This is a genomic window from Pseudonocardia sp. DR1-2 (genome assembly GCF_023717215.1).
Lineage (GTDB): Bacteria > Actinomycetota > Actinomycetes > Mycobacteriales > Pseudonocardiaceae > Pseudonocardia > Pseudonocardia alni.
In genome coordinates, this window is the sequence record NZ_JAMQOF010000006.1 from 112,372 (window position 1) to 342,160 (window position 229,789).

Annotated in this window: 209 protein-coding genes, 3 tRNA genes, 1 other RNA gene and 1 pseudogene (2 of these 214 running past the window's edge); 87 read left to right on the forward strand and 127 right to left on the reverse strand. The window is 74.7% G+C overall.

All coding sequences use genetic code 11. The features are described 5' to 3' along the window. Window positions 1-483, reverse strand: the 5' end (the start) of a protein-coding gene (locus ND486_RS18670) for a BCCT family transporter (RefSeq protein WP_251785512.1). The gene continues 1,353 nt to the left of window position 1, outside the view; 483 of the gene's 1,836 nt are visible here — the first part of the coding sequence; it begins with the start codon at window positions 481-483; the stop codon falls past the left edge of the window. A 732-nt stretch (window positions 484-1,215) separates the two neighbouring features. On the opposite strand from ND486_RS18670, the gene ND486_RS18675 reads away from it, so the two are divergent. Continuing rightward, complete coding sequence (locus tag ND486_RS18675; protein ID WP_251785513.1) at window positions 1,216-2,364, forward strand: aromatic ring-hydroxylating dioxygenase subunit alpha; 1,149 nt, start codon at window positions 1,216-1,218, stop codon at window positions 2,362-2,364. A 91-nt stretch (window positions 2,365-2,455) separates the two neighbouring features. On the opposite strand, the gene ND486_RS18680 is transcribed toward ND486_RS18675, so the two are convergent. Beyond that, window positions 2,456-3,364: an alpha/beta hydrolase gene (locus tag ND486_RS18680; RefSeq protein WP_251785514.1), complete on the reverse strand. Its 909-nt coding sequence runs from the start codon at window positions 3,362-3,364 to the stop codon at window positions 2,456-2,458. Window positions 3,365-3,467: 103 nt separating this feature from the next. On the opposite strand from ND486_RS18680, the gene ND486_RS18685 reads away from it, so the two are divergent. Further along, on the forward strand, window positions 3,468-3,896 hold the full coding sequence (locus tag ND486_RS18685; RefSeq protein WP_251785515.1) for a MarR family transcriptional regulator: 429 nt from the start codon (window positions 3,468-3,470) through the stop codon (window positions 3,894-3,896). A 68-nt stretch (window positions 3,897-3,964) separates the two neighbouring features. Here the strand turns inward: ND486_RS18685 and purU are convergent, their stop codons facing one another. Further along, window positions 3,965-4,813: a formyltetrahydrofolate deformylase gene (gene purU / locus ND486_RS18690; protein ID WP_251785516.1), complete on the reverse strand. Its 849-nt coding sequence runs from the start codon at window positions 4,811-4,813 to the stop codon at window positions 3,965-3,967. A gap of 138 nt (window positions 4,814-4,951) precedes the next feature. On the opposite strand from purU, the gene ND486_RS18695 reads away from it, so the two are divergent. After that, entirely contained in the window at window positions 4,952-5,617 is a 666-nt protein-coding gene (locus ND486_RS18695) for a GntR family transcriptional regulator (RefSeq protein WP_208825059.1), read from the forward strand. Window positions 5,618-5,624: 7 nt separating this feature from the next. On the opposite strand, the gene ND486_RS18700 is transcribed toward ND486_RS18695, so the two are convergent. From ND486_RS18700 to ND486_RS18745, 10 genes are all read right to left on the reverse strand, one after another. Then, on the reverse strand, window positions 5,625-6,509 hold the full coding sequence (locus ND486_RS18700; RefSeq protein ID WP_251785517.1) for a bifunctional 5,10-methylenetetrahydrofolate dehydrogenase/5,10-methenyltetrahydrofolate cyclohydrolase: 885 nt from the start codon (window positions 6,507-6,509) through the stop codon (window positions 5,625-5,627). Beyond that, entirely contained in the window at window positions 6,506-7,126 is a 621-nt protein-coding gene (locus ND486_RS18705) for a cyclodeaminase/cyclohydrolase family protein (RefSeq protein ID WP_251785518.1), read from the reverse strand. Before ND486_RS18705 ends, ND486_RS18700 begins: the two co-directional genes overlap by 4 nt. Before the next feature lie 89 nt (window positions 7,127-7,215). Further along, window positions 7,216-9,687 carry an FAD-dependent oxidoreductase gene (locus tag ND486_RS18710; protein ID WP_251785519.1) on the reverse strand — a complete coding sequence of 824 codons (2,472 nt, stop codon included), beginning with the start codon at window positions 9,685-9,687 and terminating at the stop codon, window positions 7,216-7,218. A gap of 32 nt (window positions 9,688-9,719) precedes the next feature. After that, entirely contained in the window at window positions 9,720-10,379 is a 660-nt protein-coding gene (locus ND486_RS18715; RefSeq protein WP_251785520.1) for a sarcosine oxidase subunit gamma, read from the reverse strand. Then, entirely contained in the window at window positions 10,369-13,155 is a 2,787-nt protein-coding gene (locus ND486_RS18720) for a 2Fe-2S iron-sulfur cluster-binding protein (RefSeq protein WP_251785521.1), read from the reverse strand. The genes ND486_RS18715 and ND486_RS18720 overlap by 11 nt, the downstream gene beginning before the upstream one ends. Next, window positions 13,152-13,442 (reverse strand): sarcosine oxidase subunit delta, encoded by a 291-nt coding sequence (locus ND486_RS18725; protein ID WP_251785522.1) that lies wholly within the window; start codon window positions 13,440-13,442, stop codon window positions 13,152-13,154. Before ND486_RS18725 ends, ND486_RS18720 begins: the two co-directional genes overlap by 4 nt. A gap of 17 nt (window positions 13,443-13,459) precedes the next feature. Then, on the reverse strand, window positions 13,460-14,716 hold the full coding sequence (locus tag ND486_RS18730; protein WP_251785523.1) for a sarcosine oxidase subunit beta family protein: 1,257 nt from the start codon (window positions 14,714-14,716) through the stop codon (window positions 13,460-13,462). Further along, window positions 14,713-16,017 (reverse strand): serine hydroxymethyltransferase, encoded by a 1,305-nt coding sequence (glyA, locus tag ND486_RS18735; RefSeq protein WP_251785524.1) that lies wholly within the window; start codon window positions 16,015-16,017, stop codon window positions 14,713-14,715. Before glyA ends, ND486_RS18730 begins: the two co-directional genes overlap by 4 nt. 170 nt (window positions 16,018-16,187) lie before the next feature. Further along, entirely contained in the window at window positions 16,188-17,357 is a 1,170-nt protein-coding gene (locus tag ND486_RS18740) for an NAD(P)/FAD-dependent oxidoreductase (RefSeq protein WP_251785525.1), read from the reverse strand. Beyond that, window positions 17,357-17,710 carry a bifunctional 3-phenylpropionate/cinnamic acid dioxygenase ferredoxin subunit gene (locus ND486_RS18745; RefSeq protein WP_251785526.1) on the reverse strand — a complete coding sequence of 118 codons (354 nt, stop codon included), beginning with the start codon at window positions 17,708-17,710 and terminating at the stop codon, window positions 17,357-17,359. Before ND486_RS18745 ends, ND486_RS18740 begins: the two co-directional genes overlap by 1 nt. A 325-nt stretch (window positions 17,711-18,035) precedes the next feature. Here ND486_RS18745 and ND486_RS18750 point away from each other — a divergent pair, with 325 nt between their 5' ends. From ND486_RS18750 to ND486_RS18775, 6 genes and pseudogenes are all read left to right on the forward strand, one after another. Continuing rightward, on the forward strand, window positions 18,036-19,475 hold the full coding sequence (locus tag ND486_RS18750; protein WP_251785527.1) for an MFS transporter: 1,440 nt from the start codon (window positions 18,036-18,038) through the stop codon (window positions 19,473-19,475). 97 nt (window positions 19,476-19,572) lie between these two features. Then, window positions 19,573-20,946 (forward strand): L-serine ammonia-lyase, encoded by a 1,374-nt coding sequence (locus ND486_RS18755; RefSeq protein WP_308215860.1) that lies wholly within the window; start codon window positions 19,573-19,575, stop codon window positions 20,944-20,946. A gap of 3 nt (window positions 20,947-20,949) precedes the next feature. After that, window positions 20,950-22,296: a glutamate ligase domain-containing protein gene (locus ND486_RS18760; RefSeq protein WP_251785528.1), complete on the forward strand. Its 1,347-nt coding sequence runs from the start codon at window positions 20,950-20,952 to the stop codon at window positions 22,294-22,296. Continuing rightward, entirely contained in the window at window positions 22,293-22,964 is a 672-nt protein-coding gene (locus ND486_RS18765) for a GntR family transcriptional regulator (protein WP_251785529.1), read from the forward strand. Before ND486_RS18760 ends, ND486_RS18765 begins: the two co-directional genes overlap by 4 nt. A 28-nt stretch (window positions 22,965-22,992) precedes the next feature. Beyond that, window positions 22,993-24,081 (forward strand): S-(hydroxymethyl)mycothiol dehydrogenase, encoded by a 1,089-nt coding sequence (locus tag ND486_RS18770; protein ID WP_251785530.1) that lies wholly within the window; start codon window positions 22,993-22,995, stop codon window positions 24,079-24,081. Beyond that, window positions 24,081-24,711: pseudogene (locus ND486_RS18775) on the forward strand (MBL fold metallo-hydrolase). The gene ND486_RS18770 and the pseudogene ND486_RS18775 overlap by 1 nt, the downstream one beginning before the upstream one ends. A gap of 187 nt (window positions 24,712-24,898) precedes the next feature. Here ND486_RS18775 and ND486_RS29250 read toward each other — a convergent pair. Next, window positions 24,899-25,789: a thioesterase family protein gene (locus ND486_RS29250; protein WP_308215861.1), complete on the reverse strand. Its 891-nt coding sequence runs from the start codon at window positions 25,787-25,789 to the stop codon at window positions 24,899-24,901. Between the two features lie 145 nt (window positions 25,790-25,934). On the opposite strand from ND486_RS29250, the gene ND486_RS18785 reads away from it, so the two are divergent. Both ND486_RS18785 and ND486_RS18790 read left to right on the forward strand, forming a co-directional pair. Continuing rightward, window positions 25,935-28,025 carry an ATP-dependent DNA helicase gene (locus ND486_RS18785; protein ID WP_374231493.1) on the forward strand — a complete coding sequence of 697 codons (2,091 nt, stop codon included), beginning with the start codon at window positions 25,935-25,937 and terminating at the stop codon, window positions 28,023-28,025. A gap of 73 nt (window positions 28,026-28,098) precedes the next feature. After that, on the forward strand, window positions 28,099-28,515 hold the full coding sequence (locus tag ND486_RS18790) for an organic hydroperoxide resistance protein (RefSeq protein ID WP_062400739.1): 417 nt from the start codon (window positions 28,099-28,101) through the stop codon (window positions 28,513-28,515). 54 nt (window positions 28,516-28,569) lie between these two features. Here the strand turns inward: ND486_RS18790 and ND486_RS18795 are convergent, their stop codons facing one another. Genes ND486_RS18795 through ctaD form a run of 3 tightly spaced genes read right to left on the reverse strand, consistent with a single transcriptional unit; the run spans window position 28,570 to window position 32,346 of the window. Beyond that, window positions 28,570-29,325, reverse strand: coding sequence for a peptidyl-tRNA hydrolase (locus ND486_RS18795; protein ID WP_374231438.1), 756 nt, complete (start codon window positions 29,323-29,325; stop codon window positions 28,570-28,572). Beyond that, complete coding sequence (serB, locus tag ND486_RS18800) at window positions 29,322-30,533, reverse strand: phosphoserine phosphatase SerB (protein ID WP_374231439.1); 1,212 nt, start codon at window positions 30,531-30,533, stop codon at window positions 29,322-29,324. Before serB ends, ND486_RS18795 begins: the two co-directional genes overlap by 4 nt. A 58-nt stretch (window positions 30,534-30,591) precedes the next feature. Beyond that, window positions 30,592-32,346, reverse strand: coding sequence for a cytochrome c oxidase subunit I (gene ctaD / locus ND486_RS18805; RefSeq protein ID WP_062404257.1), 1,755 nt, complete (start codon window positions 32,344-32,346; stop codon window positions 30,592-30,594). A gap of 240 nt (window positions 32,347-32,586) precedes the next feature. Between ctaD and ND486_RS18810 the strand changes: the two genes are divergently transcribed. Continuing rightward, window positions 32,587-33,705: an acyltransferase gene (locus tag ND486_RS18810; protein WP_251785532.1), complete on the forward strand. Its 1,119-nt coding sequence runs from the start codon at window positions 32,587-32,589 to the stop codon at window positions 33,703-33,705. Here ND486_RS18810 and ND486_RS18815 read toward each other — a convergent pair. Further along, window positions 33,698-34,504: a PIG-L family deacetylase gene (locus tag ND486_RS18815; protein WP_208825722.1), complete on the reverse strand. Its 807-nt coding sequence runs from the start codon at window positions 34,502-34,504 to the stop codon at window positions 33,698-33,700. The genes ND486_RS18810 and ND486_RS18815 overlap by 8 nt on opposite strands. A 127-nt stretch (window positions 34,505-34,631) precedes the next feature. Between ND486_RS18815 and ND486_RS18820 the strand changes: the two genes are divergently transcribed. The 5 genes from ND486_RS18820 to ND486_RS18840 all read left to right on the forward strand — a co-directional run bounded on the left by ND486_RS18820 (window position 34,632) and on the right by ND486_RS18840 (window position 40,756). Continuing rightward, on the forward strand, window positions 34,632-36,299 hold the full coding sequence (locus ND486_RS18820; protein WP_251785533.1) for a benzoate-CoA ligase family protein: 1,668 nt from the start codon (window positions 34,632-34,634) through the stop codon (window positions 36,297-36,299). 96 nt (window positions 36,300-36,395) lie between these two features. Further along, window positions 36,396-36,839: a GNAT family N-acetyltransferase gene (locus ND486_RS18825; protein ID WP_178374194.1), complete on the forward strand. Its 444-nt coding sequence runs from the start codon at window positions 36,396-36,398 to the stop codon at window positions 36,837-36,839. 100 nt (window positions 36,840-36,939) lie between these two features. Continuing rightward, complete coding sequence (gene boxC / locus ND486_RS18830) at window positions 36,940-38,652, forward strand: 2,3-epoxybenzoyl-CoA dihydrolase (protein ID WP_251785534.1); 1,713 nt, start codon at window positions 36,940-36,942, stop codon at window positions 38,650-38,652. A 3-nt stretch (window positions 38,653-38,655) separates the two neighbouring features. Continuing rightward, the gene (boxB, locus tag ND486_RS18835; RefSeq protein ID WP_251785535.1) at window positions 38,656-40,068 is read left to right on the forward strand and encodes a benzoyl-CoA 2,3-epoxidase subunit BoxB; all 1,413 of its coding nucleotides are present in this window, start codon (window positions 38,656-38,658) and stop codon (window positions 40,066-40,068) included. A gap of 109 nt (window positions 40,069-40,177) precedes the next feature. Next, the gene (locus ND486_RS18840; RefSeq protein ID WP_251785536.1) at window positions 40,178-40,756 is read left to right on the forward strand and encodes a hypothetical protein; all 579 of its coding nucleotides are present in this window, start codon (window positions 40,178-40,180) and stop codon (window positions 40,754-40,756) included. Between the two features lie 34 nt (window positions 40,757-40,790). On the opposite strand, the gene ND486_RS18845 is transcribed toward ND486_RS18840, so the two are convergent. Further along, entirely contained in the window at window positions 40,791-42,215 is a 1,425-nt protein-coding gene (locus ND486_RS18845; RefSeq protein WP_251785537.1) for a ferredoxin reductase family protein, read from the reverse strand. 147 nt (window positions 42,216-42,362) lie between these two features. On the opposite strand from ND486_RS18845, the gene ND486_RS18850 reads away from it, so the two are divergent. Beyond that, on the forward strand, window positions 42,363-43,385 hold the full coding sequence (locus ND486_RS18850) for a YdcF family protein (RefSeq protein WP_251785538.1): 1,023 nt from the start codon (window positions 42,363-42,365) through the stop codon (window positions 43,383-43,385). Window positions 43,386-43,392: 7 nt separating this feature from the next. Here the strand turns inward: ND486_RS18850 and ND486_RS18855 are convergent, their stop codons facing one another. Both ND486_RS18855 and ND486_RS18860 read right to left on the reverse strand, forming a co-directional pair. After that, window positions 43,393-44,919: an alpha/beta hydrolase gene (locus ND486_RS18855; protein ID WP_251785539.1), complete on the reverse strand. Its 1,527-nt coding sequence runs from the start codon at window positions 44,917-44,919 to the stop codon at window positions 43,393-43,395. 127 nt (window positions 44,920-45,046) lie between these two features. Then, a complete protein-coding gene (locus ND486_RS18860; RefSeq protein ID WP_308215863.1) occupies window positions 45,047-46,258 on the reverse strand; it encodes a macrolide family glycosyltransferase in 1,212 nt (403 codons plus the stop codon). A gap of 51 nt (window positions 46,259-46,309) precedes the next feature. On the opposite strand from ND486_RS18860, the gene ND486_RS18865 reads away from it, so the two are divergent. Beyond that, entirely contained in the window at window positions 46,310-47,086 is a 777-nt protein-coding gene (locus tag ND486_RS18865; protein ID WP_073576200.1) for an alpha/beta hydrolase family protein, read from the forward strand. A gap of 16 nt (window positions 47,087-47,102) precedes the next feature. Here ND486_RS18865 and ND486_RS18870 read toward each other — a convergent pair whose 3' ends face one another. Then, window positions 47,103-47,822, reverse strand: coding sequence for an SDR family NAD(P)-dependent oxidoreductase (locus ND486_RS18870; RefSeq protein WP_251785540.1), 720 nt, complete (start codon window positions 47,820-47,822; stop codon window positions 47,103-47,105). A 100-nt stretch (window positions 47,823-47,922) separates the two neighbouring features. Between ND486_RS18870 and ND486_RS18875 the strand changes: the two genes are divergently transcribed. Then, window positions 47,923-48,774, forward strand: a complete 852-nt coding sequence (locus ND486_RS18875) for a helix-turn-helix transcriptional regulator (RefSeq protein ID WP_251785541.1) — start codon at window positions 47,923-47,925, stop codon at window positions 48,772-48,774. Window positions 48,775-48,783: 9 nt separating this feature from the next. Here the strand turns inward: ND486_RS18875 and ND486_RS18880 are convergent, their stop codons facing one another. The 3 genes from ND486_RS18880 to ND486_RS18890 form a co-directional block, all read right to left on the reverse strand. Next, on the reverse strand, window positions 48,784-49,197 hold the full coding sequence (locus ND486_RS18880) for an META domain-containing protein (protein WP_251785542.1): 414 nt from the start codon (window positions 49,195-49,197) through the stop codon (window positions 48,784-48,786). A gap of 61 nt (window positions 49,198-49,258) precedes the next feature. Beyond that, window positions 49,259-49,633, reverse strand: coding sequence for a cupin domain-containing protein (locus ND486_RS18885; RefSeq protein WP_062400727.1), 375 nt, complete (start codon window positions 49,631-49,633; stop codon window positions 49,259-49,261). 17 nt (window positions 49,634-49,650) lie between these two features. After that, complete coding sequence (locus ND486_RS18890; RefSeq protein ID WP_251785543.1) at window positions 49,651-49,869, reverse strand: hypothetical protein; 219 nt, start codon at window positions 49,867-49,869, stop codon at window positions 49,651-49,653. 126 nt (window positions 49,870-49,995) lie between these two features. Between ND486_RS18890 and ND486_RS18895 the strand changes: the two genes are divergently transcribed. Beyond that, a complete protein-coding gene (locus tag ND486_RS18895; RefSeq protein WP_251785544.1) occupies window positions 49,996-52,068 on the forward strand; it encodes a copper-translocating P-type ATPase in 2,073 nt (690 codons plus the stop codon). Here ND486_RS18895 and ND486_RS18900 read toward each other — a convergent pair. Then, complete coding sequence (locus ND486_RS18900) at window positions 52,061-53,065, reverse strand: LacI family DNA-binding transcriptional regulator (RefSeq protein WP_251785545.1); 1,005 nt, start codon at window positions 53,063-53,065, stop codon at window positions 52,061-52,063. The genes ND486_RS18895 and ND486_RS18900 overlap by 8 nt on opposite strands. Window positions 53,066-53,158: 93 nt before the next feature. Between ND486_RS18900 and ND486_RS18905 the strand changes: the two genes are divergently transcribed. Then, complete coding sequence (locus ND486_RS18905) at window positions 53,159-54,811, forward strand: glycoside hydrolase family 13 protein (RefSeq protein WP_251785546.1); 1,653 nt, start codon at window positions 53,159-53,161, stop codon at window positions 54,809-54,811. Between the two features lie 84 nt (window positions 54,812-54,895). Here ND486_RS18905 and ND486_RS18910 read toward each other — a convergent pair whose 3' ends face one another. Then, window positions 54,896-55,837, reverse strand: coding sequence for an SDR family NAD(P)-dependent oxidoreductase (locus tag ND486_RS18910; RefSeq protein WP_178374202.1), 942 nt, complete (start codon window positions 55,835-55,837; stop codon window positions 54,896-54,898). 176 nt (window positions 55,838-56,013) lie between these two features. On the opposite strand from ND486_RS18910, the gene ND486_RS18915 reads away from it, so the two are divergent. The 10 genes from ND486_RS18915 (at window position 56,014) to ND486_RS18960 (ending at window position 65,762) form a co-directional block, all read left to right on the forward strand. After that, window positions 56,014-56,592: a TetR/AcrR family transcriptional regulator gene (locus ND486_RS18915; RefSeq protein ID WP_073576207.1), complete on the forward strand. Its 579-nt coding sequence runs from the start codon at window positions 56,014-56,016 to the stop codon at window positions 56,590-56,592. 88 nt (window positions 56,593-56,680) lie between these two features. Next, window positions 56,681-57,181 carry a MarR family winged helix-turn-helix transcriptional regulator gene (locus ND486_RS18920; RefSeq protein ID WP_244326204.1) on the forward strand — a complete coding sequence of 167 codons (501 nt, stop codon included), beginning with the start codon at window positions 56,681-56,683 and terminating at the stop codon, window positions 57,179-57,181. Between the two features lie 137 nt (window positions 57,182-57,318). Continuing rightward, the gene (locus ND486_RS18925) at window positions 57,319-58,587 is read left to right on the forward strand and encodes an FAD-dependent monooxygenase (RefSeq protein ID WP_251785547.1); all 1,269 of its coding nucleotides are present in this window, start codon (window positions 57,319-57,321) and stop codon (window positions 58,585-58,587) included. A gap of 12 nt (window positions 58,588-58,599) precedes the next feature. Next, window positions 58,600-60,006, forward strand: coding sequence for an MFS transporter (locus tag ND486_RS18930; protein WP_251785548.1), 1,407 nt, complete (start codon window positions 58,600-58,602; stop codon window positions 60,004-60,006). Beyond that, window positions 60,003-60,788, forward strand: a complete 786-nt coding sequence (locus tag ND486_RS18935) for an FAD binding domain-containing protein (RefSeq protein WP_251785549.1) — start codon at window positions 60,003-60,005, stop codon at window positions 60,786-60,788. Before ND486_RS18930 ends, ND486_RS18935 begins: the two co-directional genes overlap by 4 nt. Continuing rightward, window positions 60,781-63,135: a xanthine dehydrogenase family protein molybdopterin-binding subunit gene (locus ND486_RS18940; RefSeq protein ID WP_251785550.1), complete on the forward strand. Its 2,355-nt coding sequence runs from the start codon at window positions 60,781-60,783 to the stop codon at window positions 63,133-63,135. The genes ND486_RS18935 and ND486_RS18940 overlap by 8 nt, the downstream gene beginning before the upstream one ends. Further along, complete coding sequence (locus ND486_RS18945; protein ID WP_062400706.1) at window positions 63,132-63,692, forward strand: (2Fe-2S)-binding protein; 561 nt, start codon at window positions 63,132-63,134, stop codon at window positions 63,690-63,692. Before ND486_RS18940 ends, ND486_RS18945 begins: the two co-directional genes overlap by 4 nt. Beyond that, window positions 63,689-64,342 (forward strand): isochorismatase family protein, encoded by a 654-nt coding sequence (locus tag ND486_RS18950; RefSeq protein ID WP_251785551.1) that lies wholly within the window; start codon window positions 63,689-63,691, stop codon window positions 64,340-64,342. Before ND486_RS18945 ends, ND486_RS18950 begins: the two co-directional genes overlap by 4 nt. Continuing rightward, complete coding sequence (locus ND486_RS18955) at window positions 64,339-65,196, forward strand: alpha/beta fold hydrolase (protein ID WP_251785552.1); 858 nt, start codon at window positions 64,339-64,341, stop codon at window positions 65,194-65,196. Before ND486_RS18950 ends, ND486_RS18955 begins: the two co-directional genes overlap by 4 nt. 80 nt (window positions 65,197-65,276) lie before the next feature. Continuing rightward, a complete protein-coding gene (locus ND486_RS18960; RefSeq protein WP_251785553.1) occupies window positions 65,277-65,762 on the forward strand; it encodes a hypothetical protein in 486 nt (161 codons plus the stop codon). A gap of 221 nt (window positions 65,763-65,983) precedes the next feature. Here ND486_RS18960 and ND486_RS18965 read toward each other — a convergent pair whose 3' ends face one another. The 7 genes from ND486_RS18965 to aroQ all read right to left on the reverse strand — a co-directional run bounded on the left by ND486_RS18965 (window position 65,984) and on the right by aroQ (window position 72,762). Continuing rightward, the gene (locus tag ND486_RS18965) at window positions 65,984-66,901 is read right to left on the reverse strand and encodes a PfkB family carbohydrate kinase (RefSeq protein ID WP_251785554.1); all 918 of its coding nucleotides are present in this window, start codon (window positions 66,899-66,901) and stop codon (window positions 65,984-65,986) included. Further along, window positions 66,898-68,343 carry a cytosine permease gene (locus tag ND486_RS18970; protein WP_251785555.1) on the reverse strand — a complete coding sequence of 482 codons (1,446 nt, stop codon included), beginning with the start codon at window positions 68,341-68,343 and terminating at the stop codon, window positions 66,898-66,900. The genes ND486_RS18965 and ND486_RS18970 overlap by 4 nt, the downstream gene beginning before the upstream one ends. Before the next feature lie 12 nt (window positions 68,344-68,355). Then, entirely contained in the window at window positions 68,356-69,357 is a 1,002-nt protein-coding gene (locus ND486_RS18975; RefSeq protein WP_251785556.1) for an ADP-ribosylglycohydrolase family protein, read from the reverse strand. Further along, entirely contained in the window at window positions 69,354-70,058 is a 705-nt protein-coding gene (locus ND486_RS18980) for a GntR family transcriptional regulator (protein WP_251785557.1), read from the reverse strand. The genes ND486_RS18975 and ND486_RS18980 overlap by 4 nt, the downstream gene beginning before the upstream one ends. 201 nt (window positions 70,059-70,259) lie before the next feature. Next, the gene (locus ND486_RS18985) at window positions 70,260-70,985 is read right to left on the reverse strand and encodes an aspartate/glutamate racemase family protein (RefSeq protein WP_285898943.1); all 726 of its coding nucleotides are present in this window, start codon (window positions 70,983-70,985) and stop codon (window positions 70,260-70,262) included. 32 nt (window positions 70,986-71,017) lie between these two features. Beyond that, complete coding sequence (locus ND486_RS18990) at window positions 71,018-72,064, reverse strand: leucyl aminopeptidase (protein WP_251785558.1); 1,047 nt, start codon at window positions 72,062-72,064, stop codon at window positions 71,018-71,020. A gap of 98 nt (window positions 72,065-72,162) precedes the next feature. Next, window positions 72,163-72,762, reverse strand: a complete 600-nt coding sequence (aroQ, locus tag ND486_RS18995) for a gamma subclass chorismate mutase AroQ (protein WP_251785559.1) — start codon at window positions 72,760-72,762, stop codon at window positions 72,163-72,165. Between the two features lie 62 nt (window positions 72,763-72,824). On the opposite strand from aroQ, the gene ND486_RS19000 reads away from it, so the two are divergent. Further along, window positions 72,825-73,712: a 3-keto-5-aminohexanoate cleavage protein gene (locus ND486_RS19000; protein WP_251785560.1), complete on the forward strand. Its 888-nt coding sequence runs from the start codon at window positions 72,825-72,827 to the stop codon at window positions 73,710-73,712. Window positions 73,713-73,840: 128 nt separating this feature from the next. Here the strand turns inward: ND486_RS19000 and ND486_RS19005 are convergent, their stop codons facing one another. Further along, window positions 73,841-73,996 (reverse strand): hypothetical protein, encoded by a 156-nt coding sequence (locus ND486_RS19005; protein WP_251785561.1) that lies wholly within the window; start codon window positions 73,994-73,996, stop codon window positions 73,841-73,843. A 195-nt stretch (window positions 73,997-74,191) separates the two neighbouring features. Here ND486_RS19005 and ND486_RS19010 point away from each other — a divergent pair, with 195 nt between their 5' ends. Next, window positions 74,192-75,928 carry a pyruvate dehydrogenase gene (locus ND486_RS19010; RefSeq protein WP_251785562.1) on the forward strand — a complete coding sequence of 579 codons (1,737 nt, stop codon included), beginning with the start codon at window positions 74,192-74,194 and terminating at the stop codon, window positions 75,926-75,928. Window positions 75,929-75,938: 10 nt separating this feature from the next. On the opposite strand, the gene ND486_RS19015 is transcribed toward ND486_RS19010, so the two are convergent. Further along, complete coding sequence (locus tag ND486_RS19015; protein WP_251785563.1) at window positions 75,939-77,144, reverse strand: ROK family transcriptional regulator; 1,206 nt, start codon at window positions 77,142-77,144, stop codon at window positions 75,939-75,941. Between the two features lie 45 nt (window positions 77,145-77,189). On the opposite strand from ND486_RS19015, the gene ND486_RS19020 reads away from it, so the two are divergent. Together ND486_RS19020 and ND486_RS19025 are read left to right on the forward strand one after the other, a co-directional pair. Further along, entirely contained in the window at window positions 77,190-78,398 is a 1,209-nt protein-coding gene (locus tag ND486_RS19020; protein ID WP_251785564.1) for an MFS transporter, read from the forward strand. 113 nt (window positions 78,399-78,511) lie between these two features. Further along, window positions 78,512-80,098 carry an AMP-binding protein gene (locus ND486_RS19025; RefSeq protein ID WP_251785565.1) on the forward strand — a complete coding sequence of 529 codons (1,587 nt, stop codon included), beginning with the start codon at window positions 78,512-78,514 and terminating at the stop codon, window positions 80,096-80,098. Here the strand turns inward: ND486_RS19025 and ND486_RS19030 are convergent. Then, window positions 80,086-80,874, reverse strand: a complete 789-nt coding sequence (locus ND486_RS19030; protein WP_161152886.1) for an RNA methyltransferase — start codon at window positions 80,872-80,874, stop codon at window positions 80,086-80,088. The genes ND486_RS19025 and ND486_RS19030 overlap by 13 nt on opposite strands. Window positions 80,875-80,883: 9 nt before the next feature. Further along, on the reverse strand, window positions 80,884-82,113 hold the full coding sequence (locus ND486_RS19035; RefSeq protein ID WP_251785566.1) for an MFS transporter: 1,230 nt from the start codon (window positions 82,111-82,113) through the stop codon (window positions 80,884-80,886). 79 nt (window positions 82,114-82,192) lie between these two features. Here ND486_RS19035 and ND486_RS19040 point away from each other — a divergent pair, with 79 nt between their 5' ends. Beyond that, window positions 82,193-83,008, forward strand: a complete 816-nt coding sequence (locus ND486_RS19040) for a crotonase/enoyl-CoA hydratase family protein (protein ID WP_251785567.1) — start codon at window positions 82,193-82,195, stop codon at window positions 83,006-83,008. 6 nt (window positions 83,009-83,014) lie between these two features. On the opposite strand, the gene ND486_RS19045 is transcribed toward ND486_RS19040, so the two are convergent. From ND486_RS19045 to ND486_RS19075, 7 genes are all read right to left on the reverse strand, one after another. Then, complete coding sequence (locus ND486_RS19045; RefSeq protein ID WP_251785568.1) at window positions 83,015-83,848, reverse strand: SAM-dependent methyltransferase; 834 nt, start codon at window positions 83,846-83,848, stop codon at window positions 83,015-83,017. A gap of 5 nt (window positions 83,849-83,853) precedes the next feature. After that, a complete protein-coding gene (locus ND486_RS19050; protein WP_251785569.1) occupies window positions 83,854-84,702 on the reverse strand; it encodes an energy-coupling factor ABC transporter ATP-binding protein in 849 nt (282 codons plus the stop codon). Continuing rightward, on the reverse strand, window positions 84,699-85,430 hold the full coding sequence (gene cbiQ / locus ND486_RS19055; protein ID WP_251785570.1) for a cobalt ECF transporter T component CbiQ: 732 nt from the start codon (window positions 85,428-85,430) through the stop codon (window positions 84,699-84,701). Before cbiQ ends, ND486_RS19050 begins: the two co-directional genes overlap by 4 nt. Continuing rightward, on the reverse strand, window positions 85,430-85,720 hold the full coding sequence (locus ND486_RS19060; protein WP_062400669.1) for an energy-coupling factor ABC transporter substrate-binding protein: 291 nt from the start codon (window positions 85,718-85,720) through the stop codon (window positions 85,430-85,432). Before ND486_RS19060 ends, cbiQ begins: the two co-directional genes overlap by 1 nt. Further along, the gene (locus ND486_RS19065) at window positions 85,717-86,451 is read right to left on the reverse strand and encodes an energy-coupling factor ABC transporter permease (protein ID WP_178374221.1); all 735 of its coding nucleotides are present in this window, start codon (window positions 86,449-86,451) and stop codon (window positions 85,717-85,719) included. Before ND486_RS19065 ends, ND486_RS19060 begins: the two co-directional genes overlap by 4 nt. 128 nt (window positions 86,452-86,579) lie before the next feature. Then, window positions 86,580-87,284: a hypothetical protein gene (locus tag ND486_RS19070; protein WP_251785571.1), complete on the reverse strand. Its 705-nt coding sequence runs from the start codon at window positions 87,282-87,284 to the stop codon at window positions 86,580-86,582. A gap of 290 nt (window positions 87,285-87,574) precedes the next feature. Next, window positions 87,575-88,525, reverse strand: coding sequence for an RNA polymerase sigma factor SigF (locus tag ND486_RS19075; protein ID WP_251785572.1), 951 nt, complete (start codon window positions 88,523-88,525; stop codon window positions 87,575-87,577). A 156-nt stretch (window positions 88,526-88,681) separates the two neighbouring features. On the opposite strand from ND486_RS19075, the gene ND486_RS19080 reads away from it, so the two are divergent. Then, a complete protein-coding gene (locus ND486_RS19080; RefSeq protein WP_285898944.1) occupies window positions 88,682-89,113 on the forward strand; it encodes an ATP-binding protein in 432 nt (143 codons plus the stop codon). A gap of 126 nt (window positions 89,114-89,239) precedes the next feature. On the opposite strand, the gene ND486_RS19085 is transcribed toward ND486_RS19080, so the two are convergent. The 3 genes from ND486_RS19085 to ND486_RS19095 all read right to left on the reverse strand — a co-directional run bounded on the left by ND486_RS19085 (window position 89,240) and on the right by ND486_RS19095 (window position 92,423). Further along, window positions 89,240-89,389, reverse strand: coding sequence for a hypothetical protein (locus ND486_RS19085; RefSeq protein WP_161151901.1), 150 nt, complete (start codon window positions 89,387-89,389; stop codon window positions 89,240-89,242). A 94-nt stretch (window positions 89,390-89,483) separates the two neighbouring features. Further along, window positions 89,484-90,893, reverse strand: a complete 1,410-nt coding sequence (pntB, locus tag ND486_RS19090; protein WP_208819884.1) for a Re/Si-specific NAD(P)(+) transhydrogenase subunit beta — start codon at window positions 90,891-90,893, stop codon at window positions 89,484-89,486. A gap of 3 nt (window positions 90,894-90,896) precedes the next feature. Further along, entirely contained in the window at window positions 90,897-92,423 is a 1,527-nt protein-coding gene (locus tag ND486_RS19095; protein ID WP_374231495.1) for a Re/Si-specific NAD(P)(+) transhydrogenase subunit alpha, read from the reverse strand. Between the two features lie 303 nt (window positions 92,424-92,726). On the opposite strand from ND486_RS19095, the gene ND486_RS19100 reads away from it, so the two are divergent. The 6 genes from ND486_RS19100 (at window position 92,727) to ND486_RS19125 (ending at window position 102,497) form a co-directional block, all read left to right on the forward strand. After that, window positions 92,727-93,752 carry a LacI family DNA-binding transcriptional regulator gene (locus ND486_RS19100; RefSeq protein ID WP_251785575.1) on the forward strand — a complete coding sequence of 342 codons (1,026 nt, stop codon included), beginning with the start codon at window positions 92,727-92,729 and terminating at the stop codon, window positions 93,750-93,752. A gap of 171 nt (window positions 93,753-93,923) precedes the next feature. After that, the gene (locus tag ND486_RS19105) at window positions 93,924-95,207 is read left to right on the forward strand and encodes an MFS transporter (protein WP_251785576.1); all 1,284 of its coding nucleotides are present in this window, start codon (window positions 93,924-93,926) and stop codon (window positions 95,205-95,207) included. Next, the gene (locus tag ND486_RS19110) at window positions 95,204-97,819 is read left to right on the forward strand and encodes a glycoside hydrolase family 78 protein (RefSeq protein WP_251785577.1); all 2,616 of its coding nucleotides are present in this window, start codon (window positions 95,204-95,206) and stop codon (window positions 97,817-97,819) included. Before ND486_RS19105 ends, ND486_RS19110 begins: the two co-directional genes overlap by 4 nt. A 97-nt stretch (window positions 97,820-97,916) precedes the next feature. Beyond that, on the forward strand, window positions 97,917-99,089 hold the full coding sequence (gene rhaI, locus ND486_RS19115) for an L-rhamnose isomerase (RefSeq protein ID WP_251785578.1): 1,173 nt from the start codon (window positions 97,917-97,919) through the stop codon (window positions 99,087-99,089). Window positions 99,090-99,093: 4 nt separating this feature from the next. Further along, window positions 99,094-101,133 (forward strand): bifunctional aldolase/short-chain dehydrogenase, encoded by a 2,040-nt coding sequence (locus ND486_RS19120; protein WP_251785579.1) that lies wholly within the window; start codon window positions 99,094-99,096, stop codon window positions 101,131-101,133. Then, window positions 101,130-102,497: a rhamnulokinase family protein gene (locus ND486_RS19125; protein WP_251785580.1), complete on the forward strand. Its 1,368-nt coding sequence runs from the start codon at window positions 101,130-101,132 to the stop codon at window positions 102,495-102,497. The genes ND486_RS19120 and ND486_RS19125 overlap by 4 nt, the downstream gene beginning before the upstream one ends. Window positions 102,498-102,973: 476 nt before the next feature. On the opposite strand, the gene ND486_RS19130 is transcribed toward ND486_RS19125, so the two are convergent. Further along, a tRNA-Ala gene (locus ND486_RS19130) sits at window positions 102,974-103,046 on the reverse strand. A 1,227-nt stretch (window positions 103,047-104,273) separates the two neighbouring features. Between ND486_RS19130 and ND486_RS19135 the strand changes: the two genes are divergently transcribed. Then, window positions 104,274-105,134 carry an alpha/beta fold hydrolase gene (locus ND486_RS19135; protein ID WP_251785581.1) on the forward strand — a complete coding sequence of 287 codons (861 nt, stop codon included), beginning with the start codon at window positions 104,274-104,276 and terminating at the stop codon, window positions 105,132-105,134. 10 nt (window positions 105,135-105,144) lie between these two features. Here the strand turns inward: ND486_RS19135 and ND486_RS19140 are convergent, their stop codons facing one another. Together ND486_RS19140 and ND486_RS19145 are read right to left on the reverse strand one after the other, a co-directional pair. Further along, window positions 105,145-106,056 (reverse strand): TrmB family transcriptional regulator, encoded by a 912-nt coding sequence (locus ND486_RS19140; RefSeq protein ID WP_251785582.1) that lies wholly within the window; start codon window positions 106,054-106,056, stop codon window positions 105,145-105,147. Window positions 106,057-106,195: 139 nt separating this feature from the next. Beyond that, on the reverse strand, window positions 106,196-106,918 hold the full coding sequence (locus tag ND486_RS19145) for a FadR/GntR family transcriptional regulator (RefSeq protein WP_251785583.1): 723 nt from the start codon (window positions 106,916-106,918) through the stop codon (window positions 106,196-106,198). Between the two features lie 217 nt (window positions 106,919-107,135). Here ND486_RS19145 and ND486_RS19150 point away from each other — a divergent pair, with 217 nt between their 5' ends. Further along, entirely contained in the window at window positions 107,136-107,624 is a 489-nt protein-coding gene (locus ND486_RS19150) for a gluconokinase (protein ID WP_224403973.1), read from the forward strand. Beyond that, window positions 107,621-109,123 (forward strand): SLC13 family permease, encoded by a 1,503-nt coding sequence (locus ND486_RS19155; protein WP_251785584.1) that lies wholly within the window; start codon window positions 107,621-107,623, stop codon window positions 109,121-109,123. Before ND486_RS19150 ends, ND486_RS19155 begins: the two co-directional genes overlap by 4 nt. A gap of 114 nt (window positions 109,124-109,237) precedes the next feature. Here ND486_RS19155 and ND486_RS19160 read toward each other — a convergent pair whose 3' ends face one another. Continuing rightward, entirely contained in the window at window positions 109,238-110,140 is a 903-nt protein-coding gene (locus tag ND486_RS19160) for a LysR substrate-binding domain-containing protein (protein ID WP_251785585.1), read from the reverse strand. Between the two features lie 300 nt (window positions 110,141-110,440). On the opposite strand from ND486_RS19160, the gene ND486_RS19165 reads away from it, so the two are divergent. From ND486_RS19165 to ND486_RS19185, 5 genes are read left to right on the forward strand one after another with little or no spacing between them, the layout of a single operon-like run. After that, on the forward strand, window positions 110,441-111,535 hold the full coding sequence (locus tag ND486_RS19165; RefSeq protein ID WP_251785586.1) for an ABC transporter ATP-binding protein: 1,095 nt from the start codon (window positions 110,441-110,443) through the stop codon (window positions 111,533-111,535). Window positions 111,536-111,550: 15 nt separating this feature from the next. Continuing rightward, window positions 111,551-112,912: an ABC transporter substrate-binding protein gene (locus ND486_RS19170; protein ID WP_251785587.1), complete on the forward strand. Its 1,362-nt coding sequence runs from the start codon at window positions 111,551-111,553 to the stop codon at window positions 112,910-112,912. Beyond that, complete coding sequence (locus ND486_RS19175) at window positions 112,909-113,682, forward strand: metallophosphoesterase (protein WP_251785588.1); 774 nt, start codon at window positions 112,909-112,911, stop codon at window positions 113,680-113,682. Before ND486_RS19170 ends, ND486_RS19175 begins: the two co-directional genes overlap by 4 nt. Next, window positions 113,679-114,623, forward strand: coding sequence for a carbohydrate ABC transporter permease (locus ND486_RS19180; RefSeq protein WP_251785589.1), 945 nt, complete (start codon window positions 113,679-113,681; stop codon window positions 114,621-114,623). The genes ND486_RS19175 and ND486_RS19180 overlap by 4 nt, the downstream gene beginning before the upstream one ends. Then, window positions 114,613-115,446, forward strand: coding sequence for a carbohydrate ABC transporter permease (locus ND486_RS19185; protein WP_251785590.1), 834 nt, complete (start codon window positions 114,613-114,615; stop codon window positions 115,444-115,446). Before ND486_RS19180 ends, ND486_RS19185 begins: the two co-directional genes overlap by 11 nt. 26 nt (window positions 115,447-115,472) lie before the next feature. On the opposite strand, the gene ND486_RS19190 is transcribed toward ND486_RS19185, so the two are convergent. Further along, a complete protein-coding gene (locus tag ND486_RS19190) occupies window positions 115,473-116,933 on the reverse strand; it encodes a PLP-dependent aminotransferase family protein (protein WP_251785591.1) in 1,461 nt (486 codons plus the stop codon). Window positions 116,934-117,000: 67 nt separating this feature from the next. Here ND486_RS19190 and ND486_RS19195 point away from each other — a divergent pair, with 67 nt between their 5' ends. Then, window positions 117,001-117,666 (forward strand): hypothetical protein, encoded by a 666-nt coding sequence (locus ND486_RS19195; protein ID WP_251785592.1) that lies wholly within the window; start codon window positions 117,001-117,003, stop codon window positions 117,664-117,666. On the opposite strand, the gene ND486_RS19200 is transcribed toward ND486_RS19195, so the two are convergent. From ND486_RS19200 to ND486_RS19210, 3 genes are read right to left on the reverse strand one after another with little or no spacing between them, the layout of a single operon-like run. Next, a complete protein-coding gene (locus tag ND486_RS19200) occupies window positions 117,617-118,354 on the reverse strand; it encodes a thioredoxin domain-containing protein (RefSeq protein WP_251785593.1) in 738 nt (245 codons plus the stop codon). The two genes, ND486_RS19195 and ND486_RS19200, sit on opposite strands and share 50 nt — an antisense overlap. Then, window positions 118,354-118,872: a MauE/DoxX family redox-associated membrane protein gene (locus ND486_RS19205; protein WP_251785594.1), complete on the reverse strand. Its 519-nt coding sequence runs from the start codon at window positions 118,870-118,872 to the stop codon at window positions 118,354-118,356. The genes ND486_RS19200 and ND486_RS19205 overlap by 1 nt, the downstream gene beginning before the upstream one ends. Window positions 118,873-118,900: 28 nt before the next feature. Then, the gene (locus ND486_RS19210; protein ID WP_251785595.1) at window positions 118,901-120,391 is read right to left on the reverse strand and encodes a cryptochrome/photolyase family protein; all 1,491 of its coding nucleotides are present in this window, start codon (window positions 120,389-120,391) and stop codon (window positions 118,901-118,903) included. Between the two features lie 65 nt (window positions 120,392-120,456). Here ND486_RS19210 and ND486_RS19215 point away from each other — a divergent pair, with 65 nt between their 5' ends. After that, window positions 120,457-121,185, forward strand: coding sequence for a VIT1/CCC1 transporter family protein (locus ND486_RS19215; RefSeq protein ID WP_251785596.1), 729 nt, complete (start codon window positions 120,457-120,459; stop codon window positions 121,183-121,185). A 3-nt stretch (window positions 121,186-121,188) separates the two neighbouring features. Here ND486_RS19215 and ND486_RS19220 read toward each other — a convergent pair whose 3' ends face one another. From ND486_RS19220 to smpB, 6 genes are all read right to left on the reverse strand, one after another. Next, complete coding sequence (locus ND486_RS19220; RefSeq protein ID WP_208819900.1) at window positions 121,189-121,380, reverse strand: ferredoxin; 192 nt, start codon at window positions 121,378-121,380, stop codon at window positions 121,189-121,191. A 5-nt stretch (window positions 121,381-121,385) separates the two neighbouring features. Then, window positions 121,386-122,615 (reverse strand): cytochrome P450, encoded by a 1,230-nt coding sequence (locus ND486_RS19225; protein ID WP_374231444.1) that lies wholly within the window; start codon window positions 122,613-122,615, stop codon window positions 121,386-121,388. Between the two features lie 100 nt (window positions 122,616-122,715). Continuing rightward, window positions 122,716-123,097: a transfer-messenger RNA gene (gene ssrA, locus ND486_RS19230) on the reverse strand. A gap of 113 nt (window positions 123,098-123,210) precedes the next feature. After that, a complete protein-coding gene (locus ND486_RS19235) occupies window positions 123,211-124,461 on the reverse strand; it encodes a trans-acting enoyl reductase family protein (protein ID WP_251785598.1) in 1,251 nt (416 codons plus the stop codon). Window positions 124,462-124,463: 2 nt separating this feature from the next. Beyond that, window positions 124,464-125,423, reverse strand: a complete 960-nt coding sequence (locus tag ND486_RS19240) for an amidohydrolase family protein (RefSeq protein WP_251785599.1) — start codon at window positions 125,421-125,423, stop codon at window positions 124,464-124,466. 25 nt (window positions 125,424-125,448) lie between these two features. Beyond that, entirely contained in the window at window positions 125,449-125,937 is a 489-nt protein-coding gene (smpB, locus tag ND486_RS19245; RefSeq protein WP_060713108.1) for an SsrA-binding protein SmpB, read from the reverse strand. Window positions 125,938-126,080: 143 nt separating this feature from the next. Between smpB and ND486_RS19250 the strand changes: the two genes are divergently transcribed. Further along, window positions 126,081-126,944, forward strand: a complete 864-nt coding sequence (locus ND486_RS19250; RefSeq protein WP_251785600.1) for an NAD(P)H-binding protein — start codon at window positions 126,081-126,083, stop codon at window positions 126,942-126,944. Window positions 126,945-126,948: 4 nt separating this feature from the next. Here the strand turns inward: ND486_RS19250 and ftsX are convergent, their stop codons facing one another. From ftsX to ND486_RS19265, 3 genes are read right to left on the reverse strand one after another with little or no spacing between them, the layout of a single operon-like run. Beyond that, entirely contained in the window at window positions 126,949-127,851 is a 903-nt protein-coding gene (ftsX, locus tag ND486_RS19255) for a permease-like cell division protein FtsX (protein ID WP_251785601.1), read from the reverse strand. Continuing rightward, a complete protein-coding gene (gene ftsE, locus ND486_RS19260) occupies window positions 127,852-128,541 on the reverse strand; it encodes a cell division ATP-binding protein FtsE (RefSeq protein WP_226355406.1) in 690 nt (229 codons plus the stop codon). Window positions 128,542-128,593: 52 nt separating this feature from the next. Next, window positions 128,594-129,073, reverse strand: coding sequence for a MarR family winged helix-turn-helix transcriptional regulator (locus ND486_RS19265; protein WP_208819916.1), 480 nt, complete (start codon window positions 129,071-129,073; stop codon window positions 128,594-128,596). A 67-nt stretch (window positions 129,074-129,140) separates the two neighbouring features. Between ND486_RS19265 and ND486_RS19270 the strand changes: the two genes are divergently transcribed. After that, entirely contained in the window at window positions 129,141-130,361 is a 1,221-nt protein-coding gene (locus tag ND486_RS19270) for a multidrug effflux MFS transporter (protein WP_251785602.1), read from the forward strand. Window positions 130,362-130,521: 160 nt separating this feature from the next. Here ND486_RS19270 and ND486_RS19275 read toward each other — a convergent pair whose 3' ends face one another. The 5 genes from ND486_RS19275 to ND486_RS19295 form a co-directional block, all read right to left on the reverse strand. Then, complete coding sequence (locus ND486_RS19275; RefSeq protein ID WP_251785603.1) at window positions 130,522-131,280, reverse strand: hypothetical protein; 759 nt, start codon at window positions 131,278-131,280, stop codon at window positions 130,522-130,524. Then, the gene (gene prfB, locus ND486_RS19280) at window positions 131,277-132,383 is read right to left on the reverse strand and encodes a peptide chain release factor 2 (protein ID WP_073578362.1); all 1,107 of its coding nucleotides are present in this window, start codon (window positions 132,381-132,383) and stop codon (window positions 131,277-131,279) included. Before prfB ends, ND486_RS19275 begins: the two co-directional genes overlap by 4 nt. A 32-nt stretch (window positions 132,384-132,415) precedes the next feature. Then, window positions 132,416-132,925, reverse strand: coding sequence for a helix-turn-helix transcriptional regulator (locus tag ND486_RS19285; RefSeq protein ID WP_020621783.1), 510 nt, complete (start codon window positions 132,923-132,925; stop codon window positions 132,416-132,418). Window positions 132,926-133,027: 102 nt separating this feature from the next. Continuing rightward, a complete protein-coding gene (locus ND486_RS19290; RefSeq protein ID WP_251785604.1) occupies window positions 133,028-134,056 on the reverse strand; it encodes an acyl-CoA dehydrogenase family protein in 1,029 nt (342 codons plus the stop codon). Window positions 134,057-134,069: 13 nt separating this feature from the next. After that, complete coding sequence (locus ND486_RS19295) at window positions 134,070-135,242, reverse strand: acyl-CoA dehydrogenase family protein (RefSeq protein WP_062400611.1); 1,173 nt, start codon at window positions 135,240-135,242, stop codon at window positions 134,070-134,072. A 126-nt stretch (window positions 135,243-135,368) separates the two neighbouring features. Between ND486_RS19295 and ND486_RS19300 the strand changes: the two genes are divergently transcribed. Beyond that, complete coding sequence (locus ND486_RS19300) at window positions 135,369-135,611, forward strand: hypothetical protein (protein WP_020621780.1); 243 nt, start codon at window positions 135,369-135,371, stop codon at window positions 135,609-135,611. A 7-nt stretch (window positions 135,612-135,618) separates the two neighbouring features. Next, window positions 135,619-136,011, forward strand: a complete 393-nt coding sequence (locus ND486_RS19305) for a hypothetical protein (RefSeq protein ID WP_062400607.1) — start codon at window positions 135,619-135,621, stop codon at window positions 136,009-136,011. Window positions 136,012-136,017: 6 nt separating this feature from the next. On the opposite strand, the gene ND486_RS19310 is transcribed toward ND486_RS19305, so the two are convergent. Continuing rightward, a complete protein-coding gene (locus ND486_RS19310; protein WP_251785605.1) occupies window positions 136,018-136,782 on the reverse strand; it encodes a tyrosine-protein phosphatase in 765 nt (254 codons plus the stop codon). A 52-nt stretch (window positions 136,783-136,834) separates the two neighbouring features. Further along, window positions 136,835-137,305, reverse strand: coding sequence for a redox-sensitive transcriptional activator SoxR (gene soxR, locus ND486_RS19315; RefSeq protein ID WP_062400605.1), 471 nt, complete (start codon window positions 137,303-137,305; stop codon window positions 136,835-136,837). 440 nt (window positions 137,306-137,745) lie between these two features. Here soxR and ND486_RS29860 point away from each other — a divergent pair, with 440 nt between their 5' ends. Together ND486_RS29860 and ND486_RS19325 are read left to right on the forward strand one after the other, a co-directional pair. Further along, window positions 137,746-138,582: a transglycosylase SLT domain-containing protein gene (locus ND486_RS29860; RefSeq protein ID WP_251785606.1), complete on the forward strand. Its 837-nt coding sequence runs from the start codon at window positions 137,746-137,748 to the stop codon at window positions 138,580-138,582. A gap of 122 nt (window positions 138,583-138,704) precedes the next feature. Continuing rightward, the gene (locus ND486_RS19325; RefSeq protein ID WP_251785607.1) at window positions 138,705-140,759 is read left to right on the forward strand and encodes an acyltransferase family protein; all 2,055 of its coding nucleotides are present in this window, start codon (window positions 138,705-138,707) and stop codon (window positions 140,757-140,759) included. A 3-nt stretch (window positions 140,760-140,762) separates the two neighbouring features. Here the strand turns inward: ND486_RS19325 and ND486_RS19330 are convergent, their stop codons facing one another. Then, window positions 140,763-140,987 carry an RNA-binding S4 domain-containing protein gene (locus ND486_RS19330; RefSeq protein WP_208819928.1) on the reverse strand — a complete coding sequence of 75 codons (225 nt, stop codon included), beginning with the start codon at window positions 140,985-140,987 and terminating at the stop codon, window positions 140,763-140,765. Window positions 140,988-141,020: 33 nt separating this feature from the next. Between ND486_RS19330 and ND486_RS19335 the strand changes: the two genes are divergently transcribed. Then, window positions 141,021-141,623 carry a class I SAM-dependent methyltransferase gene (locus ND486_RS19335; protein ID WP_062400588.1) on the forward strand — a complete coding sequence of 201 codons (603 nt, stop codon included), beginning with the start codon at window positions 141,021-141,023 and terminating at the stop codon, window positions 141,621-141,623. On the opposite strand, the gene ND486_RS19340 is transcribed toward ND486_RS19335, so the two are convergent. Continuing rightward, a complete protein-coding gene (locus ND486_RS19340) occupies window positions 141,590-142,192 on the reverse strand; it encodes a TetR/AcrR family transcriptional regulator (protein ID WP_251785608.1) in 603 nt (200 codons plus the stop codon). The two genes, ND486_RS19335 and ND486_RS19340, sit on opposite strands and share 34 nt — an antisense overlap. Before the next feature lie 87 nt (window positions 142,193-142,279). Here ND486_RS19340 and ND486_RS19345 point away from each other — a divergent pair, with 87 nt between their 5' ends. Beyond that, a complete protein-coding gene (locus ND486_RS19345; RefSeq protein ID WP_251785609.1) occupies window positions 142,280-142,858 on the forward strand; it encodes a dihydrofolate reductase family protein in 579 nt (192 codons plus the stop codon). A 43-nt stretch (window positions 142,859-142,901) separates the two neighbouring features. Here ND486_RS19345 and ND486_RS19350 read toward each other — a convergent pair. From ND486_RS19350 to ND486_RS19360, 3 genes are all read right to left on the reverse strand, one after another. Then, a tRNA-Met gene (locus ND486_RS19350) sits at window positions 142,902-142,978 on the reverse strand. Window positions 142,979-143,128: 150 nt separating this feature from the next. Next, a tRNA-Met gene (locus ND486_RS19355) sits at window positions 143,129-143,205 on the reverse strand. Between the two features lie 94 nt (window positions 143,206-143,299). Beyond that, a complete protein-coding gene (locus ND486_RS19360; RefSeq protein WP_251785610.1) occupies window positions 143,300-146,221 on the reverse strand; it encodes a UPF0182 family protein in 2,922 nt (973 codons plus the stop codon). 266 nt (window positions 146,222-146,487) lie between these two features. Between ND486_RS19360 and ND486_RS19365 the strand changes: the two genes are divergently transcribed. Then, window positions 146,488-147,492 (forward strand): PDZ domain-containing protein, encoded by a 1,005-nt coding sequence (locus ND486_RS19365; RefSeq protein ID WP_251785611.1) that lies wholly within the window; start codon window positions 146,488-146,490, stop codon window positions 147,490-147,492. Between the two features lie 97 nt (window positions 147,493-147,589). Then, entirely contained in the window at window positions 147,590-149,182 is a 1,593-nt protein-coding gene (locus tag ND486_RS19370; RefSeq protein WP_251785612.1) for a zinc-dependent metalloprotease, read from the forward strand. 7 nt (window positions 149,183-149,189) lie between these two features. Here the strand turns inward: ND486_RS19370 and ND486_RS19375 are convergent, their stop codons facing one another. After that, window positions 149,190-149,831, reverse strand: a complete 642-nt coding sequence (locus tag ND486_RS19375; RefSeq protein ID WP_251785613.1) for a M48 family metallopeptidase — start codon at window positions 149,829-149,831, stop codon at window positions 149,190-149,192. 91 nt (window positions 149,832-149,922) lie between these two features. Here ND486_RS19375 and ND486_RS19380 point away from each other — a divergent pair, with 91 nt between their 5' ends. Both ND486_RS19380 and ND486_RS19385 read left to right on the forward strand, forming a co-directional pair. Further along, a complete protein-coding gene (locus ND486_RS19380) occupies window positions 149,923-150,873 on the forward strand; it encodes a hypothetical protein (RefSeq protein ID WP_251785614.1) in 951 nt (316 codons plus the stop codon). After that, the gene (locus ND486_RS19385) at window positions 150,870-152,201 is read left to right on the forward strand and encodes an AarF/ABC1/UbiB kinase family protein (RefSeq protein WP_178374292.1); all 1,332 of its coding nucleotides are present in this window, start codon (window positions 150,870-150,872) and stop codon (window positions 152,199-152,201) included. The genes ND486_RS19380 and ND486_RS19385 overlap by 4 nt, the downstream gene beginning before the upstream one ends. A 203-nt stretch (window positions 152,202-152,404) precedes the next feature. On the opposite strand, the gene ND486_RS19390 is transcribed toward ND486_RS19385, so the two are convergent. Then, window positions 152,405-152,545, reverse strand: a complete 141-nt coding sequence (locus ND486_RS19390; protein WP_251785615.1) for a hypothetical protein — start codon at window positions 152,543-152,545, stop codon at window positions 152,405-152,407. A 63-nt stretch (window positions 152,546-152,608) separates the two neighbouring features. Between ND486_RS19390 and ND486_RS19395 the strand changes: the two genes are divergently transcribed. Further along, the gene (locus ND486_RS19395) at window positions 152,609-153,025 is read left to right on the forward strand and encodes a VOC family protein (RefSeq protein ID WP_251785616.1); all 417 of its coding nucleotides are present in this window, start codon (window positions 152,609-152,611) and stop codon (window positions 153,023-153,025) included. Between the two features lie 146 nt (window positions 153,026-153,171). On the opposite strand, the gene ND486_RS19400 is transcribed toward ND486_RS19395, so the two are convergent. From ND486_RS19400 to ND486_RS19415, 4 genes are all read right to left on the reverse strand, one after another. After that, complete coding sequence (locus tag ND486_RS19400) at window positions 153,172-153,420, reverse strand: hypothetical protein (RefSeq protein WP_062400576.1); 249 nt, start codon at window positions 153,418-153,420, stop codon at window positions 153,172-153,174. Between the two features lie 67 nt (window positions 153,421-153,487). After that, window positions 153,488-153,826 (reverse strand): WhiB family transcriptional regulator, encoded by a 339-nt coding sequence (locus tag ND486_RS19405; protein ID WP_083474559.1) that lies wholly within the window; start codon window positions 153,824-153,826, stop codon window positions 153,488-153,490. Between the two features lie 191 nt (window positions 153,827-154,017). Then, a complete protein-coding gene (locus ND486_RS19410; RefSeq protein WP_251785617.1) occupies window positions 154,018-154,302 on the reverse strand; it encodes a hypothetical protein in 285 nt (94 codons plus the stop codon). Window positions 154,303-154,454: 152 nt separating this feature from the next. Further along, window positions 154,455-156,551: an ATP-dependent DNA helicase UvrD2 gene (locus ND486_RS19415; RefSeq protein WP_308215867.1), complete on the reverse strand. Its 2,097-nt coding sequence runs from the start codon at window positions 156,549-156,551 to the stop codon at window positions 154,455-154,457. A gap of 178 nt (window positions 156,552-156,729) precedes the next feature. Between ND486_RS19415 and ND486_RS19420 the strand changes: the two genes are divergently transcribed. Next, window positions 156,730-156,954: a glutaredoxin domain-containing protein gene (locus ND486_RS19420; protein WP_280118320.1), complete on the forward strand. Its 225-nt coding sequence runs from the start codon at window positions 156,730-156,732 to the stop codon at window positions 156,952-156,954. 85 nt (window positions 156,955-157,039) lie between these two features. Here ND486_RS19420 and nudC read toward each other — a convergent pair whose 3' ends face one another. From nudC to ND486_RS19470, 10 genes are all read right to left on the reverse strand, one after another. Then, a complete protein-coding gene (nudC, locus tag ND486_RS19425) occupies window positions 157,040-158,065 on the reverse strand; it encodes an NAD(+) diphosphatase (RefSeq protein WP_251785618.1) in 1,026 nt (341 codons plus the stop codon). Next, window positions 158,062-159,456 carry a pitrilysin family protein gene (locus tag ND486_RS19430; RefSeq protein ID WP_251785621.1) on the reverse strand — a complete coding sequence of 465 codons (1,395 nt, stop codon included), beginning with the start codon at window positions 159,454-159,456 and terminating at the stop codon, window positions 158,062-158,064. Before ND486_RS19430 ends, nudC begins: the two co-directional genes overlap by 4 nt. 49 nt (window positions 159,457-159,505) lie before the next feature. Beyond that, window positions 159,506-160,846, reverse strand: coding sequence for a pitrilysin family protein (locus tag ND486_RS19435; protein ID WP_251785622.1), 1,341 nt, complete (start codon window positions 160,844-160,846; stop codon window positions 159,506-159,508). Window positions 160,847-160,885: 39 nt separating this feature from the next. Beyond that, the gene (locus ND486_RS19440; protein ID WP_179760967.1) at window positions 160,886-162,163 is read right to left on the reverse strand and encodes an aldehyde dehydrogenase family protein; all 1,278 of its coding nucleotides are present in this window, start codon (window positions 162,161-162,163) and stop codon (window positions 160,886-160,888) included. Window positions 162,164-162,221: 58 nt separating this feature from the next. Beyond that, window positions 162,222-163,295 carry a class F sortase gene (locus tag ND486_RS29865; protein WP_251785623.1) on the reverse strand — a complete coding sequence of 358 codons (1,074 nt, stop codon included), beginning with the start codon at window positions 163,293-163,295 and terminating at the stop codon, window positions 162,222-162,224. After that, window positions 163,292-164,167, reverse strand: coding sequence for a DUF4142 domain-containing protein (locus ND486_RS29265; RefSeq protein ID WP_285898947.1), 876 nt, complete (start codon window positions 164,165-164,167; stop codon window positions 163,292-163,294). Before ND486_RS29265 ends, ND486_RS29865 begins: the two co-directional genes overlap by 4 nt. A gap of 105 nt (window positions 164,168-164,272) precedes the next feature. Continuing rightward, the gene (locus ND486_RS19455) at window positions 164,273-165,136 is read right to left on the reverse strand and encodes an exodeoxyribonuclease III (protein WP_179760970.1); all 864 of its coding nucleotides are present in this window, start codon (window positions 165,134-165,136) and stop codon (window positions 164,273-164,275) included. A gap of 9 nt (window positions 165,137-165,145) precedes the next feature. Beyond that, window positions 165,146-166,087 (reverse strand): transketolase family protein, encoded by a 942-nt coding sequence (locus tag ND486_RS19460; protein WP_251785627.1) that lies wholly within the window; start codon window positions 166,085-166,087, stop codon window positions 165,146-165,148. Then, window positions 166,084-166,776, reverse strand: a complete 693-nt coding sequence (locus ND486_RS19465; protein ID WP_251785629.1) for a transketolase — start codon at window positions 166,774-166,776, stop codon at window positions 166,084-166,086. The genes ND486_RS19460 and ND486_RS19465 overlap by 4 nt, the downstream gene beginning before the upstream one ends. A 59-nt stretch (window positions 166,777-166,835) precedes the next feature. Continuing rightward, window positions 166,836-167,834 carry a TrkA family potassium uptake protein gene (locus ND486_RS19470; protein WP_218622353.1) on the reverse strand — a complete coding sequence of 333 codons (999 nt, stop codon included), beginning with the start codon at window positions 167,832-167,834 and terminating at the stop codon, window positions 166,836-166,838. Window positions 167,835-167,951: 117 nt separating this feature from the next. On the opposite strand from ND486_RS19470, the gene ND486_RS19475 reads away from it, so the two are divergent. The 6 genes from ND486_RS19475 (at window position 167,952) to ND486_RS19500 (ending at window position 174,066) form a co-directional block, all read left to right on the forward strand. After that, on the forward strand, window positions 167,952-169,043 hold the full coding sequence (locus tag ND486_RS19475; RefSeq protein WP_251785631.1) for a sensor histidine kinase: 1,092 nt from the start codon (window positions 167,952-167,954) through the stop codon (window positions 169,041-169,043). Between the two features lies 1 nt (window position 169,044). Continuing rightward, a complete protein-coding gene (locus tag ND486_RS19480; protein ID WP_251785633.1) occupies window positions 169,045-169,905 on the forward strand; it encodes a LytTR family DNA-binding domain-containing protein in 861 nt (286 codons plus the stop codon). Next, the gene (locus ND486_RS19485; RefSeq protein ID WP_208826170.1) at window positions 169,902-170,240 is read left to right on the forward strand and encodes a hypothetical protein; all 339 of its coding nucleotides are present in this window, start codon (window positions 169,902-169,904) and stop codon (window positions 170,238-170,240) included. The genes ND486_RS19480 and ND486_RS19485 overlap by 4 nt, the downstream gene beginning before the upstream one ends. Continuing rightward, window positions 170,237-171,904 carry a cation acetate symporter gene (locus ND486_RS19490; RefSeq protein WP_251785634.1) on the forward strand — a complete coding sequence of 556 codons (1,668 nt, stop codon included), beginning with the start codon at window positions 170,237-170,239 and terminating at the stop codon, window positions 171,902-171,904. The genes ND486_RS19485 and ND486_RS19490 overlap by 4 nt, the downstream gene beginning before the upstream one ends. A gap of 189 nt (window positions 171,905-172,093) precedes the next feature. Continuing rightward, window positions 172,094-172,447 (forward strand): DUF485 domain-containing protein, encoded by a 354-nt coding sequence (locus ND486_RS19495; RefSeq protein ID WP_251785635.1) that lies wholly within the window; start codon window positions 172,094-172,096, stop codon window positions 172,445-172,447. Continuing rightward, on the forward strand, window positions 172,444-174,066 hold the full coding sequence (locus ND486_RS19500; protein ID WP_251785636.1) for a cation acetate symporter: 1,623 nt from the start codon (window positions 172,444-172,446) through the stop codon (window positions 174,064-174,066). The genes ND486_RS19495 and ND486_RS19500 overlap by 4 nt, the downstream gene beginning before the upstream one ends. Window positions 174,067-174,136: 70 nt before the next feature. Here ND486_RS19500 and ND486_RS19505 read toward each other — a convergent pair whose 3' ends face one another. From ND486_RS19505 to serS, 3 genes are all read right to left on the reverse strand, one after another. Beyond that, window positions 174,137-177,556 carry an ATP-dependent DNA helicase gene (locus ND486_RS19505; protein WP_251785637.1) on the reverse strand — a complete coding sequence of 1,140 codons (3,420 nt, stop codon included), beginning with the start codon at window positions 177,554-177,556 and terminating at the stop codon, window positions 174,137-174,139. Between the two features lie 33 nt (window positions 177,557-177,589). Then, entirely contained in the window at window positions 177,590-178,603 is a 1,014-nt protein-coding gene (locus ND486_RS19510) for a glycoside hydrolase family 16 protein (protein WP_251785638.1), read from the reverse strand. Between the two features lie 727 nt (window positions 178,604-179,330). Continuing rightward, on the reverse strand, window positions 179,331-180,581 hold the full coding sequence (serS, locus tag ND486_RS19515; RefSeq protein ID WP_062400542.1) for a serine--tRNA ligase: 1,251 nt from the start codon (window positions 180,579-180,581) through the stop codon (window positions 179,331-179,333). Between the two features lie 80 nt (window positions 180,582-180,661). Between serS and ND486_RS19520 the strand changes: the two genes are divergently transcribed. Further along, complete coding sequence (locus tag ND486_RS19520; protein WP_251785639.1) at window positions 180,662-181,510, forward strand: LLM class F420-dependent oxidoreductase; 849 nt, start codon at window positions 180,662-180,664, stop codon at window positions 181,508-181,510. Between the two features lie 10 nt (window positions 181,511-181,520). Then, complete coding sequence (locus ND486_RS19525) at window positions 181,521-182,195, forward strand: phosphatase PAP2 family protein (RefSeq protein WP_251785640.1); 675 nt, start codon at window positions 181,521-181,523, stop codon at window positions 182,193-182,195. 105 nt (window positions 182,196-182,300) lie between these two features. Here ND486_RS19525 and ND486_RS19530 read toward each other — a convergent pair whose 3' ends face one another. Beyond that, complete coding sequence (locus ND486_RS19530) at window positions 182,301-185,792, reverse strand: ATP-dependent DNA helicase (RefSeq protein ID WP_251785641.1); 3,492 nt, start codon at window positions 185,790-185,792, stop codon at window positions 182,301-182,303. Window positions 185,793-185,836: 44 nt separating this feature from the next. Here ND486_RS19530 and ND486_RS19535 point away from each other — a divergent pair, with 44 nt between their 5' ends. Next, complete coding sequence (locus tag ND486_RS19535) at window positions 185,837-186,118, forward strand: MGMT family protein (protein WP_251785642.1); 282 nt, start codon at window positions 185,837-185,839, stop codon at window positions 186,116-186,118. A 6-nt stretch (window positions 186,119-186,124) separates the two neighbouring features. On the opposite strand, the gene ND486_RS19540 is transcribed toward ND486_RS19535, so the two are convergent. Then, entirely contained in the window at window positions 186,125-186,754 is a 630-nt protein-coding gene (locus ND486_RS19540) for a TetR/AcrR family transcriptional regulator C-terminal domain-containing protein (protein ID WP_251785643.1), read from the reverse strand. Window positions 186,755-186,834: 80 nt separating this feature from the next. Here ND486_RS19540 and ND486_RS19545 point away from each other — a divergent pair, with 80 nt between their 5' ends. Next, window positions 186,835-187,788, forward strand: coding sequence for a zinc-binding alcohol dehydrogenase family protein (locus ND486_RS19545; RefSeq protein ID WP_251785644.1), 954 nt, complete (start codon window positions 186,835-186,837; stop codon window positions 187,786-187,788). Window positions 187,789-187,963: 175 nt separating this feature from the next. Here ND486_RS19545 and ND486_RS19550 read toward each other — a convergent pair whose 3' ends face one another. From ND486_RS19550 to ND486_RS19610, 13 genes are all read right to left on the reverse strand, one after another. Further along, window positions 187,964-188,746, reverse strand: coding sequence for a putative protein N(5)-glutamine methyltransferase (locus ND486_RS19550; protein WP_251785645.1), 783 nt, complete (start codon window positions 188,744-188,746; stop codon window positions 187,964-187,966). Window positions 188,747-188,748: 2 nt separating this feature from the next. Continuing rightward, complete coding sequence (locus ND486_RS19555) at window positions 188,749-189,456, reverse strand: sirohydrochlorin chelatase (RefSeq protein ID WP_251785646.1); 708 nt, start codon at window positions 189,454-189,456, stop codon at window positions 188,749-188,751. Beyond that, complete coding sequence (locus ND486_RS19560; protein ID WP_251785648.1) at window positions 189,453-190,643, reverse strand: uroporphyrinogen-III synthase; 1,191 nt, start codon at window positions 190,641-190,643, stop codon at window positions 189,453-189,455. The genes ND486_RS19555 and ND486_RS19560 overlap by 4 nt, the downstream gene beginning before the upstream one ends. Window positions 190,644-190,749: 106 nt before the next feature. Beyond that, a complete protein-coding gene (nirD, locus tag ND486_RS19565) occupies window positions 190,750-191,148 on the reverse strand; it encodes a nitrite reductase small subunit NirD (RefSeq protein WP_251785649.1) in 399 nt (132 codons plus the stop codon). Continuing rightward, on the reverse strand, window positions 191,145-193,688 hold the full coding sequence (gene nirB / locus ND486_RS19570) for a nitrite reductase large subunit NirB (RefSeq protein WP_251785943.1): 2,544 nt from the start codon (window positions 193,686-193,688) through the stop codon (window positions 191,145-191,147). Before nirB ends, nirD begins: the two co-directional genes overlap by 4 nt. An 11-nt stretch (window positions 193,689-193,699) precedes the next feature. Continuing rightward, window positions 193,700-195,139 carry an FAD-dependent oxidoreductase gene (locus ND486_RS19575; RefSeq protein ID WP_251785650.1) on the reverse strand — a complete coding sequence of 480 codons (1,440 nt, stop codon included), beginning with the start codon at window positions 195,137-195,139 and terminating at the stop codon, window positions 193,700-193,702. A gap of 220 nt (window positions 195,140-195,359) precedes the next feature. Beyond that, on the reverse strand, window positions 195,360-195,737 hold the full coding sequence (locus ND486_RS19580) for a hypothetical protein (RefSeq protein WP_251785651.1): 378 nt from the start codon (window positions 195,735-195,737) through the stop codon (window positions 195,360-195,362). Between the two features lie 202 nt (window positions 195,738-195,939). After that, window positions 195,940-198,081 (reverse strand): molybdopterin oxidoreductase family protein, encoded by a 2,142-nt coding sequence (locus ND486_RS19585; protein WP_251785652.1) that lies wholly within the window; start codon window positions 198,079-198,081, stop codon window positions 195,940-195,942. A gap of 3 nt (window positions 198,082-198,084) precedes the next feature. Then, the gene (locus ND486_RS19590) at window positions 198,085-199,458 is read right to left on the reverse strand and encodes a nitrate/nitrite transporter (protein ID WP_251785653.1); all 1,374 of its coding nucleotides are present in this window, start codon (window positions 199,456-199,458) and stop codon (window positions 198,085-198,087) included. 269 nt (window positions 199,459-199,727) lie between these two features. Further along, window positions 199,728-200,555: a TIGR02569 family protein gene (locus ND486_RS19595; protein ID WP_251785655.1), complete on the reverse strand. Its 828-nt coding sequence runs from the start codon at window positions 200,553-200,555 to the stop codon at window positions 199,728-199,730. A gap of 179 nt (window positions 200,556-200,734) precedes the next feature. Continuing rightward, the gene (locus ND486_RS19600) at window positions 200,735-202,942 is read right to left on the reverse strand and encodes a hypothetical protein (protein ID WP_251785656.1); all 2,208 of its coding nucleotides are present in this window, start codon (window positions 202,940-202,942) and stop codon (window positions 200,735-200,737) included. 229 nt (window positions 202,943-203,171) lie between these two features. After that, window positions 203,172-204,344, reverse strand: a complete 1,173-nt coding sequence (gene moeZ / locus ND486_RS19605; RefSeq protein WP_073578322.1) for an adenylyltransferase/sulfurtransferase MoeZ — start codon at window positions 204,342-204,344, stop codon at window positions 203,172-203,174. 61 nt (window positions 204,345-204,405) lie between these two features. Then, the gene (locus ND486_RS19610) at window positions 204,406-205,428 is read right to left on the reverse strand and encodes an alpha/beta fold hydrolase (RefSeq protein ID WP_251785657.1); all 1,023 of its coding nucleotides are present in this window, start codon (window positions 205,426-205,428) and stop codon (window positions 204,406-204,408) included. Window positions 205,429-205,553: 125 nt separating this feature from the next. Here ND486_RS19610 and ND486_RS19615 point away from each other — a divergent pair, with 125 nt between their 5' ends. The 3 genes from ND486_RS19615 to ND486_RS19625 all read left to right on the forward strand — a co-directional run bounded on the left by ND486_RS19615 (window position 205,554) and on the right by ND486_RS19625 (window position 209,051). Continuing rightward, window positions 205,554-206,528: a hypothetical protein gene (locus ND486_RS19615; RefSeq protein ID WP_251785659.1), complete on the forward strand. Its 975-nt coding sequence runs from the start codon at window positions 205,554-205,556 to the stop codon at window positions 206,526-206,528. 6 nt (window positions 206,529-206,534) lie between these two features. After that, complete coding sequence (locus ND486_RS19620) at window positions 206,535-208,322, forward strand: HAD family hydrolase (protein WP_251785661.1); 1,788 nt, start codon at window positions 206,535-206,537, stop codon at window positions 208,320-208,322. 102 nt (window positions 208,323-208,424) lie between these two features. After that, entirely contained in the window at window positions 208,425-209,051 is a 627-nt protein-coding gene (locus tag ND486_RS19625) for a TetR/AcrR family transcriptional regulator (RefSeq protein ID WP_062400521.1), read from the forward strand. A 30-nt stretch (window positions 209,052-209,081) separates the two neighbouring features. Here ND486_RS19625 and ND486_RS19630 read toward each other — a convergent pair whose 3' ends face one another. Beyond that, window positions 209,082-209,993, reverse strand: coding sequence for an alpha/beta fold hydrolase (locus ND486_RS19630; RefSeq protein ID WP_251785663.1), 912 nt, complete (start codon window positions 209,991-209,993; stop codon window positions 209,082-209,084). A 14-nt stretch (window positions 209,994-210,007) separates the two neighbouring features. Beyond that, on the reverse strand, window positions 210,008-210,922 hold the full coding sequence (locus ND486_RS19635; RefSeq protein ID WP_251785664.1) for a diiron oxygenase: 915 nt from the start codon (window positions 210,920-210,922) through the stop codon (window positions 210,008-210,010). 93 nt (window positions 210,923-211,015) lie between these two features. On the opposite strand from ND486_RS19635, the gene ND486_RS19640 reads away from it, so the two are divergent. Then, window positions 211,016-211,714, forward strand: a complete 699-nt coding sequence (locus ND486_RS19640) for a TetR family transcriptional regulator (RefSeq protein ID WP_226369382.1) — start codon at window positions 211,016-211,018, stop codon at window positions 211,712-211,714. Next, the gene (locus ND486_RS19645; RefSeq protein ID WP_251785665.1) at window positions 211,711-212,034 is read left to right on the forward strand and encodes a DUF4873 domain-containing protein; all 324 of its coding nucleotides are present in this window, start codon (window positions 211,711-211,713) and stop codon (window positions 212,032-212,034) included. The genes ND486_RS19640 and ND486_RS19645 overlap by 4 nt, the downstream gene beginning before the upstream one ends. 78 nt (window positions 212,035-212,112) lie before the next feature. Here the strand turns inward: ND486_RS19645 and ND486_RS19650 are convergent, their stop codons facing one another. Continuing rightward, complete coding sequence (locus ND486_RS19650) at window positions 212,113-212,343, reverse strand: DUF3107 domain-containing protein (RefSeq protein WP_020625913.1); 231 nt, start codon at window positions 212,341-212,343, stop codon at window positions 212,113-212,115. A gap of 105 nt (window positions 212,344-212,448) precedes the next feature. After that, window positions 212,449-213,105: a ferritin-like fold-containing protein gene (locus ND486_RS19655; RefSeq protein WP_020625914.1), complete on the reverse strand. Its 657-nt coding sequence runs from the start codon at window positions 213,103-213,105 to the stop codon at window positions 212,449-212,451. A 455-nt stretch (window positions 213,106-213,560) separates the two neighbouring features. On the opposite strand from ND486_RS19655, the gene ND486_RS19660 reads away from it, so the two are divergent. Together ND486_RS19660 and ND486_RS19665 are read left to right on the forward strand one after the other, a co-directional pair. After that, window positions 213,561-215,225: a DEAD/DEAH box helicase gene (locus ND486_RS19660; RefSeq protein WP_374228739.1), complete on the forward strand. Its 1,665-nt coding sequence runs from the start codon at window positions 213,561-213,563 to the stop codon at window positions 215,223-215,225. Window positions 215,226-215,233: 8 nt separating this feature from the next. Further along, window positions 215,234-216,487: a hypothetical protein gene (locus ND486_RS19665; protein ID WP_251785666.1), complete on the forward strand. Its 1,254-nt coding sequence runs from the start codon at window positions 215,234-215,236 to the stop codon at window positions 216,485-216,487. A gap of 16 nt (window positions 216,488-216,503) precedes the next feature. Here the strand turns inward: ND486_RS19665 and ND486_RS19670 are convergent, their stop codons facing one another. The 11 genes from ND486_RS19670 to ND486_RS19720 form a co-directional block, all read right to left on the reverse strand. Continuing rightward, window positions 216,504-217,184, reverse strand: coding sequence for a hypothetical protein (locus ND486_RS19670; protein ID WP_251785668.1), 681 nt, complete (start codon window positions 217,182-217,184; stop codon window positions 216,504-216,506). Next, the gene (locus ND486_RS19675; RefSeq protein ID WP_208819254.1) at window positions 217,181-218,062 is read right to left on the reverse strand and encodes a PD-(D/E)XK nuclease family protein; all 882 of its coding nucleotides are present in this window, start codon (window positions 218,060-218,062) and stop codon (window positions 217,181-217,183) included. Before ND486_RS19675 ends, ND486_RS19670 begins: the two co-directional genes overlap by 4 nt. A gap of 58 nt (window positions 218,063-218,120) precedes the next feature. Beyond that, entirely contained in the window at window positions 218,121-219,008 is an 888-nt protein-coding gene (locus tag ND486_RS19680; RefSeq protein ID WP_251785669.1) for a PHP domain-containing protein, read from the reverse strand. A gap of 50 nt (window positions 219,009-219,058) precedes the next feature. After that, the gene (locus ND486_RS19685) at window positions 219,059-219,670 is read right to left on the reverse strand and encodes a TetR/AcrR family transcriptional regulator (protein ID WP_251785672.1); all 612 of its coding nucleotides are present in this window, start codon (window positions 219,668-219,670) and stop codon (window positions 219,059-219,061) included. Continuing rightward, complete coding sequence (locus ND486_RS19690) at window positions 219,667-221,649, reverse strand: CocE/NonD family hydrolase (protein ID WP_251785674.1); 1,983 nt, start codon at window positions 221,647-221,649, stop codon at window positions 219,667-219,669. The genes ND486_RS19685 and ND486_RS19690 overlap by 4 nt, the downstream gene beginning before the upstream one ends. Further along, window positions 221,646-223,325 (reverse strand): ABC transporter ATP-binding protein, encoded by a 1,680-nt coding sequence (locus ND486_RS29870; protein ID WP_251785676.1) that lies wholly within the window; start codon window positions 223,323-223,325, stop codon window positions 221,646-221,648. Before ND486_RS29870 ends, ND486_RS19690 begins: the two co-directional genes overlap by 4 nt. Beyond that, a complete protein-coding gene (locus ND486_RS19700; RefSeq protein WP_251785678.1) occupies window positions 223,322-224,143 on the reverse strand; it encodes an ABC transporter permease in 822 nt (273 codons plus the stop codon). Before ND486_RS19700 ends, ND486_RS29870 begins: the two co-directional genes overlap by 4 nt. Next, complete coding sequence (locus ND486_RS19705) at window positions 224,140-225,087, reverse strand: ABC transporter permease (RefSeq protein ID WP_251785679.1); 948 nt, start codon at window positions 225,085-225,087, stop codon at window positions 224,140-224,142. The genes ND486_RS19700 and ND486_RS19705 overlap by 4 nt, the downstream gene beginning before the upstream one ends. Further along, on the reverse strand, window positions 225,084-226,643 hold the full coding sequence (locus ND486_RS19710) for an ABC transporter substrate-binding protein (protein ID WP_251785681.1): 1,560 nt from the start codon (window positions 226,641-226,643) through the stop codon (window positions 225,084-225,086). Before ND486_RS19710 ends, ND486_RS19705 begins: the two co-directional genes overlap by 4 nt. Before the next feature lie 209 nt (window positions 226,644-226,852). Further along, a complete protein-coding gene (locus ND486_RS19715) occupies window positions 226,853-227,410 on the reverse strand; it encodes a PH domain-containing protein (RefSeq protein WP_062400505.1) in 558 nt (185 codons plus the stop codon). A gap of 4 nt (window positions 227,411-227,414) precedes the next feature. Continuing rightward, window positions 227,415-227,567 carry a hypothetical protein gene (locus tag ND486_RS19720; protein WP_167379107.1) on the reverse strand — a complete coding sequence of 51 codons (153 nt, stop codon included), beginning with the start codon at window positions 227,565-227,567 and terminating at the stop codon, window positions 227,415-227,417. 109 nt (window positions 227,568-227,676) lie between these two features. On the opposite strand from ND486_RS19720, the gene ND486_RS19725 reads away from it, so the two are divergent. Next, entirely contained in the window at window positions 227,677-228,081 is a 405-nt protein-coding gene (locus ND486_RS19725; RefSeq protein WP_251785682.1) for an NUDIX hydrolase, read from the forward strand. Window positions 228,082-228,190: 109 nt separating this feature from the next. Here ND486_RS19725 and ND486_RS19730 read toward each other — a convergent pair whose 3' ends face one another. Beyond that, the gene (locus tag ND486_RS19730) at window positions 228,191-228,694 is read right to left on the reverse strand and encodes a MaoC family dehydratase (protein ID WP_020623563.1); all 504 of its coding nucleotides are present in this window, start codon (window positions 228,692-228,694) and stop codon (window positions 228,191-228,193) included. A 364-nt stretch (window positions 228,695-229,058) separates the two neighbouring features. Between ND486_RS19730 and corA the strand changes: the two genes are divergently transcribed. After that, window positions 229,059-229,789, forward strand: partial view of a magnesium/cobalt transporter CorA gene (gene corA / locus ND486_RS19735; protein WP_062404203.1) — the 5' portion only. 376 nt of this gene lie beyond the right edge of the window; only the first 731 of its 1,107 coding nucleotides appear in the window; the start codon lies at window positions 229,059-229,061; its stop codon lies off the right edge, out of view.

The window sequence follows — 229,789 nt, forward strand, 5'->3', positions numbered from 1 at the left end:
CGGGTGCAGCGTCCAGTGGAACAGCGACGTCGCCATCGCGACCTGCATCGCCTCGGTCGTCGCCGGCGCGGCGGACCCGGGCGGCGGGGAACGGAAGAAGGTCAGCGGCTCGGTGACCCCGAAGAACATCAGCCCGATGCCCATGCCGGCGGAGAACATCATCGCGATCCAGGAGACCGTGCGGAACTCGGGCTCCTCGTCGTCGGCGCCGAGCTTGATGCGCCCGAAGCGGCTGAAGGCCAGGAACAGCGCGAACGCGACGAAGGCGGTCGCGGCGAGGATGAAGCCCCAGCCGCCCCCGCGCATCAGGGCCTCGATCATCCCGGACGCGGTCGTACGCAGGTTCTCCGGCGCCGCGACCCCCCAGACGACGAACAGCAGCGCCAGCGCGGCGCCGATCCCGAAGACCGTCCAGTCCGTGCGGGGGCGCTCCGGGGGCGCTCCGGGGTCCTCGGTACACGACCGGGGATCGACTTGCGTCATGACGTCTCCACCTCTGTCCGGGTGCGGGGGAAGTGCGGTCCGTGCGCCGCTCCGTGGGTCGTGCGGTCCCGCGGCCGGGATCGCCGGCGCGACGGGTGCGGGGGCGGGTCCCTCCCGGCCGCGCAGGCGGCGCCGGAGGGGCGGCGGCCGGCCGGGACCGCGCCCGGCCTCACCTGCTCCCCATCAGATACTCGATTAATATATCTGTGCACGTTATGATGGTCCCGAAGCGGCGGTCAAGACCCCACCGGCCGCTCGGAGCCCGCCGACACCGGAGTCGCCACCGTGCCCCCAGCAGTTCCGTCGCCCCACCCGGGACGACCGGCCCACACCCCGGGCCTGCACGAACACCACTACCGCGACCCCTTGACACCGACCCGGGAGACGCGCTCCCATCGTGGTGCGCATTGAGCGACTCGTTGCTTGTTACGCAACAGTTTCCCGTGTTTCTCGTGAGTTTCCGCGGCCCCGATCGCCGCCGTCATCGCGTCGGAATCCCACTGCAGGAGGTGATCCGCTGTGCCGCAACGCTTCCACCGTGACCGCACGCCGGTCGCCTCCGGCGCCCGGCCGTCGCGTGGACCCCCGGTCCCGCGGCGCCGGCCTCCGTAACACCCCGACGCCGTCGCGATCCCGAGCTCGGCCCGCCGGAGGCCCACCCGTCGACGGCACCCGACCCCGCACCCCGCCCCGCAGCCGCACACCCGACCGTCGCCCACGAGGAGTACCGCCATGACGACCGGTGAGTTGTCGACCCCCGCCACCGAGGGGCAGAGCCTCCCGGACAGCCTGCGAGAGACCCTCGCCGGCCACTACTACACCGACCCCGCGATCTTCCGGGCCGAGCAGGACAACATCTTCCACAAGACGTGGTTCTGCGCGGTGCTGGCCGCGGACCTGGACAAGCCCGGCGCGTTCGAGACCGTCCAGATCGGACGGGAGAGCGTGATCGTCACGCGGGCCAGGGACAACTCCGTGCGGGCCTACCTCAACGTCTGCCGGCACCGCGGCGCGCGGCTGTGCACGGAGGAGAAGGGCGAGGTCAAGCGCTCCTTCCAGTGTCCGTACCACGCCTGGACCTACGGCCTGGACGGCAAGCTCATCGCGGCGCCGAACCTCAGCTCGATGCCCGACGTCGACAAGGTCGAGTACGGCCTGCACACCGTGCACGTCCGCGAGTGGCTGGGCTACGTCTGGCTGAGCCTGGCCGAGGAGCCGCCCTCGTTCACCGAGACGGTGATCGGTGACGTCACCACCCGGCTCGGCTCGCCGGACGCGATCGTCGGCTACGACGTCGAGAACCTGAAGCTCGGCCGGCGCATCTCCTACGACGTCAAGGCGAACTGGAAGCAGATCGTCGAGAACTTCATGGAGTGCTACCACTGCGCGACGATCCACCCCGAGCTCACCGAGGTGCTGCCCGAGTTCGCCGACGGCCTCGCCGCCCAGTACTTCGTCGGGCACGGTGCGGAGTTCGGCGAGGAGATCAAGGGGTTCACCGTCGACGGCTCGGAGGGGCTCACCCGCATCCCGGGCGTCGCGCAGGAGCAGGACCGCCGCTACTACGCCATCACCGTGCGGCCGTCGGTGTTCATCAACCTGGTCCCCGACCACGTGGTGTTCCACCGCATGTTCCCGCTGACCGCCGAGCGGACCCTGGTCGTCTGCGACTGGCTCTACCTGCCCGAGGTCGTCGACTCCGGCGCCGACATCGACCGCTCGGTGGAGCTGTTCCACCGGGTCAACGTCCAGGACTTCGACGCCTGCGAGCGCTGTCAGCTCGCGATGGACTCGCGCTCCTACGAGAAGGGCGGCGTGCTCGTGCCCAGCGAGCACCACATCGGCGAGTTCCACGACTGGGTGCGCGACCGGGTGGGCTGATCCCCGCTCCGTCCCGCACCACCACGACCGCCCCGCCCGGCCCGCCGGCGCGGGGCGGTCGCGTGTCCGGGGCCGGGCCGGGGACGCGGGGTCAGAGGTGGCGGCGGAAGAACCCGACGAGCGCCGCGACGGCCCGGTCCACGTACTCCGGCACGTCGTACATCTCGTAGTGGCCCGCGCCCTCCACCACGACCACGTCCTCCGCATTCGGGGCGAGCCGCGCCAACCGCTCGCCGTCCTCGTACTGCCCGGTGCTCCCCCGGCGACCGGCCACCACCACCTGCAGCGGGCAGGTGAGCAGCAGGTCGACCAGGCCGAAGGCGTCGAACCCGATCAGCAGGGGGTCACTGCGGCGCAGGCGACGGTTGGTGGACCGGCCGTGGTGCCCGCGGGACGTGCGGTAGTAGGTGACCGCCTGCAGCGTGTCGGGGTCGGTGATCCCGGCCGTCGCCGCGTCCTCCACGGTGTCGGGGAGCCACGGCACGCGCTCGGGCTCCCCCGCGGCGACCTCCGCGACCCGCGCGGAGGCGAGGTCGTCGAGTGCGGCACCGTCGGCGCCGCCGCGCCGCCGCGCGGCGCCGATGTCCACCGCGACCACGGTGCCCAGCGCCGCGATGCGGTGGTCGGTCCGGGCGGTGTGGACGGCGTAGCCGCCACCGGCGCAGATCCCGAGCGCCCCGATCCGCGCCGGATCGACCCCCGCGACGACGCTCAGTGCGTCGACGGCGCAGGAGACGTCAGCACTGCGCCGGTAGGGGTCCTCCAGGTCGCGGGGCTCGCCGCCGCTGGCGCCCTGATGGGCCGGATCGAACGCGAGTGCGACGAACCCGGCGGACGCCAGCCGCGCGGCGTAGCCGGCGGCGATCTGTTCCTTGACGCTGCTGCCCGGGCCGCAGAGCACGACCGCGGCGTGGGAGCCCGCCGGATCGAACCCCTCGGGGAGGTACAGCGCACCCGCGAGGTCGACGGGGCCGGCCGGGATCACGAGGGGACGGGGCATCCGGGCGACCTCCGGGTAGGTTCGGGCGTCTCGCACGACGTACGAGACCACAATAAGTTCGATATTGAACCAGTTCGAAACCGTACCACCTGGGGAGAGCACTGTGCCGTCGACGGACGCCGCCGAGCTGTGGAAGCTGAACCACCGGCTGCTCACCCGGGTCCTGCACGCGGCGACCCCGGAGCTGGAGCGACTCGGGCTCGGCACGAAGGAGTTCTTCGTCCTCGACGAGATCGACACGAGCCACTACCCGGCCGAACTGGCGCAGCGGCTGATGCTGCCGAAGGCCAGCGTGACGCAGTACCTGCGCACGCTGGTCGACGCGGGCCTGGTGCGGCGCGAGATCGACGACGCGGACCTGCGCCGGCACCGGCTCGCCGTCACCGAGCAGGGCCGCGCCGTGCTCAGCACCGCGCTGGACGCCCTCGCCGCGGAGTTCGCACGGATGACCGACCGGATCGACGGGCAGGACCGCGCGGCCCTGCGACGGATCCTGCGGGCGCTGCTCGACGCCGACACCCCGGGGCACTGACCCTGGCGGGACGCGGACGGCCCCGCCCCCGCGGTGCGGGGACGGGGCCGTGGAGGCCGGGAGCGGCGTTACCGGAAGACGACCGTGCTGCCGCCGGTCAGCAGCACCCGTCGCTCGCAGTGCCAGCGGACCGCACGGGACAGGGCGAGCGCCTCGGCGTCGCGGCCGACCATCTGCAGGGCCTTCGGGTCGTAGGAGTGGTCGATCCGGATCACCTCCTGCTCGATGATCGGGCCCTCGTCCAGGTCCGGGGTGACGTAGTGGGCGGTGGCGCCGACCTGCTTGACGCCGCGCTCGTAGGCCTGGTGGTAGGGGCGGGCGCCCTTGAAACCGGGCAGGAACGAGTGGTGGATGTTGATCGCCCGGCCCTCGAGGGCCTTGCAGGTCTCGTCGGAGAGCACCTGCATGTAGCGGGCGAGCACCACCAGCTCGGCGTCGAACTCGTCGACGAGCGACAGCAGCCGCGCCTCGGCCTCGGGCTTGGTCTCCGCGGTCACCGGGACGTGCACGAACGGCAGCCCCGCCGCCTCGGCCATCGGGCGCAGGTCGGAGTGGTTGGACACGACGGCGACGATGTCGGCGCCGAGACTGCCGGCCCGCCAGCGGAAGATGAGGTCGTTGAGGCAGTGGCCGAGCTTGGAGACCATCACCAGGATCCGGGCGGGGACGCCGTCGGTGAAGGTGAAGCTCATGCCGAACTCCGCCGCGACGGCCTCGAAGTCGCGGCTGACGGCGTCGAGGTCCACGTCCTGCTCCGCGCCGACCTGGGTGCGCAGGTAGAGGCGGCCGCGCAGCGGGTCGTCGAACTGCTGGTACTCACCGATGTCGCAGCCGTGCTCGAACAGGAACGCGCTGACCGCCCGCACGATGCCGGTGCGGTTCGGGCAGTCCAGGGTCAGGATGAAGGAACGGGACACGGCGGCCTCTCCTCGGTCGGACGCGGTCCGCGGAGACCGCGGCACGCTGTAGATAGTGCATTGATATATCAGTCTCAGTCAAGAGGTGTGGGCCCGTCCGAGGACTGTTAACCACACATGTCGCGTTAACATGCGACGGTGACCGCTCTTCCCGACGACGCCGAGCCGGAGTACACGTCCCTCGCCGACAAGGCGTACACGGTGATCCGGGATCGGCTGATCATGCTCGACATCCCGCCGATGACGGCCATCGACGACGTCGCCCTCGCGAAGTCCCTCGAGGTCGGTCGCACCCCCGTCCGGGAGGCGCTCAAGCGGCTCGAGATCGACCGGCTGGTCGTCTCCTACCCGCGCCGCGGGACGTTCGCGACCGGCGTCGACATCACCGACCTCGCCTACATCTCCGAGATCCGTGTGCAGCTCGAGCCGCTCGCCGCGCGCCGTGCCGCCGAGTACTCCGGCCCCGCGACCCGGGCCGACCTCGCCGAGCTCGCCGACACGATCGACCGGATCGACGTGCGCACACTGGACCGCGACGAGCTGATGCGCTGGGACCTGCACGTGCACCGGACGATCTACTCCGCGGCGGCCAACCCGCACCTCGAGGACACCCTGATCCGCTACGACAACCTGGCGACCCGGATCTTCTGCCTGTTCCTGGACCGGATGACCGACTTCGACCAGCACGTCGGCGAGCACTCGGGGCTGCTGCGGGCCATCGCGGGACAGCAGGCCGACGAGGCGGCCGAACGGGCCCGCGCGCACGTCATCGGGTTCGAGAAAGCGGTCCGCCAGGTCGTCTGAGCGGGGCTCAGACGTGGGCGCGCGCCGAGCGGACGGTGTGCGCCAGCAGCAGCGCCGTGGTCACCGGACCGACACCACCGGGCACCGGCGTGAGCGCCCCCGGCCTCCGCGCGACGTCGACCGCGTCGACGTCGCCGACCAGGCTGCCGTCGGGCGCGGTGTTGGTACCGACGTCGACCACGACCGCGCCGTCGGCGACGTGCTCGGCGCGGATCAGCCCGATCCGCCCGACCGCGACGACCAGCACGTCCGCGGTGCGGGTGTGCTCGGCGAGGTCCTTGGTGTGGCGGTGGCAGATCCCGACCGTCGCGTCGCGCTGCAGCAGCAGCTGGGCGGTCGGCTTGCCGACGACCAGCGAGCGCCCGACGACGACCGCGCTGCGCCCGGCCAGCTCGACGCCGTGGTGGTCGAGCAGCTCGAGCACCGCGGCCGCGGTGGCCGGCGGGTAGGCCGGCAGGCCCGCGGCGAGCCGGCCCGCGGACAGCGGGTTGGCGCCGTCGACGTCCTTCTCCGGGACGATCGACGCGGCCAGCTCCTCGACCCGCGCTCCGTCGGGCAGCGGGGTCTGCAGGATGATGCCGTGCACGGTGTCGTCGCTGCTCAGGCGGGCCAGGGTGGCGCCGATGAGCTCGGGCGCGGCGTCCGGGCCGAGGTCGACGACCTCGCACTCGACGCCGACCCGGCGGGCGGCGCCGGACAGCGAGCGGACGTACCAGCCGGCGCCCTCGTCGGCGGTGGCGACGACGACGGCCAGCCGCGGTGCGACGCCGAGCAGGGTGAGCGCGGCGGCCTCGGCGTGCACGCCCTGGCGCAGCTCGCGGGCGCGCGCGGTGCCGTCGAGCACGACGTGGTCGGGGTGGGGGGGCGGCGGGGTGGGGGCCTGCGGGGTCATCGGCGGATCTGCTCCCGTACGTCGTCGGTCACCTTGTCGGCCCGGCGCAGCAGGTCGTCGACGCCGGTCAGTGCCGCGGACAGCTCGCTGCGCGCCGGCGGGTCGGTGAGGCCCGCCAGGTTGATCTCGACGTTGAGCCGGGCGGTGCTGGCCGCGGCCCGTGCGGCGTCGGCCGCCGCTCCCACGTCGCTGATCACGTTGGGGTTGCCGATCGGCCGCAGCCGCTCGGCGAGGTCGACCACCTGCTCCGCGGCGCGGATGACCTGCGCCGGGATCCGTCCCGCCTCGACCAGTGCGGCGGCGATCGCCGCGGTGCGGACCCGCTTCGCCTCCTCGGTGTCGCGCGGGAGTGCGTAGGCCGCGCCGACCGCACCGAACGCGCGGGCGTCGTCCTCGGCGAGTCCGAGGCCGGTGATGCGCAGCGCGTCGGCCCGGTTGCGGATGTCGAGGACGGCGTCGGCGTGCTCGGCGTAACGCTCGCCGTCGGTGTAGCGGGCGACCATGCCGAGCAGGGCGGCGGCCTGGGCGAGGTGCAGGCCGGCCGTCGCGCCGCCCCCGGGGGCGGGGACGCGGGCGGCCAGGTCCCAGAGGAACCGGTCGAGGGTGTCGGAACGCATGGGGGTCCTTCCGTGCGGCGGTGCGACGGGCGGGGTGGCACGTCGGGGCCCGGGGCCCGGCGGGTGGGCCGGGCCCCGGGTCGTGCGGGTCAGCGCCGGATGCGGCTCATCTCCGGGTCGAACAGCGGCTCGGCCGCGACCGAGGCGCGGATCCGGCGGTCGAAGTACTTGATCTCGACCGCTCCCCCGACCGGCAGCCCGGCGGGCAGCCAGGCGTAGGCGATCGGGGTGCCCAGGGTGTAGGCGTACGCCGCGGAGGTGACGTAGCCGGCGGGCTGTCCGTCGACGAGGACGGCCTCGTGACCGAGGACGACGCTGCGGCCGTCGTCGATCGTGAGGCAGGTCAGCCTGCGGGTGACGGCGTCCGGGTCGATCTTCTCGACGGCCTCGCGGCCCACGAAGTCGCCCTTGGTGTGCGGGCGGACGGCGAAGCCGAGCCCGGCCTCGTAGGGGTTGTGCTCGGTCGAGACGTCGGCACCCCAGGAGCGGTAGCCCTTCTCCAGCCGCAGGCTGTTGAACGCCGCACGCCCGGCGGCGACGACGCCGAGCGGGCGCCCGGCCTCGTACAGCACGTCCCACAGCTTCCGGCCGTACTCGGCGCTGGTGTAGATCTCCCAGCCGAGCTCACCGACGTAGGACAGGCGCATCGCCGTCACCGGGATACCGGCGATGTGCGCGGACATCGCGCGGAAGTACTTCAGCCCCTCGTGGGAGAAGTCGTCGCCCGACAGCGGCTGCACCAGGTCGCGGGCCAGCGGGCCCCAGACGCCGATGCAGCAGGTCCCCCCGGTGATGTCGCGGACGACCACCGAGTGGTCGTCGGGCAGCGCGCGGCGCAGGTGGTCCAGGTCGAGGTGGGAGTTCGCACCGACCTGGAACAGCTGCTCGCCCAGCCGGGCGACGGTGAGGTCGCTGCGGACGCCGCCGGCCTCGTCGAGCATCAGCGTGTAGGTGACCGCGCCGACCGACTTGTCCATCTTGCCGGTGGTCAGGCGCTCCAGGAACGCGCACGCACCCGGTCCGGACACCTCCAGGCGCTTCAGCGGGGTCATGTCGTACATCGCGACGGCGGTGCGGGTCTTCCACGCCTCGACCGCGACGACCGGCGAGTGGAACATCGCCGACCACGCGTCGCGGGACGGGGCACGCCACTGGGCCGGCATGTCCTTCGCCAGCGCGGCGTTGGCCTCGTACCAGTGCGGGCGCTCCCAGGCGTGCGACTCCAGGAAGAACGCCCCGAGCTCACGCTGGCGGTCCACGAACGGGCTGGTCCGCAGGTCGCGCGGGGACAGCTTGGGCTGCAGCGGGTGCAGCACGTCGTAAATCTCGACGAAGTTCTGCTGCGAGGTCTCGTCGACGTAGGCGTCGGTGGTCTCGATCTCGTCGAAGCGGTGCACGTCGCAGCCGTGCAGGTCGAGCTCGCTGCGGCCCTCGACGAGCAGCTGCGCGACCGAGCGGGCCACGCCCGAGGAGTGGGTGACCCACACGGCCTCGGCGATCCAGAAGCCGGCGACGTCGGCGGACTCGCCGATCAGCGGGCCGCCGTCGGGGGTGAAGGAGAAGACCCCGTTGAAGCCGTGCTCGATCTTCGAGCGCTGCAGGCCGGGCAGCAGCTGCGTGCTCTGCTCCCACTGCAGCGCGAAGTCGTCGGAGGTGAAGGGCAGCATCGAGGGCTGGGTGCGCTCGCCGACCTCTCCGTCGCCGACCTCGGGCAGCTCGGAGATCGACACCGGCATCGGGCGGTGGGCGTAGGAGCCGATGCCGATGCAGTCGTTGTGCTCGCGGTAGTAGAGGTCGGCGTCCTGGTGGCGCAGGATCGGCAGCCGCGCCTCGATCAGCTCGTCGTTGCGGCCGACGAGCTGCTCGACCTGGGTGGTGCGGGCGTACTGGTGGGCCAGTGGCAGCAGCGGCACCCGCATCCCGACGAGCTTTCCGAGCTCGCGGCCCCAGAACCCGGCGCAGGACACGACGATGTCGGCGGGGACGGTCTCGCCGTCGGCGGTCTCGACGCCGGTGACCCGGCCGCCGGACTGCGCGATGCCGGTGACGCGCACCGAGCCGCGGAACACCGCGCCGCGGGACTCGGCGCGCCGGGCCAGCGCGACGACCGCGCGGGCCGCCTTCGCGAGACCGTCGGTCGGGGTGTGCAGACCGCCGAGCACCTGGTCGGCGTCGAGCAGCGGGTGCAGCCGCGCGCACTCGGCGGCGTCCACGACCGACGCCGGGACCCCGCGGGAGACCGCCCAGCCCTGCTTGCGGTGCAGGTCGGCGAGCCGCTCCGGAGTGGTCGCGACCTCCAGGCCGCCGACCTGGTTGAAGCACCAGCCGCCGTCGACGTCCAGGCTCTTCAGCTTCTCGACGGTGTAGGTCGCGAACGCGGTCATGGTCTTCGACCCGGTGGTCTGGAAGACCAGGCCGGGGGCGTGCGAGGTGGAACCGCCGGTCAGCGGCAGCGGCCCCTGGTCCAGGACGGTGACGTCGGTCCAGCCGCGGGTGGTGAGCTCGTCGGCCAGGTTCGCCCCGACGATCCCGGCTCCGATGATGACGACACGGGGGGTCATGGTGGTCTCCTTCTCGGTGGTCGTCGGGCGGGTCAGCCGGCGAGGGCCGGTGAGGCGGCGGCGGGGTCGTCGCGGAACTCCTGGGCCGCGTCGAGCAGCCAGTCGGCGAGGTGGCCGGCGAACGAGCTGCGGACGTGCACGTCGAGGACCGCTCCCCCGTCGGCGTCGGCGGCGGCGTCGCGGGCCAGCAGGATCACCCCGGCCCCGCCGAGCAGCGTCTGGGCGCTGCGTCCGGCCGGGAACGAACGCGGGTGCAGGTCCAGCGAGCAGCCGAAGGACAGCAGCTCGCGGGCCAGGCGCCCACCGATCCGCAGCACGACCCGCTGGGCGGAGGTGTCGACGGCGGCGCCGCCCGCCTCCCCGGCGACGAGCGCGCGCAGCGCCGCCTCGCCCACCGCGGCGTCGCCGGAGTGGCTGGTGACCAGCCACTCGTCGGGGCCGAGCCAGATCGCCTCGCCGTCACCGGCGGCCACCCAGGTGTTCGCACCGGTCGGCAGCGCGGTCCCGAGCGCGGCGTCGACGCCGGCGCGGGCCGGGCCCGCCGGGTCGAGACGCAGGGTCACCGACTGCGCGACGTCGAGCACCTGCACCGACAGCGCGCCCGCGGTGTCCCGGGACAGCGCGGCGAGCGCCGGGGCGTGCACGTCGAGCGGGTGGGTGGTGGACAGCGCGGGGATCGGCTCAGCCGTCACGGCGGGCTCCTTCCGGGTCGACGAGGACGGGTCCGGTGATCTCGACCGGGACCAGCGCCCCCTGGTGCGGGACGTGCACGACGTCGCCGATGCGGTCGCGGCCGCCCTTGAGCAGGGCCAGGGCGAACGGCCGCTCCAGCTCCGCGGACAGGTAGCTGGAGGTGACGTGGCCGAGCATCGGGACCGGCGGCGGGGGCAGGGTGCCGTCGGGCGAGAACTCGACGATCTGCGCCCCCTCGGGCAGCCGGGTGCCGCGGTCGGTGGGGAGCAGCCCGACCAGGTGCTTGCGCATCGGGTCGGTGTTGGAGGCGCGGGCGAAGGAGCGCTTGCCGACGAAGTCGGCCTTCTTCTTCGAGACCGCCCAGCTCATCCCCAGGTCGTGCGGGGAGACGGTGCCGTCGGTGTCCTGCCCGACGATCGGGTAGCCCTTCTCGGCGCGGAGTACGTGCATCGTCTCGGTGCCGTAGGGGGTGATGCCGTACGGCTCACCGGCGGCGATCAGCCGCTCCCAGACGGCCAGGCCGTACCGGGCGTCGACGTTGACCTCGAAGGCCAGCTCCCCGGAGAAGGAGATCCGGGCCAGCCGGACCGGCACCCCGTCGAGCTCGGTGTCGCGCCAGGTCATGAACTCGAACGCCTCGGCGGAGGCGTCGACGTCGCGGAAGACCGCCGAGATCACCTCACGCGAGCGGGGCCCGACGACCGGGAACACGGCCCAGTGCTCGGTGACCGAGGTCAGGTTCACCTTCAGGTGCCCCACCTCGGTCTGGCGCCAGTCCTCGAGGTGGTCGAGCACCGGGGCCGCGCCGCCGGTGGTCGTGGTGAGCAGGAACCGGTCCTCGGCGATGCGCAGCACGGTGCCGTCGTCGGTGACCATGCCGTCGTTGCCGCACATGACGCCGTAGCGGACACGGCCGACCTTCAGGCTGCTCATCAGGTTCGTGTAGACGAGGTCGAGGAACTCCCCCGCGTCCGGGCCCTGCACGTCGATCTTGCCGAGCGTGGAGCCGTCCATGATCGCGACGTCGCGGCGGGCGGCGGCGCACTCGCGCAGCACGGCGGTGTCCATGTCCTCGCCGGCCTGCGGGAAGTGGCGGGGCCGCTTCCACTGGCCGACGTCCTCGAACACCGCGCCGTGCGCGACGTGCCACGGGTGCACCGCGGTGGTGCGGACCGGGTCGAACAGCTGCCCGCGCTCGCGGCCGGCGAGCGCGGCGAACGAGACCGGGGTGTAGGGCGGGCGGAACGTGGTGGTCCCGAGGTCGCCCGCCGGGCGGCCCAGCAGCTCGGCGGTGATCCCGGAGGCGATGGTGCCGGAGGTCTTGCCCTGGTCGTGGGCGGTGCCGATGGTGGTGTAGCGCTTCACGTGCTCCACCGAGCGGAGCCCGGCGCCGACGGCCCGCTCGATGTCGGCGACGGTCGCGTCCCGCTGGATGTCGACGAACTGGCGCGAGGAGTCCCCCGCGGTGCGCCACAGCACCAGGCCGGGCGTGCGCGCCGGCTCCGGGGCGGAGCTCGGGGCGTCGCCGCCCGCGCCCTCGGACAGGCAGCCCGCCAGGTCGAGTGTGCCGTTCGCGGCGCCGATGACCTCGGTACCCGCGATCGCGGCACCGGGGCAGAACGCGCCCAGGCCGGCGTCGTACACGAGCTGTCCGCGCACGTGGCTGAACAGGTGCGCGGTGGGCGTCCAGCCACCGGAGACCAGCAGCAGGTCGCAGGCCAGCACCTCGGTGCCGTCGCCGGTCGCGACGTGCGCGGCGGACACCCGGCCCGCGGCGTCGCCGTCGGAGCCGACGACGGTGGCGTCCGCCTTCACGGTCACCCCGGCCTCGGTGCAGGCACGGGCCCGCTCGGCGGGCAGCTCGGCGCGGGCGTCGACGAGGGTGACGCGTGCCCCGGCCCCGGCCAGGTCGGCGGCGGCGAGGTAGGCGGCGTCGTCGGTGGTGAACACGACGACCTCGCGGCCGGCGAGCACGCCGTAGCGGTGCAGGTACTCCCGCGCCGCGGAGGCGAGCATGACGCCCGGCCGGTCGTTGTCGGCGAACACCACGGGGCGCTCGATCGCACCGGCCGCGACGACGACCTTCCCGGCGCGGATGCGGTGCACCCGCTGGCGGGACCGGTGCTGCGGGGCGGCGGCGCCGAGGTGGTCGGTGCGCCGCTGCAGGGCGAGGACGAACCCGTCGTCGTAGTGGCCGAAGGCGGTGGTGCGCTGCAGGTGCAGCACCTCGGGGTTCTCCGCGAGCTCGGCGACGACGTCGGCGACCCAGCGGTGCGCGGCGCGCCCGTCGATCCGATCGGTCGGGACGAGCGCGCCACCGGCCTCGGGACGGTCGTCGACGAGCACCACGCGGTCGCCGCGGCGGGCCGCGGTGCGCGCGGCGAGCAGCCCGGCCGGGCCGGCGCCGATCACCAGGGTGTCGCAGTGGGCGTGGCGACGGTCGTACCGCGCGGTGTCGGGGACCGTCGCGAGCCGGCCCTGCCCGTTCAGGCCGCGGGCGACCAGGCCGTCGTGGAGCTCGACGGTGGCGGCCTGCAGCATCGGCTCGGGGAACGGCTCCTCGATCTGCACGAGGCCGACCGGGTCCTCGGTCCAGGCCCCGCCGATCCCGCGCGGGCGGCCGAGCTTGACCGACCCGCCGAGCACGCGCACGCCGTGTGCGAGCAGCGCCGAGGCCAGGGTGTCGCCCGGGTGCCCGGAGTAGTGCTCGCCGTCGAAGACGAAGTTCAGGGTGCGGGTCCGGTCGATGCGACCGTAACCGTCGACGCGGGTCATGCTCGGGCCCCCGGGATCTGCGGCCGGGCCTCGCCCATCGGGTAGACGGCGAGGAACCGGTAGGTGTGGGTGTCACGGACGGCGTTGAACCAGCGGCGGCAGCCGGCGGAGTGGCTCCAGCGCTCGGCGAACGGGCCCTTCGGGTTGTCCCGGAAGAACACGTAGTGCGCCCACTGCTCGTCGTCGAGCTCGGCCGGCGCGGCCGGGTACTCGACGTGGGCCTGGCCGCCGTAGTGGAACTCGACCTCCTCGCGGGGGCCGCACCAGGGGCAGTCGATGAGTTGCACGGTGGTGGCTCCTGAGGTCAGTGGGCGACGCCGGCGGCGCCGTGCTCGTCCACGAGCGCGCCGGTGACGAACCGGTCGAGGGAGAACGGGGCGATGTGCGGGTGCAGCTCGTCGGTGGCGATGGTGTGGGCCAGGCACCAGCCCAGCCCGGGCGTCACCTTGAAGCCGCCGGTCCCCCACCCGGAGTTGACCAGCACGTTGGAGTACGGCGTGCGCCCGACGATCGGCGACGCGTCCGGGGTGACGTCGACGATGCCCGCCCAGCTGCGCAGCAGGTGCGCCCGCGCGAACACCGGGAACAGCTCGACCGCGGCGGCCATCTGGCGCTCGATGATGTGGAAGGCACCGCGCTGGCCGTAGCCGTTGTAGGAGTCGACGCCGGCGCCCAGCACGAGCTCGCCCTTGTGCGCCTGGGAGACGTAGACGTGCACCGCGTTCGACATGACGATCGTCGGGTGCACCGGCTCCAGCAGCTCGGAGACGAGCGCCTGCAGCGGGTGCGACTGCAGCGGGGTGTCCACCCCGAGCCGGTCGAGCAGGGTCGAGGTGTGCCCGGCCGCGCAGAGCGCGACCTGCCCGCAGGCGATGTCGCCCCGGCTGGTGCTGATCCCGGTGACCCGCGCGGTGCCGTCGTCCACCGAGCCCTCGGTGAGGAAGTCCAGCACCTCGCAGTCCTGGATCAGGTCGACCCCGGCGGAGTCGGCGCGGCGGGCGAAGCCCCAGGCCACGTAGTCGTGCTTGGCGATGCCGGCGCGGGGCTGGTAGGTCGCCCCCAGCACCGGGTAGCGGATGTCGTGCGAGACGTTGACGATCGGGCAGATCTTCGCGACGTCGTCGGGGCCGAGGTACTCGGCGTCGATCCCGTTGAGCCGGTTCGCCTCGACCCGGCGGACCGAGTCGCGCACGTCCTGCTCGGTGTGGGCCAGGTTCAGCACGCCGCGCTGGGAGAACAGGATCGGGTAGCCCAGGTCCTCCTCCAGCCCCTCCCAGAGCGTGAGCGCGTGCTCGTAGATGAAGGCCGACTCGTCCCACAGGTAGTTGGAGCGGATCAGCGTGGTGTTGCGGGCCATGTTGCCGCCGGCGAGCCACCCCTTCTCCAGCACCGCCACGTTGGTGATCCCGTGGTTCTTCACCAGGTAGTGCGCGGTGGCCAGACCGTGCCCGCCGCCGCCGACGATGACCACGTCGTAGGAGCGCTTCGGCTCGGGGTTGCGCCACAGGGCGTCGGGGTGCTCGGGCAGGTGCGCGCTGGGAGGCGTGTTCTGGGTGCTCATGCCGTCAGCTCCGGGTAGAGGGGGTGGCGGTCGGCGAGGACGGTGACGCGGGCGGCCAGCTCGTCGAGCTCGGCGTCGCCCGCGGCGGGGCGCAGGGCGCGGGCGATGATGTCGGCGACCTCGGTGAAGTCCTCGGCACCGAAGCCGCGGGCCGCCAGGGCGGGGGTCCCGATCCGGACCCCGGAGCTCACCATCGGCGGACGCGGGTCGAACGGGACGGCGTTGCGGTTGACGGTGATGCCGACCCGGTGCAGCCGGTCCTCGGCCTGCTTGCCGTCGAGCTCGGAGTCGCGCAGGTCGACCAGGACCAGGTGGACGTCGGTGCCGCCGGAGACCACGCCGACGCCGGGCTCGGTCACCAGCCGCTCGGCGACGATCCGGGCGCCCTCCAGCGTGCGCTGCTGCCGCTCGGCGAACGCGGGCTCGCCGGCGAGCTTGAACGCGACGGCCTTGGCCGCGATCACGTGCTCGAGCGGGCCGCCCTGCTGGCCGGGGAAGACCTGCGAGTTGAGCTTCTTGGCGTGCTCGGCGCGGGCCAGGATGATGCCGCCGCGCGGGCCGCCGAGCGTCTTGTGGGTGGTGCTGGTGACGATGTCGGCGTACGGCACCGGCGACGGGTGCAGCCCGGTCGCGACGAGCCCCGCGAAGTGCGCCATGTCGACCATCAGGTAGGCGCCGACCGCGTCGGCGATCCGCCGGAACTCCGCGAAGTCGAGCTGCCGCGGGTAGGCCGACCAGCCGGCGATGATCAGCTTGGGCCGGCGCTCCCGGGCCAGGCGCTCCACCTCGGCCATGTCGACGCGGTGGTCCTCGGCGGAGACGTGGTAGGCGGCGACGTCGTAGAGGCGGCCGGAGAAGTTGAGCCGCATCCCGTGGGTGAGGTGCCCGCCGTGGGCCAGGTCCAGGCCCAGGATGGTGTCGCCGGGGTTCAGCAGCGCGGCCATCGCGGCGGCGTTGGCCTGCGCGCCGGAGTGCGGCTGGACGTTGGCGTAGTCGGCGCCGAACAGCGCCTTCACGCGGTCGATGGCGAGCTGCTCGATGACGTCGACGTGCTCGCAGCCGCCGTAGTAGCGGCGGCCGGGGTAGCCCTCGGCGTACTTGTTGGTGAGGACCGAGCCCTGTGCCTGCATGACGGCCAGCGGGGCGAAGTTCTCGCTGGCGATCATCTCCAGGGTGCCGCGCTGGCGACCCAGCTCGGCGGCGACGGCCGCGTGCACCTCCGGGTCGGTCTCGGCGAGCGTCCCGTCGAGGACCCGCGTCGCACCGTTCGACGGACCCCGATCCACGGCGAACGTCGTCATGGGCACCTCCAGATATCTTCTCCAGCGGACTGATATATCAACTGCCTGCGCTCAGCGTCGCACGGCACTCCCGGCAGGTCAAGAGGCTGATCGAGGTGCGTGCGAGCGGGTCCGGACACGCCTGCGGCGCAGGTCCTCGCGAGGACCTGCGCCGCAGGTGACGTACCGGGTCAGGCGAGCCGTTTCGCCAGCTCCCGCCGCATCCGCCCGAAGGGCCGGGGACGGTCGACGCCGAGCACGCCGACGGCCTCCCCCGCGGCGTCGAGGAACACGGCGAGGAACCCGCCGTCGGCCTCGGGGTCCCCGTCGTCGATCCGGACCGAGCCGTCCGCGGCCCGGTGCCCGGCGAACTGGATGTTGTGCCCGTACTGGTCGGACCAGAAGTAGGGCACCGCGTGGTGGGCCGGCAGCGAGTGCTCGGTCCCGAGCAGCGCCGCGGCCGCGACCGCCGGTTGCTGCAGCGCGTTGGTCCAGTGCTCCAGGCGCAGCCGGGAGCCGGTGTAGTCGCGGTGGGTGCTGGCACAGTCCCCCACCGCCACGATCCCGGGCAGGCCGGTGCGGCCCGCGGCGTCGGTGACGACACCGTCGTCGAGCTCCAGGCCGGAGCCGTCGAGCCACTCGACGTTCGGGATCGCGCCGATCCCCACCACGACCACGTCGGCGGGCAGCTCGCGGCCGTCGGTGAGCTCGACCCCGGTGACCCGGGGCGAGCCGACGAGCCGGGCCACGCCGGTGCCGAGGTGCAGCGGCACCCCGGCGGCGGCGTGCAGGCGGCCGCAGGCGGTGCCCATCTCGGGCCCGAGGGCCCGCTGCAGCGGCACCGGGGCCGCCTCGACGATCGTGACGTCCAGCCCGAGGCCGTGGGCGGTCGAGGCGACCTCGGCCCCGACGAACCCGGCACCGATCACCACCAGCCGCCGGCCCGGGGCGAGGTCGGCGCGCAGGGCGCGGGCGTCGTCCAGGGTGCGCAGGGTGTGCACCCCGCCGGGCAGCTCACCCGGGAGGTTCCGGGCGCGGGCACCCGTGGCGAGGACGACGGCGTCGGCCGAGAGGGTCGAGCCGTCGTCGAGGGTGACGGTCCGGGTCGGACCGTCGAGGGCGAATGCGGTGCGGCCGAGGCGCCAGACCACGTCGAGGGCGGCGTCGTCGTCCTCGGTCAGGGCGATGGCGTCCTCGTCGGAGGTCCCGGCGAGGAACTCCTTGGACAGCGGAGGGCGGTCGTAGGGGGCGTGCTTCTCGTCGCCGACGACCGTGATCGTCCCGGTGAAGCCCTGCGCGCGCAGGGCGCGCGCGGTCGCGAGGCCGGCGAGCGAGGCGCCGACGACCGTGACGTCGCGCATCAGGTGCCGGCCTCGACGCCGGGACGGGCGCCGGTCGCGGCACCGGAGGCGGGCACCGACTCGACGACGTGGACCACACCGTCGGCGACCACCACCTGGTGCGTGCGGACGGGGGTCTTCGCCGGCGGGCCGCTCGGCATCCCGGTCCGCAGGTCGAAGCAGGCCGCGTGCAGCGGGCACTCCACCGCACAGTCCTCGAGCCATCCGTCGGACAGCGAGGCGTCCTGGTGGGTGCACGTGTCGTCGATGGCGTACAGATCGCCGTCGACGTTGAAGACGGCGATGGGCACCGTCCCCTGGACACGAACGGACTCCCCGACGGGGATGTCGGACAGCTCGCCCACGAAGATCATGCTTCCTCCACTGTTGCCTATCGCGAAACCCGCCATGCCATGCGCAACCGTATGGTGAGGCCGCAGGTCGCAGCCGTCAACGAGCGATTTCTCGACCGGCCCGGAGCGGGCATCGGCGTCACGACGTGGAAATGTGAGCGGCTGTCCCCAGTGACCGAAAGGCCCCGAGAACCGGCACCGGCACACTCCGGGCCGCCCGTCGACGAAAGATATATCACTCGTGGACACGTGACACCATGGCCGCGAGAATGATGGTGTGGCGATACTGCAACGCCACGTCGGCACGGCTGCCGCGGCGCGGCCGATCGATCCGAGGAGACCTCCCATGACCGACGGACCGCGCAGGCCCCGACGCCGCGGCCCGGTCGCGGTCGAGGAGGAGCGCACGGTCCGGCGGGCGGCCGCGGCGGCCTCGGTCGGCAACGTCGCCGAGTGGTACGACTTCGGCCTCTTCTCCTTCCTCTCCGCGGTGGTGCTGAACCGGGTCTTCTTCCCGGAGGCCGGCGAGTGGTCGCTGGTGCTGACCCTCGCCACGTTCGCGGCCGCGTTCGTCGTCCGGCCGCTCGGCGGGTTCGTGTTCGGGCCGCTCGGGGACCGCATCGGCCGCACCCGGGTGCTCGCCTTCACCGTCCTGCTGATGACCGTCGCGACGCTCGCGCTGGGCTTCGTGCCCTCCTACGAGACGGCCGGGATCGCCGCACCGCTGCTGGTCCTGCTGATCCGGATGCTGCAGGGCTTCTCCGCGGGCGGGGAGTACACCGGCGCACTGACCCTGGTCGCGGAGTACGCGCCCGACCGCCGTCGCGGGTTCTTCGGCAGCTGGCTGGAGTTCGGCACGATCACCGGCTACACCCTCGGCGCCGGTGTCTGCGGCGCGCTCGTCGCGGTGCTGCCCGAGGAGGACCTGCTCGCCTGGGGCTGGCGGATCCCGTTCCTGCTCGCCCTCCCCCTGGGGATAGCCGGCATCTACCTGCGGATGCGCCTGGAGGACACCCCGGCGTTCCGGCAGCTGATGGAGCGCTCCCCCGCACTCGCGACGATGCCCTACCGGCGGGCGATGCAGATCCTGGTCCGCCGCTACCGGGCACCGGCCCTGGTGACCGCGGCGCTGGTGATCGCCTGGAACGTCACCAACTACGTACTGACCAACTACATGCCCACCTACCTGACCGGGACGCTCCCCCGGCACGGCCAGCACGGCGCCTCGGGGGCCGCCACCGGCGCCATGCTCGTCGCGGTCATGCTGGGCATGCTCTGCGTGATCACCGCGGTGGGCAGGCTCAGCGACCGGGTCGGCCGCAAGCCGGTCCTGATGGTCACGAGCCTGACCCTGGTGGGGGTCGGGCTGCCCGCGGTCTGGCTGATGCGCGACGGCATGATCGGCCAGTTCGTGGGCCTGCTGCTGATGGCCACGGTGCTGGTCGGCTTCGCCGCGGTGCTGCCGTCGACACTCCCCGCGCAGTTCCCGACGATGGTCCGCTACGGCGGCCTGGGCGTGGTGTTCAACCTGTCGGTGTCGCTGTTCGCGGGCACCGCGCCGACGCTGATCGAGACCGCCGTGACCGCCACCGGCAACCTCGACTGGCCCGGGTACGTCCTCGTCGCCGCCGGCCTCGTCGGCGTGGTCGGCGTGGTGTTCCTGCCCGAGACCGCGGGCCGCCCGCTGGCCGGGGCCGCCCCGCTGACCTCCAGCGCGGACCTGCCCGCGCCGCCGATGTCGCCCGAGGGCGTGCCGCTCGAGCAGCCCTACGACCACACGCACTGACCCGCCGCGGATCGACCGCCGCACCCCTCTTGGCATGATTGATATATCAGTCTAACATCGTCGACATGACCAGAGCCCGGCGTGGATCGGAGCGACCGTGAGCATCTCCGTGTTCGACATGTTCAAGGTCGGGATCGGACCCTCGAGCTCGCACACCGTGGGCCCGATGCGGGCCGCGGCCCGGTTCGTCGCGCGGCTCGCCGCGTCGGGCGAGCTGCCCCGCACCGCGTCCGTGCGGGTCGAGCTGTTCGGCTCCCTCGGCGCGACGGGGCACGGCCACGGCAGCGTGAAGGCCGTCGTGCTCGGGCTCGCCGGGCACGAGCCGCACCTCGTCGACCCGGTCGCGGCCGACCCGATGGTCGCCGACGTCCGCGCGGAGGGGCGGATCCGCCTCGGCGGGATCCACGAGATCACCTTCGCCCCCGACGACGACGTGGTCCTGCACCGCACCCGCCGGCTCGACTTCCACTCCAACGGCATGCTGCTGCAGGCCTTCGACGCCGACGGCGCCGTCCTGGACAAGCGCGAGTACTACTCGGTGGGCGGCGGCTTCGTGCTCGACTCCGACGAGGCGGGCCGCCCCGTCCTGGTGGAGGACGCGACCCCGGTCGCCTACCCCTTCACCACCGGCGACGAGCTGCTCGGGCTCACCCGCGCCCACGGGCTGTCGATCTCCGACATCATGCTGGCCAACGAGCTGTCCCGGCGCACCGAGGACGTGGTGCGCAGCGAGCTGCTGCACATCTGGTCGGTGATGCGGGAGTGCGTCGAGCGCGGCGCCCGCACCGGCGGCACGCTGCCCGGCGGACTGAAGGTCCGGCGCCGGGCGATGGCGCTGCGCGAGCGGCTGGAGGCCGCGACCGGCGAGCCGGACGCGCTGCACGCGATGGAGTGGGTGACGCTCTACGCCCTCGCCGTCAACGAGGAGAACGCGGCGGGCGGACGCGTCGTCACCGCCCCCACCAACGGCGCCGCCGGGATCGTCCCGGCCGTGCTGCACTACGCCGAGCGCTTCCTGCCCGGCTTCGACGACGACTCCGTCGTCCGGTTCCTGCTCACCGCGGGCGCGGTCGGGCTGCTGTTCAAGGAAAACGCCTCGATCTCCGGCGCCGAGGTCGGCTGCCAGGGCGAGGTCGGGTCGGCCTGCGCGATGGCGGCCGCCGGGCTCGCCGAGATCATGGGCGCCACCCCGGAGCAGGTCGAGAACGCCGCCGAGATCGGCATCGAGCACAATCTCGGGCTGACCTGCGACCCGGTCGGCGGGCTCGTGCAGATCCCGTGCATCGAGCGCAACGCGGTCGCCTCGATCAAGGCCATCACCGCGGCGCGGATGTCGGCGCACGGCGACGGGGTGCACCACGTCTCGCTGGACAAGGCCATCAAGACGATGCGGGAGACGGGCGCGGACATGAAGGACAAGTACAAGGAGACCGCCCGCGGTGGTCTCGCGCTGAACATCGTCGAGTGCTGAGCCGTGTTCTCCGGACAGGACGAGCTGGAGCGGTTCCTGCTGTCGCGCCCGGCCACCGGGCGCCGCAACGGCGCCGCGCCCGACGCGCCCCGTGAGCGCACCCGCGAGGTGCTGGCCGGGCTGGGTGACCCGCAGGAGGCCGTGCGGACCGTGCACGTCGCGGGGACGGCGGGCAAGGGGTCGGTGTGCGCGTTCGTCGCGTCGCTGCTGACCCGGCACGGGTTCCGGGTCGGCGTGCAGGCCTCGCCGCACGTCTACGGCATCCGCGAGCGGTTCCGCATCGGTGACCTCCCGGTCCGCGCGGACGTGCTCGACGACCGGCTCGCCGCCGTCGCGCGTTCGGTGGCCGCGGTCGAGGCGCGCCGGGGCGAGCGCTGCTCGTTCTTCGAGGTCGTGACCGCACTCGGGTTCGCCGCCGTCGCCGGACGGGCCGACTACGCCGTCGTCGAGACCGGTATCGGGGGCAGGCTGGACCCGACGAACGTCGTCGCCCGCCCGGACAAGCTGGCCGTGCTGACCGCGATCGGCCTGGACCACGTCGCCATGCTCGGCAGCACGCTCGGCGAGATCGCGACGCAGAAGGCCGGGATCCTGCCGGTCGGCGGCCGCGCGGTGCTGGCCCGTGGCGGCCCCGAGAGCGACGCCGCGGTGGCCCGGGAGGCGGTGCGCCGCGACACCCTGGTCGACGTCGTGGACGTCGCCGCCGCGGCCGCGCTGGCCCGGACCGGTCCGGCGGGCACCACGGTGGACCTGGCCGGGTGGTCGGACGTGCCGCTGGGACTGCACGGCAGGCACCAGGCCGGGAACGCGGTGCTGGCGCTGCATGCGGTGTCGGTGCTCGCACGGCGCGACGGCTGGCGGCTCGACCCGCTCGCCGTCCGTCAGGGGCTGGCCCTGACCTCGCTGCCGGGGCGGTTCGAGCGGCGGACCGTCGCGGGCACCCCGGTGGTCCTCGACGGCGCGCACGACGCACTGAAGCTGTCCGCGCTGGCCACCACGGTGGCCGAGACCCACCCGGGACGCCCGGTGACCTGGGTGCTGGCGCTGGCCCGGGACAAGGACCTGGGCGAGGCCGTCCGGGCGGTCGCCGGGGCCGGGGCGCGGGTCGTCGCGACCGGGCTGCCGGGCGGGGAGCACGCGTCGCGGCACTGGAGCCCGTCCGAGATCGCCGCGGCCGCGGGGGCGGCCGGGGTGCCGGCCGTCGCCGTCGCGGACCCGGCCGACGCCGTCGACCACGCCCTGACGACCGGCGGGGGCGACCCCGTCGTGGTGACCGGGTCGTTCCGGCTGCCCGGCGCGGTCGCGTCGCGGCTGGACCGCCCGGCCGTTCCCGAGGGACAGCCCGCATGACGATCACCGAGGACGTGTTCGTGGACTTCGACAGCCCGCGGTCGCTGGCCGACCGGGCCTACGTGGCCATCCGGGACCAGCTGATCATGCTGGAGATCCCGCCGCTGGCCCCGATCGACGACGAGGCGCTGTCGACCCGGCTCGGCCTGGGCCGCACCCCGGTGCGCGAGGCGCTCAAGCGGCTGGAGACCGAGCGCCTGGTCGTGTCCTACCCGCGGCGGGGGACGTTCGCGACCGCCGTCGACATCTCCGACCTGCGCGACGTGTGCGAGGTCCGGACCGTGCTGGAACCGACCGCCGCACGGCGGGCCGCCGTCGTCGCCCCGCGGTGGCGGCGTGACGAGCTGCGTGAGCTGGCCGTGCGGGTGGGGTCGCTGGAGGCGCCGCGGATGGGCCGGATCGAGCTCATGCGGTGGGACGTGACGGTGCACCGGTCGGTGTACCGGGCCGCCGGGAACCCGTACCTGGAGGACACGCTCACCCGCTACTACCACCTGGCCACACGGATCCACTGCCTGTTCCTGGACCGCATGGACCAGGTCGGCCACCACGTGCACGAGCACGTGGCGCTGCTGACCGCGATCGCCGACGGCGACGCCGACCACGCCGAGGCCGTCAGCCGCAACCACGTCGTCGGCTTCGAGACCGCTGTCCGCGCGGTCCTCTGAACCCGCTCCCCCTACGGAAGGAACCACTGTGCCGCAGCGTGTCCAGGGCGTCGTCGCCCTCGAGAAGGGCAAGCCCGTCTCCGTCGAGACGATCGTCGTCCCCGATCCCGGTCCCGGTGAGGCCGTGGTGAAGATCCAGGCCTGCGGGGTCTGCCACACCGACCTGCACTACAAGCTCGGCGGCATCAACGACGAGTTCCCGTTCCTGCTCGGCCACGAGGCCGCCGGGATCGTGGAGTCCGTCGGCGAGGGCGTCACCGACGTCGCCCCCGGCGACTACGTCGTCCTCAACTGGCGCGCCGTCTGCGGCACCTGCCGCGCCTGCCGCAAGGGCAAGCCGAACCTGTGCTTCGACACCCACAACGCGACCCAGAAGATGACCCTCACCGACGGCACGGAGCTGTCCCCGGCCCTGGGGATCGGTGCGTTCGTGGAGAAGACCCTCGTCGCGGCGGGGCAGTGCACGAAGGTCAGCCCGGAGGCGGATCCCACCGCTGCGGGTCTGCTGGGCTGCGGCGTCATGGCCGGGCTGGGCGCCGCGGTCAACACCGGCCAGATCGGCCGCGGCGACTCCATCGCCGTCATCGGCTGCGGCGGCGTCGGCGACGCCGCCATCGCCGGCGCCACCCTCGCCGGGGCGACGACGATCATCGCCGTCGACACCGACCCCCGGAAGCTGGAGTGGGCCCGCGAGTTCGGCGCCACCCACACCGTCAACGCCAAGGAGACCGACCCGGTCGAGTACATCCGGTCCGTCACCGACGGCAACGGCGCCGACGTCGTCATCGAGGCCGTCGGACGCCCCGAGACCTACAAGCAGGCCTTCTACGCCCGCGACCTCGCCGGCACCGTCGTCCTCGTCGGCGTCCCCACCCCCGACCTGCAGGCCCCCGAGATCCCGCTCATCGACTACTTCGGCCGCGGCGGCGCCCTGAAGTCGAGCTGGTACGGCGACTGCCTGCCCTCGCGGGACTTCCCCACCTACATCGACCTCTACCTGCAGGGCCGGTTCCCGCTGGACAAGTTCGTCTCGGAGACCATCGGCCTGCACGACATCGAGGGTGCGTTCGACAAGATGCACGCCGGCGAGGTCCTGCGTTCGGTCGTGGTCCTCTGATGACGGGCCCCATCGACCACGTCGTGACCTCGGGGACGTTCAACCTCGACGGCGGCTCCTTCGACGTCGACAACAACGTCTGGATCGTCGGCGACGACCGCGAGGTCATCGTCATCGACGCCGCCCACGACGCCGACGCCATCGCCGCCGCCGTCGGCGACCGCACCGTCACAGCCGTCGTGTGCACCCACGCCCACGACGACCACGTCAACCAGGCACCTGCCCTCGCCGACCGCTTCGGCGCACCGATCCTGCTCAACCCCGCCGAGCAGGTCCTCTGGGACATGACCTGGCCCGACCGCAAGCCCGACCAGGAACTCGCCGACGGCCAGGTCCTCACCGCGGGCGGGATCGACCTGCGGGTGCTGCAGACCCCCGGCCACTCCCCCGGCTCGTCCTGCCTCTACGCCCCCCGAGCTCGGCATCGTGTTCACCGGCGACACCCTGTTCCAGGGCGGACCCGGCGCCACCGGACGCTCCTACTCCAGCTTCGACACCATCATCGAGTCCATCCGCACCACTCTGCTGACCCTGCCCGCCGACACCCGGGTCCGCACCGGACACGGCGACTCCACCCGCATCGGCGACGAGGCACCCCACCTGGAGGAATGGATCCGCAACGGATCCTGACCCCCGCACACGACGCGCACACGACGCGGCCCGGCCCCTCACCCCGAGAGGCCGGGCCGCGGCCGTTCCCCCACCGAGGTGCACCTCAGCGGGCCGGGGAGTCTGCGACGGGGCACCGGGATGCGGCCCGGCGGGCTCGGAGATCCGCAGCCCCCGCCGGGCCGCATCCCGGAGCGTCGTGGAGGTCTCAGTCCCGGAAGCGGAACGGGGCGAGCTTCTCCGCGAGGAGGACCGGGTCGCCGTCCTCACCCGGGGCGTGGTGGAAACCCTCGGCCTCGGCCAGGCCGATGAGCTCGCGGTCGTGGAACAGCCCGCAGACGTAGCGGACGGTGTCCTCGCCGATCTCGGTGACCGCGACGCGCATCTGGTAGATGCCCGGGTAGTGCACCTCGGAGAGGTACTGGACCGACAGCGTCGACGGGGAGAGCCCGTCGAGCGGGCCGCCCGCGGGGTAGCCCAGCACGTCGGAGTGCAGCTCGGCGAGGCCGTCGAGGTACCAGGAGGCCAGCGCGACGTTGTTCACGTGCCGGTTGGTGTCCAGGTCGGTGAAGCGGGTGCGGACGTCCCAGCGGAACGGGTAGTTCTCGCGGACGGCGCGGGCGTCGCCGCGCTCGGGACGGACCGGGGCGGGGGCCTCGATGCGCAGGGTGGTCAGCGCGCCGCGGACCTCGTCGGTCAGCGGGGTCGGGGCGTCGCCGTCGGTGTGCACCGAGGTCGACTCGCCGGTGGCGACGCACTCGTCGCCGGCGAAGACCGCGTACCGGTAGGAGAACGACGTGGTGCCGATGTGGCTGACGCCGACGCCGATCCGGTAGGAGCCGGCGACGCGCAGCGGGGCCAGCACGTCGACCCGGATGGCGGCGAGCAGCAGCCGCACGCGGGACTGCAGGCGGGCGACCAGGTCGGCGCCGAAGGTGTCGCGCTCAACGGCGACGCGGGCGTCCTCGAACCAGCGCACCAGGGCGTCGCGGCCGATCCGGCGGCTCGGGTCGAGGTCGGCGTAGCGGGCCTCGTGCTCGATCAGCACCGGGAACATCCCCGGCTCGGGCACGGTCGGCGTCGTGATGGTTGCTGTCACCCCCCCATCGTGACGCTGTGTCGCCGCTCACCGGCAACCGGCCGTCCGATATCACACCCGGTGAGCGGCCCGGGTACGCCGGGTGCGCGGTCCCGGGTGCCGGGCGGCACGGTCACGGCGGGACCTGTCGGGGGCGCTCGGTAACCTGCCGGACGTGCCTCCCCCCTCGACGGCCCCCGTGCGGACCCAGGACCTGCCCGGTGTGCACGAGCTGCTCGAGGTGGCCGTCACCTCGGTCGGCGGCTCACGCCGCGAGGGCCAGGACCGGATGGCCGACGCGGTGCGCCGCTCGCTGTCGTCCGGCGAGCACCTGGCCGTGCAGGCGGGCACCGGCACCGGGAAGTCGCTGGCCTACCTCGTGCCCGCGATCCGGCACGCGATCGCACGCGACACCACGGTCGTCGTCTCGACGGCGACGATCGCGCTCCAGCGCCAGCTCGTGGACCGGGACCTGCCGCGCGTCGCGAAGAGCCTGAGGAAGGTGCTGGGCCGCGAGCCCACCTTCGCCATCCTCAAGGGGCGGCGGAACTACCTGTGCATGAACAAGCTCCACGGCGACATGGACGACGACCCGGGCGACGAGCAACTGTTCGACGCGTTCGCCATCTCGGCGCTCGGGCGGCAGGTGAAGCGGCTGCACGAGTGGTCGTCGGACACCGAGACCGGGGACCGCGACGAGCTGGTCCCCGGCGTCCCGGACTCCGCGTGGCGGCAGGTGTCGGTGACGGCGCGGGAGTGCCTCGGCGCGAGCCGGTGCCCGGTCGGCGAGGCCTGCTTCGCCGAGAAGGCGAAGGCCGAGGCGGGGCGGGCCGACATCGTCGTCACCAACCACGCCCTGCTCGCGATCGACGCGATGGGTGAGGCGCAGGTGCTCCCCGAGCACGACGTGGTGATCGTCGACGAGGCGCACGAGCTCGTCGACCGGGTCACCGGCGCGGCCACCGCCGAGCTGACCGCGGGCACCGTCGCGACCGCGGCCCGGCGCTGCGGCAAGCTCGTCGACCAGGACACCGCGGACCGGCTCGCGGAGGCCGGTGAGGGCCTCGCCGCGGTGCTGGAGGACATGCCCCCCGGGCGCTGGGAGTCGCTGACCACCGCCGCCGCGGGCGCACTGAACGCGATCCTCTCGGCCGGGGCGGGCTGCCGGCAGTCGATGGGCGCGAACAAGCGCAGCGACGACGCCGACCCCGAGGGCGCCGCCGCGCGCAAGCTCGCCCAGGCCGTGCTCGACGAGGTCGTCGACACCGCCGCGCGGCTGCTGGAGACGTTCTCCGAGACCGACGCGGCCACGCGCCGCGACGTCGTCTGGCTGGGTGAGCAGGGGCCCGACGGCTCCCGCCACAAGGTGCTGCGGGTCGCGCCGCTGTCGGTGGGCGGGCTGCTGCGCGAGCGGCTCTTCAACACCCGCACCACCGTGCTGACGTCGGCGACCCTGGCCCTGGGCGGGTCGTTCGACGCGCTGGCCCGGCAGTGGGGCCTGCCCGCGTCGCAGCCCAGGGAGGCCGGGTCCACCCCGCCGTCGCGCGTCGAGGAGGGGCACGGCCCGGTCCAGGACCCGGAGGCGCCGCGCTGGCAGGGCCTCGACGTCGGGTCCCCGTTCGCGCACGCCAAGTCCGGGATCCTCTACCTCGCCCGGCGGCTGCCCAGCCCCGGCCGCGACGGCCTCGCGCCGGAGACCCTCGACGAGATCGAGGGACTCGTCCGCGCCGCCGGGGGCCGCACGCTGGGTCTGTTCTCCTCGACCCGCGCGGCGAAGCAGGCCACCGAGGCGCTGCGCGGCAAGCTCGACACCCCCCTGCTGTGCCAGGGCGACGACTCCACGATGCTGCTGGTGAAGCGGTTCGCCGAGGACCCGGAGACCTCGCTGTTCGGCACGCTGTCGCTGTGGCAGGGCGTCGACGTGCCCGGCCCGTCGCTGTCCTGCGTGATCATCGACCGGATCCCGTTCCCGCGCCCGGACGACCCGCTGATCGCGGCCCGGCAGAAGGCCACCGACGCGCGCGGCGGGAACGGCTTCCTGTCGGTGTCGGCGACGCACGCGGCGCTCCTGCTCGCCCAGGGCGCCGGACGGCTGCTGCGCGCCACCGACGACCGCGGCGTCGTCGCGATCCTGGACCCGCGCATCGCGACCGCGCGCTACGGCGGCTTCCTGCGGGCGAGCCTGCCCCCGTTCTGGGAGACCACCGACCGGGAGAAGGTGCACGGCGCGCTGCGCCGGCTGCGGGAGTCCTCGTGACCGGCTCCATACGGCGGACGGGGCCCGACCCGAGATAGGTTGTGTGCAACCAATCGAGTCCGGAGGCACACCCATGGCGAACTACACGACCGAGGCCACCTCGACCGGCGGCGGCCGCGACGGCCACATCCGCAGCGACGACGGCTTCATCGACCAGGACCTGAAGATGCCGCCGGAGCTGGGCGGACCCGGGGGCGCCACCAACCCCGAGCAGCTGTTCGCCGCGGCCTACGCGGCCTGCTTCCACGGCGCACTGCGGCTGGCCGCCCGCACGGCGAAGACCACCGTCCCCGACGACACCCAGGTCACCGCCACCATCCAGCTGGCGCCCGACGACGTGAGCTTCCACGTGGCCGCCGACATCACCGCGCACCTGCCGGGCCTGGACCAGGCGGCCGCGGACGAGCTCGTCGAGGCCGCCCACCAGGTGTGCCCGTACTCCAAGGCCACCCGCGGCAACGTCGAGGTCACCCTCACCGCGACCGTCTGACCACGGGGCCCGGGGTGGTCACGGTGCCGGGGGGGTGGGGTCACACCCGGTGGATCACCGCCCGGCGGTCCCGGCACACGCGGCCCGGGCCAGCGCGAGGCAGGTCATGGTGCCGGGGTCGACCTCGGTGAACCCGGCGTCGCGCACCCCGACCACGCCGTCGGTGCCGTCGTCGGCGGCCGGGCACAGCCGGTCCCAGGCGGCCCGGTCCGCGGTGCGCACCGCGCACACCGGTGCCGCACCGACCGGCCAGCCGAGGGCCGCACCGAGCAGCATCGTGGCGTGCCCGACCTGCGCGGCGGCCTTGCCGACCGTCATCTCCGCGTACGGGGACAGCAGCACCAGCGGGGCGCCGGGATCGGGCGGGCCCGGCTCGTCGACGGGAAGCTCGGTGCCCCCGATCTGCAGCCGCGACACCGCCTTCGGGGCCTCGTCGACCGGTCCGGGCAACAGCGCGCGGGCCTCGGCGTCGCCGACCCGCACCGTCACGCCGGGCAGCTCCTGGACCGCACGCCAGTGCGCGCCGCGCGCCCGGCGGGCGATCTTGCGGATGCGCCCGTCCACCCAGGGGGCGACGGCGTCGGACCACTCGCCGCCGGGCTGGGCCCGCGGGTCGGTGCAGACGGCGACCGCGGCCGTCGCGGCGGCCTCCAGCAGCGCGGTGCGTCCGGGGAGCGGGTCGCGCTCGATCCGCAGCACGACCGGCATCGCCCGGACGACGCCGTCGGCCTCCGGCGCGATGTCGCGCTCCCGCGCCCCGGACCCGTAGCGGCCCGCGAGCAGGTGCAGGATCGGCGCGGGACCGGTCACGCCAGCGGGACCCGGCGGAGCACACCCTCGGCGGCGTCGGCGGCCTCGACCTCGGTGCGGGTGATGCCCAGGACGAACAGCACGACGTCGAGGTAGGGCACCGACACCGAGGTGTCGGCGATCTCGCGCAGCGCCTGCTTGGCGTTGAACGCCACCCCGAGCCCGGCGGTGGAGAGCATGTCGATGTCGTTCGCGCCGTCGCCGACCGCGACGGTCTGGTCGAGCGGGATGTCGTGGGACTCGGCGAACCGGCGCAGCGCGACAGCCTTCCCGGCCCGGTCGACGACCTCGCCGACGACCCGCCCGGTCAGCGTCCCCCCGGAGATCTCCAGCTCGTTCGCGGCCACGAAGTCCAGCTTGAGCTCGCGGGCGAGACCGGCGATGACCTGGGTGAACCCACCCGAGACGACGCCGCAGCGGTAGCCGAGCCTGCGCAGTGTGCGGATCGTGGTGCGGGCGCCGGGGGTCAGCTCGATCCCGGCGGCCACCTCGTCGACGACGGAGGCGGGCAGCCCCTCCAGCGCGGCGACGCGGCGGGTCAGCGACTCGGTGAAGTCGAGCCGGCCCGCCATGGCCTCCTCGGTGACCCGCCGGACCTCGGCCTCGACGTCGGCCCCGGCGCGGGCGGCCAGCATCTCGATGACCTCGCCCTGGATCAGGGTGGAGTCGACGTCGAACACGATGAGCCGCTTGCTGCGCCGGGCCAGCCCGGCCCGGGCCACCGCGACGTCGACGCCCGCCTGCCGGGCCACCCGGACCAGCCGCCTGCGCAGCGTGCCGGGCGGGTAGGCGTCGGCGTCGCCCTCCGGGACCGGGGAGACGAGCAGCTCCAGCCCGGTCACCGGGTAGTCGGCGACCCGGCGGATGGAGTCGATGTTGGCGCCGACCGCGGCGAGCTCCGCGGCGATCGCGCCGAACGCGCGGGCCGTGATCGGCCTGCCCAGCACCGTGACGACGTGCGTCGACGGCGTCCGGGCGGCCTGACGACCGTCGCGCTGGATCTCGATGTGCACGGTCATGGCGATGGAGTCCATCGCCGCGCCGACCGTCTCCTGCAGGTCCTCCGGATCCCCCGCCGGCACGACGAGCGCGCCCAGGGTGAGCCGGCCGTTCACCACGACCTGTTCCAGGTCGAGCAGCTCGACTCCGGCCGCGGTGAGCGCGGTGAACAGGACGGAGCTGACACCAGGCCGGTCCGGCCCGGTCACCGTGACGAGCACGGTGGGCCGGGCCGGACCGGGAGGGACGGTGTGAACCGCCGACACCTCAGTTCGACTTGGGGTCGTCGTCCGGCATGGACTCCTTGCCGACCGACTGCGCGAGGACCTCGGTCGGGTGCGCCCGGTTGCCGACGTGCGCCTCGGCGCGCGCCTTCTCGACCAGGTGCGGGTAGTGCAGGTCGAACGCCGGGCGCTCGGAGCGGATCCGGGGCAGCTCGGTGAAGTTGTGCCGCGGCGGCGGGGACGAGGTCGCCCACTCCAGCGAGTTGCCGAAGCCCCACGGGTCGTCGACGGTGCACACCCGGCCGAACCGGTAGCTCTTGAACACGTTGTAGAAGAACGGCAGCGTCGAGGCACCGAGGATGAACGCGCCGATCGAGGAGATCGTGTTCAGCGTGGTGAAGCCGTCCGAGGGCAGGTAGTCCGCGTAGCGACGCGGGTAGCCCTCGTTGCCCAGCCAGTGCTGCACCAGGAACGTCAGGTGGAACCCGACGAAGGTCAGCCAGAAGTGGATCTTGCCGAGCTTCTCGTCGAGGAACCGGCCGGTCATCTTCGGGAACCAGAAGTAGATCCCGCCGAAGGTCGCGAACACGATCGTGCCGTAGAGCACGTAGTGGAAGTGCGCGACGACGAAGTAGGTGTCCGACACGTGGAAGTCCACCGGCGGCATCGCGAGCAGGATGCCGGTCAGGCCGCCGAAGAGGAACGTGACGAGGAAGCCGACCGAGAACAGCATCGGCGTCTCGTAGGTGATCTTGCCCTTCCACAGGGTGCCGATCCAGTTGACGAACTTGACGCCCGTCGGGATGGCGATGAGGAACGTGGTGAAGGCGAAGAACGACAGCATGATCGCGCCGGTGGCGTACATGTGGTGCGCCCACACCGCGACCGACAGCGCCGCGATGGCGATGGTCGCGAAGACCAGGCCCTTGTAGCCGAACAGCGGCTTGCGGGAGAACACCGGGAAGATCTCCGAGACGATGCCGAAGAACGGCAACGCGACGATGTAGACCTCCGGATGGCCGAAGAACCAGAACAGGTGCTGCCAGAGCACCACACCACCGTTGGCCGGGTTGAAGATCTGCGCACCGAGGTGGCGGTCCGCGGCCAGTGCCAGCAGCGCGGCGGTCAGGATCGGGAACGCGATCAGCACCAGCAGCGCGGTGATGAAGATGTTCCAGGTGAAGATCGGCATCCGGAACATCGTCATGCCCGGCGCGCGCATGCAGACGATGGTCGTCACGAAGTTGACGCCACCGAGGATCGTCCCCAGACCGGAGACGACCAGACCCATGATCCAGAGGTCACCGCCCGGCCCCGGCGACCGCACCGCGTCCGACAGCGGGGTGTAGGCGAACCAGCCGAAGTCCGCCGCGCCGCCCGGGGTCAGGAAGCCGGAGACGACGATGATGCCGCCGAACAGGTACAGCCAGTACGAGAACGAGTTGAGCCGCGGGAACGCGACGTCGGGGGCACCGATCTGCAGCGGCACGATGTAGTTCGCGAAACCGAAGACGATCGGCGTCGCGAACAGCAGCAGCATGATCGTGCCGTGCATGGTGAACAGCTGGTTGTACTGCTCGGTCGACAGGAACTGGAGCTCCGGCCGTGCGAGCTCGGCGCGGATCAGCAGCGCCATGACCCCGCCGACGGCGAAGAAGCCGAACGACGTCGTCAGATAGAGGATCGCGATGTCCTTCGGGTCCGTCGTCCTCAACATCTTGAGGAACGTGGATCCCTTGCCCTCACGCCGCGCCGGATACGGGCGCGTCGAGATCGGCTTGGGCTCGACGGCTGTCACCTGGGCCTCCATGCACTTGCCTGACCTGAGCACGTCCTCGCGGACGGGCAGACTCTACTTCCCGACCGGCGAGCGGCGCCCGTCCGGTCCGGGAGATCCACTCCGTGGGTCCCGGCTCGTCGCACGGCGCGCGCCGATTGTGCTCTACGGAGAGTAGAACCGACAGCCCCCGACCGCGCACTCAGGGCGCCCTTCACCCGGATCAACAGGTCGCCGGCGGTGTGCGACGGTGGAGATGTGGTGGTTCCGACACCCCCGCCGGGGACCCGTCGCCGCGAGCCCGGCTGGGACGTACTGCGCAGCACCTTCGTGCTGCTGGTCGTGCTCTACCACGCCACGCACCTCGGCCCGGTGCTCCACCCGGAGCTGGCGCCGCGCAGCGTCTCCTTCGACCACCAGGTCGGGGCGAGCCTGCTGCTGGTCGTCTCGGCCTACTTCGCCTGCGCGACGCTCGGCCGCCACTCCCCCGGGCGCTACTGGTGGGGGCGGGTCGCGCGGCTGCTGCCGGCGTTCGTCGTCGCGGTGCCGCTGGCCTGGGTGGCCCTGCGCTTCGTGTCCCCGCCGGACTGGGCGTCGCCGCCGGCACGGGAGATGGTCGTCAACTGGCTGATGCTGGGGAACTGGGACACCGAGCGCTACCCGTGGCTCGACCCGGCGTTCTGGACGTTGCCGCTGCAGCTGATGGCGTTCACCGCCGCCGCGGTGCTGAGCGTGACGCGCTGGGGGTACGGGCCGCGGCTGCGGGTGCTGCTGTGGGCGATGGTGGTCGTCCCGCTGCTGCTGTGGCCGCTGCGGGCGCGGCCGGGCGACGTCGCCGACCCGCCGTGGTGGTACCGGACCGTCGTCGACGGGCTGGGGTTCCACCGGCTGCACCTGTTCGTGGCCGGGATCGCGGTGTGGCTGTGGTCGACGCGGCGGATGCGCACCCCGCACGCGATCGCCCTGCTCGCGGTGTGCGGCCTGGCCCAGTTCGTGCACGGCCTCGCGCCGGGGCCCGACGGCGTCGTGCGGATCGACCTCGACCACCTCGACGCCGTCGCCGCCGCGCTGGTCTGCGCCGGGATCGCGCTCGTCGCCGTGGTGGCCCGGCTGCCCCGGCCGGGCTCGCGGATGCCCGCCCCGCTGGCGACGGCGGTGCGCAGGCTCGCCGGCATCTCCTACGGCGTCTACCTGGTGCACCAGACCGTCGGCTACGTGCTGATGCGCCGCCTGCAGGACCTCGGCGCCGGGCCGCTGCTGCAGTCCGCGGCGATGCTGGCGACGGCGGTGCTGCTCGGCTGGGCGCTGACCCGGCTGGTGGAACGCCCGGCCCACGCCGCGCTGATGCGGGCGTGGGACCGGCGTGCGGGCGTCACCTGAGCGGCTCGAAGACCTCGGTCCAGATCTCGGGCGCGGTGGCCGGGTTCGGCTGCGCGTCGACGATGTAGAACTCGGTGCCCAGCCCCATCGCGAACACCGGGTCGGGCATCGTCAGCATGAAGTGGTCGGGGCCCATCTGGCTGGCGTGCGCACGCATCGAGGCCCGCTTGGTCTCGGCGTACTCGACGGCCTCGACCCGGTGGGTGATCTCGGACTCGGGCTTGCCGAACGACCCGTCGTCGGGGATCTCGGGCATCTGCCAGTCGTCGCCGCGCTCCTTCCGGAGACCGCGCATGCCGCGGAGCAGCCAGTCGCGGTTGGTGGTGTTCTGCGCGACGACCGGCACCCCGGCGAGCTCCCCGGCGCGGGCACCGACCCGGTGCACCTGGATGTGGTCGGGGTGGCCGTAGCCGCCGTTGTCGTCGTAGGTGGTGAGGACGTCGGCCTCCTCCTCCTCGAGGATCAGCGCGAGCCGCTTGGCCGCGTGCTCCACCGGGGCCTGCCAGAAGCAGTAGGGGGCGTCGTTGCTGGGCTCGCCCATCATCCCGGAGTCGACGTAGCCGAGGAACTCCACGCGGGCGACGCCGAGGGCGCGGGCCGAGGCGTGGCACTCCGCGGAGCGGCGGACCGGCAGCTGCTCCCCCTCGGCCAGGACGCCGGGTACCGGCTCCCCCAGCTCGCCACGGGTGGCGAAGACGAGGACGACGCGGTGGCCGAGCGCGGCGGCCTTGGCGAGTGTGCCCGCGGTGCCGATCGACTCGTCGTCGGGATGGGCATGGAAGCTGACGAGGGTCCCCACGGACGGTGAGCCTAGGAGCCGGTCCCGGCCGCCCCGCACCGGGCCGTCGTCGATCTACACACCGTTGACGCGCCGTCCGATGTGTGTAGCATCACAGGTCCCCGAACCGGCACAGGAGCCGTCCACCATGGCCGATGTCGTCAGCGTCGACAACGTCGATCCCGCCCACACCGCCGTGCCCGTCCCCCGCAGCGCGCAGCAGGCGCCGGAGGCGTTCAACGCCGCCGCGCACCTCACCGCCGCCCGGGTCGGGGCCGGGGACGGCGGCCGTACCGCCGTCCGGTTCCCCGGCGGCTCGCTCACCTACGCCGCCCTGACCGACCGGGTCCGGCTCGTGGCCGGCGCCCTGCGCCGGGCCGGCGTGCGGCCCGAGCAGCGCGTGCTGCTCGTGATGCCCGACGACGTCGAGCTGTTCACCGCGATCCTCGCGACCCTGTGGGCGGGCGCGGTCGCCGTGCCGTGCTCGACGATGCTGACCGGACGCGAGCTCGCCGTGCTCGTCCGGGACTCGCGGGCGACCACCGTGATCGGCGGCGAGGCGTTCGCCGCGCACCTCACCGAGGCCGTCGCGGGGGCGCCCGACCTGGAGCGCGTCGTACTGACCGGGGCCGACCCGCTGGTCGCCGGGGTCACCTCCCTGACCTGGGACGCCCTGCTCGACGGCGCCGACCCGCTGCCCGAGCCGCACCCGACCTGGGCGGAGTCCCAGGCGCTCTGGCTCTACACCTCGGGCACGACCGGCAAGCCCAAGGGCGCCATGCACCGCCACGACGACATCCGGTTCGTCGCCGACACCTACGGCCGCCAGGTCCTCGGGATCCACCGCGACGACGTCTGCCTGTCGGTCGCGAAGCTGTTCTTCGCCTACGGCATCGGCAACTCGATGTTCTTCCCGCTCTCGGTCGGCGCCTGCGCGGTCCTCGAACCGTCCCGGCCGAACCCCGAGCACTACTCCCGCCTCGCCGAGCAGCACGGCGCGACGCTGTTCTTCGCCGTCCCCAGCTTCTGGGGCCCGATGATCGCCGCCGACCTGCCGCGCGAGCGGTTCGCCACCGTGCGCCGCGGCGCGTCGGCGGGCGAGGCGCTGCCCGCGCGGATGTTCCACGGCGTCCTCGACCGCTACGGCTTCGAGGTCCTGGACGGGATCGGCTCCACCGAGGCACTGCACATCTTCATCTCCAACCGGCCGGGCGAGGTCGTGCCGGGGAGCTCCGGCTTCCCGGTCCCCGGCTACGAGGTGGAGCTGCGACGGCCGGACGGCAGCGTCATCGACGGCCCCGGCGAGCAGGGCATGCTCTACGTCGCGGGCGACTCGGTGTGCACCGGCTACTGGTGCCGCACCGAGGTCAACCGCGCGGTGTTCCAGGGCCGCTGGATGCGCACCGGCGACCAGTACGTCCGCGGTGAGGACGGGTCGTGGACCTGTCTGGGCCGGGCCGACGACGTCCTCAAGGTCGGGGGCATCTGGGTCTCCCCCGGCGAGGTCGAGACCCGCCTGCTGGAGCACCCGGGTCTCGCGGAGGCGGTCGTCGTCGGGATCCCGGACGACGACGGGCTGGACAAGCCGGTCGCGTTCGTCGTGCCCCGCGACCCGGCGGCGGCGCCGTCGGAGGCCGAGCTGGTCGCGTTCTGCCGTGAGGGGCTGGCCTCGTTCAAGCGGCCGCGCGCCGTGGTCACCGTCGACGAGCTGCCCAAGACCCCCACCGGGAAGATCCAGCGCTACCGGCTGCGCGCGCACGCCGCCGCGCTGCCGGGGGCCACGGGGCACCCCGGCGACCCGGAGACGGTGGTCTGAGAGCCGTCCGGAGTGTCTCGATGTAGGACGTTCGCTCGACCCGGGCCGCTCCGCCGGGGTTCACTCGGCGGACACACCGACGGCGAGGAGGCCGGCGTGGACACGTGGGACTGGATCCCGGAGACCCCCGCGACCTGGGACGACCGGAAGGGCCGGGTGCTCGACGGTCTCGACCCCGCGCTGTTCGGCCTCGGCCGTCCCGGCGACGGCGACCCGCTCGGCGACGAGTGGTGGCGCGTCGAGGACGCCGACGGCACGACCGTCGCCTACGGCCGGCTCGACGGCAGCTGGGGCGACGCCGAGATCCTGGTCCTCGTCGCCCCCGCGGCCCGGCACTCCGGCGTCGGCTCGTTCGTGCTGGAGCGGTTGGAGGCCGAGGCGGGCCGGCGGCGGCTGAACTACCTGTACAACGTCGTGCCGCACGGCCACCCCGACCCCGAGCCGGTGACCGCCTGGCTCACCGCGCGCGGCTTCGCCCGCAACGACGTCGGCGAGCTGCGCAAGCAGGTCCCGGCCGCGCTGGTGCAGAACCAGGGCTGAGCCGGCCGGGGCCACACCCCGATACTCCACACTCTTCCGTCGCCACGTCATCTGGTTGTAGTCTTTGATGGCCGCAACGACGCGTGGAGGAGCGGAGTCCATGAGCAGTCCAGACCCGTCCGTCGACCCGGACGACGGAGACGTCCCGCGGGTGGACTTCGACCGCGACCCGTCGGGCTACCGGCACTGGCAGCTCGCGCTCGACCCGGACGACCCCGCGGTCGCGTACGTGAAGCTCGACGTCGACGAGGCGGGCGGCCTCGTCCCCGGCTACGAGCTGAAGATGAACTCCTACGACCTCGGCGTCGACATCGAGCTCTACGACATCACCCAGCGGCTGCGGTTCACCCATCCCCGGGTCAGGGCCGTCGTGCTGACCAGCGCCAAGGACCGCAACTTCTGCGCGGGCGCGAACATCCGGATGCTCGCCGGGTCCTCGCACCCGTGGAAGGTGAACTTCTGCAAGTTCACCAACGAGACCCGCAACGGCATCGAGGACGCGACCGCGTACTCCGGCCAGACCTGGATCGCCGCCGTCAACGGCACGGCCGCCGGCGGCGGCTACGAGATGGCGCTGGCCTGCGAGCGGATCCTGCTGATCGACGACAACTCCTCCACCGTCGCGCTGCCCGAGGTCCCGCTGCTCGGCGTGCTGCCCGGCACCGGCGGCCTCACCCGCGTCACCGACAAGCGCCGCGTCCGCAAGGACCGCGCCGACGTGTTCGCCACGAGGTCCGAGGGCTTCGGCGGGAGGCAGGCCGTCGAGTGGAAGCTCGTCGACGAGGTGATCCCCAAGCGCCGCTGGGACGAGACGGTGGCCGAGCGGGCCGTCGAGGCCGCGGCGGCGTCGACGCGGCTGCCCGCGGACGACGGGATCGAGCTGCCCCCGCTGGAGCGCACCGAGACCGCCGACGGCATCACCTACCCGCACGTGCGCGCGGAGTTCGACCGTGACCGCGGCCTGGTGGAGATCACCGTCGACGGGCCCGGGGGCGGTGTCCCGGAGAGCATCGAGCGCGTGCACGCGCTCGGCGCGGACTTCTGGCCGCTGGCCATGACCCGCCAGCTCGACGACCTGGTCCTGCGGCTGCGCAGCAACGAACCCGAGCTGGGCACCTGGGTGATCCGCACCCGGGGCGACGTCGAGGACGCGCTGGCCTTCGAGCGCGTCATCGAGCAGCACTCCGGCGACGACTGGCTGGTCAACGAGATCCGGCACTACTTCAAGCGCACGCTCAAGCGCCTGGACGTCACCAGCCGCAGCCTGATCGCGCTGGTCGAACCGGGCTCCTGCTTCGCCGGTGCGCTGCTGGAGCTGGCCCTGGCCTGCGACCGCCAGTACATGCTCGACGGCACGATCGAGGGCGACGAGCAGGGCGACGAGGCCCAGATCATGCTCACGGCGTCGAACTTCGGCACCTTCCCGATGCCCAACGGGCCGTCCCGGCTCGCGAGCCGCTTCCACGGCGACGACGACCACGTCGCCACGCTCCGCAAGGAGGTGGGGCGCCGCCTCACCGCGGGCGAGGCGCTGGAGCTGGGTCTGGTCACCGACGCCCCGGACGACATCGACTGGGACGACGAGGTCCGCATCATGCTCGAGGAGCGGGCCTCGCTCTCGCCGGACGCGCTGACCGGGATGGAGGCCAACCACCGGTTCGTCGGGCCGGAGACGATGGAGAGCCGCATCTTCGGCCGGCTCACCGCCTGGCAGAACTGGATCTTCGTGCGCCCGAACGCCTCCGGGCCGGAGGGCGCACTGCGCAAGTACGGGACGGGCCGCAGGGCCGACTTCGACCGCAAGCGGGTGTGAGCCATGAGCATCGACTACTCCGAGAAGATCCCCAACAACGTCGACCTCGCCGGGGACCGCAAGCTGCAGCGCGCCCTGGAGTCCTGGCAGCCCAACTTCCTCACCTGGTGGAAGACGATGGGCCCGGCCGTCCCGACCCAGGACGTCTACCTGCGCACCGCCGTCGACGTCGGCAAGGAGGGCTGGGCGCAGTTCGGGCACGTCGCGATGGAGGAGTACCGCTGGGGCGTGTTCCTGGCCGAGCGCTCCGACGACCGCCGGATCGCCTTCGGCGAGAACCGCGGCGAGCCGGTCTGGCAGCAGGTCCCCGGCGAGTACCGCGCCGACCTGCAGCGCCTGATCGTCATCCAGGGCGACACCGAGCCCGCCTCGGTGGAGCAGCAGCGCCGACTCGGCGAGACCGCCCCCAGCCTCTACGACCTGCGCAACCTCTTCCAGGTCAACGTCGAGGAGGGCCGCCACCTCTGGGCGATGGTGTACCTGCTGCACGCCTACTTCGGCCGCAACGGCCGCGAGGAGGCTGAGGCGCTGCTGCAGCGCAACTCCGGCGACCTGGACAGCCCCCGCATCCTCGGCGCGTTCAACGAGGAGACCCCGGACTGGCTGTCGTTCTTCATGTTCACCTACTTCACCGACCGGGACGGCAAGTACCAGCTCGGCACGCTGAAGGAGTCCGCCTTCGACCCGCTCTCGCGCACCTGCGAGTTCATGTTGAAGGAGGAGGCCCACCACATGTTCGTGGGCACCACCGGCATCGACCGGGTGATCCAGCGGACCTGCGAGCTGATGCGCTCCCACGACACCGCCGACATCGCCCCGCACGGCGGCATCCCGCTGGACGTGATCCAGAAGTACATCAACTTCCACTACTCGGTCAGCCTCGACCTGTTCGGCTCCGAGCAGTCGACGAACGCGGCGAACTACTTCACCGCCGGACTCAAGGGCCGCTGGCAGGAGGAGCGGCGTCGCGACGACCACGTGCTGACCGAGGACGGCTACGGCATGGAGCAGGTCCGCGACGGCGGCGTCGTCACCGACGAGGTCCCGGCCCTGCTGGCGCTGAACCTGGACCTGCGCAACGAGTACGTGAAGGACTGCCAGTCCGGGCTGAAGCGCTGGAACCGCATCCTGGAGAAGAACGGGTTCGACGACCGCGTGTACCTCCCGCACGTCGGGTTCAACCGGCAGGTCGGGCTGTTCTCCTCCCACGAGCTCACCCCGAAGGGCGACCTGATCTCCGCCGACGTGTGGGCGTCCCGCCAGGACGACTGGCTGCCGTCGGAGGCGGACCGGACGTTCGTGCAGAACCTGATGCGCCCGGTCTACGAGCCCGGGAGGATCGCGGGCTGGATCGCGCCGCCGTCGAACGGGATCAACGGCAAGCCCTTCGAGTACGAGTACGTCCACCTCGCCTGATCGTCCACACCGGACCGTTCACCGAGAGTGGTCACCGTTCGCCGACCGGGTGACCGTTCGCCGCCCGTCGCGCTCGCGTGACCCCGGATCGGGCCCGTTGACTGACCCCGTGGTCACAGGACGGGGTGCGGCGGGCACACAACGCGACGACGACGCCGGCGACACCGCCGACCGGGTCGACGACCGGGTCGGCGGCGCGGGTGTGGCCGCCCGGTTCGGCCGCGTCGCCGCCGACGACGCGTCGCCCCCGGTGTTCGGCACCGCCCCGTGGGGCTACCGGCGGGCCGAGGTCGACGCCTGGGCGAGCTGGGTCGCCCGGCTCGTGGAGCAGGGCCGCCGGGAGACGGTCCGGGCGGACAGTGCGGAGGCCACCCTGCAGGCGACCCTGCAGCGCCTCGACGAGCTGGAACGACGGCACGACCCGGCTCCCGCGACCCCGATGCCCGCGTCCCCGGCCGCCGCGGGCACGGGGTCGCCGGGCCCGGCCGCACCGGACACGGGGTCGCCGGCCCCGGGGCCGACCGCTCCGGGCACGTCGGACACCGGCGGCCCGGCCGCGCTGCCCCGTCGTCGTCCCGGTGCGGCGGGCGCGCCCGTGCCACCCGGCAGCGAGGAGGTGCAGCGCCTGCGGGTGGTCGAGACGACCCTCGGTGAGGTCATGGCGCTGCTGCAGCGTCTGGCGCCCTGACCGGCCCGCCCCGCCCGGGCTCCCGGACGCGTCGTCAGCCGAAGTTCTCCACGTGCACGCGCCGCTCCGGCACCCCGGCGGCGAGCACGGTGCGCCGGACCATCGCGGTCCACCGGCCGGGACCGCACACGTACACCTCGCGCACCGCGATGTCGGGGATCCGGGCCCGCAGCGCGGCGAGGTCGTCGGCCCGGCCCGCGTCGGCGCCCCACCACGACCCCGCCCCCCGGCGACGCCCGGGCGAGGCCACCACGTGCAGGTTCCGCTCCCGGGCGAGGCGGGTGAACTCCCGTGCGAACAGCGGCTCGCGGGTGAAGCGGTGCACCACCACGACGTCGGCGGACTCGTTGAGGAACTTCTCCGCGAGCGCCCGCAACGGGGTCATCCCGACGCCCGCGCCGATCAGCGCGACCCGCGGACTGGTCCGGGTGCGCGGGGTGAGCCTGCCGTAGGGGCCCTCGATGTAGACCCGGGTGCCCTGCCGCAGGTTCGGGACGGCGGCGCTGCCGTCGCCGAGCTGCTTGACGGTGATCCGCAGCGAGCGGGCCGTCGGCGGTGCCGACAGTGAGTACGGGTTGCCCGCGGGCCAGCCACGCCCGGACCGGAACCGCCAGACGAAGAACTGCCCGGCCGAGGCGCCGAGCTCGCGCAGCCGGTCGCCGGTCATGTGCACCGACACGCTGCCGTCGCCCTCGGGCAGCACCGCGGCGACGGTGATCCGGTGGCGGCGCGACCGGAGCACCGGGACCGCGACCCGCCAGACCACGACGGCGAGCACCGCGGCGGACCACAGTCCCCACCAGAACACCGTCCGCGACGGCGAGGTGGTGAACTCCCGCCCCGCCCACAGCTGGTGCGGCAGCGCGAGGAACACCCCGGCGTAGCCCCACAGGTGCAGCAGGTGCCACCACTCGTAGCGCAGCCGGGTGCGGATCCACCGCGCGCTGGTCACGACGACGAGCACCACCAGGACGGTGCCGAGCGAGGCCGCGACCATCCCGGGCCAGGTCCACGTCAGCTGCCAGAACCCGGCGGGGACGCGGCCCGCACCGGCGGGGCCGTGCGCCCAGCTCGCGCAGCCGACGTGCGCCAGCATCCCGGCGAACGAGGCGATCCCGGTACCGCGGTGCAGCGCGATGAGGTGCCGCTGGCCGAACGCGTGCTCCAGCAGCGGGATCCGGGCGGCGAGCAGCACCTGCCCGAGCAGCAGCAGCGACGCCAGCAACCCGCAGAGCCGTCCGGTCTCGGCGACGGCCCCGGTGCCGCCCCCCAGCAGCCCGGTCGCGCCCCCGCCGTCGACCCACCAGGCGAGCACGAGCAGGACCGCGAGCGCGGCGAGGACGCCCGTGGCACGGCGGACCCGGCGGTCGGCGCGGGCGACGTCGCGCGCGGGGACCGGTGGGTCCGGCTTGAAGCGGCCACCGGGCACGCGCACGGTGGGGGCGAAGAGGGACGACACAGTGCCGCCATCCTCCCCGACCGGGTCACGGGGCGGTCCCGGGGACCCCGGCCCGGCGCGTCCGGACGACCGCCGGTCGCCACGGTCGGGTGGCCGCGGGCGCGCGGACCGACCCCGGCCGGACCCGGCGACGAGGATCGTCCGACGATGTCCGACCAGGTGCTCGCGTTGCTGCTGACCGTCGTCCTGTCCGTGCTCTCCGTCGTGCCGGCGGTGCTGGTCACGGTGTTCGCCGTGCGCCGGGTCCGGCGCGACCCGCGGCGGCTGGGCAACGCCTACTGGGTCCTGGCCGCCGCGCTGTCCGTCGGCTGGGTGGTCTCTCTCGCCGGCACGGGCGGGAACCCGGTGTTCGGCGCACTCGTGCTGCTGGTGGTCCTGTCACCGCTGCTGACGGTGCTGTTCGCGGTGTTCTGCATCCTCAACGGCGCGGTGATGCTGCGCCGCGAGCGTCCCTCGCTCGGCAACTCGCTGTCGCTGCTCACCGGGCTGGCGATCATCGGGCTGCTCGTCGCGGTCTGGCCGGTGCTGGCACTGGACTCGCTGTGGCTGCGCGTGCTGTGGCTGGCCTGCCTGCTGGGCGTGGGGTTCCTGGCGTTCCAGTTCGCGGCCTTCCTCGGCTACGCCCGGCTGTACCGGTGGCTGGTCCGCGACCGGCCCGCGGAGTGGGTCCTCGTGCTGGGCTCCGGGTTGCACGGCAGCGAGGTGCCGCCGCTGCTGGCGTCGCGGATCGCGACCGGCATGGACGAGCTGGCGCGGCGCGGGGCCCGGCGGCTGGTGCTCTCCGGCGGCAAGGGCGACGACGAGCGTCTCCCCGAGGGCGAGGCGATGGCCCGCTGGGCGGTGGCGCACGGCGCGGACCCGGCGACGGTGACCGCGGAGACGGCGTCGCGCACCACGGAGGAGAACCTGCGGTTCAGCGCGGCGCTGGTCGGCGAGGGCCCGGGGCTCGTCGTGACCAGCAACTACCACGCGTTCCGGGCGGCGCTGCTGGCGCGCCGGGTCGGCGTCGACGCCCAGGCCGTGGGGGCGCCGACCGCCGGCTACTACTGGCCCAGCGCGGTGCTGCGCGAGTTCGTCGCGGTGCTGCGCGAGTACCGGACGGCGAACGCGGTGCTGCTGGCCCTGGTCGCCGTCCCGGTGCCGCTGGTGATCCTGCTCGTCGCGGGCTGAGCCCGGCTCACCCGCCCGCGGCCGCCGGGGACGGCGGCGGCAGCGGCGGGCACTGCCGGTCCGACCGGTCCCCACCGGTGCGCTTCGGCAGCGCGCCGGTGAGCAGGTAGTCGGCGACCGTGTCGTCGGTGCAGGCGATCCCCGACAGCGACGACGAGTGGGTGTGCCCGCCGACGCCCTCGACCAGCGACGAGCCGGGGAAGGTCCGCCGGGCCTGGAGTGCGCCCTCGTAGGGGGTGGCGCCGTCGTAGGTCTCGGAGATGAGCAGTGGGCCGGTCCGCAGCGTCCCGGCGACCTTCGGTGCGGGCCCGGGCTTCACCGGCCAGTCCCGGCACGGCGCGTTGTACCAGGCGTTGCCCCAGGTCTCGAACGGCGCCTTCCGGTCGGTGGCCGTGTTGTCGCGCTTCCAGGTGGCCCAGTCGTGCGGGAACGGGGCGTCGGTGCACTGGGTGGCGAGGTAGACGGCGTAGTTGTTGTCGTCGGTGGGCGAGCCCGCCTGGTCGTAGGCGGCCTTGAGCTTCGCCGCGTCCTTCTTCGTGCCGGCGACGAACGCGTCGGCGACGGAGGTGTACTCCCCCACGTTGTAGCCGGCGCGCAGGAAGATGTCGGTCCACTCCGAGGACCCGATCCTCCCGCCGAGCGGGGCCTTCCGGAACTCCGCGGCGAGGTCGTAGAAGCGCTTCTCGACGGCGTCGCCGGTGTTACCGAGGTGGTAGGTGGCGTCGTTCTTGGCGACCCAGTCGAAGAAGGTCTCGATGTTGCGCTGGAACGCGACGTCCTGGTTCAGGTTGGCCCGGTACCACCAGTCACGGGGGTCGACGACGCCGTCGAGGACCATCCGGCGGACCTTGTCCGGGAACATCGTGGCGTAGACCTGGCCGAGCATCGTGCCGTAGGAGAAGCCGTAGTAGTTGATCTGCTTCGCGCCGAGCGCCTGGCGGATCAGGTCCATGTCACGGACGGTGTCCTCGGTGCGCAGGTGCGCGAGCAGCTCGCCGCCGGCCTTCCCGCAGGCCCGGGCGTAGGCCTCGGCCTTCGGCAGCCACGCCTTCTCGGCGCCGTTCTCCGGCCGGTAGTCCGGGCGCGCGTAGCCGCCGTAGTCGGGGTCGCAGCTGAGCGCGGGCCGGCTGGTGCCGACGCCGCGCGGGTCGAAGCCGATCCAGTCGTAGGCGGCACCGGCGTTCTTCGGGACGGCGGAGCCGAGCCGGGACAGGCCCAGCCCGGGGCCGCCCGGACCGCCGGGGTTCACGAGCACGACGCCCTGGTACTGCGCCTGCGGGACGGTGTGCCGGACGCGCGAGACCGCGATCTCGATCTTCTTGCCGGCGGGCTTCGCGTGGTCCAGCGGGACCGTCAGGAAGCCGCACTCGGCCCTGGCCTGCTGCAGCGACGGACTGCTGCACGCACCCCAGACGATGCCCGACCCCGGCGGCGGCGCGGGCGGTGCGGGTGCCGCGGGCGCGGCCACGGCGGGTCCGGCGGTCCCGAGCGTCACCCCCACGGCGACGAGCAGCGTGATGATCGTCCTGCGCACCGGCTCCACCTCTCCGGGCGCACGCGCCCGCCCCCCGACCGAGAGGCCGACCGTGCCACCGGCGACGCTGCGTCCACAATCGCCGCGCCCGACGGTAGCCCGAACGGATCAACGTGAAACGGACGTCTCAGCCGCGACCGCCACAACCCCCGACGAGCGCGCAGGTCGCGCACCGTGCGGACGGGACGAGCCCTTCGACGACGTCGGCGGCGGCCGCGGCCCCGCCGGCCGCGCGGGCGGTCGCCTTCTCCTCGGCGCAGCGGCGCGCGACCTCCTCCGACGAGGACACCCGCAGCACCGCCTCGCGCAGCGTCTCCGGGGTGACCGCGTCGGCGGGCAGGTGCTCGCCGACCCCGAGCGCGGCGATCCGGTCGGCGTTGCCGAACTGGTCCACCGCCTGCGGGACCGCGACCATCGGGACGCCGTGCCACAGCCCCTCGGTGCAGCCGCCCATCCCGGCGTGGGTGACGAACGCCGACGCGTGCGCCAGCACCGCGAGCTGCGGCACCCACTCCCGGACGGTGACGTCGTCGGGGACCTCGCCGAGGTCGGCCGGGGCGACGTGCGGGCCGGTGGCGAGCACGGTCTGCCAGCCGGTGCCGGTCATGGCGTCGATGCAGGCCCGCCAGAAGCGCGGCCGGTCGGTGTAGGCCGAGCCGAGCGACACCAGCAGCAGCGGGGCCGTCGGCTTGGGCCACAGCCCCTGGTGCGAGCGGTCGCCGATGACCGGGCCGACGAAGGTGTAGCGGTCGCGGTCGACCCGGTCGAGCTCGGGCTGCATCGCCTCGGGGATCAGCGCCACCGAACGGTCGGGGCGGCCGAGGAACTCCCGGCTCCCGACACCGGCGCCGACCTCGTCGAGCCAGGCGTCCAGCTCGGCGCGCCAGGCGAGCCCCTCGGGGGTCTCCAGGAACGCGAAGGCCTCGGCCATGTCGGTCTCGAAGCCGTCCCAGGCCACCATGTGCGGGGACAGCTCCACCCGCGGGATGCCCCGGACCCGGGAGAACGCGTGCCCGGCCCAGCCGCTGCCGTCGTAGCAGACGACGTCGGGGTGCTCGTACTGCAGCGCGTCGGCGATCTGGTCGTAGGCGGAGCGGGCCTCAGCGGAGAACAGCCGCATGGCCTCGATCCCGCCGTCGGGCCACTGCTCGCCCTGCGCCGGGTCGGGCAGGTCGGTGCGGATCCGCAACGGCGTCGCCCCGGTCGCGGCGACGGCCTCGGCGAACCGCTCCGGGACCGGGTAGGTGACGCGGTGGCCGCGGGCGACCAGCTCGGCCATCACCGGCAGGTTCGGGTGGACGTGGCCGTGCGCGGCGGTGGTCGACATGAGGACGTGCACGACCCGAGTGTGCCTTGACCGGCCGGTCGCGCGCCGACGAGGATCACCGGAATGGCCCGGCTGCGCTGCGACGTCGTCGCCGACTCCCTCGGACTGGCCACCTCGGTCACGGTGCTGCTGCCCCAGCCGTCGCGGACCCGCATCGGCGCCGGGGTGCGCGACCTCGACGCCCCGCCACCGGTGCTCTACCTGCTGCACGGCCTGTCCGACGACGACACCGCCTGGACCCGCTACACCGCCGTCGAGCGGTACGCCGACGAGCTGGGGCTCGCCGTCGTCATGCCGCAGGTGCACCGCAGCTTCTACACCGACCAGGCCTACGGCGGCCGCTACCGCACGTGGGTGACCGAGGAGCTCCCGGCGCTGGTGGCGCGGTTCTTCCGGGTGTCGGCCGACCCGGCGGAGACGTTCGTGGCGGGGCTGTCGATGGGCGGCTACGGCGCGCTGTCCTGGGCGCTGGCCGAGCCCGGCCGGTTCGCCGCCGCGGCGTCGCTGTCCGGGGCGCTCGACCTCGCCGCGCTGGCCGCGGGCCCGCCCCGCGAGGAGGACCCCCGGATCTGGGAACGGATCCTCGACGGCGCCCCGGTCGCCGGCACCGAGGCGGACCTGTCCACCCTGCTCGCCCGGCTCGACCCGGCCGCGGCGCCCGCGCTGTACGTGTGCGCCGGCACCGAGGACCCGCTGCACCCGCAGTCGGTGCGCTTCGCCGAGCTGGCCCGGGCCGCCGGGGTGTCCGTGAGCACCGCGTTCGGCCCCGGCGAGCACGAGTGGGGCTACTGGGACGCCCGGATCCGCGACGTCCTGGACTGGCTGCCGCTGCCCCGCTGAGCCCTCGCGTGCCCGCTCACCAGGGCAGCGGGCCGTGCCGGTCGGCGTAGGAGCCCGACGCCGCAGCCGCGTCCCCGGTCGCGGCGGCGACGATCGCGTCGGTGCCCTCCTCCACGGTCTGGGTGCCGGAGTTCCCGTTGAGGTCGGTCCGGGTGTAGCCGGGGTCGACCACGGCGACGTGGACGTCGGGGAGCTCGGCGGCGTACCGCGCGGCGACCATGTTCAGCGCCGCCTTCGACGACTGGTACGCGAACCCCGGCACCCGCGACTCGATCCGCTCCGGGTCGGCGGTCAGCCCGTGCGACCCCAGGCCGCTGGACACCATGACGATCCGCGGGGCCCGGGCCGCCGCGAGCAGACCGAGCATCGCGTGGGTGACCCGGACCGGGCCGAACACGTTGGTCTCGTAGGTCGTGCGGACGAGGTCGGCGGTGGTGTCCGCCGCGGTCGCGCGGCCGCCGACCACGCCGGCGTTGTTGACCAGGACGTCCAGGTGGCCGTACTCCGCCCGGATGCGGTCGGCCGCCGCGGTGACCGACGCGTCGTCGGTGACGTCGAGGTCGACGGCGACGGCGTCGATCCCCTCGGCGGCCAGCTTCCCGGCGGCCTCGGCCCCGCGGCCGTGGTCGCGGGAGCCCAGCAGGACCGTGTGGCCCAGCGCGCCGAGGCGCCGGGCGGTGGTGAGGCCGAGGCCCTTGTTGGCGCCGGTGACGAGGACGATCGTGGAGTCGGTCATGGCACGAGCCTGCGCCCGGCCGGTGGGTCCGGGTAGGCACGGCGTAGCCGGGGACCGGTCGTACCAGGCTGTGGACGGCCGGCGCGGGCATCCTGGAGCCGTGGACCGTACGGAACTGGGCCGGGTGCTGCGGACGTGGCGGGAGCGGCTGCGCCCGGCCGACGTCGGGCTGCCGGCGGGCCCCCGTCGCCGGACGCCGGGCCTGCGCCGGGAGGAGGTCGCCGCCCTCGCCGGGGTGGGGGTCGACCACCTGACGCGGATCGAGCAGGGCCGGGGGGCGCACCCGTCGGAGTCGGTGCTCGGCGCGCTGTCCCGGGCGCTGCGCCTGGACCGGGCCGAGGCCGAGCACCTGTACCGGCTGGCCGGGGCCGCCCCGCCGGGGCCGGGCCGGATCGGCCGCTCGGTGCGCCCCGCGGTGCTGCGGCTGCTGGACCGGTTCTCCGACCTGCCCGCGGTGCTGCTGAACGCCCGGACGGACGTCCTGGCCTGGAGCCCGCCCGCGACGGCGCTGCTGGGCGACCTGTCCGCGCTGCCGGAGGAGCGGCGCAACCTGTGGGTGCAGCACTTCCTCGACGGGACCGACCGGGTCGTCGTCGCCGACGACGACGAGCGGGACCGCCGCGACCGCGCCCTCGTGTCCGACGCCCGCGCGGCGCAGGCCCGCCATCCCGACGACCCGGAGCTGGCCGCGCTGGTGGACCGGCTGCGCCGCGGCAGCCCCCGGTTCGCGTCGCTGTGGGAGGAGCGCACGGTCGTGGAGCACCTCGACGACCGCAAGACCTTCGCCCACCCCGCGCTCGGCGCGCTCACCCTGGACTGCGTGCTGCTGCGCATCGACGACGACGACCAGCGCCTGCTCGTCTACTCCGCCGCCCCCGGCTCGCCCGACGCCGACGCGCTGGCCCTGCTGCGGGTGCTGGGCACCCAGGAGGTGGCCGCGCCGCGGCCCTGACCGGCCCGGTCAGCGCACCAGCCGGACGGGGGCGCCGGTGGCCCCGTGCAGGAGCAGGTCGGGCCCGTCGACCTCGACGTGGACGGCCTCGGAGATCCAGCGGGCGACGGGCACGTTCTCGCAGCCGATCATCGTGCTCAGGCCCGCCGTCGCTTGCAGCGCACCGCCGTCGCCGAGGGTCCACTCGCCGCTCTGGCCGTTGCAGCCGTCCGATCCGGTCCAGGTGCCGTCCGGGGCGAACTCGGCGAACGCCCGGCCCTGCGCGGTGCCGTCGGCGGGCAGCCAGCGGACACCGGTGAGGTCGGCGGCCATGGCCGCGTGCGGGCCGCTGGTGCCCGCACCGGCGGTCGGGGCGCCGCCGGTGCCGCATCCGGCCAGCAGGAGCGCGGCGAGGGCGGCGAGGGCAACCGTCCGGATCGTCACGTCCCAGGTGTACCGGATCGGGGCCCCCGACCGCTCCCGTGGTGCGGCGCCACGGGGCGGATCAGCTCCCGGGCTCGTCGTCACGGTGCGCGGCACCGATCTCGAAGGCGGGCAAGCAGACGGCCACGTACTCCGCGCCGTCGGGGCCGGGCGAGCTGTAGCGCACCCACTCCCCCGGCGCGGTGTGCACGGCCTGCCCGGCGGCGACGTCGAGCTCTCCGCCGTCGAACTCGACCCGCAGTGCGCCGCGCAGGACCAGGGTGTACTCGTCGAACTCCGGGGTCTGGCCGGGCTCGGCCCAGCCCGACGGGCTGCGCATGTGGGCGACCGAGACCCGGCCGTCGCCGGAGTTCACCCGCCCGACGTACTCGTCGATGGTCTTCGGCGGGGTCCCGGCGGCGGTGACCCGGCTGGCGTTCTCGATCAGCTTCGGCACGGCACCATCCTGCCGCGTCAGCGCTCGGCGGGCGGCCGGGGTGCGGGCAGCGCCGGTGCGGGGCGTCCGTCCACCGGTTCGGCGGGGAACGGTCCGCCGTGCGCGGACAGGTCGATGCACACCGTCAGGGCGTGCGGCAGGACGAGCACCGTCTGGTCGGCACCGGGCCGCATCGGGTGCCGGTAGTGCGCGGCGACCCAGCTGCGGTTGCGCCAGTGCCCCTCGACCCGGACCACGCCGACCACCTCCCGTGGTGTCCCCGCGGGACGACCACGACGGTACCCCGCGCGGCCCGTCCACCGGGAATACCCTGGGGGGGTATATGCGCTGCAGCGGGCGTCCACGACGCCGGGAGGTAGACGATGCACGACGAGCCACGGGCGGCCTCCGCCCCGCGGGAGCACGGGACGCACCCCGGCGGCGCCCCCGGGACCCACGGCGGCCACGCCGGACACGGCGGCCACACCGGACACGGGCACGCGGACCACGCGGCGGTGTTCCGGGACCGGTTCGTCGTCGCGCTGGTGCTCGCCGTCCCCGTCGTCGGGTTCAGCGCGATGACCGGGATGCTGCTCGGGTACTCGCCCCCGGCGTGGTCGGCGTGGATCCCCCCGGTGCTCGGCACCGTGATCCTCTTCTGGCCGGGGTGGCCGTTCCTGTCCGGCGCCGTCGCCGAGATCCGGGCGCGCCGGCCCGGGATGATGCTGCTCATCGGCATGGCTGTGAGCGTCGCGTGGGTGGCGAGCATGCTGAGCTCGCTCGGCGTCGGCGGGCTGGACTTCTGGTGGGAGCTGGCGCTGCTGGTCGTGATCATGCTGCTCGGGCACTGGCTCGAGATGCGTGCGCTCGGACAGGCGTCCGGGGCCCTCGACGCGCTGGCCGCGCTGCTGCCCGACACCGCCGAGCGGGTCGGCACCGACGGCACGGTCGGCACGGTCGCACCGGCCGAGCTGACCGTCGGCGACGTCGTGCTGGTCCGGTCGGGTGCCCGGGTGCCCGCCGACGGCACGGTCGTCGACGGTGCCGCCGAGGTGGACGAGTCGATGATCACCGGCGAGTCCCGGCCGGTCCCGCGCGGCACCGGCGACCGGGTGGTGGCGGGCACCGTCGCCACCGACTCGGCGCTGCGGGTACGGGTCAACGCCGTCGGCGAGGACACGGCGCTGTCGGGCATCCGCCGCCTGGTGGAGAACGCGCAGGGCTCACGCTCCCGGGCCCAGGCACTCGCCGACCGCGCGGCGGCGCTGCTGTTCTGGTTCGCCGCGGGTGCCGGGGTGGCGACCTTCGCCGCATGGACGCTGCTCGGCGACACCGCGCAGGCGGTCACCCGCACCGTCACCGTGCTCGTGATCGCCTGCCCGCACGCGCTCGGGCTGGCGATCCCGCTGGTCATCGCGATCTCCACGGCCCGCGCGGCACGCTCCGGGGTGCTGGTCACCGACCGGCTCGCGCTGGAGCGCACCCGCACCGTCGACACCGTGCTGTTCGACAAGACCGGCACGCTCACCACCGGCAGCCCGCGGGTCGTCGGGACCGCGGGCGCTGCGGACACCCTGGCCCTGGCCGCCGCCGTCGAGGCCGACAGCGAGCACCCGCTGGCCCGCGCCGTCGTCGCCGCTGCGGACGGGCGGGCCGTCCCGGCCGCACACGGGTTCCGCTCGCACACCGGACGCGGGGTGTCCGCCACCGTCGACGGGCGGCCGGTCGCCGTCGGGGGTCCGGCGCTGCTGCGCGGGCGTGGTCTCGACGTGCCCGCCGAGCTGACCGGCGACGTGCACCGGTGGAGCGACGACGGCGCCACCGTGCTGTACGTGGTGGCCGGTGCGGACCCCGGCGAGGTGGTGGGCGCGCTCGCCCTCGCCGACGCGGTCCGCCCGGAGTCCCGGGCCGCGGTGGTCGCCCTGCACGCCCGCGGCGTACGGGTCGTGATGCTCACCGGTGACGCGCGCCCGGTGGCCGAGGCGGTCGCCCGCGACCTGGGCGTCGACGAGGTCGTCGCCGAGGTGCTGCCCGAGGGCAAGGACGAGGCGGTGGCCCGGCTCCAGGACCGCGGCGCGGTCGTCGCGATGGTCGGCGACGGCGTGAACGACGCCCCGGCGCTGGCCCGGGCCGACGTCGGGATCGCGATCGGGGCCGGCACCGACGTCGCGGTCGCCTCGGCCGGGGTGGTCCTGGCCTCGTCCGACCCGCGCGGGGTGCTGTCGGTGATCGCACTGTCCCGTGCCGGGTACCGGAAGATGCTGCAGAACCTGTGGTGGGCGGCCGGCTACAACCTGGTCTCGGTGCCGCTCGCAGCCGGGGTGCTCGCCCCGGTCGGGTTCGTGCTACCGCCCGCGGTCGGCGCCCTGCTGATGAGCCTGTCCACGGTCGTCGTCGCGCTTAACGCGCAGCTGCTGCGCCGGGTGGAGCTGCGCCCGGACCGGCTGGTCAGCTGACCCGGGGTGGCGCCGTCGTCGCCCGGACCACCAGCCGGGTCGGGACCTCGACGTCGCCGGGGTGCTCGCCGTCCAGCGCGGCGAGCAGCGCCCGGGCGGCGAGCTCGCCCTGGCGGCGGACCGGCTGGGCGACCGTGGTGAGCTCGGCGACGGCGGCCGAGTCGTGGTCGTCGAACCCGACCACCGACACCTGGCCCGGCACCGCCACGCCGGCACGTCGCAGGGTGCGCAGCACACCGACGGCGAGCTCGTCGGACATCGCGAACACCGCGGTCGGCATCACCGGGAGGGAGAGCAGCTGGGCGGCCGCGGCGTCGCCGTCGGCCACCCCGGCCCCGGTGGCGACGACCGGGCCGCGGGGCCGCCCGGCCTCGGCGTGCGCGTCGGCCCAGCCGTCGCGCCGGTCGGTGGTCGTGGCGCGGCCGTTGGCCTCGTCGGGGTCGAACGACACCAGCGCGACGCCGCGGTGCCCGAGTCCGAGCAGGTGCCGGACGGCGGTGCGGGCTCCGGCGCGGTCGTCGATGCCGATCCGCGGCCGTCCCGGCATGTCCCCGCCGAGCACGACGACCGGGATCTCCAGCGCGTCCAGCGCCGCGGCCTCGGTGGTGTCGATCGCCGAGGCGACGACGATCAGCCCGTCGGCGCGCCCGCGCACCGGCAGCGTCGCGAAGAAGTGCGCCCGCGCGTCCGGGTCGCCGAGGTTGTGGAGCTGGGTGACGTGCCCGGCCGCGGACAGCACGCCCTCCACCCCGGCGACGGCCTCGGCGAAGAACCAGCGGGTCGGGAAGCGGGCGAGCACGGCGACCGTCAGCGGCCGGACGGGGACGGAGTAGCCGAGGGAGGCCGCCGCCCGGCGGACGCGTTCGCGGGTGTCGTGCGAGACGGGGGTGCCCTCGCGCAGGGCGCGCGACACCGTCGCCGGGGAGACCCCGGCGAGCTCGGCGACCCGCCGGACACCCGCCCGGCGTACGACCTCGTGCACCGGCTCGTCCGTCACGGGGGTCATCGTGCCCGCGCCTCGACAGCGGTTGCAACCGGATGAAACACTCTGCAACACCGCCCCGCCCCACGATCCGTACCCGGGAGCATCATGTCCGTGCACGAGCAGGACTGGTGGCGCAACGCCGTCGTCTACCAGGTCTACATCCGCAGCTTCGCCGACGGGAACGGCGACGGGACCGGTGACCTCGCCGGTCTGCGCAGCAGGCTCGACCATCTCGCCCGCCTGGGCGTCGACGCGATCTGGATCAACCCCTGGTACCCGTCGCCGCTGGCCGACGGCGGCTACGACGTGGCCGACTACCGCGCGATCAACCCGATGTTCGGCGACACCGCGCAGGCCGAGGCCCTGATCGCCGAGGCCCACGCGCGCGACATCCGGGTGCTGCTCGACATCGTCCCGAACCACCACTCCGACGAGCACGTGTGGTTCCGGCAGGCGCTGGCCGCGGGCCCCGGCTCGCCCGAGCGCGAGCGCTACCTCTTCCGCGACGGCCACGGCGAGAACGGTGAGCTCCCGCCGAACAACTGGGAGTCGATGTTCGGCGGGCCCGCGTGGGAGCGGGTCGTGTCCCCCGACGGGACGCCGGAGCAGTGGTACCTGCACCTGTTCGACATCCGGCAGCCGGACGTGAACTGGGAGCACCCGGAGGTCCGCGCCGACTTCGAGGAGACCCTGCGCTTCTGGTTCGACCGGGGCGTGGACGGGTTCCGGGTCGACGTCGCGAACTCGATGGTGAAGGAGCCCGGGCTGCCCGACGTCGTGGAGGGCGTCAACGACGCCCAGGACGGCGGCCACCCCTACCTCGACCGCGACGGCGTCCACGACATCTTCCGGTCGTGGCGCCGGATCGGCGACACCTACGACCCGCCGCGGGTGTTCGTCGCCGAGGCCTGGGTGCCGGACCCGCAGCGCCTGGCCCGCTACCTGCGCCCGGACGAGCTGCAGACCGCGTTCAGCTTCAACTTCCTCACCGCCGCCTGGCTGGCCGAGGACCTGCGCGCCAACATCGACGACGCGATCGCCGAGAACACCCGGGTCGGCGCACCGGCGACCTGGGTGCTGTCCAACCACGACGTCTGCCGGCACCCGAGCCGGCTGGCCCGCAAGCCCGAGGCAGGGCGCGGCTGGAACCTCGACGACGTGATCGCCCTGCCCGCCGACCCCGAGCTCGGCCTGCGCCGGGCCCGCGCGGCGACGCTGCTGATGCTCGCGCTGCCCGGTACCGCGTACCTGTACCAGGGCGAGGAGCTCGGACTGCCCGAGGTCGAGGACATCCCGACCGACCGGCTCGACGACCCGACCTGGGAGCTGTCCGGGCACACGCTGCGCGGCCGCGACGGCTGCCGCGTCCCGCTGCCCTGGGCCGCGGATGAGCCCGGCTTCGGGTTCGGCCCGTCCGGGACGCCGTGGCTGCCGCAGCCGGAGGTGTTCGCCCGGCACGCGGCCGACGTGCAGGAGGCCGACCCGGACTCGGTGCTGCACCTCTACCGGGACGCCCTGGCGATCCGCCGCGCGCACCCCGCACTCGGCGGCGGCGCGCTGACCTGGCAGGAGTCGCCGGAGGGCACGCTGGCCCTGGCCCGCACCTCGGACTCCGGCGACGGCGGCTTCACCTGCCTGGTGAACGTCTCCTCGGCGCCGGTGTCGCTGCCCGAGGACGCCGAGGTGATGCTGTCCAGCGGCCCGCTCACCGCCCGCGGCGAGGTCCCCGCCGACACCGCGGTGTGGCTGCGCCACTGACCGGCCCGCCCGTCCCGGACGCCCCCAGGGGAACTCTCGTGGCTTCTAGCGCCACGAGGGTTCCCCTCGGGGCAGCCCCCGGGGTCAGGCCACGATCGGCAGCCCGGCGAACCAGACCTCGCGCAGCGTGCGCTCGGTCCAGCGCCAGACCCGCCGTGCGGCGACCGGGTCGAGTGCGTGCGTGGCGACCCCGCCCGCCACGCCCGGCCCGGCCGGTCCCGCCTCCGCGAGCCCGGCGAAGTAGCGCCCGCTGATCCCCCCGACCAGCGGCGACGCCGCTGCCAGCACGACCGTGGCGGCCCCCTGCTCGGGGTCGGCCCCCGCCGGGCCGGGGTCGGCCGCGTTCACCGCGATCCCGTCGCCCGACCAGCGACGCGCGGCCTCGACCGCGTGCAGCAGCGCCGCGCTGCGGGACCGGGCGTGGGCGAGGTGGGCGTCGTAGCGCTCGTCGGAGAAGTGCGGGTCCTCCGGGTCGAACGCCGCGTCCCGGTGGGCCGCGGAGGTCACGGTGACCACCCGCGCCCCGTCGACCGCGGTGAGCGCCCAGTGCAGCCCCGAGGTGAGCGACGCCGGCCCGAGGTGGTTGACGGCCAGGTGCAGCTCCCAGTCGTCGACGGTGCGGGTCAGCGGGGCACCGGTGACGGCCGCGGCGTGCACGAGCATGTGCAGCGGGCCGTCCCACAGGCGCACGAAGCGGGCGATGGAGCGCTGGTCGGACAGGTCGAGCTCGCCGACGGCGACGCGCTCGTTGCCGGTGTCGGCGACGATGCCGTCGCGGGCGACGGCACCGGCCTCGGCGTCGCGCACGGCGAGGGTGACCTCGGCCCCGGCGGCGGCCAGTGCGCGGGCGGCGGCGAGGCCGACCCCGGTGGTCGCACCGGTGACGACGGCGCGCCGGCCGGTGAGGTCGACGCCGGCGAGCACGTCGGAGGCGGTGGTCCCGGCCGGTGCGGCCGGCAGGACGGCACGGGAGGTGCCGGTGGTGGACAGCGGACGGGATCGGTCGGTCGTGGAGCGGAACAGCATGGCGTGATCCCTTCTGAGCACCGGGTACGCGGTCGGTGACGTCGTCGTTGCGTCGCCGTGTCCCCGGGGACAAGTAAGCGGAGGATCCTCCGTATGACTCGGGACTCTATCCGGAGCATCCTCCGGATCGCAAGACGTATCGTGGGATCGTCAGTCCCACCCGAGGAGGCACCGCCATGGGCACCAGCACACGTTCCGGCCTGCGCGCGGACGCCGCGCGCAACCGTGAGCTGCTGCTGGCCGCGGCCGTGCGCGCGTTCACCGCGGAGAGCCGTGGCGGCCCCGCCACGACCCTCGACGGCATCGCGAAGGACGCCGGAGTCGGCATCGGCACGCTCTACCGGCACTTCCCGAACCGGGACTCCCTGGTCGAGGCCGTGTACCGCAACGAGCTCGACCGGCTCTGCGCCGCCGCCGAACAGCTGCGCACCGAGCTGCCCGCGGACCGGGCACTGCGGGCCTGGATGGACCGCTTCGTCGACTACGTGATCACCAAGAAGCACCTCGCGGACTCGCTGCACGCGCTCGTGGCCTGCGGGCACAACCCGTTCGCGCAGAGCCGCGAGCGGATGGTCGAGGCGGTCCGCCTGCTCCAGAAGGCGGGCATCGCCGACGGCACCCTGCGGGCCGACGTCGACGCCGCGGACGTGCTCGTCGGCACCAGCGGGATCTGCATGGCCGTCGCCGACCCGCAGGGCCGCGAGCAGGCCGGACGCCTGCTGGACCTGCTCGTCGACGGCCTGCGCCCGCGCTGAGCCCCGGCCCGGCCACCCCGGGTGATCGTCCGGACACGTAGGATCTCCCGCGGACGAGGGCCGCGGCCCGGACGAGCACGGAGGCATGATGGGTGAGCTGTTGCGCGGCGGAACAGGCGTCGCACCCGCTCCCCCGGCCGACCTCGTCGCCGCCCCCGGCTACGGGGCGCGCCGGATGTACCAGGCCTACCTCGCCGCCTGGAGCCGTCACGTCGACCCGGTGCTGACCGGCCCGCAGTTCGCGGTGCTCTCGGCCATCCGTGCCTACCCGGAGTCCGACCAGAGCTCGCTGGCCGGCGCCGTCGCCCTGGACACCTCGACGATGGCCGACGTCTGCCGCCGGATGGAGCGCCGCGGGCTGATCGAGCGCACCGAGTCCCCCCGCGACGCCCGCCGCAAGATCCTCTCCCTCACCGACGACGGCGCGGCCGCCCTCGTCGAGGTCACCCGCCGGACCCGGCGGCTGGACGCGGAGCTGCTCGCCGCGGTGCCCGAGGACCGGCGCTCGGAGATCGCCGGTCTGCTCAACACCCTCGGCGCCCACTGGGAGGCGGTCGCGGAGCGGACGTCGTTGCCCGGCAACGACTGAGCCCCGGCCGCCCGGGTTACGTCCCGGTTTCCCTTCCGGGTCGTTCGCACGAAAACCTTGCGTATCCGGATAGTACGTGCTCGGATTACTTCTCGTGCGGGCCACGTCACAGGCCCGACGGACGCGAGGAGGTAGTCGTGGCACCCAGCCAGTCCCTGGAGATCACGGTCACGGGCGGCGGTCTCGGCGGGCTGACCGCCGCACTGGCCCTGCGCCGTCAGGGCTTCCGGGCCACCGTGCTGGAGGCCGCGCCGCAGCTCGGCGAGGTCGGTGCCGGCATCCAGACCGCCCCCAACGCCAGCCGGATCCTGTTCGGCCTGGGGCTGCGCCGGTCGCTGGAGCGGATCCACACCGCCCCGCAGGACCAGGTGCGGCGCCGCTGGGCCGACGGCTCGATCATCGCCCAGCTCCCGCTCGGGCAGCAGGTCGTCGACACCTACGGCGCCCCGTACTGGCACTACCACCGCGCCGACCTGCACCGGATCCTGCTCGAGGCCTGCCTCGACCCGGACGGCCCCGGCCCCGCGGTCACCGTGCACACCGACGCGAAGGTCGTCGAGCTCGACCGCACCGACCCGGACCGCCCGGTCGCCGTCACCGCGCGCGGGCTGCGCGTCGCGGGCGACGTGCTCGTCGGCGCGGACGGCATCCGGTCCGGTGTCCGCGACCTCGCCGGGTTCGACGACACCCTCGTGTTCTCCGGCGAGATGGCCTACCGCGCCCTGATCCCCGGCGAGCTGATCGCCGCGGACCCGGCGACCCGGTTCCTGCTCGACCGCTACCACTCCACGATCTGGTACGGCCCTGGCAAGCACCTGGTGCACTACATGATCCGCCGCGGCGAGTACCTCAACGTCGTCGCGATCGTGCCCTGCACCGAGCAGGTCGAGCGCGACTGGAGCGCCCCGGCGACCGCCGAGGACCTCGTCGCCGACTTCGCCGACTGGGACGACCGCGTCCCGGCGATGCTGTCCAAGGCCAAGGACGACGTCTCGGTGTGGGCGCTCCACCGCCGCCGCCGCGACCCGGTCTGGATCGACGGCCGGGTCGCCCTGCTCGGCGACGCCTGCCACGCGATGCTCCCCTACCAGGCCCAGGGCGCCTCCCAGGCGATGGAGGACGCCGCCGTGCTGGCCGAGGAGCTCGGCGCGGTCGGCCGCGGCGGGATCGACACCGCGCTCGCCCGCTACGTGCAGCGCCGCGCCAAGCACGCGGGCGTCGTGCAGGACGCCTCGCTGCAGAACATGGACTTCTACCACCTGCCCGATGGCCCCGAGCAGCGCGAACGCGACGAGAAGCTGCGCCGTTTCCAGGGCGAGTCCGACGTGTCGTACGACTGGCTGTGGCGGGGCTCCCCGCTGAACGACCCGGACGACGAGTCCGTCACCTACCCCTTCTCCCGATAGAGGAGCACCGACATGCGTACCGGAGACCAGGTCGTCCAGGACCTGCCCTGGCGCTGGGGCGTCCAGGGGAAGATCTTCCTCATCGGCGGCCTCGGCTACATGTTCGACGCCTGGGACGTCGCCCTCAACGGCTTCCTCACCCCGCTGCTCGGCGTCGAGTTCGACCTCTCGACCGGCCAGCGCGGCCTCGTCGCGACGGCCAACCTCATCGGCATGGCCGTCGGCGCCGTCGCGTTCGGCACGATCGCCGACCGGATGGGCCGCAAGCGGGTCTTCAGCATCACCCTGCTGATCTTCGCCCTGTTCTCGGTGCTCGGCGCCTTCTCCCCCAGCTGGGAGGTCTTCCTGGCGCTGCGCTTCCTGGCCGGCATCGGGCTCGGCGGCTGCATCCCGGTCGACTACGCGATCGTCAGCGAGTTCTCACCCCGGCGCTACCGGGGCAAGGTGCTCGCCGCGATGGACGGCTGGTGGCCGATCGGCACCACCCTCGCCGGGCTCTCGGCGACACTGCTCGTGCCGGTCGAGGGCAACTGGCGCTGGATGCTCGCGCTGATGGTGCTGCCCGCGCTGCTGCTGTTCTGGATCCGCCGCGGCGTCCCGGAGTCGCCGATCTACCTGGCCCGCACCGGCCGCGAGGCCGAGGCCCGCGACGTCATCGACGACATGGTCCGCCGCACCGGCGCCCCGGTGGAGCAGTACGCGATCACCGCCGCCGCACCGGAACCGACCACCTCGCGCCGCCGCGGTCTCGGCGCGCTGGGCGAGCAGCTGAAGATGGTGTGGGCGTTCAACCCGCGCATCACCGGCGTCGCCTGGTCGCTGTTCATCACCGTCATGGTCGTCTACTACGCCGCGCTGTCCTGGATGCCGTCGATCCTGCGCGCCCAGGGCATGGGCGAGGTCGCCGCGTTCGCCTCCACCACCGTCATGAACGCGGTCGGCATCCTCGGTGTCATCACCTCGGTGCTGCTGGTCGAGGTCGTCGGCCGCAAGTGGGTCATCGGCGTCGCCGGTCCGTGCGCCGCGCTGTCGCTGGTCGTGTTCTCGCTGGTCATGGGCTCGCCGACGGCGGCGGTCGCGATGATCGCGGTGTTCGGGTTCTTCGCCCTGGTCGTCATCCCGGTGATGTACGCCTACGTCTCCGAGCTCTACCCGACCGAGCTGCGGGCCTCGGGCTTCGGCTGGGCGTCGTCGTCGAGCCGGGCGGTCACCGGGTTCGTCCCGCTGATCTTCGGCAGCCTGCTGTGGCCGGTCCTCGGCCTGCCGCTGACCTTCACCCTGATGGCGCTGCTCGTGTTCGCCGCCGTGACCTTCATGGCCCTCGGCGCCCCCGAGACCCGGGGCCGCGAGCTGGACCGCATCACCGGCGACGAGGAGACGCTCGACGCCCCGGCCGTGGAGCGGGTGGAGAAGGCGTGAAGCCCGCCGCGTTCACCTACCACCGGGCGTCGTCGGTGCGCGGGGCGGTCGACCTGCTGACCGAGCTGGCCGACGACGAGCCCAAGCTGCTCGCCGGCGGGCAGAGCCTGGTCGCGATGATGAACTACCGGATGGCCCGGCCCGGGCACCTGATCGACCTCACTCACGTGCCGGGCCTGGCCGGCATCCACCACGCCGACGGGGCGCTCCGGATCGGCGCGCTCACCACCCACCGGGCTGTCGAGCGGGCCGACCTCGGGCCGGACTTCGCGGTGCTGTCGGCCGCGATGCGCTGGGTCGGGCACCTGCCCATCCGCACCCGCGGCACCGTCGGGGGCTCGATCGCGCACGGCGACGCCACCGCCGAGTGGTGCCTGCTGGCCGTGCTGCTCGACGCCGTCGTCGTCGCCGAGGGGCCGGGCGGGCGCCGGGAGGTCCGGGCGCGGGAGTTCTTCCTCGGCCCGTTCACCACAGCCCTGGACCCCGACGAGGTGATCGTGGAGATCGTCTTCCCCCGTCCCGCGCCGCGCGCGGCGCTCACCGAGTACGCCGACCGTCGCGGCGACTTCGCCGTCGTCGCGGCGGGGGTGGACCTGGGCACCGGGGAGGTCGTGCTCGGCGGGGTCGGCACCGTCCCGGTGCTGGTGCCCGACGCCGGCACGCCGGACGAGGTCGCCGACGGTCTGGAGCTGCGCGACGAGGCCGGGATCCCCGCGGAGTACCGCCGCGGGCTGGTCCGCACCCTCGTCGCCCGGGCCCGGGAGGAGGCCGCCCGTGGCTGAGCCCGGATTCCGCCGCGACGGCAGCTGGGTCGGCGCGTCCGTCCCGCGCCGGGAGGACCCGCGGCTGCTCACCGGCCGCGGCCGCTTCGTCGACGACATCACCCTGCCCCGGATGCTGCACGCGGCGTTCGTGCGCAGCACCGAGGCGCACGCCCGGGTGGTCGACGTCGACCTGTCCGAGGTCCGGCGGGTGCCCGGCGTCGTCGCCGCGTTCGACGCCGCCGATCTCGCCCTGGGCGACATCACCGCGCTCCTCGACCGGCCGCTCGAGGAGTTCGTCCCCACCTCGATGCCCGTGCTGGCCGGCGACAAGGTCCGCTACGTCGGCGAGCCCCTGGCCGTCGTGATCGCCACCGACCCCTACGCCGCCGAGGACGGGGTGGAGGCCGCCGTCGTCGAGCTCGACCCGCTCGACCCGGTGGTGACCGAGACCGCCGCGCTGGCCGCGGCCGGTCCCCCGGTGCACGACGAGGCCCCCGGCAACGTGCTCGTCGACGTGTCGCTGTTCGCCACCGAGGGCATCGACGGCATCTTCGACGAGGCGCACACGGTGGTCACCGTGGAGGCCCGCACCGGACGGCAGAACGCGCTGCCGCTGGAGACCCGCGGTGTCGTCGCCGACTGGGACGACCGCGACGAGCAGCTGGTGGTGCGCACCTGCACCCAGGTCCCGCACCAGGTCCGCACGGTCCTGGCCCGCTGCGCCGGGCTCGACGAGAAGCAGGTCCGGGTCGTCGTGCCGGACATGGGCGGCGGGTTCGGGCAGAAGTGCGTCGTCGGCCGGGAGGAGATCGCCGCCGCGGCCGCCGCGCGGCGCCTCCGCCGTCCGGTGAAGTGGATCGAGGACCGGCGCGAGGCGCTGACCGCGAGCTTCCTGGCCCGCGAGCAGCACTACACCGCCCGCGCCGCGTTCACCGCCGACGGGGAGATCCTCGCCCTGGAGTCCGACGTCGTCTGCGACATGGGCGCCTACTCCTGCTACCCGTTCACGGCCGGGATCGAGCCGCTGATGGCCTCGGCGGAGATGCCCGGCGTCTACCGGGTCCCCGCCTACCGGGTGCGCGGGCGCGCGGTCACCACGAACAAGGCGCCGACCGCGCCGTACCGCGGGGTGTCCCGGCCGCAGTACGTGATGGTGATGGAGCGGCTGATGGAGCGCGCCGCCCGCGAGCTCGGGCTCGACGCGCTGGACGTCCGCCGGCGCAACCTGATCACCGAGTTCCCCTACCGCGGGGTCAACGCCATCACCTACGACCCGGGCTCCTACCGGGAGTCCCTCGACCTGTGCGAGCAGGTGCTGCGCGACGAGGGCTGGCCCGGGCGCACCCTGCCCGACGGCCGGGTGCTGGGCATCGGCTACTCCTGCTTCTCCGAGCGCACCGGCTACGGCTCCGGCGCGTTCGCGGCGCGGAAGATGCAGGTCGTCCCCGGGTTCGACCTGTCCCAGATCACGATGGACCTCGACGGCACGGTCACCGTCACCACCGGCACGCTGTCGCACGGCCAGAGCCACGAGACGACCTTCGCCCAGATCGTCGCCGACCGGCTCGGCCTGCCCTACGACAAGGTCAAGATCGTCCAGGGCGACACCGACCGGATCACCTACGGCTGGGGCTCGTTCGCGTCCCGCTCGGTGACGATCGGCGGGTCCGCGGCGGCCGCGGCGGCGGTGAAGCTGGGCGACCAGCTGCGCGCGCTGGCAGCCCACCTGGCCGACGCCGACGTGGACTCGGCCGAGCTCGACGGCCGCGGCGGGGTGCGCGCCGGGGACCGCACGTTCTCCTACGCCGAGCTGGCTGACGTCGCCTACCTGCGCGCGCACCTGCTGCCCAAGGAGGTCGGGCCGGGCCTGACCGCGACGGCGAGCTTCGACGTCGGCGGCGACGGCACGTTCTCCAACGCCACCCACGGCTGCGTCGTCGCGCTCGACCCGGGCACCGGCGGCGTGGAGATCCTGCGCTACGTCTGCGTCGAGGACTGCGGCGTCGCCATCCACCCGCGCGTCGTCGAGGGGCAGGCCCGCGGCGGCATCGCCCAGGGCATCGCCGGGGCGCTGTTCGAGCAGGTCGTCTACGACGAGCTCGGCCAGCCGCTCGCGCCGAGCTTCATGGAGTACAAGGTCCCGACCGCCGCCGAGATCCCGGACGTGCGGATCGAGCACCTCGAGACGCCGTGCGCGTTCACCGCCGACGGCGCGAAGGGTGCGGGGGAGGGCGGGACCATCGGCGCCCCCGCGGCCGTGCTCAACGCCGTCAACGACGCGCTGCGCCCCACCGGCGTCGAGCTGGACTCCACCCCACTGTCGCGCGCGGACCTGTTCGCCGCGCTGAACCGGGAGGCACCGTGACCGACATCCAGCTGGTCGAGCTGACCGTCAACGGGGAGCGTCACGAGCTGGCGATCCCACCGCGCCGCACGCTGGCCGACGTGCTCCGCCACGACCTGGGGCTGACCGGCACCCACGTCGGCTGCGAGCACGGCATCTGCGGGGCGTGCACCGTGCTCGTCGACGACGCGCCCGCCCGCGCCTGCCTGCTGTTCGCCGTGCAGGTGGAGAACGCCGCGATCCGCACGGTCGAGTCGCTGTCCGGGCCCGACGGCGGGCTGTCGGACCTGCAGCAGTGCTTCGGCGAGCACCACGGGCTGCAGTGCGGGTTCTGCACGCCCGGGTTCCTGATGCTGGCCGAGGGCTACCTCGCCGAGGAGCCCGACGCGAGCCGCGAGGAGATCCGCGAGGTCGTGGCGTCGAACCTGTGCCGGTGCACCGGCTACCAGACCATCGTCGACGCCGTGGAGGACTGCGCGGGCCGCCGCCGCGCCGCGCTGCAGTCCGCACTGGACTCCGCCCCGCAGCACGCGACACAGTCCGCACCGCAGTCCGCACTGGACGGAGCATCCGCATGAGCCCGCACCCCACCGGTCTGCACGGGGCCGGTACCGACGCGACCTACGCGACCGCCGGGTTCGGCGCCGCCGCCCGGCGCGGGACCCGGCCCGCGGTCGTCGTCGTGGACCTGACGGTCGGGTTCACCGACCCCGCGCTGCCCACCGGCAGCGAGCTGTCCGAGGTCGTCGCGGCGACCTCGACGCTGGTCGAGGCGGCCCGCACGCTCGGCGCGCCGGTGGTGTGGACGACGATCGCCTACACCCCCGCCGAGCTCGACACCCTGCCCTGGCTGGTGAAGGCGCCCGGGATGCGCTCGCTGGTCGAGGGCTCGGCCGCCGTCGGCTTCGACCCCCGGCTCGACGTCCGCCGCACCGACCACACGCTCACCAAGAAGGGCGCGTCGGCGTTCTTCGACACCGGGCTCGCGACCCTGCTGCGGTCGTCCGGTGTGGACACCGTGCTCGTGTGCGGGGCCACCACCTCGGGCTGCGTCCGCGCGAGCGCCGTCGACGCCGTCCAGTCCGGGTTCGGTGTGCTGGTGCCGCGGGACTGCGTCGGCGACCGCGCGGCCGGGCCGCACGAGGCGAACCTGTTCGACATCCACGCGAAGTACGGCGACGTGCTCGGTCTCGACGACGCGCTCGCCTACCTGAAGGGACTCCTGTGACCGTCACGTCCACCCTGGTCCGGCAGGTCCGCCAGGACGCGCTCGCCGACCTCGCCGACGTCCCCGCCGTGTCCCGCTGGGTCCGCCGCGGCGACCTGGCGCTGCACGCCCTCGACTACGGCGGCGACGGCGCCCCCGTCCTGGTCCTGCCCGGCATCACCAGCCCGGCGGTGACGATGGACTTCGTCGCCCGCGAGCTCGTCGACCTGTGCCGCCCGGTGGTGCTCGACGTCCGCGGCCGCGGGCTGTCCGGCAGCGGCACCTCGTGGACCCTCGACGACTACGCCGGCGACGTCCTGGCGGTGCTCGACGCGCTGGAGCTCGGCCCCGACACCATCCTGTTCGGGCACTCGATGGGCGCCCGGATCGCCGCCGTCGCCGCGACGCGCCGGCCCGTCGGCGGCGCCGTGCTCGTCGATCCGCCGCTGTCCGGCCCTGGCCGCGCGCCGTACCCGACGACGCTGGAGGCGTTCCTGGGCCAGCTGCACGAGGCGCAGCGCGGCACCGACGCCGACGGGGTCGCCCGGTCCTGGCCGCGCTGGCCACGCCACGAGCAGGAGCTGCGCGCGCGCTGGCTGTCCTCCTGCGACGAGGCCGCGATCGCCGCGACGCACGCCGGGTTCGAGTCCGAGGACTTCTTCGACGCGTGGCCGCACGTCCCGGCGCCGGTGACCCTGCTGTACGGCGCGGACTCCCCCGTCGTGCCCGCGTCCGGGGTCGCCGAGATCGCCGCCGCCCGGCCCGACGCCCGGCTCGTCGCCGTCCCGGACGCCGGGCACATGGTGTTCTGGGACAACCCGGCCGAGGCGCTGGGGCTGCTGCGTGGGGCGCTGGGCGGCCCGGACCGGGGCTGACCCGCTCCGGGGCCGGCCGGACCCGTCCGACGCCCCGGGCCGGAGCGGCGGGGCGGACCGGACGGGCCTACCGTCGCGGTGTGCAACCGTGTCCGCGCCCGACCGCCTCCCTGCTGCGGGCGGCCACCGTGCTGGTGGCCGCCCTGCTCCTCGCCGGCTGCTCCGCCGACCGCCCCGCCGCCTCGTCGGCGCAGGACACCGAGCCCTGGCCGGGACAGACCGCCTCGGAGCGCGTCGGCGCACCGGGGCTGGAGGCGCTGCGGACCAAGTTCCGCTTCTACGCCCAGGACCCCTGCTGGTCGAGCGACCCGGCGACGGTCTTCCCGCGCTGCGGCCGGTTCACCACCGAGATCCGCAACGCCCTGCCCCAGGTCCGCCAGGACGCACCGGCCGCGGCCGCGCAGGCCGACCTCGTCGGGAAGGCGCTCGACGACTTCGCCGCGAAGGGCTGCCAGGCCGACCCGGGCACCCTCGCCGAGGGCGACGCCGGCGTCTGCGGCCCGGCCTTCCGCGCGGTCCAGGAGACCGCCCAGGGCATGGCGACGGCCGCCGGCGCCGGGACCTGAGGGCCCTGCCCCCGTCCATGATCACCGGTTGTGGAGCCAGGAGTGCGCTCGACGACCTCCGCGCTCCACAACCGGTGATCATGGAGCGACGACGCCGCGCCGACCGGCGGCCCGCACCGCGCCGACGGATGCGCGTGCCGACGGAGCTCGCTGCCGACGGAGCGTGCCCGACGGAGCGCAGCCGGCCCGTCGGAGCGCAGTTCGCCCGTCGGAGCGCGCCGTCACCCCGCGGCGGCCCCGGCGAGGAACGCGTCGAGCTCCGTCCGGGTCGGCGCGGTGGCCGGCCCGTACCGGGTGACCGCGAGCGCCGCGGCCGCGCCGGCCCGCGCGACCGCCTCGGACCATGCCGTGCCGCGCAGCAGCTCCGCGGCCAGGACCCCGCAGTGGGCGTCCCCGGCCCCGTTGGTGTCGACGGCTTCGACCACCGGCGCCGGGACGGCCTCCACCGCCCCGTCGCGGACGACCACGCAGCCGGCGGCACCGTCGCGGACGACCACGGCCGCGTCGTCGCGCAACCGCCGGGCCAGGGCCCCGGCGGCACGCGCCGCGGTCGGCTCCCCGGTGAGCAGCCGCGCCTCCCGCGCGTTGGTGCTCAGCACCCCGGTGGCGGCGAGCATCCGCTCCCACAGCGCGTCCGGCACGTCCGTGACCAGGGGCCCCGGATCGAGCAGGACCGTCGCCGACGACTCCTCGGCCACGGCGACCAGCGACGCGGCCTTGTCCGGGACGAGCAGGCTGTAGCCGGAGACGTAGAGCACGTCGTCGGCGGTGGTCGCCGGGAGCCCGGCGGGCGGCGCGGTCTCGACCCCGCTGCCGGTGACGAAGGTCCGTTCCCCGGACGGGTCGACCAGGGTCACGCAGACGCCGGTGTCGCCGCCGGGATCGGGCGGCGCGGTCGCCGTGACGCCCTCCGCGGCCAGCGCGGCCCGCACGAGGTCACCGTGCGGACCGGTGCCGTGCCCGCCGGCGTAGAGGACCTCGGCCCCGGCCCGGGCGGCCGCGGCGACGACGTTGAACCCGCCGCCGGGCAGCATCGTCGTGCCGGTGGCGAGCACGTCGCCGCCGGGCGGGGGCAGCGCGGGCACCCGCATGACCAGGTCGACCAGGACCTGTCCGGAGTGGACGAGCCTGCCGGTCACCGCTGCTCCCGGGCCCCGCCCAGCGCGGCGTACACCCCGGCGACGACGACGAAGGTGATCACCCAGGCCAGCCCGTTCTCGCCGAACCAGGTGCCGGCCAGCGGCCCGGTGAACCACGGCTCGGCCGACGGCCCGACGGTGGCGAACAGGTAGCCGACGACGATCGCCAGCGCCCAGGCCGCCGTCGCCCGCGGCTCGATCCCGCCGCGGTACCAGTAGCCGCTGCCGCGCGAGGTGTCCATCAGGGCCACCGGGTCGTAGTGGCGGCGACGCAGCATGTCGACGGCGAACACCCCGACCCAGGCGGTGATCGGGACGGCGAGGGCGCTGATGAAGGCGATGAACGGCGGGTAGAACCCGTCGGCGATCAGCATGAAGTAGATCGCGCCGGCGAAGGTCACCAGCACGTCGACGACGACGGCGTACACCCGCGGCAGCCGCACGCCCAGGGTCAGGGTGGTCAGCCCGGCCGAGTAGACCGACAGGTGGTTGGACAGCAGCAGCCCGCCGAACGCGGCGACCAGGTACGGGATCGCCATCCACGCGGGGAGCAGGTCGCGGATCGCGGCGACCGGGTCGTCGGCGGTGGCCAGGGTCGGGTCCCCGGCGGCGAGCAGGCTGCCCAGCGAGATCAGCAGGACCAGCGGGATGCCCGCGCCGGCCGCGGCCGAGGCGACCAGCGACCCGGCGCGCACCGACGGGGACTGGTAGCGGGACATGTCGGCCGAGGCGTTGGCCCAGCCGATGCCGGTGCCGGCGGCGATCACCCCGACCGCGGCGACGACCGCACCCGACGGCGCGGGGGCGGCCGCGGCGACCGCGGCCCAGTCGACGGTGGCGACCAGGAACCCGCCGACGACGATGTTCAGCGCACCGAACACCCAGGTCGCCCAGCGCTGCACCGCCACGAGCACCGCGTGCCCCAGCCCGGCGACGAGCACCGTGCACAGCACGAACACCGCGATGCAGGCGATCGTGATCACCGGGTGGTCCTTCGCCGACGGGCTGATGCCCGCGACGATCGTGACCAGCGACAGCAACGCGAACGCGGCCGTGGTGGTGTTCACCGTCTCCCAGCCCAGCCGCGACAGCAGCGACACCAGGGTCGGTCCGATGTTGCCGCGGGCGCCGAACACCGCGCGCGACAGGGTCAGGCCGGGCGCCCCGCCGCGCCGACCGGCGATCGACACCGCGCCGACGATCGCGAACGACCCGACGCTGCCGAGCACCGCGGCGAGCACGGCCTGGGTGATGTTCAGCCCGGACGCGACCAGGGTCGCGCCCAGCGGGAGGCCGAGGATGGAGATGTTCGCGGCGAACCAGACCCAGAAGAGCTGGCCGGGCCGGCCGTGGCGCTCGGCGACGGGGACCGGTTCGATGCCCCGGGTCTCGAGGGCGCCGCCCTCGGCGGTGGTACCGGTGTCGGTGGTGCTGGTGGCCATGGCGGCCTCCGTTCAGGAGGTGGACCGGAGGTGGAGCAGTCCCTCGACCACGTCGTCGAGGGGGTCGAGCAGGGGTGCGTTGACCCGGCGGACGGTGCCCACGAGGTCGGCGGGCAGTGCGGCGGCGCCGTGCACCGCCCCGAGGACCGCGCCGCAGATCGCGGCGACGGTGTCGGTGTCACCACCCAGCGAGGCGGCGGTGACCAGCGCGGCCCGCGGGTCGTCGCCGAGGGCGGCGGCGAGCCCGAGGGCGGCGACGACGGACTCGGTCGCGGTGACCGAGGTGCCGACGACGGCGACGAGGGTGTCGGCGAGCGCGGCCCGGCCGAGCCCGGGCAGGACCCGGAACGCGACGTCGAGGCGGGCGGCGACGTCGGCACCGGCCGCCCAGCCGCCGCGTCGCGCACCGGCCCGGGCGGCGTCGAGCGCGGCGTCCAGCGCGGCAGGGAGCCCCGCGCCGGACACCCCGGCCGATACCGCGGCGGCCACCGCGGCGGCGGCCGCGATCCCGGGTGCGGTGTGGTGGGTGACGACCGCCGACTCGACGACGGCGTCGAGGAGCCGCGGGCCGACGTACGCGATGCCGACCGGCGCGACACGCATCGCGGCGCCGTTGGTGACGCCGTCGCGGCCGGCGATCTCGGGGGGCTCGCCGTCCGCGAGCCGGGTCAGGGCCCGGCGGGTGGAGGGGCCGAGCAGGTCCAGCGACCCGCGCCGGATCATGTCCTGCTCCCACTCCTCCAGGGCGGAGGCGAACACCCGGGGCGGGACCCGGCCGTCGTGGTCGAGCAGGATCCGGGCGAGCAGCAGCGCCTGCTCGGTGTCGTCGGTGACGGTGCCGGCGGGGAGCTTCGGGGCGATCGGCTGGTCGTCGGCGCCGTCGAGGAGCCGGTCGACGACGCCGTAGCGCTCGGCGATCGCCGACCGGGACAGCGACTGGGTGGGCATGCCGAGCGCGTCGCCGACGGCCAGGCCGAGCAGCGCGCCGAGCGCGCGGTCGCGGGCCGGGTTCACCGCCCGCCGCCGAACTCGAGGTGGAACCGGAAGCGCTGCGGGTCCAGGAGGCTGACCACGTGCTCGACGAGCCCGCCGGTCGCGTCCCGGGTGACCCGCACGGCCTGCAGGAACGGCTCGCCGGGGGCGCGTTCGAGGGTGGCGGCGTCCGCGGCGTCGAGCGGGGCCACCGAGATCCACTGCTCCCCCGCGACGCCGGTCAGCCCGGCGGCGGCGAGGGTGGCGGTGATCGAGCCGTCGACCAGCCCGGTCGCGGGCAGCTGCGCCAGCGCGCCGGTGGCGGGCAGCGACGCCGTCTCCAGCGACACCGGGACGGTCCCGGCGCGGCGCAGCCGGCGCACGGTGACCAGTGGCCCCTCGTACCCGGTGGGGCCGGGGTCGCCGCCGGGCGAGATGCCGAGCAGCTCGGTGCTCACGGCCGCGCCGGACGCGGCGAGCGCCTGCGCCCAGCCGAGCCGCTGGTCCAGCGGGGACCCGTCGAAGGTCACGAACGACCCGACGCCGGTCTCGGTGGTGATCAGGTCGCGGCGGGCCAGCTCGGCCAGTGCGCTGCGGACGGTGCCGCGGGAGACGGCGTAGGTGCGGGCGAGCTGGTTCTCCCCCGGGAGCTGCTCGCCGTGCGGCAACCGGCCGGAGCGGATCCGCCCGGCGAGGTCCTCGACGAGGCGCGCCCTCTTGGAGCGGCCACCCTGTTCAGACATGTACAAACATGTACAGCACAGGGTCGGCCGCGTCCACCCCCTGTCTCGGACGCCCGGCGCCCCGTGATCCATCTCCGCGGAGCCGGGCGCACCCTCCGGGTACTCCCGCACTCGCCAGCGGAGGATCACGGGGACGCCCGGCCCGCGGACACGACGACGACCCGCGTGCCGGCGCGGCACGCGGGTCCCGGTCGTACGGCCTCAGCCGGCGAGCAGCGCCCCCGCCCCGGGCACCCGTGGCTCCAGCCCGAGCCCGGTGAGGATGCGGTGCGTGGTCGCGGTGGCGGCGGACAGGACCGGGATGCCGACCTCGTCCTGCACCGCCTCGATCGAGGGCAGCGACGGCATCTGCACGCACGCGCTGAGCACCAGCGCGTCGGCGCCGGTCAGGTCCAGCCTGCGCCAGTGCTCGCGCAGGTCGGCCGGATCGAGCCGGGCGACGGCGAGGTTGTCGGGCACCTGCAGCGACAGCGAGTCGACGACCTCGACCCCCGCGTCCTCGATGTAGTCCACGACCGCCTTCGTCAGCGGCTCCATGTACGGGGTGACGATCGCGACCCGCGTCGCACCGAGCGCGGCGATCCCCGACAGCAGCGCTCCGGCGCTGGAGACGACGGGGGCGTCGGAGCCCTCCGCCCGCAGCGCGGCGGTGATGTCGTCCTCGGCGGTGCAGTGGTAGCCGGGGCCCTGCGCCATGATCGCGACCAGGCAGGCCGTCGCGACGACGTCCGGCCGGGCGTCGGCCAGCTCGGCCGCGGCCCGCTGGGCCTGGGCGTTCATCGCGCGCAGCTGCTCGGGGGTCACGTGTTGCATCCGGGCCCGCGCCGCGTGGAAGACGAACCGGTCCTCGGGCAGCACGTCCTCCCGGGCACGCAGCATCCGCGGGAGCTCGGTCTCCATCGTCAGGTTGGAGCTCGGCACGATCATGCCCACGTGATGGTCGCGGGGGCGGTCTCCGCTCATCGGCGGTTCACCGGCCTCATCTCGGGAACGGTCAGCTCGCCGGCGTCGACGATCAGCTCGTCGTCGAGGAACAGGGAGTTGCCGCGCATCGGGATGTCGAAGTGACAGGCGGTGTCGTTCGGGCCGCCGAGCTCGTTGTTCGGGCCGATGGAGAACATGACGTTGCCGTAGAAGCTGCGCAGCTCCATGCCCATGCCGCCGCCGAACTGGGTCAGGCCGTGCCAGTGGGCGCGCTCGTCGAGGCCCCAGCCGACGTGGCTCATGCCGTAGCCGCGCGGGTCGTCGAAGGACTCGATGTAGGAGCGGAGCAGGTCCGCGTCGAGACCGGAGGAGCCGGCGCCGCCGCGGATGTCGCGGATGAAGCCCTGCTCGATGGTGATCTCCACCGGGGTCTGCACGTAGGTGTTGAACGGCAGCAGCACGTCCCCGGGGGCGAGGACGATCTTCCCGTCGACACCGTCGTCGGAACCGCCGGTGAACACGAACGCCGCGGGCCAGTGGTCCCAGCGACCGGGGGTGTCGGTGTAGCCGTACTCGCTCAGCGTCGGGTACATGCCGAGCTGGTAGGTCACGTCGGTGCCGTGCGGGCTGGTGATCCGCATGGTCGAGGCCTTGGCCAGCAGCTCCGCGCCGGTCTCGACGCGCTCGCGCAGCTCGGTGGTCGGCATCAGCCGGGCCAGCAGCTCGGGCGGCTCGACCGCGGTGAGGATGCGGGTGCCCGCGTCCTGGATGGCGAACTGCTCGGCGCTGAACAGCAGGAACGTGCAGTCCACGACCATGTCCGCGGCCTTGAGGGCGTCCACGGCCAGGGGGATGTTCCCCAGGCCGGAGTCGCCGACCGCCCAGGCGCCGCCCGCGCTCGCCGGCGACGGCAGCCGCATGTGGTAGCCGGTCGCGCCCAGCTTCTGGATCGCCCAGAGGAACGCGTCGGCGTACTCGGTCCGTTCCGCGCCCCGGGTGAGCACGACGACCGTCTCCCCCTCGTGCACGCCCGACAGCGTCAGCTGCTGCAGGCAGATGTCGTTGAACAGGTTCTGGTCCATCGCGCACCTCCGTGTCTCGTCCTATTAATCCGAGCACGTACTATCCGGATACGCAAGACCTTCGGACGAGCGGAAACGGCACCGTCACACGGGGCGGATCAGCCGGGGGCGCCGTCGCAGACGGACTTCAGCGACCGCCCGAGGGCGTTGCGGTGGACCTCGTCGAGCCCCTGCGCCTGCTCGACCGCGGCCTGGGCCAGGGTCGACGGGCACTCCTCGTTCGCCCGTGCCGGTCCGGCCAGCTTCAGGGCGGCCACGAGCTCGTCGCCGATCCGGTCGAGCTGCGGCCGCACCCGGGCCAGCTCGGGCCGCTGCACCGGACGCGTGTCGGGCCGGTCGGTCCACTGCCGGATCAGGTCGTTCTGCACCTGGGTGCTCGCCGCGATCTGGTCGGCGACGATCCGGGCCGTCCAGTCGGGGTCGACGCCGTCGCGGGTCGCGTCCGCCCGCGCCTGCGCGACGACGGCCGCCTCCCGCGCCGGGTCGGTGACGGCCGCCCCGGTCCCGAACTTCGCCGCGGCGACCTGGTCGGAGACCTGGGCGCGCTGCGCGGACAGCTGCACGACCCGGATGAGCCCGTCGGCCGGGGACGCGCCGGGCGGCCCCTCGGTCAGCGGGAGGGGCTGGTCGCCGCACCCGGCCAGCAGTCCCAGGACCAGGAGCGACCCGGCCAGTGCGGTACCGCGTGTGCCGATCACAGCGGCGAGCCTACGACCGCAGCGGTCGCGCCCCACCGCCGCCTGCGGCGATGCTGGCGGGCGTGGACACCGCGGTCATCCTGGAAGTGGCGCTGAACGGCACGACGACGCGGGAGCGCAACCCGCGCGTGCCCCGCACCCCGGCGGAGGTGGCCGACCAGGCCGTCGACGTGCTCGACGCGGGCGCGGCGATCGTGCACCACCACAACGACGAGCCGATGTTCACCGTCGACGGGGTGCACGCCGTCGAGCCGTACCTGGCGGCCTGGGACCCGGTCCTGGCCGCGCACCCCGACGCACTGCTCTACCCGACGATGGCGGCCGGGGCCCGCGACATCCCGGTGACCCGGCGGTGGGCGCACGTCGAGGAGCTGGGCCGGCGCGGACACATGACACTGGTCGACCCCGGCTCGGTCAACGTCGGCCTGCTCGACGACGGCACCTGCCCGGACGCGGCGGCGCCGGAGCCGTACCAGAACTCCTTCGCCGACACCGAGTACATGTTCGCCCGCACCGCCGAGCTGGGCGCCGCCCCGAGCATCTCGATCTTCGAGCCGGGGTTCCTGCGCACCACGCTGACCCTGCACCGGCACGGGAGGGTCCCGCCGGGGGCGATCGTGAAGCTGTACTTCGCCGACCGGCTGCAGTTCGGGCTGCCGCCGACGCCCGCCGCGCTGGAGGCCTACCTGGAACTGCTGGAGCCCTCGGGCCTGCCGTGGTCGGTGGCCGTGCTGGGCGGTGACGTCGTCGCCTCCGGGCTGGCCGAGCTGGCGGTGCGCCGCGGCGGGCACCTGCGGGTCGGCCTGGAGGACTTCGACGACGGCCGGGGCACGGCGCCGTCGAACCGGGAGCTGCTCGACGGTGCCCTGCGCGTGCTGGACCGGGTGGGCGCGACACCGGCCTCCCCCGCGGCCGCCCGCGACATTCTCGGAATCCGGCCCCGCGGGTGATCCTTTCGCCGTGACACACCGCGGGGGCGCGTTTCCGGTCGACCCGGACACGCACCCCCGCAGAGAATTCGACGACGCCGGCCGTCACCCGGTCCGCGGATGTCCGCGGCCGGTTCCGGCCGGCCCGGTCAGAACCAGGCTTTCCGCCCGCCCACCGGCCGTCCGATCGCTCCCAGGATCAACAGGACCACACCGATGACCACCAGGAGACCGCCGAGATAGTAAAGGAGCTGGATGCCGGCGAAATAGCCCACCAGCAGCAGGATCAGACCGAGAATGATCATTTCGTGTCCCCTCCCAGGAATGTGAGGGGAAAGTACTCACGTCCGGGGGATTCCGCAGCGCGGGAATCGATTCCGATGTTCGAGTCGTGACCTGCCGTGCGCCGGACGGTGCGCGGGGACCGTCACACGCCGGAACGGTTCGGGCCGCCACCGGAGGGGAACACGGCCCTCGCACCCGAGCGCGAGGAGGACCACATGGGCCGCACCGTGGCCGACCAGATGATCGAGCTGCTGCACCAGGCCGGCGTCGAACGGATCTACGGCCTGGTCGGTGACAGCCTCAACCCGATCGCGGACGCGATCCGCCGCGACGGCCGCATCCGGTGGGTGCACGTGCACAACGAGGAGGCCGCCGCGCTCGCGGCCGCCGCGGAGGCCCAGCTCACCGGGCGGCTCGCCGTCTGTGCCGGCAGCTGCGGCCCCGGCAACACGCACCTGATCCAGGGCCTGATGGACGCCCACCGCACCGGTGCGCCGGTGCTGGCGATCGCCTCGCACATCCCCTCGGTCCAGATCGGCACCGGCTACTTCCAGGAGACCCACCCGGAGCGGCTGTTCACCGAGTGCTCGGCGTACTGCGAGCTGATCTCGCGGCCCGAGCAGATGCCCCGGATGCATCGGATCGCGATGCAGACCGCGCTCGCCGAGTCCGACGTGGCGGTGCTGGTCCTGCCCGGCGACGTCAGCGCGCTCGACGCCCCGAACGACACCGGCACCTCGCACCTGTCCCCGCCCACCGGCGTCGTGGCGCCGTCGGAGGACCAGGTGGCCGAGCTGGCCCGGCTCGTCGACGCCGCGGACACCGTGACGCTGTTCGTCGGCGCCGGGATCGAGCACGCCCGCGAGCAGGTGCTCGCCCTCGCCGAGAAGGTGAAGGCGCCGATCGGCCACTCGCTGCGCGGCAAGGAGTGGATCCAGTACGACAACGCCCACGACGTCGGCATGTCCGGGCTGCTCGGCTACGGCGCCTGCTACGAGGCGACGCACGAGGCCGACCTGCTCGTCCTGATCGGCACCGACTTCCCCTACGACTCGTTCCTGCCGCAGGCGCGGACCGTGCAGATCGACACCGACCCCGCGCGCCTCGGGCGTCGCACGCTGCTGGAGCTGGGTGTGCACGGCGACGCCGCGTCCACCCTGGACGCGCTGCTGCCGCGGATCGCGGAGAAGACCGACCGCTCCTTCCTGGACCGGATGCTGCGCAGGCACGCCGAGGCGCTGGAGAAGGTGGTCGGCGCCTACACCCGCAAGGTCTCCGACCTGCGCCCGATCCACCCCGAGCACGTCGCGGCGGTCCTCGACGAGGAGATGGCCGACGACGCCGTCGCCACCGTCGACACCGGCATGTGCAACGTGTGGGCGGCCCGCTACCTGTCCCCCAACGGCCGGCGCCGGATCATCGGCTCCTACCGGCACGGGACGATGGCGAACGCCCTGCCGCACGCGATCGGCGCCCAGTTCGCGTACCCGGACCGGCAGGTGGTGTCGCTGTCCGGCGACGGCGGGCTGACGATGCTGCTCGGCGAGCTGCTGACCGCGGCCGAGCACGACCTGCCGCTCACCGTCGTCGCGTTCAACAACGGGTCGCTGGGCATGATCCGGCTGGAGATGATGGTGGCGGGCTACCCGTCGTTCCAGACCGACCACGGCCCGGCCGACCTGGCCGGGATCGCCCGCGCCGCCGGGCTGTACGCCGAGGCCGTCGACGACCCGTCCGACGTGCGCGCCGCGCTGCGCCGGGCGCTGGACCACCGCGGTCCGGCCCTGGTCGACGTGCGCACCGACCCGAACGCACTGTCCATCCCGCCGCACATCACCGCCGCGCAGGTCCGCGGATTCGCACTCGCCGCGACCCGCACGGTGCTCGACGGCGGCGTCGGGAAGATGGTCGAGCTGGCGCGCAGCAACCTGCGGTCGATCCCCCGGCCCTGAGCGGGGCGGGTCAGCCGGCGCGGGCGGCGAGCCCGGGGGCCGAGACCGCGTGGTCGAGCGCGATCGCGGCGGCACCCCGGAGCACGCCGTCCTCGCCGTGCGCGTCGTCGTGCACCGGCGGCGCGGCGGCGCGGCGGAAGGCCATCAGCCCGGCGTCGTAGGCGACGGCGAACGCCTCGGGCGCCGCGGCCCGCAGCGCGGGCCCGAGCCCGGCCAGCACGACGACCTCCGGGTCGTGCGCGTTGACCAGCCCGGCGACGCCGCGGGCCAGTGCCGCCGACGCGCCCGTGACCGCGGCCGACGGTCCGGGCTCACCCGCCGCGGCACGGTCGAGCACCGCGCGGGCGTAGCTGTAGGGGGCGTCCGGCTCCGGCTCGCCCAGCATCCGGGCGAGCGCCCGGCCGTCGACACCGGTGGTCCAGCAGCCGCGGGCACCGCAGGCGCACCGGGCGGCCGGATCGCCGAAGGGCAGGTGCCCCAGTTCCCCCGCCGCGCCGCGGGCGCCGGTCTGGGCCCGCCCCCCGAGCAGCAGCGCACCGCCGATGCCCACCTCGACGGTGAGGAACAGCGCGGTGCCCGCGCCGGCCGCGGCCCCGTCCCGGACCTCGGCGACCCCGGCCAGGTTCGCGTCGTTGCCGACCAGCACGGGCAGGCCCAGCCCGGCGCCGATCCGGCGCACGTCGAGCGGGCTCCAGCCCTGCCCGCCGCCCGTCTCGGCCAGGTACTCGTCGACGACGGTCGCCGCGACCCCGATCCCGACCGCCACGACCGGTCCGGGCGCGTCCGCGACCAGCTGACCGACCACCCCGGCCAGCTCCGCGGCGACGGCGTCGGGGTCGCGACGGCGGTGCCGCCCCGAGCGCACCGCGACCGGGGCCCCGTCGAGCCCGGCGAACCCGGCCCGCCAGCCCTCGAACCGCACGTCGACGGCGACGACGCCCGGCCCGTCCGGGTTGGGCGTCAGGGTCGTGGTCGGTCGCCCGCGCCCGCCGCAGGGGGCGCGCTCCTCGGTGACCCAGCCGAGGTCGCGCAGCCGGGCCGCGATCTCGGTGGCCGAGCCGCTGGCCAGGCGCAGCCGCCGGGCGAGCTCGACGCGGGTGAGGCCGGGTTCGCGGCGGACCTCGTCCAGGACCTCGGCGGTGGCGCGCCAGCGGTCGGTCTCGGCGCGCCCGGGCGCATCCGTGCCGGAACGTGAACCGGCCGACATCGACGTCATCCGGTTTGACACCTCCGGCCTCCCGAGATTTATCCTCGTGTCACGATGAAAAAGGCTCTCACCTCGTCCCAGTCTTCCACCACCGGGCCCGCGCTCGCCGCGATGGCCCTCGGCGGTCTGGCCATCGGCACCACCGAGTTCGCCTCGATGGGCCTGCTGCCGGCCTTCGCCGCCGACCTCGGCGCCACCGTGCCGCAGGCCGGCACGGCCATCAGCGCCTACGCGCTCGGCGTCGTCGTCGGCGCGCCGGTGCTCGCCGTGCTCGGCGCGCGGTGGCCCCGCAAGCACCTCGTCCTGGCCCTGGCGGGCGCGCTGGCGGTGACCAACGTGCTGTCGGCGTTCGCCCCGACGTTCGGCACCTTCGTCGCCACCCGGTTCCTGGCCGGGCTGCCGCACGGCGCCTACTTCGGCACGGCCTCGGTGCTCGCCGCCTCCCTGGTCCCCCGCGAGCGGCGGCCGCGGGCGATCGCGACGGTGATGAGCGGGCTGATGATCGCCAACATCGTCGGGGTCCCGGGCGCGACCTGGCTCGGGCAGAACGCGGGCTGGCCGGCGGCCTACCTGACCGTCGGCGCCGTCGCGGCGCTCACGATGCTGGCCGTCTGGCGACTGGTCCCCGACGTCCGCGACGAGCGCCGCGGCTCGGTGCTGGGTGAGCTGTCGGCGCTGCGCCGCGGCCAGGTCTGGATCACGATGGCGGTCATCGCGACCGGGTTCGGCGGCTCGTTCGCCGTGTACAGCTACATCACCCCGGTGCTCACCGAGGTGTCCGGGCTCGCCACCGCGGCCGTGCCGCTCGCACTGGCCGTGTTCGGGCTCGGCATGACGCTGGGCAACCAGGTCGGCGGCCGGCTCGCCGAGGCTGCGCCGGTCCGCACGATCGCCTCGGGGCTCGCCGCCGCCGCGGTGTCGATGGCCCTGTTCGCACTCACCGCGTCCTCGCCGGTGTTCGCGCTGATCACGCTGTTCGCACTGGCGTTCACCACCACCGCGACCACCCCGGCCCTGGCGACCCGGCTGATGGACGCCGGTCGCGAGGGTCCGACCCTGGGCGCGGCACTGCACCACGCCGCGTTCAACGTGTCCAACGCCCTCGGGGCCGCGCTGGGCGCCCTGGTCCTGGCCGCCGGATGGGGCTGGACCGCGCCCGCCGCGGTCGCCACCGTGCTGCCGCTGCTGGGGCTGGCCGCGTTGGGTGTGGCGGTCCGGATGGAGCGCTCCGAGCGGCGCGAGGAGCTCGCCCTGGCCGCCTGAGGACCGCCTGGTAGGTCACACAAGCGAGAGGTGTCGATCAGATCACCTCCGGGAAGCCTGCCCTCGAGTTGATCGTTGCGTAAAGCAACGATCCCGTCGAGAGGAGCCCGGACATGTCCGCCGATCTGGACAGCGCCACCGCGCCGCGCAACGGTGCCGCCACGCAGAGCGGGGCGGCGCTGCACAGCGACGTCGAGGAGCTCCTCGACGCCCTCGCCGCCGACCGCGGCCGCGAGGCCCTGGTGCACCGCGACCGCAGGATCACCGCGGGCGAGCTCGTGGACTCCGTGCACCGGCTCGCCCAGGCCCTCGACGGCCGGGTCGAGCCGGGCCGGGTCGTGGCGCTGCTGGCCGGCAACACGCCCGAGGCGGTCGTCGCGCGGCTCGCGGTGACGCTGCTCGGGGCGGGCATCGCCCAGCCGCACGAGGGCCTGTCCGCCGCCGCGCAGGCCCGCATCGTCGACGACGTCGAGGCGCCGCTCGTCCTCGCCGACGCCGACGCCGCGGCGGCCGCCGAGCCCGTCCTCGCGCTGGTCCCCGGCGTCGACGTGCTCTGGCTCGGCCCGCACGGCACCGACACCGACGTGACGGCCGAGGCCGCGACGGCGTCCACCGAGCCGGTCCGGGGCCGCGCCCGGCCGGACGCCATCGAGCAGATCCGGCACACCGGCGGCACCACCGGCCACCCGAAGGGCATCACCTACACCTTCGACCACCACCGTCGCGGTGCCGCGATGCGCCGCGGGACAGGCGGGTTCGGCAGCGGCGACACCGGCGCGCGCCTGCTCGTCGCCACGCCGGTCGCCCACGTCGGCGGGTCGCTCGCCGACCGCACCCTCACCGACGGCGGCACCGTCGTCCTGCAGGACGGCTTCGAGCCCGGCGCCTACCTCGCCGCCGTCGAGCGGGAGCGCATCACCCACGGCTTCCTGCTGCCGCCGCTGATCTACCGCCTGCTCGACCACCCCGACCTGGACCGGACCGACCTGTCGTCGCTGCGGTCGCTGGTCTACGGCGGTGCCCCCGCCAACCCGCGGCGCATCGCCGAGGCGCTGCGCCGGATCGGCCCGGTGTTCACCCAGTTCTACGGCCAGACCGAGGCCGGCGGGATCAGCGTGCTCACCGCCGAGGAGCACCGGAACCCCGACCTGCTCGGCACCGTCGGGCGGCCGATCCCCACCACCACGATCGCGATCACCGACGTCGACGGCCGCCCCGTCGCCCCGGGCGGGCGCGGTGAGCTGTGGGTGCACACCGGCATGGAGATGGACGGCTACTGGAAGCAGCCGGAGCTGACCGCCGCCACCGTCGTCGACGGGTGGGTGCGGACCGGCGACGTCGCCCGCCAGGACGCCGACGGCTACCTGCACCTGCTCGACCGGGTCAAGGACATGATCGTCGTCGTGGGCGGGCACGTGTACACCTCCGAGCTGGAGGACCTGCTCATGGAGCACCCGGCCGTCCGGCACGCCGCGGTCTTCGGGGTGCCCGACGACGACGGCACCGAGACCGTGCACGCCGCCGTCGTCACCGACTCCCCGGCGCCGAGCCCGGACGAGCTGACCGGCCTGGTCGCCGACCGCGCCGGCGCGATGTACGTGCCGGACACCGTGGAGTTCGTCGAGCGGATCCCGCTGACCGGGATCGGCAAGACCGACAAGAAGCGGCTGCGCGCCGAGCTCGTCGGTCAGCCGCGCTGACGGACCGCCTCGTAGAGCACCACGGCCGCGGCGATCGAGGCGTTGAGCGAGTTGACCCGCCCGCGCATCGGGATGACCACCGTGGCGTCGGCCCGGTCGAGCCACGCGTCGGTCACCCCGGTGGCCTCGGTCCCGATGACCAGCGCGGTCGGCCCGGTCAGGTCGGTGCCGGCGAGCCCGGTCGTCCCGGCCGGGGTGGTGACGAGGGTGGCGATGCCGCGCCGGTCGAGCCAGTCGAGGACCTCGGCGGTGGACGCGGACGCGACCGGCACCGCGAACACCGTCCCCTTCGACGCCCGCACCACGTTGGGGTTGGCGAAGTCGGTGCCACCGCGCTCCGGGGTCGCGATCACCACCGCGTCCACCCCGCACGCCTCGGCGGTGCGCAGCATCGCCCCGACGTTGCCGGGCTTCTCGACACCCTCGGCGACGAGCACGAGCGGGTCCGGGCCGAGGTCCAGCTCGTCGAGCGGGCGGCCGGGGGCCGGGGCCACGGCGAGCCAGCCGTCCGGGGACTCGCGGTAGGCGATCCGGGCGAACACCTCGCGGGTCACCGAGAACACCCGCGCCGACGGCATCCGGGCCAGCAGCGCGTCCGACCGCACGAGGTCCGGCGCCCAGTACACCTCGGTCGGCTCGACGCCGGCGTCGAGCGCGAGCGCCAGCTCGTCGTGCCCCTCGATCACGGTGACGGCCGCCGCGTCGCGGTGGCGGCGGGTGCGCAGCCGGACCAGGTTCTTGACACGCGGGTTGGCGGTACTGGTCAGGTCGGGCACCCGACGAGCCTAGGACGGCGGGGCGTCCGGGGACCGGCCGGGACCGGGTGCCCCGTCCGGGTCTCCGGAGCGGACCGCGAGCCACCCGGCGGTGATCGCGGCCGCGGCGGCGAGCACCGCCAGCGGGGCGGCGAGCGCCGTCGTCGCGACGAATGCGGTGGCCAGCCACGGCGCGGCGAACCCGGAGTAGGCGGCGGTGTAGAACAGCCCGTTCACCGCGCCCCGCCCGGACGCCGGCGCCAGCCGGCCGACGCGGGTGAGCCCGGCGTTGAGGCAGAGCCCGCCGCCCGCGCCGAACAGCACCCCGGCCACCGCGACACCCGCGACCGCGGCCGGTCCGGGCGGCGCGAGCAGCGCGGTGACCGTCGCGGCGGCGGCCCCGAGGGCGCCCAGCCCGGCCCCGGCGGGCCCGGTGCGGCGGCCGAGGCGGTGCGCGAAGGGCTGCACCAGCGTCCCGGTGCCCAGGGTCAGCGCGGCGAGCAGCCCGGTGAACGCGACCGCGCCGGAGATCCCGGGCAGCAGCAGCGGCAGCACGGTCACCGCGACCGACGGGAACGCGTACACGCACACCGCGGTCGGCACGACCACCCGCACGAACACCCGCCGCGCGGCCGGGGTCAGGCCCGGCCGGGGCAGCAGGCCGCGGGACGGCGGCCCGGCCGGGCGGGTCCCCGTCCCGACGGTGGCGAGCACCGCGGCGACCGCCACCACCACCAGGGCCACGTGCACGAGGTAGGGCAGGGCGAGCGGCAGCGGCCCGGAGGTCGCGAGCAGCCCGGAGGTCAGCGGCCCGAGGCAGAAGCCGGCCGTCTGGGCGACCGACGCCGCCCGCGCGGCCCGCGGCGCGCCGTCCGGCCCGGCGAGGTCCTGCAGCCAGGCGCTGCCCACCGAGAACACCGCACCCGACGCCAGCCCCTGCAGGAACCGGGCCGCGAACAGCAGCCACAGCGCCGACGCCCCGCCGAGGAACAGCAGCGACGCCCCGGCGACCCCGGCGGCGACCGGCAGCAGCACCCGCACCCGCCCGAACCGGTCCGACGCCGGCCCGCCCAGCAGCAGCGACGGCGCCAGCCCGAGCGCGTACACCCCGAAGATCGCGGCGAGCGTGCTCGCCGACAGATCGAGCTCGGCCCGGTAGACCAGCAGCAGCGGGGTCGGGACGTTCGTGCCGAAGGCCGTCGCGAACAACAGCCCGCAGGCCGCGAGCCACGTCCGGTCCCCCCGGCCTCCCTGCCGCACCGTCGCATCCTGCCAGCCGGGGGTTACCTACCGGTAGCCTCCGCAGCGAGGACCGGCGACGAGGACGGAGTGACGCGACATGGGTGAACCGACGGGGATCGCGGTCGAGGTGGCGGACGGGGTCGCGCGGCTGCGCCTGGACCGCCCGAAGGCGGCGAACGCGCTGCACGAGCCGATGTGGTTCGGGCTGCGCGACGCGGTGCGCGAGCTGGACGCCGACCCCGCCGTGCGGGTCGTGGTGATCAGCGGCAACGGGCGGCACTTCTGCTCGGGCATCGACGTGTCGATGCTGGGCGGGCTGCGCGAGACCGCGTCGGACGACTCGGTGGGGCACGGCGCCGACGCGCTGCGCCGCACCATCCTCGACCTGCAGGACTGCCTCACCGCGATCGAGCGCTGCCGGAAGCCGGTCGTCGCCGCGATCCAGGGCGTCTGCCTCGGGGCAGGCCTGGACCTGGCCGTCGCCTGCGACCTGCGCTACGCGACCGCCGACGCGTCGTTCGTGCTGAAGGAGGTCGACATGGGCCTGGCCGCCGACGTCGGCGTGCTGCAGCGGCTGCCGCGGATCGTCGGCGAGGGTGTGGCCCGCGAGATGGCCTACACCTGCCGGCCGGTGTCGGGCACCGAGGCGAAGGAGCTGCGCCTGGTCAACGGCGTGTACGCCGACGCCGACGCGCTGGAGGCGGGCGTCGCCGAGCTGGCCGCGTCGCTGGCCGCGAAGTCGCCGCTGGCCCTGCGCGGCACCAAGCACGCGATCACCTACGCCCGCGACCACTCGGTCGCCGACGGGCTCGACCAGATCGCCACCTGGAACGGCGGCCAGCTGGTCTCGGCCGACCTGACCGAGGCAGTCAGCGCGTTCATGGAGAAGCGCGAGGGCGTCTACCGGAACTGACCCGCCCTACCGTCGCCCGACGACCTCCCCGACGACCGCGTACATCCCTGCGGGTGGCTGCCCGTCCTCGGCCCGCCAGTCGCTGACGTCGACCAGGCCCGGTTCCAGCAGCTCCAGCCGGTGCCCGGGCCGGTCGACGAACAGCCGGCGCAGCAGGGCGCGGTCGCGGGAGCGCGCCGGCTGCGCGGTGTCCCGGGTGAACCGCTCGATGGTGCGCATCCGCTCGGCGGTGTGCGGGTCGTCGACGTCGGTGCTGCCGTGCGACACGACGAGCATGCTGCCGGGCCCGAACGCCGTCACGTAGCGGTCGAACAGGGCGCCGAGCAGGTCGTCGTCGCGGACGAAGTGCAGCACCGACACCGCGAGCACGGCGACCGGCTCGGCCGGGTCGAGCAGGCCCGCGACACCCGGCGCGGCGAGCACGGCCCCGGCGTCGGTGAGGTCGGCGGCGGTGATCGAGGCACCGTCCACACCGGTCAGGATCTGGCGGCTCATCGCGACCGACACCGGCTCGACGTCGATGTAGGCCACGCGCGCCGCGGGGTCGGCGCGATGGGCGATCTCGTGCACCGGCTCGGCGGTCGGGATGCCGGACCCGAGGTCGAGGAACTGGCGCACCCCGCGGTCCAGGCAGGCCCGCACGGCCCGGCCGAGGAAGGCCCGGTTGGCGAGCGCGACCTCCCGGGTGTCGGGCAGGGCGGCGAGCACACGCTCGGCGAACTCCCGGTCGGTGGCGAAGTTGTGGGCGCCGCCGAGCATGTAGTCGTAGACGCGGGCCGGGTTGGGGAGCGTCAGGTCGATCTCGTCCACCGGGTCGGGAACGGGCTCCGGGACGGTCATGGGCGTCACCCTCTCGCCGGTGTCTCCCGGGTCGCAAGTCCCGACAGGACATCGTGCAGCTCCGCCGCGGTGCCGGGGGCGACGCCGGGGTGGCCCGCCAGCGCGAGCAGCCGCGCGACCGCGGGCGCCCAGGCCGGACCGAGCCGGGCGTCGGAGAGCAGCGCGGCGTCGCCGAGGACCTCCGCGGCCGGGCCGCGCCGGACGCGCCCGCGCGCGACGACGGCGACGTCGTCGGCCCAGCGGTGGGCGAGGTCGACGTCGTGTGTGGACAGCACGACCGCGGTCCCGGCGCGCTGCAGGTCCGCCAGCACGACGACGAGCTCCTCCACCCCGGCCGGGTCCAGGCCCGCGGTCGGCTCGTCGAGCACCAGCACCCGGGGCCGGACGGCGAGTGCCCCGGCGATCGCGACCCGCTTGCGCTGCCCGAACGACAGCCGGTGCGTCGGCCGGTCGGCGAGGTCGGCGATGCCGACGGCGGACAGCGCGTCGTGCACCCGGGCGTCGACCTCGGTCTCGTCGAGACCGAGGTTGAGCGGGCCGAACGACACGTCCTGCGCGACGTCGGCGGAGAACAGCTGGTCGTCGGGGTCCTGCAGGACGAGCTGGGCGGACTCGCGCAGCCGCAGCAGCCCGCGGCGGGTGCGGCGGACCGGCTCGCCGTCGAGCAGGACCTGCCCGGCCGACGGGGCGAGCAGCCCGAGCAGCAGCCGGAACAGGGTGGTCTTGCCGCCGCCGTTGGGGCCGAGCACCGCGAGCCTGCGCCCCGGGTCGACGACGAGGTCCGCCCCGTCGAGCACGACCGGGCCGTCCGGGTAGGCGAAGACCAGCCCGCGGGCCTCCAGGACCGCGGTCACGGGACGACCGCCAGGGCCAGTACGGGCACGGCGACGAGCAGCACCGTGCTCGCCGCGACGAAGGCGGGCGAGACGGTGCGGGCGGGTACCCGGACGCGCAGCGAGCCGTCGTAGCCGCGGGAGGCGAGGCCGGCCTCGAGGCGGCGGGCACGGTCGAAGGCGCGGACGAACACGGCCCCGCCCTGCCCGGCCAGCGACCGGAAGGTGGTCCGCCGCGTCCGGAATCCCATCCGGAGGGACTGGGCCTCCCGGACCGCGGTCAGCGAGTCCAGCAACAGGAACAGCATCCGGTAGACGAGCAGGGTGATCTCCAGGACGGCCGGCGGCACCCACCGCAGCCGGGGCAGGGTGTCGGCGAGCGGCGTCGTCGCGGCGAAGAGGATCAGGCAGGACACCGCCGCCAGCGAGCGTCCGACGAGCGCGGCCGCCCGGGCCGGTCCGCCCGGCGCGAGCGCGAGCCACGGGTCCCCGCCCACGGTCACCAGCAGGGGCAGCGCCCCCACGATCACGAACCCGAGGGGCAGCGCGAGCAGCCGCAACGCGGTGCGCCACGGCACCCGGGCCCCGCCCAGCAGCAGCGCCAGCGCCGCGGTACCGGTCAGCACGGCCCCCGGCCACGGTGGGAGCGCGACGGCGAGCAGCAGCAGCCCCAGGGCGAGGAACGCCTTCTCCCCGGGGTGCCGGGATCGCCAGCGGTTGGCGTGGGCGGTCTCGTCGATCAGCAGCATCAGCTCTGCCGGGCGGCCTTCTCCCGGCTGCGGGTGCGGGCGACGCCGATGCAGTAGCCGAGCACGCCCGCGCCGGCCGCGGCCTGCATCGCGAAGATGCCGGACTCGATCTCGCCCGACGGCGGCTCCCACACCGGGCTGAACCACGGCTGGTAGCCGGTGGCCTCGATGGCCTCGCCCGCCTGGCCGTCGGACCCGGCGTACTCGCCGGGCACGAACAGCACCGGCACCGCGAACAACGCGACGACGGCGACGACCAGCAGGATGTTCACGACGGTCGAGCGGCTCACGCCGACGCCTCCTTCTCCGGGCCCTGCGCGGTCGCGGCCGGGGCGGGGCCGCCGGTGTCGGTGCCCGCGGCCGGGCGCAGCACGCCGAGGCGGCGCAGCTCGTCCGGGGTGATGCGCACGAGCAGCCGCACGACGAGCACGGTCAGCAGCCCCTCGGCCACGGCCAGCGGGATCTGCGTGATCGAGAAGATCGAGGCGAAGGTGACGAACGCTCCGCCGAACCCGGAGGTGGGGTCGGGGAACGCGAGCGCGAGCTGCGCGCTGGTGATCGTGTAGGTACCGAGGTCACCGAGGAAGGCCGCGGCGAACACCGCGGGCCCCAGCGAGCCCCCGATCCTGCGGACCACGACGTAGGCGCCGTAGGCGATCCACGGCCCGGCGATCGCCATCGAGAAGGCGTTGGCGCCGAGCGTGGTGAGCCCGCCGTGGGCGAGCAGGACGGCCTGGAAGAACAGCACCACCGTCCCGAGCAGGGCCATCACCGGTGGTCGGAACAGCACCGCGCCCAGCCCTGTTCCGGTCGGGTGCGACGACGACCCGGTCACCGACGGGATCTTGAGCGCCGAGAGGACGAAGGTGAACGCGCCCGCCGCGGCGAGCAGCAGCTTGGTGTCCGGGTCCTCCCGCACGCGGCGCACCACGGCGCGGGCGCCGTGCACGACGAACGGCGCGGCGACGACGGTCCAGGCCGCCGCGTGCAGCGGCGGCAGATACCCCTCGGCGATGTGCACGGGCGAACGCTACGGCCACGTCGTTCGATCGTGCAAGCCTGAACATCCGGTCAGGTGTGCAGGCTCTGACACACGGCGACGCCCGGACCCGGCCGGGTCCGGGCGTCGCCGGTGGCTGCGGTGTGCCGTCAGAGGCGCAGGCCGTTGGTGTGGTGCACCTCGGCGGGGCGCTCGGCGGTGGCCTTGTGCTCGGCCGCGGCGGCCAGCCGGGCCGCCTCCTGCTCGGCCTCGCGACGTCGGTTCTCCCGCTCGGCGGGCGTGGTCTCGGGCGTACCGACCCCACTGCCCGGCCGGCCGGCGACGACCTGCTCCTTCGCCAGCCTGCGGGCCTTCTTCTCCGCCTTCGCGGCGGCGTCGCGCTTGGCGACCTTCTCCAGCCGCGCGGCCTTGGCCTTCCGGGCGGCCTTCTTCTCCGCGGCCGCGGCCTTCTCCTGCTCGGCCCGCTCGGCCTTCGCCTGCTTGCGGGCCTTCTTCTCGGCCTTCTCGGCGGCGCGGACGGCCTTCTCGGCGTCCTTCTCCTCCTTGCGGCGGGCCTTCTTCGTGTCGGCCTTCGCGGCCTCGACGGCCTTCCGGCCGCTCTTCCTGTCCTTCTTGCCCTTCTTCGCGTCGGCCTTCTTCCCTGCCTTCGCATCCTTCGCCGACGGGCCCGACGTCCCGGCCTCCCGGGCCGAGCCGGCGGCACCGGCCGCGGTCAGCGCGGCCTGCTGCGCTGTCGCGGCGGCCCGCTCCGCCCTGGCGGCCGCCACCTCGGCGCGCCCGGCGGCCGCGGCCGCCGAGCGCTCCGCCTGCTTGCCGTCACGCTCGGTGGCGAACGTCTTCTCCTGCACGGCCATACCCGGTTCCTCTCCTGTCGTCGCGACCGGCGGCACGGCGCGGGACCGGTCGGTGGGAGCACCGACCGGCCGTGGAGGCGCGGGTGACGGGTCGCGGGACGACGGTCTCGCTGATGTCTCGGTATGCGCGACACCGTGGCCCGGTGGACGGACGACGGCGTGCGCGGAACACGACAGGGTGCCCCGGGAGGCCGGTGGCGAAACGCGCAGGTGACGGCGAGGGGATCCGGACCGGTCCGGTTGCCCCGGTCGGACCACCACGGCCACCCGGTCGTCGTAGCGGGCGGGCGTCAGCCGGCCTCGGGGACCCCGTCGTGGTGGGTCGGCTCGTCGGCGAGGTGCTCGCGCAGGGTCACCAGGGTCCGGGCGAGCAGCCGCGACACGTGCATCTGCGAGAGCCCGACCTGGGCGGCGATCTGGGTCTGGGTCTGGTTGCCGAAGAACCGCAGCATGAGGATGGTCCGCTCCCGCTCGGGGAGCTTGCGCAACGCGGGACGCAGCGACTCGCGGGCCTCGACCGCGTCCATCCCGGCATCGATGCCCCCGACGATCTCGCCGAGCGGGTTGTCGGTGTCGCCGACGAGCTGGTCGAGCGAGTCCGACCGGTAGGAGTCCTGGGCCTGCAGCCCCTCGATGACCTCCTCGCGGCTGATGCCGAGGTGCTCGGCGAGCTCGGAGACCCGGGGGGCACGGCCGTGCCGCGAGGCCAGCTCCTCCTGGGCGCGGGTCATGCGGCTCTGGATGTCCTTGAGCCGCCGCGGCACACGCATCGACCAGGTGCGGTCGCGGAAGTACCGGCGGATCTCCCCGGTGATCGTGGGGACGGCGTAGGCCAGGAACGGGGTCCCCTGGCCCGGGTCGAACCGGTCCAGCGCGTTGATCAGCCCGATCGTGCCGACCTGCTCCAGGTCCTCGACGGGCTCGCCGCGGTGCCGGTAGCGCCCGGCGATGTGCCGGACCACCGGGTGGAAGCCCCTCGCCAGCTCCGAGCGCAGCCGCTCCCGCTCCGGGTCGTCGGGTCCGGCGGCGGCGAAGGCGTGCAGGGGCGCGAGGAGGTGGGCGTACTCGTCGGGACGGGCGTCCACGATCTCGTGGGCGTTCCCGGCGGCCTCGTCCACGGGGTGCCCGGGACCGGTGTGCACGGTCCCGACGTGCCCGCTCGTGCCGTCCACCGGGTCCCCCACCGTGTCGTCGGCCCGCGACGCCTCGGCTCCCTCGGCGTCCGTGCTCGGCTCAGCCATGCCGTCTCCGCGGCCGGCGATGATCGACTGTCATCACCGACCGACGGTAGGCCGGGTGGCGCGGGCCCGCATGTCGAACGTCGCGTGACCTGGTCGACTGTCGATCGACGGTCACTCCGATGAGTTGCACGGCGACCTGGTGGGTACTGCTCTCCCATGTCCCCGACTCTGCGTGTCGAGCTGCCCGTCGAACCCGGGTCGGCAGGTCGCTCCCGCCGGGAGACCGGGAGGTGGCTCGCGTCGCTGTGCGGGACCGACGAACAGTGTCCGACCGTGCAGGATCTCGTCCTCGCGGTGAACGAGGCCGTCTCCAACTGCATCGAGCACGCCTACGGGGCCACCGGCCCGGGCGGGGACGCGACGGTCCTGCTGCGCGGTGACGCCGAGGGGTACCGGGTGCGGATGGAGGTCAGCGACCGCGGGCGCTGGCGCGACCCGCCCACCGACCCCGGCCACCGCGGACGGGGCATCGGGATGATCGAGGCGGTCGCGGAGGACGTACGGGTGGTGCCGGGTCCCGACGGGACCACCGTCTCGTTCCAGGGGCGGATCGGCCGCTGTCCGGGGCTCTGCGTCCCGGCGTCCTGACCCGTCCCCGCGCCCGGGGACCCCTGCAACGACAGGGTCGCCGCACCCCACGCCCGAGGGCGGGTGACGGCGACCGGTTCTCATCGGGCCCGATCCGGCTGCGGACCGGGCGTGGTGGTGCGGTGGTCAGTCCCGCATGGAGGCGGACGGGTCGTCGGACCGGTGTCCGCGGTGTCCCGCGCGGGCGACCGGGGTGTAGCGCCCGTCGTGGCGGGCCTGCTCGCTCTCGGGGTGGGGCCAGGTCGTGTTCGCGTGCTGCGTGCTGCTCTCACTCATGGACACAGAGTGCCCACCGGACGTTCCGGGCAAGCGGAGCGCAGGAGTCGGCTCGGTAACACCTGCGCCCCGCCCGGGTGAAGTCGCCCGCCGGTCAGCCCGTCTTCGTGAGGCTCTTGATCGAGGACAGGATGTCCTGCACGCGCTCCTTGGCGTCGCCGAACAGCATCTGGGTGTTGTCGCGGAAGAACAGCGGGTTCTGCACTCCCGCGTAGCCGGTGGCCATCGACCGCTTGAACACGATCACGTCCTTGGCGTCCCACACCCGCAGCACCGGCATCCCGGCGATCGGTGAGCCCGGGTCCTCCGACGCGGCCGGGTTGACCGTGTCGTTGGCGCCGATCACCAGCACGACGTCGGTCTCGGCGAGGTCGTCGTTGATCTCGTCCATCTCCAGGACGATGTCGTAGGGCACCTGGGCCTCGGCGAGGAGCACGTTCATGTGCCCGGGGAGCCGCCCCGCGACGGGGTGGACGCCGAAGCGCACGTTCACGCCGGCGTCGCGCAGTGAGCGGGTCAGCTCCGCCACCGGGTACTGGGCCTGGGCGACCGCCATCCCGTAGCCGGGGGTGATCACGACGCTCTCGGCGTTCGCGAGCAGCTCGGCGACGCCGTCGGCGTCGACCTCGCGGTGCTCACCCTCCACCGCGGCGGCCGCCGAGGAGGTGGCGCCGAAGCCACCGGCGATGACCGAGACGAACGACCGGTTCATCGCCTTGCACATGATGTAGGACAGGTAGGCACCGGAGGACCCGACGAGCGCGCCGGTGATGATCAGCAGGTCGTTGCCGAGGAGGAAGCCCGCCGCCGCGGCGGCCCAGCCGGAGTACGAGTTCAGCATCGACACCACGACCGGCATGTCACCGCCGCCGATCGAGGCGACCAGGTGCAGGCCGAGCAGCAGCGCCAGCACCGTGAGCACGGCCAGGATCCACATCTGCGGCGAGAGGACGAAGACGACCGTCAGCACCGCGAACGCCACGAGCGCGCCGAGGTTGAGGACGTTCTTGCCGGGCAGCATCAGCGGCGCCGACTTGATCTTCGCCGACAGCTTCAGGTAGGCGACCACCGAGCCGGTGAAGGTCACCGCGCCGATGAAGACGCCGACGGCGACCTCGGCGTGGTGGATGCCCAGCAGCGAGCCCTCGAGCTGCAGGTGACCGGACTCGACCTCGAGGAAGCCGTTCCAGCCGACCAGCACCGCGGCGAGGCCGACGAAGCTGTGCATGAGCGCGATGAGCTCGGGCATCCCCGTCATCTCGACGACGCGGGCCCGCCAGAGCCCGATCGCCCCGCCGACGACGACGGCGACCAGCAGCAGGGCGACGCCCAGCCCGGACGCCTGGCCGAGCGCGACGACGGCCGTGGCGACCAGCGCGATCGTCATGCCGGCGATGCCGAACAGCACACCGGAGCGCGATGTCTCGTGCCTCGACAGCCCCGCGAGGCTGATCACGAACAGGATCGCGGCGATCAGGTACGCCGCAGTGGTCCACGTCTGCACGGCTCAGCTCCTCGTGAACATCTGCAGCATGCGGCGGGTCACCGCGAAGCCACCGACGATGTTGATGGCGGCGAGCAGCACCGCGACCGCGGCGAGCCCGATGACCAGGGCGTCGCCGCCCGTGCCGATCTGCAGGATCGCGCCGACGACGATGATCCCGGAGATCGCGTTCGTGACCGACATCAGCGGCGTGTGCAGCGCGTGGTGCACGTTGCCGATGACGTAGAAGCCGATGACGATCGCCAGCACGAACACCGTGAGGTGCCCGGCGAGCTCGGCCGGGGCCAGAGCCGTGACCGCGAACAGCGCCAGCGCGCCGACGATCCCGGCGGCGAGACCCGCGTACGGGGAACGCGGCTTCTCCGGCTCCTTCTCCTTCGGCTCCTCGGCCGGCTGGGCCGCGGGCGCCGCGCTCACCGTGACCTCGGGCGGCGGCCAGAGCGTCTCCCCCGCGTGCGCGGTGGTGATGCCGCGGACCACGGTGTCGTCGAGGTCGAGCGCGAGCCGCCCGTCCTTCTCCGGGGTCATGAGCTTGAGCAGGTTGAGCACGTTCGTGCCGTAGAGCTGCGACGCCTGCGCGGGCAGCCGGGCGGCCAGGTCGGTGTAGCCGACGATCGTGACACCGTGGTCGGTGACGACCGACTCCCCCGCCACCGAGCCCTCGACGTTGCCGCCCTGCGAGGCCGCCATGTCGACGACCACGCTGCCCGGGCGCATGGACGCCACGTCCGCGGCGGTGATCAGCTTGGGCGCGGGGCGCCCCGGGATCAGCGCGGTGGTGATGATGATGTCGCAGTCCGCGGCCTGCTCGGAGTAGATCTCGGCCGCGCGCTTGTCGTAGTCCGCCGAGGTGGCCTTGGCGTAGCCGTCGGTGGAGGCCTCCTGCTCCACCTCGACCGCCAGGTACTCGCCGCCGAGCGACCGCACCTGGTCGGCGACCTCGGAGCGCGGGTCGGTGGCCCGCACGACCGCGCCGAGGCTGTTGGCCGCGGCGATGGCGGCGAGCCCGGCGACGCCCGCCCCGGCCACGAGCACCTTCGCCGGCGGGACCTTGCCCGCCGCGGTGACCTGACCGGTGAAGAACCGGCCGAACACGTGGGCCGCCTCGATCACCGCCCGGTAGCCCGCGATGTTGGCCATCGACGACAGCACGTCCATCGACTGGGCCCGCGAGATCCGCGGCACCGCGTCCATCGACAGTGCGGTGACGCCCTGGGCGGTGAGCGCCTCGGTCCGCTCGGCCTCGAAGCGCGGCGCGAGCATGGCGATCAGCACGGACCCCTCGCGCAGCTTGCCGATCTCGTCGGGCTGCGGGGCGTTGATCCGCACCACGATGTCGGTGTCCCAGACGGGACCGTCGACGACGTCGGCACCGGCCTCGGCGTACGCCTCGTCGGTGAACCCGGCACGGGCACCCGCCCCGGACTCGACCGTGACGGCGTAACCGAGGCCGACGACCTTCGCGACCGTCTCGGGGCTCATCGCCACGCGGGTCTCGGGCTCCGCCTCCGCGGCCACACCGATCCGCATCGCCGGTCCCGACGGGTCAGGGCTGTCGCTCATGCACTCTCCTCGATCTCGCGCGCGCTTCGTCGCTCACGCTGGTCGCGGGCCTTTCGGAAGGTAATGCCGGAACCGGGCGTGTGCAGTCACGACTGCGTCACAGGCGGGGACCGGCCCTCGTCGTCGGGACAGGGCGGTACATGTCGGAACGGGCGGGAGCCTAGCGCGGAGATCGCGTCCGGGGGCCGCATCGCGCCGGGGGACGGGTGACACCTCCCCGGCGCAGCCCGATCGCTACCGTGTGCGCCGGACCCGGGGAAGAGGAAGCCGATGCCCAGCATGAAGGACGTCGCCCGGCTCGCCGGGGTGTCCCTCGGCACGGTCAGCAACGTGCTGAACCGACCCGAGCTGGTCAGCCCGGAGCGACGTGCGCTGGTCGAGCGGGCGATCGACGAGCTGGGCTTCGTCCGCAACGAGCCCGCCCGGCTGCTGCGGGCCGGGCTGAGCCGGACGATCGCCGTCGTCGTCCTGGAGGTGGCCAACCCGTTCTTCGGTGACATCATCGCCGGGGCCGAGTCCCTCGCCGAGGAGCGCGATGCCCAGATCATCGTCTGCAACAGCGGTGGTGACCCCGCCCGCGAGGCCCGGCATCTCGACCGGCTCGCCGAGCAGCAGGTGCTCGGCATCCTGCTCTCCCCCGTCCAGGAGGCGCTGAGCGCCCAGCTGCTCGCCCGACGCCGCAGGCACCCCCCGGTCGTGTTCGTCGACCGGGTGCCGTCGACCCCGGGCCTGGCCTCGGTCGCCGTCGACAACATCCGCGGGGGCGAGCTGGTGGGTGAGCTGCTGTCGGACTCCGGCCACGAGCACGTCGCCTTCGCGGGCGGTCCGATGACCCTGCGCCAGGTCGTCGACCGCCTGCACGGGCTCCGGTCGACGTTCCGGCGCGGCAGGATCGACGTCGTCGAGACCACCGGGCTCACGATCGAGGCCGGTCACGCCGTCCTCGACCAGCTCCTCGCGCGCCCCGGGCCCGAACGGCCCACCGCGGTGTTCTGTGCCAACGACCTGCTCGCGATCGGCGTGCTGAACGCGTGCATGCGCCGCGGGGTCGCGGTGCCCGGCGAGCTCTCCGTCGTCGGATACGACGACATCGCCTTCGCCGCCACCGCGAGCGTCCCGCTGACCACCGTCGCCCAGCCCGGCCGCCTCCTCGGCCGTGAGGCCGTCTCGCTGCTGCTCGACGGCCCGGCCGACGGTGCCCCGCCGAACCTCGTCCACACCCCGGAGCTCGTCCTGCGCGACTCCACCCGGTCGGTGCCGGGGCGCCGCCCGTCGGCGGATCCGTCGGCCTCCTGACGGCTGCGGTGGCGGGCGTCGGCGCCCGGCCGGCCGTCCCGCCGGGCGCCCCGGCGGCCGCGCTCCGGGGACCTCGCGGGCCCCGGATCCCGGGACAGGCTTGACCCCCGTCGCGCCAGCCCCTACCCTTCACCCACTCTGAAACGTTTCATTCTCCTGATCGGAGTGGCCATGCCACGGTCATCGACGACCGCCAGCCCCATCGACCGCAGGCTCTGGCGGCTCGCCGCCGTCGCGGGGATGGCCTCCTACCTCGACGCCGGGATCCTCGTCACGGTGGGACTCAGCCTCACCACGTGGCGCGACAGCCTCGGCTTCGACCCGTGGACGCTCGGACTCATCAGCGGCGCCCTCACCTTCAGCATCGCCGTGGGCGCCCTGTTCGGCGGCCGCATCGCGGACGTGTTCGGCCGCCGCCGCGTCTTCAACATCGACATCCTGGTCTACGCGATCGGCGTCTCCCTGATCCTGTTCGCGCAGAGCCCCTCACTCATGATCGCCGGCGTCGTCATCGGCGGGCTCGCGGCGGGCGCCGACCTGCCGACGTCCATCGCGGTGGTCTCGGAGATGGCCCCGGACGAGGCCCGCGGCAGGCTCGTCGCCTTCACCCAGGTCATGTGGAGCGTCGGCATCGTCGCCGTCACCGCCCTCGGCTTCGTGGTGTCGGGCCTCGGGCTGACCGGGATCCGGATCCTGTTCGCGCACCTCGCGGTCCTGGCCCTGGTGACCTGGGCGGCCCGGGTGTTCAGCCCGACGCTGCGCAGGCTCGAGGAGGACGCGATGGGGGCGGGCAGCAGCTACGAGCCCGAGCCCGCGATGCCGCTCCGCGCGCTGTTCACCTCGCCGCGGCTGGTGGGCACGATGGCGCTGACCGGCCTGTTCTACATCTTCTGGAACCTGATGGCGAACACCCTGGGCCAGTTCAAGGCGTTCCTGCTCAGCACCGTCGCGGGCGCGTCGCAGACCCTGGTCACGGGCCTGGCGCTGCCCACGTCGCTGCTCTCGCTGGTGATCGGGCTCGTGTTCGTGCGGATCGCGGACACCCGGCTGCGCCGTCCGCTGTTCTACGTCGGCGCGGTCCTGCAGATCGTGGCCATGGCCGTCGGCGCCCTGACCGGCGGCGGCGTCCTCGGCGCGATGATCGTGCTCCTGGTGCTGTTCAACCTCTCCTACCCGTTCGCCGGCGAGGCCCTGTACAAGGTGTGGACCCAGGAGGGCTTCCCGGTCAACGCCCGGGCGACGGTGCAGGGCTTCACCTACTCGGTGTCCCGGTTCCTGTGCGCCGGCTTCGCGGTCGTCACCCCGGCCATCGCGACGGCGAACCCGTCCGCACTGCTCTGGATCATGACGGGGTGCGCGGCGGCGGCGGCGGTGGTCGGCTGCTTCCTGATCGGCAGGCCCGCGTACCGCACCGAGGAGCCGGCCCCCCAGACGGCGGAACCGGCGGGGCGATGACCGCCGCGACCGGCCCGACGGCGTCGTCGGACGACACCCGGGTCGCCGTCGGGCCGGTCCGGGCGGAGAACCACGCGCCCGGGGAGGCCGTCGGCATCGGCGAGGAGCGGCCGCGGCTGTCGTGGGCGGTCCTCGCGCCGCCCCGGTGGCGGCAGCAGGACTACGAGGTCGAGCTGCGGCGCGGGGACGACGTCGAGGTCCACGGCCCGTTCGCCGACACCGACTCGCTGTACCGGCCCTGGCCCGGACGGCCGCTGCTCCCGCGCGAGCGGGCGGTCGTCCGGGTCCGGGTGCGGGGCGTCGACGGCGGGTTCTCCCCGTGGAGCGGGCCCGAGCCCGTCGAGCGCGGCCTCGCGGCGGCCGACTGGGTCGCCGTGCCGGTCGGGTCGCCCGCCGACGAGGACCCCGACTCCGACCGCCGGCCCGCTCTCGTACGACGGGACTTCACCGTGCGGGCGGAGGTCGTCGCCGCTCGGGTGTACGTCACCTCGCACGGCCTGCACGAGCTGGAGGTCAACGGGTACCGGGTCGGGACGGACGTGCTCTCCCCCGGGTGGTCGCCCTACGCCACCCGGCTCCGCTACCTCACCCACGACGTGACGGACCTGCTCGTCCCGGGGGCCAACGCGATCGGCGGGCTCCTCGGCGACGGGTGGTACCGGGGCCGACTGGGCTTCCGCGGCGGCCACCGCAACCTCTACGGCACCGACCTCTCCCTGATCGCACAGCTCGAGATCGAGTACGCGGACGGCGAGCGGGACGTGGTGGCCACGGACGCGGCCTGGCGGGCCGCACCGAGCCCGATCGTGGTCTCCGGCCTCTACGACGGCGAGACCTACGACGCGCGGGACGAGCGACCGGGCTGGTCCCGGTCCGGATTCGACGACGCAGGCTGGCTGCCCGTCGCCCTCGGCCACCGCGACCCCGCCACGCTCGCGGCGCCGGACGGGCCGCCGGTCCGGTGCACCGAGGAGTGCGCGCCGGTCACGCTGGAGCGGCGCGCGCCCGACCGGCTGGTGGTCGACATGGGCCGCAACCTGGCGGGCCGGTTCGCCGTGCGTGCCACCGGCGGCGCGGGCGACGTGCTGCGGATCCGGCACGCCGAGGTGCTGCAGGACGGCGAGCTGTACACCCGTCCGCTGCGCACCGCCCGCGCCACCGACGTCTACGTGTTCGCGGGCGGACCGGCGACGTGGGAGCCCCGTTTCACCTACCACGGCTTCCGCTACGCGGAGGTCACGGCGCCGCCCGGGGTGCTCGACACCCTCGAGCTGAGGGCGCACGTGCTGCACAGCGACATGGACCGGACCGGCACCTTCGCCTGCTCGGACCCCGACGTCACCACGTTGCACGACAACGTCGTGCGGTCGATGCAGGGCAACTTCGTCGACGTCCCGACCGACTGCCCGCAGCGCGACGAGCGCCTCGGCTGGACCGGGGACATCCAGGTCTTCGCGCCGACCGCCACCTTCCTGTACGAGACCACGGGGATGCTGTCCTCCTGGTTGCGGGACCTGGCGATCGAGCAGCTCGACGACGGCACCGTGCCGTGGTTCGTGCCGGTGGTCCCGACCGGGGAGCGGTGGACGCCACCCCGGCCAGGAGCCGCGTGGGGGGACGCCGGCGTGCTGACCCCGTGGGACGTGTTCCACGCCTCGGGCGACAGCGAGATCCTGCGCAGGCAGTGGGACTCCGCGCGGCGCTGGGTCGACCTGGTGGCCGACCGGGCGGGCCCGGACCGGCTCTGGACCGGGGACTTCCAGCTCGGGGACTGGCTGGACCCGGCCGCTCCCCCGGACGACCCGTTCGCCGCGACGACCGACCCGGACCTGGTCGCGAGCGCCTACCTGGCCCGGTCCGCGGGCCGTCTCGCCGAGATCGCGACCGTGCTCGGCCGGGAAGACGACGCCACCGGCTACCGCGCGCTGGCGCGCGAGGTGCGGGCAGCGGTCCGCGACCGGTACCTCTCCCCGGAGGGCAGGCTCGCCCAGGAGTCCCAGACGGGCTACGCGCTCGTCGTCGCGTTCGGGCTGACGGACGACCCCGTCCAGCTCGCGACGGCGGGCCGGCGGCTGCGCGCACTGGTCGAGGAGGCGGGCCACCGGATCGCGACCGGCTTCGTCGGCACGCCGCTGGTCACCGCGGCCCTGACGGCGACGGGCTCGCTCGACACGGCGTACCGGCTGCTCGGCCAGACCGAGTGCCCGTCCTGGCTGTACCCGGTCACCCGGGGCGCGACCACGGTGTGGGAGCGCTGGGACAGCCTGTGCCCGGACGGCACGGTGAACCCCGGCGAGATGACCTCGTTCAACCACTACGCGCTGGGGGCCGTCGCGCACTGGCTGCACACGACCGTGGCCGGGATCGAGGCGGCGGCACCGGGCTGGCGCGCGGTCCGCTTCGCCCCGCGCCCGGGCGGGGGCCTGAGCTGGGCACGCGCCGAGCACCGGAGCCCCTACGGTCGCGTCGCCGTCGCCTGGCGGATCGAGGAGGGCACGCTCAGCGTGACCACGGTGGTGCCCACCGGCTCCACCGCCCGGCTCGAGCTGCCGGACGGCACGGTCGTCGAACTCGGCCCGGGACAGGCGACCCACACGTGCCCCGCCGCCTGAGCACCGCGTGACACCGCGCGCGGTTCACTCCGTCGCCCATGGTTGATACGTTTCAAGTTGTGCCCGACCCAGACCCCGTTCCACGAGGTGATCGCAGATGACATCCCCCGCCACCCCGGCCCTGTTCGACGCCCTTGCGGCCCAGACCATCGAGCTGCCGAGCTGGGCGTTCGGCAACTCCGGCACCCGCTTCAAGGTGTTCGGGCAGCCGGGCACCGCGCGGGACCCGTTCGAGAAGATCGCCGACGCGGCGCAGGTGCACGCGCACACCGGGCTCGCGCCCCGTGTGTCGCTGCACATCCCCTGGGACTCGGTGGACGACTACGCCGCCCTCGGCGCGCACGCCGCCGAGCTCGGGGTCTCCATCGGGGCGATCAACTCCAACCTGTTCCAGGACGACGACTACCGGCTGGGCTCGCTCACCCACCCGGACCGGGTGGTGCGCAAGAAGGCGATCGCGCACCACGTGGAGTGCGTCGAGGTGATGCGGGCCGTCGGATCCACCGATCTCAAGCTCTGGCTGCCCGACGGCACGAACTACGCGGGCCAGGACGACATCCGGTCCCGCCAGGACCGGCTCGCCGAGTCGCTGCAGGAGATCTACGCACTGCTCGACCCGACCCATCGCCTGCTGCTGGAGTACAAGTTCTTCGAGCCGTACTTCTACACCACCGACGTCCCGGACTGGGGCACGTCGCTGCTGCACTGTCTCGCCCTCGGTGACCGCGCGCAGGTGGTGCTGGACACCGGCCACCACGCACCGAACACCAACATCGAGTTCATCGTGGTGCAGCTGCTGCGGGCGGGGCGGCTGGGCGCCTTCGACTTCAACTCCCGCAACTACGCCGACGACGACCTGATCGTCGGCGCCGCCGACCCGTTCCAGCTGTTCCGGATCATGAACGAGATCGTCGGGAACGACGCGCTGCGGCCCGGGTCCGGCGTGAACTTCATGCTCGACCAGTGCCACAACATCGAGCCCAGGATCCCCGGCCAGATCCGCTCGGTGCTCAACGTCCAGGAAGCCACCGCGAAGGCGCTGCTCGTCGACCGTGACGAGCTGCGCACCGCCCAGCAGACCGGGGACGTCCTGGGTGCCAACGCGATCCTGATGGACGCCTACCACACCGACGTCCGCCCGCTGCTCGCGGAGTTCCGCGCGTCGCGCGGCCTCCCGGCCGACCCGTTCGCCACCTACCGCACGTCCGGACACGCCGAGAGGATCGCCGCCGAGCGCGTCGGCGGGACCCAGGCGAGCTGGGGCGTCTGATCACATGGAAGGCCACACCGTGAACCCCGTGCAGGACCTGATCGCCCGATCCAACCGACTCGGCGCCGATCCCCGCAACACCAACTTCGCAGGCGGCAACACCTCCGCGAAGGGCACCGAGACCGATCCGGTCACCGGCCGGCCGGTGGAGCTCATGTGGGTCAAGGGCTCGGGCGGAGACCTCGGCACCCTGACCGAGGCCGGGCTCGCCGTGCTGCGGCTGGACCGGCTGCGCTCGCTGGTGGACGTGTACCCGGGCGTCGACCGCGAGGACGAGATGGTCGCGGCGTTCGACTACTGCCTGCACGGCCGGGGCGGCGCCGCCCCCTCGATCGACACCGCGATGCACGGGCTCGTCGCCGCGCCGCACGTCGACCACCTCCACCCGGACTCCGGCATCGCCCTGGCCTGCGCCGCGGACGGCGAGGCCCTCACGAAGGAGATCTTCGGCGACCGCGTGCTGTGGGTGCCGTGGCGGCGTCCCGGCTTCCAGCTCGGCCTCGACATCTCCGCGGTCGCCTCGGCCAACCCGCAGGCGATCGGCGCCGTCCTGGGCGGGCACGGGATCACCGCCTGGGCCGCCACCGCCGCCGAGTGCGAGGCGAACTCGCTGGAGATCATCCGCACCGCGCAGGAGTACCTGGACTCCCGGGGCGCCCCGGAGCCGTTCGGCCCGGTGCGCCCCGGCTACGACCCCCTGCCGGAGGCCGAGCGCACCGCCCGGGCCGCCGCGCTCGCGCCGGTGATCCGCGGCCTCGCCTCCACCGACCGGCCCCAGGTCGGCCACTACACGGCCGACGAGGTGGTGCTGGAGTTCCTCTCCCGCGAGAAGCTGCTCCCGCTGGCCGCGCTGGGCACCTCCTGCCCGGACCACTTCCTGCGCACCAAGGTCCGCCCGCTCGTGCTCGACCTGCCCCCGTCGGCGTCGGTCGAGGAGTCGGTGGCCCGGCTGACGGAGCTGCACGCGGAGTACCGCGCCGAGTACGCGGCCTACTACGACCGGCACGCCACCCCGGACAGCCCTGCCATGCGGGGTGCGGACCCGGCGATCGTGCTGGTACCGGGCGTGGGCATGTTCTCCTTCGGGAAGGACAAGCAGACCGCGCGGGTCGCGGGCGAGTTCTACGTCAACGCCGTCAACGTGATGCGCGGTGCCGAGTCGGTGTCCACCTACTCCCCGATCGACGAGGCGGAGAAGTTCCGGATCGAGTACTGGGCGCTCGAGGAGGCCAAGCTCGCGCGGATGCCGAAGCCGAAGCCCCTCGCCACCCGGGTCGCGTTCGTGACCGGCGCGGGCTCGGGGATCGGCAAGGCCGTCGCGCTGCGGCTGGCCGCCGAGGGTGCCTGTGTCGTCGTGGCGGACCTGGACGCGGACACCGCGGCGGACGTCGCCGCCGAGATCGGCGAGTCCGCGATCGGGATCGGTGCGGACGTGTCGGACGGCGAGGCCGTCGCCGCGGCCTTCCGCGCCGCGGCACTGGCCTTCGGCGGGGTGGACCTGGTCGTGAACAACGCGGGTCTGTCCATCTCCAAGCCGTTGCTGGAGACCACCGAGAAGGACTGGGACCTCCAGCACGACGTCATGGCGAAGGGCAGCTTCCTCGTCTCCCGCGAGGCCGCCCGCATCATGATCGAGCAGGGCATGGGCGGCGACATCGTCTACATCTCCAGCAAGAACTCCGTGTTCGCCGGGCCGAACAACGTCGCCTACGGCGCCACCAAGGCCGACCAGGCCCACCAGGTCCGGCTGCTGGCCGCCGAGCTCGGCCCGCACCAGATCCGGGTCAACGGCATCAACCCGGACGGCGTCGTCCGCGGGTCGGGCATCTTCGCGAGCGGCTGGGGGGCGTCCCGGGCCGCGGTGTACGGCGTCGAGGAGGAGAAGCTCGGCGAGTTCTACGCCCAGCGGACCCTGCTCAAGCGCGAGGTGCTCCCCGACCACGTCGCCGCGGCGGTCATGGCCCTCACCGGCGGCGAGCTGACCCGCACGACCGGCCTGCACGTCCCCGTCGACTCGGGTGTGGCCGCGGCGTTCCTGCGATGAGGGTCGCCGCGGTCGACCTGGGGGCCTCCAGCGGGCGGGTCATGGCCTGCGAGGTGTCCCCCGCCGGGATCGAGCTGACGGAGGTGCACCGGTTCCCCAACGGGCCGGTGCGCCTGCGGGACACCCTGCACTGGGACGTGCTGGGCCTCTACCGGGGTGTGCTGGACGGCCTCGCGAAGGCCGGCCCGGTCGAGGCGGTCGGCATCGACTCCTGGGCGGTGGACTACGGCCTGCTCGACGCGTCCGGGGCCCTGCTCGGCAACCCGGTGCACTACCGGGACTCCCGCACCGACGGCGTCGCGGCGCGCGTGCCGGACAGCTACGCCACCACCGGTGTCCAGGTCCTCCCGTTCAACACGGTCTACCAGCTGGTGGCGGCCGCCGGGTCGCCCCAGCGGGCACTCGCCCGGGAGCTGCTGCTGATCCCGGACCTGCTCGGCCACTGGCTGACCGGAGCACGGGTCGCCGAGGTCACCAACGCCTCGACCACCGGCCTGCTCGACGTGCACACCCGCGACTGGGCCCGGGGGGTGATGACGCGGGTCGGCATCGAGCCGGACCTGTTCCCCCCGCTCGTCGAGCCCGGCACCGTGATCGGCTCGCTCCCCGGTGGGGAGCGGCTGGTCGCCGTCGGCTCGCACGACACCGCCTCGGCCGTGGTCGGCGTACCCGCGGACACCGACCGGTTCGCCTACGTCGCGACCGGGACCTGGTCGCTGGTCGGGCTGGAGCTGCACAAGCCGGTCACCGGGGAGGACAGCCGCACCGCGAACTTCTCCAACGAGCTCGGCGTGGACGGCACCGTGCGGTACCTCCGCAACGTCATGGGTCTGTGGTTGCTGCAGGAGTGCCTGCGCGAGTGGGGTGACCCGGAGCTCGGCCCGCTGCTCGAGGCGGCGGCGGCGGAGCCCGGCCTCACCGCCGTGGTCGACGCGGGCGACCCCGCGTTCATCCCGCCGGGCGACATGCCCGCCCGGATCGCGGCCGCCGCCACCGGACCGCTGACCAGCCGCGCCGCGGTCGTGCGGTGCATCATGGACAGCCTCGCGCTGGCCCACCGCCGGGCGGTCCGGGATGCGATCCGGCTCTCCGGCCAGGAGGTCGACGTGGTGCACGTGGTGGGCGGCGGCGCCCGCAACACGCTGCTCTGCGCGCTCACCGCCGACGCGTGCGGGCTGCCCGTGCTGGCCGGTCCGGTGGAGGCCGCCGCCTACGGGAACGCGCTGGTCCAGGCCCGTGCGCTCGGTGCGCTCGAGGGGGGTCTGACCGACCTGCGCGCCGTCCTCCGCGGCTCCCTCGCCCCCACCCGCCACGAGCCCACCGGGGACCCCGCCGCCTGGGACCGCGCCGAGTCGGCGCTCTGACCCGACCGTCCTCGACGCCCGTCCGGACCACAGGTCCGGACGGGCAGGACCCGGGGTCCGACGGCTCCGTCGCGAAGCCCGGGTGCGCTGCGCCGGGAACGACGTCGACCCGGCCGGGTCGCGGACGACCCCGCCACCGGTGCGGTCCACGCACGCGCCGCCGACCGGAGATGTCTCGACGGGGCCGGCCGCTGTCCTGCCCGCCTTCCCCGCGGGACGGTGCGGCGCGGGCGTGAGCCGCGTCGGCCGTTCCGCCGCGCCTCGGCTGCCGCAGCGCTCGATGCAGCGGGGCGGCCGCCCCGGCCCTGCGGGTCGCGACAGACGCTGAGGACGGCGTCGACGACGGTGCACTGCCACGGGTCCTGATCCACCGGAGCGACGCCCGGTGGGCGATGGACACTCGGTCGGTCACTCAGATCGGCCACACCCAGCAAAGAAAAAGGCCAGGACCGAAGTCCTGGCCTGGTGAAGAAGGGTGGAGCTGAGGGGATTCGAACCCCTGACCCCTTGACTGCCAGTCAAGTGCGCTACCAGCTGCGCCACAGCCCCTTGCGACATGAAGAACACTACACGGGCCGGTTTCCGGCCCGGAAAGGGGGGTGCCCCTGCCGGAGCCGACACCTACCGTCGGCCCCGTGCAGCCCTCTGACATCGGACGACTGGTCACCCTCGGCGCCCCCGCGGTGTCCCCGGACGGCACGGTCGTCGCCGTCGCGGTCCGCCGCGTCGACCTCGGCGCCAACCGGTACCGCACTGCGATCTGGCTCACCCCGACCGACGGGAGCAGCCCACCGCGCCGGCTGACCGGCTCCGAGCACGGCGACTCCTCCCCCGCCTGGTCGCCGGACGGGACGAGGCTGGCCGTCGTCACCGGGCGGGAGGGCGGCGGCGCGCAGCTGCGGGTGCTGCCGATCGGCGTCCCGGGCGAGCCGGTGGTGGTCTGCGAGCGTCCGGAGCCGGTGTCCGAGCCGGTGTGGTCGCCGGACGGCACGCGGATCGCCTTCGTGTCCCGGGAGCGGGCGGCCCGCTGGGCCACGGGCGACGACGACCGGGCCCGTGAGCCGCGCCGGATCGACCGGCTGTTCAGCCGGCTGGACGGGGAGGGCTGGATCATCGACCGCCCGTCGACGGTGTTCGTCGTCGACGCCGGGGGTGGCGACCCGGTGGCCGTCGCGGGCGGGCCGTACGAGCACTCGTCGCCCGCCTGGTCGCCGGACGGGCGGACGCTGGCCGTCGTCGCGGACCGGGAGCCGGACTGGGACCTGGACGAGACCGCGCGGATCTACCTGGTCGACGCCACGGGTGGCGGGGGCGGGCCGCGGCGGCTCACCCGCACCGGGCGCCACCACACGCACCCGTCCTGGTCGCCGGACGGCACCCGGCTGGCCACCCTGGCCTCCGACGACCACCTGGCGTCTCCGGCGCACGCGTCGCCGGCGGTGGTCGACGTCGCGACCGGGCGGGAGGACGTCCTCGCGACCGGTGTCGACCGCACCTGGCGGCCGTTCCCCGGCGCCCGCGCCCCGATCTGGGACGACGGGCACCTGCTCGTGTCCTGCGAGGACCGTGGCGGGATCCACCTGTACCGGGTCGCGGCCGACGGCGCCGGAGCGGGCACCGCGCAGGCGCTGCTGACCGGCGAGCGGGCGGTGACCGCCTACGACCGCGCGGGCGGGCGTCCTGGTCACCGACCACGACCACCTCGGCGAGCTGCACGTCACCGACGACGGGTCGCTGCGCCGGCTCACCTCGCTGACCGAGCCCTTCCACGACGCCGTGCCGCGCGGGCGCACCCCGGTGCGGCTGGCCGTGCCGTCCCCGGCCGGGGACGGCGACGTCGACACCTGGGTGCTGCTGCCGGACGAGCCCGCCACCGGCGACGGCGGGCGGATCCCGGTGCTGCTGTCGATCCACGGCGGCCCGATGACCCAGTACGCCGACGCCTGGTTCGACGAGTTCCGGCTGTGGGCGGGCGCCGGCTACGCGGTCGTCTGGTGCAACCCGCACGGCTCGACCGGCTACACCCAGGACCGGGTCCGGTCGATCCGGAGCCCGCTGGCGGAGACCGCGCCCGGGACCGGGTGGGGCGGGATCGACGCCGACGACGTGCTCGCCGCGCTCGACGGCGCCCTTGCCGCCTTCGACCGGCTCGACCGGGACCGGGTGGGCGTCCTCGGCGGGTCCTACGGCGGCTACCTCACCTCGTGGCTGGCCGCCCACCACTCCGCCCGGTTCGCCGCCGCGTGCAGCGAGCGGGCGGTGAACAACCTGGAGTCGCTGGACTGGAGCTCCGACGCCGCCGGGTGGTTCGGCCACGAGCTGGGCCGCTCGCTGCTGGACGCGCCGGAGGAGTACCGGCGGATGTCCCCGCTGCACCACGTCCGCGGCATCGACGTGCCGATGCTGATCCTGCACTCCGAGGACGACCTGCGGTGCCCGGTCGAGCAGGCCGACGCGCTGTTCGTCGCGCTGCGGCTGCTCGGGCGGCCGGTGGAGTACTGGCGGTTCCCGGAGGAGGGCCACGGGATGTCGCGCGACGGGTCGCCGCGCCACCGCGTCCAGCGGGCGCAGATCATCCTCGACTTCTTCGGCCGGCACCTGGGCGGGCGCAGGCCGGAGGAGGTCCCCGCCGGCTGAGCTGCGACGCTCAGCCGGCCCGGCTGCGCCCGTCCTCGTCGTCGCCCAGGTCCTCGATGTCGACGCCCTGGTCGTCGGTCTCCGGGCCGACGGACCGCGGCGCGCCGTCGACGGCCCGGACCGGCTCGCCGACGGGCTCGCGCAGCCGTCGCAGGGCGGGGTCGTCGACCCAGAACTCGTCGAACCCGTGCTCGGCGAACCGGTCGGCGACGCGGTGGATCGCGATGTCGTGACGCACGTAGAGGTGCGCGAGCAGCACCGCGGCCGGGTCGTCGGTGTAGAGGCCCCAGGTGCGGTCGGCGGTGAGCCCCCCGATCACGGCCTGGTCCCGGTCCGCGACGACGATGAGCATCCGCCGGCCGAGGTTGTCCTCGACCGCCGACGGGGCCGAGTAGCGGTGCTCGGTGTGCCAGCCGACCGGGTCGTCGTCGGCGCCGAAGACGACCGTGGCCACGTCGACGCCGTGCTCCTCGGCCCGGCGGATCGTGGGCTTGAGCGCCTCGACGTCCTCCGGCCAGCCGAGCACGTACAGCTCGGAGCGGGCCGCGGCGGCGACGTCCTCGGCCCGTTCGAGCAGCATCCGGCGCTCGGTCAGCGAGTGCACCAGCCGCACCTGCGGTGGCGCGGTCAGCCGCGGGATCTCGTTCTGCAGGATGCCCAGCGTGCGGTCGAAGTCGCGGCGCATCCGCTCCAGCAGCGTCGCGGGCGGCAGCGGGACGTAGCCGGTGCCGTCGGCGGCCCGCACCTCGAACGCCGCGCCGCGGCCGACGAGCTTGCCCAGCGTCTCGTAGACGGTGCTGCGCGGCACCCCCGACCGCTTCGCCACCTCGTAGCCGTTGACCGCCTCGCCCGCGCTGACCAGCGCCACGTAGGCCTTGGCCTCGTAGCCCGACAAGCCCAGTCGCTGCAGCTCTTCCGTCACCCGCCGTACGGCCATTGCGAGATCATCTCACTCATTTCGGCACCGTCCCGCGACGTGGTGCCGCGGCCCCGTCGCGCACGACGGTCTCCCTATGATCGGTTGCGGACGACGGATTGATACGTCCGGATCCGCACCATCATCACAATCGAGGACCCGGAGCGCGCGCCACACCGGCCCGCATCGCCGCGTCCGCCTCGCGCAGGATCTCGCGCATCGCCGCTCCGGCACCCGCCGGGTCACCGGACCGGACGGCGTCGGCGACGTCGCGGTGCAGCCGGATCGCGTCGGGCTCCGGACGGCTGGGCATCAGGTGGTGCCGGGTGCGCCCGGCCAGCACCTCGGCGACGACGTCGCCCAGCGCGGCCACCATCTCGTTGCCCGAGGCCGCGAGCAGCGTGCGGTGGAACACGACGTCGGCCTCCAGGTAGGCCAGCAGGTCTCCGGACCGCCCGTGCACGGTCATGTCCATCACCGCGCCGACGAGCGCACCGCACTGCTCGGGAGTGGCCCGGTCGGCGGCCAGCTCCGCGGCCAGCGGCTCCACCCCGCAGCGCAGCTCGGACAGCGACCGCAGCTGCTCGTCGCGGCCGGGACCGTCCAGCCGCCAGCGGATCACCCGCGGGTCGTGCACGTTCCACTGCTCCCGCGGGGCGACCGTCGTGCCGACCCGGCGCCTGCTGCGCACCAGGCCCATCGACTCCAGCACGCGCACGGCCTCCCGGACGACGGTGCGCGACACGCCGTAGCGCGCGACCAGCTCCTCGGCCCGCAGGACCTCGCCCGCCCCGATGGTCCCCGCGGCGATCGCGGTACCGAGCCGGTCCAGGACGTCCCCGTGCAGACCCTCCGTTGCGCCACCCACGACCCGAATCGTGCCACTCGACAGGCTCGACGACGCGATACGACATACCTGAACCGATTCGGTGTTGAAAAAGTACTACTAATAACTCACTCTGGTCCCCACAACGGTCCGGGTACTCCCGGTCCGCGTGCCGATGCCGCCACACCCGTGAGGAGCCGATGCAGTGACGCAACAGCCGGCGACACAGCAGCCACCACCCCACCCGCTCGTCGTCGTGATGGGGGTGTCCGGCTCCGGGAAGTCCACCGTCGGCGCCGCCCTCGCCGACGCCCTCGGTGTCCCCTTCACCGACTCCGACGGCCTGCACCCGGCCGCGAACGTCGCGAAGATGACCCAGGGGATCCCGCTCACCGACGCCGACCGCGAGCCCTGGCTCGACGCCGTCGGCGCCCGGCTGGCCGAGCACACCGGCACCGGGCTCGTCGTCGCCTGCTCGGCGCTGCGCCGTGCCTACCGCGACCGGCTGCGCTCGCACGCGCCGTCGACGGTGTTCGTGCACCTGTCCGGCGACGCCGCCGTGCTCGCCGAGCGCATGGGCGGGCGCTCCGGGCACTTCATGCCGACCGCGCTGCTCGACTCCCAGCTGGCCACCCTGGAGCCGCTGGCCGCCGACGAGGCCGGGACGACGCTGGACATCCGCCGGCCGGTCGACGAGATCGTCGCGGGCGCCGTCGCCGTCACCGGGCCGGAGGTGGCCCCGCGATGACGCTGCACCCCGCACTCGTCCTGGCCGCGGAGCAGGCCCAGCCGGTCGCCTCCGCCGGTCGCCTGGTGACCGCCGCGCTGGTGGGCATCGTCGCGCTGGTCCTGCTGATCACGCAGTTCTCGCTGCACCCGTTCCTCGCGCTGACCATCGGCTCGCTGCTCGTCGCGGGCGTGGCGGGTATGTCGATGGGCGACGCCGTGGAGGCCTTCTCCGACGGCTTCGGCTCCACCGCCGCGAGCGTCGGCACGCTGATCGCGCTGGGCGCGATGTTCGGCAAGCTGCTCGCCGACTCCGGCGGTGCCGACCGGCTGGTCGACACGATCGTCTCCCGCTCCGGCCCACGGACGCTGCCGTGGTCGATGGCCGCCGTCGGCGCGCTGATCGGCCTGCCGATGTTCTTCGAGATCGGCCTGGTCATCCTGATGCCGGTCATCTTCCTGGTCGCACGCCGCGCCCAGGTCTCACTGATCGCCGTCGGCATCCCGGCGCTGGCCGGGCTCTCCGCCATGCACGGCCTGGTCCCGCCGCACCCCGGCCCGCTCGCCGCGATCGGCATCCTCGACGCCGACCTGGGCATCACCCTGGTCCTCGGCGTGCTCGTGTCGATCCCGGTCGTCGTCCTGGCCGGGCCGCTGTTCGCCAAGGTCGCGGCCCGCTGGGTCGACGTGTCCCCGCCGGCGCTCTTCGAGTCCCGGGTCGCGGCCGGGAGCGGCACCGCGTCCGGCGGATCGGCCGGCGCCACCACCGGCACCGACCCGGCCAGCGGCTCCGGCAGCGACGCCGGCAGCGACGCCGCCGTCGATCGCGACGCCCCGTACGGCGGGCCCACCCGGCGCCCCGGGTTCGCCGCCACCCTGCTCACCGTGCTGCTGCCGGTCGTGCTGATGATGGGCAAGGCGGTCGGCGACATCGCCGCACCCGAGGGCAACCCGGTGCGCGCCGCGCTGGACTTCGTCGGCACCCCGCTGGTCGCGCTGCTGCTCTCGGTGCTGGTCGCGATGGTCACCCTGGGGACCGGATCCGGCATGAACCGCGCCGGGATCATGGGCTCGCTGGAGAGGTCGCTGCCCGCCATCGCCGGGATCGTGCTGATCGTCGCCGCGGGCGGCGGGTTCAAGCAGACCCTGGTCGACACCGGGATCGGCGCGATGATCGCCGGCTGGGCCACCGGCGCCGGCATCTCCGCACTGCTGCTGGGCTGGCTGGTCGCGGTGGCGATCCGACTCGCGACCGGGTCGGCGACGGTCGCGACGGTGACCGCCGCGGGCATCCTCGTCCCGCTGCTGCCGACGCTCGACCCGACCCAGACCTCGCTGCTGGTACTGGCGATCGGCGCGGGCTCGCTGTTCTTCTCCCACGTCAACGACGCCGGGTTCTGGCTGGTCAAGGAGTACTTCGGGCTCACCGTCGGCCAGAACATCAAGACCTGGTCGATCATGGAGACCGTCATCTCGGTCTCCGGCCTGGTCCTGGTGCTGGTGATCGACCTGGTGATCTGACCCCGTTCGGCGGCGCCGGCGACGCCGGCGGGCGCGCACGACTCCGGTGCACTCCGCGGCGACCCGGCCGGGTCCGGCGGCGGAGTGCACCGGTGACACCCGGCGTCACCGCGGTCAGGTCCGCGCGAACGTGTAGGGACCGGCGGCGCCGAGGGCGCCGAGCAGCGCGTCCACCAACGGTGTCCGGTCCTCGGTCCGCCACACGACGTGCAGGGTCAGCGTCGGCGAGGGATCGGTCAGCAGCACGGCGGCGAGGCCCTGGGACGCGGCCCGGACCGCCCGCGACGCCGAGGCGAACCCGATCACCTGGCGCGCGGTGACGAACACACTGGTCGCGACGGGATCGTCCACCTCGGCGGTGACCGTCAGCTTGATGCCCGCGCGGTCGACGGCGCCCATGATCGCGTCGTACATCGCGGGACTCTGCTCGCGCCGGAACAGCAGGCAGGGCTGGCGGTCCAGCATGCGGATCGGCACGCTCTCGCGACCCGCCCACGGATGCCGTTCCCCGACCACTGCGACGACCGGGACCGTCATCAGCTCGGTGGAGGACAGCTGCGGGCTGGTCGGCCTGCCGTAGACGAACCCGACGTCCAGTTCGCCGGCCAGCAGCCCCTCCACCTGGGGCCCGGTCCGCCGTTCCCACAGCTGGGTCTGCACGTGGGGGTGCTCGGCGTTGAGCACCGCCAACGCCGCGGGCAGCACGTCCTGCCCGGCGGGGAAGTTGAAGCCGATGGTGAGCGTCCCCGCCCGGCCCGCCGCGACCGCATGGGCCGCCGCCACGGCGCGGTCGGCCTGGTCCAGGAGCTTGCGGGCCTCCCCCCGGAAGACCTCGCCCGCCGGGGTCAGCCGCACCTCGTGGGAGCTCCGGCGCACCAGCTCCACACCGACGTCGCGCTCCAGGCGCTGCAGCTGCTGCGAGAGCGACGGCTGGGCGAGGTGCAGTCTCCGGGCGGCCCGGCCGAAGTGGAGTTCGTCCGCGATCGCCAGGAAGGCCCGCAGGTGACGGAGCTCCATGGGCCTGCCCCTCTCCGACGGATGCCCGCGACGGTAGGCCGCGCCGGTCGCCGCCGGACGACGGCCGGGCGAACGTCGCGTGACCACGGGCGGACGAGGTCCCGGGTCGGCGCGCGGAAGCGGCCCGGGCTCGTGCCCGACCTCGTATCGAGCGACCGGAGATTCCGATCGTCGCTGGTCAGCGACACCTCGGCCGCGCCACACCGAGGCCGTCGCGACCCTCACGGGCGCCGCTGTTCACCGCGACGCCATCCCGCGCTGCTGACATCCGTGGCAACCACCACCCGAAGGAGACCCGCGGTGAGCCGCATCCAGATCGACGGCCTGACCCGCCGCTTCGGTGACGTCACGGCGGTCGACGGCATCTCGCTCGACGTCGCCGACGGCGAGTTCCTCGTCCTGCTCGGCCCGTCGGGCTGCGGGAAGTCGACCCTGCTGCGCATGGTCGCCGGGCTGACCCCGCCGACCGGCGGCCGGGTCCTGCTCGACGGCCGCGACATCACCACCGTCGCCCCGCGCGAACGCGACCTGGCCATGGTCTTCCAGAGCTACGCGCTCTACCCGCACCTGACCGTCGCGAAGAACATCGGATTCCCGCTGCGCACCCGCCGACGCCGGGACGTCGGCGCGCGGGTCGCCGAGGTCGCCTCGGTCCTCGGTCTGGAGGAGTTGCTGGACCGGCGCCCGAGGGAGCTGTCCGGGGGACAGCGTCAGCGGGTCGCGCTGGGACGGGCACTGGTGAGGGCACCGGGCGCGTTCCTGCTCGACGAGCCGCTGTCCAACCTGGACGCCACCCTGCGCACCGCGACCCGCGCCGAGCTGACCCATCTGCACCGCAGGCTGCGCTCCACGTTCGTCCACGTCACCCACGACCAGGTCGAGGCGATGACGATGGCGACCCGGATCGCCGTGCTGAACGGCGGGCGGCTGGAGCAGGTCGGGACCCCGGAGGAGGTCTACGACGCCCCGGCCTCGACCTTCGTCGCGGGGTTCGTCGGTTCCCCCGCGATCGGTCTGCTGCCCGCCCGGCTGCAGGGCACCGACGGCCTGCTGCGGGCGGTCGGCGACGGCGTGGACGTCCCGCTCGGCCCCGGCGACGACGAGGGCCGGGACGTGCTCGTCGGCGTCCGGCCCGAGCACCTGCGGGTCGGCGAGGGAGCCGCCGCGTGGCGGGGCACCGTACGGCTCGTCGAGAACCTCGGCGGCGAGGAGGTCGCGCACCTCGACGTGGGGTCCGGCCGGATCGCCCTGCGCGGCCCCCGCCCCCTCGGCCTCGCCGGCGGCGACCACGTCCGGCTCACCGCCGACCCCGACCGTGTGCACCTGTTCTCCGCCACCGGCGGCCGCCGGCTGGTGCGTACCCCCGAACCGACCCGCGCCCCCGTCGCGGTCTGACACCGAGGAGTCGACATGCGTCACCTCCGTCCCCTCGCGGCCGCGCTGGCCGCGGTCGCGCTGCTCGCCGGATGCGGGGTCGGCGGTTCCGCCGGCACCGCGCCCGGCACCGTCGCGCGGGCCCCCGAGCTCGCCCCCGGCCAACAGGTCACGATCACGTTCGAGTCCTACAACCTCGGCCAGGCCGGACCGTGGACCGACACGTTCACCGATCTGCTGGAGACCTTCCACGCCCGGCACCCGGACATCACCGTCGTCGCGCAGAGGCCGCAGGGCACCAGTCCCAACCCCGCCGCCGACACCATCTCGAGCATCCAGACCCAGGCCGCGACCGGGAAGGCCCCCGACCTCGTCCAGGTCGGGTTCTCCGACATGGGGTTCCTCGTGGACCAGCTCGGCGCCAAGCCGCTCGACGACCTGGTCGGGGCGGACGCCGTCGCCCGGAACTTCGGCGGACCGCACCCGTTCGCCCCGGCCACGACCGGCCTCGGGACGCTGCACGGCAGGACCTACGGCGTGCCGTTCGTGCTGTCCACCCCGGTGCTCTACTACAACGCCTCGCTCTTCCGCGCCGCCGGACTCGACCCGGCGAAGCCCCCCGCCACCTGGGCCGGGGTCGCCGACGCCGCCGCCAGGATCCGGGCGACCACCGGCAAGGAGGGCGCCTACGCCGACTGCGTGACCACGGTCGCGAAGGACTGGTGCCTGCAGAGCCTCGTCCGGTCCAACGGCGGCCGGGTGCTCTCCGAGGGCCGGACCACCCTGCGGTACGCCGAGCCGGAGGCCGTGGAGGCCGTGAGGACGTTCGCCGACATGGTGCGTTCCGGCGCCACCCCGAAGTTCACCCAGCAGCAGGCCGTCGAGGCGTTCGCCCGCGGTGACCTGGGCATGATCCTCGAGTCCTCCTCCCTGCAGGGCACGTTCGGCAAGGGCGCGGCGGGAGCCGGCTGGGAGCTGCGCGGGGCCGCGATGCCGTCCTTCGGCGGCGCCCCGGCCGTCCCGACGAACTCCGGGGCCGCGCTCTACGTGCTCGCCGACGGCGGGCCGGAGCAGCGTGCGGCCTGGGAGCTGCTGACGTTCCTGACCAGCGACGAGGCGTTCACCCGGATCGCGCAGAACATCGGCTACCTGCCGCTGCGGACCGGGCTGGTGCAGTCCGCGCTCAAGGACTGGGCGGCCGAGAACCCGACCGCCGGGATCAACATCGAGCAGCTCGGCCGGATGGAGCCGTGGGTGTCCTTCCCCGGCAACGACTACCTGCAGATCCGCGACGGGATGATGGGCGCCGTCGAGCAGGTCGTGCTGCAGGGCGCCGACCCGCGCTCCACGCTGCTCGCCGCCCAGCAGCGCGGCCAGGCCTTGCTGGGGGCCCGGTGACCCGGCTCGCGATCGTCTCCGACACCCATCTGACCGACGACCCCGCCTCTGCCGTGACGCTGCGGGCGGCCCTGGCCCGGGTCACCGCGGGCCCGCCGCCGGACGCCCTGCTCCTGCCCGGCGACCTCGCCGCGGACGGCGAGCCGGCGGCCTACGCGCTGCTCGCCGAGCTCCTGGAGCCGCTGGACGTGCCCGTCGTCCCGGTGATGGGCAACCACGACGAGCTCGATGCCTTCACCACCGTCTTCGGCAGCCCGGACCGCGTGCTGTGGACCGGGGACACCCGGATCGTGGCGGTGGACAGCACCATCGCGGGCCACCACCACGGGCGGATCGGGCCCGAGCAGCTCGACCGGCTCGCCGCCGAGCTCGCGGTGCCGGCCCCCGGGGGGACGGTGCTGGTCCTGCACCATCCGCCGCTCCCGTCGCCGGTGCCGTCGGTCGACCTGCTGCGGCTGCGGGAGCCGGAGCGTCTCGCTGCGGTGCTGGCGGGTTCGGACGTACGGATGATCGTCTGCGGCCACGCCCACCACGCCGGGGCGGGTGTGCTTGCCGGGATCCCGGTATGGGTGGCACCCGCGCTGGTCTACCAGGTGGACGTGTTCCCGCCTGCCGGGCGTCTGCGCGGGGTGTCCGGCGCGGCGCTGAGCCGGATCGACCTGTTCGACGAGGCCGCGGTCGCCTCGGCGGTGCCCCTCGACGGCGCGCCCGTGTACGACGTCGACGCCGCCGAGCGGATCGCCTGGATGGCGGAGCGGGTCCCCCGGTGAGCACGCTCGTCGAGGTCCCGGCGCCGGAGCGCACCGACGCCCCGGCGCCGGTGCGGCTGCCGTGGACGACCCGGGCCGCCCGGGCCGCGCCGCCCTACCTGTTCCTCCTGCCGGGGCTCGCACTGCTGGTGGTGTGGGTCTACCGGCCGCTGGCCACGACGGTGCAGCTGTCGTTCCTCTCCTGGAACCTCCTGCCGACCAGCCCGGCGACCTGGGTCGGGTTCGCCAACTACGAGCGGTTGTTCGCGCTGCCGGACTTCTCGTCATCGGTCGGCCGCACCGCGGTGCTGATCCTCGGGCTGCTGCCGTTCACACTCGTGGTGCCCACGGTCGTCGGCCTGCTGGCGCGGCAGGTGCACGGCCGGGCCGCCACCGTGTACCAGGCGCTGGTGTTCGCGCCGATGCTCGTCGCACCGGTCGCCGGTGCGGCGGTCTGGCAGTGGATGCTCGACCCCCGCGACGGTCTGGTGAACCGGCTGCTCGGCACGTCGGTCAACTGGCTGCAGGAGCCCGGGCCCGCCCAGGCCGCCGTCATCGTGATCACCGGCTGGCACGTGCTGGGCTTCGCGACGCTCGTCGTGGCGGCCGGACTGGCCGGGATCGACTCCGAGTACTCGGCCGCCGCCTCGCTCGACGGCGCCACCCGGTGGCAGACCACCCGCTGGATCACCGTGCCGCTGCTGTCGCCGACGTTGTCGTTCCTGCTGCTCATGACGCTGCTGCTGGCCGCCCAGTGGAGCTTCCCCCTGGTCGACACCCTCACGCAGGGCGGGCCGTCCGGCGCCACGACGAACGTCTACTACCTGCTGTGGGACTACGCCTTCGGCTCGTTCGACGCCGGGCTGGGCGCGGCCGCGGGGATGGTCTTCTTCCTCGGGTTCGGGGCACTCGCCCTGGTGCTGGTGCGTCTCACCGAACGGTTGTCGTTCCATGACTCGTGAGATCGTCGGAGCGGCGGTGCCACGGTCCCGCGGGATCGTCGGGCACCTCGTCCTCGGGCTGCTGGGGCTGGCCGCGATCGTGCCGGTGTACTGGCTCTACGCCACCTCGCTGCGCGCCCCCGAGGACGTCCACTCGCTCAGCCCGTTCCCCTGGCCGCTGTCCGGTGCGAGCTACGCCGAGGCCTGGGGCGCCGTCGACATGCCGCGGCTGCTGCTGAACACCACGGTGATGGCGGTGATGATCGCGCTGGGCCAGCTCCTGACCGGGCTGCTGGCCGGGTACGCGTTCGCGGCCTGGCGGTTCCGCTTCCAGAACGTGCTGTACCTGCTGTTCGTGGCGACCTGGCTGGTGCCGTTCCAGGTGACGATGGTGCCGAACTACGTGCTGCTCAACCAGCTCGGCACGCTGAACTCCGTCGCCGGGGTCGTCATCCCGAACCTGTGCTCCGCGCTGGCCGTGATCATGCTGCGCGCACACGTCCGCTCGGTGCCGTTCGAGCTCCTCGAGGCCGCCCGGATGGACGGGCGCAACGCCTGGTCGACGCTGTGGACCGTCGTGGTGCCGAATCTCGCCCCGGCCCTCGCCGCGCTCGGCGTGCTGCTGTTCGTCAACGCCTGGAACGAGTACTTCTGGCCGGCCCTGGTGCTGCAGCGCACGAATGCGGTCCTGCAGCTGGGTCTGCGCAGTTTCATGGGCACCGAGGGAAACGACTGGGGACCGATGATGGCGACCGCCGGAATGGCCTGCCTCCCGGTGCTGCTGCTCTATCTGGTGCTGCAACGCCGGATCGTCGACGGCTTCGTCCGCTCCGGCCTGAAGTAGGCGTCGGAGACCACCACCGGCCCGCCTCAGACGACGACGCCGGCCCGGGTCGCCGGGTCGGCTCCGGTCGTCCGGCCCGGCCCGGCGACGTCGCGGGCGGTGCGGGCCAGGCGCCGCACCGCCTCGGCCGTCACCGGCCCGGGGTGGGTGAAGGGCACCCGCAAGCGGTCGGTGAACGCGTGCCCGGCCCCGAACCGCGGGCCGGGCGCCAGCACCAGGCCGTGCCGCGGGGCGGCCGCGGTCAGCGCCGTCGAGACGTGCGCACCGAGGTCGCACCACAGCGCCAGCCCGCCGTCGGGGACGGTGAAGCGCCAGTCCGGCAGGGCCGCGGCGAGCTCGGCGACCAGCAGGTCGCGCCGGGTGCGCAGCACCCCGACCCGTTCGGCCCGCAGCACGTCGAGCCGCTCCAGCACCTCGACGGCGACGAGCTGCTCCAGCACCGGCAGCGCCAGCTGGGCGCGGGCCAGCCGTCGTCGCATCCGGGCGGCGCGCTCGCGGCCGGCCCGGATCCAGCCGATCCGCAGCCCGCCCCAGGCGATCTTGCTCAGCCCGCCGACGGTGACGACGTCGTCGGGACCGGCGGCGTGCGCGGCGCACGGCAGCGGCCCCGTGGCGCCCTCGCGCAGGTCCAGCTCGGCGAAGGTCTCGTCGACCAGGGCGACCGTGCCCTGGCGGGAGAGGCGCTGCACGAGCCGGGCGCGGGCGTCGTCGTCGAGGAGGCGGCCGGTGGGGTTCTGGAAGTCCGCCATCAGGTACGCGACCCGCGCCGCGGTCTGCCGGGCGGCCCGCGGCAGCACGGTCTGCGGGGTCGCGTCGGCGCCGTCCGCCGCCACCGGGACGGCGACCGCCCCCGCGTCGGCGACGACGTCGAGCGCCGACGGGTAGGTGGGGTGCTCGACGAGCACCCGGTCGCCGGGCCCGGCCAGCTCGGCGACGACGATCCCGATCGCCTGCAGCGCCCCGCCGGTCACGACGACCTGCTCCGGCCCGGTCGGGAGCCCCCGGGCGGTGAACCGGTCGGCGATCGCGGCCCGCAGCGCGGGCAGGCCGTCCGGGCCGTAGCCGTGTCCGGCCAGCTCCGCGGCACCCCGTTCGACGGCGCGGGCGACCAGGTCGGGCAGCACCGCGGGCGCGGCGGGCGCGGCGTGGGCGAGGTCGATCGTGCCGCGGTCCACCGGTCCGGGCGCCCAGACCCCGTCGACGCCCCCGGTGCGGTCCGGGAGCCGCACCCAGGTGCCCGCCCCGTGCCGGGCGTCGGCCCAGCCGTCGTCGCGCAGGTCGCGGTAGGCGCGGGCGACGGTGACCCGGCTGACGCCCAGCGCCTCGGCCAGCGCCCGCTCGGCCGGCAGCCGGGTACCCGACGGCAGCCTGCCGTCACCGGTCAGCACCCGCACGGCGTCGGCCAGTACCCGGTACGCCGGGCCGCGCCCGCCGTGGACGTCACCGCTCAGCGCGGCGAGGCGCTCCGCCCCGATCCCCTGCGTCATTCCCGATCCACTTCCGCTCGAGTGGCACGGTGACGACAGGCCACCGACAGGGGCAGCATGCCATCTCGTGACGATCGACAGCTCCCGCTGGTCGCTGCGGATGCCGCGGCGCACCCGGCGGCTCACCCAGCTCGTGGCCGGCCTGGTCGCCTACGCGGTCTCGATGGCGCTGATGATGCGCGCGGCCCTCGGCTCGATGCCGTGGGACGTGTTCCACCAGGGCGTCGCCGGCTGTACGGCCCTGTCGGTGGGCGCGGTGACCGTGGTCGTCGCGGTCGGGGTGCTCCTGCTGTGGATCCCGCTGCGGGAACGACCGGGGCTGGGGACGGTGGCGAACGTCGTCGTCATCGGGGCCACGGTGGACACCGCGCTCGCGGTGCTGCCCGCCCCGGAGGCGCTGTGGCTGCGGACGGCGTACGCCGTCGCCGGGATCGTGCTGAACGCGGCGGCGACGGCGGCCTACATCGGGGTCGGGCTGGGGCCGGGCCCGCGGGACGGGCTGATGACCGGGCTCGCGGCCCGCACCGGCCTGTCGGTGCGGCTGGTGCGGACCGCGATCGAGGTGACGGTCGTGCTCGTCGGGTGGGCGCTCGGCGGTGTCTTCGGCCCGGTGACGGTGGTCTACGCACTCGCCGTCGGGCCGCTGGTGCAGTGGTTCCTGCCGCGCGTCACCGTGGGGGCGGTCAGCCCGTCACCGTCGACAGCCAGTCCCCGTTGCTCAGATCCATCTTGACCCCGTTCACCATCACCGTCGGGGTCCCGAAGCGTCCGCCGGGCGCCACCGCCGGGTCGGCGACGGCCGCCTTGGTCGCGTCGGCGATCGCCTGGGTGTTCGCCTGACGGGTGACGCAGCCCGCGAAGTCGCCCGTGGCCCCCAGTTCGGTGCCGAGCGCGGTCAGCTCCTGCACCGTCTTGCCGGCACTGCCCTCGGCGGGCTGGTCGGTGTACAGGCGGGAGTGGTAGGCGGGGAAGATCCCGGCGTCGGCGGCGCACAGCGCGGCGTTGCCGGCGCGGGTCGAGTAGCCGGGCGGGGTCGAGCGCTCGTCGAGGATCACGACGTGGTGATAGTTGATCTTCGCCTTGCCCTCGTTCACCGCGGTGGTGAGCTGGTTCCCGACGCTGCTCTCCAGCTGTCTGCAGGCGGGGCAGAGGTAGTCCTCGTAGAGGTCGACGGTCACCGGGGCCGCCTGGTTCCCGGCCTTCACGACGACGCCGTCGCGGGTCACCGGGTAGGTCGCGACGGTCGCCTTCTGGTAGTTCTGGTACAGCACGTAGACGCCCGTGGCCAGGGCGATGACCAGCACGAGCGCGCCGATCCCGAGGTTGCGACCGAGCCCGCTCGAGGTGCGTGCGGAGCTGATCCCCGCCGCCTGCAGCCGGGCCTGCGCGGCCTGCCGGCGCTCGCGCTCGCTCTGTCCCATCAGTGCTCCTCCGTCGCGTCCGCCGGCGCCCGCCGGTCGTGGTCGTGTGCCGCGGCCCGGTCCCCGCGCCCGTCGAGGGAGAACAGCGTGCGCGGGCGCACCGTCAGGTACACCGCGGCCGCGACGAAGGCGAGGTCGCGCAGCAGGGCCAGGCCGTAGCCGGTGTCGTCGGGGTCGACCGGTCCGCCACCGCCGAAGCAGCCGCAGTCGATCGCCAGCCCGCGCGCCCACGCCTGCACCAGTCCGGCGACGAACGCGAGCAGCAGCACGGTGCCCACCACCGCGGCGAGCCGGGTGGCGAGGCCCGCGAGCAGCAGCAGGCCGAGTGCGATCTCCAGCGGCGGCAGCAGGGTCGCGACCGGCACGACGAGCGCGTCCGGCAGCACCCGGTAGGCGGCGACGGCGACGGCCGTGGTGAACGGCTCGGACAGCTTCACCGCCCCCGACACCAGCCAGACCACGGCCAGCCCCAGCCGCAGCACGGTGCCCAGCACGTCGAGCGGGCGGACTGCGGTCACGACCGGGGAGCCTAGCGAGCCCGCCGGTTCAGAACTCCTCGCGGGCGGACTCCTGCTCCAGCAGCGCGTCGAGATCGGTCAGCCGCTTCATCGTGGCGACGGCGCGGGCGGTGCGGTTGTTGCCCGCCATCATCTCCTCGTGGCGGTGCACGAACTGCCAGTAGCCCGCGGTGAACGGGCAGGCCTTCTCCCCCACCCGCACCTTCGGGTCGAACGCGCAGCCCGAGCACAGGTCGGTCATCCGGTCGATGTAGGCGCCGCCGGAGGCGTAGGGCTTGGTGGCCATCCGGCCGCCGTCGGCGTGCTGGCTCATCCCGATCACGTTGGCGGGCATCACCCAGGCGAACCCGTCGACGAACGCCGTCGCGAACCACTCGTTGAGCTCCGCGGGCCGGTAGCCACGCTGCATGGCGTGGTTGCCGAGGATCATCAGGCGCGGGATGTGGTGGGTCCAGCCGCGGTCGCGGACCCCGCCCAGGGCGTGCGACAGACAGTTCGCGGTGACGGCGTCGGCGTCCAGGTCGGTCCACCAGTCCGGCAGCGGGGTGCGGGCCCGCAGGTGGTTGCGACGCGTGTAGCCGCGCCCGAAGCGCCAGTACAGCTGCCAGACGTACTCCCGCCAGCCGAGGATCTGCCGGACGAAACCCTCGACGCTGGACAGCCGCGCGTCCCCGTCGTGGTAGGCCTGCTCGGCGGCGTGCACCGCCTCCAGCGGGTGCAGCGCGCCCAGGTTCATCGGCACCGACAGCAACGAGTGCGCCATGGCCCAGTCCTGCTCCAGCACCGCGTCCTCGTACGGGCCGAAGGTGTCGAGGCGGTGCCGGACGAAGTGCCGCAGCGCCCGGGTGGCCTCCTCGTGGGTGACGGCGAAGCGGCGCGGCCCGTCGTTGCCGACCGTGGGGTACCCGGCCGCGTCGAGGTCGGCGCGGACCTGCTCGTCGATCCCGTCCTCGCGGGGTTTCCAGGGCGCCTTCACCTCCAGGCGCGCGGCGCCCTTCGGCGGGGACTCGCGGTTGTCGTGGTCGTAGTTCCACTTCCCGCCGACGGGCTTCTCGCCGTCCATGAGCACGGAGAACCGCTCGCGCTGGGCGCGGTAGAACTCCTCCATCCGGAAGGTCTCGCGGTCGCCGGCCCAGTCGTCGAACTCGTCCTTGCCCAGCGCGAAGGTCGGGGTGGGCCGGACCTCGGTGACCAGCCCCTCCTTCACGAAGCGGCGCACCATGTCCGAGGCCGGGAACGACGTCGGCTGGTGCACCACCACCGGGCGGCCGACCTGCTCCAGCGCCTCGCGGTAGGTGTCGGTGCGCAGGTAGGTGGCCCGGTCGCCGAGCTGCTCGGCGAGGTGGCGCATCCCGGACAGCACCAGGTGCAGCTTCTGCCGGTGGTGGCGACGCCGGCCCAGCGCCCGGGTGGACTCGACGATCACGATCTCGCGGCCGGCGAACTCCTCGGTGTCCCACACGTGCGGGCCGAGCTGGTCGGCGAACAGCCAGAGCGGAGCCGTGTCATCGGACGACATCGACCCAGTGTCGGGGTGGTCGCGCGCCGCCGCGCGGCGAGCGGCGGCGGCCTACTGTTGCATCCGTGAACGATCCGGAGCTGGAGGCGGAGCTCGCCGACCACCACCACGACCACTCCCACCGTGACATCTCCGGCGGCTGGCTGCGCGCGGCCACCTTCGGCGCGATGGACGGCCTGGTCACCACGATCGCACTGATCGCGGGCGTCGGGGGCGGCGGGGCGGGCCGTGACGTCATCGTGCTCAGCGGGCTCGCGGGTGTCGTCGCGGGCGCGTTCTCGATGGCGCTCGGCGAGTTCGCCTCGGTCGGCACCCAGAACGACGCCCTCGACGCCGAGGCCGCCGTCGAGCGCCGTGAGCTGGCCCAGCACCCCCGCGCCGAGCAGCACGAGCTGGCCGCCCGGTTCCGGGAGATGGGCCTGTCCGAGCAGACCGCCGACGCCGTGTCCCGGGAGGTGCACCGCGACCCCGAGCTGGCGCTGCGGATGCACATCAGCCAGGAGCTGGGCGTGAGCCTGGACGACAAGCCGTCGCCGTGGGTGGCGGCGGTGTCGTCGTTCGCCGCGTTCGCGGTCGGCGGCCTGATCCCGCTGATCACGTTCCTGCTCGGCTACGGCTCGCTCGCGCTCGGCCTCGCCGTCGGCGGCGTCGGCCTGCTCGTCGCAGGGGCGCTGACCTCGCGGTTCACCTCCCGGTCGTGGTGGTCGGCGGCGCTGCGCCAGCTGGCGTTCGGCGCCATCGCCGCCGGCGCCACGTACCTGGTCGGCATGCTGATCGGCGTCAGCGCCGCCTGAGGGTCAGTCCTCCACACTGATCACCCGGGCCGGGCACACGTGCTCGGCCTCCTTCACCGCGTCCCGGTCGCCCTCGGCGGGCGAGTCGGTCAGCAGCGCGACGATCCCGTCGTCGTCCTGGTCGAAGACGTCGGGCGCGGTCACGACACACTGACCGGCCCCGATGCACAGTTCCTTGTCCACGATCACGCGCATGGCCATCAGAATGCCACCGGCAGCGCGTGCACGCCGTAGACCGCCATGTCGTCGCGGAACGCGATCTCCGAGTCCGGCACGGTGACCCGCAGTCCCGGGAAGCGCCGCAGCAGCGCCGGGTAGGCGATCTGCAGCTCCAGCCGGGCCAGCGGCTGCCCCAGGCACTGGTGCACCCCGAACCCGAACGCGACGTGCCGGTTCGTCCCGCGGGTCACGTCGACCTCGTCGGGGTGCGACCACTGGCGGGGGTCGCGGTTGGCGGCCTCGGCGGCGAGCACGACGCCCTCCCCCGCGCGGATCGTGACCCCGCCGATCTCCAGGTCCTCGGTCGCGACCCGGCGGCGGCCGATGTGGGTCACGGTCAGGACCCGCAGCAGCTCCTCGACCGCGGCGCGGACCTGCCCGGCGTCGCCGTCGCGGACGACGGCGAGCTGGTCGGGGTGGTGCAGCAGGGTCAGCGTGCCGAGCGCGATCATGTTCGCCGTCGTCTCGTGCCCGGCGACGAGCAGCAGCAGCGCCGAGGCACTCGCCTCGTCGACGGTGAGGTCCCCGGCCGCGACCCGGGCGGCCATCCCGCCGAGCACGTCGTCGCGCGGCTCGTCCAGCCGCTCCCGGACGAGGCCGGCGAGGTAGTCCTGCAGCGCGTCCGACGCCGCGGCCGACGCCTCCGCGCCCGAGGTCAGGTCGACCATGATCCGGCTCTGTGCCTCGAAGAACGCGTGGTCGGCGTAGGGGACCCCGAGCAGGTGGCAGATCACCAGCGACGGCAGCGGCAGCGCGAACGCCTGCACCAGGTCGGTCGGGTTCTCCCCCGCCGCCATGGCGTCCAGCAGCTCGGCGACGGTCTGCTCGACCAGTGGCCGGAGGCGCTCGATGCGGCGCACGGTGAACTCACCGATGAGCATCCGCCGGTGCCGGGCGTGCTCGGGGCCGTCCATCATGATGAAGCTGCGCCGGCGCCCCTGGGAGCGCACGCGGCGCGACCGCGACGCGGCCGGGTAGCCGTCGCGATCGGCGTCGGCGGACAGCCGCTCGTCGGCGAGTGCGGCGCGGACGTCGTCGTAGCGGGTGACGAGCCACGGCGTACTGCCGTCCCAGATCCTGACCCGGGCGACCCCCGGTCCGGCCGGGCACTCGTCGTCCCGGATGCGGGCGAGCTCCGCGGGCGGATCGAAGGGGCACCCGCGCGTCATCGGGTAGGTGGGCACGTGGTCGGTCACGGCGGTCATCGGCATCACTCCCACCAAGGATGTTAGCAATGCACAGTTTCATCGCGCAACGATCTTCGCCGGACACGGGAACGGCCCCGTCCCGGGTCGGGACGGGGCCGCTGGGCGGTGGAGGTGCCGGGAATCGAACCCGGGTCCTCCGTCGGTTCACGAGGGCTTCTCCGTGCGCAGTCCGCTGGGCCTCTACTCGGATCCACCGGTCACGCGAACAAGCCGGTGTGACGATCCCAGCCGCTGTTGGATGTCCCCTGCGATTCCGCGGCCGAACCGCAGGGTGAGTCCCCTGAATGATGTCGGGAACCGGAGCGGGGACGCCTCCGGCCCGACAGCCCCTACCTGGTGATCAGGCAGCGAGCGCGTAAGCGCTCTGGGCAGTGCGACTGTTGTCGGCACTTATTTTTTTGCGACGCATGGTTAACGAGATCATCGTCGCCTTCCTCGGCACGCTTCACCTCGATCAACGATCGGAGTCGAAACCGTTCACCCCCTGGTCGGGTCCCGGAGGACCCGCAGTCCACCTGCACTCCGCACGGACGTACCCGGGCGGACGCACAGCATAACGCCCCGCGCCCGCCCGATCATCCCGGTTCCCGGTGGTGTGTCACCCCGCCGCGACCTCGTAGGTGTGTCCCGCGGCCCGCAGCCGGTCGACCAGCACGTCACCCAGCGCGGTGGCCGGGGTGAGGCAGCCCGCACGGTCGGGCAGCGCGGACCCGCCCAGGGCCAGTGCGAGGCCCGCCTCGCCGAACATGACCGCGGTGGCCCCGTAGCCGGGGTCGCCGGGGCCGGAGACCCGCACCCGGTAGCGACGCCCGGACTCGGTCTCGGCACGCACGTCCATCCGGAACCAGCCGCGCTCGCGGGTCCGCTCCGACGGCCCGGTCCCGGGCGCGGGCAGCACCCGGTCGAGCAGCGGGCGGATCGGCGGCACCATGAACGCCCCGACCAGCGCGCCGAGCCCGCCGGTGACCACACCCGCGGTGACCGCCCCGGACACCCCGCGACCACAGCCCTGGAGCTCGCCGTAGCGCAGGCCGCGACCGTAGGCGTGGTCGAGCAGCGCGTTGGAGCGGCGCACGATCCGGGTGTTGTAGGACGCCATCACGAACGGCGCGGTCCAGGTGCCGTCCGGGAGCCGGGCGGGCGGTCCCGCGTCACCCGGCTGCGACGGCGTCGGCTCGGCCGACGGGTCGGGGCTCAGCGAGTGCGGGCGGGCGGCCAGGCGCCGGGCGTCGCGGTCGGTGCGGACCGTGTCGAGCTGCCCGCGCAGGGAGTCCACCGTGCCGCCGGAGACCCCGCCGCGCATCGTCGCGACCGTGCGGACCTCGGTGAGCCCACCCGCGCCGTCGGCCTGTGCGGCCCGGTGCGCGAGGAACACCCCCAGGTCGGACGGGACGGAGTCGTAGCCGCAGGAGTGCACGATCCGGGCGCCGCTCGCACGGGCGGTGTCGTGGAAGCGGTCGATCGCCTCGCGGACGAACAGCACCTCGCCGGTGAGGTCGGCGTAGTGGGTGCCGGCCCTCGCGCACGACCCGACCAGCCCCAGGCCGTACTTCGCGTACGGGCCGACCGTGCTCAGCACGACGCGTGCGCCCGCGGCGAGCCGGTCGGTCGCGGCCGGGTCGGCGGCGTCGGCGACGATCAGCGGCCAGTCCCGCGCCGACGCCGGCAGCGCCGCCCGGGTCGCGGCGAGCTTCGCCTCGGAGCGGCCGGCCAGCGCGATGCGCACCCCGGGCGGGGCGTGCTCGGCGAGGTGACGGGCGATGAGGCCGCCGACGAAGCCGGTCGCGCCGTAGAGGGCGATGTCGACCGGGGCGGCCGCGCCGTTCCCGTCGTTCTGCGGGCTGACCATGTCTAGGAGCTCCTCGGGGTCGCGGCCGCGGGGCCGGGGGCGGCGTGTCGGACGGGGTCGACGCCCAGCAGCGCGGCCGGGGCGTCGTACAGGACCGAGCGCAGGAAGGCCGCGCCGAGGCGGGGCTCGGCCGCGGCCCAGCCGGCGATCGCGGCGAGCTGCTCGGCGTAGGCGTAGGGGATGTTGGGGAAGTCGGTGCCGAGCACGATCCGCCCCGGGTGCTCGGCCAGGCGTGCCGGCCAGTCCGGCGGCAGCGGCGCGATCGCCTGGGAGAACGCGGTGCCGACCATCGTCGTGTCCAGCACCAGGTTCGGGAACCGGTCCAGCAGCTCCAGCGCGCCCCGGAAGTCCGGCATGCCCGCGTGCGCCAGCACGATCCGCAGATCGGGGTGCGCCGCCAGCACCTCGGCGAAGATCCCGAGCCCGGTGTGCTCGCCGGGGATCGGGCCGTCGCCGCAGTGGACGACGGCGGGCACGCCCGCGTCGGCCAGCAGGCCCCAGGCGTCGCGCAGCAGGGGGTCGCGCGGGTCGAACCCCCCGACCTGGACGTGCACCTTCACCATCCGCGCACCGTCGGAGACGGCACGGCCGAGGTAGTCCACCACGGACGGTTCCGGGTAGAGCGTCGCGGTGCGCACCGCGCGCGGGTGGGCGTCGGCGAACCCGCCGGCCCAGTCGGTGAGCCACTCCCCCATGCCCGGCTTGTGCGGGTAGGTCAGGGGCGCGAACGCGAGCACCCCGAGGCGTTCGAGGATCGCGTAGCGCTCCTCTTCGGGCAGCCGGTACTGCACCGGCCACGGGGTGCCGTAATGGGTCTCGGCGTCGTCGAAGTAGGCCCAGACCTTGTCGAGCATCCGCTGGGGCAGGAAGTGCACGTGCACGTCGACCAGGCCGGGCAGGTCCAGCTCGGCGGTCCAGCGGGGCACGTCGGCGTCGTCGGAGGGTGGCACGGGGAGATCCACGGCCCCACCCTAGGCGGGCCGTGGCTCAGCCGCGCAGGTCCCGGGCCCGCCCCTTGGCCGCACGGCCGACGGCACGCGCGATCTCCTTCTGGGCGTCCTTCTTGGCCAGGTCGCGGCGCTTGTCGTAGTCCTTCTTGCCCTTGGCGAGCGCGATCTCGCACTTGACCTTGCCGTCGTTGAAGTACAGCGACAGCGGCACCAGGGTGAGCCCGCCCTCGCGGGTCTTGCCCATCAGCCGGTCGATCTCCCCGCGGTGCAGCAGCAGCTTGCGGGTGCGGCGCGGCTCGTGGTTGGTCCAGCTGCCGCGTACGTACTCCGGGATGTGCAGGTTGCGCAGGAAGATCTCGCCGTCGTCGATGGTGGCGAAGGCGTCGACCAGCGACGCCCGGCCCAGACGGAGGCTCTTCACCTCGGTCCCCTTGAGCGCGACCCCGGCCTCGAACTCCTCCAGGATCGCGTAGTCGTGCCGGGCCCGACGGTTCTGCGCGATCACCTTCCGGCCCTGTTCCTTCACACGACCAGCCTACCCGCGTACCGCCACCGGTATCCGACCGCGGCATCGCCGGAGCACCGCTCTTGCGTGTCGGCGGCGCCGCGTGCAGACTTCGTAACGAGAGCAGTGCTCTCTTATCGGATCGGCGATCACAGGAGACGGACATGACGACGACGGTGCTGGTGACCGGGGCGACCGGCGGGATCGGCGGGCACCTGCTGACCGCGCTGGCCGGCCGTGACGTGACGGTGCGGGCGCTGGTCCGCGACCCGGACCGCCTCGCCGGTGCCGGCGGCGTCGAGGTCGTGCGGGGCGACCTGCGCGACCCGGACGCCGTCGCCGCGGCACTGGACGGGGTCGACGCGGCCTTCCTCAACTCGCCCTCGGCCCCCGACGCCGCGACCACCCAGATCGCGGTGGCCGACGCCGCCGCGACCGCCGGGGTGTCCCGGCTGGTGCTGCTGTCGCAGTTCGCGGCGCGGGCGGACTCCCCGGTGCGGTTCCTGCGCTGGCACGCCGCGGTGGAGCAGCACGTCCGCGACCTGGGGATCGGCCACGTGGTGCTGCGGCCGAACCTGTTCCTGCAGGGCCTGCTGGCCTTCGCCCCCCTGGTCGCCGCGACCGGCCGGTTCGGCGCCCCGATCGGCGACGCCGCGGTGAGCGCGGTCGACGTGCGCGACATCGCCGACGCCGCCACGGCCGTGCTCACCGGCGCCGGACCGGACGGAGCGGTGCACGACCTCACCGGGCCGCGCGCGGTCACCCACGCCGGGATCGCCGCGGCCCTGACCCGGGCCACCGGACACCCGGTCACGTTCGACGACCTCACCCCCGAGGCGTTCGCCGCCGCCCTGGACGGGGTGCTGCCGCCCTGGCAGGCCGCGGGACTGGTCGAGGACTACGCCCACTACGGGCGGGGCGAGGCCGCACGGGTGGACGACGCCGTGGCCGTCCTCACCGGCCACCCGGCCCGCACCCTGGAGGAGTTCGCCCGCGACCACGCCGCGGCGTTCGCCCCCGCGGGGTGAACGCTCAGACCTTCACGTAGGCGCGCAGGGTCACGTAGCCGGTGACCCCCGCGACGAGGGCCCCGGTGGGCACGAGCAACGCCGAGACCACCAGCACGTCGGTGATCCGGACCGGCGGGATCACGCCGGCCTGCCCCATCGCGGCGAACAGGTCGTCGACGACGACGTACTTGGCCGCGACCAGGCCGATCCCGGCGAGCGCCCCGCCGACGGCCCCGGCGATGGCGGCCTCGACCAGGAACGGCAGCTGGGTGGTCCAGCGCGTCGCACCGACCAGGCGCATCACGCCGACCTCGGTGCGCCGCATGAACGCCGAGACCTGCACCGTGTTGGAGATCAGCAGGATCGCCGCGAGCGCCTGCACGACGGCGAGCGCGAACGCCACGTTGCGCACCCCGTTCAGGAAGTCGAACAGGGTCCCGACGACGTCGCGCTGGTCGATCACCCCGCGCACCCCCGGCCGGCCCTCCACGGCGGCCCGGGCGGCCGCGGCACCCGCCTGCTGGTCGGTCAGGGTGACCCGCAGCGTGGCGGGCAGCGACTGCGGCCGGGCGACGTCGGCGACCGACTGCCCGGCGAACAGCTCGCGGAAGCGGGTCCAGGCCTGCTGCTGGGACTCGAACGAGACCGAGCCGACGCCCGGGGCGGCCTCCAGCGCGCTCCGCACCGACGCGCACGTCGGCCCGCTGCAGTCCGGGTCGGTCTCCGAGACGTCCGGGGTGAGCGCCACCTGGATCTCGAGCCGGTTCGTGTAGAGCGCCGAGATGTCGTCGATGGTGCGCAGCACGAGCAGGCCCGCACCGACCGACATGAGGGTGACCGCGGTGGTCAGGACCATCGCGACGGTCATCGTGACGTTGCGGCGCAGGCCGGAGGAGACCTCGCGGGTGAGCAGGGCGGGGCGCATCTACCGGCCCGCCCCGTACACCGCGCGGGCCTCGTCGCGCAGCACGCCGCCGTCGGCCAGCTCGATCACCCGGCGGCGCATCGCATCCACGATGGACGAGTCGTGGGTGGCCATCAGCACCGTGGTGCCCGCGCGGTTGATGCGCTCCAGGACCTGCATGATCTCCCGTCCGGTCTCGGGGTCGAGGTTGCCGGTGGGCTCGTCGGCCAGCAGCAGCGGGGGCCGGTTGACCGACGCCCTGGCGATCGCGACGCGCTGCTGCTCGCCGCCGGACAGCTCGTGCGGCAGCCGCTCGGCCTTGCCCTGCAGCCCCACCATCTCCAGCAGCTCCGGGACGGCGATCCGGATCTCCGAGGGCCTGCGCCCCAGCACCTCGAGCGCGAACGCGACGTTGCCGGCGACGGTGCGCTTGGGCAGCAGCCGGAAGTCCTGGAACACGCACCCGATCCGCTGGCGCAGCTTCGGCACCTTGCGCCGGGGCAGCCCGGCGACGTCGAGGCCGTCGATGAGGATGGATCCCGAGGTGGGGACGTCCTCGCGCAGTAGCAGCCGCAGCAGCGTCGACTTGCCCGACCCGGACGGTCCGATCAGGAACACGAACTCGCCCGCACCGACCGTCGCGGAGACCCGGTCCAGCGCCGGACGCCCGGACGCCGGGTAGCGCTTGGTGACGTCCCGCAGCTCGATCACGGAGCGGGACGGTACCGCCGCCCGGAGTACACGGGCCGTGACGACACGCCCGTCAGGCCGGTCCGGCGGCGACCGGGTCCCGCGACGGGTCGAGCGCACCGGCGAGCCGGTCCAGGACGGGGACCGCCGCACGCAGCGCGACCGCGTCGGCACCGTCCAGGTCGCCGAGCGCGCGCCGGATCTGCCGCGTCCAGGCGGCGTCGAGGAGCTCGCGGTGCCGGACCGCCCGGGCCGTGGGGTACAGCAGCGCACGACGGCCGTCGGCCGGGTCGGCACGGCGCTCGACGAGGTCGCGCTCGACCAGCGACCGGACGGTCGTACTGACGTTGCTGGGCTGCAGCCCGAGACCGCGGGCCACCGCCGACACCGGGTGCCCGGGCCGGGCCGAGACCCACCGGAGCACCTCGTGCTCGGATCCGGTGATCGCGTCCAGGCCGACCGCGCGTTCGCCCGACGCCCGCAGCACCCGCGACAGGTCGTGGACGGCGGCCACCAGCGCCGCCCAGTCCTCGCGCTCCTTGATCTCCGTCACATACGCGATACTACTCGACCGTTCATATATATTTTCATAGCTGATTGCCGTCGGAGAGAGGACCGTCATGACCGTGGGTACCGAGCAGGCCGCACCGAGGACCGCGCGCGGCCGCACCGTGCCGGACGGCGTGTGGATCGGTGTCCTCGCGCTGCTGACGGCCGTGGCGCCGCTGGCCACCGACATGTACCTGCCCGTGCTGCCGACCGTGGCGACCGAGCTGGGGGCGTCGGCGTCGGCGGCGCAGCTGACCCTGACCGCGTTCCTGGTGGGGCTGGCGGTCGGGCAGCTGGTGATCGGCCCGCTCTCGGACAGCTGGGGGCGGCGACGCCTGGTCCTCGCCGGCACGGTCCTGCTGTTCGTCGCGTCCCTGGCGAGCGCGGTCGCGCCGTCGGTCGCGGTGCTCGTCGTCGCCCGGTTCCTGCAGGGCTTCGGCGGTGCGGCCGGTCTGGTGCTGAGCCGCGCGATGATCTCCGACCGCACCACCGGCGCGCGGACCGCGCAGCTGTTCTCGCTGATGATGGCGATCAACGGGATCGCGCCGGTGGTCGCGCCGGTGATCGGCAGCTCGCTCGGCGGGGTCGTCGGCTGGCGGGGCATCTTCGTCGTGCTCGCCGGGCTGGCGCTGCTCATGCTGGTGTCGTCGCTGCTCGCGGTGCACGAGACGCTGCCGGCCCCGGCCCGTACCTCCGGCGGTGTGCGACGGACCTTCTCCGACGTCGGTGCGCTGCTGCGCCGCCGTCGTTACGTCGGCTACGTGCTCGCCTTCGCCACGTCGTTCTCGATGATGTTCGCCTACATCTCCGGGTCGCCGTTCGTGCTGCAGCAGACCCTCGGCCTCTCCACGACGCAGTACGCCCTCGCCTTCGGGACGAACGCGGCCGGGCTGGTGCTGGGCAACATCGTCAGCAGCCGGCTCGCCGCTCGGGTCGCCCCGCGCCGCCAGCTCGTCGTCGCCGTCGGGGGGCTGGTCGTGCTGTGCGCGGCGCTGCTCGTCGTGGTGCTGCTCGGCGCCGCCCGCTGGCCCGTCCTCGTGCTGCTGTTCGCGACCCTGGCCACGCTCGGGTTCGTGATGGGCAACAGCGCGGCGCTGGCGACCGGCGAGGTCCGCGACCGCGCCGGGACGGGCTCGGCCCTGCTGGGGGCCACCCAGTTCGGCCTCGGCGCCCTGGTCTCGCCGCTGGTCGGGTCGAGCGCGACGGCGATGGCCGTGACCATGCTGACCGCGGCCACGCTCTCCGCCGTGTCGCTCGCCGCCCTGACCCGCGGCGCGACCGCGCCGCGCTGAGCCCGCCCCGCCCCGCCCCGGACACTCGTCGGCCCGGCCGCCGCGACGCCGAGATGCGGCTCAGCGGGAATCGTCGATCTCCACGGCCCGCTGAGCTGCATCTCGGTGGACCGCGCCGACCCGGGTCGAGGCGCGCGGGCGACGGGACACGGGGCCGTCGTCAGGGGGCGGTGATCTCCACCGGCAGCCCGGGGTCGCTGAAGGAGACGGTCACCGCACCCGGGACCGCGGCGCCGGCGTTCTGCGTCCCGGCGGCCGGGGCCTGCGGCTCCAGGCGCAGCCGGAGCAGCCGTCCGCGGTCGGCGGGGGCGGCGTCGGGGGCACCGAGCCAGGCGGTGAACCGCGGGGTCGGCGAGACCAGCCCGGCGAGCTCGTCGAGCCGGGTCGCGACCGCCGGGTTCGGGGCGCCGGCCCGTGCGGCGGCGAGGTCCACCGACCCGGTGTAGGTCGTCGCGGCGACGCCGTCGACGTCGGTGGCCCCCGGCGCGGCGACGACGTCGCGCAGTCCGGGCGCGGCGTGCAGCATCCCGCCGACGGCACCGACCGGGAGGAGCCCCGTGGACAGCGGCTGCCAGCGGTCGCTGCCGCCGAACCGGACCCAGGCACGGTCGTCGAGCACCCTGACCCGGGCACCACGGGTGCCGAGGGCGACGGTGAGGTCTGCGGCGAACGGGGCGAAGCGGGCGGGGCCGGAGGCGCGCACCGGGCCGGTGACCGAGTCCAGCTCGACGTCGACCCGCGCCGACCCGGCGTCGGCGAGCGCGGTGCCCGCGGCGGCCACGGTGTCCTGCGCCGACGGCGCGGCGGAGGCGGGCGGAGCCCCGTCGGCGGCCGGCTCCGGGGATCCCGTCGTGCATCCGGCCAGGGCGAGGACGAGGAGGGCGCCGCAGACGGCGGACGCCCGGCGACCCCGGCTCACGAGGCCGATTCGGTCTGCTTGCGCCAGCGGATGCCGGCCTCGATGAACTCGTCGATCTGGCCGTCGAGCACCTGCGAGGGGTTGCCCTCCTCGTGCTCGGTGCGCAGGTCCTTCACCAGCTGGTACGGGTGCAGCACGTAGTTGCGCATCTGGTTGCCCCAGGAGGACCCGGCCTCCTTGAACGAGTCGCGCAGCTCGCGCTCCTCCTGCCGGCGGCGCTCCAGCAGCTTCGCCTGCAGCACGGCCATCGCCGACGCCTTGTTCTGCAGCTGGGAGCGCTCGTTCTGGCAGGCGACGACGATCCCGGACGGGATGTGGGTCAGCCGGACCGCCGAGTCGGTCGTGTTGACGCCCTGGCCGCCGGGCCCGGACGCGCGGAACACGTCGACCCGCAGGTCCTTCTCGTCGATCTCGATGTGGTCGGAGGTCTCGACGACCGGGGCCACCTCGACACCGGCGAACGACGTCTGGCGCCTCCCCTGGTTGTCGAACGGCGAGATCCGCACCAGGCGGTGGGTGCCGGCCTCGACCGACAGCGTCCCGAACGCGTACGGCGCGTGGACGGCGAAGGTGGCCGACTTGATGCCGGCCTCCTCGGCGTAGGACGTCTCGTAGACGTCGGTGCCGTAGCCGTGGCGCTCGGCCCAGCGCAGGTACATGCGCAGCAGCATCTCGGCGAAGTCGGCGGCGTCGATGCCCCCGGCCTCGGACCGGATGGTCACCAGGGCCTCGCGCTCGTCGTACTCGCCCGAGAGCAGGGTGCGGACCTCCAGCGAGGAGATCTCGCTGCGGAGCTTCGCGCGCTCGGCGTCGGCGTCCGCGACGGCGGACTCGTCGCCCTCGTCCTCGGCGAGCTCGTAGAGCACCGGCACGTCGTCGAGGCGGCGGCGCAGGTCGTCGAGCCGGCGCAGGTCGCCCTGGGCGTAGGCCAGCCGGCTGGTGATCTGCTGGGCGGCGTCGACGTCGTCCCAGAGGTCCGGCCGGCCCGCCTGCTCGGACAGTTCCTCGATCTCCTGGCGCAGCCGGGGCACGTCGGCGACGGCCTCGATGCTGGACAGCGTGGTGTCGAGGTCCTTCAGGTCGGCCTGGACGTCGGAGTTCACAACGGTCGAGGGTACGCGGGGTGGGACCCGGTTCAGTCCTGGGGGATCGCGTCGATCAGCTTGATCATCGCCCGGGTGTGGGCGACGGCGAAGTCCGCGACCGGACGGCCGTAGGGGTCGTCGGTCGCACGGGCGGCGGCGCGGGCCACCGCGAGCCGCTCGGCGTAGGCCTCGCGGGCGGCCGCGACGAGCTCGGTGCGCTGCTTGACCGTCAGCGTCCCCGCGTGCAGCAACCGCAGCACCAGCGGGCTGCGGACGGCGTCGGCGTCGCCGCCGGTGGCGAGCCAGTGCTTGAACGACCGCTTGCCGGCGGCGGTGATCACGTACTGCTGGCTGGCCCGCGGGCCCTGCTTGCCCAGGCGCAGCAACGCCTCCTCGGTCAGCGCGGGCAGCTCGCGGTAGACCTGGCTGCGGGTGACCGAGAAGAACAGCCCGAACCGCTCACCGGCCGCCGCCACCAGCTGCCCACCGGTCATCGGCCCGCCGTGGAGCAGACCGAGGAGTGCGGCGGCGGTGGCGTTGACCGGTGTGACGGGTGCCATCGTCCGACGGTCCCACGTCCGCGCCGGGCGCGCGAGTCCACAGCGCACATCCGCCCTGAGCAGACGGGGTGCACTGTGGCCTCACGCGGGCCCACGGAGGGGTCAGGCCCCGATGGTCAGGGAGGCGATCCGCTCGCGGGAGACGGCGACGTCGCCGTACTGGCCGGCGAGCCGCTTGGCGCGCTTGTAGAAGAAGTGCGCCTCGTGCTCCCAGGTGTAGCCGATGCCGCCGTGGAACTGGATCATCGCCGCGGTCGCCTGGAGCGCCACGTCGCTGCTCTTGGCCTTGGCGACGGCGACGGCGAGCTCGGCGCCGTCGAGCCCGGTGTCCACCGCGTGCGCGGCGTAGAGCGCCGCGTGCTCGGCCATCGTGACCCCGACGTGCAGGTCGGCCAGCGCGTGCTTGAGCGCCTGGAACGACCCGACGGGCACACCGAACTGGGTGCGCTCGCGGTCGTAGGCGACGGTGCGGGTCAACGCCTCGCGGGCGATGCCGACCAGGTCCGCGGCGACCAGCACGGTCGCCCGGTCGGTCAGCTGCTTCTGCAGCTCGACGGTGGTGCCGGGCAGCGCCTCGGCGGTCCCGCCGCCCAGCGACGCGAGCCGGGTGGTGCCGTCGAAGCTGCCGACCGGCGACGCCGTGGCGCCGGTGACCAGCGCCAGCCCGGGCAGGCCGTCCTCGGCCGGGGCGACGACGACGTCGGCGAGCGCGCCGTACTCCACCACCGGCAGACCGGTCGCGGCGCTGCCCCGGGTGGTGAACGCACCGACCGCCTCGCCCGCGGCGAGCTTCGGCAGCCAGGCCGCCTTCTGCTCGTCGGAGCCGGCGAGCCGGATCGCGTCGGCGGCCAGCACGGTGCCGCGCCACGGGCCGGGGGCGACACCCGCCCCGAGCGCCCGGGCGATCACCTGGGCCTCGACCAGGCCGAGACCGAGGCCGTCGTGCTCCTCGTCGACGGTGACCGCGGTCCACCCCTGCTCGCCCGCGGCGCGCCACAACGACGCCGGGTTGCCGTCGTCGGACGGGTTCTCGACGACCGCCCGCACGGCGGCGAGGTCGAAGCGCTCGGCCAGGTAGTCGCGCACCGCGGCGCCGAACTCCTGCTGATCCTGGGTGAGTGCGAAGAACATGTGTCCGTTCCCCTTACCGCGGCAGGCCGAGCACGCGCTCGGCGGTGACGTTGCGCTGCACCTGCGACGAGCCGCCCCAGATGGTGACCGAGCGCGACCACATGGCCTGGGCGTGCAGCGGGCGCAGGTCGGTGCCGTCGGGCAGCGCGTCGAGCGTCGCGTCCTCGCCGAGGATCCGGTCGTAGACCTCCCACAGGTCCTGGAACGCCTCGGACCACTGCAGCTTGGTCATCGACGCCTCGAAGCCGAGATCGCGGCCCTGCTCGACCTGGGTGAGCACGTGCATCGAGTGCAGCTTCAGGCACTCCAGCTCGACCAGGACGCGGGCCAGGTCGTCGCGGATCACCGGGTCGGTGTCGCGGCCGAGCCTCCGGGCGACGGCGGCGATCTCGTCGTACTGACGACGGAACTCGGTGTACTGGGAGATGCCGGACGCGCCGCGCTCGAACGAGAGCAGCAGCATCGCGGTGCGCCAGCCGTCACCGATCTCGCCGAGACAGTCGGCGGCCGGGACGCGGGCGTCGTCGAAGAAGACCTCGCCGAACTCGCTGGCCCCGCTCATCTGGCGCAACGGGCGCGCGGTGACGCCGGGCTGGTCCATGTCGATGAGCAGCATCGAGATGCCGCGGTGCTTCTCCGACCCGGCCTCGGTGCGGACCAGGGTGAAGATCTTGTCGCCGTGCACGGCGTTGGTGGTCCAGACCTTCTGGCCGTTGACGACGAAGTCGTCACCGTCGCGGACGCCCTTGGTGGACAGCGCCGCGAGGTCGGAGCCGGCACCGGGCTCGGAGAAGCCCTGGCACCACACGACCTCGTTGCGCAGCAGCGGGCCGATGATCTCCTTCTTCTGCGCGTCGGTGCCGATCGCCATGACCGTCGGCGCGAGGAAGGTCAGCCCGAGCGGGTTGACCGTGCGCGGCGCCTGGGCGCGGACGGTCTCCTCGTCGTAGATGGCCTTCATGCCCGGCGTGCCGCCGCGGCCGCCGTACTCGACGGGCCACTGGATGCCGGCGAACCCGGCGTCGGCCTTGTCCCGTTCCCAGTCGCGCCGCAGCCGGAAGCTCTCGGAGTCCTCCAGGGACTCCCAGAACCCGGGGCGGGTCCACTCCTGCGGGATGTGGGCGCCGAGCCAGGAGCGCAGTTCCGCGCGGAACTCCTCCTCGGCCGGGGTGAAGGTCAGGTCCATGGATGAGCACCCGTTCGTCGTGTGAGGTCGGCACTGTCCCGACCCGGAGCCTTCCATACCCGCCGGTAACCTGCCTCCCGCGGCGTGTCCGTGACCCGGGCGGTATGCAGGGAGTAGCATTTCGGTATGCGCAGCGAGCGGGTGACGGTCACGCTGCCGGCGGAGCTGGTGGCCGAGGCGAGGGACGCGGTGTCCCGCGGATCGGCGGCGAGCCTGTCCGCCTACGTGGCGGAGGCCGTGCAGGCACGGCAGGACCGGGACCGTTCCCTGGCCACCCTGGCCGACCTCTACGGCGGCCCCCCGCCGGCCGACGAGCTGGATGCCGCGCGCCGTTCGCTGCGCCCGGTCCCGCCCGTGGCCGTCGGCTGAGCCCGCGATGATCGGCGGACGCGTACTCGACTCCTCGGCTCTGGCGGCCTTCGCGACCGGTCGCCCCGTCTACATGCGTGCGCTGGTCTGGGCCGCGGTGGAGGAGAACATCGTGCTCGCGGTGCCCAGCGCCGCCCTCGGCCGCGCCTGGTCGATGGTCGACGCCGAGCACCACGCCGCACTGCAGGTCCTGCTGGGTCTGCCGAACACCGTGATCCACGAGCTGTCCCCCGAGAGCGCCCAGGAGGCCGGGCTGCTGCTGGCCTCCCAGGGGCTCGACGACATCGTGACCGGCCAGGTCGTCACCGCCGCCCGGCGGCGGGGCTGGCCCGCGGTCACCGGGGACCCGGGGTCGCTGCGCAAGCTCGACCCGATGGTGCCGATCGAGGAGCTGCCCTGAGCGTGCTCAGGCGCTCCCGTCGCGCAGCCGGGTCCGGAGGCGCGTCAGCTCGTCCTCGGTGAGGCCGTTCTCGCGCAGCCAGCCGACCGGGCCGCCGTGGCGCTCGTCGAGCAGCCGCAGGAACTCGGCCATGACCTCGGCCCGTGGGCGGTGCCGGTCCAGCTCGTCGGCGCCGGGCATCGGCTCGCCCGAGGCGGTCGTCCACTTCCGGAACAGGGCGTCGATCCGGGTCGCGGACAGCGCGTAGTCGGCGGTGATCTCCTCCCGCGGTACCCCGACCGCGGCGCACACCAGCGCGACGAGCACGCCGGTCCGGTCCTTGCCGGCGGCGCAGTGCACGACGGTCGTGCCGGACTCCAGCCCGGCGATCCGGCGGACCCCGTCCACGACGTACTCGCCGCGGCCGTCGAGGTAGGCCAGGTAGTGGCCGAGCATCGGGTCGAGCGCGGCGTGGGCGTCCTCGGTCTCGGGCAGGGCGATCCCGGTCTCGGGGATGAAGCTGAGCCGGTGCACCGGCACCCCGGCCGCGGCGAGCGCACCGAGGCCGTAGGTCGTGCGTTCGTGGTCGGTGCGCAGGTCCAGCACCTGCGCGACGCCCAGCTCGTCGGTGAGGTACGCGACGGCGGCCGGCCCCAGCCCCTCCAGGGACTCGGTGCGCAGCAGGACGCCGGTGCGGACGCGGCCCCCGCCGTCGAGCGGGAGGCCGCCGACGTCACGGGCGTTGGCGAGGCCGTCGACGGTCAACCAGCGGTCCGGTACGAGATCGGTCACGACCCCAGGTTAGGCAGCCCGGGGCGCCACGGCAGCGGTCACCGGGCAGGGTTCACCGGCCGTGCACCGGCGGGCGGCGCAGCGCGGCGGGCAGTACCCGGGCACCGTCGCCGTACGCGGCGGCGGCGTCGTCGGGGTTGACCAACCGGCAGGTCGTCATCGACAGGCAGCCGCAGCCGATGCAGCCGTCGAGGCCGTCGCGCAGGGCGGTCAGCGCGTCGATCTGCTCGTCGAGCCTGCCGCGCCAGGACCGCGACAGCCGGGCCCAGTCCGACCGGGTCGGCGTGCGGTCCGCGGGCAGCGCGTCGAGGGCGGAGCGGACCTCCTCCAGCCCGATCCCGATGGACCGGGCCGCCCGGACGAAGGCGAGCCTGCGCAGCACGCTGCGCCGGTAGCGGCGCTGGTTGCCCGAGGTCCGCGTCGCGGAGATCAGCCCTTCGCGCTCGTAGTAGCGCAACGCCGAGTGCGGGAACCCGCTGCGCTCGACGATCTCCCCGATGGTCAACAGGTCGCCCGTGTCCATGCCCGTCCCCCGTCCCGCTACCCCGCCGCGGCCGCCCCCACACGCCGTTCCGCGCATCGGGACGGCCCGTACAAACCTCGAGCCGACTCCAGTATTGCGCCGTTCGTCGCGAGCCCGCCACCTGCGGGGACCGCCGTCCGTCGGCCGAGGCGCACCGTCCACCGGGTTGCTCCCCGCACGCTCTCAAGATCACGGAACCGGTGAACGGTGTCTGTCGCGCGGCGACCGACGACCCCGGGGCTGGACCCCCGCGGCGGGGCCCTCTACGGTCATCCCCAGTCATCACGGCCCGATCACGAGCGGGCTGGAGCCGGACTCCCCGACCGGCTCACCCGGGACCCCCGACCCGGCCGTTCGTGCGCGGCGCCGTCCGTGATCTGAAAGGCGTTTCCTTGCCCGGACACCGCTCCCCCGGTGGCCACCACGGGTTCCCCCGACCCGTGGCGACCACACCCGCAGCGACGGCCGCTGCACCGTCCCTCCGTTCCTCGCGGGACGGCGGCCCCGCGCACGCCGCGCGTCGTGCGGGCACCCGCACGGCCGCCACCGGCGCCGCGTTCGGCGTGCTCGCCTCCGGTGCGTTCGCCGCGATCGTCCCGACCACTCTCGACGGGACCTCGACGCAGGCCGACGCCGAGGAGGGCGGCACCACCGCCGCCACGACGCTGGCCGCGTACTCCGCGAACATCCCCTCGGCCACGAAGGCCACCGACGGCTCGACCTCCGGCTTCTTCAGCCCGGTCTCCTTCGCCCAGCCGTCCGCCGCGTCGGGCGCGCTGCAGGCCGCCGCCCCCGCCCAGGACGCCGACCTCGCGTCCATGGGCAAGGCGCACGAGATCGCGACGAAGATCGCCGCCGAGCACGCCAAGGCCGCCGCGGCCGAGAAGGCGCGCCAGGCCGAGAAGGCGCGGATCGACGCGATCGTCGCCCAGGGCGGACTGGACGGCTGGATCGCCGAGGCCCTGGACCACATGGGGCTGTCCCAGTCCTACGCGAGCGGGCTCAAGCGGATCATCCTCAAGGAGTCCAACGGGAACCCGCACGCCATCAACAACTGGGACTCCAACGCCGCGGCCGGCAACCCGTCCGAGGGCCTCATGCAGGTCATCCCCTCGACGTTCGCGGCCTACGTGCACCCGGACTTCGCGGACCGGGCGATCACCGACCCGATCGCGAACATCACCGCGGGCGTCCGCTACATGATCGACCGCTACGGCATCGACACCCTCGACGCGGGTGGCCGGGTCGGCAGCCACGGCGGATACATCGGATACTGAGCGAGACCCTGACCCCACGACGGCGGTCACCGGGGGAACCCGGTGACCGCCGTCGTCGTTGTAGGGGTCGAATCGTAAACTTCCCTTTACCCGATCGTGCCCGCAACGAGGAGCTGCCACTCGTGTCGTCACCCGGTGGAGCCCCCGCCAGCCGCACCACGACGACGGCCGGGGGCGTCGCGCGCTCCCGGTTCCGTCCGGAGCTGCAGGGTCTGCGCGCCCTGGCGGTGGTGCTGGTGGTCGTCTACCACGTCTGGGTCGGCCGGGTCTCCGGCGGCGTCGACGTGTTCTTCCTGATCACCGGCTTCCTCATCACCGGTGGTCTCCACCGGGCGGCGGCGCGGGGCGGGGTCGACGTGCTCGCCACGTGGCGACGCCAGTTCTCCCGGCTGCTACCGGCGGTGACGGTCGTCCTCGTCGCGGGCGTGGTGGCCGGGCTCTGGCTGCTGCCGGAGAACCGGTGGATGCCGACCGTCCGGGAGACGGTCGCCTCGCTGCTGTTCCTGCAGAACTGGGAGCTGGCACACAACTCGGTCGACTACGCGGCCCGCGACAACGCGGCGAGCATCGTCCAGCACTTCTGGTCGCTGTCCATCCAGGGTCAGTTCTACCTGCTCGCGCCGCTGGTCGTGGCCGGTGTCGCGATCGCGACCCGGCGGGACGGGGCCGACCTGCACCGGCGGCTCACCGGCACGCTGCTCGCCGTCGGCGGGGCCTCGTTCGCGTACTCGGTGTACCTGACGCTGGTGAACCAGCCGCTCGCCTACTTCCACTCCGCGACGCGGATCTGGGAGTTCGCGCTCGGTGGGCTGCTCGCGCTGTGGATCTCCCGGATCGAGGACCGGCCGGAGCTGACCCCCGGCACCCGCGCGGTGCTCGGCTGGGGCGGCGTGGCCGCGCTGGTCTCCTGCGGGATCCTGCTCCAGGTCGACCGCGCGTTCCCCGGCTGGGCGGCGCTCTGGCCGACGCTGGCCGCGGCGATGGTGCTGGTCGCCGGGCGGTCCGGGCACCGGTTCGGCGTCGACCGCCTGCTGTCGGGACGGGTGCTGCGCACGATCGGCGACATCTCGTTCCCGCTGTACCTGTGGCACTGGCCGATCCTGACGCTCACCCTGGTGCGCACCGGGCAGGACCGGCTGGACCTCGAGCAGGGCGCCGCCGTGATCGCGGTGTCGTTCGTGCTGGCCTGGCTGACCCACCGGTTCGTCGAGCAGCGGATCGCCGCGCTCGACGTGCGCCACGCGCTGCGGACCGGCGGGGTGCTCGCGCTGACCGTGCTCGTCGCGGCGGGCTCCTGGTACGGGCTGGCCGCCGCGCGGGCGTCGACGCCGGTGCTGGCGGGCTCGCCGTCGCACCCGGGCGCGGCGGCGCTGTCCCCGCAGTTCGACCTCGCCTCGCTCGACCCGGCCGACGCCGAGCTGACCCCGTCGCTGGTGCAGGCGCCCGACGACTGGAGCTACCACGGCACCAGCTGGGACTGCGGGCCCTCCGAGCACGACGCGGAGCTCGAGGTCTGCACCGTGCCCGCGCCGGCCCCGGAGACCTCGGAGCGGACGGTCGCCGTGGTCGGCGACTCGCACGCCCAGCAGTACGCCGCCTCGCTCGCGGTGATCGCCGAGCAGCGCAACTGGTCGATGGTGGGCATGTTCCGCGGGGCCTGCCCGATGTCGGTGCGCTCGGAGACCGTCGCCGACGACCAGGGGTGCACCGACTGGAACGCCGCGGTGCACGACCAGCTGGTCGCGATGCACCCCGACGCGGTCCTGACCCTGGCCAGCCGCGACGTGCGGCCCGGACTGCACGAGCAGACCCCCGAGGGGTTCGTGCAGGCCTGGCAGCGGCTCGACGCGGCCGGGATCCCGGTCGTCGCGGTCCGCGACAACCCGCGGTTCGACTTCAACGTGGTCGACTGCGTCGCCCGGCAGGGCCGGGGCGCGCCGGACTGCGAGGTCGACCGGCACACGCTGTACCAGCCGTACCCGCCGTGGTCGGCGGTCCCGGGCGTCCCGCCGAACGTGGTGTTCGCCGACGTGGCCGACGGCATCTGCGACCCGGCGGTCTGCCGCAGCGAGGTGGGCAACGTGCTCGTCTACATGGACGACAACCACCTGACCGCGACCTACGCCGAGACCCTCGCCCCGACGCTCGCGACGGCGTTCGACCACCTCGGCTGGTGAGCCTCAGGCCGGGCGGACGCTCCGCCCGGCCACGGAGACGACGTCGCCGCGCCGGATCCGGGCGCCCCGGCGGTGCTCCGGTGCCCCGTTGACCGTGACCTCGCCCGCCTCCAGGATCTCGCGGGCGTGCACGCCGTCCTCGGCGAGCCCGGCGAGCTTCAGGAACTGACCGATCCGGATCGGCTCCTCACGGATGGGCACGTCCTGCGGGGGCTGTGGCGTCCTCATGTCCCCAGTGTCCCCGCCGTAGCATCACCCGGCGTGGGTGACCACTACTTCAGCGCCACGCCGTCCGTCGCGAGCCACCGCGGGTCGGTCCGCCTGCACACGTCCGACGTGGACCTGTCGCTGGTGACCGACACCGGGGTCTTCTCGCACAGCCGCCTCGACCGCGGGACGAAGGTGCTGCTCGACACCGCACCGATGCCGCCGGTGCGCGGCCCGCTGCTCGACGTCGGCTGCGGCTACGGCCCGATCGCGCTCACCCTGGCCAGCCGGCGCCGCCGGCTACCGGTGTGGGCGGTGGACCTCAACGAGCGCGCGCTGGGTCTCACCCGGGAGAACGCCGACGCGGCCGGGCTGGGCAACGTGACCGCCTGCCGGCCCGAGGAGGTCCCCGACGACGTCACCTTCGCCGGGATCTACTCCAATCCGCCGATCCGCTCCGGCAAGGCCGCGCTGCACGAGCTGCTGCTGCGCTGGCTCCCGCGGCTCCTCCCGGACGGGCGGGCGTACCTGGTGGTGGCGAAGAACCTGGGCTCGGACTCGCTGCAACGGTGGCTGAGCGACGAGCAGGGCTTCCCGACGACCCGCCTGGCCTCCGAGCGCGGCTACCGGGTTCTGGAGGTCGCACCGGCGCCCTGAGCGGGCGGGAGCAGCCCGTCGACGAGTGCGTCGACGACGGTGTCGGTCGGGGTGTCCGGGTCGATGGACAGGGTCAGCCGGTCCAGGAGCAGGCCGTCGACCGCGTAGTGGAACAGCGCGATCTCCGCGGGCCCGCCGGGCAGTCCCGCGGCCCGGTTGTAGGCGACGTCGGCGGCGAACCCGGTGCGCAGCCACTCCCCCATGACCTCGGCGACCTCCGGGCGCCGGGCGGCCTCCAGGCGGAGCTCGAACAGCGCCAGCGTCACGTCCCGCTCGGCACCGAGCCGGCGCACGATGTCGCGGATGTGGTCGGCGAACATCGCGGGCCCCGCCTCCCCCGCACGCAGCCCGGCGACGGTGTCCGGGTCCGGTGCCAGGCGCTGCCCGATCCGGTCGGCCAGCGCACGGACGAGCTCGGCGCGGGTCCGGAAGTAGTTCGACGCCGTGCCGGTCGGGACGCCGGCCTCCCGGTCCAGCGCGCGGTGGGTCAGTCCCCGGGCACCCTCGCGGGCCAGGACGGCCAGCCCCGCGTCGGCCAGCCGTTGCCTGCGGTCGTCGTTGCGTGCCATGCGGGCACCCTAGACGAACCACGACGCCTGTTGTACTTTCGGCGACCACGACATCCGTCGTGGTTTTCTCGACCCGGAGGTCCGCGCATGCGCGAGCTCGTCTACTACGTCGCGGTCTCGCTCGACGGCCGCATCGCGGCCCCCGACGACACCTTCGACGCCTTCCCGCAGACCGGCGACCACATCGACATGATCCTGCGGGAGTGGACCGACACGGTCCCGGCCGTCGGACTGGACATGCTCGGGCTGACCGCGGACAACAGCCGGTTCGACACCGTGCTGATGGGCTGGAACACCTACGCCGCGGGCCTGGCGGCCACCGCCGACCCGTACCCGCACCTGGAGCAGTACGTCCTGTCGCGCAGCCGTCCCGCCGACGCGGTGCCCGCCGGGATCACCCTGACCGGGCGCGACCCGGTAGACCTCGTCCGCGAGCTGAAGCACCGCACCGGCGCCGGTATCTGGCTCTGCGGTGGCGGGCGGCTCGCGGCCGCGCTGGCGGGCGAGATCGACCGGCTGGTGCTCAAGGTGAACCCGGTCGTACTCGGGGCGGGCAAGCCCCTGTTCGACGACGGCGGCGGGTACCGGCCGCGGTCGTGGGACCTGGTGCGGTCGACGCCGTACCGCTCCGGGGTCGTCGTCGCCGAGTACGCGCGGGTCCCCTGACAGGACGAAGGCCCCCGGGGTGCTCCCCGGGGGCCTTCGTGAGTGGTAGCGGGGGCAGGATTCGAACCTGCGACCTCTGGGTTATGAGCCCAGCGAGCTACCGAGCTGCTCCACCCCGCGCCGTCCGGGACCGCGTGCGATCCCGTCTGTGTTGTGTCACCACCGTACACCGGCCGTTCACCGGACCTCCGAGGGGGGTCGGTCCCGGCGACCGGGGCCGGACCCCACGAAGAACGAAGGCCCCCAGGAGATCCTAGGGGCCTTCGTGGGTGGTAGCGGGGGCAGGATTCGAACCTGCGACCTCTGGGTTATGAGCCCAGCGAGCTACCGAGCTGCTCCACCCCGCGCCGGACGGAACCGCGTGCATTCCGTCTGTGTTGCAGGAGCAACCTTACACACCGGGCCGGACCCCACCCGCAGGGGGGTCCGGCCCGACGATGATCAGCCGCCGGCGCCCTGGAACGCCGCGACCGCACGGTCCAGCGCGGCCAGCGCCTCGCCCTGCCTGGCGAAGTCACCGGACTGCTGGGCCGCCTTGAGCTCGTTCAGCGCCGCACGGATCTGCTGCGCCGCGGTCGCCTGCGCCGCGTTGGGCGCCGCCGGGGTCTGGGCGCCCTGTCCGTTCGGCGTGGCCGGCGTCGTGGGCGTCGTCGGCTGGGCGGGCTGCCCGGTCGTCGGGGCGGCACCGCCCGCGGCGGCACCGGCTCCGGCGCCGAACACCTCGTCGAGGGCCCGGGACAGGCTCGCGTCGTAGCCGAGCCGGTCGCCGTAGAACACCAGGACGCGGGCCAGCTGCGGGTAGGTCGAGTTGTCCTGACCGCCCGCCCGCTCGATGTACACGGGCTCGACGTAGAGCAGGCCACCGGCCACCGGCAGCGTCAGCAGGTTGCCGTAGTCGATCGTGGTCTGGTTCTGCCGCAGCAGGTTCAGCTCGGAGGAGACCTCGGGCGAGCCGAGGAACCGGGCCTGGACCTGCTGCGGGCCGAGCGTCTGGGTCTCGTTCGGCAGCTGCAGCACGGTCAGCTTCCCGTAGGTGTCCGGGTCCGAGCTGGCCGAGACGTACGAGGCGAGGAACTGCCGCCGCAGGCTCACCAGCGCGCTGGTGAGCTGGAACGACGCACCCTCCTGCCCCGGCAGACCCGCGTAGATGTAGTACGGCGGCTGTGCGTCCTGGCTGCCGCCGTTGCCGCCCTGCACGGTCGGGTCGGACGGGACGTCCCAGAACGACACGGTGGAGAAGAACTCGTTCGGGTCGTCGACGTGGTAGCGGGTCAGCAGCTCACGCTGGACCTTGAACTGGTCCTCCGGGTAGCGCAGGTGGGCCTGCAGGTCCGGGGTGATCGCCGAGCGCGGCTCGACCGTGCCCGGGAACGCCTTCTCCCAGGTCTGCAGCACCGGGTCGGACTCGTCGAAGGCGAAGAGCTTCACGGTGCCGTCGTAGGCGTCGACCGTGGCCTTCACCGAGTTGCGCAGGTAGCTGATCGTGTCGTTCGGCAGCTGCTGGCCGTTCGGCCCGAGCCGGGAGTCCGCGGTCGCGTCACCCAGCTGCACGCGCTCGGCGTAGGGGAAGTTCTGCAGCGTGGTGTAGCCGTCGATGATCCACTGCACCCGCCCGTCGACGACGGCCGGATACGGGTCGTTGTCCAGCGTCAGCCACGGGGCCACCGCCTGCACGCGGTCCCGCGGGTTCCGGACGTACATGATCTTCGAGTCGGCGTTGATCGAGTTGTTGAACAGGATGTTCCGCTCGCCGTAGGCCAGCGCGAACACCGAACGGTTGAACAGCCCGCCGATCGGGACGCCGCCGGCACCGGTGTAGGTGTACTGCGCCTCGTCGGAGTCGTACTCCCGCGGCGCGGTACCCGGCTCGGCACCGACGATCGAGTACTGGTTGTCGAGCAGCTCGCCGTAGTAGATGCGGGGCTGCTGGACGGGCACGAAGCCCTGCTGCTGGGTGTCGGAGACCTGGAAGTTCGGCAGGCCGCCGGAGCCGCCCGCGTCCTCCAGGGCCTCGTTCACCTGGTTCGCCGGAGCGGCCACGATCCCGTTGCCGTGGGTGTAGACCAGGTGCCGGTTGATCCAGTCCTGCTGGTTGTTCACCAGGCCGTTGGCGTTCATCTCGCGCGCCGCGACGACGTAGTCACGGGTCTCGCCGTCGACGGTGTAGCGGTCGATGTCGAGGTTGGGCGAGAACCCGTAGAAGTTCCGTCGCTGCTGGAGCTGGGTGAACGTGCGGTTGAGCTTGCCCGGGTCGAGCAGCCGGATGTTGGGGATGGTGTCGGTGTCGGCCCGGACCTGGGCCGGTGTCGCCTCCGACGTGCCCGCGTAGGGCGTGATGTCGACCTTGTCCGGCCCGATGCCGAAGGCGTCCCGGGTCGCGGCGATGTTGCGTTCGATCGACGGGGCCTCGTTGACGTTCGCGTTGGGCGCGACGACGAACTGCTGCAGCACCAGCGGGAACGCCGTGCCGACCAGGATCGAGGAGACGACCAGCATGACGACGGCGACGGCCGGGATCTGCAGGTTCTGGCGGAAGGCGGCGACGAAGAACGCGAGCGCGCAGATCACCGCGATGACCAGCAGGATCAGCTTGGCCGGCAGGACCGCGTTGAGGTCGGTGTAGGTGGCTCCGTAGAACGTCTGCGCGTTGCGGTTGGACCACAGCAGGTCGTAGCGGTCGAACCAGTAGGCGACGGCCTTGAGCAGCACGAACACCCCGGCGAGCACGGCGAGCTGGGCGCGCGCGGCGGTGGAGACGAAGCCGGAGCGGCCGGACAGCCGGATGCCCCCGAAGATGTAGTGGGTCACCAGCGCGAGCACGAAGCAGATCGCGACGGCGACGAACAGCCAGTTCAGGCTCATCCGCAGGAAGGGCAGGGTGAAGGCGTAGAACCCGATGTCGTTGCCGAACTCGGGATCGGCGCGGCCGAACGGGGTGCCGTGCAGGAACATCTGCACGGTCTGCCACTGCGTCGGCGCCGCGAGCCCGGCGATCAGACCGATCACGACCGGCACGCCGACGGCGAACAGGCGCAGGCGCTGGATGATCGTGGTGCGGTAGCGCGCGACCGGGTCCTCGGGGCCGGACACCGGCACGAAGACCGGGCGGTACCGGTAGGCCAGCCACAGCGTCAGCGCGACCAGGCCGCCCACCACCAGGGCCACGACCCCGAAGAGCACGATCTGGGTGAACAGCCGGGTGAGCTGGACGCTCCGGAAACCGACCTCGCCGAACCACAGGTAGTCGACGTAGAAGTTCAACAGCCGCGAGCCACCGAGCAGAAGCACTACGAGGACGCCCGCGGCGACCAGCAGGATCCGGGTTCGGCGGGTCAGCGACGGCGCTCCCACAGGGGGCCGCATGGACGACACGGGCACACTCCACAGTTCGGGTACGACTCGTGGAGAGCGCGGCCGGCTGGGGCGACGGCACGGTTCTCCGAGGGCAACTGTACGGAGGTTCGGTGAAGTCGCGGTCGGGTCCCGGTGTGTCGGGACGAAAACGACACATCGGGCGGCGGTCCCCCGGCTCTCCGACCGCATCGTCGCAGGACGGGCCGGGGTCGGGCGCGCCGTCGTCGTCGCACGATCGTAGGGTTCCGTCCGTGGGCGTTCGATCTTCGACGTGGGTGACCGCGGTCCTCGTGCTGCTGGCCCTCACCGCGGTCGGGACCGTGGTCCCCGCGCCGGTCGTCGCCCTCGGGCCGGGACCGACCTTCGACACCCTCGGTGAGGTCGAGGGCACGCCCGTCGTGTCCGCGGAGGGCCTGCCGACCTACCCGACGACCGGGCACCTGAACATGACCACCGTCGGTGTCACCGACGGGATCTCGACGCTGCGGGCGCTCGGCATGTGGGCCTCGGGCACCTACCGGCTCGCGCCGCGCTGGTCGCTGTACCCGCCCGGTGAGTCCACCGAACAGGTCACCCAGGCCAACCAGCAGGAGTTCGACGGCTCGATCGCGAACGCCGAGGCCGCGGCGCTGAACCACCTGCACCTGCCGACCCGGGTCACGGTCGGCGCGCTGACCGACGGCTCGCCGTCGGCGGGGGTGCTGGAACCCGGCGACGAGATCCGCGCCGTCGGCGCCACCCCGGTGACCTCGGTCCAGGGCCTGCTCGACGCCATGGGGGCCGCGCGCCCCGGTCAGCCGGTCACCCTCACCGTCCGCCGGGGGGACGCCGCGCCGCGCCAGGTCACCGTCACCCCGGCCGCCCACCCGGACGACCCGGCGCGGGCCTTCCTCGGCATCACCCCGGCCACCTCGCCCGCCGAGGGGCAGAAGCTGACCATCACCCTGGGCGACGTCGGCGGCCCCTCGGCCGGTCTGATGTTCAGCCTGGCGCTGGTCGACAAGCTGACCCCGGGTCCGCTGACCGGCGGCCGGTTCGTCGCCGGCACCGGCACCATCGACGCCGAGGGCCGGGTCGGGCCGATCAGCGGCATCCGGTTCAAGATGCTGAAGGCCCGCGAGGTCGGTGCGCAGACGTTCCTGGTGCCCGCCGCGAACTGCACCGAGGCCGCCGAGGACGCGCCCGACGGGCTCCAGCTCGTGCGCGTCGGGACCCTCGACGAGGCGGTCGGCGCGCTGACCACCCTCGACACCGGCGGTACGCCCGCCGGCTGCTCGTAGTTCCCCGGTCCGCTCCCGGCGAACACCGCCCTACCAGGCCCGATCCACCGGCTGTCGGGGCGGCGACCACCCCCCGGGCCCGCGTACGGTGGACGGCATGAGCGACGTCCCCTTCGGCTTCGGCCCCGCCGACCGTGACCGCGACCGCGAGCCCGGCGACCAGCCCGACTCGGGTTCCGGCGACGCCTCCGGCACGGACGGGGGCACGTCGGGCAAGGACGGGAAGGGCGAGCCCGAGGGCCCGAAGGACCCGTTCGGCTTCGGGTCGCACCCCCGGTCCGACGACCCGTCCGGCGCCTCCGGCGGCGCGGGCCAGAACCCGTTCGCGGCGTTCGGCATGGGCGGGATCCCCGGTATGCCGGGTATGCCCGGCGGGGGCCAGTTCGACATGAGCCAGCTCGGGCAGATGCTGTCCCAGCTCGGCCAGATGCTCTCCAGCAGCGGCTCCTCCGACGGCGGCCCCGTCGACTACGAGCTCGCCGCCCGGATCGCCACCCAGCAGCTCGCGCAGTCGACGTCGTCGCTCACCGACGCCCAGCGCACCGGGGTCGCCGAGGCCGTGAAGCTCGCGGAGCTGTGGCTCGACCCGGCGACGTCGTTCCCCTCCTCCGGCGGCGAGGTGAAGGCCTGGACGCCGTCGGACTGGGTGCGGGCCGGCATGCCGACCTGGAAGCGGCTCTGCGACCCGGTGGCGACGCGGCTGTCCTCGGCCTGGGTCGAGGGTCTGCCCGAGGAGGTCCGCGGCGCGGCGGGCCCGATGCTGGGGATGCTCGGCAAGATGGGCGGGATGGCGTTCGGCAGCCAGCTCGGCCAGGGCCTGGCGCAGCTCGGCAAGGAGGTGCTGACCTCCACCGAGCTCGGCATCCCGGTCGGCCCGGAGCGCACCTCCGCACTGCTGCCCGAGGCCGTCGCCCGGTTCACCGAGGGCCTGGACCGCCCGGCCGGTGAGGTCACGCTGTTCCTCGCCGCGCGCGAGGCCGCCCACCAGCGGCTGTTCACCCACGTGCACTGGCTGCGCGAGCGGCTGCTCGGCGCCGTCGAGGAGTACGCCCGCGGCATCACCGTGGACACCTCGCGGATCGAGGAGCTCGCCCGCGGGATCGACCCGTCGAACCCGGAGTCGATCCAGGAGGCCATGCAGTCCGGCATGTTCGAGCCGGAGGACACACCGCAGCAGAAGGCGGCGCTGGCCCGGCTGGAGACCCTGCTCGCCCTGATCGAGGGCTGGGTGGACACCGTCGTCGCCGAGGCGCTGACCGAGCGGCTGCCCGGGGCCGAGGCGATGCGCGAGACGATGCGCCGCCGCCGCGCCTCGGGCGGGCCCGCGGAGCAGGCGTTCGCGACGATCGTCGGGCTGGAGCTGCGGCCGCGGAAGCTGCGGGCCGCGGCGGACCTGTGGAAGCTGCTGGGCGCCGAGCGCGGCGTCGAGGGCCGCGACGCGGTCTGGGCGCACCCGGACCTGATCCCGTCGGCCGAGGACCTGGACGACCCGGCCGCCTTCGTGCGCGGCGGCGCGACCGGCGGGGCCGTCCCGGACGACCCGATCGCCGAGCTGGAGCGTCAGATGGCCGCCGACGCGGAGAAGAGGAAGGCCGAGTCGTCCGGGACCCCGGAGGAGCCCGGGACCTCGGAGAAGCCCTCCGCGGAGGACACCGACGGCGAGGACGGGACGGACCGGAAGGACTCCTGAGCCCGGCTCAGGTCCCGGTCGCGCGGACCGGCTCCCTCCCGGGGCCGGTCCCGCCGAACCCGCCGACCTCACCGTCGGCGTCGGCGACCCCGTCGGGCTCGTCGGCGGGGGCCGGGTCGCCGTCGACACCGGTGATGCCGAGCTCCGCGGCCGCGTTGAGGCCCTCCAGGTAGCCGATGGCCCGCTCGGTGCGCGGATAGCGGCGCACCCAGGACCAGAAGACGTCGTCGTGCGCGGCGGACAGCAGGTGGGCCAGCTCGTGCACCAGCACGTAGTCGACGACCCAGCCCGGCGCGTCCCGCAGACGCTCGCTGATCCGGATCGTGGCGTCGTCGGGGGTGCAGGACGCCCAGCGGGTGCGCATCGTCGGCACCCACCGGATCGACGACGGCCGCGCGCGCCCCTCCAGCCAGCGCTTCGACAGCTCCAGGCCGCGGCGCATCAGGGCCTCGTCGTTGTTGCGGCCCGGTGAGCGGCGGCGGGCCTCGCTCGCCTCGACGCGTCGCACCATCTCCGCGACCCAGTCGCGTTCCTGTTCGGCGGACATCCAGCCCGGGATGAACACGACGAGCCGTTCCCCCTCCCGCCGGGCACTGACCATGCGCTTCCGGCGGGCGCTGCGTCGGACCTCTACCGGGGGACTCGCCATGGCTCCAGGGTAGGCCGCCCCGGTTCGCGGATGCGAACGGCGCGGACGCGTTCCGGCCCCGTCGCCGCACGGAGCGGGCACCGTGGCGCCGGTGACCGGACTGCCCGCACGGCTCGCGCTCGCCGCCCACCTCGCCGTCCTCCCGGCCGGGCCACGGGCCCGCCGGATCGGGTCCGGCCCACCGCGGGCCCGGCTGCTGGAGGAGCTGTCCCCCGCCGCCGTCGACGCGCTGGACCGGCTCGCCGACGGCCCGTGCCCGACCGGTGCGCTCACCCGGGGCGACGACGAGGTCGCGGTGCTGCTCGCCGTCCTGTGGCGGGCGGGGCTGCTCGCCGACCCGGACGTCGTGGACCGGGTCCGGCGGCGCCGGGAGGGCACGCTCGTCGAGATCCGCGGCGACGGCGCGCTCGCCGTGGCGGTCGTCGCCGGGCTGGCCCGGGCCGGGATCGGACAGCTGTACCCGCAGGTCGGCGGGGTGACGGGCGCCGACGACGTGCTGGCCGGGCTGCCGGCGGGGCCGGGCCGGGACCGCGGGGAGGAGCTGCGCTCGTTCCTGCGCGACGCCGGTGTCGACACCGATCCGCCCCGGCGGGTGCCCGCGGACCTGGTTGTGCTCGCCGGCGACGGGCCGGTGCCGCCGGAGGCTCCCTCGGAGCACCTGTTCGTGGCCCTGCGCGACGGCCGCGGCGTGGTGGGGCCGCTCGTCCTGCCGGGCCGGGGGCCGTGTCCCGGTTGTGCGGGGGCGCCCGGTGCGGCCGGTGGGCCGTCGGCGGCGGCACCGCACGTGCTGGTCGCGACGGCGGCGGTGGCGGTCGGCCAGGTGCTCGCCGCCGTCGACGGGCCGGTGCGCGGCGGCCGCCCGCCCGCGTCGTGGGGTGCGGTGCTGGAGGTCGACGTGGACGCGGCGACGGTCGTCACCCGTCCGGGCTTCCGCCGACCCGGTTGTTCCTGCGGCACAGCGGCTGCGGCGGTACCGGACAGCGCACCGGGGCCCACCGCGGCGTGCGGGACTCCCCCGGCCGGGTGGACAATCACGGTGTGAGCGACATTCCCCGAAGAACCGCCTCGCGCACCGCCAAGCTCGCCGGCCTCCCGCTCGGCGTCGCCGGACGTGCCGCAGCAGGGTTCGGGCGCCGTCTCACGGGTGGTGACCGCGACGAGATCGCGGCCCAGCTCGCGGCCAAGAGCGCCGAGCAGCTGTTCGAGGTGCTCGGCGAGCTCAAGGGCGGCGCGATGAAGTTCGGGCAGGCGCTCAGCGTGTTCGAGGCGGCCGTGCCCGACGAGTACGCGGAGCCCTACCGCGAGGCGCTCACCAAGTTGCAGTCCGCGGCGCCGCCGATGCCCATGGCCGACGTCGACTACATGCTCACCCAGCAGTTCGGGCGGTCCTGGCGGTCCCGGTTCGCCGACTTCGACGAGACGCCCGCCGCCTCGGCCAGCATCGGCCAGGTGCACCGCGCGGTCTGGAAGCGCGACGGCCGCGAGGTCGCGGTCAAGGTGCAGTACCCCGGCGCCGAGGAGGCGCTGCGCTCGGACCTGCGTCAGCTCGGGCGGATGAGCCGCATCCTGCAGCCGCTGGTCCCCGGCATGGAGATCAAGCCGCTGGTCGCGGAGCTCAAGGACCGCATGGAGGAGGAGCTCGACTACCGCGACGAGGCCGCGTACCAGCGCGAGTTCGCCGCGTTCTACGAGGACGACCCGGACGTGAAGATCCCCCGCGTGGTCGGGTCCGCGCCCAAGGCCGTCATCACCGAGTGGGTGCAGGGCCGCCCGCTGGCCTCGATCATCCGCGACGGCACCCGCGAGGATCGCGACCACGCTGGCAACCAGCTGGCCCGCTTCCACTACTCGGCGCCGGACCGCGCGCACCTGCTGCACGCCGACCCGCACCCCGGCAACTTCGGGATCCTCGACGACGGCCGTCTGCTCGTCCTCGACTTCGGTGCCGTCGCCCGGATGCCCGACGGCATGCCCCCCGAGCTGGTCACGATGACCAAGTACGCGCTCGAGGGGCGCAGCGGGGACCTGATGGCCCTGATGCGCTCGGCCGGGTTCGTCCGCGACGGCGCCCGGATCGAGTCCGAGCAGATCCTCGGCTACCTCGCGCCCTTCACCGAGCCGCTGGGGTCCGAGGAGTTCCACTTCAGCCGCCGATGGATCCAGAAGCAGGCCGAGCGGGTCGGTGATCTGCGCAGCCCGGACGCGGCGATCGGCCGGTCGCTGAACCTGCCCCCGCGGTTCCTGCTGGTGCACCGGGTGACGATGGGGACCGTCGGCATCCTGTGCCAGCTCGACTCCCACGTGCGGCTGCGGGAGATCGTCGCCGAGTGGCAGCCGGAGATGTTCGAGCCGGACGCCCCGACCGGCTGACCCCTCCCCTTCGGTACTCCGGTCCTGCGGGACGGGGGTGTCCTGTCGTCGCTGTGCTCTGCTCACCGGTACGCAGCAGCGCAGGTCGGCGCCACTGGCGGAGCCTTCGGGGGCCCCGGTCCGCCACACGGTCCGCCAACCGCGCCAGGACCGCGGCGAACGGCGCCGCTCGTCGTCGCACCGGTGGTGGAGCGTGCCCCTCGTCACCGCGACCCGGCGACGACGGCCGGCAGCCCGACCGCGCCGTACCCGTTGCGGGAGAACAGGCGCGCCGCCTCGTCCAGCGCCGCCTGCCGGATCCGCTCGCGCTGCTCGGACCGGAGTTCCCGTGCCCTCCCCTCCATTTGACGTACTGATGGTACGTCGATAGATTTCACATACCGAAGGTATGCGTATAGGAGGGTGCCGTGCTCCACAGCTGCTACCCGGTCCTCGCGACGGCCGACGTCCCGGCCGCCCGCGCGTTCTGGACCGGCCTGATGGGATTCGAGATCGTCTTCGACACCGACTGGTACGTCAGCCTCCGTCGCGGACGCTTCGAGCTCGCCGTCCTCGACCGGGACCATCCGACGATCCCGACGGCGTACCGCGGCCGGTCCGCCGCCGGGACGCTGGTGAACCTCGAGGTCGACGACGTCGACGCCGAGTGGGACCGTCTCGTCGTCCGCGGTGGGCTGGAGGCGCTGCTCCCGGTACGCGACGAGGACTTCGGGCAGCGGCACTTCGTCGTCGCCGGGCCGGACGGGGTACTGGTCGACGTGATCACCGAGATCGCGCCATCGGCGGAGTTCGCCGACGTCTTCACCGGGTCGTCGGCGCCCTGACCTGGGGTGCTGCGTATCGGTGAGCAGAGCAGAGCGACGAGCAGGCACCCGCTCCCGCCGGCGGACCGGCAGGTCCCGGACACGACGGTGCCCCGCCCGGACGCGGGGTCCGGACGGGGCACCGATCACGGCGGTCGGCGGCGGGATCAGCCGGCGCGCAGCCGCGCCCGCTCGGCGCGGGAGGCGGCCCAGGCCGCGATCCGGGACCAGCCACGGCCCGCGGTGAGCCGGCGCGCGAGCCGGTGCTCGGCCGCCGCCCGTTGGGCCTCCTGCTGATGGGATCTCGCCAGCGCTTCCTGGATGAGCGTCATCACGTTCTCCTGGTTCACGAGGTGGGACGAACGGTCGGTGCGGGGAATCGGTCGCGCGGCCGGTGCCGGCTTCAGGTCGTTCATGTCTCGGTCTCCTCGGGTCTGGTGGGTCGGCGGCGCCGCGGTGCGCGTCGCGCCGGTACGGCTGTGGTCAGCGGCTCGCGGCCAGGGCCAGGGCCCGGTCGCGCTCCAGGTCGGCCTTGCGGGGACGCCCCCTCGGGCGCTTGCGCGGGATCACCCGACCGTGGTCGAAGATCTCGCCTCCCCACACGCCCCACGGCTCGGCGCGCTCCAGCGCGCCGTCCAGGCAGGCCTGCCGGAGCGGGCAGCCGCCGCAGCGGGACTTCGCCTCCTCCAGCTCGGCCGGGGCCTCGGCGAACCACAGGTCGGCGTCGCCGTTGCGGCAGGGCAGGGCCGAGCCCACGCTCGGCACGGACCGCAGCCGCACCTCGTCGGGTCCGGCGCCGCCGCCGGACTGCTCGGTGATCATTCCGCCGTCACACGGAACGGATCGCACGTACACGATCGACCTCCTCGATCGAACTTCATCTGCAACTGGTCAGACCGGTCCGGTCGGGACCTGTCATCTCTCGGGACGGAATCGGGGACAAAAAAATCGGGGCCGCGGAACCCGTGTGCGTGGGTTCCGCGGCCCCGATGGGACTCGCTGGGTGCTGAGGGTCAGGTACCCCCTCGGCGCCCGGGAACGAACGCAGCTGTGCACTTGTCATCGAAGATCGGGCCGGTGACCGCGACCGGCATGCCGCCCAGCGGGTACACCTCACCCGTGGTGCGGAGCGTCGACGGCGCGATCAGCGCCACCCCCTGGTGGCGACGGCGGACGCCGGACACCGCGATGCCCGCGTGAGCGACGTCGTGCGCGACGACGGTCTGCTCCGGGACGCACACCGGGGCCGGGACGGACAGGGTGGTGCCGATCAGGCCGGTCGTGTCGATCGTGCCCATCTCGTCACCTCCTCCGGTTCCGTCCGCGGTTTCCCGCGCGACGCGTCTGTGTCGGGAGCATGGCGCTCCACCTGGTGCCGACGACAGTAGAAGTGCTGCGCACGGCACTGCAACCGATTATTCGAAGTCTCGCCGGAAGTTCACGCCGATCCCTACCGAAGAGGGGGTCGTGAGCCCTCCGCCGCGTGCTCGGCGAGCACCCGCAGCACGTCGTCGCCGTAGCGGTCCAGCTTGGCCGCGCCGATCCCCGGGATGCCCACCAGGGCCGACGGTCCGGCGGGCCGTTGCTCCGCGATCGCGGTGAGCGTGGCGTCGGTGAGCACGACGAAGCCGGGCACGTCCTGCGCCTTCGCCGCCGCCGACCGCCACTGCTTCAGCCGGTCCAGCAGCTCCAGGTCCACATCGGACGGACAGTCGTCGCAGCGCAGGAGCTTGGTGGCGGTGGTCCCGAACAGCGGGGTCCCGCAGACGCGGCACTTGGGCCGGGCTCCCCCGGGCCGGCGCTCGCCGGCCACCCGGGACGCCGGGTGCGAGTCCGGGATCAGTCCGTACAGGAACCGCGAGCGGCGTCGCTTCGGCCCGCGCCCGGAGGCCCGGGACAGCGACCACGACATCGACAGCACCCGCCGGGCGCGGGTGACGCCGACGTAGAACAGCCGGCGTTCCTCCTCGACGGCGGCCTCGTCGTCGCCGGCGTGGCCGATGGGGAGGGTGCCGTCGGCGAGTCCGACGAGGAACACCGCGTCCCACTCCAGGCCCTTCGCGGCGTGCAGCGACGCCAGCGTGACGCCGTTGACCACGGGCGCCTGCGCGTGGTCGGCGCGGGTCTCCAGCTCCCCGCACAACCGGCGCAGGTCGGCCTGCGGCTCGACCGCGGCCAGCTCCTCGGCGACGCCGACCAGCGCCAGCAGCGACTCCCACTGCGCGCGCAGCGTCGCGCCCTTCGGCGGCTCGTCGGTCAGCCCGGCGCGGGCGGTGAGCACCGCGCGGGTGACGTCGACGAGGTCGGTGCCCGGCCGCTGGTCCGGTGCCGCGGTCCGCAGCGCGAGCATCGCCCGGCGGATCTCGGGCCGGTTGAAGAACCGCTCGCCGCCGCGGATCTGGTAGGGCACGCCGGCGTCGGACAGGGCCTGCTCGAACGCCTCGGACTGGGCGTTGATCCGGAACAGCACCGCGATCTCCGACGGCTCGGTGCCGTCGTTGATCAGGGTCAGGATCCGGCCCGCGACGGCGGCGGCCTCCCCGGCCTCGTCGTCGTGCTCGGAGAAGTCCGGGTCGGGGCCGGGCGGGAGCTGCCCGATGAGCTGCAGCCGGGACCCGGCGGGCCGGTTGCGGGCGGCGCCGATCAGCTGGTTCGCGCAGCCGACGATCTGCGGGGTGGAGCGGTAGTCGCGCTGCAGGCGCACGACCGCCGCGTCGGGGAAGCGGCGCGGGAACTCCAGCAGGTACCGGGGGGAGGCGCCGGCGAAGGTGTAGATCGTCTGGTTGGCGTCGCCGACGACGGTGAGGTCGTCGCGGTCGCCGAGCCAGGCGTCGAGCAGGCGCTGCTGCAGCGGGGTGACGTCCTGGTACTCGTCGACCACGAAGCACCGGTAACGGGACCGGAACTCCTCGGCGACGCCGCCGTGCTCCTCCAGCGCGATCGCGGTGTGCAGGAGCAGGTCGTCGAAGTCGAGCTGCTCGCTCGCGTTCTTCAGCTCCTCGTACGCGGCGTAGACGGCGGCGACCTGCTCGGCCGGGCCGGGGGTGTCGCGGCGACGGCGGGCGACCTCGGCCGCGTAGTCCGACGGGGCGACCAGGGTCGACTTCGCCCACTCGATCTCGGAGGCGAGGTCGCGCAGCGCGTCGGAGTCGGTGCCGGCCCGGGCGCGGGCGGCCGCCTGGCCGACGAGCCGCAGCTTGCCGTCGAGCAGCGGCCACGGGCTGCCGCCGACCATCTGCGGCCAGAAGTAGCGCAGCTGACGCAGCGCCGCGGCGTGGAAGGTGCGGGCCTGCACCCCGGAGGCGTCGAGCGCGCGCAGCCGGGTGCGCAGCTCCCCCGCGGCGCGGGCGGTGAAGGTGACGGCGAGGACCTGGGTGGCGGCGACGTGGCCCGAGGTCACCAGGTGGGCGATCCGCCGGGTGATCGTGCGGGTCTTGCCGGTGCCCGCCCCCGCGAGGACGCAGACCGGGCCGCGCGGCGCGTGCACCGCGGCCCGCTGCTCGGGGTCCAGACCGTCCGCGCCGATCGGTGCCGCCGGGTCCGGCACGGCGCGGGTCGCACGGGCGGGGCGGGCGGCGGATCGGGACGGCACCCACCCATCCTGACACCCACCCCCGACGGTCACGGGCCGCCCGTCCCGCCCGTCCGGGTGCCGGGCAGCTCACAGCGGGGGCGGGAAGAATCCCGCGGGCGGGCCCGTTGCACCCGGTATGGCGGACCTGACGATGTACACGACCAGCTGGTGCGGCTTCTGCCGTCGTCTCAAGCTGCAGCTCGACCAGGCCGGCATCGGCTACCGCGAGATCGACATCGAGCGTGAGCCGGACGCCGTGGCGTTCGTCGAGAAGGCCAACGGCGGCAACCGTACGGTGCCCACCGTCGTCTTCCCGGACGAGTCGGTCGCGACGAACCCCAGCTTCTCCGAGGTGAAGACCCGGCTCGGGGTCTGACACCTGCCCCTGATCTCCCACCACGGAGCGCGGCGGCCCGCCACCGGTACCTCACCGGGGGCGGGCCGCCGCTTCGTCTGCGGGGTCAGCCCCCGGCGGCGGCCCAGGACTCCAGCATGGTGCGTGCGATCGAGACCTTCCCCGGCAGCATGACCACCGGTCCGTCGGTGGGGTCGGGCTCGTCCCGGGTGCCCCAGTCGCCGCGGGCCAGTGCCGCCCGCAGCGTGTCCCGGGTGATCCACAGGGCGTCGGCGATCTCGCCGTCCTGCGGCGTCAGCGGGACCTCCGGGTCCCCGATCGCGTGGAAGCCGACCATCAGCGACCGCGGGAACGGCCACGCCTGGCTGCCGAGGTACCGCACGTCGGACACGGCGATGCCGACCTCCTCGGAGATCTCGCGGTGCACGCACGCCTCCAGCGACTCGCCGGATTCGACGAACCCGGCGAGCACCGAGTAGCGCCCGGCCGGCCACACCGGCTGGCGGGCGAGCAGGACGCGGTCCGCGCCGTCGTGCACCAGGCAGATGATCGCCGGGTCGGTGCGCGGGTACTCCTCGTGGCCGTTGTCGCAGACCCGGGCCCAGCCCGCGTTGTGCGGGCGGGTGCGGGTGCCGTCGATCGCGCAGAACCGGGACCGGTCGTGCCAGTTCAGCGTGGCGACCGCGCCGGTGAGCAGCCCGGACCCGAGGGGGTCGAGGAACGCGCCCGCGGCGCGCAGGTCCGCCCACTCCCCCTCGCCGGTGAAGATGTCGCTGTCGGCGGTGCGTTCGGTCCCGACGCGCACCGCCCAGTACGGGACGCCCTCGCGCTCGCCGAGCAGCACGGCCTCGGCCGGCGGCTCCGCGGCGACGTCGGTGCCCGCGCGGGTCCGGACGTGCCCGCCACGGCCTGCCGCGTCGTCCCAGGCGGCGGCGTCGACCTCGCGGAACTCGCGGCCCGGTTCGACCTCCCAGTCCACCGGGGTGCGTCCGGACTCGTCGACGACGACCACGCGCGCCTTCGCCCACGTGTCGCGCACGTAGGCCGGGTCCAGGCGGCGGTTCTCGTCGCGGGAGAGCGCGTTGCGCGACAGCACCGGCTCCTCGGTCAGGGAGAAGTCCCCGGGGCTCATCGCCCGCCTCCGCGGACCACGCCGCCGAGCGCGGCGAGCGGTGGCCCGACCACGTCGGCGTCACCGACGACCACCCCGGTGAACCGGGTCGGCGCGAACAGCGCGGTGGCGGCCGCGGCGACCTCGTCGACGGTGACCGCCTCCAGCCGGCGCGGCCGGTCCCGGAGCCAGTCGACGTCGAGCCCGGCGGCGTGCAGCGCGGACAGGGTGCCGGCCAGCGCGGACTGACTGTCCAGCGAGATCAGCAGCGAACCGATCGCGTAGCGACGGGCCGAGGTGACCTCCTGCTCGGTCGGCGGGACCGCCACCATGCGGCCGAGCTCGTAGCGGGTCTCGAGCAGGGCGGCGGCCGTGACGTCGGAGGCGACGTCGGCGTCGAGACCGAGCACCGCGCCACCGGGCACGAACTCCTGCCCGGAGTGCGCACCGTAGGTGTAGCCCTTGTCCTCGCGGATGTTCTCCATCCAGCGCGAGGAGAAGTAGCCACCGAACACGAGGTTCGCGAGCTGGAACGCGGTGTAGCGCTCGTCGGTGCGGTCCAGGCCGGGCGCGGTGAGACGCAGCTGGGACTGCACGGAGCCGGGCCGGTGGACCAGCTCCAGGTCGCCCGCCTGCGGCACCGGCGGGGTGGACAGCCACCGGGCGGGGTGGTCGCCGGTCCACCCCCCGAGCCGGCGGGCGACCTCGGCGATCGCGGCCTCGGGGTCGATGTCGCCGACGAGGACCAGGCTCGCCCCGTCCGGGACGACGACGTCGGCGTGCAGCTCCCGCACGCGCTCCGGGGTGACCGCGGCGACGGCCTCGGCGGTCGGCATCTCCGAGACGATGGGGTGGTCGCCGAAGCGGCGGCGCATCAGCGCCTCGCGGGCGACGGTGCGCGGCTGCGCGCGGGCGACGGCGATCCGCTCGGCCAGCCGGGACCGCTCGCGGGCGACCTCGGCGTCGGGGTGGGTGGCGGCGGTGAGGACGTCGGCGAGGACGTCGAGGACCGTCGGCAGACCGGTGGCCAGCGCGGAGCCGCCCGCCTGCAGGTACTCCGGGTCGACGGCGACGCCGAGCTCCCCGCCGACCGAGGCCAGCGCGTCGTCGATGCCGACCCGGTCGCGGCCCGCGGTGCCGGTCAGGATGGTCTCGGCGAGCACCTCGGTGCCCGCGGTGCGGGCGGCGTCGGCGACCGGCTCCGGCGAGGCGGCCGGGATACGCAGGACGGTCTCGACCAGCGGGACCCCGGGTCGGCGCGCGGCCAGGACGGTCAGCCCGTTCGGCAGGGTCTCGGTGAGCACGTCCGGCAGCGGCACCTCCTTGGTGCGGCCGAGCGCGGGCAGCGGTCGGGGGCCGCGCTCGGTGCGGCCGATCTCCTCCGCGCTGCGGTGTGTGCGGGCGGCGCTCACGCGGAGCCCCCTTCGGTGTGGTTCACGGTGCCGGGACGGGTCGGCGCGCTCACGCGTCGCCGTCCCCGGTCGGTTCAGCGGCCGGCTCGACCAGCAGGACGGCCCGCCCGGCCGAACGCAGCCGGGCGGCCGCGGCGGCGACGTCGGCACCGGTCAGGGCGGCCAGTCTGCCGGGGAGCTCCACGGCGAGCTCGGCGCGGCCGTAGAGCAGCTCGCGGGCGCCGAGCCCGAGCATCCGGTACATGACGCGGTCGTCCTCGCGGTGCAGGGCGGCGACCCAGCGGGCGGTCTGGCGCTCCAGCTCCTCGGTGCCGGGGCCATGCTCGGCGAGGCGGTCCAGCTCCTCGTCGACCGCGGCGGTGACCCGGTCCGCGGACACCTCGGCCGGGTGCACCGCGGTGATCGTGAAGGTGTCGGGGTCGCGGGCGTCGAACGGGCCGCCCATCAGGCCGTTGGACGCCGAGACGTCGGTGACCAGCCCCGCTCCGTCGGCGCCGCCGTGGACCAGGCGGCGCTGCAGCCGCGAGGCCTCGCCGTCGGCCAGGACGGTGGCGAGCATGGCGTGGGCCAGGTAGGCGTCGGGCTCGGCGGCCGGGTCGGGGACGCGGTAGCCGAGTGCCAGCGCGGGCAGCGGGGCGTGGGCGTCGGCCACGGTCTGCCGCCGCTCCGCGCCGGGGGCGGGCTCGGCGAACGACGGCCGCTGCGGGACGGGCCGGGCGGGGATGTCCCCGAAGTGCCGCTCGACCAGGGCGAGGGTGCCGTCGACGCCGTGCTCGGACAGGTCACCGTGCACGGTGACCAGCGCGTTGCCCGGCGCGTAGAAGGTGTCGAAGAACGCGGCCGCGTCGTCCAGGCTCGCCTGCTCCAGCTCCGAGAAGTCGCCGTAGCCGTTGTGCGCGTTGGGGAAGGTGTCGTAGAGGACCGGCGGCAGCAGGATCCACGGGAACCCGCCGTAGGGGCGGTTGTGGACGTTGAGCCGGATCTCCTCCTTCACGACGTCGACCTGGTTGCGCAGGTTCTCGACGGTGAGCTTCGGGGCGCGCAGCCGGTCGGACTCCAGGAACAGCGCCCGCTCCAGCGCCGCACCGGGCAGCACCTGGAAGTAGTCGGTGTAGTCCTGGTGGGTCGAGCCGTTGAAGATCCCGCCCGCGGACTGGACCTGCCGGAAGTGCTCCAGCTTCTCCAGGCTCTCGCTGCCCTGGAACATCAGGTGCTCGAACAGGTGCGCGAAGCCGGTGCGGCCCTCCGGCTCGGAACGGAAGCCCACGTCGACGTGCACCGAGACCCCGACCACCGGGGTGGCCGGGTCCGGGACGACGAGCACGCGCAGCCCGTTGGCCAGCGTGGCCCGGTGCAGCTCGAGAGCGGATTTGTCGGCGATCACGGACACGGGAGCGAGGCTATCCCCCACCCCCGGCAACCTGCCCGGTCAGGCGTGCTCGGGCGGCAGGATCACGAACTGGCGCAGCCCCAGGTCGCGGTAGGTCACCGGGCCGCGGGGACCGGGGGTGTGATCGACGTTGATGCCGGTCTCGGGCAGGCCCAGCAGCTTGTAGCCGTCGAGCAGCCGCGACGGCGCGTTCCAGAACACCCCGGTACCGGTGTAGCGGTCGATGAAACGGTGGGCGACCTGCTCGTCGGCGGCGCAGATCGTCGCGGCCAGGCCGGAGGTCTCCCGGGCGGCGGTGTCGGCGGCGTCGTCGGGGCCGTCGACGACGGCGACCGTCACGTGCGCCTCGGCGCCGGAGTCCAGTGCCCACTCGTGACCGAGCGGGTGGTCGTGCGGGGGCAGCGACAGCGCGATGCCGCGGGCGTCGAGGGCGGCCTTCGCGACCGGCAGCAGGGTGTCGTAGACGGGCCGGTCGACGAGCAGCAGGTTCAGCCGGTTGCAGACGCCGAGCCGGTCGGTCGAGTCGGTGACCAGGCGGGTGACGTCGGCCTCGGTGGCGCTGGCGTCGAGGTAGAGGACGCCGCCGCCGTCGGCGTGGGCGAGCACCCGGGTGCCCGCGGTCGCGCCGAGCACGGACAGCTTGCGGGTGACGTCCCCGGACCCGCGGACGACGACCAGCGGCACCAGGTCGGGCAGCCCGACGAGGGCCTCGGCGCCGGCGTGGCCGGGCAGCGGGACGAGCTGCACGGCGGCCTCGGGGAGCCCGGCGTCGGCCAGTGCGGGGCGCAGCACCTGCTCGACGAGCGCGGTGGCGCTGCCGAGCGCCGCGGACCCGGTGCGCAGGACGGCGGCGCTGCGGGCCTTGAGGACCTGCGAGGCGACGTCGACGGTCACGTTCGGCCGGGCCTCGAACACCGCGCCGATGACGCCGACCGGGATGCGCCGCTCGAACACCCGCTCGCCGGTCTCCAGAGTGCGGACCGGCCACTCGGTGGGCGGCTCGGGGGTCGCCGCGAGCACCTCGAGCTGGGTGGCGATCCCGGCCAGCCGCTCGGGGTCCAGGCGCAGCCGGTCGAGCAGGCCCGCCGCCATGCCGTTCCGCTCGGCGGCGGCGACGTCGGCGGCGTTGACGTCGAGCAGCTCGTGCGCCCGGTCCCGGATCAGCGAGGCGGCGGCGCGCAGGGCGTCGTCGATCCGGCCCTCGCCCGCGGCGCGGACGGCCGGGGCGGCGGCCCGGGCGCGCTGCGCGGCCTCACGGACGGCGGCGAACTCCGGCGCCTCGGTCGTCTCCTGCGGGGTGGTCACGGTGCTGCTCACGCAGGTCAGGGTAGGCGGTCGCCGTCGCGGGCCCGACCGGGTATCCGGTGAGGACGGCTCAGGGCGCAGCGGTCGGCACGGCGTAGACGACGATGTTCGACTCGTAGCTCCCCGCCGCCGGGTCGAACACCCCGCCGCAGGTGACGAGGACGAGCTGCGGGTCGCCGTCGCGGCGGAACACCTCGCGGGGCAGGTCGTGCTTGCCGTACTCGCGACGCGCGACGACCCGGTAGGCCGCGGTGCGGCCGTCGGCGCCACGGACGACGACCGGCTCGCCCGCGACGAGCTGCGGCAGCACCGACAGGAACCCGATGCCCTGGGTGCGCGAGTCGACGTGACCGGCGATCACGGCGCTCCCGGACGCGCCGCCCGGGAGGACACCGGGGGCCCACCAGCCGACCGTGCGCACCTGGTCGGGGACGACCATCCCGCCGTTCGGGGCGGTGCCGACCGCGTCGACGGGGGCGGACAGGCCGCGGGCGGGGAGCTCCAGGACGGCGGGGACGACCGGCTGCGACACGGTGCCGGGCTCGGGTGCGGGGAGCGGGTAGACGGCGGAGACGGTCCACGGTTCCCGTGGCGCGATGGGCGCCGGGCCGGTGGAACGGGGCGGGGGGCCGGTGCGGTCGCCGGGGCCGGGGAGCGGGCCCGCCGGAAGCGCGTCGGGCGCCGGCGGCGCGGCCTCCGCAGCCGGGAGCGGGGCGAGCACGGGTGGAGCGGCAGGCGCCACCGGGAGCGCGGCAGGTGCGGGCGGCGCGGCAGGTGCGGGCGGCGCAGCAGGCGCGGGCGGCGCAGCAGGCGCGGGCGGCGCGGCGGGCGCGGGCAGGACGGCGGTCGCCGCAGCAGCCGCCTCGGAGGGCCCCGGCTCCCCCGGCAGCGCCGCGGCGTCGGGCGCCCCGACCGGCGGAGCCGGGTCCGGCGGCGCCAGGACCGGCAGCGCCCGGGCCACCGGCACCGCACGCGTCGCGGCGGAGGCGGTTCCCGCGGGCACGGCGCCGAGGTCGCTCGCCTCGACGCGGGCGTCGTCGCCGAGTGCGAGACCGGCGCCGGCGCCCAGCAGGGCGGCGCCGAGGAGCAGCAGCGCGGCCGCTCCCCGTACGCCCCCGGCCGGGCGCCGGCGCCGCGGTGTCACGCGCGGGCGCGACGCAGCCGGACGGCACCGGCGAGGAGCAGCAGCAGCCCGGCACCGCCGAGCGCCACGGGCAGCGCGGCGTCGGACGCCGATGCGGCCTGGCCACCGGTGCCGGCGTCGACGGCGGGCGCGCCGGAGCCGCCCCGGCCCGCGGCGTCACCGGAACCGGAGGCCGAGCCGTTGCCGGTGCCGTTGCCGGCGCCCGCACCGGGCGCGGTCCCGTCGCCGGACCCGGCGGCGTTCCCGTCGGTGCCGTTCCCGGGGTTGTCCGTGCCGGAGCCCGGGGTCGTGGCCCCGGCCTCGGCCGCGGCCTGGTCCAGCTTGGTCTTCAGCTCACCGAGGTTCGTGAGCTGCGCGCGGGCCTGGTCGAGCTGCTCCGGCGGCAGGCCGGGCACGTTCAGCAGCTGCTGGGCCTGGTCGCTGAGCTGTCCGACCTGCTCCTGCGCCGCCTGCAGCCAGCCCTGGTCGAACTGCTCACCGGTGCGGGCCTTGAGGTCGTCGACCTGGGACTGGATCTCCGGGGAGACCTGGTCGGGCAGCGAGACGCCGATCGACGACGCCAGCCCCCGCAGCCTGTCGTTGATCTGCTGGCCCTCGCCCTGCACCTGCGGCGCGAGCTCCTTGACCTTGTCCCCGACGCCCTGCTCCAGGCCGATGCCGCCGAGCGCGGCGAGGCCGAGGGCCTTCTGGTGGGCGTCGCCGAACGCCTGGCGCGGGTCGCCGACGCCCGGGACCTGAGGGAGGTTGTCGGGCAGGTTCGGCACCTGCGGCGTCTCGCCACCGCAGGCGGTCAGCCCCACGAGTGCGGCCGCGGCGACGGCGGCACCGACGGTGCGGCTGATCCGGCGCGGGTGGTTCGTGGTCGTCGTCATGCGAGTCATCCCCCGGAGGTAGCGGTGTACGCCTGATGGGCTATCGACTTACTCCGAACGTTGCAACTCGAACCACACGACAGGTCCCACGCGGGCGGCGAGTGGTTATCGCCGACGGCTGAGCGGTGCCGGGGCCGACGGCGGCGGGACGACCGGGCCGACGTCGCCGTCGGGTGCCTCGTCGAGGTCCAGGACGACCGGGGCGTGGTCGCTGGGGAGCTTCCCCTTGCGCGCCTTGCGGTCCACCCACACCGCCGCGCGACGGTCGGCCGGGCCCGACCCGGCCAGCACCAGGTCGATCCGCATCCCCTGGTCCTGGTGGAACCGGCCGGCCCGGTAGTCCCAGTAGCTGAACACGCGTTCGTCGGGCCAGCGCTCGCGCAGGACGTCCCGCAGCCCGGTCCCGAGCAGCGCGGCGAGCGCGGCCCGCTCGTCGGGGGTGACGTGGGTGGCGCCGTCGAACAGGGAACGGTCCCAGACGTCGTCGTCGGTGGGGGCGATGTTCACGTCCCCGGCCACCACGGTCGACGCGGGGTCGCCCGTCGCGACCAGCTCGCGCAGCGCACCGAGCCAGCGCAGCTTGTAGGCGTAGTGCGGGTCCTCCGGGCTGCGGCCGTTGGGCACGTACACCGAGGTGACCCGCAGCCCGCCGCAGGTGGCGGTGACGGCGCGCGCGTCCGGGACCTCCAGCCCGCCCTCGGTGAAGACGGGCTCGTCGGGCAGGCCGCGCACGACGTCGTCCAGACCCACCCGCGACAGCAGGGCGACCCCGTTCCACCGGCCCTGGCCGTGGTGCGCGCTCGCGTAGCCGCGCTCGGCCAGTGCCTCGTCGAACGCCGCGGCGAAGTCGTCGTCGGAGAGCTTGGTCTCCTGGAGGCAGACGACGTCGGGTTCCCGCTCGTCGAGCCACGGCAGCAGCCGCGGCAGCCGGGACTTCGCGGAGTTCACGTTCCAGGTGGCCAGACGCACGCCCCGACCCTACGAGAGGAAGCGCGTCACCGATCGGCGGATGCCCGCGACGTCCAGGCCGTGCGCGGCGTCGTGGTCCTCCGGGCTGCCGTAGCGGCGCAGCTCGGTGGCGCCGACCCCGAGCCCGAGGACCCGGTGCCGCAGGTCGGCGAGCGCGTCGGAGACGTGCCGCACCGAGGTCCCGGCGAGGTAGGGCTCCACGAGCACGACGTCCGGCTCGGACAGCGTGGCGCGCAGGCCGGCCGCGTCGAACGGGCGGACGGTCGCGGCGTACAGGACGGTCACGTCCAGGTCGGCGACGGCGGCGAGCGTCCGGTCCGCCAGGGGCCCCACCGCGACGACCGTCCCCCGGCTCCCCCGCCGCAGCACCGTCATCGACGGGCCCGCCCCGTACGGCCGCGCGTTGGACGCGCCCGAGAGCCGGACGTAGACCCGGTCGTCGCCGGGCAGGGCGGCCCACAGCTGCGCCTGCGCCTCGTCGGCGTGCCCGGGCACGTGGACGGTCCAGCCGTCGAGGGTGTCGAGCAGCGGCACGTCGCGCGGGCCGAAGTGGGTCTCCCCCGCGCCCGCCATGTCGTAGGACCCGCCGGCCGACACCAGCAGCGCCCCGACGCCCTGGTGTCCGAGGTCGAGCTTGAGCTGCTCGTAGGGCCGCTCGACGAGGAACGGCGCGAAGGTGTGCACGACCGGGCGCATCCCGGTCAGCGCGAGCCCACCGGCGGCGGAGACGAGCAGCTGCTCGCGGATGCCGACATTGATCACGCGGTCGGCGAGGTCGGGCGGGACGTCGACGTAGCCGGCGCCGATGTCGGCCAGCAGCGCGACGGCCCGCGGGTCGGAGGCGACCAGCTCGGGCAGCAGGCCGTAGAAGCGTTCCCGCTGGTCGGGCGGGGTCACGGGCCCGGAGGTGGTGGCGTGCTGCGTATCGGTGAGCAGAGCAAAGGCACTCATCGGGGGCTCCCCTTCGGTTCAACGTGCGCGACGACGGCGAGCTGCCGGTCGGTGTGGTCGGTGCGGAACGCGCGCTCCAGGGCGTCGTGGTCGCGGCCGTCGGCGTCGACGGCGACCCAGCCCTCCGCGGTGAAGCGGCCGGCGATCCCGCCGGGCCAGCCGTGCGAGGCCGAGCTGTTGTCGACGACGACGGCGCTCAGCCCGGACAGCCCGGCACGGCCCGCGTACTGGATCGCCTCGAAGTTGGAGCCCTCGTCGAGCTCGGCGTCGCCGACGAGGACGACGGTGCGCGCGTCGCGGCCCTGCAGCAGCAGCCCCGACGCGGTGCCGACGGCCAGTCCGAGCCCGTGGCCGAGCGAGCCGGAGGAGATCTCCACCCCGGGCACGAGCGTGCGGTCGGGGTGGTGCCCGAGGGGCGAGTCGTACCCGGCGAACCGGTCGAGCAGGTGGTCGTCGAGGAACCCGCGGGCGACGAGGACGGCGTAGAGCGCCATCGGGCCGTGCCCCTTGGAGACCAGGAAGCGGTCGCGGTCGGGGTCGTCGGGATGCTGCGGGTCGACGCGCAGGATGCGGTCGTAGAGGACCCACAGGACGTCGAGGGTGGAGGTCGCGGCGGGTTCGTGCTTCTCGTCGCCGGTCATCCGGGTCATCAGCCCGGCGAGGTCGGCGTAGCCGGTCGGTGATCGCATGGTCACCACCGTGCGACCTGAAGTGCGGTTCAGGTCAAGGGCTACGGGTCGCGGGCGGCCTACTCCTCGTCCGGCGGGGTCGCCTTGCGGACGTAGAGCAGCTGGTCACCCCGCTCCAGCGCGTCGACGGCGGCCGAGTCGACCCGGTGGAGCTGCTCGCCGCGCACCACGCCGAGCACGATGTCGGGCAGGTGCCGCGGGGAGCCGCCGACCTCGGTCGGCTCGACCTGGCGCTGGGAGATCGCGAAGCCGGCGTCGGGGGTGAGCAGGTCCTCCACCACCTCGACGACGGCGGGCGAGCGGGTCGCGACGCCCAGCAGCCGCCCGGCCGTCTCGTCGGACACGATCACCGAGCTGGCGCCGGACTGGCGGAGCAGGTGCACGTTCTCCGCCTCGCGCACCGCGGCGACGATCGAGATCGACTTGGACAGCTCGCGGGCGGTCAGGGTGACCAGCACCGCGGTGTCGTCGCGGTCCAGGGCGACGACCAGCGTCGTCGCCAGCTGCACCCCGGCGATGCGCAGCACCGCGGAGCGGGTCGCGTTGCCGGACACGGTGACCAGGCCCAGCCCGGAGGCCACGTCCAGCCGCGCCCGGTCGGTGTCGACGACGACGATCTTCCCGGGGTCCACGTCGTCACCCAGCAGCGTCTCCACCGCCGCGCGCCCCTTGGTGCCGTAGCCGACGACGACGATGTGCTCGCGCACGCGCGACCTCCAGCGCTGGATCCGGAACGACTGCCGCGAGCGCTCGGTGAGCAGCTCGACGGTCGTACCGACGAGGACGATCAGGAACAGCACCCGCAACGGGGTGATCACCGCGATGTTGATGGAGCGGGCCATCGGGCTGACCGGCACGATGTCGCCGTAGCCGGTCGTCGACAGCGACACCGTCGCGTAGTAGAGGGCGTCGAGCAGCGAGATCTCGCCCGCGCCGTTGTTGTCGAGGTAGCCGTCGCGCCCGAAGAAGACGATCAACGTCGTCGCGCCGAGCGCGAACACCGCGATCGCCAGGCGGGTCACCAGCGAGCGCACCGGGCCCGACCGCGGGTCCGGCATCCGCAGCGCACCCTCGACCTGGGGATCGAGTTCGCTGAGCCGGGTGGAGCCGATCACGTGCGAAGGCTAGCGCCCAGGTCGCGCCGCACCGACCGCGCGGGCCCTATCCTCACTCAGGTGTCGGCCGAGGGGGACCACGAACGTGTGACGCCTGCTGCGCGCACGTCGCTGCGGCCGCGGTTGAGCGCGCGCCGGTTCCGCGGCGGCGCCGCACCCGGGCCGGACCCGACCGAGGTCCTCGAGACGGGCGTCGCCGTGGCCGCGGGCCTGCGCGAACCGGCCGGGTCCGCCGCCGCGACCGAGGCGCTGCGCCGGCTCGCCGGGCTCTGCGGCGCCGAGGCGGCGGGCCTGGTCCGGCCCGGGCTGCCCGACTCGTGGTGGGGCCCCGGCCGCGCCGACGGCGTCGCGCTCGCCGGGCGGGCCCGCGGGCGACGGCTCACCGAGGCCGGCCGCACCGCGCTGCCCGTCGGCGACGGGCCGGTGCTCGTCCTGGCCGGTGGGGTCGGGTCGGCCGCCGCCCGCCGGACCGCCGCCTTCGTCGCCGACGCCCTCGAACGCGCCCGCCTGACCGACGGGGAGGCCGAGGCCGAGGCCGCCCGGCTGCGTGCGCTGCGGGCCCAGATCTCGCCGCACTTCGTCTACAACGCGCTCACCACGATCGCCTCGTTCGTCCGCTCGGACCCGGCGCGCGCCCGCGACCTGCTGGAGACCTTCGCCGAGTTCATCCGGCACTCGCTCGCCGCACGCGGCGACTACGTGCCGCTGGCCGGGGAGTTCCGCTCGGTCGAGGCCTACCTGACCCTCGCCCGCGCCGTGCTCGGCGAGCGGCTGCGGGTGCAGGTGCGGGTGGCGCCGGAGGTGCTGCCGGTGCCGGTTCCGGTGCTGGCGCTGCAGCCGCTGGTCGAGAACGCGGTGCAGCACGGCGTCGAGCGCTCCCCCGACGGCGGGCTGGTGCAGGTCAGCGGCGAGGCCGAGGGGGACGTCTGCGTGATCACCGTCGACGACGACGGGCCGGGCATGAGCCCCGAGCACGCCCGCGCCGTGCTGGCCGGCACCGCCGAGGGCGCAGGGCTGGCGCTGGTGAACGTCGACCGCAGGCTGCGTGCGGTCTACGGCCCCGATCACGGCCTGGTCATCGAGACCGCGCCCGGCGCGGGCACCCGGATCGTGCTGCGGATCCCGCGGTTCCAGCCCGGGGTGGTGATCTGAGGTGACACCCTCCGCCGAGCCGCTGCGCGTGCTGGCCGTCGACGACGTCGCCCCCGCCCTCGACGAGATCTGCGCGTTGCTGGCCGACGCACCCGACGTCGGCGAGGTCGCCCGGGCCGGCGGCGCGGTCGAGGCGCTGCGCGCGATACCCACCGGCCGGTTCGACGCCGTCTTCCTCGACATCACCATGCCCGGGATGGACGGCCTGGAGCTCGGCGGCGTGCTGGCCGCGATGGCCACGCCGCCGGAGATCGTCTTCGTGACGGCGTTCGAGGAGCACGCCGTCGCCGCGTACGGCCTCGGCGCCGTCGACTACCTGCTCAAACCGGTCGGCGCGGACCGTCTCGCCGACGCGCTCGGCCGGGTGCACCGGGCCCGGGCGGGCCGCTCGGCCGCCGGGCCGGGCACCCCGGGGGCGGTCACACCGGAACCGGCCGGGCCCGCGCTCCCCCGCGTCGACGAGCTCGCCGTGCTGCCGGTGGAGGCCGCCGGGCGCACCCGCTACGTCCGCCGCGAGGACGTCCGCTTCGTCGAGGCCCACGGCGACTACGTGCGGCTGCACCTGCCCGGGGGCTCGCACCTGGTGCGGATCCCGCTGTCCCGGCTGGAGGAGCACTGGGACCCGCACCGCTTCGTCCGCGTGCACCGCAGCTTCCTGCTGCACCTGCCCGCGGTCCGCGAGCTGCGCAGCGACGCCGGCGGCGGCCTGCTCGCCCACACCGACGCCGGCGACGTGCCGGTCAGTCGTCGCCACGCCCGGGACCTGCGCGACCAGCTGCTCGCCGCGGCCACCGCCGGGGCGCTCGACGGCCACCGCGCCCCCGACGGCGACGGCCCGGGAAGCGACCGGGGGCGGCCGTGACCGCCCGCCCGCGCCGGGTCGCGGTCAGCGCACCGCCCGAGCGGGGTACCGCCGTACCGCGCCCCCAGCCGGCTGCGGCGCTCGACCCGGGGCTGGCCGAGCGGGCCCGCGGGCTGCGCCGGGCCCAGCTGCGGCGCGCCGTGGTCACCCTGGCCTGCGCCGCGGTGCTGCTGTTCGGGCTGCCGGTGCTGCTGCGGCTCGCGCCGGACCTGGCCCAGTGGCGGGTCGGGGGGCTCCCGCTGGGCTGGATCGCGGTCGCCTGGCTGCCGTACCCGCTGCTCGGCGTGCTGGCGTGGTGGCACCTGCGCCGGGCCGAACGCGCGGAACGCCCGTGACGGCCGCCGCGGTCGTCGCCCTGCTGCTGGTCACGGTGCTGATCGGGGCACGTGGCGTCGCGGCGATGCGCACCACCTCGGACTTCCTCGTCGCGTCCCGGCGGACCTCGCCGATGCTCAACGCGGCCGCGGTCTCCGGGGAGTACCTGTCGGCGGCGTCGTTCCTCGGCGTCGCCGGACTGGTGATCAAGGAGGGCACCGGGGCGCTCTGGTACCCGGTCGGGTTCGCCGCGGGCTACCTGCTGATGCTCGCGCTGGTCGCCGCGCCGATGCGCCGCTCCGGGGCGCTGACCGTGCCCGGGTTCGCCGAGGCCCGCCTCGGGTCGCGGTCGCTGCGCCGGTTCTGCGCGGTGGTCGTCGTGGTGATCGCGGTGCTCTACCTGGTGCCGCAGATCGTCGCGGCCGGGCAGCTGCTCACGCTGGTGTCGGGCGTCGACTACTGGGTCGGGGTCGTGGTGTCCGGCCTCGCCGTCGGCCTGACCCTGGCGCTGGGCGGGATGCGCGCCGCCACCTACGTGCAGGCGTTCCAGTTCGCGCTCAAGCTCCTGCTGTTCGCCGGGCCCGCGATCTGGCTGCTGCTGCTCGCCGGGCCGCAGCTGCGCGCCGACATGGCCGCACCGCCGGAGTTCACCCGGTTCACCGCCGAGACCCCGGTCGACTTCCGGCTCGACACCGAGCTCGTGCTGACCGAGCCGACCGTCGTGGTCGTCGACGGGGTGCCGGTCCCGCTCGCCCCCGGCCCGCACCACGCCGCCGCCGACGCCGTCTGGGTCTTCCCCGACGGTGCCGCGGTGCCCGAGCTGGGCGGCGACCGTGCGTCGCTGCCGGTGCCCGGCGGTGCCGAGTGGGCGCTGCCGCTGCTCGGCACCGCCGACACCTCGCCGCTGCTGACGACCTGGTCGGTGCTGGTCGCGACGGCGCTGGGGACGATGGGGCTGCCGCACATCATCGTGCGGTTCCACACCAGCCCGGACGGGCGCGGTGCCCGGCGCACCGCGGCGATCACCGTCGCGATGCTCGGCGCGTTCTACCTGTTCCCGATCGTCTACGGGCTGCTCGGGACCGTGCTCACCCCCGAGCTGTACCTCTCGCAGGGCACCGACACCGCGATCGTCACGCTGCCCGGCCGGGTCACCGGCGGTGGCACCGCGGCGGCGCTGACCGCGATGCTCACCGCGGGGGCGTTCGCCGCGTTCCTGGCCACCTCGCTCGGGCTGCTGCTCGCGCTGTCCGGGGCGCTCGCCCACGACCTCATGCCATCGGGTCTGCGGCGGCTGCGGCTGACCGCGCTGGCCGCGTCGGCGGCCGTCGTACCGGCGGCGCTGCTGATGGTGCGCGTCGACGTCAGCGCGGCGGTGACCTCGGCGTTCACCGTCGCGGCGTCGACGTTCTGCCCGCTGCTGGTGCTCGGCCTGTGGTGGAAGGGGCTGACCGCGCGCGGCGCGTACGCAGGGATGGTCACCGGGCTGCTCGCGACGGTCGGGTCGATGGCGCTGGGCGCCGCGCTCGGGCTCGGCGGGACGGCGGGCATGCTGCTCGCCCAGCCCGCGCTGTGGTCGGTGCCCTGCGCATTCCTCGTCATGATCGCCGTGTCACTGGGCGATCACGTTCCGTCGGACGCGGAAGTTACGATGCTGCGGCTCCATCTGGCCGATCGGGAGTGAGCGCTTTAGCGTAGCGGCGACATCGGAGTCAAGACCGCTCGTCGTTCGGTGCCGCGCTCGATCGTCCGGTCGTCGGCCGCTCGCATCTTGGGCCGCCCGGAGCGTGCGTGTGGGGTTCCGCACACGGCCCGAAGGCCCTTTCCTGGGTCCGGTCCCGTGGCCGTGCGTGGCTTGTGCAAGGAGGCATACGTGAGTACGACCGAGTCCGACGAGCAGCCAGGCGGTCCGACGCCGGGCACTCCCGACTGGGCCGCCGTGCAGGCGAGCCCCGACTTCCAGGAGCTGCGCAAGCGGCTGCGCGGCTTCGTGTTCCCGGTGACCGCCGGGTTCCTGGCCTGGTACCTGCTGTACGTGCTGCTCGCGACCTTCGCGACGGACTTCATGGCCACCCCGGTGCTCGGCAACATCAACCTGGGTCTGATCCTCGGGCTGCTGCAGTTCGTGTCGACCTTCGCGATCACCGTGGTCTACATCCGCTACGCCGACCGCGTGCTCGACCCGCTGTCGTCGAAGCTCCGCGGAGAGATCGAGGGGACCCGATGAGCACGACCGTCCTGGCGGCGACCGCGGACAGCAACCCGGCGCTCAACATCTCGATCTTCCTGGCGTTCGTCATCGTGACGCTGGGGATCGTGTTCTACGTCAACAGCCGGCACGCCAAGAAGACCGCGGCCGACTTCTACACCGCCGGCGGCGGCTTCTCCGGCACCCAGAACGGGTTCGCGATCGCCGGTGACTACCTCTCGGCGGCGTCGTTCCTGGGGATCGCCGGTGCCATCGCGATCAACGGCTACGACGGCTTCCTCTACTCGATCGGGTTCCTGGTCGCGTGGCTGGTCGCGCTGCTGCTGGTGGCGGAGCTGCTGCGCAACACCGGCCGCTTCACCATGGGCGACGTCCTGGCGTTCCGGATGAAGCAGCGCCCGATCCGCGCCGCGGCAGCCACCTCGACACTCGCCGTGTCGTTCTTCTACCTGCTCGCGCAGATGGCCGGTGCCGGTGCGCTGGTCTCGCTGCTGCTCGGCATCTCGGGCGGCTTCGCCCAGGGCGTCGTGATCGCGGTCGTCGGCGTCGTGATGATCGCCTACGTCCTCATCGGCGGCATGCGCGGTACGACCTGGGTCCAGATGATCAAGGCGGTGCTGCTCATCGCGGGCGCGCTGGTCATGACGATCTGGGCGCTCGCCCTGTTCGGCTTCAACTTCTCGTCGATCATGCAGGCCGCCGCGGACGGCTCGCCGAAGGGCGAGGGCCTGTTCGCCCCCGGCCAGCAGTACGGCGCGTCGCTGACCTCGCAGATCGACTTCATCTCCCTCGGGATCGCGCTCGTCCTCGGCACCGCGGGCCTGCCGCACGTGCTGATGCGCTTCTACACGGTGCCGACGGCGAAGGAGGCCCGGAAGTCGGTCGAGGTCGCGATCTGGCTGATCGGCCTGTTCTACCTGTTCACCCTGGTCATCGGCTTCGCCGCCGGTGCGATCGTCGGGCCGGAGGCCATCCAGGCCGCGCCGGGCAAGGTGAACTCCGCCGCGCCGCTGCTCGCCGCCGCCCTCGGCGGACCGGTCCTGCTCGGCATCATCGCCGCGATCGCGTTCGCGACGATCCTGGCGGTCGTCGCCGGGCTCACGATCACCGCGTCGGCGTCGTTCGCGCACGACGTCTACATCAACGTGATCAAGCGAGGCGAGGTCGCGGACACCGAGGCCACCCAGGTCCGGGTCGCCCGGCGGACCGCGATCGTGATCGGCATTGTCGCGATCGTCGGCGGCATCCTCGCGAAGGACCAGAACGTCGCGTTCCTCGTGGCGCTGGCCTTCGCGGTGGCGGCGTCGGCGAACCTGCCGACGATCCTGTACTCGCTGTTCTGGAAGCGGTTCAACACCACCGGCGGCCTGTTCTCGATCTACGGCGGTCTGATCAGCACCCTGGTGCTGATCGTCTTCTCGCCGGTGGTCTCCGGGAAGGAGACCTCGATCTTCCCGACCGTGGACTTCGCCTGGTTCCCGCTGGCCAACCCGGGCCTGGTGTCCATCCCGCTGTCGTTCCTGCTCGGCGTGATCGGTACCTACATCGGGCAGAAGCGCCACGACGGCAGCAAGTACGCCGAGATGGAGGTCCGGTCCCTGACCGGTGCCGGCATCGCCAAGGCCGAGGCGCACTGACCGCAGGCCACCCCCACGCGGAGAGCCCGCGTCCCCGTCACCGGGGGCGCGGGCTCTCCGCGTCCTGCGGCTACACCTCGGCGGCGGAGACGGTCGGCACCCCGGCGACGAGGTCGTGCAGCGCGCGGGCGTCGAGCAGGTCCGCCGGGCGCAGGGTGACGTCGTCGCGGACGTAGTGGAACGCCGCCCGCACCCGGTCCGGCTCGACGTCCTGCAGGGCCGCCCATGCCAGCCGGTAGGCGGCGAGCTGCACCCCGACCGCCTGCCTGCGGTCCTCGGCGGGCAGGCGACCGGTCTTCCAGTCCACGACCGTCCAGCCGCCGTCGGGGTCGGCGAACACCGCGTCCATCCGGCCGCGCACGGCGACCCCGGCCAGCACCGTCTCGAACGACACCTCGACGTCGACGGGCCGCCGGTCCGCCCACTCCGACGCCTCGAACGCGGCCTGCAGCTCGGCGAGCTCGGTCGCGTCGGCCTCCGAGGAGACCGACTCGTCGGCGGCGCCGGGCAGCTCGTCGATGTCCAGCAGGCGTTCCGCGCCGAAGCGCTGCTCCAGCCAGGCGTGGAACGCGGTGCCGCGGCGGGCGTGCCGGTCGGGCGGCATCGGCACCGGACGGCGCAGCCGCACGGCGAGCGCGTCCGGGTCGTCGGCGAGCTCGACGAGCCGGCTCACCGACAGCCGCCCGGGCAGCGACACCGTGGGCCGCTGCGCGGCGGCGGCCCGCTCCGCGAGCAGGACGTCGACGTCGGCGGCCCAGCCCTCGGGGTCGCCCTCGGCGTCGACCACACCGGTCCCGGGCTCCGCGCCGGGAGCCGCGGGCAGCTCCAGTGCGAGCTGGTCGGCGGGCGCGGCGCGGCGCGGCCGCTTCGGGCGCCGGGCCCGCAGCGCGGTGCGGACCAGGTCGGCGCCGGAGCGGACGTCGTCGGCGCGGTCGCCGAACGGGTCCGGCGGCCACTGCGCGGTCCGTTCGACGCCCAGCGCCGGGTTGCCGGTGTCCAGCTCGGGCGGCGGCGCCCACTGCTCCAGCACGCCGACCTCGGAGCCGCCGGGGCCCTCCAGGATCTCGGCGAGCTCGGTCAGGAACACCGACGGTTCCTTCGGCTTCTCCCCCGTCGCGGGCCAGCGGTGCCCGGACACCAGCAGCACCCGTTCGGACCGGGTGAGCGCGACGTAGAACAGCCGGCGCTCCTCGGCGAGGCGGCGCTCGTCGAGGGCGTCGTCGTGGTCGTCGAGCGCGGTCTCGACCTGTTTGCGGTCGGAGCCGGGCGGGGGCAGGTGCAGGCCGGGCAGGTCGTCGGCGTCGCCGCGCAGCGGGACCGGCAGCGCGGCCGGGTCCTTCAGCCAGGAGCCGGACATCTTGCGGCCGGGGAAGACCTGCGCGACCAGGTGCGGGACGGCGACGACCTCCCACTCCAGCCCCTTCGCCGCGTGCACGGTGAGGATCTGCACCCGGTCCGGCGCGACCTCGACCTCGCCGGGGGTCAGCCCCTCCTCGGCCTGCTCGGCGGTCTCCAGGTAGTCGAGCAGACCCGGTAGCGACGGCACGTCCGCACCGGCGGCGAAGTCCGCGACGACGTCGGCGAACGCGTCGAGGTGCGCCCGGCCGGTGGGGCCGGGGCGGGCCATCGTCTCGACGTCGAGCAGCAGGGTCCGCTCGACGTCGGCCACCAGGTCGGTCAGCGGGGCCGCGGTGCGGGCGCGCAGCTGGGCGAGCTCACGGCCGATCCGCCGGATCCGGTCGAACCCGGCCGGGGAGTAGCGCTCCGGGCCACCCGGGTCGTCGAGGGCGTCGACGAGACCGGCCTGCTCGGCCTGCTCGCCGGGCAGTGCGCCGAGGGCGAGGTCGGCGGCCGACAGCGGCCCGGGGCGGGCCGGGCGGTGCGGGACGAGCTCGCGGGCGCGCTGCCACAGCGCGGCCAGGTCGGCGATCCCGAGCCGCCACCGCGGCCCGGTCAGCAGCCGGACGGCGGCCGGCCCGGCGAGCGGGTCGGACACCACCCGCAGCGCGGAGACCAGGTCGCGGACCTCGGGGGTGGACAGCAGCCCACCGAGCCCGACCACCTCCACCGGGACCCGCCGGTCGCGCAGCGCGGCGGCGAGCGCGTCCATGTCGGAGCGGCGCCGGACCAGCACGGCCGCGGTGGGCGGGGTGCCCTCGTCGTGGCCGGCGTGCCAGCGCTCGGCGATGCCGTCGGCGGTCCAGGCCACCTCGGCCGCGACGTCGGGCAGCAGGGCGGCCCGGACGTCGCCGGGGCCGGCGCCGTCGAGCGGGCGCAGCTCCCCCACCCGCACGGTGCCGGGCGCGGTCCGCAGCGGCTCGGAGACCCGGTTGGCCAGGACGAGCACCTCGGACGGGTTCCGGAAGCTGGTGAGCAGCCCGTGCACGGGCGCGGGGTCGCCGCCCGCGGCGGGGAAGTCGGTGCGGAAGCGCGCCAGGTTCCCGGCGCTCGCGCCCCGCCAGCCGTAGATCGACTGGCAGGGGTCGCCGACCGCGGTGACCGAGCGGTGGTCCGGGCCGTCGTCCGGCTCCGGGGCGAGCCCGGGCGGCACGCCGAACAGGGCGCGGAGCAGCACCCGCTGGGCGTGCCCGGTGTCCTGGTACTCGTCGAGCAGCACGGCCCGGTACTGGGAACGCTCGATCCGCCCGACCTCCGGGTCGGCCTCGGCGATCCGGGCTGCGAGGGCCATCTGGTCGGCGAAGTCCATGGCCTGCTCGGCCTGCTTGCGCCGGGCGAACTCCTCGACCAGCGGCAGCAGCTCGCAGCGCATCCGCTGCCCGGCGATGCGGGCCTTGTACCCGGCCGAGGGCTCGGCGCGCTGCCGCTTGCCGGGCGGGGCGTGCTCCAGCACCGGCAGCATCCGCTCGGCGAGGCGCCGCACCTGGTCCGGTTCGACGAGGTGCTCCCCGAGCTCCCCGGCCAGGGAGAGCAGGTAGCCGGTGACGGTCGCGGGGACCCGGTCGATCTCCAGGTCCGCGGCCCAGGTGGAGACGACACGGTGGGCCAGCTGCCAGGCCGCCGTCGGGCCGAGCAGCCGGGCGGCGGGCTCGGCGGGCAGCCGCAGCGCGTGCTCGCCGACCAGGCGACCGGCGTAGGCGTGGTAGGTCGCGACGGTGGGCTCGCCCGCCAGCAGCGCGGCGCGCCGGGCACCCGACGGGTCCAGGTCGTCGAGCAGCCGGGCCCCGGCGAGGCGGCGCAGCCGGGACCGGACGCGGGTGCCGAGCTGCTGGGCGGCCTTGCGGGTGAAGGTGAGTCCGAGGACCTGCTCGGGCAGCACCCGGCCGGTCGCGACCAGCCAGACGACGCGGGCCGCCATCGTCTCGGTCTTGCCGGCCCCCGCCCCGGCGACGACGAGCGCCGGCCCGGCGGGCGCGGCGATGACGGCGGCCTGCTCCTCGGTCGGCGGGTGCAGACCGAGCGCGTGCGCCAGCTCGGCGGGGGTGGGGTCCACACGGACCGTTCTACCCGGCGTCACCGACAGATCCGCCATCCGGCGCCGTCCCGGCCCGGGACCGGCGGTGGATCAGCGGCCGGCGTCGTCGACCGGTGCGAAGACGCGGGCCCAGTCGACCTGCAGGCGTACCTCGTCGGGGGTGGTCGCGTCCGGGCCGGGGATCCACCCCGACGCCGGGCCCTGGTCGAGCTGGACGGCCAGGTGCATCGGGGTGGTGGGGATCGCGCGGCGGTCGGTGACCTCCCACTTCTTCACCCCGTCGACGTACCAGGTGATCCGGTCCGGCAGCCACTCCAGGGCGAAGGTGTGCCACCGGGTGAAGTCGCCGGGGGTGTCGGTGGACAGGATGTGGTTCTGCGCGCCGTAGTGGACGAAGGCGGTGGCCGCGTGCCGGTCGCCGAACGGGATCTCCATCATGTCGAGCTCCCCGTCGTCGGGGAACCGCTCGGAGTCCGGCCAGAGCAGGATCGCGGGGCTGTAGCCGTTGCCGACGTCGGTGCGGGCGCGGAACTCCCAGCGGCCGTAGAGCCGGCCGTCGTGCATCGCGACACCGCCGGAGACGCCCCCGCCCGCGGCCCGGGGGCGCGCGGTCACGGTGAGCAGGCCGTCGCCGACGTCGACCGCGGACGGGCGGCGCAGGCCGTTGCCGAACCCGCCGGGCGAGTTGTAGACGCTCCAGGTGGAGCGGTCGACGCGGGAGCCGTCGAACTCGTCGCCACCGACCTGGCGCCACTGCTGGGGCGGGGGCGGGGGCGGCGGGGGCGGCAGCTGGTTGTCCAGTGCGGAGGTCGCCGGGTCGGCGGCGACGGCCGTGCCGTCCGGCGGGACGAGCACGGTCCAGGTCAGCCCGGCGGCGGCGACGAGCACCAGCGCCATCGCTCCGGTGCCGTGCGCGATCCGGCGGCGCAGGCCGGTGACGGCGCGGTCCGGGCGCTCACGACGTCCGGTCCGCCCGGCACGGTCCGCCCGTCCGGCACCGTCCGGGATCTCGGCCCGGACGACCGTGGCACGGGCTCCGCGGTCGGTGGGGCGGATACGGGAGGTCGTGGCGACCGGTTCCGGCGTCGTGGAGACACGCGCCACGGGGGTCCTCGCCACGGGGGGCCGGACCGCGGGTGCGTGCGCTGCCGCCGGAGGCCGGGGCGCTCGGCGTGGGCCGGGGACGGGGTCCGGGGCGGTACGCGTCCCCGGGGCGGGGCGCGACGGCGCGGCCACCCCGCGTACGGGGCGGCGGGACTCCGGGACAGGGTGGGCGGGGGTGCCGTCCGCGGCGGGGAGGGCGACGGTCGACGCCACGATGTCCTCGGGGCGGGCGACGGGTCCGCGGGCGGCGGACCGGGCGGGCTCGGAGCCGGCTGCCGACGACGTCCGGCGGGCCGGCGGCACCGGCCCGCGGCGACCGGCCGTCGGCCACGCCGCGTCCACCGGGTCCGCAGGCGCGGCCGCCGGAGCCACCGTCCTCCGGGCGGCAGGCTGCGGCGCGGGCGGGACCGCGGGTGCCGTCGTCCGGGGCGTGGACGACGCGGCCCGTCGCCCGGTCGGCCACGGTGCGGCGGCACGACGTCCGTCGACGGGCGGCTCGGGCGAGCGGTGCCGGCCGGAGTCCGCGGTGTCCGGCCGGTCCTCGGAACGGTGGGAGCCGGGACGGCGGGCGTCGGCCCCGGCGGGGACGGCGTGGCGCGACGTGTCCGGGCGCTCCCCGGCCCGCGACGCACCACTTCCCGATCTCTCCACGCAAGCAGGACGCGCGGGCCCCCGTCCGGTTGCCCCGTCGGGAGGTCGCGCGCGTCACCCCGCCTGCGACCGGGGATCAGGCGGGCGGGGTACCGACGGTCGCGGGGGCACCGTAGGACCGCAGGACCTCCGGGACCGTGACCGTCCCGTTCACGTCCTGGAAGTTCTCCATGATCGCGAGCATGGCGCGGGCGGTGGCGCCGGTCCCGTTGAGCGTGTGCACGTTCTCGGTCGGCGCTCCGGCCTCGCGACGGAACCGGACGTTCAGGCGTCGTGCCTGGTAGTCGGTGGTGTTGGAGCACGAGGTGATCTCGCGGTAGCGCTCCTGGACCGGGAACCAGGCCTCGATGTCGTACTTCTTCGCGGCCGGGTTGCCGAGGTCGCCGACGGAGATGTTCTGCACCCGGTAGGGCAGCCCCAGCTCCTGCACGATCGACTCCTCGTGGGCGAGCAGCTCCTCGTGCACGTCCTGGGAGTTCTCCGGCAGGCAGTAGACGAACATCTCGACCTTGTCGAACTGGTGCACCCGGAACATGCCCTTGGTGTCCTTGCCGGCCGCGCCGGCCTCGCGACGGAAGTTCGTGGAGAACGCGACGTAGCGCGCGGGCAGCGTGTCGAGCTCGACGATCTCGTCCATGTGGATCCCGGCGAGCGCGACCTCGGAGGTGCCGGTCAGGTAGAGGCCGTCCTTCTCCAGCTCGTAGAGGTTCGACGCCTCGGTGGGCAGGAAGCCGGTGCCGTACATCGCCCGCTCGTTCGCCAGGACCGGGCCGAGCACCGGGACGAAGCCCTCGCCGGCGAGCTTGTCCATGACGTAGCGGAACAGGGCCATCTCGAGCCGCGCGACGTCGCCGAAGCGGTAGGCGAACCGCGACCCGGACAGCCGCGCGCCGCGGGCCATGTCGACCCGGCCCGTCGACGACGCCAGGTCCAGGTGGTCGCGCGGGGTGAAGTCGAAGACCGGCGGCTCGCCCCAGGTACGGACGGTGACCGCGTCCTCCTCGGCCATGCCGTCGGCGGCGGTCGGGTCGGGCAGGTTCGGGATGCGGGCGAGGAGCTCGGAACGCTCGACGTCGGCGGCGGCGAGGGCGTCCTCGGCGGCGCGCAGCTCCTCCTTCTCCTGCTTGAACTGCTCGACCTGCTCGGGGGTCGGCTTGCCCTTGGGCCGCTGCTTGGCCGCGGCGCGCAGGCTGCCGACGCGGTCGGTGGCCTCCCGCCAGCGGGCGTCGACCTCCAGCAGGGCGTCGAAGTCCGCGGACGCGCCGCGACGGGACAGCGCCGTGCGGAAGGTGTCCGGGTCCTGTCGGGCCGCCTTGAGGTCGATCACTGCTGTTCCAGCCTCTCGCGTAGTGGAGGGGCCATCGTAGGACCGGGAATGATCGGACCCGCGCGGTGGTAGTCCCCACCATGAGTGTTCCCCTCGGCCGGTACGGCGTCTGGCGGCACGAGACCGGGTTGTCCCCCGATCTCGCCGTGGAGATCGAGAAGCTCGGGTTCGGTGCGGTGTGGGTCGGCGGCTCCCCGCCCGGTGACCTCGCGCTGACCGAGTCGCTGCTCGACGCGACGACGTCGCTGGCCGTGGCCACCGGCATCGTCAACATCTGGGCCACCCCCGCCGACGAGGTCGCGGAGTCCTTCCACCGCATCGAGAAGCGGCACCCGGGCCGCTTCCTGCTCGGGGTCGGCGTCGGACACCCCGAGGCCACCAGCGACTACACCCGCCCCTACGCGGCGCTCGTCGCCTACGTGGACCGGCTCGACGAGCTCGGCGTCCCCACCGAGGGGCGTGCCCTCGCGGCGCTGGGCCCGAAGATGCTCGACCTGGCCCGTGAGCGGTCCGCCGGGACGCACCCGTACCTGACCACGCCCGAGCACACCCGTTCGACCCGCGAGCGCTACGGCACCGGAGCGCTGATCGCCCCGGAGCACAAGGTCGTGCTCGACGACGACCCCGCCGCCGCCCGCGCCCTGGGCCGCCCGGCCGTCGAGAAGCCCTACCTGGGCCTGGTCAACTACCGGAACAACCTGAAGCGGCTCGGCTGGGCCGAGTCCGATCTCGACGACGGCGGCAGCGACGCCCTGATCGACGCGCTCGTCGCGCACGGCACCCCCGAGCAGGTCGCGGCCCGGCTCGACGAGCACCTCGACGCCGGCGCCGACCACGTCTGCGCCCAGGTCATCACGCGCGGGATGGCCGAGCCGGAGGGCGACCTGCGGCGGCTGGCGAGCGCGCTGGGGCTCGGCAGCGCGGGCTAGCCTGGGCCGGGTGCGCCCCACCCCCGACGACCCGTCCCTGCTGGGACCGTTGCGACGGCCGGCGCCACTGATCGTGGCGGCGGCCGTCGCCGTCTTCACGGTCCTGGCCTGGGTCTACCGCGGCGATGCGACCGCCGGGCGGATCGACCGGGGCGCCGACACCGCGGTGGACGCGCTGGGGCACCGCTCGGGCTCCCTGCTCGCCGATGCGGTGACCTTCGGGTCCCCGCCGACGGTCGTGCTGTGCGCGCTGCTGGTCGCCGGGCTGGCCCTGTACCTGCGACGACGGCGCCTGGCCGTGCTGGCCGTCGTCGGCCCCGGCCTGACCGGCGTCGCGACGACGGTGCTCAAGCCGCTGATCGGCCGGACCATCGGCACCGCCACCGCGGACGGCTACGCCTTCCCCTCCGGCCACACCGGCGGCGCGGTGTCGATCGGGCTCCTCGTCGCGCTGCTGCTGGTGGGGCTGCTGCCGGTGGCCCGCACCGGGCCCGCCGTCGCCACCCTGGCCGCGACGGCGCTGCTGGCCGGCGGCACCGTCGGCGCGGGCATGGTGCGGATCGGGGCGCACTACGCCACCGACACCGTCGGCGGGTTCTGCGCCGCGGTCGCACTCGGGCTGGGCTCGGCGCTGGTCATCGACCGGGTCGCCGACCGCCGGATCCCGCCCGTCCGCACGACCTGACCGGGGTCCGGCACCGCAGGGGTGGAGCCCGGGCCGGCGGCACGACCTGACCGCGGGCCGGCACGGCCGGGTGTGAGGTCCGTCCGGGTACGGGACCGGACCCGCTCACCCGTCCACCACCGTCCGGCCGGTCTCGACCGCGGGGCAGCTGGTGCGGACCGGGCACCGGTCGCAGTCCGGCCCGGCGCGGGCGACGAACACCGCACCCGCCGAGTCCTCGGCGCAGGTCATCAGCACGTCGCGCCAGTGCCCCATCTCCTCCGGGCGCAGCGCCGCCTGCTGCGGCTCCTTCGCCTCCCCGTTGGCCTTGCGGTCGGCCAGGAACAGCAGCCGCGCCCCGCCCGGCTCCACCCCGCCCCCGACGAGCTGGTCGAACGCGCCGAGCGAGGCCGCGAGCTGGTAGACGGCCAGCTGGTGGTGCTCGGCGGTGGCCCGGGCCGAGGTGGCCGTCTTCCCGGTCTTGACGTCGACGACGACGGGGCGCCCCTGGTCGTCGCGTTCGAGCCGGTCGACCCGGCCGCGGAGCCGGACCCGCCGGGCCGCCCGCGCGGCCCCGCCGCCGCGTCCGCCCGCGCCGTCGCCGTCGGTGTCGACCGGGAGGAGCGCGGCCCCCGCCGGGTCGTCGTCGCCCGCACCGATGCCGCCGGGGGCCAGGCCCGGGTCGTCGCCCTCGCTGTCGTCCTCGCCGTCCAGGTCCAGCTGCACCGGCTGCTCGACGGCCACCAGCTCCAGTCCCTCGGTACGGCTGCGGCGGACCCAGTCGTCGAAGGCGGCGAGCATCTCGCGCACCCGGACCAGCTCGCGGCGCCCGAACCACGGCGCCCCGGAGTCCAGCCGCCGCCACGCCGAGCGCAGCGCCTCCTCCAGCTCGACCGGGTCGGCCCCGGCGGCGCGGGCCTGCACCAGCGCGTGCACCAGGGACCCGGTGACCGCCGACAGCGCGCCGGTCTCGTCGCCGCCGTGCCGGGACAGCACCCAGCGCAGCGGGCAGCCGGCGATCGTCTCGACGTCGGAGGGCGAGATCGGGACGAGCTCGCCCTCGGCGCGCAGCGGGGCGCCGTCGGACAGGTCGGCGACGCCGTACCAGTCGTCGGGGTGGGCCCCGGGGACGCCGTCGGCGGCGAGCCGGGCCAGCTGGGTCGCCGCCCGGTGACGGCGTGCGGCGCGTCCCGGGTCGCCATGGTCGGGTTCGGTGACGGCGCGCCGCAGCTCCCCGACCAGCTCGGCCATCACCAGGGAGCGCTCGGGCCGGTGCACCGGGCGGGCCTCGGCGGCGTCGGCGGGGCGGGGGTCGAGCTCGTCGAGGAACCGGGAGGGCTGCTCGTCCTCCCCCTGCACGGCGCTGACCAGCAGCGTCGTCCGGGCACGGGTGCAGGCGACGTAGAACAGCCGCCGCTCCTCGGCGAGCAGTGGCGCCGTGCGGGAGACCGCGTCGTCGGGGGCGGCGACCCCGCCGACGAGGTCGACGAGCCGTTCGTGGCCGAGCAGGCTGCCGCGCAGCCGTACGTCGGGCCACAGCCCCTCCTGCACCCCGGGCACCGCGACGACCGTCCACTCCCGGCCGCGGGCGCCGTGTGCGGTGAGCAGCTCCACCGCGCCGCCCCGGGGCGCCTGCGGGGCCAGGGTCTCCCCCGGCAGCTGCTGGTCGAGCAGATACTCCAGGAACCCGCCGACGTCGGCGCCGGGCAGCCGGTCGGTGTAGCGGGCGGCGGCGTCGAACAGGGCCAGGACCGCGTCGAGGTCCCGGTCGGCGGCCGCTCCGCCGGGGCCGCCGCGGGCACTGGCCTCGCTCCAGCGCTTCGCCAGGCCGGTGCGCCGCCACACCTTCCACAACGTCTCCTCGACCTGCTCGCCCGCGCCGATCGAGCGGGCGGCGGTGTCGAGGAGGCGGCCCACGTCGCGCATCGGGGCGGCCTCGGCGGGCGAGAGCATCGGCAGCGGGTCGGGCCGGCCCGCGACGGCGTCGCGCAGCATCCCGACCAGCAACGGGTCGCTGCTCGCCGCGGCCGGGTCGACCTCACCCGCCTCGACGCGCTCGTCGTCGGCGAAGGTCCGCACGTCGTGCCCCGCGGCGGCGTGCATCCGCAGCAGGCCGCGGCGCAGCCGCCGCATCCGCATCGGGTCGCCGCCGCCCAGCGGTGAGGTGAGCAGGGAGGTCGCGAGGTCGGCGTCGACCGCGGACGGCCGCCATGCCGCGCGCAGCACCAGGAGCAGCGGCACGACGGCGGGCTGGCGCGGCAGCGGCACCTCGTCCGGTGGTGCGGCCAGCGGGACCCCGGCCGCGGCCAGCGCCCGCCGCAGCGCGGGCAGGGTGCGCCGCGCGGACCGGGACAGCACCGCCATGTCCGACCAGGGCACCCCGTCGACGAGGTGTGCGCGCCGCAGCCGGTCGGCGATCCACCCGGCCTCCGCGGACGGCGACCCGAACACCCGGACCTGCAGCGCCTCGCCCACCCCGGACCCGCCCGGGGCCTCGGGGGCCGGGTCGTCGTGCTCCGGGCCGCGCCGGGTCCGGGTCACCCCGGAGCCGGGCAGCTTCTCCGCCACCCGCAGGCCCGCCGCCCGCACCCCGGGCCGCTGGCGGTGGTCGACGGTGAGGACCTCGGTGGGCGCGTCGAGCACGGTCAGGCCCTGCGGGTCCGCACCACGGAAGGTCAGGACCGCCTGGTCGGGGTCGCCCGCGAGCAGCGTGGACCCCGCGTGCTCGGCCAGCGCCGCGACCAGCTCCATCTGCTGCGGGTCGAGGTCCTGCGCGTCGTCCACCAGGAGGTGACGGACCCGGCGCCGCTCCTGCTCCCGCAGGTCCGGGTCCGCGGCCAGGGTGTCCAGCGCGGCGGCGACGAGCTCGGCGGAGTCCAGCGCCGGGGCCGTCGCCTGTGGTGCGCCCCGCCCCGCCGCCCCGCGGAGCAGCGTGACCTCCTCGTAGGTGCGGAAGAACCGGGCCGCGGCGACCCACTCCTCGCGCCCGTGCTCGCGTCCCAGCTCGGCCAGCTCGCGTGGCCCCAGCCCGCGCTCGGCCGCCCGCAGGAGCAGCTCCCGCAGCTCCGCGGCGAACCCGGGCAGCCCGAGGGCCGGGTCGAGCCGCTCCGGCCAGCCCGAGCCGGGGACGGTGCCGCCCCAGCAGTCGATCTCCCCGGCGAGCAGCTCGCGGACCACCACGTCCTGCTCGGCCGAGGCCAGCAGCCGCGGCGGCGGGTCCTCGTAGCGCGCGGCGTGCAGCCGCAGCACCCCGAACGCGTAGGAGTGCACCGTCCGCACCAGCAGCTCGCGGGTGGTGCGCACCCCGAAGTCCCCGGCGAGCTCACCCCCGCCCGCGGTCAGCAGCGACGTGAGGCGGCCACGCAGCTCCTCCGCGGCCCGGCGGCTGCCCACCAGCAGCAGCACCGACCCCGGCGGCTCCCCGGCCCGGATGCGGCGGACCACCGCGTCGAGCAGCAGGCTCGTCTTGCCCGTGCCCGGGCCGCCCAGCACCCGCAGCGCGCCGCGCTCGTGCGCGAGCACCCGCGCGGCGGCGCCGGTCCACTCCCGCACGGGAGCCGGCCGGGGGTCCGCACGCACCAGGCGCGGCGACGCCTGCTCGGCGGCTGTTCGGCTCATGGGGCGATGAGACCACGGGGCACCGACAGCGTCAGACTGCAGGCGTGGACTCCGAGACCCTGGAACGGGTGCGCGAGGTCGTCCGGTCGATCCCGCCCGGGCAGACCCTCAGCTACGGCGAGGTGGCCGAGCTGGCCGGGATCCGCTCAGCGCGCCTGGTCGGCCGGATCCTCGCCGAGGACTGCCACGACCTGCCGTGGCACCGGGTGCTGCGCTCCGACGGGCGCTCGGCCCCGCACATCGCCGCCGAGCAGGCGGCCCGGCTGCGGGCCGAGGGGATCCTGATGGTCGACGGCCGGCTGCCCCGTGAGCACCGCAGGCGCTGAGCCGACTCAGGCCCGCCGGCGTGCCCCGATCCCGGCGACGATCGCCTCCACCCCCCAGGTGAAGGTCTCGACCGGCAGCGCGGCGACCTCGTCGCTCAGCGCGTGGGTCAGCGGCTGGGCGTCGGGGTCGAGCCGGGCCCGGCGCCGTTCGGCGGTGTAGGCCGCACCCCGGACCGGGTCGTGTCGCTGCTGCTCCTCGATGACGTGCCCGACGACGAACGCGTTCACCGTCGTCAGCGCCCGCTGCGCGTCGAGCGGGGTGAACCCCTGCGCGACGAGCGCGGCCAGCGGCACCTCCAGAGACCGCAGGGCCGCGTCGTCGAGCAGGTAGGTGCCGGCCACGAGCAGAGCGCCGTCCCGGTGGCCGAGGAGCGTGTCCCGGCTCGTGGTCGCCGCCGACCGCAGCAGGTCCGCCCAGCCCAGTCCGGCGGCCTCGCCCACCCGTTCCAGCATCCGCCGCACGATGCGCGTCGCCATCTCGTCGCGCAGGGCCGCCATGTCCGGCAGGTGGTAGTAGAGCGCCCCGGCACGCACCCCGAGCCGGGTCGCGAGCGCGCGGGCGGTGATCGCGTCGAGGCCTCCCTCGGCGAGCAGGTCGAACGCGGCGTCGACGATCGCGTCGCGGTCCAGAGCCACGCCGCCCCCTTGACGTTGAACAGTGTTCAGAGGAGTGTATGCGACCTCGGATCTGAACACTGTTCAATGGAGGTGTCCTCATGAAGGCAGCCGTCGTCTCGACCTTCGGCGCGCCGCCGGCCTGCGCCGACTTCCCCGACCCCGTGGCCGGTGACGGCACGGTCGAGGTCCGGATGCTCGCCGCCGGGGTGCACCAGCTCGTGCGGTCCGTGGCCGCGGGCACCCACTACTCCGCCGGGGACACGCTGCCGTTCGTCGCCGGGGTGGACGGGGTCGCCGAGCTCGACGGCCGCCGGATCTACACCGGCGGCTGCCCCACCCCCTACGGGACGATCGCCGAGCGCACCGTGGTCCCGGCGGGGTGGGCGGTGCCGGTGCCGGACGCGCTGCCGACCGAGCTGGCCGCGGCGGTGGTGAACCCGGCGATGTCGTCGTGGATGCCGCTGGTCGACCGGGGCGTCCCGGCGGGTGGCACGGTCCTCGTCCTCGGCGCGACGGGTGCCTCCGGCGGGCTCGCCGTACGGATCGCCCTGCACCTCGGCGCGGACCGGGTGATCGCCGCGGGGCGCAACCCCGTCGCGCTGGAGCAGGTCGCCGACGACGACCGGGTCGTCCCCGTCCGGCTCTCCGACGACCCCGCCGCGACGACCGCCGCCCTCGCGGCCGTGCTCGACGGCGGCCCCGACGTCGTCCTCGACTACCTGTGGGGACCGGTCGCCGGGGCGACCTTCGAGGCACTGCGGTCGGGCAGCCTCCGGCACGGCGGCCGGCCGGTGCGGTACGTGCAGATCGGGGCGCTCGCGGGCCGGACCGTCGCCCTCGACGCGTCGATCCTGCGTGCCCGCCGGATCGAGGTGTCCGGCAGCGGCGGGGGCAGCATCGACCCCGCGCTGCTGTTCGCGGAGCTGCCGCGCCTGCTCGACGCCGTCGCGACCGAGGGGCTCCGGATCCCGCTGCGGGTGGCGGAGCTGGGAGACGTGGAGCGGGCCTGGACCGCGGACGAGCCCGGACGCCTCGTGGTCACCACAGGCTGAGCGCTCTGCTCACCATGACGCAGCAGTGGCCCGCCGCCCGGTCGAGGCGCACGTTCTCGCCCTCGCCGGGGCGGAAACGTGCGTCTCGATGCGCCGGGCCGAGCGACGTCACAAGGCTCGACGGGGCTGCCGGTGGGCTGCTGCGTATCGGTGAGCAGAGCAAAGGAGCGCCCGATCAGGGCACCGCGCGCCCTTCCACCCAGGTCGCATCCCGGTCCTCGTCGTGCCCGACGTGCGCGACGAGCCCGTGCCCGCCGAACACCTCCGCCAGCACCGGGGCCTGGGCCGTGCCCGTCTCGATCAGCAGCGCCCCGCCCGGCGCGAGCCACTCCCCCGCCCCCGCGGCCACCCGGCGGGCCGGGTCGAGGCCGTCGCGGCCACCGTCGAGCGCGGTGCGGGGCTCGTGGTCGCGGGCCTCCGGGGGCATCGAGCCGATCGCGCCGCTGGGCACGTAGGGGGTGTTCGCGACGAGCACGTCGACGTGTCCCCGCAGTCCGGTGGGCAGCGCGGCGAACAGGTCACCGGTGTGCACCGTCCCCACCCCGGCCAGGTTCTGCGCGGCACAGGCGGTCGCGACCGGGTCCGCGTCGGCGGCGTGGAGGTCGACGGCGACCCGGCGCGCGACGGCGAGCCCGAGCGCCCCGCAGCCGCAACACAGGTCGACCACGAGCGGGCGCCCGGGATGCGCGGAGCCCGGCAGCGCGGCCACGGCCGCGTGCACCAGCGCCTCGCTGCGACGGCGCGGCACGAACACCCCCGGGGTGACCCGCACGGTCAGCCCGTCGAAGTCCACCCGGCCGAGGACGTGCTCGAGCGGATCCCCGGCGATGCGGCGCCGGACCAGCACCTCCAGCTCCGGCCCGTCGGCCGCGGCGGCGAGCAGCGCGGCCTCGTCCTCGGCGAACACGCAGCCCGCCGCCCGCAGCCGGGCGACCAGGTCCGGGTCGGGCCGGGGCACGGTCAGGCCGCGAGCACCGCGGCGGCCCCGGCGGCGTAGCGCTTGAGGACGGCGGTCACCACGTCGTCGTGCACGCCCAGCGGGTCGGCGACGACGTCGGCCCCCGATCCGAGCAGCCGCGTCTGGAAGACCCCGGGGGCCAGGAGCCAGGACGCGACCGCGACCCGCCGCTCCCCGGCGTCGTGCAGCCGGGCGACCAGCTCGGTCACCGACGGGCTGCCGGTGGCGGCGAACCCGACCGGGACCGGACGGCCGACCCGGCGGGCGAGCATTCCGGCGCTCGCGTGCACCTGGGCGACGGCGGACGGGTCCGACGAGCCGGCCGCGGCGAGGACGACGGCGTCGCCGTCGCGGTAGCCGGCCGTGCGCAGCCGGTCCAGGGCCGCGGCGGCGAGCAGCGGGTCGGGCCCCATGGAGCGGGTGACCGGGAACCGGGCCGGGTCGCCGCCGACCTCGGCGAGCTGGGCGGGCAGGTCGGTGCGCACGTGGTAGCCGGCGGCGAGGAACGCGGGGACGACGACGGCGCCGTCGTGGCCGCGGTCCCGCAGCCCGATCACGGCGTCGACGACCGTGGGACCGCGGACGTCGACGTAGCAGATCTCGACCTGCGGGCCACGTGCGGCGACGGCCGCGGCGAGCGACCGGATCACCGCGTCGGCGGCGTCGGAGCGCGACCCGTGCGCGACGAGGAGCAGCGGGAGCCCGGTCACCGGGTCACCTCCGGGTCCTCGGCGCAGTGCGCGCCGTGCTCGGGTTCGAGTGCGAGCCGGTAGCCGCGGCGCACCACGGTCTGCACCAGGCCGGGCACGCCGAGCGCCGCGCGGAGCCGGCCGATCGCGTTCTCGACGGCGTGCTCGTCGCCCGCCCCACCGGGCTGCGCGGCGAGCAGCTCGGCGCGGGACACGACCCGGCCGGGGCGCTTGGCGAGCAGCCGCAGCAGTGCCATGGGCGTCGGCGGGAGCGGGCACAGCGTGCCGTCGACGAGCACCGCGTGTCCGCGCAGCTCCAGCTGGTGGCCGCCGACCGGGAGCCTGCGGGCGCGGGCCGGGGCGACGGACTCGCAGGTCCGCACCATCGCGCCGAGCCGGGAGCGCTGCGGCTGCACGGTCGGCACGTCGAGTGCCTCCAGCGGTGCCGCGGTGACCGGGCCGACGCACAGCGCCAGCACGGGGCCGCGCAGCGCGGTGAGCAGGCCCTCGCGCAGACCGCGCTCCCCGGCGCGGGCGAGGATCCCGGCCGCGGCGGGGGCGCTGGTGAACGACAGGACGTCGATCCCGCCTGCCAGGGTGGTGTCGATCAGCCGGTCCAGCGGGCCGAGGTCCAGCGGCGGCGCCCAGCGGTAGACCGGCACCGTGACGACCTCGGCGCCCGCCATCTCCAGGGCGTCGACGACGTCGGGCAGCGGCTCGCCGTGCAGCTGCACCGCGATCCGGCTGCCCTCGACGCCGCGGTCGAGCAGGTGCTCCAGCACCTCGGCGGTGGACTCCGACTCCGGGGACCAGGCGTCGACCAGGCCCGACGCGCGGATCGCGCCACGCGCCTTGGGGCCGCGGGCGAGCATCTCCGAGCGGCCGAGCGCGGCGAGCAGGTCCTCGCCCAGCCCCCAGCCGTCGGCGGCCTCGATCCAGCCGCGGTAGCCGATCCCGGTGGTCGCGACGGTGATGTCCGGTGGTGCCGCGACGAGCTCGCGGGTGCGGTTCTCGAGGTCGGCGTCGTCGGCGAGGGCCACGATGCGCAGCGCGGGCCCGTGCTGGACGGTCGCGCCGCGGCGCTCCAGCATCGTAGCGAGCTCCTCGGCGCGCCGGGCGGCGGTGATGCCGACGGTGAACCCGGCCAGCGGTGGCACCGCGGCCGCGTCGGGCGCGGCGGCGGTGTCTCGTGCGGCGGATCGGGTCACCGGTTCTCCGTTCCTCCGATACCCCGGCCGGCCGGCGCGGAGGACGCGCAGAGGTCGCCGGGAGCGTCGCGGGTGGTGGTGGGCACGACGGTGCGGGAAGGCCCGTTCACCGTAGCCCGACCTGCAGCGCGTCGCCCATGACCCGCACCGCGAACGCGGGCAGGCTCACAGCGTCGCCGTCGTCGGCCCCGGCGAGGCAGCGGCCGTCGCGCAGGGCGAAGACCTGCTTGTGGAGCGGTGAGGCGACGGTCGGTTCGCCGCCGCGGTCGCCGACGATGCCGCGCGAGACGACCGCGGCCCCGGTGAACGGGTCGATGTTGCCCAGGGCGTACACCGAGCCGTCGGCGAGACGGAACAACGCGACCTGGGTGTCGCCGACGAGTGCGGCGACCCCCCGGCCGGGCTGCAGCCGGTCCACCGGGCAGACGGTGAGCCAGCCGGTGGGCTCGGTCCCGGCCGGGGCAGGCGCGGCGGTCGTGGTGGTCGCGTCGAGCCGGGTGGTCATCGGGAGGACACCTCCGGGAGGCCGATCAGGACGGGCTCGTCGGGACGGCCGGGGGCCGGGACGTTCTGTCCCCGCTCCTCGACGAACCGGACGGTGGGGTCGGGGGTGTCGGGCGCGTTGACGAAGGAGACGAACCGCTCCAGCTTCTGCGGGTCGGCCAGGACGCCGGCCCACTCGTCGGCGTAGGAGTCGACGTGACGGGCCATCGCGGCGTCGAGCTCGCCGCAGATGCCGAGCGAGTCGTCGACGATCACGGCGCGCAGGTGGTCCAGCCCGCCCTCCATCGCCTCGATCCACGGCGCGGTGCGCTGCAGCCGCTCGGCGGTGCGGACGTAGAACATCAGGAACCGGTCGATCGTCCGGACCAGCGTCGCGGTGTCCACGTCGGACACGAGCAGCTCGGCGTGGCGCGGGGTGAAGCCGCCGTTGCCGCCGACGTAGAGGTTCCAGCCGTGCTCGGTGGCGATCACGCCGAAGTCCTTGGACCGGGCCTCGGCACACTCGCGCGCGCAACCGGAGACGCCGGACTTGAGCTTGTGCGGGCTGCGCAGCCCGCGGTAGCGCAGCTCCAGCTCGACGGCGAGGCCGACCGAGTCCTGCACGCCGTAGCGGCACCAGGTCGTGCCGACGCACGACTTCACGGTGCGCAGCGACTTGCCGTAGGCGTGCCCGGACTCGAACCCGGCGTCGACCAGGCGGCGCCAGATCGCCGGCAGGTCCTCGACGCGGGCGCCGAACATGTCGATCCGCTGTCCACCGGTGATCTTGGTGTAGAGCCCGTAGTCGCGGGCGACCTCGCCGATGACGATCAGGCCCTCGGGGGTCACCTCGCCACCGGCGATCCGCGGCACCACCGAGTAGGTGCCGTTGCGCTGCATGTTCGCGAGGAAGTGGTCGTTGGTGTCCTGCAGGGTCGCGCGCTCGCCGTCGAGGACGTGCTCGTTGTAGAGCGTCGCGAGGATCGACCCGACGACCGGCTTGCAGATGTCGCAGCCCGACCCGCGGCCGTACCGGGAGATCAGCGCGGAGAACGAGGTGATGCCCGCCCCGGCGACGATCTCGAAGAGCTCGGCGCGGGAGTGGTCGAAGTGCTCGCACAGGGCCTTCGAGACCTCGACGCCCTGCTGCTCCAGGATCCGGGCGAGCGCCGGGACGCACGAGCCGCAGGTGGTACCGGCGCGGGTGCACGCCTTCAGCTCCGGCACGGTGTGCGCACCGTCGGCGATCGCCGCGCACAGCGTGCCCTTGGTGACGGCGTTGCACGAGCAGATCTGGGCCGAGTCCGGCAGCGCGGACGCGTCGGGCTCGGCGCCGCCCTTGGAGATGAGGGTGACCGGGTCGTCGGGCAGCCGGGACCCGACCAGCGGGCGCAGCGCGCCGTAGCGCGAGGCGTCGCCGACCAGGACACCGCCGAGCAGGGTGGACGCGTCGTCGGACACGACCAGCTTGGAGTAGGTCCCCTCGACCGGGTCGTTGACGACGATCTCCAGCGCCCCCTCGGTGACCGCGTGCGCGTCGCCGAAGCTGGCGACGTCGACGCCGAGCAGCTTGAGCTGGGTGGACATGTCCAGCTCCTCGGGCGTCATCCGGGCCTCGCCGCCGAGCAGCCGGTCCGCGACGACCTCGGCCATCGCGTAGCCCGGGGCGACCAGGCCGTAGGTGCGGCCCTCCAGCGCGGCGCACTCGCCGATCGCCCAGACGGCGTCGTCACGGGTCCGGCAGCGGTCGTCGACCCAGACGCCGCCGCGCTCGCCGACCGGCAGGCCGCAGTCGCGGGCGAGCTGGTCGGAGGCCCGGATGCCGGCGGAGAACACGACCAGGTCGGCGTCGAGCTCGACGCCGTCGGACAGCGTCCCGACCAGCCTGCCGCGGTCGGTGGACACCGCGGCCAGCGACACCCCGGTCCGCACGGCGATGCCCTGCGCGGTGACCAGTCGCTCGAGCAGCGCGCCGCCGCCCGCGTCGACCTGCACCGGCATCAGCCGCGGCGCGATCTCGACGACCTGCGGGGACAGTCCGAGCAGCCGCATCGCGCGCGCCGCCTCCAGGCCCAGCAGCCCGCCGCCGACGACGATCGCCGACGGCCGGCCCCTGCGGTCCGGGTCGTCGGCGGCGGCCGCGGCGGCCGCCCTGATCGCGTCGAGGTCGTCGAGGGTGCGGTAGACGAAGCACCCGGGCAGGTCCTTGCCGGGGACCGGCGGGACGAACGGGTAGGAGCCGGTGGCGAGCACCAGCGCGTCGTAGGTCAGGGTGCGGCCGGACGCGGTGGTGACGCGGCGGGCGTCGCGGTCGACCGTCGCGACGGCATCACCGAGGTGGTAGGTCACCAGCGGGTCGCCGCGCAGCTCGTCGTCGTCGAGGCGCAGCTCCTCCTCGGAGCGTCCGTCCACGTAGGAGGACAGGGCGACCCGGTCGTAGGCGCGGCGGGTCTCCTCGCCGAGGACGGTGATCTCCCAGTCCCCGGCGGTGTCCCGGTCCCGCATCGCGGCGACGAGGCGGTGGCCCACCATGCCGTTCCCGACGACGACCAGACGACTCATGCTCTGCTCCTTCATGCCGCGCTCTCCTGCGGCGGGTCGATGTCGGCCAGCCAGTCCCGGATCCCGCAGACGACGTCGCGGCAGCTCCCGCAGCCGGTGGCGGCCCGGGTGCGCCGCGACAGCGCGTCGACGTCGTGGGCGCCCGCGCGCCACGCGGTGACCAGCGCGTTCTTGGTGACGCTGTTGCAGCGGCAGACCACGGCACTTCCCGGCATCCGGACCGGGTCGGTGGCGGGCGACGTCTCGCCGGGCAGGGCCCGGCCGAGCAGCAGCGCGAGCCGGTCGGAGGGAGCGGGGGCGCCGGAGTCGTAGAGCCCGGTGATCATGGCGGCGGCGTCGGGCAGTCCCATGAGGACGGCCCCGACGACGCGGTCGTCGCGCAGCGCGAGCACGCCGTAGCGGCCGCGGCGGGGGTCGGAGACACGCAGCTCCTCGTCGCCCGCGGTGGGGTCGCCGAGGGCGGCGAGGTCGATGCCGCGCGCCTTGAGCCGGGTGACCGGGCGGGTGCCGCGGTAGCGCGCGGCCGGGTCGGTGCCGGTCAGCAGGTCGGCGAGGACGGCGGCCTGCTCCCAGCCGGACTGCACGAGCCCGCCCGGGGCGCCGGCGTGCTGCGCGCAGTCGCCGAGGGCGTGCACCCGGCCGTCGGCGGTGGCGAGACGGTCGTCGACGAGGATCCCCCGGTCGACCGCGAGCCCGGCGTCGGCGGCCAGCCCGCTGTTCGCACGCACCCCGGCGGCGACGACGACGTGGTCCGCGGCGATCCGGGAACCGTCGTCGCAGTCCAGGCCGGCCTCGGGGTCCCAGGCCTTGGCGCCGACACCGCAGCGGACGTCGACCCCGAGCCCGCGCAGCGCGGTCGCGAGCACCTCACCGGCGCCCGCGTCGAGCTGGCGTTCCATCAGGTGGGTGCGCGGGTGGACGAGGGTGACGGCGACACCGCGTCCGGCGAGCCCGCGGGCGGCCTCGACCCCGAGCAGCCCGCCCCCGACGACGGCGATCCGCGCGCCCGGCGCGGCCGCGTCGAGGATGCGCCCGCAGTCGTCGAGGTCGCGGAACAGGCTCACGCCGCGGCCCGGGACCTCCGGGGCCCCGGGGTCGGCGAGACCGTCGACCGGCGGCAGCCAGGCGCGGCAGCCGGTGGCGAGGACCAGCTCGTCGTAGGGGTGGACGGTGCCGTCGTCGGCGTGGACGACGCGCGCGGTCCGGTCGAGCGCCGTCGCCGCGACGCCGGTGTGCAGGGCGACGCCGTCGACGACGGGCAGCGCGACCATGGCGGGCCGCAGCCCGCCGGCGAGCACGGTGGACAGCAGCACCCGGTTGTACGCGGGGCGGGACTCCGCGCCGAGGACGGTGAGCGTCACCCGCTCGCCGTCCGGGTCGCGCCGGCGGACCTCCTCCACGAAACGGGCGCCGACCATGCCGTGCCCGATCACCACCACGCGCCTGCTCATGGCACCGACGGTAGGAACGGGGGGTTACGGGCAGAACGCCGACCATTGCACGGGCGTTACGAGGTCCTCATTCTCGGCGGGCGCCCTCCGTGAGCCGGGACCTCGCAGCGGTTCCTCCCCCTCGCAGCCTCTGGAGGGTGTGCGAGGTGGGGCGGGACCGTGCGAGGTGCGCCTGTGCAGCGCGCGGGGGTGCCCCTGCGCGACGTGCCGGGCGTTGCGCTCAGCGGTCGAGGACGGCGGCGACCCGCGCCGACCACCGCTCGTGCGCGGACTGGCGGGTGATCCCGGCGGCACGGCCGACCGTCTCCCAGCTGACCCCGATGCGGCGGAGCCCGACCAGCTGCGGCAACGGGTCGAGGCCGGCGGCCAGCGCGATCCGGAACGCGGCCAGCTGCCAGGCGGTCTCGCGACGGGCCGGGCCGTCGGTGCCCTGCTCGGCCTCCCACTCCGGCGTGCCGGGCAGCGGCGGGACACCGGCGACGGCGTCGGCGCGGCGGTCCAGCTCGGCGACCGCCGCCGCGGTGACGGCTCGGGCCGCCTCGGCGACGTCGACGGCGAGGGCGTGGTCGACGAGGGTGCGGTGCTCGGGTGCGGACATGTCCGTCAGGGTATCCCTGACAACGCTCGACGGCGGCACGATTTCCGGTGCGAGCCCCGGCGGCTCCCCCGGCAGCGGGCGCGGCACCCACCGCCCGCGCGGTGATCCGCAGAGCGCGCGGTGATCCACAGAGCGCGCGGTGATCCACAGAGCGCGCGGTGATCCGCTGCTCGCGCGTGTCCCGACGCGCGCGAGCAGCGGATCAGCGCGCGGACCGACCCGCGCCGGTGGGGCTCAGCTCGGCGGCGGTGCCGGATCCGCCGGACGGGTCCCGGTCCGTCGAGGCGGGTTCCAGCCGCACCGCGGCCACCTTGAACTCCGGCATCCGGCTCACCGGATCCAGGGCCGGGTTGGTGACGTTGTTCGCCGCCCCCGCCCCACCGAAGTGGAAGGGCAGGAACACCGTGTCCGGGCGCAGCGAGGCGACACAGCGGACGCGCGCCGTCGTCGTCCCGCGCCGGGACACGACGTCGGCCAGGTCGCCGTCGGCGAGACCGTGCCGGGCGGCGGTGTCCGGGTGCACCTCGACGAACACCTCGGGCGCGACGTCCGCCAACTCGGCGACCCGCCGGGTCTGCGCGCCGGACTGGTAGTGCACCAGCACCCGCCCGGTCGTCACGGTCAGGGGGAAGCCGCCGCCCGTGCCCTCGTCCGACTCGACGTGGTCGACCGGCAGCATCCGGGCGCGTCTGTCGGGGTGGCCGAAGCGCTCGGTGAACAGCCGCGGGGTCCCGGGGTGGTCGTCGGCGGGGACCGGCCAGTGCAGGGCCTCGCCCGCGTCGAGCCGGTCGTAGGACACGCCCGCGTAGTCGGCGATCCCACCGGCCGAGGCGCGCCGCAGCTCGTCGAACACGGTCCGCGGATCGGCGGGGAACTCCCCCGGTGCGTCGAGGGCCGCGGCCAGTCCGGCGATCACCTCGAGGTCGGTGCGCACCCCGGGCGGCGGGGCGAGCGCGCGACGGCGGCGCAGGACCCGTCCCTCCAGGTTGGTCATGGTCCCCTCCTCCTCGGCCCACTGGGCGACGGGGAGCAGGACGTCGGCGCGCAGCGCGGTCTCGCCGGGCAGCACGTCGGCGACGACGAGCAGGTCCAGCGCGTCGAGCCGCTCGGCGACGGCGCGGGCGTCGGGCGCGGAGACGAGCACGTTCGAGCCGAACACCAGCAGCGCCTTCGGCCCGCCGGGGCGGCCGAGGGAGTCGAGGAGCTCGACGGCGCTGCGGCCGGGCCCGGGGATCGAGGGCTCCGGCACCCCCCACACCCGTGCGACGTGCGCGCGGGCGGCCGGGTCGGTGATGTGCCGGTAGCCGGGCAGCTGGTCGGACTTCTGCCCGTGCTCCCGCCCGCCCTGGCCGTTGCCCTGCCCGGTGATCGTCCCGAACCCGGAGCCGGGGCGGCCGGGCAGGCCGAGCGCCAGCGACAGGTTGATCCACGCGGCGACGGTGTCGACGCCGTGCGCGTGCTGCTCGGCGCCGCGCGCGGTGAGCACGTAGCGCCGCGTGGACTCCGCGAGCCAGCGCACGACGGTACGCATGTCGGTGGCGGCGACGCCGCAGACCCGCTCCGCGCGCTCGGGCCACCACTGCGAGGCGATCGCCCAGGCGTCGTCGAAACCGGTCGTCCGGTCGTCCACGTAGGACAGGTCGAGGTGCCCGTCGACGACGGCGGCGTGCAGCATCCCCAGCGCCAGGACCAGGTCGGTGCCCGGGCGCGGGGCCAGGTGCAGCCCGCCGGAGGCGAGCGCGCGCTCCGCGGTCGGGGTGCGCCGCGGGTCGACGACGACCAGGCGCGCGCCGGTCAGGTGCGACATCAGGGGCGGCATGGTCTCGGCGACGTTCGCGCCGGCGAGGACGACCAGCTCGGCGTCGTCGAGGTCGGTGACGGGGAACGGCAGCCCGCGGTCGACGCCGAAGGCCCGGTTGCCCGCGGCGGCCGCCGAGGACATGCAGAACCGTCCGTTGTAGTCGATCTGGCTGGTGCCCAGCGCGACCCGGGCGAACTTCCCGAGCAGGTAGGCCTTCTCGTTGGTCAGCCCGCCCGCGCCGAACACCGCGACCGAGTCGGGCCCGTGCTCGGCACGCAGCGCGGCGAGCCGCGCGGCGACGCCGGTGAGCGCGTCGTCCCAGCCGGTCTCGACGAAACCGGCCGTCCGCGAGGTCCTGACCAGCGGCGACGTCAGGCGTTGCGGATGGGTGAGCAGAGCGCCGGAGGTCCAGCCCTTCTGGCACATGCCCCCGGCGTTGGTCGGGAAGTCACGGGCGTCGACCTCGCCGGACGGGCCGACCCACTGCCCGCACTGCAGGGCGCAGTACGGACAGTGGGTGGCGGTCCGGTCGTCCGGACCCACGGCTCAGACCCGGGCCATCGCGGCGGCCTCGGTGCTCCCGACCAGGGCGGCGCGCGGGCGCAGGTACACCGCCCAGGTGACGCCGATGCAGAGGACGTAGAACGCCAGGAAGCTCCAGAACGCGGGCGTGCCGGACTGGACCGTCATGAACGACTGGCGGAAGGCGAGGTTGATGAACAGCCCGCCCAGTGCCCCGACCGCGCCGGCGATGCCGATGACCGCGCCGGAGAGCCGTCGCGCGGTGTCGAACGAGGTCCCGCGGTCCGCGCCCCCGGCGATCGCGACGCGCGCCCGCCCGGTGAAGATCGCCGGGATCATCTTGTAGGTCGACCCGTTGCCGACGCCGGACAGCGTGAACAGGGCGATGAAGCCGATGGTGAACAGCGTCAGCGACTCGATCCCCGAGGCGAAGATGATCATCAGCGTGGCGACGGCCATGCCGACGAAGTTCCACAGCGTGACGACCGCACCGCCGAACCGGTCGGCGAGCTTGCCGCCGTAGGGGCGGATCAGCGACCCGATGAGCGGGCCGATGAAGGTGACCGCGGCGGCCTGCAGCGGCGTCCGGTCGAACTGGTTCTGCAGGACCAGGCCGAAGGCGAACGAGTAGCCGATGAACGACCCGAACGTCCCGATGTAGAGGAACGACATGATCCAGGTCTGGCGGTCGCGGCAGGCCTCGGTGAAGGCGCCGGTGTCGTTGGACATCGCGGCGATGTTGTCCATCCGCTTCCACGCCAGGAACGCCGAGATCACGATGAACGGCAGGTAGACCGCCAGCAGCACCCGCGGGGAGCCGGCGCCGAGGGTGGCGATGACGAGCAGGCCGAGCAGCTGCGCGACCGGCACGCCGAGGTTGCCGCCGCCGGCGTTGAGCCCCAGCGCCCAGCCCTTCTCCTTCTCCGGGAAGAACGCGTTGATGTTCGCCATCGACGACGCGAAGTTGCCGCCGCCGACTCCGGCGACCGCGGCGACGACCAGCAGCGTCGTGTACGACACGCCCGGCTCCAGCACGACCATCGCCAGGATCGTGGGCACGATCAGCAACGACGCCGCGAAGATCGTCCAGTTGCGGCCGCCGAAGCGGGCGACGGCGAAGGTGTAGGGCAGCCGCAGGATCGACCCGACCAGCGTGGGTACGGCGACCAGGAAGAACTTCTGCGCCGCGGTGAACCCGTACTCGGGCCCCATGAACAGCACCAGGACCGACCAGATGGTCCAGATCGAGAAGCCGATGTGCTCGGAGAAGATCGACTGCCACAGGTTGCGACGGGCGATCGCCGAGCCGGTGCGCTGCCAGAACCCCTCGTCCTCGGGGTCCCAGTGGTCGATCCAGCGGCCGCCGATGCGGCGCCCCGGGGCAGAGGTGGTGGTCACGGATCGGTCTCCTGATCGCCGGCGGTCACGTCGTCGACGACGCTAGGGACCCCCAGTTTCCGACGGGTGGCCCCGTGTGACACCCCCGCAACGCTTATCTCACACGGGTGTCGCGACGGCTGTGAGCCGCTTCGGCGCATCGGGACGCCGAGCGGGGCGTCGCAGAACGCGCCGCCCACCCGGTGGTGCACCGGGTCGGCCGGGGACGCAACGGCGTCCCCGTGTTCCCCGCGGCGCCGGTGAGCAGCGGCGTGCCGGGAGCGGCCACGTCAGAGCCGGCGGCTGACCAGGCTCGCGACCCGCTCGATCCCGGTGAGCGACTCGGTCGTCGCGTCCGGGTGCTGGGCGTGCAGGGCCAGCCGGTAGAGCACCGCCCGCAGCAGCGACTGCGGCCACTCGGGCAGCTCCGACCAGCGCTCGATCAGCTCCTCGTCGGCACCGCCCCAGGCGACCGCGTCGACGACGACGACCGCCGCCGCCCACTCCGCGGGCCGCCAGAACGGCACGAGGTCGAGCACCGCGGGCCGCCCCGTCGGGTCGAACAGCATGGCGCCGAACAGCTCGCCGTGCACGACCTGCGGGGTGAGCCGGATCGTGCGGCGGTGCGCGGCGAGCTCGGCGAACAGCCGGCCGCCTGTCTCGGGGTGCAGGTCCAGGCGGCGCTCGCCGAACGCAGCGGCCGCGGACCGGGACAGCAGGTCGTCGCGGTCGTCGAGCAGGCGCGGGCGCAGCACGGTCGCGGTGGCGGTGTGCAGCCGCAGCGACGCGGCGACGACCTCGTCGTGCCGCGGCTCGGGGACGCCGGGCACGTGCCGGGACGCGGCCCAGCCGCCCACGACCCACCGGCCGTCCGAGCTGCGGACGGGGCGGGCGAGGCGGACGCCGTCGACCTCGAGGTTCTCCAGGACCGTCGCCGACCAGGCGGCGACGACGTGGTCGGACACCGGCCGCAGCAGCACGTCGCCGCACTGCCAGGCCCGCTGGCCCGCCCACACGACGGGACGGGGGGACGTCTCGCGCACGCCGAAGGCGGTGCGGACGTGCTCGGGCAGGACGCTCGCGGCCGGCGCGGTGGCGAGCGTGCGGGCAGCGGTCACAGCGGGGACGGTACCCGCGTCACCGGCCCGCGTTCGTCGCGCCACGCCCGAACCGCGCGACGCGCCACGACCGATCGGGTGAACGGTGGACCGATCGGGGCCGGTGGGGCGGCTGCCGGGCCCGCGGGTGCACTCCCCCCGGCGGCCCGCTCCGTACGAGCCGGCCGCGGGCGGCCCCGTCAGTACGAGGAGCTGCCGCCGCCCCCGTCCGAGTCCGACCCCGACGACCGCGAGCCGGAGTCCGAGGACGAGGAGCGGGAGTCGTCCGAGCTGCTGCTCCGCGACGACCCCGAGTCCGACGACCCCGAGTCCGACGACCCCGAGTCCGAGGAGGACGAGGAGCCCGAGCCGGACGACCGGGACGACGACGAGCCCGAGTCCGACGACCGGGCGGACGACGAGCCCGAGTCCGACGACCGGGCGGACGAACCGGAGTCCGAGGACCGGGACGACCGCGACCCCGAGGATCCGGAGTCGGAGTCCGATCCGGAGGAGCGGGAGCCGGAGGACCGCGAGTCCGATCCCGAGCCGTCGGAGGAGCCGGACGAGCCGCCGGACCGGGCCCCGGAGGACCCGCTGCGCTCGGCCATCTGCTCCGCCGCCTGCCGGTCGGCCTCCGCCAGCACCGGCGCCGCCGCCTCCCGCCCCATGGCGGACTCGACGTAGGACCCGGCCACGGCGGTGACGATGCCGCCGGAGCCGCGGCTCCCGCCGGACCCCTGCGCTCCCGAGCCGGAGCGCTCCGTGCCGGAGCTCTCCGCCGGGGCGGTCGACGCGGGCGGGCTCGCAGGGGACGCGGCCGCGCGGGGCGAGGGCTCCTCCCGCGGCGCGGGGTCCTTCCGCGGCGCGGGGGCGGACCGGGCGGGGGCCTCGTCGGACGGACCGGAGGAGCCGGAGGACCCGGCGTCCGAGCCGCCGGAACCCGAGCCGGACTTCTTCCCGGTCAGCCCGCCCGCGACGTCGTCGACACCCCGGCCCAGCGATTCGGCGGTGTCCCCGACGCCCTGCGCGGCCTCGCCGACGCCGTTTCCGACCTTCTTGACCGGCCCCTCGGACGACGCCGGTACGACCTCGGCCCGATCGGCCTTCTTCGCGGCGCCCGAACCCGCACCCGAACCCGCGCCCGAACCCGCACCGGAGCCCGCGCCGTCGCCGGGGCCCGGCTCGCCGCCGGTCAGGCCGGCGACGCCGTCGGCGGCACCGGACACGGCACCACCGAGCTTCTCCCCCGGACCCGCGTCCCGGCCGGGTGTGCTGCCCGGCCCGCGGGCCGAGGCGCCCTCCGGCCCCTCGGCCCGCGGCCGGGTCTCGTCCAGCGGGCCCCGCGGGTCGGGCGGGCCACTGGTGCCGACGTCGTCGCGCTCGCGGTCCCCGGCGGTCTCCCGGCCCCCGGCCAGGACCTCGGGGTTGCGGCGCACCCCGGACGGCTCCGGGGTGGCGGGGTCCTCGCCGCGGGCGAGGGCCAGCACGTCGTCGGAGACCTTCTCGGTCTCGTCGCCGTCGCCGGGCAGCGGGGCGGTGCGGGCCCGGTCGATGCCGTCGTCGATGGCGGCCAGCCGCTCCGCGCAGGCGTCGCGGTTGCGGGCGCGCAGGTCGCGCTGCTCCTCCAGCGACGCGGCCGCGGCCATCTGGTCGGGAGTCCGGCGGGTGGCCGGCGGCAGGTCGGCGACGATCCGGTCCATCTCGGCGAGCTGCTGCTCGGCGGCGGCCAGCGCGTCCACGGCGTCCTGCCGGGACGTGTAGACCTGCAGCTGCGACTGCAGGGCGGCGCGCTGCTGGAGCAGGGTGTCGCGCTGCTGCTGCAGCTTCGCGACCGCGGCCGGGGTGTGGTCCGACTCGTGCGCGGACGCCTGCCAGGTCCGTTCGCTCGCGTTGAGCGTCCCGAGCTTGTCGTCGAGCGCCGCCAGCGCGATGCGGGCCTGCCCGGCCCACTGGTCGGCGGTGCGGTCCTGCGGCGCCGGGACACCGGTCACCGCCGGCGAGGTCGTCAGGGCGTACCCGCCGAGGAGCACGGCCGTCGCCCCGATCAGGGCCAGCGTGCGCCGGTGCCGCAGCGGGCTGCGCGGGGCACGCAGCGGTCCGGGGCGGTCCGGGCCCGCCGACGCGGCCGGCCGCGCCACGACGGGGCGGCGGGTCGCCGTCCCCCGCCGGGCGGGTTCCACGCGCTCGTCGGCCTCGACGGCCTCGGGCTCACGCAGCCACGGCAGCGTGTCGGCGAGCCGCTGGTCCCCCGCCGCCTGTGCCGCGGCCCGGCGGGCCTGGCGGGCTGCCAGCCGGTGGGCGGCGGAGCAGTAGCGCCGCTGTGGACGGTCGCCGGACACGTCCCCCGTGGGCTCCAACGGTGCGTCGCACCCCTGCAGGGCGCATGTGCGCAGCGAGTCCTCCACCGAGCGTCCTCCCGACCTAGTGATCGCGTGCATCCCCATGTCGCGGCGATCGGTCGACATGTTTCGCCCAACGGGCGAAATGCAGGGCTGAACGGACGATGTTCACTCGGACGGTCGTGTGCGATCGATAAGCGGTCACGCTGTGCCACACCAGGAACGGCGACGGCCGCCGTCCCGGGTGTACCGGTGACGGCGGCCGTCGGTGTAGGGCGGAGCGGGTCGGCCCCGGTCAGTAGGTGGGCTGCGACGGGTCGATCTGCTTGACCCAGGACAGCACCCCGCCGCCGACGTGGACGGCGTCGCGGAACCCGGCCTTGTGCAGCGCGGCGAGGGCCTCGGCGGACCGGCCGCCGGACTTGCAGTGCAGCACGACCGGCTTGTCCTGGGCGATCTCCGACAGCGCGGCACCGGACAGGATCCGGTCCTTCGGGATCAGGACCGAGCCCGGGATCCTCACGATCTCGTACTCGTGCGGCTCGCGGACGTCGATGAGCTGGAAGTCCTTGCCCGCGTCGATCATCTGCTTGAGCTCGCCGACGGTGATCGTGCTGCCGGCGGCCGCGTCCTGCGCCTCCTGCGTCACGGTGCCGCAGAACGCCTCGTAGTCGATCAGCTCGGTGATCTTCGGCGTCTCCGGGTCCTTGCGGATCTTCACCTGGCGCCAGGTGGTCTCCAGCGCGTCGTAGATCACCAGGCGGCCGAGCAGCGGCTCACCGATCCCGGTGAGCAGCTTGATCGCCTCGTTGACCATGATCGAGCCGATCGACGCGCAGAGCACGCCCAGCACGCCGCCCTCGGCGCAGGAGGGGACCATCCCGGGCGGCGGCGGCTCGGGGTAGAGGTCGCGGTAGTTGAGGCCCTGCCCGTTCGGGGCGTCCTCCCAGAAGACCGACGCCTGGCCCTCGAACCGGAAGATCGAGCCCCAGACGTAGGGCTTGCCGAGCAGCACCGCCGCGTCGTTCACCAGGTAGCGGGTGGCGAAGTTGTCGGTGCCGTCCAGGATCAGGTCGTAGTCCCGGAAGACGTCCAGCACGTTCTCGCTGGTGAGGCGCTCGTTGTGCAGGCGGACGTCGACGAAGGGGTTGACCTCGCGGATCGAGTCGCGGGCCGACTCGGCCTTCGGGCGGCCCACGTCGGACTGCCCGTGGATGACCTGGCGCTGCAGGTTCGACTCGTCGACGACGTCGAACTCGACGATGCCCAGGGTGCCGACGCCCGCGGCGGCCAGGTACAGCAGGGCGGGCGAGCCGAGGCCGCCCGCGCCGACGACCAGCACCTTCGCGTTCTTCAGGCGCTTCTGCCCGTCCATCCCGACGTCGGGGATGATGAGGTGGCGGCTGTACCGCTCCACCTCGTCCTTGGTGAGCTCGGCTGCCGGCTCCACCAGTGGCGGTAGCGCCATCTCGTCCACTCCTCGCGGGTTGCGTGCGGGTCTCAGGGCGTCTCAACGCGCCACGTGCGCGTCATCTTCCCGCACCCGCTCCGACCGGCACCGTGTCCCACAGCGCGGCGACGGCGTCGGCCACCGCCGCGGGCCGCTCGATCTGCGCGACGTGCCCGGCCCGGGGCAGCACCAGCAGCCGCGCCCCGGGCAGTGTGGCCGCGGTCCGCGCGGCCAGCCGCGGGGACACGATGCGGTCCTGCTCGCCCCACACCACCAGCGACGGCACCCGCACCCGGGCCATCCGGCGCCAGATCTCGCGCCCGGCCCACAGCCCGAGCAGACCGCGGGTGGCGCCGTCGGTGGCCGCGCCGGCCCAGGGCAGCGTCGCGCGGTGCTCGTGTTCGGAGATCAGCTCCTCGAGCCGGCGGGCGGAGCCGCGCTGCGGGTCGGCGAAGCAGACCTTCACGATCCGCTCGGCGCGGGCCCGCAGCGGCTCCTCGGCCAGCGCCCGCCGCGCGCCGCGCCCGAGCAGCGGCACCATGGCCAGCGCCATCCGCGGGTCCGACAGGCGTCGCGGGTCGGGGCGCCGGTCCGGCACCGCGGGCGAGACCAGGGTGAGGCTGCGGACGAGCTCGGGACGGCGGGCCGCCACCGTCGTCGCGATCACGCCGCCGAGGGAGTTGCCGACCAGGTGCACCGGGCGGTCGCGCCCGGCCAGCCAGCACAGCAGCGCGTCCGCCATGCCGTCCGGGCCGAAGTCGGCGACGGCGGTCGGCTCGGACAGCCCGAACCCGGGCAGGTCGACGGACAGGCCGGCCGCCCGTGGTGCGAGGAGCCCGGCGAGGTCGGTCCAGTTCGTGGCCGACCCGGCGAGCCCGTGGACGTAGACGGCGTCGGCGTCGCCGGTGCCGGGGGTCTCGCGCACGTGCAGGGTGACCCCGCCGGAGGTGACCGCGCGCCCGGGCCACGGCGGGCGCTCCGCCGCGGCCCGTTCCGCGTCCACCGGTCCCACGGCGCCCGGGGACGTCGCGGCACCCGGCGCCGTCACCGGGGCGGGCACGGTGACGGGCGGGTGAACGGACATCGACGGGGCGGCGACCATCCGACCAGCATGACGTGTCGTGCGCGTCACCCGCCGCGCCGGGTGATCCCCGTCTCGCTGTGATCACCGTCCGCATCCGGCGCTCCACGGAGCGCAACGAGATCGCCCCCCGGACGTTGTACCCCGTGGACGACGCGACGGAGGAGGTGGGCATGGGGCGGATCGCGGGATCGGCCGCGGCCCGGCTTGCCGGTTTCGGCGCCGCGTCGGTGCTGGTGTTCACCGCGGCCTGGACGGCGGGCGGTGCGGTGGGCACCCTCTCGGCGACCCCGGCCGCCGACACGCGGGCCGGCGGCGACCCCGGTGACGAGCGCGGCGACGACGGCGTCCTCGCGGCCGGCCTGGCCACCGGCGACGCGACGACCGGCGCGGGCGGCGTGCTCACCACCGCGGCCGGCTACACCCTGACCCCGGTCGGGACCGTCCACCCCTGGCGCGAGCCCACCGAGGTCGCGTTCACCGTGACCGGTTCCGACGGCGCCCCGGTGACCCGGTTCGACGCCCCCTCCGACGGCTCCGGGGTCATGGACGTCGCCGTGCTACGACGCGACGTCGCCGGCTACATGCGGCTGCGCGCCACCCAGGGCCCCGACGGCGTGTGGCGGGCGCCGGTCCGGTTCCCCGGCCAGGGCGTGTGGCGGCTGTACGCCGGGTTCACCCCGACCGGCGGCCCGCACCTGGACCTCGGGGCCGACCTGCACGTCCCCGGTACCTACGGTGCCTTCACCTTCCCGTCCGAGAACCGGGCGGGGCTCTGCGGGGGCAGTGACCAGCAGGTCCGTCTCGACGGCGCCCTGGTCCCCGGCGGGGAGTCCCGGCTGTTCGCGACGGTGGGGCGCGACGGCACCCCGGTCACCGACCTCGAGCCCGTCGACGGCGGCGCGTTCGGCCGCATGACCGCGGTCCGCCAGGGCGACCTGGCCCGGTTCCCGGTCCGTCCCGAGATCACCGGCGCGGCCGCGACCGACCGGTCCGGCCCCGGGGTGGCGTTCACGGTGTCGGTCCCCGCCCCGGGCAGCTACCGGCTGTTCCTCGACTACCGCTCCGGCGGTGTGCTGCGGTCGTGCGAGTTCACGCTCCCGACCGCCCCGGGGAGCTGACGGCGGTTGCCTCCGGTCCTGCGGGCCGTCGCCCCGCCGGTGGCGGCCCTGCTCGCCCTGCTGCTGCCGCTCGCCGGCCCGGCACTCGCCGGTGAGGCGTGGGCCCCGCCCTGCGCGGCGGCCGCCCTGCTGGTCGCCCTCGCCGTCGTCGCGACGACGGGGCGCCCCGGTCTGCGCGTCGCCGGGCGTGGCCTGCGGGAGGGCACGGTGACCGCCGAGACCGGCGTCGCGGCGGCCGCGCTCGCCGCGCTGGGGTGGTCGGCCGCGGTGCTGGCCGTCGCGGCGGTCTCGCCCGCGGGCGCGGGCGCGGTGCCGGCCGACCCGCTCGCCGGGCCCGTCCTGCTGCCCGGCGCCGCCGCGGTGCTGACCGTCGTCGCGGCCGCGGTGCAGCGCACCGGGCGCCCGGCCGACGGGGATACCGACGAGGTCCGCGCGGGCCTGCGCACCGTCGCGGACCGGTGGAGCGCCCTGCTCACCCCGCCCGCGGCGCTGGCCGCGGTCGCGGTGACCGCGTTCGCGGCGGGCACCGGCACCCCGTGGCCCGTCGCGGTCCCGGCCGGGATCGCGGTGCTGGTCGGGGCCTGCCCGGTGCCGCTGCTGGCCGCGTTGCCGGCGGCGCTGCGGGCCGCGGACCGGGCGGGCGGGGACACGGTGCGGCTGCCGTCGCCACTGCCCGGGCGTCGCGAGCCGGTGGGCTGGACCGGGCCCGCGGGCGGCCCGGGACTCGTGGGCCGGGTGGACACCGTCGCGCTGGCCGGGCCGGACGTGCTGACCGGCACCGGCCCCGGGACGGTCACCGTGCACGCGGGCCGGGGCGAGGACCCGGCGCTGGTGCTGCGGCTGGCCGCGTCGGTCGCGGCGGGCGCGCGGCCCGGGTCGGACCTGCGCGTCGCGGCGCGGGCGCTGGCCGACGCCGTCGACGGCCCGGTGCCCGACGTCGCCGAGGCCGACGAGCAGCCCGGCCTCGGGGTGTCCGGCCTGGTGGCCGAGCTGCGGGAGCCCGGCCCGGGCGACGGCGGCACCACGGCGACCGTCGTCGCGCACGCGGTCCTGCTCGGCGGCCCGGACTGGCTGGCCGAGCACGGGATCCGGGTGCCCCCGCCGCTGTCGGCGGAGCGGGAGCGGGCGGTGGCCGAGGGCCGCGCCGTCCTCGTCGTCGCCTGGGACGGGTGCGCCCGCGCCGTGCTCGCGCTGCCCCGGGCGCCGCACCCCGCGGCCCGACCGGGGGTGGCGGAACTGGCCGCGGCCGGGGTCGCGCCGGTCCTGCTCACCCCCGACGACGACGGCGCCGCCCGTGCCCTCGCCGCGGCGTCCGGTCTCGACCCGGCCGACCCCGACGCCGTCCGCCCGGGGCTGGACGCGGCGGCGCGGGCCGCGGCCGTCGCCGGGCTGCGGGTACGCGGCCGCACGGTCGCGGTGGCGGCCGACCCGGCCACCGACGAGGCCGCCCTGGCCGCCGCCGACCTGGCCGTGGAGCTGGCGCCCTGGCCCACCGACGACGGGGCAGGCCCCGGGTCCGAGGACCGCCCGGACGCGCGGCCGGACCCGGTCGTGGTGCCCGCACCCGGATCGGAGAGGATCTGCGCCCGTGGCGGCCCCGCCGAGGTGGCCGCCGCCCTGCTGATCGCCCGCCGCGCGCGGGCTCAGGTCCGCGCGTACGTCCGTGCGGCCGTGGTGCTCGCCGTCGCCGGCGTGGTCCTCGCCGTGCTCGGGACGCCCGCGGTCGTGGTGGCCGCCGTGCCGGTCCTCGGTGCGCTCGGGCTCGCCGCCCGGGGCCCGCGCCGCCGATCGTGAGAGGTTGTCACCCTTCTGCGGAGAAGCCCGTTCACGGATCGTTCGTCAACGCGGTTACCTGCTAGTAGGGTATTCCCACGACGGGTGAGAGGTAGGGGGCCCATGACCGGAACCGCCACGCCACGGGGCGCACGACTGTCCCGCGGTGCGCGGCGCGCCCAGCTGCTGCTGGCCGCCCGCGACGTGTTCGCCGACCAGGGCTACCACGCCGCCGCGATGGACGACATCGCCGAGCGGGCAGGCGTCTCCAAGCCCGTGCTGTACCAGCACTTCCCCGGGAAGCTGGAGCTGTACCAGGCGCTGCTCACGACCTACGCCGAGGAGCTCGTCGAGCGGGTCTCCAACGCCATCGAGCGGACCGAGCACAACAAGGAGCGCGTGCAGGCCGCCGTCGCGGCGTACTTCGACTTCGTCGCCGGCGAGGGCAAGGCCTACCGCCTGGTGTTCGAGTCCGACCTGCGGGGCGACCCGGAGGCCGCGGCGCTGGTGGAGAGCGCGCTGGACCGCTGCATCGACGCGGTCGCCGGCGCGGTCACCACCGACGCCGGACTGGACCAGGACCGTGCGCGGCTGCTCGCCGTCGGTCTCGTCGGGCTGAGCCAGGTCGGCGCCCAGTTCTGGCTGGACTCCGACCAGCGGGTCCCGCGCGACGAGGCCGTGGCGTTGATGGCCTCGCTGGCCTGGCGGGGCATCGCCGGGTTCCCGAAGCAGGGCCTCGACCAGATCTGACGGCCCGGCCCCGGCGGCGGGGCGGGCGGCTCAGGCCGCCTGCTCCGCCCCGGCCCGGCGCACCAGCGCGGCGATCCGGCCGGTGACCCCGCCGACCCGCTCCACCGGGAGCATGTGCCCGGCGCCGGGGAACACGGTCAGCTCGGCGCGCGGCAGGCTGCGGTGGATCCGCCGGGCGAACCGCGGCGGTGTGAGCCGGTCCCGGGTCCCCACGAGGATCTCCACCGGCAGCGACGAGAACGCCGCCAGCGCCTCGTCGCGTTCGTGGGTGGTGAGGGTCGGGGTGAACCCGGAGATCGTCGTCGGGCGGCAGTCGGCGATCGCCTCGCAGGTCGCGCGGACGGCGAGCCGGTCCGGCCGGGTGCCGAGCAGCAACGGCTGCAGCGCGGCCCGCAGCAGCGTGGGGTGGGTCGACAGCGACCGGCGCCCGGTCCACAGCGGGCTGACGGTCACCTTGTCCTTGCCGGCCAGGAACATCTTCGCGGGCCGCCCGGTCATCCCGAGCGTCGCCGCCGCCCCGAGGCCGCCGCTGGCGGTCGCGACGAGCGCGACGCCGGTGACCCGGGACGCGACGAGGTCGGGGTGGCGCTGGGCCAGCGCCATCGCCGTCATCCCGCCCATCGAGTGCCCGGCGATCACCAGCGGCCCGGTCGGGGCGAGCCGGGTGATCATCTCGGCCATGTCGTCGGCGAGGACGTCGAGGGTCTTGAGCTCGTCGGGGGTGTCGTCGGAGCGGCCGTGCGCGCGGTGGTCGTAGCGGATCACCCGCGGCGCGGGGCCGCCGCCGGGCGCACCGACGGCGAGGGCGTCGGCGACCGGGGCCCAGCAGCGCTCGTCGAGGGTCCAGCCGTGCGCCAGCAGCACCGTGACCGGCGCCGACTCCGGGCCCGAGACCCGGGCGAACAAGCCGGTCCCGTCGCGGGTGACGATCCGTGTGCTCATCGCGGGATGCCTCCTCAGATCAGGTGGGCGCGCTTCCACAGGGTCTCCGTCGGGCCGCCGACGATCCCCTGCTCGCGCAGGAACGGCACGAGCTTGCGCGAGGACCAGCGCAGCATCTCGTGGTGGTGCGGGTTGGCCAGCGCCGCCTTCCGCCCGACGGCCGGGTCGATCCCGACGCTGCGGTAGACCTCGGGGTGGACGAGGTTGCGGGCGACGACGAACGCGATCCGCGCGGTGAGGTAGCGGGCCCAGGCGCGCTCGGCGCGGTTGGTCCTCGGCATGATCCGCTGCAGCTCCTCCCGGGCGTAGCGGACGTGCCGCGCCTCCTCGGTGACATGGATCTTGTTGATCATGCGGGACAGCGGCTGGACGCGCTCGTCGCGCATGCCCTCCCGCTGGAGCTGGTCGAGGATCTCCTCGACGTAGAGGGTGCCGGCGAACATCGCCGGGCCGGTGCCGATGGTCTTCATCAGCCGGCCCTGCTCGTGGGTGAGCCGGCGCGGGGCGTAGTCCGGCACGCCGTAGCGCTCGGTGGCCTTGGCGAACATCATCGAGTGCCGGCACTCGTCGGCGATCTCGACCAGCGCGTACTGGATGTGCGCGCGACGCGGGTCGCGGTCGTAGGCGTAGCGCAGCAGCATCTGCATGAGGATCATCTCGAACCACAGCCCGATCCGGGCGACGCTGCAGAACTCGTGCACCGACAGCGTGATCCGCTGCTCCTCGGTGAGGCCGTCCCACAGCGGCGTGCCGTAGAGCGACACGCGCTCGGGGACGATGCCGTACTTGCCCTCGACCAGCGGGGCGTCCCAGTCGATGTCGATCGACGGGTCGTAGGAGGTCGTGACCGAGCTCTTGAGCAGCCGTCGGGCGGTGTCCTCGCGGTCGGCGAGGTTGGTCTTGCTGCCGGTGCGGGCGGGAGCGCTCATCGGTCGCGCCTTCCTGCTGGGAGGGGCCTGCGGTGGCGGGTTCCACACCCGGAACCCTTGCTGTTACCGCCGGTAACGGTTACCACTGGTAACGTGCCCCAGGACACGAGGGATGTCAAGCCGGACGCGCGCAGCCGCCGACGGGAGGAACGGCGGACCGAGATGGTCTCCGCCGCCGTCGAGGCGATCCGCGAGCACGGCCCGGGGGTCTCGGTCGCCCAGATCGCGGCCGCGGCCGGCATCACCAAGCCGGTGCTCTACCGGCACTTCGCCGATCGCGCCGACCTGCAGCGGGCCGTCAGCGAGCACGCCGCGGACATGCTGATGCAGCGGATCTACCCGGTGCTGGCGATCGAGGCCGAGCCGATCGAGCACGTCGCCGCCGTCATCGACGCCTACCTCGGGATGATCGAGGACGAGCCCCAGCTGTACCGGTTCGTCGTCGCGAACCCGGCCGAGCCGGTGCCGGGCGCCGAGATCGCGCAGGACGTCCGCGGCCAGATCGGCGCCCTGCTGACCACCCTGTTCGGGGAGCGGCTGCGCGCCGAGGGCCGCGACTCCGGCGGCGCCGAGGCGTGGGCGCACGGGATCATCGGGATGGTCCAGACCGCGGGCGAGTGGTGGCTGGAGCGCCGGACGATGAGCCGCGACGCGCTCACCAACTACCTGTCCGCGCTGATCTGGGGCGGGATCGCCGGCGTCGCCGGGATCGACTCCCCCACCGCGAACGCCGACATCCTGCGGCTGGTCCCCGAGCCGCAGGTGCACGACGCCTCAGGGCGCGACCGGTGAGCGGCGACCACGATCACGACGAGGCCTACCGCGGCCCCGCCACCCTGGTGCTCGGCGGGGAGACCGTCGACGTCGAGGTGCTGCTCGACGCCCGGCACGAGCCCTTCGACGGCAGGCTCCACTGGTCCGGCCGGGTCGCCGCACACCCCCGGCTCACCGCGCTGCTCGGCAGCCGCGGCGGCACCGCCGAGGTCCGGACGCCCGGGCACGCGGCCGTCGGCACCCTGTCCGAGCCGGACGTGTGGGACCGGTTCCGGATCACCGGCACCGGCAGGCCGCCGTTCGCGCTGGACGGGCCGCCCCCGCCGGAGACCGACTGACCCGCGCCCACCGGGCCCGGACACACGTCGGGCCCGGTCCCGCGGACGGGTACCGGGCCCGGACGACTCCGTGTGCGTTCAGCCGCTGAGGCCGAACCCGACCCGGCGCTCCTCGGACGGGCCGATCTCCACGTACGAGATGCGCGCGACCGGGACGACGTAGCGACGGCCCTCGTCGTCGGTGAGGTCCAGCAGCCCGTCGTCGGACTTCATCGCCCCGCTCACGAGCTGGGCCACCTCGTCCGGCGTGCGGTCGCTGGACACCACGAGCTCCCGCGGGGTCTCCGCGATGCCGATCTTGACCTTCACCGGTGGTCCTCCCGATCCGTCACTTCTGATCACCTTGCCCGCGCCAGGCTAGTCCAGATCGGGCCGGAGCATCGGCGAGCCGGGAGCGGACGGCCGGGCCGGGGCTCAGGAGAGCCCGAGCCTGCCCATCCGGCGGCCGTGCGCGGTCTGCACCGTCCGGATGAGCCCGGCCACGCCGCCCTTCTCCCCCGAGCCGAGCACGATGAACTCGGCCAGCTCGTCGCGCTCGGCGACGACCCGCTGGGCGTGGGTGACGGCCTCGCCGAGCAGCCGCCTGCCCCACAGGGCCAGCCGGTCGCGCTGCGCCGGGTTGGCGGCGCAGGCGGCCTGCACCTCGCGCTCGGCGAAGGCGGAGTGCCCGGTGTCGGCGAGCACCCGCTGCACCAGGTCGCCGGTGCCGGGGTCCACCCAGCCCGCGACCTCCCGGTAGAAGTCGGCGCCGAGACCGTCGCCGAGGTAGGCCTTGACCAGCGACTCCAGCCAGCTCCGAGGGGCGGTCGAGGCGTGGTAGCTGTCGATCAGCGCGACGAACGGCGCCATCGCGTCGGCGACGGCGATCCCGCTGCGGCCCAGGTGGTCCTCGATGAGGCGGAAGTGGCCGATCTCGGCGGCCGCCATCGTCGACAGCTGCGCGCGGCCGGCCAGCGTCGGCGCGGCCCGGGCGTCCTCGGCGAGCCGGTCGAACGCCGACAGCTCGCCGTAGGCCAGCACGCCGAGCAGCTCCACGGTCGCGGCCGTCGGCGCGTCGCCTCCAGTGGTCATGACCACCACCCTAACCGGGCCGTACGGGCCCGCCGGGCGGCCCGCGACGGCCACCCGGGCCACGGGGCGAGACAACTCACCACACCCGGCGACGCCCGCGCCGTCGTGTTCGCGCGCCGCGGCGGGTACCATGCGGGCAGCGCGTCACCGGATTTCGGGCTCATGGAACTCCATGCGGACGCGCCCACCGCGCGGGGACCGGGTAACGGGACGAGCGGCCGACACGGCCGAGCACGTCTCACCGGGACCCGCACCCGAACTGGTGCGCGCAGCGCCTCGGCGGCTCTCCCGCCCGGACCGTCCCCGACGGCCCGGGGCCGGTCGACGAGCCACGCCACGGCTCCTGTGCGCGGAGAGAGGCGATCACACTGTCCCGAGTCGACAGCACCGACACCCCCGAGGCCGACCCGGGCTTCCTGCCCACCGGCATCACCCCCAGCGAGACCCCGCTCGGCGTGACCAACCCCGGCGGCGAGAAGCTCCCCCCGACCTTCGCCGAGCTCGGCGTCCGGCCCGAAATCGTCTCCGCGCTCGCGGAGAACGACATCGTGCGCACGTTCGCGATCCAGGAGCTCACCCTCCCGCTGGCGCTCGCCGGCGAGGACGTCATCGGCCAGGCCCGCACCGGCACCGGCAAGACGCTGGGCTTCGGCGTCCCGCTGCTGCAGCGGATCACCCCGCCCGGTGAGCGTGCCGCGGCCACCGCCGAGGGCGAGGCCGCCGACCGCACCAAGGACGTCCCGCAGGCGCTCGTCGTCGTCCCGACCCGCGAGCTGTGCGTGCAGGTCGCCCGGGACATCGCCGCCGCGGGCAAGAACCTGGGCGTGCGCGTCGTCGCCATCTACGGCGGCCGTGCCTACGAGCCGCAGCTGGAGGCCCTGCGCAAGGGCGTCGACGTCATCGTCGGCACCCCGGGCCGGCTGCTCGACCTCGCCGAGCAGCGCCACCTGGTGCTCGGCCGGGTCAAGGCGCTCGTCCTCGACGAGGCCGACGAGATGCTGGACCTGGGCTTCCTGCCCGACGTCGAGCGGATCCTGCGCATGCTCCCCGAGGAGCGGCACACGATGCTGTTCTCGGCGACCATGCCGGGCCCGATCGTGCAGCTCTCGCGCGCCTTCCTGACCCGCCCGACGCACATCCGCGCGGAGGAGGCCGACCAGGGCTCCATCCACGAGCGGACCAAGCAGCTCGTCTACCGCGCGCACGCGATGGACAAGGTCGAGCTGGTCACCCGGGCCCTGCAGGCCAAGGACCGCGGCCTGACGATGATCTTCACCCGGACCAAGCGGACCGCCCAGCGGGTCGCCGACGACCTCGCCGAGCGCGGCTTCGCCGCCGCCGCGGTGCACGGTGACCTCGGGCAGGGCGCCCGTGAGCAGGCGCTGCGCGCGTTCCGCGCGGAGAAGGTCGACGTGCTGGTCGCGACCGACGTCGCGGCCCGCGGCATCGACGTCACCGGCGTCACGCACGTCATCAACTACCAGTGCCCCGAGGACGCCAAGACCTACGTGCACCGGATCGGCCGCACCGGCCGCGCCGGGCGCGAGGGCGTCGCGGTCACGCTGGTGGACTGGGACGAGACCCCGCGCTGGAAGATGATCTCCGACGACCTGTCGCTGGGCATCGACGAGCCGGTCGAGACCTACTCGACCTCGGACCACCTGTTCACCGACCTCGACATCCCGACGACGGCGTCCGGGCGGCTCCCGCTGTCCGCGCGTACCCGCGCCGGGCTCGACGCCGAGTACATCGACTCCGAGGGCGACCACCAGGGTGCCCGCAAGCCGCGCGGCAGCCGTCGTGACGGCGCCGGGCGCGACGGCGGCGGCCGCGAGGGCAGCCGCGACGGCGACGGCGACGAGGGCGGTCGCCGCCCGCGGCGCAACCGGTCCCGTTCCCGGACCCGCGGCGGGGTCGCGGTCGAGGCGGGCGCCTCGGCCCCCGCCGAGGGTGCCGCCTCCGCGGGTTCCGCCGAGGGCGCCCCGCAGAACGGGCCGGACGCCGGCGCGTCGGCCGAGGGCGGGGCGGCCAAGCCGCGCCGCCGTCGTCGCCGCGGCGGGTCGCGGCGCGGACCCGGCGGCGGCGAGTCCGCCGACGGGGCCGACGCGGCCGCCAGCTGACCCCACGCGTGCTGCGCGGCCGACCCCTGCGGGACCGGCTCCCGCTCCCGGGCGTCCCCGCCGAACGACGACACCGCGGCGACCGACTGGTCGCCGCGGTGCTCGTGCTGCTGCTGGCAGGTGTCGCGGTGCTCTACGCCGTGCAGAGCCCGGCCGCGCACACCGAGTCGGTGACGGCGGCGACCGCGCCCACCCCACCGCCGCCGGTCGGCCCGGTCCCGGCCGGGTTCACCGAGCTGTGGCGGGCGGCCAGCCCGGACACCCCGGTACCGCTGGCGGTCGGGGACGGCGTCGTCGTCGCCGCGGGGTCGCGGGTCTCCGGGCACGACGCCCGCACGGGCGCCGAGCGCTGGAGCTACTCCCGTGACCTGCCGCTGTGCACCACCGGGTTCGCCGACGGCCGCGTGCTCGCGCTCTACCGCAACGACGAGTACTGCTCGGAGCTGTCCACGCTCCAGCCCGGCTCCGGGGCCCGTGGACCGGCACGGACCCTCGACGCCCGGCCCGGCACCCGGCTGATCGGCCAGGACCCGGTGCTCGCGACCGGCCAGGACTACGTCGAGACCTTCCGCTCCGACCTGGTCCGCACCGCCGAGTACGGCACGGTGCGCGCGCTGGAGGAGCCCGGCTCGCAGCCGCGGTCGGGGTGCACGTTCCGTTCGTTCGCCACCGCCGAGGACCGCGCCGCGATCCTGGAGCGCTGCCCCGGCGAGCCGTCCGAGCGGCTGACGGTGCTGCGCCCCAGCGGGACCGAGGGTGACCGGCCCGCGTTCGACTCGTCGTCGGTCACCGGTACCGACGGCGCCCAGGTGGTCGCCGCGTCGTCCGAGCGCGTCGCCGTCCTGCTCCCGGGCGCACCCCGCCTGGCCCTCTACGACCGGTCCGGGCGCGGCATCGGCGAGTTCCCGGTCGACGCGGGCGCGACGGTCGCCGCCCCCGCCGACGGCGTCGCCCGCACCACGGCCGACGACCGGCGCCGCTACTGGTGGACCGGCGGCGCGACGGTCGCGCTGGACACCCGCAGCCTCCAGCCGCGCTGGAGCCTGCCCGGCACGCTGGGCCCCGGGACCCGCTACGGCGACCGGCTGCTCGTGCCCGTCCCCGGCGGGATCGCCGACGTCGACCCGGCCACGGGTGTCGTCGCCCGGACCCTGCCGGTGGACCGCGGCCCGGTCACCGCGCCGGTCCTGCTCGCCGCCCAGGGCGCCCTGCTGGTCGAGCTGCGCGGCGACGAGCTCGTCGTGCTGGGGCCCGCCGGCTGAGCCGGCGTCGCTCCGGCTACAGGAACCAGCCGAACCCGAGCACCAGCGACGCCGTCACGACCACCCCGAGCGCGGCGAGCAGACCGGTGCGGTCCCGCCGCCGGTCCGCGACGACCTGGCCGACGACGGCGACGACCGCCGCCCCGACGTGCGCGACGATCGCGCCGGAGCCGGGACCGGGGACCCCGCTGTTCCCGGCCGCCCACTCCACGACGACCAGCCCGAGCGCGAGCACGACCAGCCCGCCGGCGAGCACCCCGGCCAGGCCGCGCAGCAGCCGGGCGCCGGCGCCGTCGACGTCGGGTCCGGGGGTGCGGCGCCGTGCCCGCCGCTCGCCCTCCTCGGCGCGGCGGCGGTCGGCCCGACGGCCGGGCGCGCGGGCGGCGGGGTGCTCGTCGGCGCGCGGCGGCTCGCCCGCGCCGGAGGACAGCCCCCGGCGGGACCCGGCGTCGCCGCGGCGCGGCGCGCGGCGGGACTCGGGCAGGGCCTCGGTGGGGCGCGGACCGGCCGGGGGCCCGGCGCCGCCACGCCGGCCGGGCGGGCCGGACGGCGGGACCGGCGGGCGGTGGCCGTAGCCGTCGGGGCCGGGGTGCGGGCGTCCGTGCGACGGCCCGGCGCGGTACGGGGCGGGCGGGCCCGGCGGGAGCGGGGGGCGGCCGCGGGGCGGCGGACCGGGGAACTGCGGGTCGGCGGTCACGGTGCGAGCAGGTCCCACGGTCGCGGCTCCGGGACGGCGGCGCGGCCCGGAGCGCAGTTCCGCCGGACCGCGCAGGTCCCGCAGTGCGCGCCGGTGCGGGCCGGGAAGAGCGTGTCGGCGTCGCCGCCGTCGGCCAGCGCGGTCGTCGCCCCGGCGGCGGCGTCGGCGGACTCCGCGGCCGCGGCGACGTGCCGGTCGAGGGAGGCCTGGTCGTGGGTGTGCGCGGCGACGGTCCCGGTCGGCACGTGGTGCAGCTCGACCGTGCGGCAGGGGCGGCGGAACACCGAGGCGGTGGCGACGGCGTAGAGCGCGAGCTGCCGGGAGTCCGCGGCGTCGGCCGCGGTCGGCACCCGGCGCCCGGTCTTGAAGTCGACGACGACGGCCTCGCCGTCGCGCGCGTCGATCCGGTCGACCCGGCCCTCGACCAGCAGCGGCCCGGCGGGGGCCCGCACCCACCGTTCGACCGCGAGCGGCTCGTCCCGCCCGGCCGGGCCGTCGACGGCGGCGGCCAGCCAGTCCCGGGCGCGCTCGCGGTACCGGGCGGCTTGGGCGTCGTCGGCGAACCCCTCGCCGGTCCAGTGCCGATCCACCAGGGACGCGGCCTGCTCCGGGGTGCGCCGCTCGGCGGGCAGGGCCGCCAGCGACCGCAGCGCCAGGTGCACGACCGCGCCGATCGTGGTGTGGGCGAACCCGCCGCCGCGCGGCGGGGCCGGGCGGTCGACGTGCAGCATCCGGTAGCGGCGCGGGCAGGCGTCCCAGGTGTCGAGCCGGGCCGGGGTGACCCGGTGCAGCGCGGTCGCACCGAAGCCGGGGTCGAGCAGGTCCAGGCCGAGCTGACCGTCCGGGGTCCCGGTGGCGGGAGCGGTGGTCCGGGCCATGGGCGCCACGGTACTCCGGGACGGTCACCGACCGTCGATCACTCCCGGCGACGCACCGTCACGCGGTGCCGCCGGATCCGCCGTGCAGCACGGGGACGCCGGTGGCCCGTTCGGTCAGTGCCGCGTAGACCTCCGGGTCGGTCGTCTCCTCGGCCAGCGGGGTCGTCTTGTTCGTGCCGTGGTAGTCGCTGGAGCCGGTCGTGAGCAGGCCGTGCTCGGCGGTGATCCCGCGCAGCAGCTCGCGGTCGGCCGGGGCGTGGTTCGGGTGGTCGACCTCGATCCCGCCCAGCCCCCAGCCGACGAGGTCGACGAGCACCGACGGCTCCACGACCACACCGCGCCTGCGGGCCAGTGGGTGCGCGAACACCGCGACCCCGCCCGCCGCGACGATCATCTCGACGGCCGTCTCGACCCGGGTGTCGGCCCGTGGCACGTAGTAGGGACTGTCGTTGTGCAGCAGCTCGGCGAAGGCCTCGTCGACCGACCCGACGACGCCGGCCGCGACGAGCGCCCGGGCCAGGTGCGGCCGGCCCGCGCTGCCGCCCTCGGGCAGGTGCGCGAACACGGTGTCGACGTCGACCGGGTACCCGTCGGCGGCCATCCGCCCGATCATCGTCTCCAGTCGCTGCACCCGCTCGGACCGCAGCCGCTCCTGCTCCGCGACGATCGCGGAGTGCTCCGGGTCGAACAGGTAGCCGAGCAGGTGCACCGAGCAGCGCGGCTCGCCCGTGCGGCCGGTCGGGCTCAGGCAGGAGAACTCGGCGCCGCGCACCAGTGCGAGACCGGCCGGCAGCGCGGCCCCCGCCTCGGCCCATCCGGCGGTGGTGTCGTGGTCGGTGATCGCGACGACGTCGAGCCCCGCGGCGCCGGCCGCCCGGACCAGCCCGGCCGGGGAGTCGGTGCCGTCGGACGCGGTGGAGTGGGCGTGCAGGTCGATGACGGACACGCGCCCGACCCTAGCCCCGCGCACCGCCGACGCACCCCGGGACGGGGCGCCTACTCCCCCGTCGGGTGGGAGGACCCGGTCCAGTCGGCCAGCGCGGTCCGGACGTGCGCGACGGCCTGCTCCGACGACATCGGGGGCACCCCGCGCAGCCGTTGCAGGGCCAGCCCGTCGACCAGCGCGACGAGCCGGGCGGCGGTGCCGTCGGGGTCCGCGCAGCGCAGCGAGCCGTCGGCGACCCCGGCGAGGACCAGGTCCCGCAGGACGGCGTGCCAGCCGGTGTAGCGCTCGTGCTGGGACCGTTCGTCGTCCCACACGCCGTCCTGCCAGCACTCGAACCACAGCCGCCAGTGCGGCCGGGTCTCCTCGTCGAGCGAGGCGGCGAGCAGCAGGTCCAGGCCGTCGCGCGGGGCCAGCGCCGCGGCCCGCTCCCGCAGCGGATCGTAGTAGGCGGCGAGCTGCACGGCGAGGGACTCGGCGAGGATCTCCCGGACCCCGGAGAAGTGGTAGGTCAGCGTCCCGACCGACACCCCGGCCGCGGCGGCGATGTCCCGGATGCCGGTGCCGCGCACGCCGCGCTCGGAGACCAGGGCCGGGACCGCCTCGAGCACCATCGCGCGCCGGACCTCGGTGGGCTGGCGGCGCCGCGCGGGCCGGGCGCTCATGCGCCCCGCCGCGGGATCGTGCGGTGCCAGCGTCGCTCGGCGACGACCTCGTCGCCGTGCCGGGCGACCAGCGAGCTGTCGGCGACGAAGTCGGTGGCGGTCGCGGTGAGCACCGAGCGGGTCTCGACGTCGGTCCGCCAGTCGCCGCGGCCGATCGCGATCGTCCAGGCCGACTCGGCGCGCGCCGAGAGCGGGTCGCCGTCGGTGATCCGGTAGGTCTCGCGGGTGTCCTCGGCGTAGGACAGACCGTCGGGGAAGGTGCGCGAGCCGCCGTAGCGGGGGTCGACGCGCAGCTCCCAGGTGCCGGTGCCGACGTCGTGGAGCACCTCGCGTTCGGGACGGTCCGGCGGCGGGGTGGTCGTCACCGGCAGCGGCGGCGCCTGCTCGGGCGGGCCGAACGTCGTCGCCGGGAGGTCGGTGCCGGTGTTCAGCGGCAGGGTCAGCGAGCTCCGGTCGGGCACGACCGTCAGGCGTACCGGCTCGGGGTGCGGCCACACCCACGGCCAGTACGTCTGCGAGACCGCGACCCGCAGCCGCCCGCCGGCGGGGACGGCCGAGCCGGTCGCCATCAGCGGAACCTCGACCGTCTCGGGGACGCCCGGGGTCCACGGCACGGTGCGGTCGCGGCCGTGGCGGCGGGTCAGGTTCAGCACACCCCGGGTGACCAGTGTGGACGCGCCGTCGTCGTCCACGGTGCACAGCCGGACGACGACGGCGGCCGCGGGCCGGTCGGCGTCCAGGCGCAGCCGCACCACCGGCCTGCCCAGGATCTCGACGCGCTCGGGCAGCGGGCCGAGGTCGAAGCACACCGAGCGGCCGTCCTCGGCGCGCTGGTCGGGCGGCAGGTCGGTGGGGTTGCCGAAGGGGAAGTAGCGCCCGGCGTCGATCCCGGTGTGGTCCGGCGCGGCGACGACGACCGGCTCGCTCCCGGTGCCCAGCACCAGCTCGCGGGTGGTCTCCCCGACGACCGTGCTGCCGACCCACCGCCCGGGACGCTCGGGGTAGGTGGTGGCGGGCCGGACCGGTTCCTGGATCCACGCCCGCAGCGGCGGGTCGTCCTCGACGCCGGTGGGCTCGTCCTTGAGCCAGCGGTCCCACCAGCGCAGCGTCTCCTGCAGGAACCCGATCGCGGGGCCGGGCGGCAGCTCGATGTCGGGGTAGCGGTGGGCCCACGGGCCGACGATCCCGCGCACCGGTGCGTCCAGTGTGGAAAGCAGGCGGAGCACGGTGTCGCGGTACGGGTCGTTCCAGCCGCCGACGGCGAGCACCGCGGCCCGGATCGCCGAGGGGTCCTCGCAGACCGAGCCGTGCCGCCAGTAGTCGTCGCGCTCGGGATGGGCCAGCCAGTGGTGCAGGAACGGTTCGGCCGCCTCCAGGCGCTCGCGCCACATCGGCAGCCACCGATCCCCGACGACGGCCGGGTCCGGCGGCCGGGCGGTGAACGCCAGCATCGTGCCCGACCAGCCCGCCATGTCGATGCCGAGCACGGCGCCGCCGGTGTAGTGCACGTCGTTGTCGTAGCGGTCGTCGGTGGAGCAGACGGTGACGACCGCCCGGAGCGCGTCGGGGGCGAGCGCGGCGACCTGCAGGGCGTTGAACCCGCCCCAGGAGATCCCGAACATCCCGACCCGGCCGGTGCACCACGGCTGCGCGGCCAGCCACCCGACGACGTCGACGCCGTCGGCCAGCTCGGCCGGGGTGTACTCGTCGAGCAGCAGCCCCTCGGAGTCGCCGGTGCCCCGGACGTCGACGCGCACCGAGGCGTAGCCGTGCCCGGCGTACCAGGGGTGGCGGGCGGCGTCGCGGGGCGCGGTCCAGTCGTCCTTGCGGTAGGGCAGGTACTCCAGCAGGGCGGGCACCGGGTCGTCGAGGGCGTCGACCGGGAGCTGGATGCGGGCGTGCAGCCGGGTGCCGTCGCGGGTGGGGATCCAGGCGTCGACGGTCTCGGTGCGGCGCGGGAACGCGTCGCGGTACCTCATGGTGCGGGGGTCTCCTCAGGACTGCCGAGATCGGTGTAGCGGGCGGCGGTGAGCAGCTCGCGGGTGTAGGGGTGCTGCGGGTCGGCGAAGACCTCCGCGGTCGGCCCGTGCTCGACGACCCGGCCGTGCCGCAGCACCAGCACGCGGTCGGCGATGCCGCGCACCACGGCGAGGTCGTGGCTGATCAGCAGCACGGCGAGGTCCCGCTCGCGGCGCAGGTCGTCGAGCAGCGCCAGCACCGAGGCCTGCACCGAGACGTCGAGCGCGGTGGTCACCTCGTCCGCGACGACGACGGCCGGGTCCCCGGCCAGCGCGCGGGCGATCCCCACCCGTTGGCGCTGCCCGCCCGAGAGCTGCGCCGGGAGCCGCCCGGCGAACGACGCGTCGAGCCGCACGTCGGCGACCAGCTCCGCGACCCGGCGGGCGACGCCCGTGCGCCCGGTCGCCGTGCCGAACAGCCGGACCGGCCGGGCCAGCGACGAGCCGACGGTGCGGCGCGGGTTCAGCGCGGTGTCGGCGCTCTGGAAGGCCATCTGCAGGGCCCGGCGGACCTCGACCGGCCGCCGTCCCGCGGGGCGGGACAGGTCGCCGGCCGGGGAGCCGCCGTGGTCGCCGTCCGGGGTGCCGCTCGGAGTACGCAGCCGCAGCGTCCCGCCGGCCGGGGTGACGAGGCCGGCGAGCGCCCGGGCCAGGGTGGACTTGCCGCTGCCCGACTCCCCGACGATCGCCAGGACCTCACCGCGGCGCACGGTGAACGACACGTCCTCCACGGCGACGGTGCCGCCGTAGGTGATCCGGGCGCCGTCGACCTGCACCGCGACCGGGCGGTCGCCCGCCGGCGCGCCGGCGGCGCGGTCGCGGACGGTGCGGGTGCCGTCCGCGCCGACCTCGGCGAGCCCGGTGTCGGTCAGCCGCGGCACCGAGGCGAGCAGCCGCCGGGTGTAGTCGGTGCGCGGGCCGGCGAACAGCTCCGGCGCCGGGCGCTGCTCGACGGGCTCGCCGTCGCGCAGGACCAGCACCTCGTCGGCCATCCGCCGCACGACGCCGAGGTCGTGGCTGACCAGCACGCTCGCCAGGCCGTCGGCCTCGGCGAGCTCGGCCAGCAGTCGCAGCACCTCTTCCTGGGTGAGCACGTCCAGCCCGGTGGTCGGCTCGTCGAGCACGAGCAGGTCCGGCCGGGCCGCGACGGCCATGGCGATCGAGACCCGCTGCTGCTGCCCGCCGGAGAGCTGGTGCGGGTACCGCGGCGCCAGGGCGGGGTCGAGCCGGACGCGGTCGAGCAGCTCCGCGACCCGGGTGTCCCGGTCGCCGGTCCCCTCGGGCAGCGCCTCGGCGAGCTGGACGCCGATCCGCATCGACGGCGTCAGCACCGCCCCGGAGTTCTGCGCGACCATCGCGACGGTCCCGCGGCGCAGCGCGCGCACCCGTCGCGGACCTGCGGCGAACACGTCCTCGCCGTGCAGCGCGACGGTGCCCGCGGTGATCCGCGACCCGCGGCGCAGGTGCCCGAGCAGCGCCGCGGCGACGGTGGACTTGCCGCTCCCGGACTCCCCGACCAGGCCGAGCGTGCACCCCGGCTCGACGGCGAAGGACACCCCGCGCACGACGGGCACGTCGGCCCGGCCCGCCCGGTAGGCGATCCCGAGACCGGAGACCCGGGCGACCGGGGCGCTCACCGGCGGGCCCCCGCGGTCATCCGGTCGACGCCCCACCGGTTCGCCAGCCCGTCCGCGGCCAGGTTCAGCCCGATGACCAGCGTGGCCAGCGCGAGGATCGGGGCGAGCACGCTCCACGGCACGACGGTGACGGCGGTGCGGTTCTCGGCGACCATGAGCCCCCAGTCCGGCGTCGGGGGCGCGGCCCCGAACCCGAGGAACGACAGCGAGCTGATCAGCAGCACCACCCAGGACGCGCGCAGCGCGAACTCCACCGCGACGACCCCGACGACGTTCGGCAGGACCTCGCGGACCAGCACCGACCCGGTGCGCTCACCGCGCATCCGGGCCGCGGCGACGAAGTCGAGCCGGACCACCGACATCGCGGCGGCGCGCACGACGCGGACCACCGCCGGGGCGTAGGTGACGGTCACCGCGAGCACGACGACCGCCGGGCCGGCGCCGAGGACGGACACGACCACGAGCAGGGCCAGCACCGGCGGGACGGCCAGCACCGCGTCCAGGACGCGCATGACGGCATCGTCGAGCCACCCGCCGCGCAGGGCGACCAGGCAGCCGAGCAGGGTGCCGAGCCCGACCGCGGCGACGGTCGCGGCGACCGACACCGCGAGCGCGTACCGGCCGCCGTACAGGACCCGGGCCAGCACGTCGCGGCCGTAGGCGTCGGTGCCCGCCCAGTGCGCCCAGGACGGGTCCTGCAGCGCCACCGCCGGGTCGCTGACGACCGGGGACCAGGGCGACAGCAGCGGCGCGGCCAGGGCGAGCACCAGGTGCAGCCCGACCAGCGCGACCCCGACGAGCAGCGGCGCCCGGCTCACCGGGTGCTCCGCAGCCGCGGGTCCAGCGCCATCGCCGCGAGGTCGGCGGCCAGGTTGACCACGACGTAGACGACCGCGCCGAGCACCGCGACCGCCTGCAGGGTCGGGACGTCGCGGTTCTGCACCGCGCGCAGCATCAGCGTCCCGACACCCGGGTAGTTGAACACCGCCTCGACCACGACGGCTCCTCCGATCAGCCAGGCCAGGTTCACCGCGATGACGTTGAGCGTCGGCAGCAGCGCCGAGGGCAGCACGTGGGCGAGGACGATCCGGCCGCGCGGCACACCCTTGAGCGTCGCGGTCGTGACGAACTCCGAGCCCATCGTGTCGATCACCCCGGCCCGGGCCATCCGCACGATGTAGGCGGCCATGACCGTGGTGAGCGCGATCGCGGGCAGCCAGATCGCCCCGGCCAGGTCGGCGACGGGCGCGGTCGGCCCGTCCAGCACGACGGCGGGCGCGAGCGGGACCGTGATCGCGAGCAGTAGCACCAGCACGGTCGCCACGACGAACTCGGGCACGCTCATCCCCACCAGGCAGATCGTGGAGATCACCAGGTCCGGCGCGCGGTCGCGGTACAGCCCCGCGACGACGCCGAGCGCCACCGCGAGCGGGATGCCGACGAGCACCGCGGGCCCGGCGACGAGCAGGGTGTTGCGCAGGTGCACGGCCAGGTCGGCCGTGACCGGGTCCCCGCTGACCAGCGACGTCCCGAGGTCACCGGTGAGCGCGGCGCCCAGCCAGCCGAGGTAGCGCTCCCAGGCGGGCCGGTCGAGGCCGAGCTGCTCGCGCAGCGCCGCGACCGCGTCGGGCGTCGCGTCGCGGCCGAGCAGCTGGGTGGCGAGGTCCCCCGGCAGGGCCTGGAGCGCGACGAAGACGAGCACCGAGGCCAGCAGCAGGGTCAGCACCGAGACGCCGAGCCGGCGCAGCACGTAGGCGGTCATGCGAATCCCAGCCCGCGGTAGTCGAACTCGAACCCGTGCTCGCGGTAGCCGCGGACGTCGCGGGACATGCCGACCAGGCGGTCGGCGAACATCGGGGTGAGCGCGGAGCCGTGGGTGGCGACGTAGCGCTGGGCGTCCTGGTAGAGCGTGCGACGGCGGGCCGCGTCGGTCTCGGCCCGGGCGGCGTCGAGCATCGCGTCGAACCGGGGGTCGGCCCAGGCGGACTCGTTGTACGACGACCCGGACCGGAAGATCTGGTTGAGCAGCTGGTCGATCGGGCGGCCGGTGAACCAGTACGACACGCACAGCGGGCGGGTCATCCACACCTGGGTGTAGTAGGAGTCGGCCGGGGCGGTGACCAGCCGGGCGCGGATCCCGGCGTCGGCGAGGGAGTCGGCGAAGGCGACCGCGACCGGGGTGAACAGCGGGTCGTAGGCCGAGGTGTAGACGTCGAGCTCCAGTCCCTCGGCACCGGCGCGGCGCAGCAGCGACCGGGCCCGGTCGGGGTCGCGCGGGCGCAGCGTCGAGACCCAGTCCCGCTGTTCGGGCGGGACCGGGTTGTCCCCGCCGACGACGCCGGCGTCGCGCGCCGCCGTGTCCAGCACGGCCTGCGGGTCGTAGGCCAGCCGGACGGCGTCGCGGACCGCGGGGTCGGTGAACGGCGCGGCCGTCGCGAGCATGGGGATCGTGTACCACTGGGCGTTGCGCGAGCGCGCCACCGTGGTGCGCGGTGAGGACGCCACCACCCGGGCGGTGGCGGTGTCGAGGTTGGTCTGCATGAGCAGGTGCACCTGCCCGGCCAGCAGCGCGTTGGTGCGGGCCTGGGCGTCGGCGACGGAGGCGAACGCGATCTCGTCGAGGTGCGGGCGGCCCGCCCAGTGGTCCTCGTGGGCGGTGACGCCGCCGCGCCCGGCCGGGGTGAACCCGCCGAGCACGAACGGGCCGGTGCCGACCCCGATCTCCCCCGACGCCGGCAGCACCCCGCACTGGTAGCCCGACAGCAGCGACGGGAGCTCCGCCGCGGGCTTCGCCAGCGCGACCTGCAGCGTGTACCGGTCCGGCGCCGACAGTCCGGCCGGCTCCAGCAGCCCGGCGAACACCCCGGCCATCGGCGACGACGTCGCCGGGTCCAGGATCCGCCGCAGCGTGTGGACGGCGTCGGCGGCGGTGAGCTCGCGACCGTGGTGGAAGGTGACGCCGCGGCGCAGCCGGAACCGCCAGGTGCGCGCGTCCGGGGTCGACTCCCACGACTCGGCGAGCCCCGGGACGGCGGCCCCGGTGTCGTCGAGGACGACGAGCCGGTCGTAGAGCGCGCCGAGGTACTCGTAGGCCGACAGCGAGCTCGCGGGGTCCAGGGTCTCGGCCCCGGACGCGGGCGGCCGGGCGATGACCATCCGCCCGCCGCGACGGGCCGGTCCGGCCGGCCCCGCCTCCGGGATCGCCGCCGTCGCGGGGGCGCCGCCGCAGCCGGTGAGCCCCGCGGCGCCGAGCCCGGCCAGGCCCAGCCCGGCCAGTCCGCCGCGCAGAGCGGCCCGGCGGGTCAGTGTCACCGGCACGCGCACACCCCCACTCGTTCACCGAACGATTGATTCGTTCTGTGAACGATAAGGCGCTGCCGGCGTACGTCAAGTGCCGCGGGCCCGCGACCACACCCCGGACGCCGGGTGCGCACACGACGACGCGGGGCCGCGCACGGTGCGCGGCCCCGCGTCGGGACGGGCTGTGCCGGGGCGCCGGGACGGCGCTCCGGGGAGGTGGCGGCGGGTCAGCGCCGCCAGCGCGGTTTGGCGAGCATGCCGGTCGCGCGGGTCTTGCCCTTCTCCCCGAAGACCAGCTCGGAGAGCGCCTCGTAGATCTCCTCGGGGCGCGGCATGTAGTCGATGCGGTTCAGCGCCTGGATCTGGCCCGCGGACTCGACGACCATCGTCCCGTAGCCGAGCATGCGCCCGGACAGCGAACGCTGGAACGTCAGGTCGGTGACCTTGCCCAGGGGCATCATGCCGACGTTGTGCACGATGATCCCCTGGGCGATCATCACCCGCTTGTCGGTGATCACGATCCGCTCGATCCACCAGAGGATCGACAGCGCCGTGTAGCGCAGGACCGCGACGACGACCAGGTAGAACGCCAGGTTGTCGACCACGACGTCCAGCACCGGGTCGACCCCGGGCCGGTCGAGCAGCTGCTCGACACCGATCACCACGACGATGAACAGCGCCGTCTGCCAGATGTGTTTGACCATCACCGCCCAGTGCTGGCGCACACGGATGACGCGTCGCTCCGTGGGGAGCAGGTACTCGTCGATCTCCCGGGGCGCGAGCACGGGCTCAGATCAGGTTGGTGACGAAGGTCGAGACGGACTGCGCCGCGTCGTAGAGGATGTTGCCCACGTTCGAGACCGAACCGGCCGCACCATTGGGATTGGTGATCACCAGGAAGATCCCCAGCGCCACCGCTACCAGGATCAGGATCTTCTTCACGTTCCCTGCCCACCCGTTTCTCGGTGTGTCGGACACACAGACATGTCATTGGTACCGGAGGGCCGACTGGCCCCGGTACCGGCACCCGAGCAGCGTACCGTCGTTCCGGATGACCGACAGTAGCCGACACGTCGCCTGCGTGGGTGGAATCGTGTTCGACCCGGACGGACGATTGCTGCTCGTCCGCAGGGCGAACGAGCCTGGTCGGGGGCTCTGGTCGGTCCCCGGCGGCCGGGTCGAGGCGGGCGAGAGCGAGCACGAGGCCGTGGTCCGCGAGCTCGCCGAGGAGACCGGCCTGACGGTCGTCCCCGGGCGCCTGGCCGGGGTGGTCCTCCGCGGCCCGTACCGGATCGCCGACTACGTCTGCACCCTGGCGACCGGCGACGGCGTCCCGCGGGCCGGCGACGACGCCACCGACGCCCGGTTCGTCGACCGGGCGGGCTACGCAGCGCTGGCCGTCGTCGAGGGCCTCACCGAGACCCTCGGCGGCTGGGACTGCCTGCCCCGGACCTGACCGCCACGGCGGGTGCCCGTCCGGCGCCGCGGTATGCGTGTGGGTGACACACGACGGCCCCCGCTCCGGGACGGAGTCGGGGGCCGGTGCCGGCGTGCTGTGGCGCGGGTCAGACCTGCGGCGTGGGACGGCCGGGCTGCTCCCCGCCGCGGCTGTCGCCGTAGGACCGCTTGGGCACCATGACCTTGCGGCGGAAGGTGCACACGACGGTGCCGTCCTGCTTGTAGCCGCGGGTCTCGACGTACACGACGCCGCGGTCGTCCTTCGACTTCGACGGGGTCTTGTCGAGGACCTCGGTCTCGCCGTAGATCGTGTCGCCGTGGAAGGTCGGCTTCGTGTGCTTGAGCGACTCGACCTCGAGGTTCGCGATCGCCTTGCCCGACACGTCCGGCACGGACATGCCCAGCAGCAGCGAGTAGATGTAGTTGCCGACCACGACGTTCTTGCCGAAGTCGGTCGTCTCCTCCGCGTAGTGCGCATCCATGTGCAGCGGGTGGTGGTTCATGGTGAGGAGGCAGAACAGGTGGTCGTCGTACTCGGTGACCGTCTTGCCGGGCCAGTGCTTGTAGACCGCACCGACCTCGAACTCCTCGTAGTAGCGCCCGAACTGCACCGTTCACGCTCCCATCACGCTGTCGATTCGTTGCGGGAGTAATCTATCCGGTGGCCCGCGCGAGGAAGGGCGGTCCGGCTCACACGTGCACGGTCGGGGATGTCACATCTCGGTGACGTCCGCCCGCGCACGGACGAGACACAGGACGTCCACCGGAACAGCAGGGAGGTGAGTGCGGTGTCCGCGTCCCAGACACCGGCGAGCAGTAGGTGCCGCCTCCCGCTGCACACGGCCCCGGAGTACGTCACGGGCTGATCCCGGCGGGAGGCGAGTTCCGGCCCGGCGGCCGCCCAGCGCGGTCGCACCGTTCCCCGGTGCCGCTCGCCCCCGAGCCGCACCGGCACGCCCGGAGGTGGTCCTCGTGATGCCCTCGCTCTCCCAGCTCCGCCCCACCATCCGCCCGTCCCGCCGCGCCGAGCGCGCCGCGGCGCGGGCCGCAGCAAGCCCGCCCGTCCGGCTGCGCGTCCCGCTGTCCGCCTACGTCGTCGACTGCGCCGTCTACGTCGACGGCCGCCGTCTCCCCGGCCGCTGGACCCACGACGAGGCGATCGCCGAGGTCCGCGAGCGCGGCGAGGGCTTCGTCTGGATCGGGCTGCACGAGCCGGACTCCGAGCAGATCGCCGGCGTCGCCGAGACCTACGGGCTGCACGAGCTCGCCGTCGAGGACGCCGTGCACGCGCACAACCGCCCCAAGCTCGAGCGCTACGACGACACGCTGTTCATGGTGCTCAAGACCGTCCGCTACGTCGGGCACGCCGACCCGACGACGTCGAACGAGATCGTCGAGACCGGTGAGGTCATGGCCTTCCTCGGGCGCGACTTCGTCGTGACCGTCCGGCACGGCCGCCACACCGGCCTGCGGGAGGTCCGGCGACGGCTCGAGGACGACCCGGAGCAGCTGTCCCTCGGCCCGGCCGCGGTGCTGCACGCCATCGCCGACCACGTCGTCGACTCCTACATCGAGGTCTGCGGGCAGATCGAGGACGACATCGACGCCGTCGAGGCCGAGGTGTTCTCGCCGCGCTCGACGATGAACCCCGAGCAGATCTACGTCATGAAGCGCGAGATCCTCGACCTGCGTCGTGCGGTGATGCC

Excerpts from the sequence above, each read along its gene's own strand:
- ND486_RS18680 (WP_251785514.1), bottom strand. The coding sequence starts at position 3,364 with ATGCCCCGTCCCCTCGTGATCCCGGCCGGCCCCGTCGACCTCGCGGGT.
- ND486_RS19410 (WP_251785617.1), bottom strand. The coding sequence starts at position 154,302 with ATGGGCACGATCGACACGACCGGCCTGATCGGCACCACCCTGTCCGTC.
- ND486_RS19375 (WP_251785613.1), bottom strand. The coding sequence starts at position 149,831 with ATGGCGAGTCCCCCGGTAGAGGTCCGACGCAGCGCCCGCCGGAAGCGC.
- ND486_RS19400 (WP_062400576.1), bottom strand. The coding sequence starts at position 153,420 with ATGAACGACCTGAAGCCGGCACCGGCCGCGCGACCGATTCCCCGCACC.
- ND486_RS18675 (WP_251785513.1), top strand. The coding sequence starts at position 1,216 with ATGACGACCGGTGAGTTGTCGACCCCCGCCACCGAGGGGCAGAGCCTC.
- ND486_RS18915 (WP_073576207.1), top strand. The coding sequence starts at position 56,014 with ATGGGCACCAGCACACGTTCCGGCCTGCGCGCGGACGCCGCGCGCAAC.
- ND486_RS19015 (WP_251785563.1), bottom strand. The coding sequence starts at position 77,144 with ATGACGTCGATGTCGGCCGGTTCACGTTCCGGCACGGATGCGCCCGGG.
- ND486_RS19505 (WP_251785637.1), bottom strand. The coding sequence starts at position 177,556 with ATGGCGGATCTGTCGGTGACGCCGGGTAGAACGGTCCGTGTGGACCCC.
- ND486_RS19120 (WP_251785579.1), top strand. The coding sequence starts at position 99,094 with ATGGAAGGCCACACCGTGAACCCCGTGCAGGACCTGATCGCCCGATCC.
- ND486_RS19010 (WP_251785562.1), top strand. The coding sequence starts at position 74,192 with ATGGGCCGCACCGTGGCCGACCAGATGATCGAGCTGCTGCACCAGGCC.
- ND486_RS18870 (WP_251785540.1), bottom strand. The coding sequence starts at position 47,822 with ATGACCGACTCCACGATCGTCCTCGTCACCGGCGCCAACAAGGGCCTC.
- boxB (WP_251785535.1), top strand. The coding sequence starts at position 38,656 with ATGAGCATCGACTACTCCGAGAAGATCCCCAACAACGTCGACCTCGCC.
- ND486_RS19070 (WP_251785571.1), bottom strand. The coding sequence starts at position 87,284 with ATGGCCGTGCAGGAGAAGACGTTCGCCACCGAGCGTGACGGCAAGCAG.
- ND486_RS19460 (WP_251785627.1), bottom strand. The coding sequence starts at position 166,087 with ATGAGTGCCTTTGCTCTGCTCACCGATACGCAGCACGCCACCACCTCC.
- nirB (WP_251785943.1), bottom strand. The coding sequence starts at position 193,688 with ATGAGTCGTCTGGTCGTCGTCGGGAACGGCATGGTGGGCCACCGCCTC.
- ND486_RS19235 (WP_251785598.1), bottom strand. The coding sequence starts at position 124,461 with ATGGTCAGCCCGCAGAACGACGGGAACGGCGCGGCCGCCCCGGTCGAC.
- ND486_RS19575 (WP_251785650.1), bottom strand. The coding sequence starts at position 195,139 with ATGAGCAGGCGCGTGGTGGTGATCGGGCACGGCATGGTCGGCGCCCGT.
- ND486_RS18950 (WP_251785551.1), top strand. The coding sequence starts at position 63,689 with ATGAGCCCGCACCCCACCGGTCTGCACGGGGCCGGTACCGACGCGACC.
- ND486_RS19160 (WP_251785585.1), bottom strand. The coding sequence starts at position 110,140 with ATGGAGCTCCGTCACCTGCGGGCCTTCCTGGCGATCGCGGACGAACTC.
- ND486_RS19005 (WP_251785561.1), bottom strand. The coding sequence starts at position 73,996 with ATGATCATTCTCGGTCTGATCCTGCTGCTGGTGGGCTATTTCGCCGGC.
- ND486_RS19610 (WP_251785657.1), bottom strand. The coding sequence starts at position 205,428 with ATGGTCGCCGCCCCGTCGATGTCCGTTCACCCGCCCGTCACCGTGCCC.
- ND486_RS18905 (WP_251785546.1), top strand. The coding sequence starts at position 53,159 with ATGTCCGTGCACGAGCAGGACTGGTGGCGCAACGCCGTCGTCTACCAG.
- ND486_RS19725 (WP_251785682.1), top strand. The coding sequence starts at position 227,677 with ATGACCGACAGTAGCCGACACGTCGCCTGCGTGGGTGGAATCGTGTTC.
- ND486_RS19100 (WP_251785575.1), top strand. The coding sequence starts at position 92,727 with ATGCCCAGCATGAAGGACGTCGCCCGGCTCGCCGGGGTGTCCCTCGGC.
- ND486_RS18985 (WP_285898943.1), bottom strand. The coding sequence starts at position 70,985 with ATGATCGTGCCGAGCTCCAACCTGACGATGGAGACCGAGCTCCCGCGG.
- ND486_RS19545 (WP_251785644.1), top strand. The coding sequence starts at position 186,835 with ATGAAGGCAGCCGTCGTCTCGACCTTCGGCGCGCCGCCGGCCTGCGCC.
- ND486_RS19340 (WP_251785608.1), bottom strand. The coding sequence starts at position 142,192 with ATGGCACGCAACGACGACCGCAGGCAACGGCTGGCCGACGCGGGGCTG.
- ND486_RS19125 (WP_251785580.1), top strand. The coding sequence starts at position 101,130 with ATGAGGGTCGCCGCGGTCGACCTGGGGGCCTCCAGCGGGCGGGTCATG.
- ND486_RS19210 (WP_251785595.1), bottom strand. The coding sequence starts at position 120,391 with ATGTCGTCCGATGACACGGCTCCGCTCTGGCTGTTCGCCGACCAGCTC.
- ND486_RS18765 (WP_251785529.1), top strand. The coding sequence starts at position 22,293 with ATGACGATCACCGAGGACGTGTTCGTGGACTTCGACAGCCCGCGGTCG.
- ND486_RS19250 (WP_251785600.1), top strand. The coding sequence starts at position 126,081 with ATGACGACGACGGTGCTGGTGACCGGGGCGACCGGCGGGATCGGCGGG.
- ND486_RS18710 (WP_251785519.1), bottom strand. The coding sequence starts at position 9,687 with ATGACCCCCCGTGTCGTCATCATCGGAGCCGGGATCGTCGGGGCGAAC.
- ND486_RS19285 (WP_020621783.1), bottom strand. The coding sequence starts at position 132,925 with ATGGCACCCGTCACACCGGTCAACGCCACCGCCGCCGCACTCCTCGGT.
- moeZ (WP_073578322.1), bottom strand. The coding sequence starts at position 204,344 with ATGGCGCTACCGCCACTGGTGGAGCCGGCAGCCGAGCTCACCAAGGAC.
- ND486_RS19655 (WP_020625914.1), bottom strand. The coding sequence starts at position 213,105 with ATGACCACTGGAGGCGACGCGCCGACGGCCGCGACCGTGGAGCTGCTC.
- ND486_RS19690 (WP_251785674.1), bottom strand. The coding sequence starts at position 221,649 with ATGAGGTACCGCGACGCGTTCCCGCGCCGCACCGAGACCGTCGACGCC.
- glyA (WP_251785524.1), bottom strand. The coding sequence starts at position 16,017 with ATGACGACGTTCGCCGTGGATCGGGGTCCGTCGAACGGTGCGACGCGG.
- ND486_RS19470 (WP_218622353.1), bottom strand. The coding sequence starts at position 167,834 with ATGCCGGACCCGCGGTCGGGCCCGGTGCGCTCGCTGGTGACCCGCCTG.
- ND486_RS18920 (WP_244326204.1), top strand. The coding sequence starts at position 56,681 with ATGGGTGAGCTGTTGCGCGGCGGAACAGGCGTCGCACCCGCTCCCCCG.
- ND486_RS18990 (WP_251785558.1), bottom strand. The coding sequence starts at position 72,064 with ATGGACCAGAACCTGTTCAACGACATCTGCCTGCAGCAGCTGACGCTG.
- ND486_RS18750 (WP_251785527.1), top strand. The coding sequence starts at position 18,036 with ATGACCGACGGACCGCGCAGGCCCCGACGCCGCGGCCCGGTCGCGGTC.
- ND486_RS18720 (WP_251785521.1), bottom strand. The coding sequence starts at position 13,155 with ATGACCCGCGTCGACGGTTACGGTCGCATCGACCGGACCCGCACCCTG.
- ND486_RS18970 (WP_251785555.1), bottom strand. The coding sequence starts at position 68,343 with ATGGCCACCAGCACCACCGACACCGGTACCACCGCCGAGGGCGGCGCC.
- ND486_RS18910 (WP_178374202.1), bottom strand. The coding sequence starts at position 55,837 with ATGCTGTTCCGCTCCACGACCGACCGATCCCGTCCGCTGTCCACCACC.
- ND486_RS19045 (WP_251785568.1), bottom strand. The coding sequence starts at position 83,848 with ATGACCGTCCCGGAGCCCGTTCCCGACCCGGTGGACGAGATCGACCTG.
- ND486_RS19025 (WP_251785565.1), top strand. The coding sequence starts at position 78,512 with ATGTCCGCCGATCTGGACAGCGCCACCGCGCCGCGCAACGGTGCCGCC.
- ND486_RS19095 (WP_374231495.1), bottom strand. The coding sequence starts at position 92,423 with ATGCGGATCGGTGTGGCCGCGGAGGCGGAGCCCGAGACCCGCGTGGCG.
- ND486_RS19635 (WP_251785664.1), bottom strand. The coding sequence starts at position 210,922 with ATGAGCGCTCCCGCCCGCACCGGCAGCAAGACCAACCTCGCCGACCGC.
- ND486_RS19300 (WP_020621780.1), top strand. The coding sequence starts at position 135,369 with ATGCGCAGCGAGCGGGTGACGGTCACGCTGCCGGCGGAGCTGGTGGCC.
- ND486_RS19185 (WP_251785590.1), top strand. The coding sequence starts at position 114,613 with ATGACTCGTGAGATCGTCGGAGCGGCGGTGCCACGGTCCCGCGGGATC.
- ND486_RS18895 (WP_251785544.1), top strand. The coding sequence starts at position 49,996 with ATGCACGACGAGCCACGGGCGGCCTCCGCCCCGCGGGAGCACGGGACG.
- ND486_RS19170 (WP_251785587.1), top strand. The coding sequence starts at position 111,551 with ATGCGTCACCTCCGTCCCCTCGCGGCCGCGCTGGCCGCGGTCGCGCTG.
- ND486_RS19190 (WP_251785591.1), bottom strand. The coding sequence starts at position 116,933 with ATGACGCAGGGGATCGGGGCGGAGCGCCTCGCCGCGCTGAGCGGTGAC.
- ND486_RS19500 (WP_251785636.1), top strand. The coding sequence starts at position 172,444 with ATGAGCACGACCGTCCTGGCGGCGACCGCGGACAGCAACCCGGCGCTC.
- ND486_RS19420 (WP_280118320.1), top strand. The coding sequence starts at position 156,730 with ATGTACACGACCAGCTGGTGCGGCTTCTGCCGTCGTCTCAAGCTGCAG.
- ND486_RS19465 (WP_251785629.1), bottom strand. The coding sequence starts at position 166,776 with ATGCGATCACCGACCGGCTACGCCGACCTCGCCGGGCTGATGACCCGG.
- ND486_RS19110 (WP_251785577.1), top strand. The coding sequence starts at position 95,204 with ATGACCGCCGCGACCGGCCCGACGGCGTCGTCGGACGACACCCGGGTC.
- ND486_RS19345 (WP_251785609.1), top strand. The coding sequence starts at position 142,280 with ATGCGCGAGCTCGTCTACTACGTCGCGGTCTCGCTCGACGGCCGCATC.
- ND486_RS19370 (WP_251785612.1), top strand. The coding sequence starts at position 147,590 with ATGAGCGACGTCCCCTTCGGCTTCGGCCCCGCCGACCGTGACCGCGAC.
- ND486_RS19530 (WP_251785641.1), bottom strand. The coding sequence starts at position 185,792 with ATGAGCCGAACAGCCGCCGAGCAGGCGTCGCCGCGCCTGGTGCGTGCG.
- ND486_RS19360 (WP_251785610.1), bottom strand. The coding sequence starts at position 146,221 with ATGCGGCCCCCTGTGGGAGCGCCGTCGCTGACCCGCCGAACCCGGATC.
- ND486_RS19330 (WP_208819928.1), bottom strand. The coding sequence starts at position 140,987 with ATGAGGACGCCACAGCCCCCGCAGGACGTGCCCATCCGTGAGGAGCCG.
- boxC (WP_251785534.1), top strand. The coding sequence starts at position 36,940 with ATGAGCAGTCCAGACCCGTCCGTCGACCCGGACGACGGAGACGTCCCG.
- ND486_RS19625 (WP_062400521.1), top strand. The coding sequence starts at position 208,425 with ATGACCGGAACCGCCACGCCACGGGGCGCACGACTGTCCCGCGGTGCG.
- nudC (WP_251785618.1), bottom strand. The coding sequence starts at position 158,065 with ATGAGCCCCGGGGACTTCTCCCTGACCGAGGAGCCGGTGCTGTCGCGC.
- cbiQ (WP_251785570.1), bottom strand. The coding sequence starts at position 85,430 with ATGCTGCTGATCGACGAGACCGCCCACGCCAACCGCTGGCGATCCCGG.
- ND486_RS18865 (WP_073576200.1), top strand. The coding sequence starts at position 46,310 with ATGGCCCGGCTGCGCTGCGACGTCGTCGCCGACTCCCTCGGACTGGCC.
- ND486_RS19705 (WP_251785679.1), bottom strand. The coding sequence starts at position 225,087 with ATGACCGCCTACGTGCTGCGCCGGCTCGGCGTCTCGGTGCTGACCCTG.
- ND486_RS19675 (WP_208819254.1), bottom strand. The coding sequence starts at position 218,062 with ATGGCCCGGACCACCGCTCCCGCCACCGGGACCCCGGACGGTCAGCTC.
- ND486_RS18930 (WP_251785548.1), top strand. The coding sequence starts at position 58,600 with ATGCGTACCGGAGACCAGGTCGTCCAGGACCTGCCCTGGCGCTGGGGC.
- ND486_RS18850 (WP_251785538.1), top strand. The coding sequence starts at position 42,363 with ATGTCCGACCAGGTGCTCGCGTTGCTGCTGACCGTCGTCCTGTCCGTG.
- ND486_RS19040 (WP_251785567.1), top strand. The coding sequence starts at position 82,193 with ATGGGTGAACCGACGGGGATCGCGGTCGAGGTGGCGGACGGGGTCGCG.
- soxR (WP_062400605.1), bottom strand. The coding sequence starts at position 137,305 with ATGGACACGGGCGACCTGTTGACCATCGGGGAGATCGTCGAGCGCAGC.
- ND486_RS19075 (WP_251785572.1), bottom strand. The coding sequence starts at position 88,525 with ATGGCTGAGCCGAGCACGGACGCCGAGGGAGCCGAGGCGTCGCGGGCC.
- ND486_RS19405 (WP_083474559.1), bottom strand. The coding sequence starts at position 153,826 with ATGATCACCGAGCAGTCCGGCGGCGGCGCCGGACCCGACGAGGTGCGG.
- ND486_RS19290 (WP_251785604.1), bottom strand. The coding sequence starts at position 134,056 with ATGTTCTTCGCACTCACCCAGGATCAGCAGGAGTTCGGCGCCGCGGTG.
- nirD (WP_251785649.1), bottom strand. The coding sequence starts at position 191,148 with ATGACCACCCGGCTCGACGCGACCACCACGACCGCCGCGCCTGCCCCG.
- ND486_RS19685 (WP_251785672.1), bottom strand. The coding sequence starts at position 219,670 with ATGAGCGCCCGGCCCGCGCGGCGCCGCCAGCCCACCGAGGTCCGGCGC.
- ND486_RS18820 (WP_251785533.1), top strand. The coding sequence starts at position 34,632 with ATGGCCGATGTCGTCAGCGTCGACAACGTCGATCCCGCCCACACCGCC.
- ND486_RS19155 (WP_251785584.1), top strand. The coding sequence starts at position 107,621 with ATGACGCTGCACCCCGCACTCGTCCTGGCCGCGGAGCAGGCCCAGCCG.
- ND486_RS18745 (WP_251785526.1), bottom strand. The coding sequence starts at position 17,710 with ATGATCTTCGTGGGCGAGCTGTCCGACATCCCCGTCGGGGAGTCCGTT.
- ND486_RS29265 (WP_285898947.1), bottom strand. The coding sequence starts at position 164,167 with ATGACGACGACCACGAACCACCCGCGCCGGATCAGCCGCACCGTCGGT.
- ND486_RS19295 (WP_062400611.1), bottom strand. The coding sequence starts at position 135,242 with ATGGACCTGACCTTCACCCCGGCCGAGGAGGAGTTCCGCGCGGAACTG.
- ND486_RS18705 (WP_251785518.1), bottom strand. The coding sequence starts at position 7,126 with ATGCGTTCCGACACCCTCGACCGGTTCCTCTGGGACCTGGCCGCCCGC.
- ND486_RS19150 (WP_224403973.1), top strand. The coding sequence starts at position 107,136 with ATGGGGGTGTCCGGCTCCGGGAAGTCCACCGTCGGCGCCGCCCTCGCC.
- ND486_RS18730 (WP_251785523.1), bottom strand. The coding sequence starts at position 14,716 with ATGAGCACCCAGAACACGCCTCCCAGCGCGCACCTGCCCGAGCACCCC.
- ND486_RS19220 (WP_208819900.1), bottom strand. The coding sequence starts at position 121,380 with ATGCGCGTGATCGTGGACAAGGAACTGTGCATCGGGGCCGGTCAGTGT.
- ND486_RS19225 (WP_374231444.1), bottom strand. The coding sequence starts at position 122,615 with ATGCCGATGACCGCCGTGACCGACCACGTGCCCACCTACCCGATGACG.
- ND486_RS19085 (WP_161151901.1), bottom strand. The coding sequence starts at position 89,389 with ATGAGTGAGAGCAGCACGCAGCACGCGAACACGACCTGGCCCCACCCC.
- ND486_RS19520 (WP_251785639.1), top strand. The coding sequence starts at position 180,662 with ATGAGTGTTCCCCTCGGCCGGTACGGCGTCTGGCGGCACGAGACCGGG.
- ND486_RS19270 (WP_251785602.1), top strand. The coding sequence starts at position 129,141 with ATGACCGTGGGTACCGAGCAGGCCGCACCGAGGACCGCGCGCGGCCGC.
- ND486_RS19630 (WP_251785663.1), bottom strand. The coding sequence starts at position 209,993 with ATGAGCACACGGATCGTCACCCGCGACGGGACCGGCTTGTTCGCCCGG.
- ND486_RS19580 (WP_251785651.1), bottom strand. The coding sequence starts at position 195,737 with ATGTCCGCACCCGAGCACCGCACCCTCGTCGACCACGCCCTCGCCGTC.
- ND486_RS19020 (WP_251785564.1), top strand. The coding sequence starts at position 77,190 with ATGAAAAAGGCTCTCACCTCGTCCCAGTCTTCCACCACCGGGCCCGCG.
- ND486_RS18740 (WP_251785525.1), bottom strand. The coding sequence starts at position 17,357 with ATGCGCGACGTCACGGTCGTCGGCGCCTCGCTCGCCGGCCTCGCGACC.
- ND486_RS18700 (WP_251785517.1), bottom strand. The coding sequence starts at position 6,509 with ATGACCCCGCAGGCCCCCACCCCGCCGCCCCCCCACCCCGACCACGTC.
- rhaI (WP_251785578.1), top strand. The coding sequence starts at position 97,917 with ATGACATCCCCCGCCACCCCGGCCCTGTTCGACGCCCTTGCGGCCCAG.
- ND486_RS19105 (WP_251785576.1), top strand. The coding sequence starts at position 93,924 with ATGCCACGGTCATCGACGACCGCCAGCCCCATCGACCGCAGGCTCTGG.
- ND486_RS19305 (WP_062400607.1), top strand. The coding sequence starts at position 135,619 with ATGATCGGCGGACGCGTACTCGACTCCTCGGCTCTGGCGGCCTTCGCG.
- ND486_RS18980 (WP_251785557.1), bottom strand. The coding sequence starts at position 70,058 with ATGTCTGAACAGGGTGGCCGCTCCAAGAGGGCGCGCCTCGTCGAGGAC.
- ND486_RS19390 (WP_251785615.1), bottom strand. The coding sequence starts at position 152,545 with ATGGAGGGGAGGGCACGGGAACTCCGGTCCGAGCAGCGCGAGCGGATC.
- ND486_RS19200 (WP_251785593.1), bottom strand. The coding sequence starts at position 118,354 with ATGGGACAGAGCGAGCGCGAGCGCCGGCAGGCCGCGCAGGCCCGGCTG.
- ND486_RS18790 (WP_062400739.1), top strand. The coding sequence starts at position 28,099 with ATGGCGAACTACACGACCGAGGCCACCTCGACCGGCGGCGGCCGCGAC.
- ftsX (WP_251785601.1), bottom strand. The coding sequence starts at position 127,851 with ATGCGCCCCGCCCTGCTCACCCGCGAGGTCTCCTCCGGCCTGCGCCGC.
- ND486_RS19080 (WP_285898944.1), top strand. The coding sequence starts at position 88,682 with ATGTCCCCGACTCTGCGTGTCGAGCTGCCCGTCGAACCCGGGTCGGCA.